This is a genomic window from Bacteroides stercoris ATCC 43183 (assembly GCF_025147325.1).
Taxonomy (GTDB): domain Bacteria; phylum Bacteroidota; class Bacteroidia; order Bacteroidales; family Bacteroidaceae; genus Bacteroides; species Bacteroides stercoris.
Genome location: NZ_CP102262.1, coordinates 460567 through 691252, shown reverse-complemented (window position 1 = coordinate 691252; position 230686 = coordinate 460567). Strand labels below are relative to the sequence as shown.

Annotated in this window: 211 protein-coding genes, 9 tRNA genes and 2 pseudogenes (2 of these 222 running past the window's edge); 131 read left to right on the top strand and 91 right to left on the bottom strand. The window is 45.8% G+C overall.

The genetic code is table 11. The annotated features are described in order from the left end of the window. The 4 genes from NQ565_RS02970 to NQ565_RS02955 form a co-directional block, all read right to left on the bottom strand. Positions 1-607 carry the 5' portion of a THUMP-like domain-containing protein gene (locus tag NQ565_RS02970; protein WP_040316021.1) on the bottom strand. The gene continues 602 nt to the left of window position 1, outside the view, so 607 of the gene's 1209 nt are visible here — the first part of the coding sequence; it begins with the start codon at positions 605-607; the stop codon falls past the left edge of the window. 106 nt (positions 608-713) lie between these two features. Then, positions 714-3614, bottom strand: a complete 2901-nt coding sequence (locus NQ565_RS02965; RefSeq protein WP_040316019.1) for a chondroitinase family polysaccharide lyase — start codon at positions 3612-3614, stop codon at positions 714-716. A gap of 175 nt (positions 3615-3789) precedes the next feature. Continuing rightward, positions 3790-5388: a RagB/SusD family nutrient uptake outer membrane protein gene (locus NQ565_RS02960; RefSeq protein ID WP_040315903.1), complete on the bottom strand. Its 1599-nt coding sequence runs from the start codon at positions 5386-5388 to the stop codon at positions 3790-3792. Positions 5389-5412: 24 nt separating this feature from the next. Then, positions 5413-8556, bottom strand: coding sequence for a SusC/RagA family TonB-linked outer membrane protein (locus NQ565_RS02955; RefSeq protein WP_005655578.1), 3144 nt, complete (start codon positions 8554-8556; stop codon positions 5413-5415). A gap of 192 nt (positions 8557-8748) precedes the next feature. Here NQ565_RS02955 and NQ565_RS02950 point away from each other — a divergent pair. Then, positions 8749-8871 (top strand): annotated as a pseudogene (locus tag NQ565_RS02950) (nucleotidyl transferase AbiEii/AbiGii toxin family protein); the annotation flags it as partial. Positions 8872-9018: 147 nt separating this feature from the next. Here the strand turns inward: NQ565_RS02950 and NQ565_RS02945 are convergent. The 5 genes from NQ565_RS02945 to NQ565_RS02925 form a co-directional block, all read right to left on the bottom strand. Next, a tRNA-Ile gene (locus NQ565_RS02945) sits at positions 9019-9092 on the bottom strand. 91 nt (positions 9093-9183) lie between these two features. Continuing rightward, positions 9184-9495 (bottom strand): DUF4491 family protein, encoded by a 312-nt coding sequence (locus tag NQ565_RS02940; RefSeq protein WP_005655575.1) that lies wholly within the window; start codon positions 9493-9495, stop codon positions 9184-9186. A 97-nt stretch (positions 9496-9592) separates the two neighbouring features. Then, complete coding sequence (locus NQ565_RS02935) at positions 9593-10057, bottom strand: Lrp/AsnC family transcriptional regulator (RefSeq protein ID WP_005655574.1); 465 nt, start codon at positions 10055-10057, stop codon at positions 9593-9595. A gap of 241 nt (positions 10058-10298) precedes the next feature. Continuing rightward, positions 10299-11162, bottom strand: a complete 864-nt coding sequence (locus NQ565_RS02930) for an FKBP-type peptidyl-prolyl cis-trans isomerase (RefSeq protein ID WP_005655573.1) — start codon at positions 11160-11162, stop codon at positions 10299-10301. A gap of 13 nt (positions 11163-11175) precedes the next feature. Then, positions 11176-11769: an FKBP-type peptidyl-prolyl cis-trans isomerase gene (locus NQ565_RS02925; protein ID WP_005655571.1), complete on the bottom strand. Its 594-nt coding sequence runs from the start codon at positions 11767-11769 to the stop codon at positions 11176-11178. A 196-nt stretch (positions 11770-11965) separates the two neighbouring features. Here NQ565_RS02925 and NQ565_RS02920 point away from each other — a divergent pair, with 196 nt between their 5' ends. Further along, positions 11966-12664 (top strand): SIR2 family NAD-dependent protein deacylase, encoded by a 699-nt coding sequence (locus NQ565_RS02920; RefSeq protein WP_005655568.1) that lies wholly within the window; start codon positions 11966-11968, stop codon positions 12662-12664. 109 nt (positions 12665-12773) lie between these two features. On the opposite strand, the gene NQ565_RS02915 is transcribed toward NQ565_RS02920, so the two are convergent. Together NQ565_RS02915 and NQ565_RS02910 are read right to left on the bottom strand one after the other, a co-directional pair. Then, the gene (locus NQ565_RS02915; RefSeq protein WP_005655566.1) at positions 12774-13520 is read right to left on the bottom strand and encodes a glycosyltransferase family 2 protein; all 747 of its coding nucleotides are present in this window, start codon (positions 13518-13520) and stop codon (positions 12774-12776) included. Beyond that, on the bottom strand, positions 13513-14778 hold the full coding sequence (locus tag NQ565_RS02910) for a glycosyltransferase family 4 protein (RefSeq protein ID WP_005655565.1): 1266 nt from the start codon (positions 14776-14778) through the stop codon (positions 13513-13515). The genes NQ565_RS02915 and NQ565_RS02910 overlap by 8 nt, the downstream gene beginning before the upstream one ends. A 226-nt stretch (positions 14779-15004) precedes the next feature. Between NQ565_RS02910 and NQ565_RS02905 the strand changes: the two genes are divergently transcribed. From NQ565_RS02905 to NQ565_RS02885, 5 genes are all read left to right on the top strand, one after another. Next, positions 15005-15856: a glycoside hydrolase family 71/99 protein gene (locus tag NQ565_RS02905; protein WP_005655563.1), complete on the top strand. Its 852-nt coding sequence runs from the start codon at positions 15005-15007 to the stop codon at positions 15854-15856. Further along, complete coding sequence (locus NQ565_RS02900; protein ID WP_005655562.1) at positions 15853-16605, top strand: cytidylyltransferase domain-containing protein; 753 nt, start codon at positions 15853-15855, stop codon at positions 16603-16605. Before NQ565_RS02905 ends, NQ565_RS02900 begins: the two co-directional genes overlap by 4 nt. A 236-nt stretch (positions 16606-16841) precedes the next feature. Then, positions 16842-17885, top strand: coding sequence for an N-acetylneuraminate synthase family protein (locus NQ565_RS02895; protein WP_005655560.1), 1044 nt, complete (start codon positions 16842-16844; stop codon positions 17883-17885). Then, positions 17882-18745, top strand: a complete 864-nt coding sequence (locus NQ565_RS02890; protein ID WP_005655558.1) for a glycosyltransferase family protein — start codon at positions 17882-17884, stop codon at positions 18743-18745. The genes NQ565_RS02895 and NQ565_RS02890 overlap by 4 nt, the downstream gene beginning before the upstream one ends. Positions 18746-18783: 38 nt before the next feature. Then, entirely contained in the window at positions 18784-19281 is a 498-nt protein-coding gene (locus NQ565_RS02885; RefSeq protein WP_005655556.1) for a KdsC family phosphatase, read from the top strand. A gap of 41 nt (positions 19282-19322) precedes the next feature. Here NQ565_RS02885 and NQ565_RS02880 read toward each other — a convergent pair whose 3' ends face one another. The 3 genes from NQ565_RS02880 to metG are packed head-to-tail and all read right to left on the bottom strand — an operon-like array spanning position 19323 to position 23813. Next, positions 19323-20324, bottom strand: a complete 1002-nt coding sequence (locus tag NQ565_RS02880) for a glycosyltransferase (RefSeq protein WP_005655555.1) — start codon at positions 20322-20324, stop codon at positions 19323-19325. Further along, entirely contained in the window at positions 20314-21765 is a 1452-nt protein-coding gene (locus NQ565_RS02875; RefSeq protein ID WP_005655553.1) for a lipopolysaccharide biosynthesis protein, read from the bottom strand. The genes NQ565_RS02880 and NQ565_RS02875 overlap by 11 nt, the downstream gene beginning before the upstream one ends. Before the next feature lie 5 nt (positions 21766-21770). Further along, entirely contained in the window at positions 21771-23813 is a 2043-nt protein-coding gene (metG, locus tag NQ565_RS02870; protein ID WP_005655552.1) for a methionine--tRNA ligase, read from the bottom strand. Between the two features lie 218 nt (positions 23814-24031). Between metG and NQ565_RS02865 the strand changes: the two genes are divergently transcribed. Further along, positions 24032-26095 (top strand): acetate--CoA ligase family protein, encoded by a 2064-nt coding sequence (locus NQ565_RS02865; RefSeq protein ID WP_005655548.1) that lies wholly within the window; start codon positions 24032-24034, stop codon positions 26093-26095. An 82-nt stretch (positions 26096-26177) separates the two neighbouring features. Then, on the top strand, positions 26178-26639 hold the full coding sequence (locus NQ565_RS02860) for a radical SAM-associated putative lipoprotein (protein WP_005655547.1): 462 nt from the start codon (positions 26178-26180) through the stop codon (positions 26637-26639). A gap of 13 nt (positions 26640-26652) precedes the next feature. Here NQ565_RS02860 and NQ565_RS02855 read toward each other — a convergent pair whose 3' ends face one another. From NQ565_RS02855 to xerD, 4 genes are all read right to left on the bottom strand, one after another. Continuing rightward, entirely contained in the window at positions 26653-28191 is a 1539-nt protein-coding gene (locus tag NQ565_RS02855; protein WP_005655546.1) for a YifB family Mg chelatase-like AAA ATPase, read from the bottom strand. Positions 28192-28240: 49 nt separating this feature from the next. Beyond that, entirely contained in the window at positions 28241-29320 is a 1080-nt protein-coding gene (locus tag NQ565_RS02850; protein WP_005655545.1) for a TlpA disulfide reductase family protein, read from the bottom strand. Positions 29321-29433: 113 nt separating this feature from the next. Continuing rightward, positions 29434-31125, bottom strand: a complete 1692-nt coding sequence (locus tag NQ565_RS02845; RefSeq protein WP_005655544.1) for a tetratricopeptide repeat protein — start codon at positions 31123-31125, stop codon at positions 29434-29436. A 135-nt stretch (positions 31126-31260) separates the two neighbouring features. Further along, entirely contained in the window at positions 31261-32211 is a 951-nt protein-coding gene (gene xerD, locus NQ565_RS02840; protein WP_005655542.1) for a site-specific tyrosine recombinase XerD, read from the bottom strand. Positions 32212-32277: 66 nt separating this feature from the next. Here xerD and aroQ point away from each other — a divergent pair, with 66 nt between their 5' ends. From aroQ to NQ565_RS02825, 3 genes are all read left to right on the top strand, one after another. Then, positions 32278-32703 carry a type II 3-dehydroquinate dehydratase gene (gene aroQ / locus NQ565_RS02835; RefSeq protein WP_016660879.1) on the top strand — a complete coding sequence of 142 codons (426 nt, stop codon included), beginning with the start codon at positions 32278-32280 and terminating at the stop codon, positions 32701-32703. Between the two features lie 15 nt (positions 32704-32718). Further along, positions 32719-34176 carry a pyruvate kinase gene (pyk, locus tag NQ565_RS02830; RefSeq protein ID WP_005655539.1) on the top strand — a complete coding sequence of 486 codons (1458 nt, stop codon included), beginning with the start codon at positions 32719-32721 and terminating at the stop codon, positions 34174-34176. A 75-nt stretch (positions 34177-34251) separates the two neighbouring features. Further along, positions 34252-34881 carry an O-methyltransferase gene (locus NQ565_RS02825; RefSeq protein WP_005655538.1) on the top strand — a complete coding sequence of 210 codons (630 nt, stop codon included), beginning with the start codon at positions 34252-34254 and terminating at the stop codon, positions 34879-34881. An 87-nt stretch (positions 34882-34968) separates the two neighbouring features. Here the strand turns inward: NQ565_RS02825 and NQ565_RS02820 are convergent, their stop codons facing one another. The 3 genes from NQ565_RS02820 to NQ565_RS02810 form a co-directional block, all read right to left on the bottom strand. Further along, the gene (locus NQ565_RS02820) at positions 34969-36201 is read right to left on the bottom strand and encodes an FtsX-like permease family protein (RefSeq protein WP_005655537.1); all 1233 of its coding nucleotides are present in this window, start codon (positions 36199-36201) and stop codon (positions 34969-34971) included. Between the two features lie 16 nt (positions 36202-36217). Continuing rightward, complete coding sequence (gene rbfA, locus NQ565_RS02815; RefSeq protein WP_005655535.1) at positions 36218-36550, bottom strand: 30S ribosome-binding factor RbfA; 333 nt, start codon at positions 36548-36550, stop codon at positions 36218-36220. Positions 36551-36970: 420 nt separating this feature from the next. Continuing rightward, complete coding sequence (locus tag NQ565_RS02810; RefSeq protein WP_005655532.1) at positions 36971-39484, bottom strand: YfhO family protein; 2514 nt, start codon at positions 39482-39484, stop codon at positions 36971-36973. A gap of 202 nt (positions 39485-39686) precedes the next feature. Between NQ565_RS02810 and NQ565_RS02805 the strand changes: the two genes are divergently transcribed. Next, positions 39687-40391: a 5'-methylthioadenosine/adenosylhomocysteine nucleosidase gene (locus NQ565_RS02805; protein WP_005655531.1), complete on the top strand. Its 705-nt coding sequence runs from the start codon at positions 39687-39689 to the stop codon at positions 40389-40391. A 24-nt stretch (positions 40392-40415) separates the two neighbouring features. After that, the gene (locus NQ565_RS02800; protein ID WP_005655530.1) at positions 40416-40904 is read left to right on the top strand and encodes an S-ribosylhomocysteine lyase; all 489 of its coding nucleotides are present in this window, start codon (positions 40416-40418) and stop codon (positions 40902-40904) included. Positions 40905-41033: 129 nt separating this feature from the next. On the opposite strand, the gene NQ565_RS02795 is transcribed toward NQ565_RS02800, so the two are convergent. From NQ565_RS02795 to NQ565_RS02785, 3 genes are all read right to left on the bottom strand, one after another. Next, on the bottom strand, positions 41034-42680 hold the full coding sequence (locus NQ565_RS02795; RefSeq protein ID WP_005655528.1) for an AMP-binding protein: 1647 nt from the start codon (positions 42678-42680) through the stop codon (positions 41034-41036). A gap of 210 nt (positions 42681-42890) precedes the next feature. Further along, the gene (locus tag NQ565_RS02790) at positions 42891-43466 is read right to left on the bottom strand and encodes a helix-turn-helix domain-containing protein (RefSeq protein ID WP_005655526.1); all 576 of its coding nucleotides are present in this window, start codon (positions 43464-43466) and stop codon (positions 42891-42893) included. A gap of 228 nt (positions 43467-43694) precedes the next feature. Further along, complete coding sequence (locus tag NQ565_RS02785) at positions 43695-44183, bottom strand: DUF4251 domain-containing protein (RefSeq protein WP_005655524.1); 489 nt, start codon at positions 44181-44183, stop codon at positions 43695-43697. Between the two features lie 96 nt (positions 44184-44279). On the opposite strand from NQ565_RS02785, the gene NQ565_RS02780 reads away from it, so the two are divergent. Further along, positions 44280-44807, top strand: a complete 528-nt coding sequence (locus NQ565_RS02780; RefSeq protein WP_005655522.1) for a GNAT family N-acetyltransferase — start codon at positions 44280-44282, stop codon at positions 44805-44807. Between the two features lie 102 nt (positions 44808-44909). Here NQ565_RS02780 and rpsO read toward each other — a convergent pair whose 3' ends face one another. Further along, positions 44910-45179 (bottom strand): 30S ribosomal protein S15, encoded by a 270-nt coding sequence (rpsO, locus tag NQ565_RS02775; RefSeq protein ID WP_005655520.1) that lies wholly within the window; start codon positions 45177-45179, stop codon positions 44910-44912. 156 nt (positions 45180-45335) lie between these two features. Here rpsO and typA point away from each other — a divergent pair, with 156 nt between their 5' ends. Beyond that, positions 45336-47135 carry a translational GTPase TypA gene (gene typA, locus NQ565_RS02770; protein WP_005655518.1) on the top strand — a complete coding sequence of 600 codons (1800 nt, stop codon included), beginning with the start codon at positions 45336-45338 and terminating at the stop codon, positions 47133-47135. Positions 47136-47239: 104 nt separating this feature from the next. On the opposite strand, the gene NQ565_RS02765 is transcribed toward typA, so the two are convergent. Both NQ565_RS02765 and pckA read right to left on the bottom strand, forming a co-directional pair. Next, on the bottom strand, positions 47240-47887 hold the full coding sequence (locus NQ565_RS02765; protein ID WP_005655516.1) for a nitroreductase family protein: 648 nt from the start codon (positions 47885-47887) through the stop codon (positions 47240-47242). Positions 47888-47981: 94 nt separating this feature from the next. After that, positions 47982-49589, bottom strand: a complete 1608-nt coding sequence (gene pckA / locus NQ565_RS02760) for a phosphoenolpyruvate carboxykinase (ATP) (protein WP_005655514.1) — start codon at positions 49587-49589, stop codon at positions 47982-47984. A 312-nt stretch (positions 49590-49901) separates the two neighbouring features. Here pckA and upp point away from each other — a divergent pair, with 312 nt between their 5' ends. Continuing rightward, the gene (upp, locus tag NQ565_RS02755) at positions 49902-50561 is read left to right on the top strand and encodes a uracil phosphoribosyltransferase (protein ID WP_005655512.1); all 660 of its coding nucleotides are present in this window, start codon (positions 49902-49904) and stop codon (positions 50559-50561) included. A gap of 156 nt (positions 50562-50717) precedes the next feature. On the opposite strand, the gene NQ565_RS02750 is transcribed toward upp, so the two are convergent. Beyond that, positions 50718-52412, bottom strand: a complete 1695-nt coding sequence (locus NQ565_RS02750; RefSeq protein WP_005655510.1) for a SusD/RagB family nutrient-binding outer membrane lipoprotein — start codon at positions 52410-52412, stop codon at positions 50718-50720. 35 nt (positions 52413-52447) lie between these two features. Next, complete coding sequence (locus tag NQ565_RS02745; protein WP_005655508.1) at positions 52448-55828, bottom strand: SusC/RagA family TonB-linked outer membrane protein; 3381 nt, start codon at positions 55826-55828, stop codon at positions 52448-52450. Positions 55829-56003: 175 nt separating this feature from the next. Here NQ565_RS02745 and NQ565_RS02740 point away from each other — a divergent pair, with 175 nt between their 5' ends. Beyond that, positions 56004-56168, top strand: a complete 165-nt coding sequence (locus NQ565_RS02740) for a hypothetical protein (RefSeq protein WP_153881346.1) — start codon at positions 56004-56006, stop codon at positions 56166-56168. Positions 56169-56544: 376 nt separating this feature from the next. Here the strand turns inward: NQ565_RS02740 and NQ565_RS02735 are convergent, their stop codons facing one another. Next, positions 56545-57549 carry a 2-oxoacid:ferredoxin oxidoreductase subunit beta gene (locus NQ565_RS02735; protein ID WP_005655503.1) on the bottom strand — a complete coding sequence of 335 codons (1005 nt, stop codon included), beginning with the start codon at positions 57547-57549 and terminating at the stop codon, positions 56545-56547. Between the two features lie 14 nt (positions 57550-57563). Beyond that, positions 57564-59411 (bottom strand): 2-oxoacid:acceptor oxidoreductase subunit alpha, encoded by a 1848-nt coding sequence (locus tag NQ565_RS02730; RefSeq protein WP_005655501.1) that lies wholly within the window; start codon positions 59409-59411, stop codon positions 57564-57566. Positions 59412-59704: 293 nt separating this feature from the next. Between NQ565_RS02730 and NQ565_RS02725 the strand changes: the two genes are divergently transcribed. Then, a tRNA-Arg gene (locus tag NQ565_RS02725) sits at positions 59705-59776 on the top strand. 107 nt (positions 59777-59883) lie between these two features. After that, entirely contained in the window at positions 59884-61206 is a 1323-nt protein-coding gene (locus NQ565_RS02720; protein WP_005655495.1) for a phage integrase SAM-like domain-containing protein, read from the top strand. Positions 61207-61705: 499 nt separating this feature from the next. Here the strand turns inward: NQ565_RS02720 and NQ565_RS02715 are convergent, their stop codons facing one another. After that, positions 61706-62428, bottom strand: coding sequence for a DUF4468 domain-containing protein (locus tag NQ565_RS02715; RefSeq protein ID WP_005655493.1), 723 nt, complete (start codon positions 62426-62428; stop codon positions 61706-61708). 362 nt (positions 62429-62790) lie between these two features. On the opposite strand from NQ565_RS02715, the gene NQ565_RS02710 reads away from it, so the two are divergent. Next, positions 62791-63033, top strand: coding sequence for a hypothetical protein (locus NQ565_RS02710; protein WP_005655492.1), 243 nt, complete (start codon positions 62791-62793; stop codon positions 63031-63033). A 164-nt stretch (positions 63034-63197) separates the two neighbouring features. Here the strand turns inward: NQ565_RS02710 and NQ565_RS02705 are convergent, their stop codons facing one another. From NQ565_RS02705 to NQ565_RS02695, 3 genes are read right to left on the bottom strand one after another with little or no spacing between them, the layout of a single operon-like run. Further along, positions 63198-63431, bottom strand: coding sequence for a hypothetical protein (locus NQ565_RS02705; protein WP_005650572.1), 234 nt, complete (start codon positions 63429-63431; stop codon positions 63198-63200). A gap of 23 nt (positions 63432-63454) precedes the next feature. Then, the gene (locus NQ565_RS02700; RefSeq protein WP_005650570.1) at positions 63455-63655 is read right to left on the bottom strand and encodes a hypothetical protein; all 201 of its coding nucleotides are present in this window, start codon (positions 63653-63655) and stop codon (positions 63455-63457) included. 30 nt (positions 63656-63685) lie between these two features. Next, the gene (locus NQ565_RS02695) at positions 63686-64129 is read right to left on the bottom strand and encodes a helix-turn-helix domain-containing protein (protein ID WP_005655487.1); all 444 of its coding nucleotides are present in this window, start codon (positions 64127-64129) and stop codon (positions 63686-63688) included. Positions 64130-64273: 144 nt separating this feature from the next. Here NQ565_RS02695 and NQ565_RS02690 point away from each other — a divergent pair, with 144 nt between their 5' ends. The 30 genes from NQ565_RS02690 (at position 64274) to NQ565_RS02545 (ending at position 86326) form a co-directional block, all read left to right on the top strand. Then, on the top strand, positions 64274-64519 hold the full coding sequence (locus NQ565_RS02690; RefSeq protein ID WP_005655486.1) for a hypothetical protein: 246 nt from the start codon (positions 64274-64276) through the stop codon (positions 64517-64519). Continuing rightward, entirely contained in the window at positions 64516-65067 is a 552-nt protein-coding gene (locus NQ565_RS02685) for a helix-turn-helix domain-containing protein (RefSeq protein ID WP_005655483.1), read from the top strand. The genes NQ565_RS02690 and NQ565_RS02685 overlap by 4 nt, the downstream gene beginning before the upstream one ends. Before the next feature lie 14 nt (positions 65068-65081). Continuing rightward, positions 65082-65294, top strand: coding sequence for a hypothetical protein (locus NQ565_RS02680; RefSeq protein ID WP_005655481.1), 213 nt, complete (start codon positions 65082-65084; stop codon positions 65292-65294). Positions 65295-65297: 3 nt separating this feature from the next. Next, positions 65298-65582, top strand: a complete 285-nt coding sequence (locus NQ565_RS02675) for a hypothetical protein (protein WP_005655479.1) — start codon at positions 65298-65300, stop codon at positions 65580-65582. A 1-nt stretch (position 65583) separates the two neighbouring features. Beyond that, a complete protein-coding gene (locus NQ565_RS02670) occupies positions 65584-67545 on the top strand; it encodes an AAA family ATPase (RefSeq protein WP_005655478.1) in 1962 nt (653 codons plus the stop codon). An 8-nt stretch (positions 67546-67553) separates the two neighbouring features. Beyond that, positions 67554-68492, top strand: a complete 939-nt coding sequence (locus NQ565_RS02665) for a recombinase RecT (RefSeq protein ID WP_005655476.1) — start codon at positions 67554-67556, stop codon at positions 68490-68492. 6 nt (positions 68493-68498) lie between these two features. After that, complete coding sequence (locus tag NQ565_RS02660) at positions 68499-69227, top strand: MBL fold metallo-hydrolase (RefSeq protein ID WP_005655474.1); 729 nt, start codon at positions 68499-68501, stop codon at positions 69225-69227. Between the two features lie 4 nt (positions 69228-69231). Beyond that, positions 69232-69663, top strand: a complete 432-nt coding sequence (locus tag NQ565_RS02655) for a NinB/YbcN family protein (RefSeq protein ID WP_005655471.1) — start codon at positions 69232-69234, stop codon at positions 69661-69663. Positions 69664-69794: 131 nt separating this feature from the next. Further along, positions 69795-70424, top strand: a complete 630-nt coding sequence (locus NQ565_RS02650) for a hypothetical protein (RefSeq protein ID WP_005655467.1) — start codon at positions 69795-69797, stop codon at positions 70422-70424. Positions 70425-70467: 43 nt separating this feature from the next. Then, the gene (locus tag NQ565_RS02645) at positions 70468-70902 is read left to right on the top strand and encodes a hypothetical protein (RefSeq protein ID WP_005655465.1); all 435 of its coding nucleotides are present in this window, start codon (positions 70468-70470) and stop codon (positions 70900-70902) included. Positions 70903-70927: 25 nt separating this feature from the next. Beyond that, on the top strand, positions 70928-71686 hold the full coding sequence (locus tag NQ565_RS02640; RefSeq protein WP_005655464.1) for a hypothetical protein: 759 nt from the start codon (positions 70928-70930) through the stop codon (positions 71684-71686). Positions 71687-71733: 47 nt separating this feature from the next. Then, the gene (locus tag NQ565_RS02635) at positions 71734-72549 is read left to right on the top strand and encodes a hypothetical protein (RefSeq protein ID WP_005655463.1); all 816 of its coding nucleotides are present in this window, start codon (positions 71734-71736) and stop codon (positions 72547-72549) included. After that, positions 72470-73129: an AAA family ATPase gene (locus NQ565_RS02630; protein WP_225665232.1), complete on the top strand. Its 660-nt coding sequence runs from the start codon at positions 72470-72472 to the stop codon at positions 73127-73129. Before NQ565_RS02635 ends, NQ565_RS02630 begins: the two co-directional genes overlap by 80 nt. After that, positions 73126-73389 (top strand): hypothetical protein, encoded by a 264-nt coding sequence (locus NQ565_RS02625; protein ID WP_005655461.1) that lies wholly within the window; start codon positions 73126-73128, stop codon positions 73387-73389. Before NQ565_RS02630 ends, NQ565_RS02625 begins: the two co-directional genes overlap by 4 nt. Positions 73390-73396: 7 nt before the next feature. Beyond that, on the top strand, positions 73397-73867 hold the full coding sequence (locus NQ565_RS02620) for a hypothetical protein (protein ID WP_005655459.1): 471 nt from the start codon (positions 73397-73399) through the stop codon (positions 73865-73867). A 152-nt stretch (positions 73868-74019) separates the two neighbouring features. After that, on the top strand, positions 74020-74835 hold the full coding sequence (locus NQ565_RS02615; protein ID WP_005655458.1) for a ParB/RepB/Spo0J family partition protein: 816 nt from the start codon (positions 74020-74022) through the stop codon (positions 74833-74835). A 163-nt stretch (positions 74836-74998) separates the two neighbouring features. Continuing rightward, on the top strand, positions 74999-75175 hold the full coding sequence (locus NQ565_RS02610; RefSeq protein ID WP_005655456.1) for a hypothetical protein: 177 nt from the start codon (positions 74999-75001) through the stop codon (positions 75173-75175). 12 nt (positions 75176-75187) lie between these two features. Beyond that, complete coding sequence (locus NQ565_RS02605; RefSeq protein WP_005655454.1) at positions 75188-76198, top strand: radical SAM protein; 1011 nt, start codon at positions 75188-75190, stop codon at positions 76196-76198. Position 76199: 1 nt separating this feature from the next. Further along, positions 76200-76457, top strand: a complete 258-nt coding sequence (locus NQ565_RS02600; protein ID WP_005655453.1) for a hypothetical protein — start codon at positions 76200-76202, stop codon at positions 76455-76457. Then, complete coding sequence (locus tag NQ565_RS02595; RefSeq protein ID WP_005655452.1) at positions 76454-76870, top strand: hypothetical protein; 417 nt, start codon at positions 76454-76456, stop codon at positions 76868-76870. Before NQ565_RS02600 ends, NQ565_RS02595 begins: the two co-directional genes overlap by 4 nt. After that, positions 76870-77310, top strand: coding sequence for a hypothetical protein (locus NQ565_RS02590; RefSeq protein WP_005655451.1), 441 nt, complete (start codon positions 76870-76872; stop codon positions 77308-77310). The genes NQ565_RS02595 and NQ565_RS02590 overlap by 1 nt, the downstream gene beginning before the upstream one ends. A gap of 84 nt (positions 77311-77394) precedes the next feature. Next, the gene (locus tag NQ565_RS02585; protein ID WP_005655450.1) at positions 77395-77832 is read left to right on the top strand and encodes a hypothetical protein; all 438 of its coding nucleotides are present in this window, start codon (positions 77395-77397) and stop codon (positions 77830-77832) included. Continuing rightward, positions 77822-78937 carry a DUF4417 domain-containing protein gene (locus NQ565_RS02580; RefSeq protein WP_005655449.1) on the top strand — a complete coding sequence of 372 codons (1116 nt, stop codon included), beginning with the start codon at positions 77822-77824 and terminating at the stop codon, positions 78935-78937. The genes NQ565_RS02585 and NQ565_RS02580 overlap by 11 nt, the downstream gene beginning before the upstream one ends. A 6-nt stretch (positions 78938-78943) precedes the next feature. Then, positions 78944-79549 carry a hypothetical protein gene (locus NQ565_RS02575; RefSeq protein ID WP_005655448.1) on the top strand — a complete coding sequence of 202 codons (606 nt, stop codon included), beginning with the start codon at positions 78944-78946 and terminating at the stop codon, positions 79547-79549. Between the two features lie 32 nt (positions 79550-79581). Beyond that, the gene (locus NQ565_RS02570; RefSeq protein ID WP_005655447.1) at positions 79582-79821 is read left to right on the top strand and encodes a hypothetical protein; all 240 of its coding nucleotides are present in this window, start codon (positions 79582-79584) and stop codon (positions 79819-79821) included. 182 nt (positions 79822-80003) lie between these two features. After that, positions 80004-80396, top strand: coding sequence for a hypothetical protein (locus NQ565_RS02565; RefSeq protein WP_226766595.1), 393 nt, complete (start codon positions 80004-80006; stop codon positions 80394-80396). Next, positions 80383-81813 (top strand): phage terminase large subunit, encoded by a 1431-nt coding sequence (locus NQ565_RS02560; protein WP_005655444.1) that lies wholly within the window; start codon positions 80383-80385, stop codon positions 81811-81813. Before NQ565_RS02565 ends, NQ565_RS02560 begins: the two co-directional genes overlap by 14 nt. A gap of 15 nt (positions 81814-81828) precedes the next feature. Continuing rightward, positions 81829-83253, top strand: coding sequence for a phage portal protein (locus NQ565_RS02555; RefSeq protein ID WP_005655441.1), 1425 nt, complete (start codon positions 81829-81831; stop codon positions 83251-83253). After that, entirely contained in the window at positions 83253-83582 is a 330-nt protein-coding gene (locus tag NQ565_RS02550; RefSeq protein WP_005655439.1) for a hypothetical protein, read from the top strand. The genes NQ565_RS02555 and NQ565_RS02550 overlap by 1 nt, the downstream gene beginning before the upstream one ends. A 134-nt stretch (positions 83583-83716) precedes the next feature. After that, a complete protein-coding gene (locus NQ565_RS02545) occupies positions 83717-86326 on the top strand; it encodes an ADP-ribosyltransferase (protein WP_005655438.1) in 2610 nt (869 codons plus the stop codon). A gap of 43 nt (positions 86327-86369) precedes the next feature. On the opposite strand, the gene NQ565_RS02540 is transcribed toward NQ565_RS02545, so the two are convergent. The 14 genes from NQ565_RS02540 to NQ565_RS02475 form a co-directional block, all read right to left on the bottom strand. After that, the gene (locus NQ565_RS02540; RefSeq protein WP_005655436.1) at positions 86370-86702 is read right to left on the bottom strand and encodes a hypothetical protein; all 333 of its coding nucleotides are present in this window, start codon (positions 86700-86702) and stop codon (positions 86370-86372) included. A gap of 10 nt (positions 86703-86712) precedes the next feature. Next, on the bottom strand, positions 86713-87480 hold the full coding sequence (locus NQ565_RS02535; RefSeq protein ID WP_005655435.1) for an ADP-ribosylglycohydrolase family protein: 768 nt from the start codon (positions 87478-87480) through the stop codon (positions 86713-86715). 1 nt (position 87481) lies between these two features. Beyond that, positions 87482-87811 carry a hypothetical protein gene (locus NQ565_RS02530; protein WP_226812471.1) on the bottom strand — a complete coding sequence of 110 codons (330 nt, stop codon included), beginning with the start codon at positions 87809-87811 and terminating at the stop codon, positions 87482-87484. 299 nt (positions 87812-88110) lie between these two features. Beyond that, complete coding sequence (locus NQ565_RS02525) at positions 88111-88395, bottom strand: hypothetical protein (RefSeq protein WP_005655432.1); 285 nt, start codon at positions 88393-88395, stop codon at positions 88111-88113. Between the two features lie 22 nt (positions 88396-88417). Next, the gene (locus NQ565_RS02520) at positions 88418-88618 is read right to left on the bottom strand and encodes a hypothetical protein (RefSeq protein ID WP_005655431.1); all 201 of its coding nucleotides are present in this window, start codon (positions 88616-88618) and stop codon (positions 88418-88420) included. Positions 88619-88638: 20 nt separating this feature from the next. Next, positions 88639-89046, bottom strand: coding sequence for a hypothetical protein (locus tag NQ565_RS02515; protein ID WP_005655430.1), 408 nt, complete (start codon positions 89044-89046; stop codon positions 88639-88641). Between the two features lie 22 nt (positions 89047-89068). Beyond that, entirely contained in the window at positions 89069-90142 is a 1074-nt protein-coding gene (locus NQ565_RS02510; protein ID WP_005655428.1) for a DNA cytosine methyltransferase, read from the bottom strand. Then, positions 90142-90417, bottom strand: a complete 276-nt coding sequence (locus tag NQ565_RS02505; protein ID WP_005655426.1) for a DUF3846 domain-containing protein — start codon at positions 90415-90417, stop codon at positions 90142-90144. Before NQ565_RS02505 ends, NQ565_RS02510 begins: the two co-directional genes overlap by 1 nt. 1 nt (position 90418) lies before the next feature. Next, positions 90419-90613: a hypothetical protein gene (locus NQ565_RS02500; RefSeq protein ID WP_008642512.1), complete on the bottom strand. Its 195-nt coding sequence runs from the start codon at positions 90611-90613 to the stop codon at positions 90419-90421. Positions 90614-90805: 192 nt separating this feature from the next. Continuing rightward, positions 90806-90985 carry a hypothetical protein gene (locus NQ565_RS02495; protein ID WP_005655424.1) on the bottom strand — a complete coding sequence of 60 codons (180 nt, stop codon included), beginning with the start codon at positions 90983-90985 and terminating at the stop codon, positions 90806-90808. An 11-nt stretch (positions 90986-90996) separates the two neighbouring features. After that, on the bottom strand, positions 90997-91137 hold the full coding sequence (locus NQ565_RS02490) for a hypothetical protein (protein WP_162487773.1): 141 nt from the start codon (positions 91135-91137) through the stop codon (positions 90997-90999). A 41-nt stretch (positions 91138-91178) separates the two neighbouring features. Next, a complete protein-coding gene (locus tag NQ565_RS02485) occupies positions 91179-91544 on the bottom strand; it encodes a hypothetical protein (RefSeq protein ID WP_005655422.1) in 366 nt (121 codons plus the stop codon). Between the two features lie 11 nt (positions 91545-91555). Then, the gene (locus tag NQ565_RS02480; protein WP_007219348.1) at positions 91556-91807 is read right to left on the bottom strand and encodes a hypothetical protein; all 252 of its coding nucleotides are present in this window, start codon (positions 91805-91807) and stop codon (positions 91556-91558) included. Between the two features lie 25 nt (positions 91808-91832). Further along, positions 91833-92009, bottom strand: coding sequence for a hypothetical protein (locus tag NQ565_RS02475; RefSeq protein ID WP_225665235.1), 177 nt, complete (start codon positions 92007-92009; stop codon positions 91833-91835). Between the two features lie 519 nt (positions 92010-92528). Here NQ565_RS02475 and NQ565_RS02470 point away from each other — a divergent pair. From NQ565_RS02470 to NQ565_RS02355, 24 genes are all read left to right on the top strand, one after another. Next, positions 92529-93134 (top strand): hypothetical protein, encoded by a 606-nt coding sequence (locus tag NQ565_RS02470; protein WP_005655418.1) that lies wholly within the window; start codon positions 92529-92531, stop codon positions 93132-93134. An 8-nt stretch (positions 93135-93142) separates the two neighbouring features. Then, on the top strand, positions 93143-93790 hold the full coding sequence (locus NQ565_RS02465; RefSeq protein WP_005655417.1) for a hypothetical protein: 648 nt from the start codon (positions 93143-93145) through the stop codon (positions 93788-93790). 19 nt (positions 93791-93809) lie between these two features. Next, entirely contained in the window at positions 93810-95045 is a 1236-nt protein-coding gene (locus tag NQ565_RS02460) for a hypothetical protein (RefSeq protein WP_005655416.1), read from the top strand. Positions 95046-95056: 11 nt separating this feature from the next. After that, positions 95057-95383 (top strand): hypothetical protein, encoded by a 327-nt coding sequence (locus NQ565_RS02455; protein ID WP_005655415.1) that lies wholly within the window; start codon positions 95057-95059, stop codon positions 95381-95383. Between the two features lie 5 nt (positions 95384-95388). After that, positions 95389-95724 (top strand): DUF6706 family protein, encoded by a 336-nt coding sequence (locus NQ565_RS02450; protein ID WP_005655413.1) that lies wholly within the window; start codon positions 95389-95391, stop codon positions 95722-95724. A 1-nt stretch (position 95725) separates the two neighbouring features. Continuing rightward, positions 95726-96058: a hypothetical protein gene (locus NQ565_RS02445; RefSeq protein ID WP_005655412.1), complete on the top strand. Its 333-nt coding sequence runs from the start codon at positions 95726-95728 to the stop codon at positions 96056-96058. Further along, a complete protein-coding gene (locus NQ565_RS02440; RefSeq protein WP_005655410.1) occupies positions 96049-96519 on the top strand; it encodes a hypothetical protein in 471 nt (156 codons plus the stop codon). Before NQ565_RS02445 ends, NQ565_RS02440 begins: the two co-directional genes overlap by 10 nt. Next, positions 96516-96941 carry a hypothetical protein gene (locus NQ565_RS02435; RefSeq protein ID WP_005655409.1) on the top strand — a complete coding sequence of 142 codons (426 nt, stop codon included), beginning with the start codon at positions 96516-96518 and terminating at the stop codon, positions 96939-96941. The genes NQ565_RS02440 and NQ565_RS02435 overlap by 4 nt, the downstream gene beginning before the upstream one ends. Before the next feature lie 15 nt (positions 96942-96956). Next, entirely contained in the window at positions 96957-97466 is a 510-nt protein-coding gene (locus NQ565_RS02430; RefSeq protein ID WP_005655408.1) for a hypothetical protein, read from the top strand. 68 nt (positions 97467-97534) lie between these two features. Further along, positions 97535-98191, top strand: a complete 657-nt coding sequence (locus NQ565_RS02425; RefSeq protein WP_005655407.1) for a hypothetical protein — start codon at positions 97535-97537, stop codon at positions 98189-98191. Positions 98192-98295: 104 nt separating this feature from the next. Next, on the top strand, positions 98296-98424 hold the full coding sequence (locus NQ565_RS02420) for a hypothetical protein (RefSeq protein WP_005655406.1): 129 nt from the start codon (positions 98296-98298) through the stop codon (positions 98422-98424). Next, entirely contained in the window at positions 98424-103835 is a 5412-nt protein-coding gene (locus tag NQ565_RS02415; protein ID WP_005655405.1) for a tape measure protein, read from the top strand. The genes NQ565_RS02420 and NQ565_RS02415 overlap by 1 nt, the downstream gene beginning before the upstream one ends. A gap of 2 nt (positions 103836-103837) precedes the next feature. Further along, positions 103838-104347 carry a hypothetical protein gene (locus NQ565_RS02410; RefSeq protein WP_005655404.1) on the top strand — a complete coding sequence of 170 codons (510 nt, stop codon included), beginning with the start codon at positions 103838-103840 and terminating at the stop codon, positions 104345-104347. Between the two features lies 1 nt (position 104348). Continuing rightward, on the top strand, positions 104349-105533 hold the full coding sequence (locus NQ565_RS02405) for a hypothetical protein (RefSeq protein ID WP_005655403.1): 1185 nt from the start codon (positions 104349-104351) through the stop codon (positions 105531-105533). Continuing rightward, positions 105515-110920: a LamG domain-containing protein gene (locus NQ565_RS02400; protein ID WP_005655402.1), complete on the top strand. Its 5406-nt coding sequence runs from the start codon at positions 105515-105517 to the stop codon at positions 110918-110920. Before NQ565_RS02405 ends, NQ565_RS02400 begins: the two co-directional genes overlap by 19 nt. Before the next feature lie 4 nt (positions 110921-110924). After that, positions 110925-111410 (top strand): hypothetical protein, encoded by a 486-nt coding sequence (locus NQ565_RS02395; protein WP_005655401.1) that lies wholly within the window; start codon positions 110925-110927, stop codon positions 111408-111410. Positions 111411-111488: 78 nt separating this feature from the next. Then, a complete protein-coding gene (locus NQ565_RS02390; RefSeq protein ID WP_005655400.1) occupies positions 111489-111779 on the top strand; it encodes a hypothetical protein in 291 nt (96 codons plus the stop codon). Between the two features lie 9 nt (positions 111780-111788). Continuing rightward, the gene (locus tag NQ565_RS02385; RefSeq protein ID WP_005655399.1) at positions 111789-113150 is read left to right on the top strand and encodes a hypothetical protein; all 1362 of its coding nucleotides are present in this window, start codon (positions 111789-111791) and stop codon (positions 113148-113150) included. Positions 113151-113482: 332 nt separating this feature from the next. After that, positions 113483-114670, top strand: a complete 1188-nt coding sequence (locus tag NQ565_RS02380) for a reverse transcriptase/maturase family protein (RefSeq protein WP_005655397.1) — start codon at positions 113483-113485, stop codon at positions 114668-114670. Beyond that, on the top strand, positions 114633-115061 hold the full coding sequence (locus NQ565_RS02375; RefSeq protein ID WP_005655395.1) for a hypothetical protein: 429 nt from the start codon (positions 114633-114635) through the stop codon (positions 115059-115061). Before NQ565_RS02380 ends, NQ565_RS02375 begins: the two co-directional genes overlap by 38 nt. After that, the gene (locus NQ565_RS02370) at positions 115058-115183 is read left to right on the top strand and encodes a hypothetical protein (protein WP_005655394.1); all 126 of its coding nucleotides are present in this window, start codon (positions 115058-115060) and stop codon (positions 115181-115183) included. Before NQ565_RS02375 ends, NQ565_RS02370 begins: the two co-directional genes overlap by 4 nt. Before the next feature lie 254 nt (positions 115184-115437). Continuing rightward, a complete protein-coding gene (locus NQ565_RS02365; RefSeq protein ID WP_040316008.1) occupies positions 115438-116034 on the top strand; it encodes a hypothetical protein in 597 nt (198 codons plus the stop codon). Then, positions 116031-116627 carry an N-acetylmuramoyl-L-alanine amidase gene (locus tag NQ565_RS02360; RefSeq protein WP_005655389.1) on the top strand — a complete coding sequence of 199 codons (597 nt, stop codon included), beginning with the start codon at positions 116031-116033 and terminating at the stop codon, positions 116625-116627. Before NQ565_RS02365 ends, NQ565_RS02360 begins: the two co-directional genes overlap by 4 nt. Next, positions 116617-117231, top strand: a complete 615-nt coding sequence (locus tag NQ565_RS02355) for a DUF6549 family protein (protein ID WP_005655387.1) — start codon at positions 116617-116619, stop codon at positions 117229-117231. Before NQ565_RS02360 ends, NQ565_RS02355 begins: the two co-directional genes overlap by 11 nt. 456 nt (positions 117232-117687) lie before the next feature. Here the strand turns inward: NQ565_RS02355 and secDF are convergent, their stop codons facing one another. The 5 genes from secDF to NQ565_RS02330 form a co-directional block, all read right to left on the bottom strand. Continuing rightward, positions 117688-120696: a protein translocase subunit SecDF gene (gene secDF, locus NQ565_RS02350; protein ID WP_005655384.1), complete on the bottom strand. Its 3009-nt coding sequence runs from the start codon at positions 120694-120696 to the stop codon at positions 117688-117690. An 83-nt stretch (positions 120697-120779) separates the two neighbouring features. Continuing rightward, a complete protein-coding gene (locus NQ565_RS02345; RefSeq protein ID WP_005655383.1) occupies positions 120780-122864 on the bottom strand; it encodes a M3 family metallopeptidase in 2085 nt (694 codons plus the stop codon). Positions 122865-122922: 58 nt separating this feature from the next. Beyond that, on the bottom strand, positions 122923-124023 hold the full coding sequence (locus NQ565_RS02340; RefSeq protein ID WP_040316005.1) for an endonuclease/exonuclease/phosphatase family protein: 1101 nt from the start codon (positions 124021-124023) through the stop codon (positions 122923-122925). 7 nt (positions 124024-124030) lie between these two features. After that, the gene (locus tag NQ565_RS02335) at positions 124031-124921 is read right to left on the bottom strand and encodes a rhomboid family protein (RefSeq protein ID WP_040315879.1); all 891 of its coding nucleotides are present in this window, start codon (positions 124919-124921) and stop codon (positions 124031-124033) included. Next, on the bottom strand, positions 124902-125585 hold the full coding sequence (locus NQ565_RS02330) for a rhomboid family intramembrane serine protease (protein ID WP_005655379.1): 684 nt from the start codon (positions 125583-125585) through the stop codon (positions 124902-124904). Before NQ565_RS02330 ends, NQ565_RS02335 begins: the two co-directional genes overlap by 20 nt. Positions 125586-125912: 327 nt before the next feature. Between NQ565_RS02330 and NQ565_RS02325 the strand changes: the two genes are divergently transcribed. The 3 genes from NQ565_RS02325 to argS all read left to right on the top strand — a co-directional run bounded on the left by NQ565_RS02325 (position 125913) and on the right by argS (position 129313). Then, positions 125913-127076 carry an IS4 family transposase gene (locus NQ565_RS02325; protein ID WP_016660807.1) on the top strand — a complete coding sequence of 388 codons (1164 nt, stop codon included), beginning with the start codon at positions 125913-125915 and terminating at the stop codon, positions 127074-127076. A 46-nt stretch (positions 127077-127122) separates the two neighbouring features. Next, complete coding sequence (locus NQ565_RS02320; RefSeq protein WP_005655377.1) at positions 127123-127389, top strand: HU family DNA-binding protein; 267 nt, start codon at positions 127123-127125, stop codon at positions 127387-127389. Positions 127390-127495: 106 nt separating this feature from the next. Continuing rightward, positions 127496-129313 (top strand): arginine--tRNA ligase, encoded by a 1818-nt coding sequence (gene argS / locus NQ565_RS02315; protein WP_005655375.1) that lies wholly within the window; start codon positions 127496-127498, stop codon positions 129311-129313. A 72-nt stretch (positions 129314-129385) separates the two neighbouring features. On the opposite strand, the gene topA is transcribed toward argS, so the two are convergent. From topA to NQ565_RS02290, 5 genes are all read right to left on the bottom strand, one after another. Further along, positions 129386-131734, bottom strand: a complete 2349-nt coding sequence (topA, locus tag NQ565_RS02310) for a type I DNA topoisomerase (RefSeq protein ID WP_040316003.1) — start codon at positions 131732-131734, stop codon at positions 129386-129388. A 135-nt stretch (positions 131735-131869) separates the two neighbouring features. Continuing rightward, positions 131870-133534, bottom strand: coding sequence for a TonB-dependent receptor (locus tag NQ565_RS02305; RefSeq protein ID WP_005655371.1), 1665 nt, complete (start codon positions 133532-133534; stop codon positions 131870-131872). Positions 133535-133543: 9 nt separating this feature from the next. After that, on the bottom strand, positions 133544-136576 hold the full coding sequence (locus NQ565_RS02300; protein WP_005655370.1) for a tetratricopeptide repeat protein: 3033 nt from the start codon (positions 136574-136576) through the stop codon (positions 133544-133546). Positions 136577-136653: 77 nt separating this feature from the next. Then, entirely contained in the window at positions 136654-137178 is a 525-nt protein-coding gene (locus NQ565_RS02295; protein ID WP_005655369.1) for an NUDIX domain-containing protein, read from the bottom strand. Positions 137179-137315: 137 nt separating this feature from the next. After that, on the bottom strand, positions 137316-137780 hold the full coding sequence (locus NQ565_RS02290; protein WP_005655368.1) for an HU family DNA-binding protein: 465 nt from the start codon (positions 137778-137780) through the stop codon (positions 137316-137318). Positions 137781-137998: 218 nt separating this feature from the next. Between NQ565_RS02290 and NQ565_RS02285 the strand changes: the two genes are divergently transcribed. Then, a complete protein-coding gene (locus tag NQ565_RS02285; RefSeq protein ID WP_005655365.1) occupies positions 137999-138490 on the top strand; it encodes a 3'-5' exonuclease in 492 nt (163 codons plus the stop codon). 9 nt (positions 138491-138499) lie between these two features. Here NQ565_RS02285 and hepB read toward each other — a convergent pair whose 3' ends face one another. The 3 genes from hepB to NQ565_RS02270 all read right to left on the bottom strand — a co-directional run bounded on the left by hepB (position 138500) and on the right by NQ565_RS02270 (position 142731). Further along, positions 138500-140821 carry a heparin/heparin-sulfate lyase HepB gene (hepB, locus tag NQ565_RS02280; protein ID WP_005655363.1) on the bottom strand — a complete coding sequence of 774 codons (2322 nt, stop codon included), beginning with the start codon at positions 140819-140821 and terminating at the stop codon, positions 138500-138502. 202 nt (positions 140822-141023) lie between these two features. Continuing rightward, on the bottom strand, positions 141024-142064 hold the full coding sequence (locus tag NQ565_RS02275; protein ID WP_005655361.1) for a sensor histidine kinase: 1041 nt from the start codon (positions 142062-142064) through the stop codon (positions 141024-141026). Next, the gene (locus NQ565_RS02270) at positions 142048-142731 is read right to left on the bottom strand and encodes a response regulator transcription factor (RefSeq protein ID WP_005655359.1); all 684 of its coding nucleotides are present in this window, start codon (positions 142729-142731) and stop codon (positions 142048-142050) included. The genes NQ565_RS02275 and NQ565_RS02270 overlap by 17 nt, the downstream gene beginning before the upstream one ends. A 128-nt stretch (positions 142732-142859) precedes the next feature. On the opposite strand from NQ565_RS02270, the gene NQ565_RS02265 reads away from it, so the two are divergent. The 7 genes from NQ565_RS02265 to NQ565_RS02235 all read left to right on the top strand — a co-directional run bounded on the left by NQ565_RS02265 (position 142860) and on the right by NQ565_RS02235 (position 151418). Next, the gene (locus NQ565_RS02265; RefSeq protein WP_139168218.1) at positions 142860-144122 is read left to right on the top strand and encodes a TolC family protein; all 1263 of its coding nucleotides are present in this window, start codon (positions 142860-142862) and stop codon (positions 144120-144122) included. 3 nt (positions 144123-144125) lie between these two features. Further along, on the top strand, positions 144126-145154 hold the full coding sequence (locus NQ565_RS02260; protein WP_005655356.1) for an efflux RND transporter periplasmic adaptor subunit: 1029 nt from the start codon (positions 144126-144128) through the stop codon (positions 145152-145154). 2 nt (positions 145155-145156) lie between these two features. Continuing rightward, positions 145157-148255, top strand: a complete 3099-nt coding sequence (locus NQ565_RS02255; RefSeq protein WP_005655355.1) for an efflux RND transporter permease subunit — start codon at positions 145157-145159, stop codon at positions 148253-148255. Between the two features lie 245 nt (positions 148256-148500). Then, on the top strand, positions 148501-149103 hold the full coding sequence (locus NQ565_RS02250) for an HU family DNA-binding protein (RefSeq protein ID WP_005655354.1): 603 nt from the start codon (positions 148501-148503) through the stop codon (positions 149101-149103). Positions 149104-149166: 63 nt separating this feature from the next. Continuing rightward, a complete protein-coding gene (locus NQ565_RS02245) occupies positions 149167-149871 on the top strand; it encodes a ComF family protein (RefSeq protein WP_040315998.1) in 705 nt (234 codons plus the stop codon). A gap of 226 nt (positions 149872-150097) precedes the next feature. Further along, a complete protein-coding gene (locus NQ565_RS02240; RefSeq protein ID WP_005653242.1) occupies positions 150098-150439 on the top strand; it encodes an ISAon1 family transposase N-terminal region protein in 342 nt (113 codons plus the stop codon). Positions 150440-150449: 10 nt separating this feature from the next. Next, positions 150450-151418: an ISAon1 family transposase gene (locus NQ565_RS02235; protein WP_005654137.1), complete on the top strand. Its 969-nt coding sequence runs from the start codon at positions 150450-150452 to the stop codon at positions 151416-151418. 94 nt (positions 151419-151512) lie between these two features. Here NQ565_RS02235 and NQ565_RS02230 read toward each other — a convergent pair. Both NQ565_RS02230 and NQ565_RS02225 read right to left on the bottom strand, forming a co-directional pair. Further along, positions 151513-151586, bottom strand: a tRNA-Asn gene (locus NQ565_RS02230). A gap of 25 nt (positions 151587-151611) precedes the next feature. After that, positions 151612-151685: transfer RNA gene (locus NQ565_RS02225), tRNA-Asn, on the bottom strand. Between the two features lie 81 nt (positions 151686-151766). Here NQ565_RS02225 and NQ565_RS02220 point away from each other — a divergent pair. From NQ565_RS02220 to NQ565_RS02210, 3 genes are all read left to right on the top strand, one after another. Further along, positions 151767-152750, top strand: a complete 984-nt coding sequence (locus NQ565_RS02220) for an adenosine kinase (protein WP_016660840.1) — start codon at positions 151767-151769, stop codon at positions 152748-152750. Positions 152751-152755: 5 nt separating this feature from the next. Then, a complete protein-coding gene (locus tag NQ565_RS02215; protein ID WP_016660839.1) occupies positions 152756-154453 on the top strand; it encodes a S41 family peptidase in 1698 nt (565 codons plus the stop codon). A gap of 229 nt (positions 154454-154682) precedes the next feature. After that, positions 154683-155528 carry a hypothetical protein gene (locus NQ565_RS02210; protein ID WP_005655347.1) on the top strand — a complete coding sequence of 282 codons (846 nt, stop codon included), beginning with the start codon at positions 154683-154685 and terminating at the stop codon, positions 155526-155528. A gap of 125 nt (positions 155529-155653) precedes the next feature. Here the strand turns inward: NQ565_RS02210 and NQ565_RS02205 are convergent, their stop codons facing one another. The 5 genes from NQ565_RS02205 to rpoN form a co-directional block, all read right to left on the bottom strand. Then, complete coding sequence (locus tag NQ565_RS02205; protein WP_074713726.1) at positions 155654-157513, bottom strand: 4-hydroxy-3-methylbut-2-en-1-yl diphosphate synthase; 1860 nt, start codon at positions 157511-157513, stop codon at positions 155654-155656. A gap of 41 nt (positions 157514-157554) precedes the next feature. After that, positions 157555-158064: a 5-(carboxyamino)imidazole ribonucleotide mutase gene (gene purE / locus NQ565_RS02200; protein ID WP_005655343.1), complete on the bottom strand. Its 510-nt coding sequence runs from the start codon at positions 158062-158064 to the stop codon at positions 157555-157557. Positions 158065-158213: 149 nt separating this feature from the next. After that, a complete protein-coding gene (gene gcvH / locus NQ565_RS02195) occupies positions 158214-158594 on the bottom strand; it encodes a glycine cleavage system protein GcvH (RefSeq protein ID WP_005655342.1) in 381 nt (126 codons plus the stop codon). A gap of 32 nt (positions 158595-158626) precedes the next feature. After that, complete coding sequence (locus tag NQ565_RS02190; protein WP_005655340.1) at positions 158627-159304, bottom strand: hypothetical protein; 678 nt, start codon at positions 159302-159304, stop codon at positions 158627-158629. A gap of 51 nt (positions 159305-159355) precedes the next feature. Further along, the gene (gene rpoN, locus NQ565_RS02185; protein ID WP_005655338.1) at positions 159356-160846 is read right to left on the bottom strand and encodes an RNA polymerase factor sigma-54; all 1491 of its coding nucleotides are present in this window, start codon (positions 160844-160846) and stop codon (positions 159356-159358) included. Positions 160847-161071: 225 nt separating this feature from the next. Between rpoN and NQ565_RS02180 the strand changes: the two genes are divergently transcribed. After that, positions 161072-162445: an aminopeptidase P family protein gene (locus NQ565_RS02180; RefSeq protein ID WP_040315996.1), complete on the top strand. Its 1374-nt coding sequence runs from the start codon at positions 161072-161074 to the stop codon at positions 162443-162445. An 85-nt stretch (positions 162446-162530) separates the two neighbouring features. On the opposite strand, the gene NQ565_RS02175 is transcribed toward NQ565_RS02180, so the two are convergent. After that, positions 162531-164036, bottom strand: coding sequence for a sensor histidine kinase (locus NQ565_RS02175; protein ID WP_005655335.1), 1506 nt, complete (start codon positions 164034-164036; stop codon positions 162531-162533). Between the two features lie 171 nt (positions 164037-164207). Next, positions 164208-165881: a nucleoside kinase gene (locus tag NQ565_RS02170; protein ID WP_005655334.1), complete on the bottom strand. Its 1674-nt coding sequence runs from the start codon at positions 165879-165881 to the stop codon at positions 164208-164210. An 83-nt stretch (positions 165882-165964) separates the two neighbouring features. Here NQ565_RS02170 and NQ565_RS02165 point away from each other — a divergent pair, with 83 nt between their 5' ends. Further along, a complete protein-coding gene (locus NQ565_RS02165) occupies positions 165965-167662 on the top strand; it encodes a Na/Pi cotransporter family protein (protein WP_005655333.1) in 1698 nt (565 codons plus the stop codon). On the opposite strand, the gene rd is transcribed toward NQ565_RS02165, so the two are convergent. Continuing rightward, the gene (gene rd / locus NQ565_RS02160) at positions 167659-167820 is read right to left on the bottom strand and encodes a rubredoxin (RefSeq protein WP_005655332.1); all 162 of its coding nucleotides are present in this window, start codon (positions 167818-167820) and stop codon (positions 167659-167661) included. The genes NQ565_RS02165 and rd overlap by 4 nt on opposite strands. A gap of 242 nt (positions 167821-168062) precedes the next feature. Here rd and NQ565_RS02155 point away from each other — a divergent pair, with 242 nt between their 5' ends. From NQ565_RS02155 to NQ565_RS02130, 6 genes are all read left to right on the top strand, one after another. Further along, positions 168063-170747, top strand: a complete 2685-nt coding sequence (locus NQ565_RS02155) for a calcium-translocating P-type ATPase, PMCA-type (protein WP_005655329.1) — start codon at positions 168063-168065, stop codon at positions 170745-170747. Between the two features lie 4 nt (positions 170748-170751). After that, positions 170752-171369 carry an HAD family hydrolase gene (locus NQ565_RS02150; RefSeq protein WP_005655328.1) on the top strand — a complete coding sequence of 206 codons (618 nt, stop codon included), beginning with the start codon at positions 170752-170754 and terminating at the stop codon, positions 171367-171369. A gap of 21 nt (positions 171370-171390) precedes the next feature. Then, complete coding sequence (locus NQ565_RS02145; RefSeq protein ID WP_005655327.1) at positions 171391-172311, top strand: bifunctional riboflavin kinase/FAD synthetase; 921 nt, start codon at positions 171391-171393, stop codon at positions 172309-172311. 351 nt (positions 172312-172662) lie between these two features. Further along, positions 172663-173448 (top strand): CPBP family intramembrane glutamic endopeptidase, encoded by a 786-nt coding sequence (locus NQ565_RS02140; protein ID WP_040315874.1) that lies wholly within the window; start codon positions 172663-172665, stop codon positions 173446-173448. Continuing rightward, the gene (locus NQ565_RS02135) at positions 173445-174113 is read left to right on the top strand and encodes a DUF2975 domain-containing protein (protein ID WP_005655324.1); all 669 of its coding nucleotides are present in this window, start codon (positions 173445-173447) and stop codon (positions 174111-174113) included. Before NQ565_RS02140 ends, NQ565_RS02135 begins: the two co-directional genes overlap by 4 nt. A gap of 21 nt (positions 174114-174134) precedes the next feature. Beyond that, a complete protein-coding gene (locus NQ565_RS02130; protein WP_005655323.1) occupies positions 174135-174347 on the top strand; it encodes a helix-turn-helix domain-containing protein in 213 nt (70 codons plus the stop codon). 184 nt (positions 174348-174531) lie between these two features. Here NQ565_RS02130 and NQ565_RS02125 read toward each other — a convergent pair whose 3' ends face one another. From NQ565_RS02125 to NQ565_RS02115, 3 genes are read right to left on the bottom strand one after another with little or no spacing between them, the layout of a single operon-like run. Continuing rightward, positions 174532-174960, bottom strand: a complete 429-nt coding sequence (locus NQ565_RS02125; protein ID WP_005655321.1) for a SufE family protein — start codon at positions 174958-174960, stop codon at positions 174532-174534. Between the two features lie 20 nt (positions 174961-174980). Further along, positions 174981-175979 (bottom strand): M20 family metallopeptidase, encoded by a 999-nt coding sequence (locus NQ565_RS02120; RefSeq protein ID WP_005655319.1) that lies wholly within the window; start codon positions 175977-175979, stop codon positions 174981-174983. After that, on the bottom strand, positions 175976-176914 hold the full coding sequence (locus NQ565_RS02115) for a S66 peptidase family protein (RefSeq protein WP_005655317.1): 939 nt from the start codon (positions 176912-176914) through the stop codon (positions 175976-175978). The genes NQ565_RS02120 and NQ565_RS02115 overlap by 4 nt, the downstream gene beginning before the upstream one ends. 356 nt (positions 176915-177270) lie before the next feature. On the opposite strand from NQ565_RS02115, the gene NQ565_RS02110 reads away from it, so the two are divergent. Both NQ565_RS02110 and buk read left to right on the top strand, forming a co-directional pair. After that, positions 177271-178227: a phosphate acyltransferase gene (locus NQ565_RS02110; protein WP_005655313.1), complete on the top strand. Its 957-nt coding sequence runs from the start codon at positions 177271-177273 to the stop codon at positions 178225-178227. A gap of 15 nt (positions 178228-178242) precedes the next feature. Further along, positions 178243-179304, top strand: coding sequence for a butyrate kinase (gene buk / locus NQ565_RS02105; protein ID WP_005655311.1), 1062 nt, complete (start codon positions 178243-178245; stop codon positions 179302-179304). A gap of 411 nt (positions 179305-179715) precedes the next feature. Here buk and NQ565_RS02100 read toward each other — a convergent pair whose 3' ends face one another. From NQ565_RS02100 to NQ565_RS02085, 4 genes are all read right to left on the bottom strand, one after another. Then, on the bottom strand, positions 179716-181341 hold the full coding sequence (locus tag NQ565_RS02100) for a SusD/RagB family nutrient-binding outer membrane lipoprotein (RefSeq protein ID WP_005655307.1): 1626 nt from the start codon (positions 181339-181341) through the stop codon (positions 179716-179718). 13 nt (positions 181342-181354) lie between these two features. Next, complete coding sequence (locus tag NQ565_RS02095; RefSeq protein ID WP_005655305.1) at positions 181355-184792, bottom strand: TonB-dependent receptor; 3438 nt, start codon at positions 184790-184792, stop codon at positions 181355-181357. A 185-nt stretch (positions 184793-184977) separates the two neighbouring features. Next, a complete protein-coding gene (locus NQ565_RS02090) occupies positions 184978-185910 on the bottom strand; it encodes a FecR family protein (RefSeq protein WP_040315994.1) in 933 nt (310 codons plus the stop codon). Positions 185911-186031: 121 nt separating this feature from the next. Next, complete coding sequence (locus tag NQ565_RS02085) at positions 186032-186592, bottom strand: RNA polymerase sigma-70 factor (protein ID WP_005655303.1); 561 nt, start codon at positions 186590-186592, stop codon at positions 186032-186034. A 235-nt stretch (positions 186593-186827) separates the two neighbouring features. On the opposite strand from NQ565_RS02085, the gene NQ565_RS02080 reads away from it, so the two are divergent. Next, positions 186828-188483, top strand: coding sequence for an IS1182 family transposase (locus NQ565_RS02080; RefSeq protein WP_005656266.1), 1656 nt, complete (start codon positions 186828-186830; stop codon positions 188481-188483). Positions 188484-188576: 93 nt separating this feature from the next. On the opposite strand, the gene pnp is transcribed toward NQ565_RS02080, so the two are convergent. Then, on the bottom strand, positions 188577-190727 hold the full coding sequence (pnp, locus tag NQ565_RS02075; protein ID WP_005655301.1) for a polyribonucleotide nucleotidyltransferase: 2151 nt from the start codon (positions 190725-190727) through the stop codon (positions 188577-188579). A gap of 200 nt (positions 190728-190927) precedes the next feature. Between pnp and NQ565_RS02070 the strand changes: the two genes are divergently transcribed. The 3 genes from NQ565_RS02070 (at position 190928) to NQ565_RS02060 (ending at position 193179) form a co-directional block, all read left to right on the top strand. Continuing rightward, on the top strand, positions 190928-192079 hold the full coding sequence (locus NQ565_RS02070; RefSeq protein WP_005655300.1) for a DUF4369 domain-containing protein: 1152 nt from the start codon (positions 190928-190930) through the stop codon (positions 192077-192079). A 191-nt stretch (positions 192080-192270) separates the two neighbouring features. Further along, entirely contained in the window at positions 192271-192735 is a 465-nt protein-coding gene (gene greA / locus NQ565_RS02065; RefSeq protein WP_005655299.1) for a transcription elongation factor GreA, read from the top strand. A 51-nt stretch (positions 192736-192786) separates the two neighbouring features. Next, complete coding sequence (locus NQ565_RS02060) at positions 192787-193179, top strand: HIT family protein (RefSeq protein WP_005655297.1); 393 nt, start codon at positions 192787-192789, stop codon at positions 193177-193179. Positions 193180-193271: 92 nt separating this feature from the next. On the opposite strand, the gene NQ565_RS02055 is transcribed toward NQ565_RS02060, so the two are convergent. Then, positions 193272-194357, bottom strand: coding sequence for a mannose-1-phosphate guanylyltransferase (locus tag NQ565_RS02055; protein ID WP_022103546.1), 1086 nt, complete (start codon positions 194355-194357; stop codon positions 193272-193274). A 156-nt stretch (positions 194358-194513) separates the two neighbouring features. Here NQ565_RS02055 and NQ565_RS02050 point away from each other — a divergent pair. Beyond that, a tRNA-Leu gene (locus NQ565_RS02050) sits at positions 194514-194597 on the top strand. 96 nt (positions 194598-194693) lie between these two features. On the opposite strand, the gene NQ565_RS02045 is transcribed toward NQ565_RS02050, so the two are convergent. Together NQ565_RS02045 and NQ565_RS02040 are read right to left on the bottom strand one after the other, a co-directional pair. Then, a complete protein-coding gene (locus NQ565_RS02045; RefSeq protein WP_418329395.1) occupies positions 194694-195662 on the bottom strand; it encodes an ISAon1 family transposase in 969 nt (322 codons plus the stop codon). A gap of 10 nt (positions 195663-195672) precedes the next feature. Next, positions 195673-196014 carry an ISAon1 family transposase N-terminal region protein gene (locus tag NQ565_RS02040; RefSeq protein ID WP_074713686.1) on the bottom strand — a complete coding sequence of 114 codons (342 nt, stop codon included), beginning with the start codon at positions 196012-196014 and terminating at the stop codon, positions 195673-195675. 208 nt (positions 196015-196222) lie between these two features. Here NQ565_RS02040 and NQ565_RS02035 point away from each other — a divergent pair, with 208 nt between their 5' ends. Continuing rightward, positions 196223-197113 (top strand): DUF4595 domain-containing protein, encoded by an 891-nt coding sequence (locus NQ565_RS02035; protein ID WP_005656621.1) that lies wholly within the window; start codon positions 196223-196225, stop codon positions 197111-197113. A gap of 138 nt (positions 197114-197251) precedes the next feature. Here NQ565_RS02035 and NQ565_RS17060 read toward each other — a convergent pair. Together NQ565_RS17060 and NQ565_RS02030 are read right to left on the bottom strand one after the other, a co-directional pair. Beyond that, positions 197252-197344, bottom strand: a pseudogene (locus NQ565_RS17060) (PDDEXK nuclease domain-containing protein); the annotation flags it as partial. Positions 197345-197356: 12 nt separating this feature from the next. Continuing rightward, complete coding sequence (locus tag NQ565_RS02030) at positions 197357-197806, bottom strand: cupin domain-containing protein (protein WP_005656613.1); 450 nt, start codon at positions 197804-197806, stop codon at positions 197357-197359. A gap of 184 nt (positions 197807-197990) precedes the next feature. Here NQ565_RS02030 and NQ565_RS02025 point away from each other — a divergent pair, with 184 nt between their 5' ends. Continuing rightward, positions 197991-198362, top strand: a complete 372-nt coding sequence (locus tag NQ565_RS02025) for a winged helix-turn-helix transcriptional regulator (RefSeq protein ID WP_005656612.1) — start codon at positions 197991-197993, stop codon at positions 198360-198362. A 109-nt stretch (positions 198363-198471) separates the two neighbouring features. On the opposite strand, the gene NQ565_RS02020 is transcribed toward NQ565_RS02025, so the two are convergent. Then, positions 198472-199434, bottom strand: a complete 963-nt coding sequence (locus NQ565_RS02020) for a FimB/Mfa2 family fimbrial subunit (RefSeq protein WP_005656608.1) — start codon at positions 199432-199434, stop codon at positions 198472-198474. Positions 199435-199618: 184 nt separating this feature from the next. On the opposite strand from NQ565_RS02020, the gene NQ565_RS02015 reads away from it, so the two are divergent. The 4 genes from NQ565_RS02015 (at position 199619) to NQ565_RS02000 (ending at position 203711) form a co-directional block, all read left to right on the top strand. Next, on the top strand, positions 199619-200251 hold the full coding sequence (locus tag NQ565_RS02015) for a hypothetical protein (protein WP_005656606.1): 633 nt from the start codon (positions 199619-199621) through the stop codon (positions 200249-200251). 35 nt (positions 200252-200286) lie between these two features. Beyond that, the gene (locus tag NQ565_RS02010) at positions 200287-200850 is read left to right on the top strand and encodes a cob(I)yrinic acid a,c-diamide adenosyltransferase (RefSeq protein ID WP_016660802.1); all 564 of its coding nucleotides are present in this window, start codon (positions 200287-200289) and stop codon (positions 200848-200850) included. A gap of 71 nt (positions 200851-200921) precedes the next feature. Continuing rightward, positions 200922-201143: a DUF2795 domain-containing protein gene (locus tag NQ565_RS02005; protein WP_002558131.1), complete on the top strand. Its 222-nt coding sequence runs from the start codon at positions 200922-200924 to the stop codon at positions 201141-201143. A 123-nt stretch (positions 201144-201266) separates the two neighbouring features. Then, positions 201267-203711 carry a DEAD/DEAH box helicase gene (locus NQ565_RS02000; RefSeq protein ID WP_005656586.1) on the top strand — a complete coding sequence of 815 codons (2445 nt, stop codon included), beginning with the start codon at positions 201267-201269 and terminating at the stop codon, positions 203709-203711. Positions 203712-203731: 20 nt separating this feature from the next. On the opposite strand, the gene NQ565_RS01995 is transcribed toward NQ565_RS02000, so the two are convergent. After that, complete coding sequence (locus NQ565_RS01995) at positions 203732-204223, bottom strand: GNAT family N-acetyltransferase (protein WP_005656584.1); 492 nt, start codon at positions 204221-204223, stop codon at positions 203732-203734. 744 nt (positions 204224-204967) lie between these two features. On the opposite strand from NQ565_RS01995, the gene NQ565_RS01990 reads away from it, so the two are divergent. From NQ565_RS01990 to NQ565_RS01980, 3 genes are all read left to right on the top strand, one after another. Beyond that, on the top strand, positions 204968-205546 hold the full coding sequence (locus NQ565_RS01990) for a porin family protein (protein WP_005656580.1): 579 nt from the start codon (positions 204968-204970) through the stop codon (positions 205544-205546). Between the two features lie 81 nt (positions 205547-205627). Beyond that, a complete protein-coding gene (gene priA, locus NQ565_RS01985; RefSeq protein WP_005656579.1) occupies positions 205628-208090 on the top strand; it encodes a replication restart helicase PriA in 2463 nt (820 codons plus the stop codon). Positions 208091-208134: 44 nt separating this feature from the next. Then, complete coding sequence (locus tag NQ565_RS01980) at positions 208135-208611, top strand: low molecular weight protein-tyrosine-phosphatase (protein WP_005656578.1); 477 nt, start codon at positions 208135-208137, stop codon at positions 208609-208611. Between the two features lie 7 nt (positions 208612-208618). Here NQ565_RS01980 and NQ565_RS01975 read toward each other — a convergent pair whose 3' ends face one another. Continuing rightward, complete coding sequence (locus tag NQ565_RS01975) at positions 208619-209386, bottom strand: hypothetical protein (protein ID WP_005656576.1); 768 nt, start codon at positions 209384-209386, stop codon at positions 208619-208621. Next, positions 209383-211455, bottom strand: coding sequence for an HD family phosphohydrolase (locus tag NQ565_RS01970; protein WP_005656575.1), 2073 nt, complete (start codon positions 211453-211455; stop codon positions 209383-209385). The genes NQ565_RS01975 and NQ565_RS01970 overlap by 4 nt, the downstream gene beginning before the upstream one ends. A gap of 97 nt (positions 211456-211552) precedes the next feature. On the opposite strand from NQ565_RS01970, the gene gltX reads away from it, so the two are divergent. Next, positions 211553-213079: a glutamate--tRNA ligase gene (gene gltX / locus NQ565_RS01965; protein WP_005656573.1), complete on the top strand. Its 1527-nt coding sequence runs from the start codon at positions 211553-211555 to the stop codon at positions 213077-213079. 18 nt (positions 213080-213097) lie between these two features. Beyond that, positions 213098-214318: a 3-deoxy-D-manno-octulosonic acid transferase gene (locus NQ565_RS01960; protein ID WP_005656572.1), complete on the top strand. Its 1221-nt coding sequence runs from the start codon at positions 213098-213100 to the stop codon at positions 214316-214318. A gap of 270 nt (positions 214319-214588) precedes the next feature. On the opposite strand, the gene NQ565_RS01955 is transcribed toward NQ565_RS01960, so the two are convergent. Together NQ565_RS01955 and NQ565_RS01950 are read right to left on the bottom strand one after the other, a co-directional pair. Continuing rightward, positions 214589-215104, bottom strand: coding sequence for a gamma carbonic anhydrase family protein (locus NQ565_RS01955; protein WP_005656571.1), 516 nt, complete (start codon positions 215102-215104; stop codon positions 214589-214591). A 15-nt stretch (positions 215105-215119) separates the two neighbouring features. Beyond that, positions 215120-216913, bottom strand: a complete 1794-nt coding sequence (locus NQ565_RS01950) for an aminopeptidase P family protein (protein WP_005656570.1) — start codon at positions 216911-216913, stop codon at positions 215120-215122. A gap of 271 nt (positions 216914-217184) precedes the next feature. On the opposite strand from NQ565_RS01950, the gene rpsU reads away from it, so the two are divergent. The 16 genes from rpsU to rpoC form a co-directional block, all read left to right on the top strand. Beyond that, positions 217185-217376: a 30S ribosomal protein S21 gene (rpsU, locus tag NQ565_RS01945; protein ID WP_002558090.1), complete on the top strand. Its 192-nt coding sequence runs from the start codon at positions 217185-217187 to the stop codon at positions 217374-217376. A 70-nt stretch (positions 217377-217446) separates the two neighbouring features. Then, the gene (gene xerA, locus NQ565_RS01940) at positions 217447-218331 is read left to right on the top strand and encodes a site-specific tyrosine recombinase/integron integrase (protein WP_005656568.1); all 885 of its coding nucleotides are present in this window, start codon (positions 217447-217449) and stop codon (positions 218329-218331) included. A gap of 15 nt (positions 218332-218346) precedes the next feature. After that, positions 218347-218646, top strand: coding sequence for a ribosome hibernation-promoting factor, HPF/YfiA family (gene hpf, locus NQ565_RS01935; protein ID WP_005656567.1), 300 nt, complete (start codon positions 218347-218349; stop codon positions 218644-218646). A 96-nt stretch (positions 218647-218742) separates the two neighbouring features. Then, positions 218743-218816, top strand: a tRNA-Thr gene (locus NQ565_RS01930). A 70-nt stretch (positions 218817-218886) separates the two neighbouring features. Next, positions 218887-218969, top strand: a tRNA-Tyr gene (locus tag NQ565_RS01925). Between the two features lie 16 nt (positions 218970-218985). After that, a tRNA-Thr gene (locus NQ565_RS01920) sits at positions 218986-219057 on the top strand. Positions 219058-219106: 49 nt separating this feature from the next. After that, complete coding sequence (gene tuf / locus NQ565_RS01915; protein WP_005656566.1) at positions 219107-220291, top strand: elongation factor Tu; 1185 nt, start codon at positions 219107-219109, stop codon at positions 220289-220291. A gap of 54 nt (positions 220292-220345) precedes the next feature. Then, a tRNA-Trp gene (locus NQ565_RS01910) sits at positions 220346-220418 on the top strand. Positions 220419-220432: 14 nt separating this feature from the next. Continuing rightward, the gene (gene secE, locus NQ565_RS01905) at positions 220433-220621 is read left to right on the top strand and encodes a preprotein translocase subunit SecE (protein WP_004291288.1); all 189 of its coding nucleotides are present in this window, start codon (positions 220433-220435) and stop codon (positions 220619-220621) included. 13 nt (positions 220622-220634) lie between these two features. Further along, complete coding sequence (nusG, locus tag NQ565_RS01900) at positions 220635-221177, top strand: transcription termination/antitermination protein NusG (RefSeq protein ID WP_016660793.1); 543 nt, start codon at positions 220635-220637, stop codon at positions 221175-221177. A 57-nt stretch (positions 221178-221234) separates the two neighbouring features. After that, entirely contained in the window at positions 221235-221678 is a 444-nt protein-coding gene (gene rplK, locus NQ565_RS01895) for a 50S ribosomal protein L11 (protein ID WP_004291286.1), read from the top strand. A 15-nt stretch (positions 221679-221693) separates the two neighbouring features. Continuing rightward, positions 221694-222392: a 50S ribosomal protein L1 gene (gene rplA / locus NQ565_RS01890; RefSeq protein ID WP_005656564.1), complete on the top strand. Its 699-nt coding sequence runs from the start codon at positions 221694-221696 to the stop codon at positions 222390-222392. 15 nt (positions 222393-222407) lie between these two features. Beyond that, positions 222408-222929 (top strand): 50S ribosomal protein L10, encoded by a 522-nt coding sequence (gene rplJ / locus NQ565_RS01885; protein WP_005656563.1) that lies wholly within the window; start codon positions 222408-222410, stop codon positions 222927-222929. A gap of 60 nt (positions 222930-222989) precedes the next feature. Beyond that, positions 222990-223367 (top strand): 50S ribosomal protein L7/L12, encoded by a 378-nt coding sequence (rplL, locus tag NQ565_RS01880; protein WP_004291279.1) that lies wholly within the window; start codon positions 222990-222992, stop codon positions 223365-223367. 105 nt (positions 223368-223472) lie between these two features. Next, positions 223473-227285: a DNA-directed RNA polymerase subunit beta gene (rpoB, locus tag NQ565_RS01875; protein WP_005656562.1), complete on the top strand. Its 3813-nt coding sequence runs from the start codon at positions 223473-223475 to the stop codon at positions 227283-227285. A 113-nt stretch (positions 227286-227398) separates the two neighbouring features. Continuing rightward, positions 227399-230686, top strand: the 5' portion of a protein-coding gene (gene rpoC, locus NQ565_RS01870; protein WP_005656561.1) for a DNA-directed RNA polymerase subunit beta'. Its footprint extends 1008 nt past the window's final position; only the first 3288 of its 4296 coding nucleotides appear in the window; its start codon is at positions 227399-227401; its stop codon lies off the right edge, out of view.

The following is a 230686-nucleotide window of genomic DNA, read 5'->3' as shown; positions in this document are numbered from 1 at the left end:
ACTTAACCAGAACGTGTGACGCTTTCTCAAGCAGTAAATTTTCCAAAGCGGAAACATCAGGCTCACATTCGCTGATAGCTATTGTTTTGCCTCCGTGTCCATCACGCCGGGCGGGGTCTATGAATATCCAATCTACGGGTTCCATCATTTGCAGATAACGGATGCTGTCTTCATGGCAGACCATGACCTGTTTTAAGTTTAAAAGCGAAAAGTTATGAGCTGCTATTGTACAGAGTGTTTCCTGCCGCTCCACATAGGCGGACTGTTGGAAGCAGGCAGATAGGAAGGCACAGTCGATGCCAAAACCGCCGGTGAGGTCGGTAAAGGTTTTGCGGCTGCCGTATCCCGTGTCTGAAACTATTTTGACCTTATAGTTTGCCGTTACTTCCGAGGAGCATTGTTCCATGGAAAGATGTGTCGGGTAAAGAATACCTTCCCGTGCTGCCCAAGCGGGTATTTTTTCTTCTGCAATTTGACGTCCCACAATTTGGATGATAGCGGCAGGTACGTCTACTGTCGGATACTTGTGTGCTTGTAAAGCAAGGTTGCGTACGTTGTCTTTGCGATGCTCCCGGATAAATTGGAGTGTTTCTTCAGTCAGTGTCATGGGCATTGTTTGAGTAACGGTGCAAAGATACGGATAATTGTGATATGATTGAGGAGTTTTGCCAGCAGACAATCGGCAGGAGGTAGACCGGTTGTCTGCTGAGGCTTTATTGAATCAGGGTAAACTCTACAGGTTGCCCATGCTGGCATTCCACACTCAGTTGGGTTGTGCCGGTCCGGTATGTCGTTTTCACTCTTTTGTCGTAAGCAGACACATGCCATTTACCTTTCAGTTCCAACTCTTTTATTATGATACGGCTGGGTTCTTTGGTTGTGAATGTCTTTTCCGCAATGTTGAGGTTGGGAGTACACACACTCATTACCAAGGCATTATTCTCTTTTTGATACATCACCATTGTTTCTGCGGGCAAGAAAGAGAAAACATTATCGGCAGCCGGTTTGGTATCTTCAAAGACAGCGTATGCCATGGTGCCTGTCAGAATATCGTTTACGGCATGCATCTTGCGGTCGCGTTGTATCACTTTGTAGGTGGCTGCCGGCACATGGGTCTTCAGTTCTTTTCCAGAAGGCTGTATCCATACCATGTATTCGTAGCTTCCATCTTTGGGAGCTGTTCCGTGAGCTATCCATGCCGACGCAAATGTTCCGGTAGTGGGGGTGCGTAACTTTTCGTGGCGCGATTCCTGTTCTGTGATTTGTACCTTTACCTTTCCGTCTTTCACAAAATACAGGTTACCGCAGCCGTCTTCAAGGCAGACCGGTTGTGTATCCGAGGCAGGTAGTTCCTGTTGCAGCCCTATTTGCTGTTCTTTTTCTCCGGTAATCCTGATGAAATCTTTTCCCGGTCGGAAGACGTGTTGGAAAAGTGTTGTTTCCGTAGGATAGTCGCTGTTGCTGTTTTTGATGTCTGTGCCAAGGCAGATTAAGCGGTTATCGAAACAAAATACCGACTTTCGTGCTACGAAATCGCCGGTAAAGTTTTTAAGGTCTCGTTCCATTAATTTCATGGCAAACATTCCGTTTTGGTTTTTCAGAGAACTTGCACCGGCGAATTTTTCCTTGGAGCGTGCCATGGTAGTACCAGGCAGAGGACTGTTCAACAGTTCGAAGGGCAGGTGTATGGTGGTGGTGCCGGGCAGTCGATTCCAATCCCAGCCATTTTCATTGTAACCGCTGGCTTTGCGGGAAGGAGCCCCCATTATTTGTACCGAACCGTAACTTTGATACCGACCGTACCGGTTGTCTTTTGTGTAAATTTCCGCTCCCCATACATCTGTGTTATATCCTTTGAGCGTAACCATCCAGTTATTGCGGCGGAAAATGCCGGCAGAACCGTAATTGTATACAAAAAAGCCTTGCGGCGCTGTTGCCGGAAGTATCCCTTGTTGTTTGAAGTAAGCGGCTTCAGGGGTATTACGTTTGCAAAGGCGCAAATAGTCTGCGGCCAGTTGATGATCAAACGGTTCTCCTTTATCCGAGAAGTCTCCGGATAGGGCAAGGTAGGCAAAAGCGTCTATGTCGTCATCTTTCATGGAACCGCCGAAAGGATGTCTGCCACTGATACCTACGCCCCATTCGTATTTGTTGCAATAGTTGCGCATGGCGATAAGAGCGGATTTCAGTACCTTTCTGGCAGATAAGGTCAATTGATAAGAAGTCTTGTTAGTCAGATTGGTGAATTGTCCCAGCATAGCAAGTGCTCCCGTGGTATAGGCCGGATAAAAGCCGCCATGGTGAAAAGTGGTACCGTCTACTTTAATACCTCCAATCGTACCGGGAGTATATCTCAACGATGTGGATACCCAACGTGAAAGTCCTTTCAGTGCGCGAACCCTTTCTCTCTCATCCTTTGTCATCATGGCTGAAACAATTTTAGGCATCAGCAATGTATGCCATGTATCCAGTAACTCGTCGCGGTTTTTGCCGCATGCCTTACGGGTTTCCTGTAAGGCTGCCCAGAACGATAGTGTTGAAAGGATATTATCGCATGTGGGAGCTTGCCGTATTTTGTCGCGCATCAGCCAGGCTGTGGTGTATATTTTTCTTATCTGATAGCCGTAATGGTGATTGGTTCCCATGCCGCTTCCGAAAGCAAATCCTTGGTTCATGGCATAGTCCCAGACTAAAAAATATTTGTGTTCTGCATCTTTGGATTGATTGTAATAGGCATCATAGGCAAATCCGGAGAGCATTGTTTCCAGATCGTTGAGGGATATTTCTCCCTTTTTGCGGTTCAACTTGTCATCGGGAACTACAAGAGGAGCTCCTGTAAAGCCGTTTCCGGAGCGTTGTATCTGTGCTTTTTGGAATGTAGCATAGGCTTTGTCGATTTTGCCTTGTGAAACTTTATCCGCTGTCAGGACTTTTGTCAGCCGTTCTTCTATGGTTTGTAATTCCTGTTTCTCTGTCGGAGTCAGCGTAGCAGGAAGAGGCAGGTCATATTCCAACTGTTCCCATTGCCATACACGACACCAATGCCATAAGTCTCTAAATGTAAGTGAATTATTGTAGGGCATCTGCATGTCGGGAGTAGTGCGTTGATTCATTTCTTTTACGGGGAAAACGAGACGGTCGAAGAATACGCGTCCGTTGTTGTCCGGAGCAACAATACGGTAACCGGCGATTGTATTCTCTTGCTTATCTCCTTTCATGTGGGCAAAGCCTATCCAACAGGCACGCCAACCCTGAGCGTTTAGCCGGAAACCGAACCTATAAGATACATGACCCGTTGGAGAGAAGAATTCAAAGCGCAGCGAATCTTTTCTGGCTTGTTCGTTGTAAATCCATAGTGTAATCCCGCGCTTTTCTTTTGATATGGAGTCCAGATGTAGGGGAGTATCTAGTTTGACGGTGAGCACGGAACGGGGAGAGAATTGCCATGCAAGGCTTCTTTTCCCTTCTTTGTAGAACTCTTCTGAGGAAGAGAGTTCGTTTGGTTGTACTGTGCAGAAGGATTGTGGCACTCCTTTTTCAAATCCGGTTGTCTGTGCAAAGAGTATGTTGCCAAAGCATAAAAACAGACAATATAACAAATAGAATCGGTACATATTGCGAAATTTTAGCAGGTATGCAAAAAAAGAGGTTGTCTCCGATGTAGAGGCATTCTGCCGCCATCTCTTTCCGGACGGAACGGCAGACTGCTTCATGCCATGAAACAACCTCTTTCGGTTAAGTTAATAAAAAAAGTTGAAGGTTAGAAGAATTGTAGTTCTTTTATTTAGGTTATTGCCAATATTTATTCTGTTCCAATTTGCCGTTTACATCCAGTTCTTTTGTCGGAATGGGGAGGAACTGGTGTTTTTCTTGTGTACGTGCTGCATAATCGCGTGCACCGATAAACTGGTTTCCTGTAGCCCAGCGTTTATCTTGAGTCGCAGCTCCTAATTTGTCGTGTACGGCTTCTACATAAATACCCCAGCGTACCAGATCATATTTTCGCAGAGACTCAAAACAGAGCTCACGGGCACGTTCGTCACGGACGGCTTGTTGGAAGTCTGTATAGGACAAACCCTCCAATTTGGATATGCCTGCACGTTGGCGTATCTCATTAATGCATTCGTATGCTAAATCCGTAGGTCCTTGATGGGCTTCATTTTCTGCTTCAGCCAGCATTAAAAGGACATCACCATAACGTAAAATAGGATAGTTTTCAGGAGTATAACTCTTCTCTTTCATAGAAGAGGTTTCCCATTCGCGGCGGAACTTTCCACATGAACGTTGGACAATCTGTTTGTTTGTCCATGTTTTCTTGTTGTCGTTTACATCATACCAATAAGGAGCGATGGACAAGTCGCGGCGCTTATCGTTTTCTTCGAATAAATCCCAAAGTATCAGAGTGGCTGCATAAAAGCCATAGGCGTATCCCTTACCGGTAGCTTTGGTGCATTTTTGAAGATTGCCTATAACATTTCCTATACGCCCGTCTGTATAGTTTCCTATGCCGTCGGCAGTACGGTTACCGATAAATTCGGCTTCCCAGATGCTTTCATTGTATTCGGTATCATATTTGTCGGCTGCCATGTTCTTCCAGATAGCATAGATATCCGGATTCATCTTATGCTTATTCGATTTTTTTACCTCATTGGCCCAATATGCAGCTTTGGCATAGTAAGGCTGTCCGCCGTTGGCGGGATATCCGGCACGCCACAAGTATACGCGGGCAAGGATACCCATTACTGTATTCTTTTTGATATAAGAGGGAGACTTATCATAGGTCTGGTCATCAACCAAGTTTACGCATTCTTCCATTTCTCCGATAATCCAATCCAAAGCATCGGCATGGGGAGTTGCTTCTATGGATGAATTATTCACATCTTTGAATGAGGTCTTGCGGATGGGTACTTCGTACCAACCTTGTACTAACAGGAAGTGAAAATATGCACGGAGAAATTTAGCTTCACCTTTCATTCGTGTTTTCACACTTTCATCCATGTCGGCTTTATCAACATTCTCAAGAAAAACGTTGGCATTGTTGATTCCTTTGTAAAGAGTCTCCCATGTACCCCATACATGTTGGTTTCCCGGATTATGGTCGTTACCATAGACTTGACTTGCCAATTGTCCGCTTTGGCGCTGGTAGTAACTCAGGTCGTCTACGTTGGATATCATGCATGAGTAATTGTTTCCGTATACCTTCTCGTAGACCAAAGTATAATAGACTCCGGCCAAAGCAGCCGTGCATTCACTTTCATTGGAATAAAAAGTTTCCGGAGCGGTGAAATCATAAGGCTTTGTATCCAAAAAACTGTCGCAGGAGCTCAGCATTATGGCAGAGCATAATGTTAAAACTGTTGCATGGAATAATTTATATACTGTTTTCATATCAGTCTCATTTTTAATATTTGGTTAGAATGTTACGTTTAATCCCAATGACATACTGAAGGCGCGAGGGTATGGAGACCAGTCAAAGCCCGGTGTCAATGGAGAATTACGGGTAGAAACTTCCGGGTCGCTTCCGGAATAACCGCTGATAGTGGCAATGTTTTCGGCAGAAAGGTAAACACGTGCGCTGCTTATATGCAAGGGCTTCAGTGTTTTTGCCTCAAAATTATATCCCAATGAGATGTTCTTGAGTTTCAGGAAAGAGCCGTCTTCCACATAGAGTGAACTGTATTCATTGGAACCTTGCGCCCGGGCTCTCGGTATGTTGCTGGTGGGGTTTTCCGGAGTCCAGCGGTTAGTATAGGCGGCAAACATATTGGTATTTTGTTTGGCGGAAGGGTTTTCGAACACCATGCGGTTGGCATTGAGGATATCATTGCCATAGCTCCATTGGAAGAAGATGTTCAAGTCGAAGTTTTTCCAAACCAGATTATTGGTAAAACCACCTATGTGTTTGGGCTGACCGTTACCGATAGTGGTCTTGTCCTTGTCGTTGATTTCGCCTTCACCTGTCAGGTCACGGTATTTGGGGTCTCCCGGTTGAGTACCGGCTACGTAATACGGGATGCCTTCTTTTAAGGTATATACCTCTTTGCCGTTTTCATCTATTGTCTTGTTGAAGTCCTCATATTTGTAAGTTCCGTCATAGATGAAGCCGTACATTTTACCGGCAGATTCACCTACTTTGCTGATATATGCCGGAGTGGTTTTATATTTGTTATCCCAACTGATATAGCTGGTCATATAAGGTTGTCCTGAGTTCAAGGCTATGATTTCATTCTTGTTGAAAGCGATGTTGAAGCTGGAATTCCAACTGAAATCTTTAGTTTTGATATTGGTTGTTTCCAAGGTGATTTCCAAACCGCTGTTACGCAATTTTCCAACATTTAAGGTAGCAGAAGAGAAGCCTGAGCTGGCAGATATATCGGCATCAAGCAACAAGTCCTTGGTGGTTTTGATGTAATAGTCCATATTCAGGTTAATTCGTCCATCGAGGAAGCCGAGGTCCAGACCGAGGTCCAATTGTTCGGTTGTTTCCCATTTCAGCTTTTCATTCTGCATGCTGCTCAATACATAACCCGGTACAAACTGACCGTTCCACGGATATTTGTAAAGATCGTCATCAGTAATGAGGTGTGCCATATAGTCATAATTGCCTATGCGGTTGTTACCGGTCTGGCCATAGCTGAAACGCAGTTTACCGTTTGACAGCCAGCTGGCATTTTCGGCAATGAAAGATTCACGCGCAAAAGCCCATGCCAAAGAGCCGGAAGGGAAGTAACCCCAACGGTTGCCGCGGGCAAATTTGGAAGAACCGTCGGCACGCATGGTAGCTGTTATATAGTAACGGGAGTCGTAGTTATAATTGATACGTCCGAAATAAGACATCAGTTTGTTTTCGCCTTTGGAAGAATTTACGGCTGGTGTGCTTCCCTTATCGAGTCCTGCCATGCCGAAAGATTCATTGCTGATTTTTTCCGTCCGTATAGAATGTATATAGCTGGTATTTTTCTGAACAGACATACCGAGCATCGCATTGAAATTATGAGAGTTCTTGTTCAGTTGGTAGCTGAGTGTATTTTCGTTCAGGTAACTTCTTGCTTCACTTTGGTATAGATAAGCGTTTATTCCCTTACTTTGAGTGTTGGAAGGGTGGCTGTTACCGGTGCGTGTCTGAGAACCGTTGAATTCTTCGTTTTTGTAGTCGGTTGATGTATATCCGGCTGTAACTTTCAGTTTGAGTTTCTTAATTATCTCATATTCGGCACCTACATTAAACTGGAGATTATTGGTTGTCTTATGACGGTATTCGTTTTGAGCAGACTTCACGGGGTTAAAGCGGTAGTCCTCACTCATATTGACACCCTCATCGTACATCTGATTGAGAAGATCGCTTCCAGTAGGGGATACCGGACGGAAAGACCATACACTGTACATGTAGGCGGTAGACATGGAACTTGTGGCGCTCGATACGGTAGGACCGTCCTGAACAGTGCTGGCATAGTTCCCTGTAAAGTCAATCTTCAGTTTGTTGTTTACTTTCTGGCTCAGGTTCACACGTCCTTGATAGCGTTTTACGCCGGAGTTGATGATAACTCCCTGTGTGTCATCGTAAGACAAAGATGTGGTGTATTTCAAATCGCCTTGCGAACCGGTCATAGATATATGATGGTTATGGCTGAGAGCGGTACGGTAGATATAGTCTTGCCAATCGTAAGATTTAGCATTGTGATAGGCATCCAGTGTAGGATAAAGTTCGGTTATATAGTTTTTCTGGAATTCTTCTCCGCTGCCCATGATTTCTTGTTGCAGCATGACAAAGTCATAGGCATTCATCACTTCCGGTGTGTTTTTTACAAGACCTACTTTTACGCTACCGTTGTATGTAATGGTAGGCTTTCCGGCTCCGCCTTTTTTGGTGGTTACGATAACTACACCGTTGGCACCGCGTGCTCCATAGATAGCTGTGGCGGAAGCATCTTTCAAAATGTCTATGGATTCAATATCATTAGGATTTATTGATCCTAAGCCGGAACTTTCGGAAGGGAATCCGTCGATAACGTAAAGCGGAGCTGTACTTCCGGTCAATGAACCGGCACCGCGGATTACTATATTAAAGTTATCTCCCGGTCCACCGTCACCGGATGAAACCTGTACGCCGGCAATACGTCCTCCGAGGCTTTCGGTAATATTGCTGACAGGAGTCTTGGTCAAATCGCCCATATTGGCGGAACCGATAGAACCGGTCAGGTCACGTCTTCTGACATCACCATATCCTACAGCAACAACGGTCACTTCTTCCAAGGTTTGGGTATTTTCTGTCATTGTAATATCAAATTTACTTTGATTGCCTACTTTGACATTTTCCGTTTTGTAGCCGATAAATGAGAATTGTAAAACATCACCATTTTTTACATTGTCCAATTTAAACTCTCCGTTTAAATCTGTGGTTGTCCCATTGGTTGTTCCTTTAATTACAACACTTACCCCGGGCAACTCTCCCATGGCATCAATCACTTTACCTGTAATCTGTCTTCCTGTCTGTGCCTGTACTGCTGTACAGCAGAAAAGGAAGAATAAAAGATTTAAGATAACTTTTGGTCTCATAAAAATAAAATTAAAAAATTAGGATGTGCAAATGTATGGATTGTATAAGAAATGTGAAATCTGTAATTGTCCATAAAAAGTACAAATTCATACATGTGGAGTTGTAACTAACTGCGATGCAGCCAATAAACTGCTATTGGCAAGAAGGTATTATTATGTTACATTAAGATTTGCGGAGAAAGGAATATGAGCCAATTAGCTATGACCATCAACGGCTCTCGTTTTACAAGAGATTCCCATTTTGAGCAACTTGCACCGATTTATGCTGTAGCTGCTCAAGAAATAGAAGATTATATAAGGTTTTGTTTATTATAAACTGCTGCAACATTCTTGCGAATGAGGTTATATATAGAAGTATTTCTTAGAATTGTAGTAGCTTTATAGAATTGGGCATACTATCATATCTGGAGGGTCTGCAAACAAAAAAGGCTGTATTCCGTTAGGAATCAGCCTTTTAGTTTGTGGACCAGCCTGGGCTTGAACCAGGGACCTCCAGATTATGAGTCTGTTGCTCTAACCAACTGAGCTACAAGTCCGGTGTATCCTTATATCGGATAGCGGGGACAAAAGTAGTATTTTCTCTTGAAATATGCAAGCGTTTCAGATAAAAATGCGAATGCTTTTTGTTTAGAATTTATATGTTCGTTTAGGATTCTTGGGAAACCACCCTTTTTTTACCCGCTCTTCTTGTTCAAATACTTCTTTAATGGTCCAAAATGAAGAGAAAGCGAATACGCCTAGCAGTGAGGCTACCAAAATATTGTCGGTATACAGTGAAGCAATGGCACCGCCGATTCCCAACAATAGGAAAATCCACCAGCATTTAGTTCCCCAATAATATTCGGCTTTTACTACTATGGGGTGGAAGATGCCTATGATAAGGAAAGTACAGATACCGATTACAAGTCCTGACAGGTGATATTCGTTTAAGAAATCCATATTTATATAAAGTGATAAGGTGATGAAATCATGGGGTTATGTCAAAACAAATAATAAGTGTTTTTTGTTTCGGCACAACCCCATTGTTTTATTTATCTTACTTTTCCGGGCAAATAGGAATTTCTTTCTTGATGCTTTGTTCCAGTGAAATTAATGTTTCTGTTGCAGTGACGCCGGGGATTTCCTGCATCTTGTTATTCAGCAAGTCCATTAGGTGTTCGTTGTCACGCGCATACACTTTGGTCAGCATGGTGTACGGACCGGTGGTAAAATGACATTCCACGATTTCGGGAATCTTTTGCATCTCGGTAACAACAGCCTTGTACATGGAGCCTTTTTCCAGTTTGATTCCTACATAAGTACAAGTCCTGTAGCCCAAAGACTTAGGGTTTACATGGTAGCCGGAGCCGACAATAACGCCCAAATCAATCAAGCGCTGTACGCGTTGGTGAATGGCGGCACGTGATACACCACATTCAGCAGCTACATCCTTAAAAGGAATACGGGCATTTTGGGAAATGATTTCCAGAATCTGCCGGTCAAGATTGTCTATTTTTTCCATAATAGTAAATAAGTAAAGTTCTTGTTCTTATCAAATAGTAAGCAAATATAGGACTTTATTTTAATTTATCTATAGAATGGAGCGAAAAAAAGAATAAAAGTGATAATACGATAAAGTGATAGGGTAATAAGGTGATAAAGTGATAATGGATGACAAGGTGATAAAGTGGTAGGGGGATAATGGAATAGGGCGGTGAAGTATCGTCGCTTCACCGCCCTATCGCTTTTATGGCATGATCGTTTTATTTTTCGATACCTACCAGTTCCACTTCAAAAATCAGAGTAGAGAACGGTTTGATTGGGCCGCCGGTTTCTCTTGCGCCGTAAGCCAGTTCTTGCGGGATGTAAAGTTCCCACTTAGAACCTACAGGCATCATAGTGAGGGCTTCTGTCCAGCCTTTGATAACTTGGTTGGCACGGAACGTAGCAGGTTCTTTACGCTTGTAAGAGCTGTCGAATTCGGTTCCGTCAATCAGCGTACCTTTGTAGTTTACTTTTACTTTGCTGCTATCAGCGGGGATTTCACCGGTTCCTTTGGTGATAATTTTATATTGCAGACCGCTCGGAGTGGTTACAACACCTTCTTTGGTCTTGTTTTCAGCAAGGAATTTTTCACCGGCAGCTTTGTTGTCGGCGTATTTCTTTTCCATGGCTTTAGCCTTTACTGCATCCATCTGGGTCTGCATGAAAGTCTGAGCTTCTTCTTTGGTCATGATGCCTTTGCCTACAACTCCGGCAACGAAACCTGCCAACAGGTTTTCACGGCTGATGGTTTGTGTAGAGTCTCCACCGAAAATCTGTTGGTTGAAGCCTTCTACCCATTGCTTGCTTACCATCTGTCCGATTTGCAGACCTGCCATGTAAGCAACGTCTTTCTTGTCGATTTTGCTTGCACCTTCGTTGAAACCTTTCAGGAAGTCTGTCATTTGAGTAGAATCGATACCCTGCTGTGCGAGATATTGATCCAGGCCTTCGGTACGTGCCATACCGATGGCGTAAGATAATGAGTCAACGTCTGTTTTGAGGTTCGTTTTCGGGCTTTGTGCAGTACAGGATGCCAAACCGGCAGCTGCTGCAAGAGCCATGATAAATGTTACTTTTTTCATTTTGCTTTTAAAATTATTTGTTTAATACTTTAAGTAGTTCCACTTCAAAAATGAGTGTGCTGTGCGGTGGAATCATCTCACCTGCTCCCTGGGCGCCGTAAGCCAGCTCGCTGGGGATGTAGAGTTTCCATTTGGCGCCTTCGGGCATCAGTTGCAGGGCTTCCACCCAACCCGGGATTACCTGGCTGACGCCGAATGTGGCAGGCTGGCCGCGCTTGATGGAGCTGTCGAACAGCGTTCCGTCAATCAGCGTACCTTCGTAGTGGCATTGTACCTGGTCGGTAGCTTTGGCATAAGTGCCTGTGTTGCCTTCGTTGATAACTTCGTACTGGAGCCCGCTGGGCAGCGTAACCACTCCCGGGCGTTTTTTGTTTTCTTCAAGGAACTTCTTGCCGGCCTCGATATTGGCGGCATTCATTTTCTGTTCCAGTTCTTCGAAGTACTTATTTACTATTTCGCGGGCTTCCGTATGGCTGATAGCCGTCTGGTTGCCTTCCAAGACATCTTTGATTGCTTGTGCAAAGTCATCTACTGCGATGCCTTTAGCACCCATACTTAAAAGATTCTGACCTATTCCAAGGCCGATAGCATAACTGAATTTATCCATAAAATGTTTTTGTTGGCGGCTGAAATCATTTCTTTTCCAGCCTATTGCAAATTAATGAATGGCAAAAATACGTCTTTTATTTGAATGATTTTGTTTTTTTCAGATTAAAAAATCTTAGTAAGTGAAAATAACTTCCCTCTTTTGGGGTATTATTCATACATTTGTATGACTATATGAACTTTAAGGAGATATAAAGATGAAGAACTTGGTTGTTTTGTCAGGTGCAGGTATGAGTGCCGAGAGTGGTATCAGTACTTTTCGCGATGCGGGCGGACTGTGGGATAAATATCCGGTGGAACAGGTGGCGACTCCCGAAGGCTATGCCCGTAATCCGGAGTTGGTTATCAACTTTTATAACGAGCGTCGCAAGCAATTGCTGGATGTAAAGCCGAATGCCGGACACATCGGGCTTGCAGAGCTGGAAAAGGACTTCAATGTAACGGTCGTTACGCAGAATGTCGATAATCTGCACGAGCGTGCCGGAAGCAAACGCGTGATTCATCTACATGGCGAGCTGACAAAGGTCTGTTCCAGCCGCGACCCTTATAATCCGCACTACATAAAGGAACTGAAACCGGATGAATACGAAGTGAAGTTGGGAGATAAAGCCGGCGATGGTACTCAGCTTCGTCCGTTTATCGTTTGGTTCGGCGAGTCGGTTCCTGAGATTGAAACGGCTGTGGATTATGTGGAGAAAGCGGATATATTCGTCATTATCGGTACTTCGATGAATGTATATCCGGCTGCCGGATTGCTCAACTATGTGCCTCGCGATGCCGAAGTGTACCTGATAGACCCTAAGCCGGTGGATGTACATTCCATGCGGCAGATACATGTAATTCAAAAAGGAGCATCGGAAGGTGTGCAGGAGTTGCGCTCGTTGCTTAAACCTTAGGCGTGCCGTTCACAGTCTATGTATGTGCCACTTTAATGGCACGCTTATGCCTATATGCTGGCACAAGATTGCCAATGAAGTGGCACATACAATTTTCAAGCTGTACGGATTATTTTTTCAGTACCGCCCTCAGTACGAACCAGGCATGATAGGCTGCCGTACTTATCAGACCGTAATATTGCGCCATAATGCGGAAACGTTCTTTAAGCGAGGCTTTCCTGTTTTGGGTAGTCATGCCCTCGTCCAAATAGTCTATTATCGTGAGGCGGGTATTGTGCAGCGTGTGTGCCTTTTTCATGATGCGGATGCACCAGTCAAAGTCGGCGGAGAAGCGGTACTTCAGGTTATACGGTTCTACTAAAGTGCGTTTGGCAAAGAAGGCCTGATGGCAGACAAGCATCCCTTGTCTGAAGCTTTTCCACGTCAGCGTTTCCGGGGCGGAAAGACGGCGCATACGTACGAAATGCCCTTCTTTGTCCACCAGGGCCGTTTCACCGTACATCACATCGGGCAGCTCGCTTCCCGGCAGCGTATGTACCATTTGCTGCAGTGTATCGTCTTCGTGGAAGCTGTCGCCGGCATTAAGGAAGCAGAGGTAATCGCCCGTAGCCAGTCGGATGCCTTTGTTCATGGCATCGTACAGGCCTTTATCGGGTTCGCTTGTCACCTTTGCGATGTGATCCTTATAACGGTCTATGATGGAGAGTGTCTTATCTTTCGACGCTCCATCCACAATGATATACTCCACGTGGCGGTAGGTTTGCGAGATAACGCTCTGGATGGTATCTTCCAATACAGCCTCGGCATTGTAGGTCACGGTAATGACGCTGAACTTGGGGGTGGGATGGTTATGCATTTCTTCCGGTGACTTTGTTGTACAGGTCAATATATTTCTTAGCGATGGCGCTTTCCGAATAGTGGGTGACGGTCTTCCGGCAGGCCTGCTCGGCGAGGCTGGGATAATCCGGGTCGGTAAGTGTCCAGTAGATGCCGTTGGCAAAATCCTCGGACGACTTGTATTGCGCCACGTATCCGTTGTGCAGGTGGTCTATCATTTCGGGAATGCCGCCCACGTTGAAGCCGACGCAGGGAATGCCGCATGCCATGGCTTCCATAATCATGTTGGGCAGGTTCTCTTCCAGCGAAGGGGTGACGAAGAGGTCTACCGCATTGTATATGTTTACTAACTGGTGTTCGTTGCTCACAAAGTCCAGCGGGTAGACCTTGAAAGGCAGCAAGTTGGCCAGTTGCTGCGACTCTTTGCCGAAAACGACGACACCGAGCTTCGTTTTCAGTTCGGGGTGCTTTTCCGCCAGTAGTGCGCACGATTCTACCAGATAGTCGATGCCTTTCCGTTTGTCCGTTATCTTTACCGAGCCGAACAGTACGAGTCTGGCGTCCTGCGGCAGTTGGCATCTGTTGCGTGCTTCTTGCTTGTTGTGCGGCTTAAACAGGTTGGTATTGATAGGGTTGGGGATGCAGGTAATCGTGTGTCCGGCGAGCAGGGCGCTTTTCTTGGCCAGTCCTTCCAGCCAGTGGCTGCACGTTACGAAATTAATGTGCCGTCCCTGATACAACTCCTGCTTCTTGCGGAAAGTCCGGTAGGAGAGGTCTTTTCTGCTGCCGTTGCCGTGGATGAAAGGACAGTTGCCACACTCCTGCTGATAGTGGGTGCACTCGCGGGCATGGTGGCAGATGCCGGTACACGGCCACATGTCGTGCATGGTCCATACCACGGGTTTGCCTGAGGCAAGGATTTTCTCGATATTCTTCAGAGACAACATTCCCTGGTTTATCCAGTGGAGATGAATGACATCCGCCTGCTGGAATTCCGGAAGAGAGGTAATGTCCGTACCTGTATTGGCAATGTCCACGGCAAAGATATTCTCCTTTTTGAAGCGGTTGGCTTTCCATATGACGATACGCTCCCATACGAATTTCCATATCATGCGCCAGTTGTAGTTTAATGAAACCACGGTGATTTGGTCGGTCTGCTTGTCGCGTACCAGAAGTTTGGCCTTGATGCCGTTGTTCTTGAGCGACTCCATCAGTCTGCTGGCCGCTACGGCTGCCCCGCCGATGCGTTCGGATGTATTGATTAATAGTACTCTCATTTTTGCGGAATGTTTGGACAAAAGTACTGCTTTTGCCGCTTTCTGCTCTATAAATCTTTTATTTTTTTAGTCTGTAACCGCTAAACTCCCTATCTTTGCCGTGGTTAAAAGCTCGTAATGCCGGGAGCAGTGGAGATGTTGCGCTGAGCAACGGATTGAACGTCGTGGAAAACGAGTTTTTCGCCGGAAGAAACCTATGGTTCATCGGTAGAAAATAAATGTGAATATGGGAGATAAAGGAATGAAAAAGCTGGAGCAACTGTGGCAGACTTTCCTGAGCGTGGTGAAGATTCTGCTACAATCCAAATGGCGTACGCACCTACCGTCGTCGTTCAGTAATCCGGAAGAGCTGTTGATACTTGCCAACGGTCCTTCATTGAACCGTACGGTTCGGGAAGCTCCGGACTTTGTACAGGGCAAGACGCTGCTGGCGGTGAATTTTTGCGTTACTTCCCCGATGTTCGAGCAGCTCCGCCCAGAGATATATCTGATAGCCGACCCTCTGTTCTGGATTGTTCCCGAGAAGCGGGTACAATTGTTCCGGACGCTTGCCGAAAAAACTGCTTGGCCGATGAGTCTGTTTATTCCCGCCCGTGCTTTGAAGAACAAAGAGTGGCAGCCTATGTTGGCGGGTAACAGGAATATCCGCCTCTGCATTTACAATACCACCCCGATAGAAGGTGTGCAGGGATTCTGCAACTGGGTATTCGCTAAGGGTTGGGGTGTGCCCCGTCCGCACAACGTACTGATTCCTTCTATTGCCATCGGGTTGCGTCTGCCTTTCAAGAAAATTTATCTGGCAGGCGCCGATCACTCCTGGTTGCCGGAAATCACGGTGACGGACGACAACGTGGTACTGATGCACCAAAAACATTTCTATGACCAGAATAAGTCGCAGGCGGCAACGGTGACGCAGGAGAATCTGCATAGCGCACGGCTTTATACGATACTCTACCACATGTATGTGGCCTTTAAGTCCTACTTCGTGCTCGAAGCCTATGCGCGCCGGTTGGGCAAGGAAGTGATCAACGTTACGCCGGGCAGTTATATAGACGCTTTTAAACGAATGAAAGTATGAAAGACGGAATCATCATTCAGGCACGTACCGGTTCTACCCGGTTGCATAATAAAATACTGCTCCCTTTCTATAGCGGGCAGCGCATTATCGACATTTTAATCGGAAATATCAAGCAGGCCTGCGCCGGTAAGACTATTGTGCTTGCCACTACCGACCGTCCGCAGGATGATATACTGGCAGAGGTTGCCCGCGAAGCAGGTATCTGTTGCTACCGGGGAGACGAGGACAATGTACTCGACCGCTTTATCCGGGCTGCCGCAACATTCAACCTTGACCGCTTTATCCGTGTCTGTTCGGACAATCCTTTCCTGCGTCCCGACAGCTTCCGGGCTTTCTTCGAGGAGCACGATGCCCGCCCGGCAGATTATATCGCTTACGGTTTTGCAGACGGCCGCCCCACTATCAAATCTCATTTGGGCTTGTTTGCCGAGCTGACGACTGCCGATGCCCTGCGCCGTGCAGCCGCCGCTACACAGGAAAAACTGTACATAGAGCACGTTACGATTTATCTCTATACACATCCCGAAGCGTTCAGCGTTCGCCTGCTTCCGTTGCCCGATGAGCTGGAAGGGCGGTTGGATCTTCGCTTTACGCTCGATACAATGGAGGATTTCACCTTGCTGCAAGAGCTTTACGCCGCTTTCTGCGAGCAGACCGACCACAGCATCCATGCACTGCTCCGGTTGGTGGAGGCACATCCGGAGTATAGGGTCAAAATGCTGGAAAATATAGCGAAAAACGAAAAATAAGAAATAAGCTCCGGCTTTATCGCAGGGAGACTTCTTGGAAAAGGAAAAGATTATGCTGCCGGGAAGAGGCCGGAAACAGTCGCTGACCGGACTCCATTCAGCCACTGACTGAAAGGGGGATGACTCCCTGACTGAGTGCCTTTCACTCCCTGACTCATTGTCCCCCTTTCTACAGTGTATTGTGGCAGGGAAGGAAGATAGATTTGATGATAGTAAACAAAAATAACAGTTGCCGAATGAAGAGTACATACATTATCGGAGAAATAGGACAGAACCATAACGGTTCCGTCGATATCGCCAAGTTGATTGTCGACCTGGTGTCACGTCCCGTACGCGAAGAAGTCTTTAATCTGGAACTCCGTCCTATGGACGCGGTAAAGATGACCAAGCGGGATTTGAATGAAGAACTGACCGATTCGCAGATGAACCGTCCGTACGACTCTCCCCACTCTTTCGGACGCACCTATGGCGAGCATCGCGCTTATCTGGAACTGACGGATGAGGAGCATTTTGAAGTTTACAAGCATGCCAAGTCATTGGGCCTGGACTTCGTGGAAACACTGTGCTCAAAAGGCTGCATGTCTTTATTGAAGCTCTTTACGCCCGACCGCCTCAAGGTGGCAAGCCGCGACCTTACCAACCTGCCGTTGCTGGAAGTGATGGCGGAAACCAGGATTCCTATCATCCTTTCCACCGGTATGGCAGGCAAGAAGGAACTGGACGATGCCTTGGAGGTTATCACCCGTTATCACAACGATATATCCATACTGCATTGCGTATCGCAGTATCCCACTCAGCCCGATAACCTGAACCTGAGAACGATAACTTATCTGAAACAGCATTACGGACAATACCATATCGGCTTTTCCGACCACACCATTGGCATTGCCGCTCCGGTGGTTGCCGTAGGAATGGGTGCGGAGATTATAGAGAAGCACGTCACCATTGACCGCCGCATGAAAGGAACGGACCAGCAAGGTTCTCTGGGACCGGACGGTGTGAACCGCATGATTCGTGATATCCGCATTGCCGAGCATTGGCTGGGCAGGGAGGAACTGTATATCGACCCTGCCGTCTCTGCCGCCAAAGTGAAACTGGAGCGTTCCATTGCTACGAACAAGGCGCTGCATCCCGGCGATATTATCACGGAAGAGGATATTCACCTGCTTAGTCCGGGCGACGGCTTTAAGTGGGCGGAACGAGATAAGGTGGTAGGCCGTCGGGTACGGAAGGAGATACCGCGTAACGAGATTATTTATCCGTCATTGATTGAGGAATGAGACTGCTTGCCGTTGTTGTGCTTTATCATCCCGGTAAGGATTTGGCCGGGAATATCAACAGTTATCTGTCGCAGGCAGACAGATTGCTGTTGTGGGATAATACGCCCGGAGGCGGAAGGGAACAGTTGCCTTTGTCGGGCGTCACTCATCCGGAGCGTCTGGAATATAGGGGGTGCGGGCGGAATGTAGGCATCGGCACTGCGCTGAATGATGCCGTGGCTTACGCCCGCGAGCATGGATATACGCATCTTCTGACATTGGACCAGGACAGTTACTTCCTGCCAGGAGTTTTCCGGGATTATACGGCTGCCATCCGGAGTTACGGGGAAGAAAAGCGGGTTATTTTCTCCGTCAATTATTTTATAAAGTCTCAGCAGGCTTCGCTTTATCCCGTTGCCGACAGGGTGGATGAGGTCTCTTCCGCCATGACTTCCGGTACTGTTTATCCGGTCGGCTTGTTCGAAGAACTGGGCGTTTTTATGGAAGAGTTGTTTGTATGGGGCATCGACTGCGAGTACTGCTGGCGTGCAGCGCGTAAAGGAGTACGGACGGTTTGTTTCAAAAATATCCTGCTGCAACACGATTTGGGGTATCAGAAGAAGAAACACCGCTTGCTGGGTAAGGAGGTTTTTCCGAACGAGTATCCGCCGGCACGTACTTATTACAATGTGCGCAATGGCATGGTACTTCACAGACTCTATCCTGAGAGCCTGAACCTGAAAGCCCATTTACGCTACCATCTATATAAACGGATTGTCTTTGTGCTGTTGTATGAAAAGCAGAAGATAGCCAAATGGAAAGCTCTGTGGGACGGCTATCGTGACGGAAAACGCGGTAAATTGGGAGAGCGTGGGCAATAGATATTCTTACATTCTTAATCTTAAAAGAAATAACAGGCATGTTACCGAAATTAGTTATTACCGATATTGACGGTGTATGGACCGACGGCGGAATGTATTATACTGCCGAAGGGGACGTTATGAAACGCTTTTCCGTGAAAGACGGCTGGGGAGTGATTTTTCTGCGCGAATTAGATATACCCGTTGCCATTATGACCGGCGAGAATACGCAAATCGTGCAGAAGCGCGCCGATAAGCTGAAAATCGACTATTGTTATTTAGGGGTCAAGGATAAAGTGGCGCAGGCTGAGGAGTTATGCCGCGAATTGGGCATTTCGTTGGGCGAGGTTGCCTTTATCGGTGACGACCTGAATGATTTGCCACTGTTGCGTCTGGTGGGTTACAGCGCCTCTCCCAGCAATACGCCCGAATATGTGAAGCGGGAGGTAAAGTATGTAACGGCCGCACATGGCGGTTATGGAGCTTTTCGCGAGTTTGTGGAGAAGCTGCTGAGCGATAACGGTGTGCTGGAAAAGACGGTTGGGAAATTCCTGTAATGTCCTCTTTGCGTGTGGATGGGGCGTTTTCGTCGGACGTGTCAGATGTGCGGTAACGGTATCACTCTGGAAACGGCGGCTCTTCCCCGTTTCATCATGCCTTTGACAAATCCTGTCAGCCTTTGTGTGGCTGATTGCGGGCGGGGCAATTCCATACGTTTCACATCTTCCATAGTCCACTGCGGTTGATATTGCAGAAGCCGTTTTTCCGTATGCTCTATTTGTTCTTGCTGTCCTTTTCCGGTGTAATGGCGGATGAGGTTCAGGCATATCTGCGCATGGGATTGCCGGAGATTGTCGTATACGTCAGTCCTCCTTTCTTTAAAATAATCCATTAGCAACTCCCGGACAACGAGTGCGATGTCCAGTTTCCGGTCTGTTCCGGCTTCACTCCAGATTGCTTTTCCGTGTTGGCGGTAGACGGCCATCGGACGCTTTATATAATGTATCTTCCCGAATTGTGCATTCAGCAAATGTATGGCATAGTCGTAGGTGCTGGCACGGGCAAACCATTCGGGCAGTTCGCCAAACAAGCCCCGGCGGAACAAAGCGGATACGTTGGAGATGTAATTGCTGCGTGCAAGGTCTGATATGTCTGTATCCTGCTTCTGCCCGCCATTGCTGAGGCTCTTGGTTCCGCGGTCTTCGTAGTAGTTGATAACCCGGTGAAAACAGGTGGAATAGTCGGGATGCGTATCCAGAAAATCTGCTTGGATTTGCAGTTTCCGTTTGTCTGTCCAGAAGTCATCGCCCTCGCAGATGGCGATATATTGTCCCCGACATTGGGCGTAGGTTTGTATGAAGTTCTGTTGCAGTCCCAGATTTTTCTTCCGGTTGAATAGGACGATTTGTTCCGGGTACTTTTTTTGCCAGTCCGCGCAAATCGTTCCCGTACAGTCCGTACTAGCATCGTTCCCTATGACCAGTTCAAAGGGGAAGTTTGTCTCTTGCAGCATTACGCTGCGGATGGCCTCGTTGATGTAACGTTCCTGATTGTAGGTGAGCATCAGGACGCTGACTTTAAGTCTGGTATTATTGTTCATGTCCTTTTTTCTTTCGTATTAATTCCAGCGAGTCTTTCAGTATCTTCGAACCGGTGATATAGGCCGTACCTATATAAATGACCGTGCCGGCTGCCGCTTGTGTGACGAGCAGTAGCAACTGGTTCTCTATCCATCCGCCAATGGGCAGTAGCAATAAGGTCATCAGAGTGCTGAGTCCGGCATATGGCAGTAAATCCATAAGTTGCATGGAAAAGCGGTATCCCGTGTAATGGGCGGTGTAAATCATATTGATAATGTATACCAGCAGGCGGGTGACTACAAGACCTGCTACCATCGTCAGCACATCTTCCCGATAGGTAAGCAGCACTACTGCCACGGTGAAGGCTATCTTGTAATATTCTATTTTAAGTATGCCGTCCGAACGTCCGCTTACTTTAATGAAATTATTGTTGATGGCAGTCAGTATGGTGAAGCAACCGCCAAGACAGAGCAGTTGGAAGAAAGGAATGGAAGGCCACCATTCCTCTTTCAGCAGCAAACGGATAACGGGACCTGCCGTAACGAACAGACCTGCCATGATGGGGAGTGTGATGAATGCCGTAAAACGGATGGTCTTGCGATAAGCCCTTATCAGCCTTTCCCGTTCGTTCTGGATGGTACTGAATATGGGGAAGGTGGCATTCTGTATACTTCCGTAAATCAGGCTGACACCCATATCGCACATTTTGTTTCCTTGCGTATAATATCCCAATTGTTTTTGCGGAAACAGTTTGCCGATGATAACGGAATAGATATTCAGGAAGCAGGTATTGATAAGGCTTGCCAATAACAGGCTTGAAGCGAATCCGAACAGTGACCGTATGACTGCGAAGCGGAAAGTCCGTTGCGGACGCCAGTTCTCGCGGCTCCATAGCAGGGTGGCGCGCGCTGCTGCCAGTATTACCGGTTGCAGGGCCAATGTCCATACTCCACAGCCGGTCAGTGCCATGGCAAGCGAAGCTATGCCCGAAACCGTCATGGAGTATAGGTTTATTTGCGTCAACGGCTTGAAGCGGATTTGCTTGTTCAGTATGGTGCTTTGTATGATAGTGAGCGCATTGATGGGAAGTGCCAGAAAAATGACAGCCGACAGTTCCACCAGTTTGGGCTGGTTAAAGAAGCGGGCTATCAGCGGGGAACAGCCCATCAGCACTCCATACAGCAGGATACTCATTCCCAGATTGAACCAGAAGACGGAACTGAACTCTTCTGCAGTCGTCTCTTTCTTCTGAATGAGTGCGGCACTGAATCCGCTGTCCAGTACGATATTGGCAATTGCGCTGAAAATGGCAAGCATCCCTACCAGCGCATAGTCTTTGACGGAGAGTATATTGGCTACGAGGATACCGACAATAAACAACAGAACTTGCTGGCCCATACGGTCCAGCAAGTTCCAGAGCAATGCTCCTATTGTTTTTTGTTTCAGTGAAGACTCGCTCATACGGATTATTTCACTTCACTGCCGGGCTTTACTTCACGCAACAGTGAGGTTACTGCCAGTGAGCCGTCATAGTTTTCGGCAGAAAGTATCATGCCTTCGCTCACCAGTCCGTTCTTGAATTGGCGGGGAGCCAGGTTGGCGATGAACAGTACCTGCTTGCCTACCAGCTCTTCCGGTTGGTAGTGCTGGGCGATGCCGCTGACGATAGTACGGTTTTCCAGTCCGTCGGCTATCTTGAACTTCAATAGCTTCTTCATCTTGGGTACGGCTTCGCATTCCAATACGGTTCCTACGCGGATATCCAGTTTCTCGAAGTCCTCGAATGAGATAACGGGCTTGACAGGATTGGCTTTGTAGCCGGCTGCCTCGTTTGCTTTCTTGGTGGCGAGCAGTTTGTCTACCTGTGCCTGGATAACATCATCCTCAATCTTCTCGAACAGCAGTTCGGGAGTTGCCAGTTGGTGTCCGGCGGGGAGCAGGTCTGTATGGCCGAGCTCTGCCCAGTCGAAGCTGTCCATGTTCAGCATCTTGCGGAGCTTTTCGCTGCTGAACGGCAGGAACGGTTCGAAAGCGATGGCGAGGTTGGCAACCAGCTGCAGGGAGATATTCAGGATGGTGGCTACACGCGGCATGTCCGTCTTGGCAAGCTTCCAGGGTTCGGTGTCTGCCAGATATTTATTACCGATACGTGCCAGGTTCATGGCTTCCTTCTGCGCATCGCGGAATTTGAATACGTCGAGCAGCTTCTCCACTTCTTCTTTTACGTCGGCAAACTCTTTCAGTGTTTCGCGGTCGTAGTCGTTCAGTTCGCCGGCAGCGGGCACTACACCGTCGAAGTATTTCTTGGTGAGTTGCAGGGCACGGTTTACGAAGTTGCCGTATACCGCTACCAGCTCGTTGTTGTTACGTGCCTGGAAGTCTTTCCAAGTGAAGTCGTTGTCTTTTGTTTCCGGAGCGTTAGCAGTGAGCACATAGCGCAGCACGTCCTGCTTGCCGGGGAAGTCTTCCAGATACTCGTGCAACCATACGGCCCAGTTGCGTGAAGTGGAAATCTTGTCTCCTTCCAGATTCAGGAACTCGTTGCTGGGCACGTTGTCGGGCAGGATATAACTGCCTTCCGCCTTCAGCATGGCGGGGAATACGATGCAGTGGAATACGATGTTGTCTTTTCCGATGAAGTGAACCAGACGTGTTTCAGGGTCTTTCCACCATTTCTCCCAAGAGTCGGGCAGCAGTTCTTTGGTATTGCTGATATAACCGATGGGAGCATCGAACCATACATAAAGCACCTTACCTTCGGCGCCTTCTACCGGAACGGGAATACCCCAATCCAGGTCGCGGCTCACGGCACGCGGCTGCAAGCCCATGTCGAGCCAGCTCTTGCATTGGCCATACACGTTGGGACGCCATTCTTTATGGTCTTCCAATATCCACTGGCGCAACCATGCTTCATGTTTGTCGAGGGGCAGATACCAGTGCTTGGTTTCGCGCATTACGGGCTGGCTGCCGCTGATGGCGCTTTTCGGATTAATCAGGTCGGTAGGGCTGAGGCTTGTACCGCATTTCTCGCATTGGTCGCCGTAAGCGCCCTCTGCGTGGCAATGCGGACACTCGCCGGTGATGTAGCGGTCGGCAAGGAAAGTCTTGGCTTCCTCGTCGTAGTATTGCATGCTGGTCTTTTCGATGAATTCGCCCTTATCGTACAGTTTGCGGAAGAATTCGGAAGCTGTATCGTGATGCGTTTTTGAAGTAGTACGGCTGTATACGTCAAACGAAATGCCGAATTCCTCAAAAGACTTCTTGATAAGCGTATGATAGCGGTCTACTACATCTTGCGGTGTAATCCCTTCTTTTTTGGCACGGATGGTGATGGGCACTCCGTGTTCGTCGGAGCCGCCGATAAAGACTACGTCTTCTTTTTTCAGTCTCAGGTAGCGGACGTAGATGTCGGCAGGTACATACACCCCTGCCAAGTGTCCGATATGAACGGGGCCGTTGGCATAGGGCAACGCCGATGTCACGGTGGTACGCTTGAATTTCTTTTCCATTGTATCTATGTATCTCTTTTGTTATGAACACTTTTAAGCAGTGCAAAGATAACGGTTTTCTCTTAAACCTACAAAAAGAGCCCTATATACTTCGTGTCCGGAATATTTCGTCTTTGGAAGAACAAGGATACGGTAATATTAAAAGGTTATCTTCTTGTCATTATGTATATAAATTGTATATTTGTGCGATTGTCGTACTTTACTAATATGAACAGACTATGATAACAAACCAATTGCTGCGTCCTGCCAGTATTGTGGTGGTGGGAGCTTCCAACAATGTACATAAACCCGGTGGAGCTATTTTGAGAAATCTGATTAATGGCGGTTATACCGGAGAACTGCGTGCCGTCAATCCGAAAGAAGCAGAAGTACAGGGCGTTACAGCGTATGCTGATGTAAAGGATATTCCGGATACGGACTTGGCAATACTTGCCATACCGGCATCTTTTTGTCCGGATGCGGTAGAATTGCTTGCTGCGGAAAAGCAGGTACGTGCGTTCATCATTCTCTCTGCAGGTTTCGGAGAGGAAACGCATGAAGGGGCGTTGTTGGAAGACCGTATTCTGGAAACAGTGAATAAGTACGGCGCTTCGTTGATAGGTCCCAATTGTATCGGGCTGATGAATACGTGGCATCATAGCGTGTTCAGCCAGCCTATTCCCAATTTGAACCCGCAGGGTGTTGATTTGATTTCCAGTTCCGGGGCCACTGCGGTGTTTATTCTGGAGAGCGCGGTAACTAAAGGCTTGCAGTTCAATTCCGTATGGTCTGTGGGCAATGCCAAACAGATTGGAGTGGAAGATGTGCTGCAATATATGGACGAGCATTTCGATGCTGAAAACGATTCCAGGATAAAACTGCTTTATATAGAAAGTATAGGCGACCCTGACAGATTGCTGTTCCATGCTTCTTCTCTGATAAGAAAAGGATGTAAGATTGCGGCTATCAAGTCGGGAAGCAGTGAGAGTGGCAGCCGTGCGGCATCCTCGCATACGGGAGCTATCGCCAGTTCCGATTCGGCGGTGGAGGCTTTGTTCCGTAAAGCAGGTATCGTACGTTGCTACTCCCGTGAAGAGCTGACTACGGTAGGATGTATCTTCACTTTGCCGGAACTGAAAGGAAAGAATTTTGCCATTATCACCCATGCCGGCGGACCGGGGGTGATGTTGACCGATGCCTTGAGCAAGGGCGGACTGAATGTGCCGAAGCTGGAAGGTGAGCTTGCCGAAGAGCTGAAAAGCAAGCTTTTTCCGGGAGCTGCTGTTGGTAATCCAATAGATATTTTAGCTACGGGTACGCCTGAGCATCTGCGGCTTTGTTTGGAATATTGCGAAGAGAAGTTTGATAATGTGGATGCGGTAATGGCTATTTTCGGTACACCGGGATTGGTCACCATGTTCGAAATGTACGATGTGCTGCATGAGAAGATGCAGGCTTGCAGGAAACCGATATTCCCTATTCTCCCGTCCATTAATACGGCAGGAGCCGAAGTGGCCGCTTTTCTTGCCAAAGGTCACGTGAACTTTGCCGATGAAGTGACGTTGGGTACGGCTTTATCGCGCATTATGAATGCCTCGAAACCGGCAAATAATGAAATAGAGCTGTTTGGCGTGGATGTTCCGCGCATCCGCCGCATCATTGATTCCATCCCCGAAAACGGTTATATAGAACCGCATTACGTGCAGGCTTTGCTGCATTCTGCCGGTATTCCTGTAGTGGAGGAGTTTGTGTCTGCAAACAAGGAAGAGGTGCTTGCATTTGCCCGTCGTGCCGGATTCCCGGTAGTGGCAAAGGTGGTGGGGCCTGTGCATAAATCCGATGTAGGCGGTGTGGTACTGAATATAAAGAGTGAACAGCATCTGGCGTTGGAGTTTGAACGGATGATGCAGATTCCGGAAGTAACGGGTATCATGGTGCAGCCTATGTTGAAAGGAACGGAACTGTTTATCGGAGCCAAGTATGAGGAGAAATTCGGGCATGTAGTGCTTTGCGGCTTGGGCGGTATCTTTGTGGAGGTGCTGAAAGACGTATCCTCCGGTCTGGCTCCTTTGTCTTATGAGGAGGCTTATTCGATGATTCATTCGTTGCGCGCCTATAAGATAATAAAAGGCACGCGCGGGCAGAAAGGGGTGAATGAGGACAGGTTTGCCGAAATTATTGTCCGCTTGTCCACTTTGCTGCGCTTTGCTACGGAAATTAAGGAAATGGATATCAATCCGTTGTTGGCCACGGAAAAGTACGTAATAGCAGTGGATGCCCGCATCAGAATAGAAAAGAACTGATTATACGTTAAAAGTCGGGTTGTTGTGCAGTATTTTGTTGGGATAGGCGTTTATAGGATATAACTTAGACTATAAACACACTATGAAGAGAGAAAAAGAACAATGGCTTAGAATTTTCAACGGCGTGATGTTCGGTGCATTGATTTTATTGGGGTTCGCATATTGCGATGAAAACAGTATGGGGGCAGGAAGTGAGAATTGTACTTCTTATGCCAAATATGAATTCAGAGGTAAAGTACTGGGAGAGAGCCGGCAGGTTGTGCCCGATGCCAGAATTCTGGTAAAGCATATAGCTTCTCCTGCCGACGGTTCATATGGCTATGCTGTTTTATCCGATACGGTTTATACCAAAGAAAACGGAGAGTATCTTTATCAGAATACCATAACCGGTTATCAGGACTTCCGTATTATCTGTGAGGACCTTACCGGGGTTTACCAGACCGATTCTGTGGATATAAAGATGAATCCGAAAGGTGGAAACGGCAGGTATGAAGGTAAAGATGACAGAGAGGTAGTCTTTAAACTGAAAAAGAGGGCTATATAAGACTGATACAGGGCTATCCGGCCCAATCTTCCCTGTCCAGGTTTCTGTATCCGATTGCTTCTGCCAAATGCGAGGGCTGTATCAGTTCGCAGCCCTCAAGATCGGCGATGGTACGTGAGACTTTTAAGATGCGGTCGTAGGCGCGTGCCGAGAGGTTGAAGCGGTTCATGGCCGTTTTCAGCAGTGCCAGCCCTTTATCATCGGGACGGGCATAACGGGCAAGTAATTTGCTGTTCATCTGTGCATTGCAATATACACCGGGAATTTCGGCATATCTTTCGGATTGGGTCTGACGTGCGCGTACTACGCGTTCCCGAATGAGGGTGCTCGATTCACCGGGACGTGCATCCGACATCTTCTCAAAGGGAACGGGGATGACTTCGATTTGCAGGTCGATACGGTCGAGCAAAGGTCCCGAAATGCGGTTCAGGTATTTCTGTACTTGCCCCGGGCTGCATACGCAGGCTTTGGTAGGATGGTTGTAGTATCCGCAAGGGCAGGGGTTCATGGATGCTGCGAGAATCAGGCTGGCCGGATATTTGACATTGCATTTAATTCGGGAAATGCTGATTTCCCGGTCTTCCAGCGGCTGGCGCAGTACTTCAAGTACATTTCGATTGAACTCCGGCAACTCATCGAGGAATAAGACTCCGTTGTGTGCCAGGCTGATTTCTCCCGGTTGTGGGAAACTGCCGCCTCCTGTCATGGCTACAGTAGAAATTGTGTGGTGAGGAGCGCGGAACGGTCGTTTGGAGATAAGTCCGCTTTCCTGTTCCAGCTTCCCTGCAACAGAGTGTATCTTGGTGGTTTCAAGGCTTTCGCCCAATGTTAACGGGGGGAGGATAGAGGGAAGGCGCTTGGCAAGCATGGATTTTCCGCTGCCGGGAGCACCTATCAGTAGAATATTATGTCCGCCTGCAGCCGCTACCTCTAACGCGCGTTTTACGTTTTCCTGTCCTTTCACGTCGGAGAAATCCAGATCAAAGTCATTCTGCCGGGTATAGAACTCTTTACGGGTGTCGACATGTACCAGCTCCAGTTCCTGTTTGTCGTTGAAGAACTCGATGACCTCTTTCAGGTTCTTTGCTCCGTAAACTTTCAGGTTATTTACAACAGCGGCTTCCCGTGTATTCTGTCTGGGTATGATGATTCCTTCAAAACCGAGTTCTCTGGCTTTTATGGCAATGGGCAGTGCGCCTTTAATGGGTTGCAGGCTGCCGTCGAGACTTAGTTCTCCCATTAACAGATAGCGGCTCAACTTGTCCGGTTTGATTACTTCGCTGGCACCTAACATGCCGATAGCCAACGGCAGGTCGTAGGCGGCGCCTTCTTTGCGGATATCAGCCGGTGCCATGTTGATGACGATATTGCTGGTAGGCATCCGGTAACCGTTTACTTGCAGTGCGGAAATGATGCGTTGGTGGCTTTCCTTGACAGCAGAGTCCGGCAAGCCGACGAGATAGAACATACAGCCTCTGGAGCTGTTGACTTCGATAGTGATGAGGGTTGCATCAATACCTTGAACAGCCGCTCCAAAAACTTTGATGAGCATGTAATTTGAGTGTTTAGTGATTAGGGTTTAGTGATTACCGATAGAAAAGTTATCGTTTCTTTTTCCTTTCGTTCTCTATTTCCCTCTTCTTTTCTTTTTCTTTCTTCTCTTGTTCTTCTATGTCTTTCAGCTTCTTTTCGATAGCCGCTTCACTCAGGTTCTTTCCTTCAATCCTTCCGGAAGGGCTGAGCAGTACATTGGCAGGCAGGGTTCTTATGGCAAGTTGCTTTACAACTCCGGTCTCCCAGCCGGAAAGGTCGCATGCTTGCTCCCATTTCAGGGTATCTGTTTCGATAGCCTTTTTCCAATTGTCTTTGTTGAGGTCTAAAGAAATTCCTAAAAGCGCGAATTTCTTGTTCTTTTGTCCTTTCCTGTAGATTCTGCGGTAAACAGCATTGCTGTCGCGGCTCACGGTATTCCAGGAAGCCCAGAAGTGTATTAGCAGGTATTGGTCTTTGAAGTTCGAACGGGTTATCTGCTTCCCTTCGGCGTTGGGCAGGCGGAAGTAGGCGGCAGTCTTTCCGGTCGCAGCCTTTTCTTCTTCCTGGATGCGGTCGAGCAGCCCGTCGATATAGGGACGGTCTTTCAGTTCTCCCGTCATGTGCTCGGTCAGTTGTTTGATTAGGGTATAATCCGGCTTTTCTTTTTGTGCGAAGTACTTGTCAAGCAGGTAGATACTCGCTAAAGAGGAATGATGCTCATTGATAAATTTGCCGGCTTTCTCTTCCAGGACTTTTTCAGACGGTTTGCCCAATCCTTTCAGCTCTTTCCGGAAGGCGGTCAACTCTTCATTGTGTGGGTTGCCGGTTATTTCCATACTGTTTAGTTCGGCAGCAGAGCCTTTTATGTGTATTTTGTCACCTTTATCCATGAAGAAAGGGTATCGGCTGCCGTCGCTGAACAACAGCCATGCAGCTACCAAGGTATCCGGAGAGAGTGTTTTCGAGAATTTGCCGTTCTCAACGGGCAGGGTATCCATGCGGTCGTACATTTCGTCTGCACCGTATATATATAAGGTGTCATTTCCCAAACCTTTGATTTCTCCGCTCAGACTGACTGTGTCGGAGCTTTTGCCACCGCAAGCGGATAGCATGATAATCAGGAAATATGCAAGATAAATATTCTTCATACGGCTTTCTTCTTCTGATACGTTGCTGCGAAAGTAGTTCTTTTTGGTGTGAATAAAAAAAAATGCCCGACATATTTCTATGCCGGGCACTTCTTTTCATCTTATAACCTTTATTATTTGATGATATTCATGAAGTCTGCATTCGTGAAGTATTTGGAGAATTCCAAGTCAGAAGCAGCTTTCTTAGCCAGTGAAGAATCTTTGGCAACAGCTTTCTTCAGGTTGTCCATAACCATAGAAGAGTTGTTGGTTCTTGCACCTACAACAGCCATCAGGTAGTCAGTGTAAGCGTCCGGTTTAGCGATGCTTGACAATGTGCTCTTAGCCTTGTTGTAGTCCTTAGCCAGGATTTGTGCCAAAGCTGCACTGTTGGTCTTAGTGTCGCCAAATGCGTTAACGGCTCTGTCATATTGACCTTGAGCGATGTACAGGTTACCCAGAGCTTCGTTCAGTTCCTTAGTACCGGAAGCTTTGCCCAGGTAAGTTTCAGCTGCTGCCTTGTCGCCTTTTCTCAAAGCTACGAGACCCATGTTCATGTTAGCTTCAGCAGAATCCTTGATAGAAAGAGATTTCTTCAGGTAGCCTTCAGCCTTGTCCAAATCACCGGCTTGGTAAGCTAACTTACCGAGGTTGTTGTATGCACGGTAGTCGTTCGGGTAGATTTGAGTAGCTTTGGTGAAGATAGCTTCTTGCTTAGCAGGATCGTTAGTCAGAGTAGCTGCATACAGCAGTTCTTCGATGTTCAGTTGCTTAGCATCGCTGTCAGCCAAAGATGCGATTTCTTCGTCAGACTTACCGATTACGTCATAGTTCAAAGTCAGACGAGAACGACGCAGTTGCGGAAGGATTTCTTCTGCCAAAGTGCTGTATACAGAAGAGATATTCTTGATTTCCTGTTCTCTTTGTTCAGGATCAGAGTACATTGACAAAACGCGGAGAATCAACTCTTTGTCCTGGATGTTGGATTTGCTGACCAGTTCCTGGAAACCTTCCCAGTCCTGTGCAGTATATTTAGTATCTACAGCTGCTTCGATTTTGCTCTTCTTCAAATCCTTGTTGATAACTTTGGCTGTATTGTTCTGACGGTTTTCAGCCAGACCAGTATTCAGCTCAACGCCACCATCGGGAGAAGCGTATGCAGAGATTTCGATGTTGCTGATCTTCTTGTTGGCAGCTTCGTTGATGTTCTTAACTTCTTCGTTGAATGCTTTGGCAGTTTTCAACTCGCTTGAACGGATGTTAGCCTGTTGGATCAAGAACATGATGTTTGCATCATATTTTTCTTTGATTACGCGTTGGAAAGCGTCGTCACCGTTAGCAGGATTAGCGCTGCCCAAAGTCTGGCCAACCAGTTCGGAAGTAGAGATAACACCGTCGGCTACTTTTACAGCAGGGATAGTAACTTCTTTCTTTCCAACTTTAGCTTTGAATTCCAAGTACAATTCAGACTTAGCCATTTCGGGAACATAGTCGAAAGAAGTCTTCATTGTGTAGCTACCACCAGCCTTGTAAGAGATAGTCTGGTCGTTGCCTTCTACTTTTTCACCCTGGAATACGGCAGGCTGACCTTTAGCTTCGCCGCCTTCCCATCTCAAAACCGGAGTAACTTCCACTACAGCTTTTTTCTTGAAATACTTTTCAGGGAATTTACCGTTAATTGTAGCAGGTACCTTACCGCCTACGGCTTCCAATACTTGCGGAGTCACTGTGAAATAGTCAGAAGACAGTTCACCCATTTTGCTGCTGCATGATGTCAAAACAGCAACAAGTGCCACTAACAAAGGCAGATACAATTTTTTAGTCATTTTAGATATAAATTAATTGTTTGTAATTGAAATTTGTCCATTCACAATTAGTTGCTATATTCCTATATATATAGCTTTGCAAAGATATTAATTCTCTTGGCAATTTGTTAATAATACTATCACATTTATTATAATTTAATAAACGCCATGCTCTTTCCTGTATTTAATATTGCGGGGATGATGCTCGATAATTTCACTTCGGAGTCTGTTCCGGTCGATATGTGTATAGATTTCAGTGGTGGCGATGGATTCATGTCCCAACATGCACTGGATGGCCCGCAGATTGGCGCCGCCTTCCAGCAGATGGGTGGCGAAGGAGTGGCGGAACGTATGCGGACTGATATTCTTGGTGATGCCGGCTTTTTCTGCCAGCTCTTTTATCATGTGAAACACCATGATGCGGGAGATATTATTACCCCATCGTGCCAGAAATACGTAATCCTCGTATCCTTTCTTTATTTTTCCCAGGTTGCGGTCTGCAAACCAATACTTTATCTCCTTGATTGCACGAGGCGAGATAGGTACTAAACGCTGTTTGCCGCCTTTGCCTTCTACCTTAATAAACCCTTCCTCAAAATAGAGGTCGGAGATTTTCAGGTTACACAGTTCCGACACGCGTAACCCGCAACTGTACAGTGTCTCTAGAATAGCCCGGTTGCGTTGTCCCTCTTTCTTCTCCATGTCTACGGTGGAAATGATTCTGTCGATTTCTTCAACGGTGAGCACTTCCGGTAGCCTGAACCCGATTTTGGGACCTTCCAGCAGCTCGCTCGGGTCGGCTTCCTGATAGTCGGCAATCACCAGAAAGTGGAAGAACGATTTGATTCCGGAGAGTATCCGGGCTTGGGAACGGGGATGGATACCGATGTCGTGGAGTCCTGCGGCAAAGCGTTGCAAATCATCCGGTGTTACGTCCGGAATTTCTATATTCTCTCCTTCCAGAAAGTGCAGAAGTTTCTGTAGGTCCGTCATATAGGCATCGAGCGTATTGGGCGAAAGCGCTTTCTCCAGCTTGAGATATTGCTGATACTTTCTGATTATCACCGCTCGTTTTTCCTTATTCGTCAAATTCTCTTCTACTTTCATTACTTTTTCCTATCTTTGCACCTTGAAAGAATGTTCTCTGTGGACAAAGGTATAAAAAAATGTGTTATGAGAATACAGATTATTAACGGCCCCAATATAAATCTGTTGGGTAAACGCGAACCTTCCATTTATGGCAGTGTTACTTTTGAAGACTACCTTGCCGGACTCCGCGAGAAGTATGCGGATGTACAGATAGACTATTTCCAATCCAACATCGAAGGAGAGTTGATAGACAAGATACAGCAGGTGGGTTTTGATGCGGACGGCATCATCCTGAATGCGGGGGCCTATACCCATACGTCCATTGCCCTGCAAGATGCGATCCGGTCGGTCACTGCTCCGGTGATTGAGGTTCATATCTCCAATGTGCATGCCCGGGAGTCGTTTCGCCACGTATCCATGATAGCTTGTGCCTGCCGGGGTGTTATTTGCGGCTTTGGGCTGAACTCCTACCGTCTGGCATTGGAAGCGTTAAAGGAATTATTAATATAAAATAGGTACAAGATTATGCTATTGAAACAGACAAAAATCGTTGCAACGATTTCCGATCAGCGTTGCGATGTTGATTTTATAAAACAGTTGTTCGACGCAGGTTTGAACGTAGTACGTATGAATACGGCTCATGCAGGCCGCGAAGGTTTCGAGAAGCTGATAGCTAATGTGCGTACGGTTTCCAACCGCATCGCTATCCTTATGGATACGAAGGGTCCCGAAGTGCGTACGACTGTCCTTGACGAGCCTATTCCCTTCAAGGCAGGCGATCGTGTAAAAGTGGTAGGCAATCCCGACCGGCAGACTACCCGCGAATGTATCTCCGTTTCTTATCCCAACTTTGTACACGACCTCAATGTGGGCGGTCATATCCTTATCGACGACGGTGACCTGGAACTGGTTGTTGTGGAAAAGAATGCCGACCACCTGCTGTGCGAGGTACAGAATGAAGCTACCTTGAGCAGCCGCAAGAGTGTCAATGTGCCGGGTGTACGCATCAACCTGCCTTCACTGACGGAAAAAGACCGCAACAATATCCTCTACGCCATCGAGAAAGACATCGACTTCATCGCTCACTCTTTCGTGCGCAACAGACAGGATATTCTGGATATAAAGGCTATTCTCGATGCCCACAACAGCGACATCAGAATCATTGCCAAGATTGAGAACCAGGAAGGTGTGGACAATATCGACGAGATTCTCGAAGTGGCCGACGGCGTTATGATAGCCCGTGGCGACCTGGGTATCGAAGTTCCGCAAGAACGTATTCCGGGTATCCAGCGTTTGCTGATTCGCAAATGTATCCTTGCCAAGAAGCCGGTTATCGTTGCCACGCAGATGCTCCATACCATGATTTCCAACCCGCGTCCTACCCGTGCGGAAGTTACCGACATCGCCAACGCCATCTATTACCGTACGGATGCTTTGATGCTGAGCGGTGAGACGGCTTACGGCAAATATCCGGTTGAAGCCGTCAAGACAATGACGAAAGTTGCCGCCCAGGCGGAAAAAGACAAACTGGCGGATAACGACATCCGTATTCCTTTGGACGAAAACAGCAACGATGTAACGGCTTTCCTCGCCAAGCAAGCGGTAAAGGCCACTACGAAGTTGAAGATTCGCGCCATCATCACCGACAGTTACAGCGGCCGCACTGCCCGCAACCTTGCTGCATTCCGCGGCAAATACCCGGTGCTCGCCATCTGCTATAAGGAAAAGACCATGCGTCACCTGGCGCTTTCATACGGTGTAGAAGCCATCTACATGCCCGAACTTGCCAACGGACAGGAATACTACTTCGCCGCTCTCCGCCGCCTGCTTCAGGAAGGCCGTCTGCAACCTACCGACATGGTGGGCTATCTGAGTAGCGGTAAGGCCGGTACGCAAACATCCTTCCTCGAAATCAACGTAGTGGAAGATGCCCTGAAACATGCTGAAGACAGTGTACTTCCGAACAGTAACAGATACTTGTAAAATTATAAATTGAGAATTAAAAAATGACAGTCCGCTGGCAGACATTTGTTTTTTAGTTCTCAATTCTCAATTTATATGACTTTAGACGAATATATCCTGCAACACATCGATGAAGAGGGCGACTATCTGAAGGCTCTTTATCGCGATACGCACCTCAAGTTGCTTTATCCCCGCATGGCTTCGGGACATTTGCAGGGGCGTATGCTCAAGATGTTTGTCAGGATGATACGTCCCCGTCAGGTGTTGGAGATCGGGACATATAGCGGATACTCCGCACTTTGCATGGCAGAGGGGTTGCCGGACAACGGAATGCTGCATACGTTTGAAATCAATGACGAGCAGGAAGACTTTACCCGTCCGTGGCTGGAGAACTCACCCTATGCCAATAAGATAAAGTTCTATATAGGTAATGCTTTGGAACTTGTTCCCCGGCTGGACATCACTTTCGACCTTGCTTTCATCGACGGTGATAAGCGCCGTTACATCGATTATTACGAGATGGTATTGGCACGCCTTTCGGACGGCGGTTATATCATTGCCGACAATACCTTGTGGGACGGGCACGTTCTTGAAGAGCAACCGCATCGCACGGACTTGCAGACCATCGGGATAAAGGCTTTCAATGATCTGGTTGCCGCAGATAATCGGGTGGAGAAAGTTATACTGCCGTTGCGCGACGGACTGACGATTATACGTAAGAAATAAAAAGTTTGCATCCTCCCCCTTCACCCTTCACAATTCCTTTGCATCATACTGTTCATGGGATTCTGCGGGTGAAGGGGGAGGATGCTTTTATTTTTTAAGCAACCGCTTGCTCAAGTACCGCACAGGATACCACACCGAGAGGAACCCTACGGTGATAACCGTTACGAATACCAGTATGATGTCCGTTGCATGCACGCTCACCGGATAGGCGTCCACTACAAAACTTCCGTTGCCGCCGCCCAGCGATATAAGTCCGAAGCGTTGTTGCAGGAAACACAGCAGCAGCCCCAATACAATCCCGGCAATTGCTCCGAACACCGAAATCAGCCGCCCTTCAAAAAGGAAGATGCGGGCTATCAGCCGGTCGTCGGCGCCCAGATTGCGCAGCGTCTCCGTATCCTCGCGCTTATCCAGTATCAGCATGGACAGCGAACCGATAACATTGAAGCAGGCAATTGTAAGTATAAAGGTAAGGAACAGGTAGGAGATGAGTTTCTCAATCTCCATGATACGGAATACATCCGCTTGCTGCTCGTAGCGGTTTTGCACGATGAAGCGGTCGCCCAGGATGCGTTCCATTTTCTTCTGCACGGCATCGGTGTTGCTGCCCGGTTTCAGTTTCAGTTCGATGGCGGAAACTTCCGTGTCATAATTGAACAGCCGCCGGGCAAAGCCCAACGATGTGAGGATATAGCGTGAGTCGTATTTCTGCTGGTTGACAACAAACACCGCTCCCGGCGAGAACAGATAATCCTGGTTGAAAGCCGCCGACGGATTGGCGATGTTGACACGTACATTCCTTTTAGGTGCATACACTCGCAACGGGTCGACAAACTGAAGTCCCGTGCCCAGTTCGGACACCAGCTCCACACCCATAAAGCCGTAGTCCACAACGGAATCGTTCAAAATGAACTTCCCCGTACCGTACAGCAGGCTGTCTATGGATGTCAGTTGCTCGAAGTTATCCTCCACGCCTTTGATAACCGCCATTGCCTGGCGATCCTTGTACTGCACCATTGCGTTTTCTTCCAGCGTCTCCGTCCATACATCTATTTCGGGCAGGGCGCGTACTTGCTGCACGCGCGATTCGAGCGGGTCGAACACCTTTCCTTCCCGAACGGTGATTTTCAACTCCGGGTCGAAAGCCGTGAAGAACCCCGCTACCATATCCTGAAATCCGTTGAATACGGACAATGTGCACACCAACGCCAATGTAGCCAACGCCACCCCGCACACCGAGATGCCGGATATAATATTAATGGCATTATGCTTCTTCTTAGAGAAGAGATAACGGCGGGCTATAAAAAAAGGAAGATTCATGGTTGGGGATTAACCACTATTTCAGTAGTTCATCGATTCTTTCCAGATAATCCAGCGAGTCGTCCACGAAGAACTTCAGTTCGGGAATGATGCGCAGTTGGTGGCGTACGCGGGTTCCCAGTTCAAAGCGGATGGACTTCATGTTGGCATTGACGTTCTTGATGATTTCTTCGCTCCGTTCAGAGGGGAAAACGCTGAGGTAGGCGCGTGCCACGCTCATATCGGGACTGATGCGTACGGCGCTGACCGAAATCAGTATACCGGGCATCGATTTGGTTTGCAACAGGAAGATGTCGCTTAATTCCTTTTGGAGCAAACGGGCTATTTTGTTCTGTCTGGTAGTTTCCATACTCTATCGTTTTTTTGATTTGAAAAGCAAAGTTACTGAAATATATCGTTCTGCCGGTGATTTATACCATTTTTTTCATTCTTTTCCTTGTAGGAGAATCTGATTTATGACGTTGCAGGATTGTATTTTCATCCGTAGGGCATTCGTTTCGGCCACTGGGAACATCAGGTGTTGACTACTGTCAACAGAGCTGTTTACTGCTGTCAACGGATCGGCGGGCTATTGTCAACCGGGCTGTTGACAGTAGTCAACATCCGATGTTCTTCCTGAGAAAAAAGAATTCTCTCTATAGCAATACCTGATTTTCCTCTGTATATCTTTGTTATAAGGCTGTGAGGAAAAGCGTACCGCTATAGAGAGAAAGACGTATTACTCTGTTATATTGAATGTGGATGAATCCGGTTGCCCCGTAGATTCTACCTATTCTTGCGCTTTTTTGCGTGCAATCAGCGCAACGGCTGCCACTCCGATAACCAGCAGCGCCAATGCTCCGTAGGCGATGCCTTCCGTTACATGCAGGCTTTTGGGGTCGAAGCGCATCTCGACGGTATGCTTGCCGGCAGGAATATACAAGGCGCGCAGTACATAATCCGCACGTCCCAGTCCGGCAGGTTTCCCGTCAATGGTTACTTGCCAGCCGTTCGGGTAGTATATCTCGGAGAATACGGCGATGCCGTCTCCCGCGTTTTCCGTTTCGTAAACCAGGCGGTTGGGTTCGTAACTTGTCAGGCGAATGGAGGAAAGGCTGTCTTTATGAGCCTCTGAAATCCCTTTCAGCATATTCTTGAAGCGGGCATCGACAACAGCGGTTTCGGTGGGAAGGATGGTTTTGAGCGCATCAATCTCCTCATTGGCATTGTTTACGTATTGCACGTTCTTCACAAACCAGGCGTTGCCGTTGGCATAAGGGTTGAGGACGGGAACGGTCTGTCCCTGCTGTCCGGAGGGGAGGATGAAGTACTTCGTGTTCAGCATGTTCAGTACGCGGAACTTGGAGGCGTCCACACTGTCCATTTCTCCGCCTGCGGCGGCTATCGCTTGATAGGCAGCCTGCATTTCGGGAGAGATGTGGCGTTCTATCAGTTCCTGGTAGCGACGCAGTTTGGCGGCATGGTATCCGCCTATGTTCTTATGCCAGTAGGAAGTGTTGTTCTCGTTGAAGGCATCGGTTGCAAAGTTCAGTACGCGGTAGTCCGGGCTTTTGTCCTGCAGGATGAGTTCGTCGGTCTTGGTTTTGCTGAACGTTTCCGTTTGGATGGAACGGGGCACGAACTGCTCGTCGTGCAGGTAGCGTTTGTTTACACTCCACATATCTACAAGGCAGAGAACCGTGATGCCTGCAACGGTCAGTGACCGGCGCAGCTTGCCTGCCGCGTGGAGCCAAAGCAGTGCGCATCCGATGCAGATGATGATGAAGCTCCGCAATGCGTCGGCGCTGACAAGCGCACCCCGCATTTCTGAGAGATTGGCGAGGATGCCGGACAGCTCGTTGGCGGGTATCATCTGCTGGTCGACGGCATTTTGCAGCATCTGCGCTTCTTGTGCGGGCACGAAGCCGGAGCCGAGGCTACCCGGCGCTACGGTAAGCAGCAGGGCTACACCGGCGGTCAGCGCAAGGCTGATGCCGAACGCTTTCTTGTTCGCTTTCCATATTCCGGGTTCTTCCAACACGCGCTTCAAGGCAAAGATTGCCAGCAGGGGAATGGTGAATTCCGCTATGACGAGGATGGATGATACGGCGCGGAACTTATTGTACATCGGGACGTAATCGATGAAGAAGTCCGTCAGCGGCATGAAGTTCTTGCCCCATGCCAGGACGATGGAGAAGAAGGTTGCTCCCAGCAACGCCCATTTCAGCGGGCCTTTTACGATAAAGCAGCCCAGCACGAAGAGGAACAGTACGAATGCGCCCACATAGACGGGGCCGGCGGTCCAGGGCTGGCTGCCGAAGTACTGCGGGAATGAGTTGTACAGACTCCCGTACATCGGGTTGGCCTTTTCCATGGCGGTTTCGCTCTGGCTGAGGGGGGCGGAGGAGGAACCGCCTTTGAAGTTGGGAACGAGGAGCGTCCAGGTTTCGTCGATGCCATAGCTCCAGTTGGTGATGTAGTCGCGGTCCAGTCCGCTGCTGGTTTGCTTGGCAGCATCACCGGTCTGTACCAGCTCGCTCTTGCCGCGCATGGTTTCCTTGCTGTACGTATAGGTGTGGTAGAGGTTGGAAAGGTTGGCGGCCACACCGATAAGGGCGGCAACCAGCAGTACGGCGCTTGCCTTGAAGAACCGGGGAAGCGTCTTGTTGCGCCACGCATCTTCAAAGTATGCTCCTGCGATGAACAGGATGACGAACAGGAAGTAGTAGGACATCTGCACATGGTTGGACATGATTTGCAGGGCGATGAAGAAGGCTGTGAGTATGCCGCCTGCCAGCAGCTTGCCCCGGTAGGCGAGCACGATGCCCGCTATTGTGGGCGGGATGTAGGCAAGGGTGATGAACTTCCAGATGTGTCCCGCCGAAATCAGAATGAAGAAGTAGGACGAGAAGGCCCACATGATGCCGCCCAAGCCTGCCAGCCATGCCGGTATGCCGAATGCCCGCAGCAGGATGTAGAAGCCCAGCATCAGGATAAACGTCAGGTTGACGTAGGTGGGCAGGAAGAGCTGGTATATTTTCTGTGTCCATTGCAGCGGTACGGTAGAGTCGTAGGACGGGGATATCTGGTAGGTAGGCATTCCGCCGAAAAGGGAATTGGTCCAGCGGGTGCGTTCGCCTGTCTGTTCGTAATACTCTTTGGCTTCTTGTCCGGCGCCGGCTCCGGCGGCGGTGTCGTGCTGGAACAGAATACGTCCTTCTATATCCGCCGGAAAAAAGTAGGCGAAAGAAATCAGGACGAATGCCAGGATGGCAATTAAGTCGGGAAGAATCTTCTTTATCATCTTTGCTGGGTTATGGTTTATGTGGGGGAGCCGAAAGGGTGAGGAGTCGACTCCCTTGACTCCTAATCTGAATTTCAGCGGCAAACTTATACATAAATATTGATTTATGCACCAGTTGGATAGATAAATCTGCTGAAATATCGTACCTTTGCCTTCCCTAAATCATATAATTCATAAATCTGAAATTTGGAAATCGGTAAGCATGACGATAGGTGTTATCAGTGCAATGGATAGCGAACACCGCCAACTGGCGGAACGTTTACAGGAGAAGAAGGTAGCGGATTACGGTAATCTGCACTATGTGGAAGGTATGCTTGGCAGCAACCGCGTGATACTTACGCAATGCGGCATCGGTAAGGTGAATGCGGCGGTTGGAGCTACGGAGCTGATACGCCGTTTTGCCCCGGACTGCATTGTGAGTACCGGTGTGGCGGGCGGCATCGACGCTTGTCTCAAGGTGACGGATGTAGTGGCGAGCGACTCTCTGGCGTACCACGATGTATGGTGCGGTGACGGTAACGAGTACGGTCAGGTGCAGGGATTGCCTGCAGTGTACAAGGGGTGCGCCCCGCTTTTGGAACATGCTTTGTCTCTGAACAAGACCGGATTGGAAAGCCGTATTCATAGCGGACTGATATGTACCGGCGACCGGTTTATCACCAACCGCACAGAGCTGGATGCCATCAAACGCCGCTTCCCGGCTGGACTGGCTGTCGATATGGAGTCCGCTGCCATTGCGCAGACCTGCTATCTGTACGGCATTCCTTTCCTCAGCTTCCGTATCATCAGCGATACGCCGGGCGTGGAAGACCACTCTTCGCAATATGCCGATTTTTGGGGTACGATGGCGGAACGTTCTTTCCTTACGACATGGACTTTCCTTTCCACCCTGCCCGACAACTTATAACTCATAACTCACAACTTATAACTTATGAAGAAAATACCCAGCTTTACCATCGATCACATCCGTTTGCTGCGCGGTATTTACGTATCGCGCAAGGATGAAGTGAACGGAGAAGTCATCACGACTTTTGATATTCGTATGAAAGAGCCCAACCGCGAACCGGCATTGGGACAAGGCGCCCTGCACACTATCGAGCATCTGGCTGCCACTTACCTGCGCAATGAACCGCAATGGCAGGACAAGATTATCTATTGGGGCCCCATGGGCTGCCTTACCGGCAATTATCTGCTGATGAAAGGCGATTTGCAGCCGCAGGACATCGTACCGCTGATGCAGGATACGTTCCGCTTTGTTGCCGGATATGAGGGCGAAGTTCCCGGTGCTGCTCCGCAGGATTGCGGCAATTACCTGCTCCACGACCTGCCCATGGCAAAATGGGAGTCTGCCAAGTATTTGCATGAAGTGCTGGAACAGATGACGGAAGAGAATATGAACTACCCCGAGAAAGCGGAGTGAGTGGTTGAATGAATGTTGAAAAATACATTTATGTTAAGAGTATCTGTCATTCAGAGCTTCTTTGCGATGCTCTGAATGACAGATAGTATAAGCTAATTCCCCATATTTACTTGGTTTACTCCTAACTGCTTAAATAATTTCTATTCCTTGCTCCTTGCAAAGTTGCAGCCCTATGTCTTTCAGCTTGAATTTCTGTATCTTGCCGCTTCCTGTCATGGGGAACTCTTTTACAAAGAAAATATATTTGGGAATCTTGTAACGGGAAATCTTGCCGATGCAGAAGTCGCGTACATCCGATTCGTGCAGGTCTGCCCCCTCGTGCCGGATAATGAATGCGCCGACCGCTTCGCCGTACTTCTTGGAAGGGATGCCGGCTACCTGCACATCCTTGACGCCTTCCAGTTGATAGAGAAACTCTTCGATTTCGCGCGGATAGATATTTTCACCGCCGCGGATAATCATGTCTTTGATACGTCCGGTGATGCGGTAGTTGCCGTCCTCGTCTTTTACGCCCAAGTCTCCGGAGTGCAGAAAACCGTTCTTGTCGATGACCTCGGCTGTGGCCTGCGGATTCTTATAATATCCTTTCATGGTGTTGTAACCGCGGTTGCACATTTCACCCTGCACGCCTACCGGGCACTCTTCGCCGGTTTCCGGGTCGATGACTTTCACTTCGGTATGCTCAAAGTCGCGTCCTACGGTGTTGCAACGTACATCGAACGAGTCGTCTATTCGCGTGGCGGTCATGCCGGGAGCGGCTTCCGTTAGGCCGTAAACGCTGGTTACTTTCATGTACATCTTTTCCTCTACCTGCTTCATCAGCTCGACGGGGCAGAGAGAGCCGGCCATGATACCCGTGCGCAGGCTGGACATATCGAACAGGTCGAACATCGGATGGTGCAACTCGGCTATGAACATTGTGGGTACGCCGTAGAGTGCGGTGCATCGTTCTTTGTGGATGGATGCAAGCACCACCAACGGGTTGAAGCGTTCCACCATGACTTGTGTACAGCCGTGGGTAAGGCAGTTCATTGTGGCAAGCACCACGCCGAAGCAGTGGAACAGGGGGACGCAACAGCAGAGTTTGTCAGCGGCGGTGAATTTCATATGCTCGCCGGTGAGGAAACCGTTGTTAGTGATGTTGTAGTGGGTAAGCATTACCCCTTTCGGGAATCCGGTAGTGCCCGAAGTGTACTGCATGTTTACTACGTCGTGGCAACTTACCCGACTTTTGAGCTCATTCAGACGGGTGTCTTCCACGTTGTCGCCTAAAAGCAGAATTTCGGAAGTGTTGTACATTCCTCTGTGCTTTTCCTGCCCTACGTAGATTACATTCTTCATATAAGGGAAGCGCTCGCTTTTCAGATGTCCGCGCTGGCAGGTTTTCAGTTCAGGCAGCATGGTGTAGGTCATCTGCACGAAGTCGCTGTCTTTCTCGCCGTTGACGATACAGAGCGTGTGCATATCCGAATTCTCGCACAGGTACTCCAGTTCGGCTTGTTTATAGTTGGTGTTTACCGTTACATAAACGGCGCCTATTTTGGCGCAGGCATACAGCAATGTCAGCCAGTCCGGTACGTTTGCCGCCCAGATGCCGACGTGTGTTCCCCGTTCCACGCCGATAGCGATAAGTCCTTTTGCCATGTCGTCCACTCTGCGGTTGAACTGGCTCCAGGTGAAGCGCAGATTACGGTCGGAGTAAACAATGTATTCTTTGTCAGGTGTAGTTGTGGCCCAATGCTCCAGCCATTGGCCAAGCGTTCTTTCGTATAACATAACGATGCTAATTAACGTATGAAGTATGAAATATAAGAGGGTATGTCAAAACTAAAATTCGCTTGCCGTTTGTTTCTTTTTAGGCACGGATTACACGGATTTCACGGAAAAAGAACAAAGAAAATCTGTGTTTCCGTAGAATCCGTGTAATCCGTGCCTAAAAGAAATCATCAAGTGTATTTTGACACACTCCCTTATGCCTTATACTTATCAGATTGGTGTATAAATTACTGCCAGTATTTTGGCTGCCTGTCCTTCATAGGCGTGTACATGGTGCGGTACGATGGAATCGTAGTAGATGCTGTCCCCTTCTTCGAGCAGGTAGGTGTGCTTGCCGTAGCTGATTTCCATGGTTCCTTCCATAACCATGATGAATTCTTCGCCTTCGTGTGAGGAAAGAACGAAATCGCTGTCGTCCGTGGGAGCTACGTCAATGATGAACGGCTCCATGTGGCGGTCTGCTTTTGATTTGGAAAGAGAGTGGTACTCCATGTGTTTGCGCGAGTGGATAGCGTTGTTGGAGAAGCTGATGCTGTCCTTTGCTTCCGACTTGCGGCATACCACAGGACCGTTCTCGTCCTGGTCGTCAAGGAATGTGCCGAGACGCACGCCCAGTACGCGGGCTATTTTGATGAGCGGAGCCAATGAAGGCAGGTCGATATTGTTTTCGATGCGTTCGATTTGTTCGATGGCGAGCCCCGAACGTTGCGCCAGCTCTTCCATGCTGATGGACTGGCTTTCGCGGAGTGATTTGATTTTTTCTCCTACAATCTTACTTGTATCCATAATTTGATAGTATTTTCAGTCTAAAAGGTTATGATTAATAGCTGTAAATTGCAAAAATAAGATATTCTTTTACTTGGTGCAACATTCTATGACGAAAAGTTTGCTTATGGTCTTTGCAGGTGTACAGGAGATTTTGTCTGTATGCCATCGCTATTCCGGCTTTCTCAGAGCAAGAGTGATATTCGCAGACGTATGGTTTATGATTGCATGAAGCCTGATAGAGGTTCCTTACTCTTTTATATCCAACTCTCCGGAGTATGAAATGGCCTGTCTGTTCATCGGCTGGATATGTATGTTGGCCGAACCGTCGGAATAGATAGTAAGGCTGTATTCATATTTATCTTCTTCGTTGCCGGTTTTGAAATCAATCCGGGTTTTTCCTTTTTTGAGGCTTTCTTTCCTGTATCCGGTTATCGGGGCATTAAATATCAATCCCTTCCCGCCGCCGTAAGGTACATTGTATGCCACTCCGAAGTAGGGCAGGTAAGAAAAGACGGAGTCATTCCTGATTTCGATGGAGTAGTCGGATGTCAGGGCGCGGCTGCGACCTTTCATGGGTTGCATATAGTCTACGTTGATTTTGTAGTGATCGGCATTTATCGCTTCCCTGACGTTACGTTCGGTCTGTGCTTTCTTTTCACTCCGGCTTTGTGCTGTTGCGGACTGCATGGCAAGCATTCCCGACAAACATAATAGAATTAATTTAGCTGTTTTCATCGTTGTTTGGTTTTAGGTATCAACAAAGATAAAGATAATGTTTTTGAGAAGTAAAACGGATTCAGTATTTTTGTATGAGAATAAAGATTATTAAGTATGGTATATATTGAAACTCCCCGTTTGATATTGCGCGATTGGAAAGAAGAAGACTTCGTTCCTTTCGCAGAGATGAACGGGAATCCGTCTGTCATGGAGTTCTTTCTGCATCCTTTGTCCGGGGAAGAGTCGCGCAATCTTTTTGATACTGTCAGGAATGAGTTTCTTCAGTACGGATATGGCGGATATGCCATCGAGCAGAAGTCCGATGGAGCCTTTGTGGGGTTTACGGGCTTTCATAACTTTATGTTTGATGTGGACTTTGCTCCGGGTATTGAGATACTGTGGCGATTGAAGCAGGAATATTGGGGTCGGGGGTATGCTACCGAAGCAGCGAAGTCATGTCTGGCTTATGCTAAGGAGAATCTTCCGTTTTCTATGGTCCGGGCTTTTACTTCGCTGACCAATAAACGTTCGCAACGGGTGATGCAGAAGATAGGGATGGAATTTGAAAAGAATTTTATGCACCCTGCAGTGCCCGACGGGCATCTGCTGAAAGAGCACGTACTCTATAAGGTACAATTGTAATAGGCTTTTAAAACCCCTGTACAGGGAAGACTGTGATAAAAGTAAAACGGCGGTATTCTCATTGGAAAATACCGCCGCTTTAATAAGTTTACCGCAAGTAAATTACTTACGCAAGCCGAGTTCCTGAACAATGGCACGATATCTGTTGATGTCGCGGTCTTTCAGGTAGTTCAACAGCGCGCGGCGCTTACCTACCAACATTGTCAAGGCTCTTTCTGTACTATAATCCTTTCTGTTGAGCTTCATATGCTCAGTCAGATGAGCAATACGGTATGAAAACAAAGCTATCTGGGCCTCTGCTGAGCCAGTATCAGTGTTAGACTTCCCGTATTTGCCGAAGATTTCTTGCTTTTTAGCAGCGTCTAAATACATAGTGTTTAATTAAAAAGTTGATAATTCTTTTCTCTTTCGAGCGTGCAAAGATAGATATTATCTTTTATATTGCAATGATATTCAGCAAAAAAATCTTTTCTCTGTGATGTATATACTGTAAAATTCGTACCTTTGCGGTCAAATAATAGGTATTATATGCAAAATATTAGAAACATTGCAATTATTGCCCATGTCGATCATGGGAAAACGACGCTTGTAGATAAGATGCTTCTGGCAGGAAACCTTTTCCGCAGCAACCAGAGCACAGGTGAATTAATGTTGGATAACAATGATTTGGAGCGTGAGCGAGGGATAACAATCCTTTCCAAAAACGTTTCTATCAGCTATAAAGACACGAAAATTAATATTATCGATACTCCGGGACACAGCGACTTCGGTGGCGAAGTGGAACGTGTATTGAATATGGCCGACGGATGTATCCTGTTGGTGGATGCTTTTGAAGGCCCGATGCCGCAGACCCGTTTTGTATTGCAGAAAGCTTTGCAGATCGGTTTGAAACCTATTGTTGTAGTCAACAAGGTGGACAAGCCCAACTGTCGCCCCGAAGAAGTCTATGAAATGGTGTTCGACCTGATGTTCAGTCTGGAAGCTACGGAAGAGCAGTTGGACTTCCCCGTTATCTACGGTTCGGCAAAGAACAACTGGATGAGCACGGACTGGCAGAAGCCGACGGACAATATCTATCCGCTGCTGGACTGCATTCTGGAGAACATTCCCGCTCCTACACAGTTGGAAGGTACGCCGCAGATGCTGGTGACCTCATTGGACTACTCCTCTTATACCGGCCGTATCGCCGTAGGCCGTGTACATCGCGGTACTTTGCGGGAAGGCATGAACGTGTCTTTGGCAAAGCGCGATGGTACAATCGTCAAGTCGAAGATTAAAGAACTGCATACGTTTGAAGGTATGGGCCGTGTGAAGGTATCGGAGGTATCTTCCGGTGATATCTGCGCCTTAGTGGGTATCGAAGGGTTTGAAATCGGAGATACGATTTGCGACTACGAGAACCCCGAAGCATTGCCGCCCATCGCCATTGACGAGCCTACCATGAGTATGCTGTTTACTATCAACGATTCTCCGTTCTTCGGCAAAGAAGGTAAGTTTGTAACTTCCCGCCATATACATGACCGTCTGATGAAGGAGTTGGACAAGAACCTTGCGCTTCGCGTACGCAAGAGCGAGGAAGACGGAAAGTGGGTGGTGTCCGGCCGTGGCGTGCTTCACCTTTCCGTGTTGATTGAGACGATGCGCCGCGAGGGATATGAGTTGCAGGTAGGCCAGCCGCAGGTTATCTTCAAGGAGATAGACGGCGTGAAGAACGAGCCTATCGAGGAGCTCACGGTCAACGTTCCCGAAGAGTATGCCAGCAAGATTATCGATATGGTAACCCGTCGTAAAGGTGAAATGGTGAAAATGGAAAGCGCCGGCGAGCGTGTGAACCTTGAGTTCAATATGCCGTCGCGCGGTATTATCGGTTTGCGTACCAATGTGCTGACTGCCTCTGCCGGTGAAGCTATCATGGCGCACCGCTTTAAGGAATACCAACCCTATAAGGGTGAAATCGAACGCCGTACCAACGGTTCCATCATTGCCATGGAGTCGGGTACAGCCTTTGCCTATGCCATCGATAAATTGCAGGATCGCGGTAAGTTCTTCATCTTCCCGCAGGAAGAAGTGTATGCCGGACAGGTTGTAGGCGAGCACTCTCACGATAACGACCTTGTGGTGAACGTTACCAAATCAAAGAAACTGACCAACATGCGTGCTTCCGGTTCCGACGAGAAAGCGCGTCTGATTCCGCCGGTGCAGTTCTCTCTGGAGGAAGCGTTGGAATATATCAAGGGAGACGAGTATGTAGAGGTTACTCCCAAATCCATGCGTATGCGTAAGGTTATCTTGGATGAGACAGAGCGCAAGCGTGCCAATAAGAACTGATTTTACTTTTTAGTTGTTATATATAAGAAGGAGTGCTTCGCTGTAAAGGTGGAGCACTCCTTCTTTTATTGCAATGGGGTATCCTGAAGTTTTTATTTTATCGGTCAGTCTACGTATTTCGCTTTGGCGGCATCTCTCGGCTTGGCGGCAGGCGTTTCATCCGGATATCCGAAAGCAATGCAGTAAAGCAGCCGGTATCCTTCGGGAAGTTCCAGTCTTTTGAGGTATTCGGCAGCTTCGGGCGTATCGGTCATAAAGCGTGTGGGGCTTGCCAGACAGCAGGAGCCTATGCCCATAGACCAGGCGGCAAGTACCATATTCTCACCCAGCAGTCCGCAGTCTATCTGCGAGCAGTCGTACGAAGTATCATTTCCGATGAACACTACCGTGGGCGCATTGCGGAACATATTCTTGAAATTGGGGTCTTCCGCTGCTTTCGGGTTCTTCTGCTTGAAGATTTCACTTACCCCGTTCAGGAATTCCGGGTTGTCTACTACGCGTACCGCCCAGGACTGTTTGTTCTGACCGTTGGGGGCGTTGATGCCGCACTCCAAGATTACCTTCATCGTGTCCCGGTTCACAGCTTCCGGTTTGTACTTGCGGACGCTGCGGCGCGATAGGATTGTCTCGATTATCGCTTCCGAATTGCTTTTCTCCGTAACTGTGGCTTCACTCTCTTTCTGTACCTGCGGCCCGCAAGCGGACAGCATCAATAGGCTTGCGCCTAACAGCATAACCTTTACACTCTTCATTCTCTGTTGTCTATTAAATTGTTTCTTCGCAAATCTAACAAAAAAAGCGGCTTCCGAGAACGAAAGCCGCCTTAAAATATATAATCTGGTTCTATTAGAGTTTCGGACCAGCAGCAACCAAAGCCTTACCGGCTTCGTTACCTGTGAACTTAGCGAAGTTCTTGATGAAACGTCCTGCCAGGTCTTTTGCTTTTTCTTCCCATTGGCAAGCACATTCATAAGTGTCGCGAGGATCAAGAATCTTCGGATCAACACCCGGCAATTCTGTCGGAACAACAAAGTCGAAGTAAGGAATAACCTTTGTCGGAGCCTTGTCGATAGAACCGTCGAGGATAGCGTCGATGATACCACGTGTATCTTTGATAGAGATACGCTTGCCGCTACCGTTCCAGCCGGTGTTAACCAAGTATGCCTTAGCGCCGACCTTGTTCATCTTCTTAACCAGTTCTTCTGCATATTTAGTAGGATGCAAGCTCAGGAAAGCAGCACCGAAGCAAGCAGAGAATGTCGGAGTCGGTTCTGTGATACCGCGTTCCGTACCGGCCAGCTTAGCGGTGAAACCGGACAGGAAGTAGTACTGAGCCTGTTCGGGGTTCAGGATAGATACCGGAGGCAATACACCGAAGGCATCAGCCGACAGGAAGATTACCTGATGAGCGTGAGGACCTTTAGATACCGGCTTAACGATGTTGTTGATGTGATAGATAGGATAAGAAACACGAGTATTTTCAGTTGTGCTCTTATCGGCGAAGTCAATCTTGCCGTCAGCGTCAACAGTTACGTTCTCCAGCAGAGCGTCACGTTTGATGGCGTTGTAGATATCGGGTTCGCTTTCTTTGTCGAGGTTGATAACCTTAGCGTAGCAACCGCCTTCGTAGTTGAATACACCTTCGTCATCCCATCCGTGTTCGTCGTCACCGATCAGCAGACGTTTCGGGTCGGTAGACAAAGTAGTCTTACCTGTACCTGACAGACCGAAGAAGATAGCAGAGTCCGTACCTTCCATGTTGGTGTTGGCAGAACAGTGCATGGAAGCGATACCGCGAAGCGGGTTCTTGTAGTTCATGATAGAGAACATACCCTTCTTCATTTCACCGCCGTACCAAGTGTTCAGGATAACCTGTTCGTTGGTCTTCAAGTTGAATACAGTAGCTGTTTCAGAGTTCAGACCCAGTTCCTTGTAGTTGTCAACTTTTGCTTTGGAAGCGTTGAATGATACGAAATCAGGTTCGCCGTAGTTAGCAAGTTCCTCAGCAGTCGGGCGGATGAACATGTTAGTTACGAAGTGAGCCTGCCAAGCTACTTCCATGATGAAACGTACTTTCATGCGGGTAGCTTCGTTAGCACCGCAGAAAGTATCGACAACGAACAGACGCTTGCCGCTCAGCTGGTTTACAGCTTTAGCTTTCAGGTCGGCCCATGCTTCTTCAGAGCAGGGTTTGTTGTCGTTTTTGTATTCTTCTGAAGTCCACCATACAGAATCCTTGCTGGCTTCGTTCATTACAAAGAATTTATCTTTAGGAGAACGTCCGGTATAGATACCAGTCATTACGTTCACAGCACCAAGTTCAGTTACTTGACCTTTTTCGAAGCCTTCCAGACCCGGTTTGGTCTCTTCAGCGAACAATACATCATAAGACGGGTTGTGGATGATTTCCTTCACGTCTTTGATACCGTACTTGCTTAAATCTAAATTTGCCATTTCTTTTTAAGATTTTAAAATTGGTATTTGGTTTATAATCTCTCTTCGCATTCGTATGCTTCATTGCAAGGGGGCGAGTTTGTGGAAAACCGCGTTGTTCAGTAAGGCCCTTGTTTTTGCGACTACAAAAGTAATACTTTATTTTTAAAGAAACATCCTATTAGAGAAATTTTTCTGTAATAGGAAATCTTTTATAGAACCGTAACAATATCTGCAAACTGAATGTTGCAAATTGAGTGGAATTCGTTTACTTTGCACTTCTGTTCTATCAATATACGGAATAACCAATACATATTTTAATCAGATAATATAATGAAAGTTATCAACTTTGCCGAGACTAACTCAGTCTTGAACCAATACATGGCGGAGATACGTGATGTGCAAGTACAGTCCGACCGTATGCGTTTCCGCCGGAACATCGAACGCATCGGCGAAATCATGGCGTACGAAATGAGTAAGGAACTCACCTATTCCGAAAAGCAGGTACAAACGCCGCTGGGAATAGCCCCTGTCAGCACTTTCGATGATGATGTGGTGATTGCCACCGTCTTCCGTGCCGGGCTTCCCTTGCATGCCGGTTTCCTGAATGTGTTCGACCGTGCGGGCAATGCTTTCGTTTCCGCTTACCGTTATTATAAGGATAAAGAGTGCCGTACGGTGGATGTGCACATCGAGTATATCGCCACTCCCGACCTTTCCGGCAAGACTCTGTTACTGGTTGACCCGATGCTTGCTACGGGCGAAAGCATGGAACTTGCCTGGAAGGCTTTCCTTACCAAGGGTACGCCTGCCAAACTGCAGATTGCCTGCGTCATTGCCAGCCGGCAGGGAGTAGAGCACTTGCAGAAACTCTTCCCCGGCGACGAGGTTTCCTTGTGGTGCGGCGCTATCGACCCGGATATGAATGAGCATTCGTATATAGTACCGGGGCTGGGCGATGCCGGAGACTTGGCATTCGGCGACAAGCTGTAATCCGCAGGGCGGTTGCGACCGTCCAATCCGAACCCCGGCACTGTTCATTGAACCATAAAGAGAGCCGTATCAACTCCGTTTGTGAGTAATGATACGGCTCTTTTATGTTTGCAAGTTACTGCATCAGGATATCCATTCCCGCTTCGCTCTCATTGTTCACTTGGCCCAGAACAGCTTTTCCGTATACGTGTCTGTGCCGGCTACATCCTTATAGTACGGATTGTAGTTCACTTCCGTGCTGGGGTATCTCCAGCGGTTCGGCACATTGGGGATAGTACCCGACACTTCCGGGAACACCAGTCCCGAAGGATAGCCTGTGCGGCGGATGTCACTCCATGCCTCGCGGCTGACAAGGAAACCGAAGTGCAGCCATTTCTGCGTGATGATGGCGTCCAGTTTGTCCACGTATGCCGTACTGTTCCATCTGTCATTGGCAAAGTCTGCAATCTCTTCATCGGTAGGAGCGTCGTAACGGCGGCAATTCTCTCCCGAACCTATCGAATCGTAATAGTAATACAGGGCGATGGATTGGCTGACAGCCGTCTTGAATTCCTCTCCCGCCTTCGCCATATCCTGCGCCACACCATACCCCATGGCATAGGCTTCCGCTTTCAGGAAATGTATCTCTGGCGAAGCCATTATCAGCATATCGAATTTATCGTTTTCCCAGAAAAAGCCTCTTTGGGTAATCTGCGAGAAACCTTTGTTGGCGGTGTTCACTTCGTCTTGTGCCTGAGCGCTGTAATACTCCGTCAGCTCGTCTGCTACCGTGAGGTCCGTACCCAGGTAACGGTGTTCGTCCACTTGTCCGGTTTCGCGGTTGGTGATGCTCACGGGATTGTAGTTCAGCAGGATGCGGGGGTCGTCTTCGCCTTTAACGTAGACGCCGCTTAGCGGATCGTTGCTGGTCATGTCATAGTTGCCGTGGCTCAGCATACGGTCTATGATAGGGCCCGAAGCAAGACGGTTCGTAATCCAGTCGCCCAATCCGTGGCCGGCGGTGAAGTTCAGCTGCCCGGACTTCTGGTTGACGATGAAGATGTTGTTTCCCTGCTCCTCTACGAGCGGATAGTCGGCGGGGTTTTCCAATATCTCCTTGATAACCGAACGTCCTTCCGCCTGCAAAGCTCCCTGCGTGGCTACACGCATGGCAAGGCGCAGGCGCAGGGAGTTTGCATAGCGTTCCCATTTCTCCATATCTCCCAGGTTGATGAAGTCCTGGGTACTGAAGTTTTTCGGTACGGTTGCCGAACGGAAACGCGGGGCGATGTCTTTCAGTTCGTCAAGGATTGTCTTATAAATATCTTCCGCCTTGTCGTAGGGAGCGTAAGAACCGTTTACGTCGTTGGTCAGCGGCAGGGTGCATGCTTTGAAGAAAGGCATGTCGCCGAAAATATCCACCGTTGCGGCAAAGAAGTCGTACAGTTGCACTTTGGCTGCCAGCATAAAGGCTTCGTCCTGTGCCTTCTGCGTATCGTTCTCTTCATTGTACAGCGATTCCATCTTGCGGTATTGCATCAGTGCCGAATACAGGTTGTCCCATTGCCCGTCTATGGCAGGCGCATATCCGGGGCTGTACATACCACCCGAATAGCTGTAGCCGAAGGTCTGCGCGTACTTGCCCACAAACTGTGAGTCGAAGCCGAAGAAACGTCCGTACTCATATATGTCATAATCTTTCACTTTCTGGAAAACTCCCACCATGAGGTTGCTGATGGTAACCTGGTTGACCTTTGAGGGGTCTTCGTATTTGCTGTCGAAGTCGGAGTCCGTACAGCCGGAAGCTGTCATCAGCATGGCTCCCGCTACAACGAACGCTCCTATATTTATCTTTTTCATATCCATTGTCATTCACTCTAAAGTCTTATTTTTCAATTCTCTATTTCCTAAAAGCTTGCCCGCAGCGACACACCGAAATTACGTGTTGCCGTAGTGGAGCCGCCCACTACCGCCTGGCTTGCCCAGGATGTTCCTACGGAAGATTCCGCATCGTAATTCTTCAGTGCCTTGTAGAAGTAAAACAAGTTGCGTCCGAACACTGAAACGCTCAGCCGCGTCATGCCCAGTTTGGAAATCAGCTTTTCCGGAAACTGGTAGCCGATGGTCAGCTCGCGCAGCTTCACATAGCTGTTGTCGAATACCGAGTGGCGGTACGTAAGCTGTTCGGGCTGGGTACCCCAGTTGTAGGTCTGGTTGTAATAGTAGCCGGCAGGGATGATGCGCGTGTTCTTCTCGCCGGTGGAGGCCACTACGCCCGGCAGGATAACGCCGTCGTGATAAACGGTTTCTCCGTTAGGCCCTGCACCCAGTGACGGGTCTACCTGCACGGGCACGCCGCTGGCGTTGTTGTTGCCCGGATAGTAGTAGGACAGGCCGCCGTGTTCCGTATCGCGGAATTGCAGCGACTCCGGTGTCAGACCCGATGCGGTGGAATACTGGTACATCTCGTTGATGACGTCGCCGCCTATGCGGAAGTCGATACTGAAATCCAGGAAGATGTTCTTGTAGGAGAACGAGCTGAACAGACCGCCTACGCCGTCGGGGTTGATGTTTCCTACTTTTTGCAGTTCGGTCTGGTTCATGTAAAGTCCCTTGTCCGATACGAGATACTCTCCGTTTTCGTTCATCTGGGGCACTTGCACGTAGATGTCACCCATCGGGCGTCCCTCTACGGCCTGTATCTTGGCTCCGCCACCGCCTATGTTGGATATTTCGAGGTACGGTACGCCGTCGGCGAGCTTCACGACCTTGTTGCGGTAGATGCCGTAGTTGGCCGTCAGGTCCCAGCGGAAATTCTTGGTCAGTACCGGAGTGGCGCTTACGGAGATGTCCCAGCCTTCGTTGGCCACCTCTCCCACGTTCATCAGCACGTACTTCACACCCGATGTGGAGGGTTGCGGCGTGGAGAGTATCTGGTCTTTCACGCGGTTGTTGTAGTAGGATACGTCGAAGCCCAGCCGGTTGTTGAGGAACTTGCTTTCAAAACCTATTTCGTATTCGTACTTCTTTTCGGGGCGGATATTGGCATTTCCCCACGAAGAAGGAACGTAGTTCCATGTGAAGCCGTTGTCCGAACCCTGCTCGTAGATGATGTTGGCGGCATACGTTTCCGGTGCGTTACCTACGACGCCGTAGGAGAGGCGGAGTTTGCCGTGATTCCACCATGCAGGCATGCGGAAGGCGTTCGAGAACAGGAAACTGAGGTTGGCGGAGGGGTAGAAGAAACTTTGGTCCTTCAGTGTGGACGAACGTTCCTGACGCCCGGTGAGTTCGAGGAACAGGTAGTTGTCCCAACCCAGGCTCAGCGTACCCATGTATCCCGTTTTCAGCAGTTCCATACGTTGCAGCGTGCTGCTGGCGGTGTAGCGGCTGGCGTTGAGGTCGAACCAGTTTTCCGTAACCAGACCGCCGTTGGTGGAGACGCGCATGTTGTTCATGTTTTCGTAACGTCCCGTCCAGCCCAGTGTGGCGGCAATGTCGAAACGGCGGATGTTGTAGTTGAAGTTCAGCATCACATCGCCGTACACGATGTCATAGCGTCGGTTGATGTTCTGGAAACTGCCGCTGGGGTCGTACAGGGAGTTGGGGCGTTCCGTCTCGTACTCCAGCGTCTGCTTGGTGTCCGTGATGTCGGTAGAGAGCTGGGCGCGCAGACTCAGCCAATTGGTTATCTGCCAGGTGGGGCGTATCATACCGATGAGGCGGTTCTCTGTCTCCTTGCTGTGGTGGTGATACATGTTCCAGAGCATATTCGATACGCCGTTCAGGTATCCCGGGTCGTATGCCCAGGCTTCGTCCGGTGTCAGTGTGGCATCGCCGCCTGCGTACGTGTTGCGGTAGCCCAGGCTGGTGACGTAGCTCTGCTTCAGATAGGGGATATCCATGAAGGAGGAGAACATATTGCTGAAACTGCCGTACAGGTTCAGCGATGTTTGCGGGCGGTCCTTTACATCCTGCACGATGTAGTTCAGCGAGTATTCTATGTTCAGCGTCCTTGCCGGTTTGTAAGAACCCGTCAGCTTGAAGTTATGTTTGGTGAAGCTGCCCGTCAGCGAGTTGGGCGTTTCACCCATGAAGGTGTAGGAGAAGCGGTTGCTGCTGGTCTCCGTACCCTGCGAGATGGCGAGGTTGTAGGTCTGGTTCCAGCCCGTGCGGAACAGCTCTTTCCACGGATTGTCCGTAGCCGGCAGGTAGGGGCGCATCTTGCCGTCCCAGTACAGCACGTCGCTGCCGTCGTACTTCGGACCGAAAGACATGGTCGTATTATACAGACTTCTGTAGCTTTCGCCGTTCATGGTGCGCTGGTAGAAACCGCCCGTTTGTTTTTCGTAATCGCTGTATTCCGTGTTGTAACGTCCCGGGCCGTATACGGTCTGTACTTTCGGCAGATAGGCGGGCAGGTTGGCGGTGACCTGTGCGGTGAAGTCCACCGTCAGTTTGCCGCTTTTGGCGCGTTTGCTGGTGATAACCACCGCGCCGTTTGCCGCTTCCGAACCGTAAAGTGCCGTGGCCGAAGCGCCTTTCAGCACACTTACGCTTTCAATATCTTCGGGGTTGATGTCCACCAGACCGTTGGAACGTATCTGTCCGTCGTTGCCGAACTCGGCAAAGTCGGTACTCTTGCCCGTTCCGCCGTTACGGATGGGCACGCCGTCCAGGATGATGAGCGGCTGGTTGTTTCCGGTGATGGACGTGAGTCCGCGTACATTGATAGACACGGCTCCGGCGGAACCGCCCTGCGTCTGCGTGATGCGGATGCCCGGCGCCTTACCGTACATGGCGGATGCAAAGTTGGTTGCTCCCGCCTTCACTATCTCGTCCGATTCGATAGTGCTCACCGCGTAACCCAGCCGTTTGGTATCCTTCTTGATACCCATGGCCGTGACAACCACCTCTTTCAACTGTTGCGAGTCCTCTCTCAGCGTTACCCTCAGGTCGCCCTGCTTCTTGCGTTTTGCCAGATGTATTTCGCGGGTGGCATAGCCCATATAGGCTATGGACAGCGTTGCATCGGCAGGCACGGTCAGTGTAAAGTTTCCGTCCACATCGGTAATGACACCGTTGTTGGTTCCTTTCTCTATGACGCTGGCGCCGATAAGCGGCTCTCCCGTCACATCCCTTACCATACCTTTGATTGTTTTGGTTTCCTGCGCACCGGCACTTCCTGCAAACAGAAGCGCCAATGCCACAATCATACTACCTAATACCTTTTGAAAATGCAGCTTCCTGTGCGAAGCCATACTCCGTTTTTTCTTGATAGACTTCATATTTCCACAATGATTATTTCCTTGTACAATTAAATCTGTTGGATTTTATTTGTATTTGTTATAAGCAAGCAGTATGCCAAAAAAGATACGTAGACTATGCAAAGTATTTATGCCTATGATATTCAGTTCATTGTTTTTTTATAAATACTTATAATATGTGTATGCAGGTTGTGGAATGTTGTGGAAAAAATCCACACTTGCAGGTTGCCATTCCACACTTGTGGCGTTTGCATCTTATTCCGGCGGTTTTCCGGCGGATTATACTTTGTGCCTGCATCCGGAAGACCGTGTGGAAAATAGGATTATACCGCGTGTGAGCGGGGCAATCTCCCGGGTATAATGTGCCAATGCCTGGTGGAAAACTTCCCGATGCACCTTGTAAAATGTGCTTGTCCCTTATGTATTTCTTCGTTTTCCGGTTGCGGGCTGTCCGGCCCGCAGCTGGCAACCGTACAGCCCGCAATTGGCAACCGCACGGCCCGCAGTTGGAAAACGGGGTTTTAGTAGATGCGCAACGGGGTTTTATACAGTGTATTGTCACCTTTATGCTGAGGCATATCGGTATTTTGCCTCTGCCTTTGGAGAGCTGATGCCGCTTGTTTCTTTATGGCCAATCGGGATATAAAAAGCCCCCTTCACCCGCTGTCCCTTATGGATAAAGGGATGTGGAGGGTGAAGGGGGAATGTGTGTAAACTGAATTCCTGTTCCGTGGAGGTTATTTCACTTCCCAGGTATCATTGGTCATCAGCAGTTCCTCAAAGTTGTGATACTTTTTCTTGGCGGATACCTCTTCGATTTGTGCATGTACGGCATCATCGTAGGTGGGAGCTTCCACATCGCGGATTACGCCGAGGGCAATCGGGAAGTCAGGGCCTTCCATCAGGGCAAGTTTCAGTTGCAGGGTGTTGTCCTCGCAATGGGCATCGTGGATAAGAATATCCTTTTCCGTAATGCCGTTCTCGCCGAGCTTCACCACTTTCAGCCCGAAGCCTTCCTGCATCAGTCCGTATTCGTTGTTCTCGCCGAAGAGCATGGGCTTGCCATGTTCCAGATAGATGGCGTGTTTGGCGCGGTCTTCTTTCTTGGCAACGGCATCGTGCGTGCCGTTATTGAAGATGACGCAGTTCTGGAGAATCTCGCAGACGCTGGCTCCTTTGTGGTTGTAGGCGGCTTTCAGGATTTCCACCGTTCCGGCTGCATCCGTGGCAACGGCGCGTGCAAAGAAGTGGCCGCGTGCACCGAAGCAGAGTTCTGCCGGATGGAACGGGTCTTCTACCGTACCGTAAGGAGATGATTTGCTGACGAAACCGCGGGGAGACGTCGGAGAGTATTGTCCTTTCGTCAGGCCGTAGATACGGTTGTTCAGCAGAATCATGTTCAGGTTGATGTTGCGGCGGTTGGCATGGATAAAGTGGTTGCCGCCGATGGCGAGTCCGTCGCCGTCGCCGCTCACCTGCCATACGGTGAGTTCCGGATTGGCAACCTTGCAACCGGTGGCAATGGCAGCGGCACGTCCGTGAATGGTGTTCATGCCGTAGGTATTCATATAGTGGGGCAGACGGCTGGAACAGCCGATACCTGAGATTACTGCTGTTTTGTAAGGCGGAACGCCGATTTCGGCCATAGCCTTATGCAGGGACGCGAGGAAAAAATGGTCACCGCAACCCGGACACCAGCGGGGTTGCCCTTTCTTGAAGTCTTTTGCTGTATATTCGCACATAGTTCTTTTCTTTTTTAGTTCTTGATAATCTCCTCAAATGCTTGTACTAACTCGTTCACCAGGAAGGGCTGGCCTTTCACCTGATTGAACTGGTAGGGAACGAAACCGTCTACTTTCATACGCAGGTATCCGGCAAACTGTCCCATGTTCTGCTCGGCCACCACTACTTTCTTGTAGCGCTTCATCACCTCTGCCGTATTCTTGGGCAGCGGATTGATGAACTTGAAGTGGGCGAGGGCCGCTTTCTTGCCTGTGGCGCGGAGTTCGTCCATAGCGGCGTGCAGATGGCCGTAAGTGCCGCCGAAGCCGACAATCAGCAGTTCGGCATCGTCCTTGTCGCCTTCCACTTCTACATCGGGCACTTCGATTTTGGCAATCTTTTCGGCACGCAGGCGGGTCATCAGGTCGTGGTTCTCAGGGTCGGTAGAGATGGCGCCTGTCTTGTTGTCTTTCTCCAATCCGCCGAGGATGTGGGTGAAGCCCTCTGTTCCGGGGATGGCCCAATAGCGGCTGCCGGTCTTTTCATCGCGCTGGTAGGGTGTCCATGAACCCTGCATTTCGGGGCGTACATAAGGCGGAACGATAGCGGGATAATCGGCAAGCTTGGGCAGTTTCCACGCTGCCGAGCCGTTGGCAACGAAAGCATCGGTAAGCAGTACGACGGGGGTCATGTGCTCCAGTGCTATCTTGGATGCCATGTAGGCGCATTCAAAGCAGTCTGTCGGTGAGGTGGCGGCAAGTACAGGCATGGGGCTTTCGCCGTTACGGCCGAAGAGTACTTGCAGCAAGTCGGTCTGCTCGGACTTGGTGGGCAGACCTGTTGCAGGGCCGCCGCGCTGTACATCGAGCACCACCAGCGGCAGTTCCATGATGACAGCCAGGTTCATGGCTTCCGATTTCAGGCAGATACCCGGTCCGGAGGTGGAGGTAACCGCCAATGCTCCGGCAAAGGATGCTCCGACAGCGGAGGCGCAACCGGAAATCTCGTCTTCGCACTGTACGGTCATTACGCCCAGTGACTTGTGCTTGGAAAGTTCGTGCAGCACATCGGTTGCGGGGGTGATGGGGTAAGAACCCAGGTAAAGCTTCAGGCCTGCTTTCTCGGCAGCGGCTATGAAGCCGTAGGCCGTGGCCTTGTTGCCCGTAATGTCCATATAGCGTCCGGGAGTCTTTACTTTGCTTTCAATCTTGTAAGTGTGAGAGGCGGATGCGTGGGTGTTGTGCCCGTAGTCGTATCCGGCGCGGATAACCTTGATATTGGCTTCTGCAATTTCAGGTTTCTTGGCGAATTTCTCGCGGATAAACTCTTCGGCTATCGTCAGGTCGCGGCTGAACAGCCAACATACCAGTCCCACTGCAAACATGTTGCGGCACTTCAGCATGGATTTGTTGTCCATACCCGTGTCGGCAAGGCAGTCTTTCACCATTTGGGAGATAGGAGCGGCAATGACATCCTGTTTGATGCCCATTTCTTCAATGGGGTTGTCCGTCTTGAAAGCGGCCTTTTCCAAATCCGATTTCTGGAATGCGTCCGTATCGATGATAATACATGCGGTAGATTTGGCAAACTTATACTGTGTTTTTAACGCAGCGGCATTCATCGCTACCAGTACATCGCATTTATCACCGGGGGTATAGACTTTGTTTGCACCGATATGTACCTGGAAACCGGATACGCCCGTCAGTGAGCCTTGCGGGGCGCGGATGTCTGCCGGATAATCGGGGAATGTACTGATGTCATTACCTACCGTAGCCGAAACTGTTGAAAAGATGTTGCCGGCGAGCTGCATACCGTCGCCGGAGTCTCCGGAGAAGCGGACTACCACTTGCTCCAGTTCTTTGACCATCATGTCGTTTGCCATAACTTACGAATTATTATATGTATTATATAAGGAAACTTATACTTATTTTGTTCAAAGACAAATTTCGTAAAGTTAATCGGATTAACAAAACTTTTTTCGGAAAATCAGCAGAATACATTATCTTTGTACCCGCATTCCATTGCTATATGCAGAATGTATGCAAAAAGGCTCTGTAGTTCAACGGATAGAATAGAAGTTTCCTAAACGTATGTTCTTCCAAACAATGCAAAGGTAGTAAAATTTAGATTTATAGTAAATAAGAAAAGGAAGTTATAACGATAATTATTACATAAGGCTCTGTAGTTCAACGGATAGAACAAGAATTTCCTAAATTTTAGATAGGGGTTCGATTCCCCTCGGAGCTACTTTTCAAGTCCATTCCATTACGGGGTGGACTTCTTTTTTTACAGCATTTACAGCAAAAAATAGGTATATTTGCGGATAAAAGTTCTACTATAGTTCTACAAAGATTATGGCTACATTCAAAGCAGAGGTGTACGCTCACCAAAAAAGGGCTGACGGCACATATAATATAAAGATAAGGGTTATACACCAAAAGAGGAAAAAGTACATCCCGACCACTTACTACGTGACAAAGGATGATTTGACACGCACGACTTTCAAATTGAAAAACCAAAAGTACATAGATGCCACCGATGATATGATAAAGAAATACCGTTCCATTTGTGACCGCATGGGGGAACGGCTTAAATCCATGACCGTTGAGCAGGTGGTAGATGCAATCACTAACGACAATGGGGAACACTTCGATTTGGATATAGTGGCTTATGCCCGTCAATACATATTGCACTTAAAGGAAACCGGGCATACAGGCAATGCGCTTTCTTACCAAGTAGCTATTAACAACCTTGTACGCTTTGTTGGCAGGGATAGCGTGAGCATAAAAGAAATCACGGTTAAGTTTATCAATGATTGGATAAAGTGGATAAAGGAGAATCCGGCACGTTCCAAACCCGAAGCCAATCACGGAGAAAGGGCACAGAGCCTATATATATCCCAGCTAAGAGCCATACACAACCGAGCAAAGAAAGAGTTTAACGATGAGGATGCCGGGCTGATACGCATTCCCTATTCTCCTTTTAAGAGGGTGGAAATTCCCAAAGTTCCAGTTACAAGAAAAAGGGCTATTTCTACGGATTTACTTCGTAAATTTTCGGAGCTGCCTTATTCTTTGATTATGCAACCGGGGACAAACAGGTACAATCTCGCAAAGGATGTCTTTCTTTTGAGTTTCTGCCTAATCGGAATGAATGCGGTAGATTTGTACACTTGTACGGATTTGAAGAAAGGACGAATTACATACCAACGGACAAAAACCAAGAATCGGAGAGCCGACAAAGCGGAAATATCTGTGAGGATAGAGCCGGAACTAAAAGCCCTTATGAAAAAATATAAAGACCATACCGGGCAAAGGGTCTTTAATTTCTACAAGCTGTATTCAAGCGTGGATAGCTTTACGGCTGCAATTAACAAGGGTTTGAAAAAGATTGGTGATGATTTGGGAATAGATGATTTGGAGTTTTACGCAGCCCGGCATACATGGGCAACCATTGCAAGCAATGAAGCCGGAGTAGATAAATACACCGTTCACACAGCTCTTAACCACGTGGACGAAAATATGAGAGTGACGGATATTTATATTGCGAAATCGTGGGACAGCATAGATGCTGCCAACCGTAAGGTATTGGATTATGTCAAGCTATCTTTGGATGATGTAACAGAAAAGAAGTATATACCCAAAAATAAGCGTGTTTTGCCTAAGCAAAATTTGTAAGCTGTTATAGTTCAGTGATTTACAAGCCTATTTTTGCTTAGGCAAAATTTTAATAGGTGTTTATCTATCCTCTAAATCTGTATTGTCTCTGATAATCAGATAGTTACAAATTTTGCCTAAGCAAATTGCCTAAGCAAAATGATTTTGCCTAAGCAAAAATTATAATACACTGATAGTCAGTAAAATAGTTGTTTTTAAGCCTAAAAATAGCGTTTTGCCTAAGCAAAATTTGCAAATAATTGAAATACAGAGTGTTATAAGCGTTATTTTGCCTAAGCAAAAATACAGCCTTTTTGCGTTTGCCTAAGCAAAATTTGTAAGCTGTTATAGTTCAGTGATTTACAAGCCTATTTTTGCTTAGGCAAAATTTTACGCAAGTTATAAGGGATAATATATATACTATATATAATATTATATAGTTAATTAAGAGTAAATATATGAAATAGGGGTGTGGGGGAAGAACAAAAAAAGGCGATGCTGATTGCACCGCCTCTATGTATCAAAAATCATCACTTACATTCATTACCTTGTTGATGGAACTATTTATTTCAGTGACTTTATCACCAAATCCTTTTAGGATGTAATCTAAATAAGAAATAATAATCTCATTTTCTTTTATCCACTTCTCCCGGTATTTAATTTCTTTTTTCCCCTTTTTTGAATTACTGTCAAATGTCAGTATCTTTTCTTTGTACTCTTTATTTTGGCTAATGTATTTTTCTCGTACGCTTATGATGTTATCATAACCCCATGAAGTTTCTTTTTTAAAATCATATTCAGATAATTTGGTAATCATCTCTAACTCTTCAATCATACTTTCTAAAGAACTTGTGGGAAGATATTCAGTTTCGACATTTCTATCAGGCTGTACACTTGATGTGAAGTTTGAGAATATAATGCGGTATTTGTTTTCCCGACAATCAATTTTCACATTCATGTTAACTCTGATTTTAGAGTAGCTGTTTACTCCATTTTTTTTAGATAGGTATGAAGATACTTTTAGAATGGTTGTCCCGCTTTCTTTATCGCTTGTGTCAATAGACGAATCCCACTCTGTGGTGTTAGTACTCGCCCACTGTTGGGCATTTAAAAACAAATAATCTTTTGAACCCTTAACCTCTGTTATGTATTCAGTTTTAGCCCCAATTTCACTATACGTGTTTTGAGCAAAGGAATTTCCTGTTATCAAAGCTATCAGGCAAAGCATTAGCAAAGTTTTCATAAGTGTGTATTTAACGGTTGTACTTAGCAAGCTACTGTAATACACACGAAAGCGTGGGATTACTCCGAGGATTAAGAGGTACGACCAAGCACCTAACAGCCCATACAAGAGTAATGCCCACGCAAAGCGCAGGCATTAGCAAATTGTCTGAGGGCTGTTTCTAAAATTTGGTCGTTTTCTTAATCCCTACAACAATAGCCAATGCTATTTAGTGATATTTTAATTCAGCAGCAAATATAATCTTTTATTTGTTATAAAAATAGTCTTGCAGTGTTATATTTATAATGACGTATCAAAAATATATAGGTTTTTGTTTCCAAATAAGCGGGGATTTTGTACCTTTGTAGAAAATAGTAGTTTATATGGGTAATTGGAGCGTACAACAAGAAGCTAAGAAAGAAGTCAAGGAGAAAGATAAAGTGAGGCGTGAAAAACTTGCTGGATTCTTTTTTAACTTGGCGCAGCTCACATTTGCGGGTTTGGTTCTTGGTGGAATAACTCCGATATATGCCAATGTGGAAGCTGGTATAAACTGGTATGTTTTGACAGCAGGGAGTGTTTGGACTATAATGCTTGCTAAAGTAGGAAATACAATTTTAAAATAATAGATATGGAAATGTTAGGAGCTATCTTTACCGTTGGAATAGTTGTGACGGGTGCATTTATGATTTGGCTAAGAACAAAATCTGGCAAGAAATGGCTTGCTAATTTGTGATATGGAATATTTGTAAGAAATAGCCCCATGCAGACTAATAATGTTTGCGTGGGGCTATTTTTGTTCTTCAAACATTCTTCCAAATCCAGTAAGCAGCCATTTGGCACTTACTCCATACTCCTTAACCATAGGATACAACCAAGATAATTGAAACCATCCACGCTCCAAGTCTTTTCTTTGCGCAATAAAATTTCTTCTATCTATGTTGTTGAGCCTACAGTATGTATTTACTCCTCTTATTTTCTTCATGGCTATAATGGCATCCAGCGCACTATAGAACCTTTCCATTATTTGCTTGCTTATAACGGTATTCATTGCGATATATGGCTCTTCAAGTTCTCTATATCGGATTTTAGCAACTCCAATTCACCTGTAGGCTCATTGGTTATTATAGCCGTAGTAATAGCGTTGGATATTTCCCTTTGCGCATCTAATACCCTATCGGGGTTTACCCGGTTAATTAAAAGAACTTCTTTGTAGAGGTTTATAACCATTCTGTAATACTTTTCCATATCAATACTTTCTTTGCTTTAAACCAAACACTATACGGCATTGGCACATCCGGCAGGATTCTCCATTTGGGCACTTCCCTTTTTAAGTTCCTCTATTTCGTTTTGCAATCTGCCTATCAATCTATTCAACCGTTCTATTTCCTTATCTTTTTCTACTAACATTCCATAAGGTGCAATCAGCTTGTCATTCATCATCTTTACGACTTGTCTTGAAAAAGCGTCAGCACCAGCAAACATGAAATCTTCGGGAGTGACTTCTTTTAATATCGTATTTTGCTTTGGTGATATATCCGAATAATACTTTGAAATATCACCGAATTTAGACTGCAATATATCCAATTTCTCTTTTGAGATTGGTTTAATTCCGTTTTCTATATTTGAAATATAGTTCTGTTTGCACATTAATAGCTCTGCTAACTCCTTTTGAGTAAGTTTTCTATCAATTCTAAAACTCTTTAAATCAAATCGTTGCATATAAATGGAATATTTTTAATAGAAAATATATCCAAAAAGTTTTGTTATATTCGGATATATAGCCTATATTTGTTGCGTAATTAAATAAATGACATTACAAATATAGCCAAAAAGCGTGTTTGTAGAACATATAAATTAGAGAAAATGAAAAAAGTAACCCAAAAAGACTATCAGTCTTTTATTCAGATTTACAAAGGATTGCCTGAAAGGAGTGCTGTAAAAGCTCCAAAAACTGAGTTCGTGGAGGAAATAGCGGCTCTGTGTATGTGTAGTACCAAGACGGTACGAATGTGGATTCATGGCGTACAAAAGCCGGATGCCCTCAAACAAAAGATGATTAGTGATAAACTGGGCGTTCCAGCCGATATTTTATTTCCTGTTACAGAATGAAAGCTATAGAGTTCTACACAACCCCGGAGGGTGAAGTTACTATGCGCCCTATCGGAGAAGCCGAAAGGCAGTTGAAAGAAACTGATACCGACTTTATCCAAGCTTTCTTGGCTATACTGAGGGAGTTTTATCCCGAAGCATACGATGCGCTTATGGATATATACTCTAAAAATTCAAACAACAAGAGGTATCGGGATTTCATAGCGGTGCGTAGATTCATTAAATGCAACTTCGGTCTGTATGACAACATGATTGATGTAGATGAGAATTGGAACTTTAATTTTGAGTTTGTAGGTTGTCCATTACGTGGAGAATGCAAACATGATAAAGTTATTTGCGCTCCTAAATTCAACTCTAAGTTGTCCGATAGGCAAATAGAAGTTATGCGAATGCTCTATGATGGGAAAAACGATTCAGAAATAGCCGAAAAGCTGTTTATCTCTTTAAATACCGTGAACAACCATAGAAAAAACAGTTTCCGAAAGGTTGGAGTACATTCAATGGCTGAATTTATGCGGTATGCTATGACTAACAATCTTTTCAAATAACAAATGCAACACCGATGAAAGGAGAAACTTTAGCAAACCTTATCCAATGTGGCGTTACGCTACTTCTTGGCATTATTGCCCTTGCTGGGGCATTGTTCTGTAATGCCTCATTTCACTTCTTTACCACTATGGCTTGTTTTTGGCTGGCATGGGTTTTCTATACCGACAATGAGTATGGGATAGTAAGTGTTAGAGAATATTTTAAGAACCGCTACAAAAAGGACTGACTTATGGCAATTCAGATGGAACTATACGAGTTAAAGAATCTCTGTATGGAAATGGCTTCTTTGGGTGCTGCCAACTATGTAAAACAGACTATCCCGGCAAAAGACCTCATTTCACAACGTGAAGCATACAGATTGTTTCAAGAGTGCCGGGTGAAACGCTGGCAAAAAGACGGCAGAGTTTCTACTATCCGTGGCGGTAGCTCTATACATTCCAAAGTATTGTATTCACGTGCCGAACTTATGGCAGTGGATAAATCAGAGAAAATCAACTCTATAATTAATAAGTGATATGCGAACAATCAAATTAAAATCATTATCCCTTGTGAATTTTAAGGGAATCAGAAGCCTAAATATCGGTTTCTCCGATGCGGAAACGCTGGTTGCTGGAGAAAATGGTACGGGCAAAACAACTGTGTTCGATTCATTCCTTTGGCTTCTTTTTGGAAAAGACAGTACGGGACGGTCGGATAGTAATTTCAACATTAAAACGTTGGATTCGGACGGCAAGCCTATTTTGCACCTTGAACACTCCGTTACTGGTGTACTATCAGTGGATGGCAAGACGGTAACACTGCAACGCTGCTATGTGGAAAACTGGGTCAAGCCACGTGGAACTACGGAAGAAAGCCTAAAGAATCATGCAACAGAGTTCTATTTGAACGGTGTTAAGTTGGCTACCAAAAAGGAGTATGATAGTGAAGTAGCTGCCATCATCCCGGAAGATGTTTTCCGAATGATAACCAACCCTTTCTACTTTACATCAATGAAGCCGGAAGCGCAAAAAGAAATCCTTTTGGATATGGTAGGAACGCTTACCGACCAAGACGTAGCGCAGACCAAGCCCGAATATTTGGAGTTGCTGGCTCAGTTGTCCGGCAGGAGCATCGCCCAATACGCCAAAGAGGTAGCCGCCAAGAAAAAGGCTTGCAAAGATGAATTGTCAGTTATTCCCTCTCAGATAGAAACGGCTCGTAAACTTATGCCGGAGGAAGAGGATTGGGTAGCCATTGATAGTGAGATTGAGGATAAAAATGCCCGTATTCAGCAGATAGAGGAACAAATTGCCGACAAATCAAAGCTGAATGAGCAGGAATATCAACGTAAGGCTTCTATCCAAAAGCAAATAGGTGAAAAACGCCTACAACTCAATAGTAGAATGAATGAAATCGCTACAGAAGCTAACAGAGGGCGCAATGAGGCATCTTTGAAGCTGAACGAATTGGAATATTCGTTGCGTACTGAAAAAGCCTCTTTAGACAGAAAAAGGCAATCGGTTGCGGCTATGGATATTGAGATAGAAAAGCTTAATACCAAATTGTCCGCATTGCGTGGTGAATTTTCATTTATCAGCAAGGAGGAACTTACCTATAATGAGGGTGAATTTATTTGCCCCACTTGCAAACGTCCTTTGGAAATTGAGGATATAGAAGCCAAGCAGCGTGAAATGCAAGCCAACTTTAACGCTAATAAGGCGGCACGTCTGAAAGCGAATAAAGAGGCTGGCATGGCTAAAAAGCAACGGCTTGAAGAAATGCAAGGGCTTAAAGACAGTACCAATGCCGAAATCGAGGAGCTGGAACAAAAGATAGAGCGTATCAATGCCGATATTCAACAAGCAAAGGCTTCTATCCCCGAGGCGCAAAACGTGGAAGCAATGATAGCATCCGACCAAACTTGCATTGACATCAAGAACGAGATTGTAGAACTTGAAAATCAGCTCAAAGTGGATGCAAAGATTGTGGACGTGTCGGAACTGCAATCGGAGAAAAGAACTTTGAATGAAGCCGTGCAAGGTTTATACAAGCGTTTGGCAAACCGTGAACAAATCGGCAGGGCTGAAAAGGAAATCGCTTCTTTGGAAGAAAAGCGCATTGCCAACAATCAAAAGTTGGCAGACCTTGAAAAATGGGAGTTTACGGCACTCCAATTCCAAAAGGATAAGGATGCGGAGCTGTTGAAACGCATTAACGGAATGTTCAGATATGTATCATTCTCCTTTGTGAACGAACAACTGAACGGAGGCGAAAAACTTACGTGTGTATGCACTGTGAACGGTACACCTTTCCTTGACGTGAACAATGCCGGACAAATCAATGCCGGAATAGATATAATCAATGCCATTTGCACGGCAAAGGGGGTATCTGCACCGATTTTCGTTGATAATGCGGAAAGCGTGAATCAAATAATCCCATCACTCAGTCAGATTATCCGGCTGGTGGTAACTACGGACAAAGAACTAACCATTAAATAATTGCGATTATGACACAGCAAGCGACTACAACCATACAACAGGCTGCAAATGGTGGGCAGGTAGCTACTCAAAGAAAGCCTGTAGATATTCTTAAAAGCATGATGAATGCCGAAAGCGTACAAGAACAATTCAAAAATGCGCTTGGTAAAAATTCGGCAACATTCGTAGCCTCTGTAATTGACCTATACAACGGAGATAGCAATCTGCAACTCTGTAATCCTAAACAGGTGGTAATGGAAGCACTCAAAGCTGCCACGTTACATTTGCCAATAAACAAGGCTTTGGGCTATGCTTTCATTATCCCGTTCAAAAACTCCAAAAAGGATGAAAAGGGCAACTGGATTAAAGTGTATGAGCCGACTTTTCAAATGGGCTATAAGGGTTATATTCAGCTTGCCATGCGCACGGGACAATACCGTACCATCAATGCGGATGTGGTGTATGATGGTGAGTTGCGCAAGGTAAACAAACTGACTGGGGAAATAGCCTTTGACGGTGAAAGGAAAAGCGATAAGGTGATAGGCTATTTCTGTTACTTTGAACTTATGAACGGCTTTAGCAAGACTTTGTACATGACAGTGGAGCAAATGGCAAACCATGCAAAGCGATACAGTAAAGCCATCACAAGCGATAAGGATGTAACGGTTGAAAAGTTGCTGAATTTGGCTAATTTGCCCGTTTCTCCCGATAGCAACAAGGTTGGTTGGATGGGTAACTTTCACGGAATGGCACAAAAAACCGTTATCCGTAATTTACTGAGTAAATATGGCTATTTGTCCGTAGAAATGCAAAATGCCATCACCAATGACTACGAGGGTGACGAAACTTCACAGCGTGAAATATTGACCGACAATTACGCAAACAAACAGTTGATTGATGCGGAAGATGTTAGCTTTGAAAGCGTGTCAAGCGAGCAACAAATGGAAACTATTGACCCCGGATATTGATAGCGTATGAAACTGATTGTTCTTGGTTCAAGTAGTAGCGGAAACTGTTACATTTTGGATAACGGTAAGGAGGCTTTGATTATAGAGGCAGGCATCCGTTTCCAAGAAGTCAAGAAAGCGTTGGATTTCAATCTGAGAAAAGTTGTAGGGTGTGTGGTAACACACGCCCACAACGACCACGCCAAATATATTAAGGCAATGGTGGATAGTGGATTTCACACGTTGGCATTACGGGAGGTATGGACTGCAAAGGGCGTTTGGGATTCCCGTTCTTTGGTGGTTAAAGAGGGCAAAGGCTATAAGATGGGTAATTTTAAGGTACTTCCTTTTCCTGCTTGCCATGATGTGCCATGTGTCGGCTATCTGATAGACCACCCCGATATGGGAAAGATGGTATTTCTTACCGATAGCTGTATGTGCGAATATCAGTTCAAGGGGCTTAACCATGTGCTGATAGAGTGCAATTACTCTGATAAGAAGCTCATTGAGGCGATTACAGCCGGGCGCACGTTGCCCTCACAGCGTGAACGTCTGCTTACCTCACACATGGAGCTTACTACGTGCAAGGGTTTTTTGGAAGCAAACGACTTATCCCATGTTTCGGAAATCGTGCTTTTACACCTTTCCGAGAATAATAGCGATGAGCCTTATTTCATATCGGAAGTGGAAAGGCATACGGGGAAAGTGGTTTATGCGGCAAAGCCGGGTTTAACGATTGATTTAGATAGAACATAAGGATATGGCTAAACTCCAAGTAGAAAAGAGAAACGGGTTATTTGATTTGAAGCCTCTGTACGAATGGATGCGTAACGCTTTGGATGGTATCTATAGGATAGAGGTTAAGAAAGTCAGAAAACCACGTTCTTTAGACCAAAACGGGTGGTTGTTCGGGTGTATTTACCCTATCCTTTTAGATGCTCTTTTAGAAGCTGGTTGGGAGTTCGTTTCAGTGGAACAAGTGCATGAGTTTTTTAAGGCTCAAATGACGGCTGACAAAGTGGTAAACAAGCACACGGGGGAGATTGTAGAGTTCCCATGTTCTACAGCCACTATGGATACGGTGACATTTTCCACCTATTGCGAAAAACTGAGGGAGTACGCCAAAGAGTTTCTGAATGTGGATATTCCCGACCCGGATAAATATTGGAGAAGCCATGAAAAGAATACCTAACAGCGTGGTATCTGAGCTGATACGCTTAGTGCCCATTTTGATAGCAAATATTCCACCCGGACAAAGTACGAGAGTGGATAACGCAATAAGATTAACAAAAAAGATTATTAACAAATTAAAAACATTGAAAGATGAAAGTAGAAATTGAAGAAAGCAAGTTGCAAACAGCTTATGCAAATGCTTGTGATGGAATTAAGGATTTTATGGAAAGCCTGTTTGGAAAGAAAGTGTTTGAGGCTGCAAAGCCCACGTTGGACGATTACAAGACTATCCGCACGTATGAGGATGCTTGTGTGGCGTTAAAACAAGATGCAATAAGAGTGGATAGTGTGAATGGAGATACTACCATAGTTTTAACCAATGGAGGTGATAGGGTAAATATGCCATCCCATATTGTTGCTCTTATGAAATTAGAAACTATTAGTCGGGCTTTGTGGGGTAGAAATTTCCAACCAAAGCCGGATGGAGAGGGAAGCAAAGTGTATTGGTATCCGTGGTTTGCTTTGTATACTAAGAAAGAAATTAATGATATGTATCCCGAACAAAGAGGTGCCCTTTTGTCTGCTCATGCGCATAATGGTGCGTCTGCGGGTTTCGGTTATCTGAGTGCGCGTAATCGGTCCTCGTATGCGCATGCGGGCAGTGGGTTCCGCTTGTGCCAAGAAACGGAAGAAAAGGCTAAGTATTTCGGGCAGCAATTCATTGAACTTTGGGCTGAATATTTGAAATTCAACTTTACCGTTGGAAATCGTTTGAAATAAAAGTGTGTTTATTAAACATATTATTAACTAAAAACAAGGTGAAATGAAAGACATCATGTTAGCCGATACCCCGGTGGAACAAAGGGCACAGATTCTACGTGATAGCTGCGACCAAATTGTAGAGCGTAGCTATACACGCAAATTCGACCAAGAAGAAATCAACGAAAGGAGGGCAGACCTCGCTAACGTGGCGATTCAAAAAGCAGATTTGGAACAATCATTAGCGGAAATCAGAGCCGATTACAAAGGCAAAATCAAGCCTTTGGAGGAACGCATAGTTAAACTCCGTGACGAACTGAAAGCCGGGGGCGATTGGATTAAGGGCGACTGTTTCAAGTTTGTAGATGAGGAAGAAAAAATGGTTGGCTTCTACAGCCCGGAGGGTTATTTGCTGGAACAACGCCCCATGACACAAGACGAAAGGCAGCGTAACGTGTTCCGTGCTATCCGTGCGGATAAAACGGGTACAGACGATTAAGTATTAATAATTAAAACATTTCAAAATGGAAAATCAAGAAAAAGGATTAACCGTGAACATCGGTGAGTACAAGGGTGAAAAACCTATCGAAGTAGTGTACAGAATTGGTAATGCTCCTAAAGCATTGGACGAATTGCCCATTAAGCAACCGGAAAGTATTTCTGTATCAGGTGTTATCAGAACTCCGTTAGATTGGTTGGAAAAGCGTATTGACACCATCGACCAAAAGCGTGCGAATATTAAGGTAAACCGTGAGAAAATGAGTATCACGCTTACCGTGAATGAGGATGATTATTACACCAAAAACACCTTTGTAGGTACGGTGGAATTATCGGAAGTCTTTTCAAAGTTCGGTATCAATGACGGAGAATGTGGCTGGATTCCGGCTAAACTGGGGCAGTTCCTGCGTTTGAATCGTGGCGTATTCATGCAAAAAGAGGATTGTATGAAGCTCGTTTCGGTATTAAAGAACTTCACGGCTAACGCCAAGACAGAAATTCAGAAACAGCGTGACCCGTCCGGCTCTATGGCTGAGGTGTACCGTTCACAAGTAGAAAGTAATTTGCCCAAGAGTTTCACGATTAACATCGCCATTTTCAAGGGAACTGCAAAAACACCTATTGAAGTTGAGTTCGACCACTATCTTTCTAATGGTGATGTGTTGTTGCAACTTGTTTCGCCCGGTGCTAACGAACTGGCAGAGGACTATAGAGATAAGTGTATTGACGAGGTGTTAGACGGCATTCGTGCCATTGCCCCGGACATTGCTATTCTTGAAATCTAAATACTATATCGTGGGGGAGAAATCCCCCACTTATAACAGCTCATAATATGGCTAATAAAAAAATCATACCGCCTATGCCTTTCGATGCCACCGCTTGGTTATCCAACAATGCGGCTATGAGGTTGTCATTTGCTTGTAAGGGCTTGTGGCTGGATATGCTTTGCTGTATGTGGGTGAGTATAGAGCGTGGGGTTATGATGAAACCTATTGGCGGTGCGTACACGGTTGATGAATTAGAAGCCCTCTACGGAAGTGGAACAAAGGAGCTGATAGAATCATTGATTAACGCTGAATTATTGTCTGTAAGGAATGATGGGGCTTTGTACAACGCTGATATGGTTAAGATGGAATCAATACGGGTAAAACGGTCTGAGGCTGGGAAAAAAGGTGGTGTAACTATGGGTAAACGGATATTAGCCAAAGTTGATGCGCTTGTGGAAACGCCACCGACAGAAATGCCACATACACCTTCCCCAACGGCTGAAACGCAACACGGGGCGCAAGCAGACCTATTTCCCGATGATTTGCCGGAGAATCCACCGCCACTGACTGATGAACAACAGCGGAAGATTGCAAAAGCCAAGAAGTACAATTATGCTGATTACGTTACTTTGACACGTGATGAATACGCAAAATTATGTACCGAATATGGCGAAGAAGCCGCTAAAGCGATGATTGATATTCTCAACAATTACAAAGGTTCTAAGGGTAAGAAGTATAAATCCGATTACCTGACTATTAGGGGCTGGGTAAAAGATAAGTATTACGAAAATATGAATAGATATGGACAACAAACTGGTACAACGGCTGCAACAGATATTGGCAAACCAAGCGCAAAGAGGACTTTTAGGGACACGCTTTAAGATTGAGAAGTTTCCCGAACAGGACATAGCGGAAATGCTAAGGATGTGTTATCAGTCAGAAGTTGAGCGCAGAAACATGAAGTATGTTTCGGATGAAGCCACGTTGGAAAAGATAGGCAAAGCGGCTAAGTTCCTTTGCGGAAACGGAAAGTTCGGCTTGCTTCTGTATGGTACGGTAGGAAGTGGTAAAACCACGCTTGCAAAGGCGATATGCAACATTATAGGTATCTTGTACAATAGTGATTTATCTTCCGAAAGAAAGGGAGTGTACCGCATATCAGCTTTGAACCTTGCCAAGTCAATAGCCGATGACCCGACTTATTTCAACAAGCTAAAGAATCAAGAACTTTTGTTTATTGATGATGTGGGCACTGAACCAGCAAGCGTGAAAAGTTGGGGCAACGAGTTTTCCCCGGTTACTGAATTAATCTATGCCCGATATGACAGGCAGCTATTCACTATAGCCACTTCCAATTTGGCAGATGAGGAATTTGGCGACAGGTACGGAGAGCGTATTGCTGATAGAATGGAAGAAATGTTTGAACGGCTGCACTACAGCCAAAAAAGCTATCGAAAATGAGATTTGCGCTCAGAAACAAAACAAAGCTCATTAATGCTTTCGGTGAAGCGTATTACAACGAACTTATTGCAAGCATTAATAGCTTTCAATCTAACTACACGCCCGATTGCCATTATTGGAACGAGGCGATACAAAAAGAAATGCTGGATATGCCAAGTAGTACCCACCCGGATAAGACATTTTCGTTTGCCATTGTGAGCGAAATGTGGGATGTGATAACGCTTGCTTATTATTCAGAAAGTAATACACCAAGTAAATAATAAAGCTATGCAACACCAAAAATCAGAAAAGAAAAAAGTGGTTGTGACCTTATGCCGTGTATTCCCAGTTACACATTCTTTGGCTGGAAAGCCTACAGAGTTTGAGGGCAAACTAAAAGAGCATAAGAAGATACATACTATACGCTACAATAAGAATGGCGTGTGGGATAAGAGATATAAAGATATTGCATCCGGCAAAAAATATCTTTCAGTGCGTGAATGGACGGGCAGACCGTACAACTCTGAGCAGAGAGAGTTTGCCCAGTATGATAAAATAGGTCTACAGCACATTACTATGACCTATGGTGTTGATGATGCCGTTCCTCAGATATGGATTGATGGTAAACAAATTCCCATTGAAATAGTGGCAAAGAATGATGGTCTGACAGTTGAGCAATTTGTGGAATGGTTCTTTGGTGAATCAAAAAGTAACGTGTTTGAGGGCGTTGTGTTACACTTCACTTCATTTAGGTACTGATATGGGAAAAGATGATATAAAGCATTGTAGTGAGTGCAAATATTACTGGTGCGAGCCTAAGTCAATGCAGATGTATTGCTATAAACTGGCGAAGCGGATAACGGCAAGAAAGAAGTTTTGTAAGCACTATGAACTAAATAAATGACAGTAGTATGGAAACGAATAAAACGAAGAATACAGACCTATTTTTGATTGACCCCCGTAATATCGTGGTTGTGGACGGTTTCAATGTAAGACGTGATTTTGACCTTGACGAACTGAAAGAGCAAATAAAGGCAAAGGGTGTCTTAAATCCTCTGACGGTTATAGCCTTTAAGGATGATGAGGGCAACGAGAAATATAAATTGGTGGATGGTGAACGCAGGTATAGGGCTACCATGTTGGCTATATCCGAGGGTGCGGATATTCCTTATGTTCGTGCCATGAAAGCCCGAAAGGACGCTTCTACTGAAGAATTGTATATTCAACAGATGATGCGTAACGAGGGTAAGAAATTTACCGAATACGAGTGCGCTATCATGTTCAGACGTTTCAAAGAAGAATTTGGATATAGCCAAGTTGAGATAGCGGATAAGTTCAAGAAAAGCCCGGCTTTCATAAGCAAATGCCTTTCCTTGTTGGATTTGCCCCCGTACATTCAAGAAAGGATTATGAAAGGGGAATTGTCGGTTAAGGCGGCTAAGGAGATTGCCGCCAATTATGGAAGTGAGAAAGAACAAGTAAAGGCTGCAAAGTCGGCTGTGGATAACGCCAAAGAAAACGGTAGGGTTACAGCTACCAATAAGGAGGTTCTTAATTCTCTGAAAGATTCTAAAGAAGCAAAAGCCATTGCGGAAGCTCTGAGAAAGGTTTGGGCTTATTTGGATGGTGAGGTTATCGTGGACGTGGATAAGCTGGCAAGGCTATTGGATAAGACGGAAAGCCTTAGCCAAGCGATGAGAGAATACAAGAAAGGGGGCATAAAATGAAACTGAGAAAAGAAAAGGAACAAATACCTGCGGATTTCCGCAAACAAATGTATGAGAACTACAAAGCCAATATGACTTTATACGGTAAACCAATTCTCCCGTACAAGCAATGGCTGAAAGACGTGTTTAACACTAAATTACCTTGTTGTGGTAAATAGATGGCATGAAAACGCTGATGATTGATATAATGCTGAATGACCGCTTTTATGCGGCTTTCAGATATAAGTATTGCCCAGCTTTCAAATTCGACATTGAGGATATGACTAACAAGGTTTATGAGCGATACCCCACCCTGCGAAAAAGGGCTATGAATGGCGAAAAAGTAGTATTTGCATTTTAATGATTTGAAGATATGGAAATTAAAAAGAAGATAGTAGTGCCTACGGGCGAAATATATACCGCTATAGGTGAAAAGGGAATGTTGGAGTTCCTTACGGTTGGAGATTATGGTAAGAACGCTAATATCAAAGCGGACTTTTTGGGGATTACCCGTGATTTGAACGGTGTACCCAATGGCGAGCCGATGCCTCTTACTGAAAAATGGGTGATTACCATTTCCACACAGTACGGTTGCTCTATGGGCTGCAAGTTCTGCGATGTTCCAAAAGTGGGTATTGGGAGAAATGCCACTTTTAATGATTTGAAAGGAGAAGTGCTAACGGCTATCAAGCAACACCCGGAAGTGAAGCACACGAAACGTCTAAACATACATTATGCACGTATGGGAGAGCCTACATGGAACGCAAATGTGTTACTTCATGCAATCAGTGTAAAGAAGGACATAGAGCCGTTTATAGGAGATTCTTTGGTACACCCGGTTATAAGTACAATGCTGCCAAAGAGAAATAAGAAGCTGGTTGAGTTCTTACATAAGTGGTGTTACTACATAAAGAACGAGCTTTATAAGGGTGATGCCGGACTTCAATTCTCCATCAATACAACGAATGATGAAGAAAGAAATTATCTGTTTTCGGGTAGTTCGCTTTCACTTGGTGAAATATCAGAAATTGGAAAATCGCTGCCTATGCCTGTTGGCAGGAAATATGCCTTAAACTTTGCTTTGGCAGATGATACACATATAGACGGTAAGCGTTTGAGAGAGCTTTTCAACCCCGATAAATTTATGTGTAAGATTACCCCATTGCACCGAACAAATAGCTGTGATGAGAACGATTTGCACACAAGTGGAGGCTATGAGCTGTTTACCCCATATAAAGCCGTGGAGGAAGATTTGAAAGGCAACGGATTCGATGTTATTGTGTTTGTCCCCTCTTATGATGAAGATAACGGGCTTATCACGTGTGGAAACGCTATCCTATCCGGGAAAGTTCCTACTTCAAGTTACCAAGAAACAATATACTGATATGGCTAAAATAGTAGATAACCCCAAAAGGTTTAAGGTGATTGAGTTGAGCCGAAACGAGTTGGCTAAAATTGGCGGTATTGGTATTTGCGATAGATGTAACGGTACTTCTAATACTGGCTATTATGTAGCCGTGCTAAATTGCTGGTTTTGTCCTAAATGCTACAATGAATGGTACGGATGCGCCACTCATTACCCGGAAGATATAAAGATAGAAAACAAAAATTTTGAGTTTTATAAAAATTTATTTGACCTATGAGCAAAGAAGAATTGCAAGCAAAATTGGCGAAAGCCAACGCAGAGAACAAAGGTATGGTGGTTTACCCTGAATACTTCAAGAAGAAAAAGAAGCGTATGCGCCCCGACTTCATAAAGAAGCTGGAAGAAACTGCAAAAGCGGATTTTACCGATGTGGATGATTACGGAGTGTATAAAGTTGGTTCTTTCCTCTATAGGAATGCCTTTGTAACCATATCTAAAGAGGATGGGCTATGGACGTTGCACGTGATAAGTGAAGCCCCGATAGGTTTGCCGCTCATTAAAGAGGTGAGGTACAAGTATCTGCCTAATAACCTTATGATGGCTCAGATTTTCGGAGATAGAGCCGAAGCAAACGAGATTAAGGGCGTTATTCTGTATCAGATTCCCAACGGAGAAATGGAGGCTGAATAATGATTTATGTAGGGATTGATACGGGTGTAAATACCGGGTTCGCTGTTTGGGATAGCAAGCAGCGTTCCCTACTTCAAGTATGCTCTTTGCCTATACATAAAGCGATGGAGCGTGTACGTTCCTTGTATGATGAGTATAAGGCTGGTATAGGTGACAAAGTGATTGTAAGGGTGGAAGACCCCCGGCAAAGAACGTGGTTCGGAACGGAGCGTATGAGCCGTGAAATGGAACGTAAGAAGTTGCAAGGTGTAGGCTCTGTGAAACGGGATGCCTCTATATGGGATGATTATCTAAAAGAGTTGGGCGTGGAGTATGAAATGGTTGCCCCGAAACGCAATGTAACCAAGCTGACACAAGAACGGTTTAAGGCTTTGACTGGATGGCAAAAACAGACAAATGAGCATGGACGTGATGGTGCAATGTTGGTTTATGGCTTTTAGTATTCTTTTTACGGTTAAATATGTGTTTAGTAAACGCATATTTAGTATATTTGCAATATGATTCACCAAGTAAACAAATAAGCTATGGGTATGTATATTCTTATCGGATTAACGCTGTTTTTTTTAGCCTTGTTGCTCATGACCGAGTATATAGGTAGGAACTTTTGGAGGTTTGCCCCAAAAGAGCATTTGAAGCAAGGGGAAAAGATACACGTTTATATCAATGGCAAATACGATAGGCACGCAACCATTACGAGCGTGTCCGATGATTCGGTTAGTATCTATGGTGCGGTGTCATTGCCCGTTGATTACCGGGGTTCTTTCTATGCCATTGGCAAAGATTCCGTAGGTGCAAAGCTGGTATATGTGAAGTACCGCAGGCGTTACCGCTTTGTGAAGTTCTGTGAACTTTTTAGAAAGGGCTTCTGTGTAGAAGATGATGAGGAACAATTAATGCCGGATTCCCATTCTTCGGAGAATGACGAAACCAAAGACGAAACGGAGGTTGAGAATGAAATGTAGTGAGATTACATACAAGAAAGTTTCGGAGCTGGTTTTGTTGCCTGAAAATCCACGTACCATTACGAAGAATGACTTTGAAAGGCTGGTGGATTCCATAAAGATAAACGGCTTTTGGAAACACCGACCTTTGGCGGTTATGGAGCGTGACGGTAAACTGGTGGTATTGGCAGGAAACCAACGCTTGAAGGCTGCAAGAAAGCTGAAACTTGCCGATGTGCCCGTTATTCTTTATTCGGAACTGACCCCGGATGAGGAAAAGGATATTATTCTGAGGGATAATATCAACAATGGCGATTGGGCTTACAATGCCTTACAAATGGATGAGTTTTGGAAAGATGTAGATTTCGGCTTTATTGGGCTTGATTTTCCATCCGATGATGAGAAGCCCGGAAAGGGTAAGAAGAAAGCGGCTAAAGAGGCAGAGGAAACGGAAGCCGACCAAAGCACAGAGGAAGAAATGGACGATGAGGAACAAAGCGAGGAAGAAGCCGAAAAGGAATCTTTCTACCGTTCCATGTTTAAGGACGTTCTTTATGAAAGCGATAACGTCTTTGAAATTCCCAATCTCTTATTGGATATGCAAGCTGGAAAGGTAGAATTGCCTTTATCTCCGTGGGGTGCTAACAGCCGTTTGCGTAAAGATGTGGCGACATATCATTTCTATGTGGACGATTATCGCTTTGAGGCTCTTTTCAAAGACCCGATAAATTTACTCACAAGCGGATGCAAGGCGGTGGTAGAGCCGAATTGTAGTTGCCACGACCAAACGCCTGTAGCGTGGGGCATTCAGCTTATTTACAAGAAACGTTGGCTTTCTCGTTACTTCCAGGAATGCGGAATCAAGGTTTATGCTGACTTGAATGTTTCTCACAAGTTTATTGAGTACAACAAAATGGGTATTCCCAAAGGATATAATGCTTTCTTTACCCGTGGGCTGGACGGTTGGATGGAAAGCCTTAAATCTGATTTGCAAGTAGCCCAAGAAATAAGCGGGCTTGAAAAACCAAACCTTATCGTTTATGGTGGGGGTACGGAAATTCAGAAGTTCTGCCGTGAACATGGGCTGTTGTACGTCACAGATTTTATTAACGCAAAAAAGAAGTAAAGTATTATGGGACGAAATTCAAGTGGAACACGTGGAGGACTGCAACCGGGTGATGCAACATATAAAGGCTCTGTTGGTAAGCCTGAGCCTTTGGTAAACATGAAAGACCCGGCTCTGTATAAGGCAACCAAAGAAGCTATTTCACGCTATCATTCCGTACTTGGTGTAAGGCAAAAGAATGTAAAGTTGGCAGAACTATCGGCTGGCACTTATGGCGTACACGTTACGGCTAATGGGAAGTCAGAGGGTGTTTACCTTAACAAAAAGCATTTCATGCAAACGAAAAAAGCTGTGGAAGCCTCACACAAGAGAGGCTATGCGAGTGGGTGGAGTACGAAAACCAACAAAGCGGTAGCCCATACCGTAACGCATGAGCTGGCGCACGCTACATGGAATGCAAATATGACAGGGGCAAACCAAAAAGCGGCTGGAAAGGAAGTGAATAAATTATTTAAGTCTTGGAAGAAAGACAATAAGAAATCCGGGTATGGAAAGTATGCGGAAACCAATGTGTCGGAGTTCTGGGCTGAAACCGTTACTAAAGCGATACATGGTAAAAGTGATAAATATACCAAGAAAGTAAAGGAAATCTGCAAGAAATACAAACTATAGAGGTATTTTTGCTTAAATTAATTCAATGCAACATGGAGAAGATAGAATTAACCGCTGATGAGATTAAGGTAATCAAGCAGCAATTAAATGGTGAAATCGAGGTTTGGAATGCTGATGATTATCAGCAAAAGCATCTCACTTCGGTAATTGACAAGGCAAACGCCCTTTTGGAGGAATTGGATGCCTACGATGAAATGATAGACGAAAAGGGCGGTGATACCATCCTTTGGTTTTGGGATAAGTACAAGGCACAAGAGAGTATCATAGAATAATTAACCGGGTAAAGGGAATCGGACGGTATCACGCTATCCGATTTTCTTTACTTCGTAAGTGTGTTTATAGAACACATAAACCAACGATAAATCAACGGATGGCACTTTTTGAGAAAGGAAATAAAATAGGGAATAGATTTTCATCTGATAACCAACCCAAAAATTCGGGTAGGAAGCCGTCCGTGTATAAATACATCAAAGATATTACGGGCAAAAAGGTAGCTCCGGAAATGAGCAAAGAGGACTACTATAAGGTTATCCGTTTCTTGATGGAAAGTACGCCCGAAACTTTGGAGGGGTTGGTTAAGAACAAAGACGGAACGCCCAACAAGAAAACGCCCGTGTGGGTGCTAAATGTGGTGTCTGCCATTAACGCAGATATTCGCTATGGTAGGACTTATACGGTAGATAGTCTGTTTGATAGGGTTTTCGGTAAACCCACCCAACAGATAGAGAGCGAAGTAAACGCACAAGTAACCAACAACAGCATGGATTTGTCGGCTCTTACTACGGATGAGTTGCTACAATACAATTCCTTGCTGGAAAAAATAAAGGCAGGCAATGGCACGAAGTAAGGTTACAGACGTGCCGATGGCACTTGCAGTGAAGATTGAGCTTTTCAAGCGTGGTTGTTTCGACTTCATCACCGTAAAGGATGGTTTGAAGCATGAGAAGCAAGAACACGCTTTGAAGATACTTACCGACAATGAACACGTTGAACTTTTGTACGGAGGTGCTGCCGGGGGTGCAAAATCATGGACGGGTGCGGTGTGGCTTCTGTTTATGTGCCTCTGTTATCCCGGTTCAAAGTGGTTTATCGGACGTGCCGAGTTAAAGCGTATCACACAATCTACACTTATCACATTTTACAAGGTTTGCAATCAGTACGGGGTTGATGATACCTTGTACAAGTATAACGGGCAATACAATTATATCGAATTTTTCAACGGTTCACGTATTGACTTACTGGACTTGCAATATAAGCCGGGAGACCCTCTGTATGAGCGTTACGGCTCAATCGAATATACAGGCGGCTGGATTGAAGAGGGTGGCGAGGTGAATTTTGGAGCTTATGATACATTGAAAACACGTATCGGGCGACACCTTAACAATGAACTGGGGTTGAGGCGAAAGTTATTCATTACGTGCAACCCTAAAAAGAATTGGATGTATGATACATTCTACAAGCCGGATAAGAAAGGGGAATTGCCCGAATATATGTACTACCTTGCTTGCCTTGTACAAGAAAATCCATTCATAGACCCCGATTATATAGAGGGCTTGAAAACCACAAAGGATAAAGTAAAGCGTGAACGTCTTTTGAAAGGTAATTGGGAATATGACGATAACCCCAACGCCCTTTGTTCACATGATGCAATCTGTGAGATATTCGGGAATAAGATTTCAATCAAGACAGGTACAAACTATATTACAGGCGATATTGCACGCTTCGGAGCTGACTATGCCCGTCTTGCCGTTTGGGACGGTTGGCATATCATAGAGCTACAATGTTTTCCCGTGTCTAAGACTACCGACATTCAGACGTGGATAATCAACAAGCAAAAGAAGTATAGAATACCCAACCATAAATGTATCGTTGATGAGGACGGTGTAGGCGGTGGAGTGGTGGATAATTGCGACATTCAGGGATTCGTGAACAACTCTACCCCTTTCAATGGTGAAAACTACCAAAACCTACAGACCCAATGCGGCTACAAGCTGGCAGACCACATAAACGCTACGGAAGTGGGGATAGATGAGGATTTGATAAGCACTGCCGATAAGGAAGAAATCATAAGGGAACTGGAACAACTGCAAACATGGGAAGCTGATTCGGACGGGAAACTAAAATTGAAACCCAAAGAAGAAATCAAGATGGATATTGGTTGTTCCCCGGACTGGAGGGATATGTTTCTGATGCGAGCATGGTTTGACTATAACGAGTATGATATACCCGATGATATAGAACGCAGATTAGGTATAACCGCTTAAAAACAATAAAGCAAAATGGGATTATTAAACATTATTTCTAACGAGGTAAAGGCGGCTATTGGCTACCAACAAAACTTTGCCGACCTTTTGACGGCTAAGGATGTGACCCGTGCTCTTTCCATGATGAAAGCCCATGCGGAAGAAGCCGCCAATAATTTACGTGAGTATAAGATTGACACTCACAAAGTGATGGAGCGTAAGGATAGAGCCGTTTACGATAAAAAAGGCAACTTTCTACGTTGGAGTAAACGGTGGAAAATCCCCATTCCTTACCCTCAATTCATCAATGAAATTTCTTTGGTGTTTCTCTATGGCAGACCCGTAAAATGGCAACAGCTTTCAACGGGTACGGATTATGCTTTTCAGAACTACAAAGATTGGCTGAATGAAATACATTTCAATGCCAAAGTTAGAGAGGCTAAACGTTTGGCTGGTGCGGAGGGCATTTCTGCCATTCTTTACCATGTGTACCGGGATAGTGATAATAAACCATCCCTTTTGCTGAATGTGTTGAGCCGGGAAAACAACGATGATATTTATACCATTCGTGACCAATACAAACGGATTACCGCTTTTGCGTGGGGTTACTATCTGACAGAGGCAGGCAACAATACCGTTTACCATGTGGATATATACACTAAAGAGACTGTATATCGTGCCAAACGTGGCAAAATGGGTTGGGAGGTTGAGATAAAGGATAATCCAATAGGGAAAATTCCCGTGCTGATATTTGAGCAAACGCCCGAACATAAGGAGGTGCAACCCATGATTGAACGCTCTGAAATAATGGAAAGCACCGATGCAGATACTAATGACCGCTTTTCTAACCCGGCAATGGTGGCTACTTCTGAAATCCTCAATAGCTTGCCAAAGTCGGAAGAAGAAGCCAAACTGTTTATTCTCAAAAATGGCGGTGATGTACGCTACCTTACATGGAATGAGGCGAGCGAAAGCAAAAAGAATGAGTTTGAAAGATTGGATAAACACATTCTTTCAAAGTCTTTCACGCCCAACATTGATTTTGACAATATGAAATCATTAGGCAACCTTTCGGCAAAGGCTATACGCAAAGTGATGTTGCTTGCCGTTATCAAGGCAGAACGCCACAAGGAAAAGCACGATGATTATATGAAACGCCACGCTAATCTTATGATAGCTATTTTAGGTAATGTGCTTGACTATCGGCATAAGGCTGAATATGATGCCTTGCTGTTAAGGCATGAGTTCCAAGAGCCTTTCGGGGAAGATGTGAGCGAATTGCTTGCCGACCTATCTAAGCAATACAATGATGGGGCATTGAGCCGTGAAACCTATGTAGAATTGTCCTACCTTGTAAAAGATGCGAAACAAGAAATAGAGCGGCTAAAACAAGAAGAAGCGGAACGGATGGAGCAACAAATGGAGTTAAACAAAATGGACGTTTTCGGAGGGGCTGAATAATGGAAATAAAGACAAAATACAATGTTGGCGATAAGGTTTGGATTATGCGCAATAATAAGCCGGAGAAAATCCAAATTAGCAATATTGAAGTGGAGGTAATAGGTGATGTACCTGTAGGTACTTGTTCCCTTTCGGGGGAGTATTATACCAAAATTATATATGTAGAGGTGCAAAGAAGTGAATATAGAAGTTTTGGTGATAAAGACCCAATTTGTAAGCATAATGAATGTAATTGCTTCAATACTAAAAAAGATTTGTTATACAGTTTCTTAGATGATAGCGACTATGGCAAAGAAGAAACAGACATCAACGCAGAACTACCATTGTAGGGACTGCAAACACGCTTTCGACTTCCACGAATTGAACTGGAAAGGTGAGCCGTTCTTATGCAAATGCCCTTTCCATAAATACAGCAAGTTTTTAGATAAGGACTATTGCACCAACTTTAAACTAAAGTAGTGGCATGGCAAAGAAGAAGTACATAGACTATAAGAAGATGCAAGCGGAGCTTTTCAAGAGAACGGAGGGTTACGCTGCCAATGTCCGTATCATCTACCAACAAGCATTTGAGCGAATAATTAACTTGGTAAAGGGTACGGAGTTGGAGGATGGGAAGCCTTTCTCTTTTGCCGACTATGGGTATAGTGAGGAAGTTACGCCCATTCTTAGGGATATGTACAGCCGTGTTTACCAAATTATCCGGGGCGGTGTAGAAAAGGAATGGCTTGCATCTAACGAGAATAACGATGCTTTGGTTAAAAGTGTGTTCGGTGAACAATCAATAAAGGATAATCACTTTGCCCGTTTCTTCAAGCGCAACAAAGAGGCTATGGATGCTTTCTTTGCCCGTAAGAGTGGTGACGGTGGTTTGAATCTCTCTCAAAAGGTTTGGCGATATACGGGTATGTTCCGTGATGAGCTGGAAAATACTTTGGATTTGGCGATTGGTGAGGGTGTTCCGGCTAATCGTTTGGCGGCTCAGATAAAGAAGTATCTACAAGACCCCGATAAGTTTTACAGGCGTTTCCGTATCAAGGTAGGGGAAGATGAGAACGGGCAACCTATCTATGGTAGAAAGTGGAAACGCAGGGTTTGGGACAAAGAAGCCAACTCCTACAAATGGGTGGATGATAGCCCGAAACATTTTCATCCGGGGCGGGGCGTGTACCGTTCATCCGCACGTAACGCCCAAAGGCTTGCACGGACTGAAACCAACATTGCGTATCGTACAGCCGATTTTGAGCGTTGGGCGCAACTCGACTTTGTGGTAGGCATTGAAATCAAGCTATCCAACAATCATCCCGTATCTGACATTTGCGATGATTTGAAAGGTGTGTACCCTAAAACATTCCGTTGGAAAGGGTGGCACCCGAATTGCCGTTGCTATCAAGTACCCGTACTGGCAAAGCAAGAAGAATTGGACGAAATGCTGGATAAGATTTTGGACGGGGATAATCCGGCAACGGTGGAATGTGAGGAAAAGGTAAAAGAGCTGCCATCCCAATTTACCGGGTGGATGCAAGACAATGAGCAACGCATCAAGGATGCAACGGAGAAAGGGACTTTGCCCTACTTCCTACGGGACAATGAAAAGGTTATCTATCCACCGACTGCAAAAGAGATAGCGAAAGCCCGGCACGAAGCCCGGACGGAAGCGGAAGCAAATGCCATCCGGCAACGGTGGAATGTGAGAAAAGCGACCTATCACTATGGTAATAATATGCTCCGTGTTATGGGTGGTATTTCTGACGTTGATACTACGGCTTTAGCTGAGGCTCTAAAACACCCTGATTTGTCCGCTATCATGTTGGAAGCCCGTAAACTGAAAGTTATAGGCAAGGATATTTATTCACTGGGTTACATAGATAGCCCTATGGAGGTGGCTAAAAAGTTCTCTTTAGCCGATGCAAAAGCCGTAAACAAGGCGGTTGCTGATAAGCTGGCACAATGGGATAGCCTTTCTTTGGAACAACAATTAAAGAAACTGAATTTTGAAGCATACGACTTCTTAGGTGGTAACTATCACAATGTACAACAGAAGTACCCAACGTGGCAGGTGTCACAACAAGCCTATGTTAAACAGATTGGCATTGTTCAAGATAAGATAGATTGGAAAGCCATCAAGGATAACTATGCCGACCTATCTAAGTTCTCTACCAAGTCCAAGCCTTACCAATCGCTCATTGCACAGCTTGAAAATGCAATCAACGGCAATGATAAAGCAATGGCACAACAAACCATTACGGAACTCAATGTAAGGAAAGAAAGCATTGAAAAAGCCGCTGCCAAGCGTAAATCAAAAGTAAAGGAGGTTAAGTTTAAGGATTCCGATTTTACGCAGGAAAGAAAGGATGAGGCGAAATGGTTTATTCATAGTTCAGATGCAAACGATTATTTCTTTGATAATGCCGTGGATATGTGGAAACTTGCAAGCACCAATGAAAAGGCGGCTATGTATCAATATACGGCTGGTAGTAGTTATATAACAGAGCCTTTGCGTGCTATTAAGGGATATTATCACTACTATGGTAGTAGATTGTCCGAAGCTGAAAAGCATATTGCCGATATGACCCAATATATAGCCCGAAGCACACTTAAAGATGATGTTTGGGTAAAGCGTGACGAAATCAGTGCTTTTGTAAACTATCGGTTTGGGCTGTCTGATTTGGATGCTTATATATCTGACCCGTCTAAGCTTGTTGGCAAGGTTGGTACGGATGATTCCTTTATGTCGTGTGGTAATTGCCGGAATACGAACTTTGGAAGTAAGCCCGTTTGTCTGAATATCTATTGTCCGAAAGGTACACAAATGACCTACGCAGAGCCTTTTTCTGCATTTGGTTCAAGCCATGACAATGGGGACTATTGTCCGGGTAAGAAGTGGAACGGAACTTCTAAGCCTACAACAACGGGGGAAAATGAAATCATCCTACAGCGTGGCACTAAATTCAGAATAACCAAAGCTGAATATACAAATGGTAAATGGTATATAGATATGGAAGTTTTGGAACAAAGCCCAAAAGAGATAAAGGAAATGGTTACTACTTCGATGGGATTCTATTGCAAGTATTGACACAATAAAGGCGCACCGTTACTGATGCGCCTTTGCTTTTTGTTTAGCCTTTGATATAGGTGGATTGATACAGGTCTTTGAAGCCCTCTATATCCGTCCTTTCGGCATACTTGCAGTATCTATTGAAAAGTACCGCTTTCAGTGTGATAGGCACACCATCGTACATTTCAAAGTTGGATAGCCCGGCATTTGTGTACTCTTTTAGGATGGGGGCAATACGTTCACACCCGGCATCGCTTGCAAGTTCGGTTTGCTCAGTCCACCATTTTTCACCAAGCCAAAACATTTGTTTGTCGGCTTCTCTGAAAGGGCATTCTTTCTCTCCTTTGTAATAGATGCAAAGGTGAGTTAATGAGTTGTTTTTTGTTTTTGTCATAACAACTTGTTTAAATTACTTCGATTTTAGTGTTATAGAAGCATCCAATAACATTACGCATATCATCAGGAAGTATTCTTAGAGCATTCCAAATGAAACTATCTGGTATGCCCCAAAGTGCTTCTGCCATTGAGCCTACTATTGCCCCTATCGTGTCGCTATCACCACCCCATGAAATTGCCCGTCTGATTGCATCCTCAAAAGAGGTGCTTACACGAATAATTTTCAAACAAAGCGGCACAGTGCCTTGACACGTTTCATCAAATATTCCAGCATAATAATCGTTTACCATGAATTGAGGATAGTACGATTGCATTATATTCTCATATACTTTCTGATTGTGGGTTGTCCTCAAATAATAAATGGCGTGTGCGACTGCTACAGCTCCTTTAACTCCCTCCGGGTGATTATGGGTTACTATAGCCGTTTTCTCTGCCTCCATCAAAACCTTATCTAAGTTGTCATAAGCCCATGCAACCGGGGAAACACGCATTGCAGAGCCATTGCCGAAGCTGTTATATGGTTGTGGGTTGTCTGAGGCTATCCAGCGGGCAAAGCTGCCACCGTATGCCCCTTTCGGATTGGGGTATGCCCTACACCATTGGAGAAACTTTTCTTTGTAGCTTACGCCCGTATTGATTGCATCCGCTACCGCTATAGTACAAATTGTATCGTCTGTAAACGTGCTATCCTTTGTGAATAGTTCAAAGTTGTAGTTATCTGTATTGTTGAACTCAAAGCGTGAGCCTACAATATCGCCTATAATTGCTCCTAACATATTACTTGAAATTTTGATTGAAAAAACGCTCTGCTTTAATTCTATGATATTTAGCTTCACGGTACTTATGTTTGTAGTACCATCGTGTAACAAATGAAGATTCTGCCAGTTTAATGAGCATTGCAGATTCTCTTAAAAAAAGAGCCGATACAATATGCTTTTCTGTAGATTCTATTGTAGATGCACAAGCCTTTTGAAAATCTTCTAAAGATTCATTCATGCCCTCAAATGCTTTCAAAAGGGATTTTGTCATTTCTTTCGTAATACATTCATCCATTGTTAGCCTCCTTTCTTTTGCCTCTGTTTGATTGCTTAGTATGAAGTGTGCCATACCTAACAATCGCCTTTCTTCCCATGTGTTCACCATTCCTTAAAACATTCCAAAGAGATTCTTTAGACACCCCTACTACTTCGGTTGGCAATAGCTCATATATAGCCGTAATGCTTCCAAAGTAGTAGTGACGTTTACCCTTGTATGGCTCTTTCAATTCTACATGAATAACTTTTCTTTGCTGTTTCATTGCTATATGTGTTCTATAAACGCAAAATTACTATATTATATTTAATAAAACAAATGTTTACCGAGTTTATTTTATTATACAAGGTTAATGCGGTCTATCTCCATTGTGTTTATCCTTTTATTCGTCCTAAAAAAGACAATTTTAATATATCGCATTCCAAACCTATAACGGCAAACTCCAACATAGCATTATCATCAGAAAGGTCATTAACCTTTAGAATTGGATAATCTTCTCCGGTACTGGTTACATATCCCTCTTGTGAAATATCATCTGTTATGTGCTCATCGCTGGTATTACCAAAATATGAATCAAGACTTTTGATGATATGCTTGTTTAAATAATCCTCACTATACACAGAGGCTATTTTAGCTTGCTTCCTAAGTGCGTACCTCATTCTTCAATTCCTTTCTGATTTATTATGAGGGGGTATACAATTCATATCCATCATCCCAAAGACTATCACTGCGAAAATTAAAAAAATCTTCCAAAGAGATACGTACGCCATCTTCTAAAAGAAGAAATCCATTTTCAATAGTCATCCATTCGTCAGAGGAAAAGAAACGGTGCGTAACCTTCTTACCCTCTTTCATTGCTTGTATAGCTTCTTCTTTACTCATATCTATATTTTTTTTGAATGTTATCCATTATACAGCCCAACACTATCACGTTTACTTCTTATCACAACTTTAGCTATCTCATCAATATTAGCACATAAAAGTTCAAAGAATTTTCTTGTACATATACCCTGTTCTTCATGCGTCATTTGTCTATCAACAACAAAACCTATTGTTTCATCCATGCGGTCAGTTATATTATTTGCTATCCAGTCATGTACATCAAATGTACCTTTCGGGTATTCATCCTCTAAGCCTCTGATAGTCCACAAGCCGCCATCCATAAGTATGTAATGACACAATATTTTGCTTATATATAAATGCAAATCAGCCCTCTCTCCACTTCCATAACCGGGCATATTGACAAGAATATATCTACCGATTGTTTTATTTAGTATCATCCATAAAAGATGCTTTTCTCTTTTTGTCATATTAGCTCCTTTCTCTAATTATTTATAACTTTGATAGCCATTGTTCGTAAACTCGTGTAGCCACTTGCGCCATCATAACGGGTGGTACACTCATTCCACAGATATAATGTGGGGATTGGTTGTAAAAGTTATAGTCGATGGGGAAAGTAGATACTTTACAGATTTCAGATGTACTTAGATATAAAGGTTGTGTAAAGTGTACCAAATCATCATGCTTGGAAGTTATCGTATTGCAGATGCGATCTTCAAGTATATATTTCTTTGAGAAGAATAACTCTTTACCGTATAGTCGCATACATGTATCAGACATGTCTTTATCAGCAATTTCTCTATGTTCCCAAACATATCGAATTTTTGTACCATTTTTAATTTCTTTCCCCTTAAAGTCTGTTATTTCTTTCATCAAAATGGGTATTTCATTAAACTTCATACAAATATGTGGCTCAACATTGAAGAGGTCTGAAACTTTTAGAAAATGGACTCCCAAATCATGCCTGATACATATAAAGAATACACGTTCTCTTTTTTGAGGTACTCCCATTTTAGAAGCATCAAGAAGAAAATGCTGACAATAATAACCAGCTTCCTCAAAGCCTTTGTATATACGTCTGACATAATCAATCGCATTCCCTAAAAGAAGTCCTTTCACATTTTCAGCAATAACAACTTTAGGTTTTAAGCGTTTGGCAAGTGCAATAAAATCAAAAAAGAGCGTATCTAAAACTTGTGTCTTTTGACCTTCCTTGAATTTCTTTTCTTTACCCCACGCATCTTCACGTAATCCCGACATGCTAAATGTACTGCAAGGTGGTGATCCGTCCAATATATCTAAATTGTACAATTCTTCGGGAAGATTATTCCTTCTCACTAAATCACGAATATCTTCTAAGAAAGTATATTGAGGATTATGGTTTTCAATGTAGCATTTCATCATTTTGGGATCTATTTCATTGCAGCCAATTACATCAAATCCGGCTAACTTGTACCCCATTGTAGAGCCACCACCACACGCAAAGCAAGAAAACACTTTGCCTTTGTCTTTAGTGAAATTGGCTTCTGCCAGCTTCCAGTTATAAGGGAATTTATGAATTTCCATTATTGCACCTCCTCATCTTTACACATAACGACATCGCCACAAATATAATCCCAACCAAAAATAGCATTGTGTTTATGCGCTATTTCCGTGGCTGTTTCGTTGGAATCTAAAACGTCTTTCCCATTATCATTGATTACGAGAATATCCCCATTGTGTAGGTTTATAATATCAATGTAACCATCTACGAACTTTTGCAGTTCATCCAGTTGGAAGCCCAGCCCGTTTTGAGGTTGGATTTCCAATTTACTTCCGTCTGTCTTTATCAGTGTTGCCATCTTATTTTGCCTCCTTTCGTTTTAGTTGAAGTTTTACCTTTTCGGCATCAAACTCATAGTTCATACACTCAGTAAAGTTTCCCATTATAAGCATTAGAGGGAAGAGCATACCATGCTTACATCCTCTTCCTAATTCGTCTGATGCTGCCTTGCATGAATCACATCTATAAATGTCTTGTACTGTTACTATTGCCATTGTGAGCCTCCTTTCTTGCCTTGTGAACGCCTTTAGTATAATTGCGTTCAACACGTCTAACGTCATTGTATTTTGCTTGCGCTGTAGATTCTATCATGTGGGGTTTTTCGTTTCCCACCCAATGAGCATCCGGGTGTTCCTGCTGTATTGCCGCTAAAATTGCATCTTTCAATATTCCCATATCCTAAAATTTTATTGGTTGATACACACGCTTGTTGGAACGATTAATTTATAAGTCGCACCATTTGGGAAACCATCTTTAATGGCTTCTTTTATTTCTTTTGCGGATGGAACGCTGTTGCGCACTCCAAACTCAATCTTTCCCAAACGTCTGCCGTTATGGTCGAAAATGATATAAGTGTATTCATTCATAATTTTGAAATTTACTTGGTTACTACTGTTACAAATTGGCACTTTGCCCAAAGTGTAAAATCATTGCTGCTTATGTACTTCTGATTTTTGGCTTCAATGGCTTTAGCTTGTTTTTCGCTAATCTCTTTGCCTTGCAAATAATATTTTTTCATACGGTGTTGCATTGTGTAGGGGATTGCTACCCTACTGGTTATTACTTTCTTAAAATTTCGTCTAATAGTTCTTTGTCTAATTTCCAAAGGTTGTACCCTTTGGCTATTTTTCTTCTGAGATACTCTCTTTCTCCAATCATAGCTATTGCTTTTTCTCTTAAATCTGATGCACTCCACTTTTCGGCTTGTTCTATAAGAAAGTTTGCAAGACATTTGCGTTCTTCGTAAAGTTCACGAACTAACACCGTTTTTTGCTCTATTTCTTTCAGAGCTGCCGGGTTTTTCATCCACAACTTACAAAACGCATCTTTATCAAGGTCTGTATTCATGTAGCAAGTTTCAACCTCTATATAGTTGTCCGCTGTTAGCTTCAACCCGGTTCTTTCTTCAAATTCTTTCTGTGTCATGGCAATATGTATTATAGTATTGATATTTCTTTTTGAGCTAATTTGCTGTCTGTGAGGCACAGCACTTCATATTTCATTTTTTTGTAGTTGTAAACTACCTCTAATGTGTTTTGCCCTCTGCCGTCTGCCCTTTCGTCATAAATGGTTTTGATATGCTGGTACATGATATTACCCATCATAAAGTTTACACATCCCGAATCATAGAAGTAAAATGCTACCGCATATTCCAATGTTTTCTTTTTATCAATACTCTTAGTTGCCATAATCTGAAAATTTAGTGTTGCATTATTATTTTTGTACTTTGTATATTTCAACATCAGGTACTACTTTCTCTACTCTGTTGCGTATGAAATCGGTAATAATATCTTCGTGGCTCCACTCTTTAGAATAAGACATTGTATCATGGTAGCCATCACAGATTACGCTTCCATTGCTGGTTACGGACAAGCTAAAATAGATAGCCATTTCTGCTAAACTGTGGCACTTAAAATGCTTGTTTCCTTTTATTAGAATATAATTCACATCCATATCACATATATTTTAAACGTTATCAATCTTATTACGATGCAAATATAGGCTATATATTTAATATAACAAAGTATTTGGATATATTTTTGGATATATTTTCAAAATACCTATGTGATAGTTGGTTTTGATAGTCTTTTAGTGGTAATTTCCTTTATTTAAGATGGGTGAAAATGCTCGAATGGATATATTTACTGCAAAACAGGATATATTTTGTGCTTTTTGAGGATATATTTTTGTTGAGTGAAAAATATTATTCCTATTGTGTTAATCAAACACATATTTGTTATATTGAATATAGTAAATGAAAAATCGCTTTTACGTCTTGTTTTTAAGCGTAAGATGCTAATAGGCAAGTAATTTACCGAGTAAAATATGTGTGTTTATAGAACGCATATATGATTTTATTTCATATCTTTGCTCTGTAGAAGTTCAACTTACTAAATAACAAAAGCAACAATGAATAAGAAACTCTTTGAGAAAGTCAAAGGCTTGTGTAAAGACACTGGTCTTTCGGAGAAGTACCTTAAAGCGATAACCGAAAAAATGGGTGGCAGCATTGAGGATGATTCTACCGATGATGAGGCAATAGAAAGTACGGCAAATCTGATTGCGGAAGTGGCTAAGGAAAGTCAAGGTGAAGCAACCCGATGGGCAAACAAAAAGAAACCAACCCAAACCGAGGATGAGGAAGAGGAAGAAAGAAAGCGTAAGGAAGAAGAATCTAAACGTAAGGGCAAGGTGGCTTTGGACGAAGCGACTGAAAAGAGGTTAAAGGAAATGGAGGAAAAGATTGCTAACTACGAAGCCAAAGAAAGCAAAGAAGCCCGTGCGAAGGAAGTAGTTAAGGCTATGGAAAAGCACAAAATCCCGGCTTATCTCCGTGACCGTTTGGCAAAATCAATCTCCGATGATGAAGATATTGAGGATGCCGTTTCCGCTTACAAACAGGAGCTTATTACAAATGGGCTTGATGATGAACACTCAGGGGGTTCTAAGGCGGCAAGTGAAAAGCAAATTGATGAAGCTGCTGATAGCTTGCTGGAATCAATAACCGTAAAATAAAAGATGAAATGAAAAGAAAGACTGCTTCATTTACCGGGATGCGACCCATTTTCACGGGTTCGCCCTCTATCGTGCAAGGCGGCTTCAATCTGGACGTGGAAAACCAACATTTCGCTGTTGGCGATACCGTGCCTGCCGGAACGCTTGCTATCAAGGATGAGGTGAAAAGGACGGTGCAAGTCATCAAGACTGCAAAAGTGGTGGAAGTGGATGCAGAAAACACCAAGAAAGTAAGCCTGTACGTGGATGAGTTCTACGAGCCTTGCTTTGCCGTTGGTGATTTGGTGCTGAAAGACGGCACAGCCGCTACAGCCATTGCCGATGTTCCCACAATCGAAAAGATTGAGCGAAACGGAAACAATTACATTGTCACTCTCTCCAAAGCCATTGCCGGGCTTGTAAAGGATGATGTATTGGTAGAGGTTGTTTCGGACGGACAAACTGCCGCAAAACCAAAGGAGCGTGGCACTTCCAACTCCGTACTGATTGCCGATGTGGAAGTAGGCGAGTTTGAAACCTCTGTAGATGTTTCTGCCGACACCATGCAATACGCAATGTACGAAAGACGTGTGCCGCCTATCCCTGCCGGGCAAAAGGACACTACGGGCGATTACTTGAAAGGGAATCCCCACGTGAAATTAACGAAATCACACTAACTAAAATTAGCGTAACGACATGAAATCTATTTTTTCAACATTCAAAGGGCTTCACAAGGACGGCAAACCGCTTGACTTTTTGGCAACGTGGAAAAAGACTTTTGATAAGGCTTCCGAACGTGAAACAACCCTTTTTCAGAAGATGTACTGTGATAGCTGGTTTACTACCAACACGCCCCAAATGTCATTGACTGCCGAGGCACTTGTAGGTAAGTACAACTTGCGTATCATGGCTACATTGATTGGTGATGAATCACCTACACCTATGAGGCGTTCTGACGGCTTCGATGTGTGGACTAAGGAAATCCCCCGTGTGGGTCACAAGTTCCCCATGTACGCACGTGATTACCGTAAACTGATGGAGGTTTACGAAAATCCCCGTTTGAGTGAATCCGCTAAGGTGAAGCAAATTGAAAAGCTCCTTACCCACGACATGAAAGATGCTTATTTGGGCTGTAAGGACGTGATGGACTTTATCGCTCTGATGGCATTCTCTAATTGGGGTGTGGCTCAGTTCGTGCCGGAAATCAACAATCCGGGTGGACGTAAGTACGAGGTGGATTATCAAATGCCGGAAACAAACAAGCTGGTATCAGCTTTCTTGTGGAACTCTGCCAATACCAAAGCTGGCAAGTTGTCCCCCGTTTTGATGTTGTCGGCTATCTGTAGTGACCTGCGTAACCGTGGCATTGAGCCGGGCGAAATCCTTATGAGCCAAGACCTCTATTTTTGGTTGCGTATGGACGAAACGACCCGTTTGTTGGTACATGGTAACGATAAAAAGGCTCAGACCGTAACAACGGCTCAGATGGCAGATTTGCTTGCTGGTAATGAAATCCCCCCTGTAACGGTGATTACCCGTAAAATGGGTATGGATATGGACGGTAAGCGTAAATCGCTTGAACCGTGGAATCACAACTTTATCTGTATCAAGCCTGCCGGGGTTATCGGTGAAATTCAGCCCGCCATTGAAGATAGCGAGTTGATAGAGGAAGAAAACGTGGACTACATGAACGCTGGCGGTGGTATTCGTATCGCCAAGTGGCGTACCGGGGAATCCACTGGTCAAGTTGCAGCCGAATATACACAAGGCTCTGGACGTTTGTTGCCTCTTATCACTGAAATTGGTGCTATCATCTGTTTACAGGTGCGTGGCTTTGAGGAAAAGGAAGTACCAGCCGATGCAAATGGTGTGGCACGTACCTATTGGACTAAATCCGAATTTGAGAGTGCAACAGCTCTTGAAGTAGGCTAAATCTTTTGCTTATGGAACTGGCAGTAAAGAAAGCGTTTATAGACAAAAACGACAAAGGCAAAATCTACAAGGTAGGTGAAACCTTGCATACCGATGAGCTTAACCGAGTTAATGATTTGGTTGCAAGGGGCATTTGTGTGATTAAGTCTTTGGAAAGCAAACAGGCTGAAAAGGTCACTTTCCAAGACAATGAATATGATTTGAATGTGGTAAAGGATGCTTTGGAATCCATCAATGCCCCCGTTGCCAAAAATGCCGGGGTTAAAGGTGTAACCAAAGCGATTGAAGCCCTTTCAGATGAGAGTGTAACGGCTTTGAAAGAAGCCCTTGAAAAATAGTAGTGATGGGAACTTTGACAAAATACAATGCGTTGGTGGGTGAGCTTGAACCCTATACCCCAAGCCGCCTTGCTTTGCAAAAGGCACTTGCTGATGTGAAGATAAGCGACTGGGATAGTGAGTACAATGCCGACACAGACCAACGCACGATAGCCATAGCCGCTATAAAGGTGCTAAAGCGGATGATTGTGCTTACCAATGACACGTTAGGTAAGTCCTCACAAGGCTACAGCGTGGAGAAGTTGGAGAAGCGCATTAAAGACCTTTGCAACGAGAACGGTTTGGACGTTTCGGATTTTGTCGAAGTTTCTTCCATTACGGACGGCTCTAATTTGTGGTGATATGGCACGGAATAACGGAACTTTCAGATACACCGCTTTGCCCCTTGAAGCAACGAGGGATGAAGCAACGGGATTTTACACGGACGATGATGCGCCCGTGTGGGTGAAAGGCTGTGAGTGTCAAGTGGAGAAATTCATACCTGCCAAGCAACGATTGGGAACGGACGGGCAAATGTATTCATACACCTTTGATGTGTTTTTACCATCCTACTTTGAGGGTGATTTGAGTATAGGCGCACGTGTGGAAGTGACTTTGGAGCGTGGAGGTGTGGATGAGTTCACCATTTCGGGAATAGATGATACAAACCCTAAATACATAGAGATATGGGGATAATGCCGATGTTTGACAAAGGGGCTATCTTAAACCCCGTGGCTGCTTTCCAAAAGCAACTTGAATTGGCTTTCGTAACCTTGTTAAAATACATGGGCGAAAAGCTGGCTAAGTATGCTAAGGATAGCCACAACTACCAAGACCAAACGGGCAATTTAACCAACTCTATAGGCTATGCCGTGGTACAGAATAAGGAAATCGTTTACTATGGTGGGTCAGACCAGCCCGGAGAGGGTGCGAAAGCCATGTTGGAGGCTGCAATGAAGTATGCCGCCACGCTGCCAAACACTTTTTCCCTCATTATAGTAGCCGGAATGAATTATGCCGCCTACGTGGAAGCCAAAGGGTACAACGTGATTCTACCTGCCGAACTGAAAGCCAAAAGCGAACTTCCTGCCGAGATTAACAAGTTGGTGATGAAAGCTAATAAGAAAGCAATCGAATTATTCGGGAACGCAGCATGATAACGACTGAGGAAATAGCAACAAAGGTTTACGCCATGCTTCAAGCAAGCGAGGTGAAAAACTTCATTTCGGGTGTGATTGATTACGAGCGTAACGACTACACCAAAGAGGATGTGATAATTGTCCCTCATACGATAGACGGTGAAGCATCCGTGCGCTACGGTCAGATAAACGTGAATATTCATGTGCCGGATAAGGTGATAGCCAAAGGCAAGGGGCAAGCCGTTTACAGGACACATTTTAAGAGGCTCATAGAGATAAGGGCAAAGGTGGTTGAGGTGTTGAAAAACCATTATGAAAGTGGGAAAGGCTATAACTGGAACATAGGGCGGTTTAACCCACCGATTAAGGAGAAAGACCAAAACGAACATTTTGTTTCCCTTGCTTTGGAGCTTACAGTAAGAGAAAAGAGTATCAACTAATAAAAAATTAAGATTATGCCGATTTTAGCAACAATGGGGTTGAAAAAGATTTATATCGCCCCTGCCATGACCGATGGAAGTATGCCCGCAAAAGGCAACCAATGGCTTGATTTGGGCGATGTGTATCAAGACACTTGCAACTTGAAAGATGATTCTCCCGAAATCACGGAACATAAGTCGGAAACGTCAAGCAAGGTTATTACGTTGGTGGGTGAAACACCTACAAATGTGGAGCTTTCTTTGATGGACCCGGATTTGGAATTGCTTGCACGTTATTTCGGTGGTACTATTGCTGGAGAAAAGGGCAAGCGCACTTGGATTCGTCCACGAAAATTGGAATACAAGGAGTGGGCGTTATGGATTCAACCGGAAGAGGGCTTGTTTATCGGGTGTGCCAATGTGCGTATCATCCCGACATTCGAGATTACCTATTCTTCAAAGGGTATCTGCCTTGTGCCTATGACTATCAAGTTCCAATCAAACTTGCAAGCAAGCGAGGAAATGAGCGACCCAACAGTAGCATGACACTGAAAAAGTCTGAGAACCGATAGCCTCCTATCCCCGGATGGGGGGCTTTTTAACTTTTAAGACAAATGGAACAACTGAATAATGAACGTGAATTGACCCGTGAAGAACGCTTGGAAATCGAAGAAAAGGCGATACAGGCACTTGTGAACATGGGAGTGAAATTCAATGTACCGCTTAAAATTAACCCGGTAAAACCGCCACGCTTCATCCGTTGGTGGAATAAGCATTTTCCGAACCATGTAAAGATGTGGCGTGACAAACGTATTCCCAAAGGCTGGGATGTGTCCGAAACAGAAGTACCCAATGCCGCTTTGCAAACTATGGAGCGTGTATATATGCGCCACTTCCATTTGAAGCCTCTTTATTTGGGTACGATGGATTGTTTGAGGCGGTTGTATCTGAATATAGAATACGATGAGGAAAAGATACAAGCCGAACCCATACAGGAAAGCAAACGCCTTTTCAAGTATATTCCTCTGATGGCTGAGATTGCAGCCGTAGCCGTGCTTAACAATCCCGTGGTAGCTGACCCCTCTAAAGACAAAGAGGTGAAAGCCTTGAAAGCGTTTTTCATGGAACACCTTACATCTACCCGGCTTGAAAAGCTGGCAGACGTGATAAGCCAAATGATGAATCCCGGGGGTTTTACGTCCTCTATTCGGTCAATACGGGAGATAGGAACGACCAATCCGAAGAAACTCAAAGCAAACCGAGTAGAGTAATCGGGCTAAATAGCCCGTGGGGTAATCGTGGGGAAATTATCAAGTCCTTTGGCTGGACTTACGATTATCTGCTTTGGGGTATCAGTTGGCTAAACGTACAAATCATGCTGGCAGATGCGGCACGTGTGGAACAAGAGCCGGAGCAAACGGACGGAAACAAAGATGGTGGGAAGCCGCCTGTACAGCTAAAGACAAAGGATGATATTAAGAATTATCTGAAAGGAATAATGTAATGGATAATATAAACGGAGCGTTGGCGTTCAAAGCCACCCTTGATATAAATGATTTCAACGTGTCGGCACAAGCGATGGAAAGGAGTATCAAACAGGTTTCATCCACAGCCGTATCGGAATCGTCTGTGATGGATAACTCCATTCAGAGCTTTGCGCAAAATGGGGCGAAATACATTGTTTCCTACCTCGTTGGGCAGGGTATGGGGACTTTGCTTCAAAGTATCGTGCAAACACGTGGGCAGTTTCAACAGTTGGAAATTGCCTTTACAACCATGCTCAAAAGTGGTACGCAAGCAAAGGGCTTGATGGATAGGCTTATTGATACAGCCGCCAAAACTCCGTTTGACCTTTCGGGCATTGCGAGTAGTGCCAAACAGATGCTTGCTTACGGCTCAACCGTGGATAATGTGGTGGATGAGCTGGTAATGCTTGGTAACGTGGCTTCGGGCGTGGGTGCGCCACTACAGGATATTGCCTACCTCTATGGAACGCTACGGACACAAGGCAGGGCATTTACCGTGGATATTAGGCAGTTTGCCGGGCGTGGTATTCCCATCTATGAGGAACTGGCTAAAGTGCTTGGCGTAACCAAAGATGAAGTTTCCAACCTTGTAACGGAGGGTAAGGTTGGCTTTGCGGAAGTAGAAAAGGCTTTCCAAAACATGACGGGTAAAGCCGGGACTTACTACAACCTCATGCAAGAACAAAGCAAGTCCCTAACGGGTATGATTTCCAACATGGGTGATGCGTGGGAACAATCGTTAAACAAGTTGGGTGCGGATAACCAAGATGTTTTTGCCGGAGCTATTGAAAGTGCTACCTATATGGCAGAGCATTTGGATGATATTTTGCGTATTTTGAAAGCCGTTGCTATAGGCTATGGAAGCGTGAAAGCCGCTATTGTACTGAATACATTAGCCACAAAGGGATATACGGGCGTTGCTCTTTTGGATAACACGGCAAGGCAGGCTAAGATTTCCTTAATGAAGTTGGAAGCCGTTGCTACTGGGCAGATGGTAGCTCAGACAAAAGCGATGGTTGCAGCCCAAAACAGCCATGTCGCAGCATTGCAAGCGCAACTGACGGTAGAGGAACACGCCAACATGGTAAAGCAGTTACGCATTGCCACCATTCAACAAATGCTTACCATCCAACAAGCAGAATACCTTTCCAATTTGAATCTAACGGCTTCTTCTGCCAATTATGAGGCGGTGGCTCTGAGTGTTCTTACCGTTGAACAAAAGCAAGCTCTAAGCAAGTTAGACTTGTCGGCTAAAAGTGCCGTGTATCGTGCCGCTTTGGAAAATGAGGTTGCCGTTAAGACACAAAACAGTGCGGCTACCTTAAATGCCATGCGTACCGATGTCAAGGCAGCAGCCGTAAAGATGGAATCGGCACGGGCTGATGCACTGGCGGCAAAGGCGGCTGTAGAACGTGCCTATTTGGAAGTGTACAGGGCACAACAGACTGGGAACGCTGAAAAGATAGCCATTGCCACTAAGAAGATGGAGGCAGCGGAGGATAACGCAGCTATCGCACGAAAGACGGCTTTAGCCACCCAATCCGATTTTTACGCAAAGAAAAAACTACTTGAAGCTACAGCCACCAAGCAATCCACAGCCGCTTCCGTGGCAGATACTACGGCAAAGACAACACAAGGGGCTGTAACTTCCGTACTGACTGCAATCACGACAAAAGCAACGGTAGCGGTGAAAGCTCTTTGGGCTTCCATGATGAGCAATCCTATCGGCTGGGTAATGGGATTGATAGGTGCATTAGTCAGTGTAATTACTCTTTTTACGGGCAAACAAAAAGAAGCGACCACGGCAACGGGTGAATTTCAAGATACCACGAAAAAAGAGATTGACGATTTGAATTTACTTTTTGCCGTATTGCAAAATACGGAGAAAGGAACTCAAACACATAAAAATACGATTGAAAAAATCAATGCCGTATGTAAACAATATAATAAGACATTGCTTGATGAAAACGCTACACTTGATTTACAGCGTCTTAAATATGAGGAATTGACTACAGCCATTCAGCAAACTACAGCCGAAAAAATCAAGGCTAAATATACCGAACAAGCTATGCAAGAACTGGTACAAAGCCAAACGGATGCACTTGATAAGCTGAAAGAGAATGCCGAAGATGCAACCTACAAAGAAATTCAAAAAGTTATGGAAACCACCCCGGAGGGTGTAACCGTTATTATGAATAAGGTTGTTGATGTGGCTTCAAGTTCTATTCGTGGAGCTTCGGGGGCTGTATGGGATGCGGTAGAATCTATGGCGGTAGAATCCGCAAACCAATTGAAAGGGCTAACAGGTCAAGCCTATACCGATGCGTTCAATAACTCATTAAACAGCATTGTTTCACAAGTCAAGCAAAGCACAAGTGCGACTGATAAAGAAATGGATGCTTTCAAAGGTAACATAAAAACATATCTTGAAAGTATTGTACAATCAGCAAAAAGGGCAGATGAAACCATAGGCAAGGTAAATAAGGAATTAGAAGCGTTCATTGCTCCGAAAGATACGACTTCTGTAACAGAGAGTACCGACTATGTGGCTATGTCGTTTAACGAGCTGGATAAGAAAATAGGTGAAACTCAGAAAAGTATTGATACCCTCAATGCCAAAAAGGTAAAGGTGGAAGCCGATAATACCCAACTGAAAGAGTTGAAAGACTTGTTGGATAAATTGAATGGTGCCGTAAACACCAAGACTACAAACCTTAACACGGAAAAGGGAATATCAGACCGTATCAAGCAGCTTAAAGAATTGCGTGAAGCTGCCATTATCGGTAGTTCTGACTATAAGAGTTATGATACGCAAATAAAGAAGTTGGAAGCCCGTTTACCCAAGCATACCACGGGGGATAAAGCGGATAGTGCCGCCAAGCAACTACGTGAAAGGCAACTTGAAGCTGACCGCAAATTGGAGGCTGACCGTATTGCAGTCTTGGAAGAGGGCTACGAAAAACGCAAGCGCACCCTTTCGCTCCAACACAAGGAGGCATTGGATAATATAGACAAAGAGGAAAAGGCTTTGGCTAAAGCTCGTAAGGATGCCGGAAAAGGTGGCTTATCTAAGTCTGAAAAGGACGGCTTCGATGAAAGGCGAACACTTGAAAACAAGAAATATGACAAAGCCCAAAACAAACTCTTTGACGGTGAAATAGAGTACAAGAAACAGCAATATGCCTTGTATTTCCGTTGGGTGCGTAACATGGGCGAAGATGTAGCCAATACCCAATTTGCCACGCTTTTAAAAGGCGGTAAATCATACAAGGAATATGTGGAAAATGAAATCAAGGCTCTAAAGGATAAACAACAAGCCGGAACACTCACAGAGGGAGAAAGTAACCAACTTATTTCCCTTAATATGCAATACAATGAAATCACGGGGGCAAAGTCCGCTATGGATTCTTTCAAGGAATCTGTATCTAAGACCATTCAGCAAGCCCAAACACTTGCCGAGAAGTTGGAAGCCATAGCCGATGCAAAAGAGAAGCTGGCTAATGGAAGTTCCGGGCTTGTGGGTGCTGACGAAAAAGCGGAAGCCACTTTGTTTGTTTCAGAAGAAGATGAAAAGTTACAGGAAGAAGTACAGCAAAAGATACTTTCCTCTTACAGAACCTTTGAGGAACAAAGAAATGACATCCAAAAGGAATACGCCTTGCTGCGTGCTGCCGCTCAAAAGACGGGCGACCAAGAACGGATTAACCAAGTAAACAAGTCGGAGGCAGAAGCGTTAAGCACCCTTACCGCCAATATGTTAAAGCAATCGGATAGTTGGAAGAAGTTATTTGGCGATTTGGATAGCCTTTCTGTAGCTGAAATAGATAAGTTGGTGGCTGATATTGAAACAAAGCTAAAAGATGCGGATTTGAAACTGAATCCCGTAGATTACCGTGCTTTGATTGATAGTTTGAATCAAGCAAAGGAAACGCTTATTTCAAAGAATCCCTTTAAGGCTTTAGGCACGTTCTATGATGATTACATTGAAGCCAAAAAGAAGCTGGCAGAAGCCAAAGCGAATGTTGCTGCCGGAAAGGGTACGGATGAGGATGTGAAAAAGGCAGAGGCTGACATGAAGAAAGCCGCCAAAGGCGTAACCAAGTCCATTGAAACGATTACCGATACGGCTACCACGTGCGGCAATGCCATTGCATCCATGTTTTCTGATTTGGGACAGGATGATTTGGCAAACGGCTTAGGCACTGCAATGGAGTTGTTCGGGCAGTTGGGCAATGCCGCCGCCTCTGTAGGTAAAATGATGAGCGGTGACATATTGGGAGGCGTTACGGGTATGGTAAGTGCCGTTACTTCTGTAGTGGGCATATTTGCCAAATTGCATGATTCCAAGTATGAGAAGAAAATTCAAAATCTGCAAAAGGAAATAGATGCGCTGGAACAATCCTACAGCCGTTTGGAACGAGCCTACAATAATACTTATTGGGTGTTCAATGATAGCCAACGTGAAGCCTACGAAAAGAATATCCAACTGATTAACGACCAAATACGGGCTTTGGAACAAGAAGCCAACGTAGCAAAGAAGAATTGGGATTTTGCCCGTTACGCTCAACTCAACAAGGAGATTAAGGAACTCAACAAACAGTTGAAGAATGCGGAAGAAAACGGAGATATGTTTTCTATCTATGAGGCTCAGAAAAAGAACCTCAAACAGCAACAAGAGGATTTAAGAAAGCAAATTCAAGCTGAAAAGGATAAGAAGAAAACCGATAACGGAAAAATCCAACAGTGGAACGAGCAAATAGAATCCATTACCCAACAGATAGAGGATTTGGATAGGTCAATGATGGAAACGCTTGCCGGAACGGATGTAAAAACCGCCATTGATGAATTTGCCGATGCGTTGGTAGATGCTTATTGCAAAGGTGAGGATGCAGCGGAAGCATTGGGCGAAAAGACAAAAGAAGTCCTTAAAAAAGCGGTTGTGGAAGCGTTGAAACGTGAGTTTTTGGCAAAGGGAATCAATGATGCCGTTCTCTATTTGGGAGAATCCATGAAAGACGGGAAACTGACCGATGTAGAGAAGCGAGAATTTGAAAGGATGGTGAACGCTGCCGGGGATTTGTTCAATTCCGCATTGGAGGGTATTGGTGATTGGATTAAGGATGTGGAGGAAGAAACCGTACAGCAAGACCCCCTTACGGGTGCGGTTACTTCCATGAATGAGGAAACGGGCGGTGTGATAGCCGGGCGGTTGAATGCCTTTGTCATAAACCAAAGCGACCAAACCTCTATTATGAGGCAGGCACTTGTTTACCAAGCCGAAATAGCCGCCAACACGAAGTTGAGTGCATCAGAGCTGACGGAGATTAAAACTACTTTGAAGCGCATTGAAAATAAAGATAGTTCACTTTTATCACAAGGAATAGCATAGTTATGGAACTGGTACAACAACTTAAAGAGGATGGCAAGGCAAAGGGGCTTTGCCGGATGTGGCAAATGAAGCTAAGAACGGGGCTTGACTATGAGCAACTGATACAGCTTTACATTAAGGGCATAGATTTCTGTATATCGGAGAATTACCCCACGCTTGACTTTATACGGGAACACTTCAAAGGCAAATGCGAGGTTTACGGGGTGTTTGTGGATGATGAGGTTACGGATAAGGTGAATTTACCCGATGTGGTGCTGAATGGTGACTGCAAAGCTATGTTGGAGTATGACGGCTATTCTGTTTCACGGGTATATGCACGGCATGATTCCCATAGTGCCGTAAACGTGTCGGACAATGCGATTGTTACCATAGACGCTTTCGATAACTCGTATCTGTATGTGGCGGTAGCCGGAACGGATGCAAAGGTGCTTGTGAATCTGTATGGCAATGCCAAAGCGGATATAGAGGGCGTGGGGATAGAAGTTAGACAAATGAATAAAAATACTTACTGATATGGATAAGAACATGATTTTACACCTGCCTTTCGATGACCCGGACGGTAGTATAGCTTACGACTTTTCACAGTACCGCAACGATGCCACCTTATCGGATGGTGCGGATTTTTCTAAGAAATCTAAAGTGGGTAAATCACTTGCTTTGAATGGTACGGGCGAATGCGAAACAGCTCGTTCCATACCCTTTAGCGGTAATTTTACACTTTGTTTTTGGGTGCTGCCTGTTTCTCAAAAGTTAGGCTGGGTGCTGAATATGCCCGGTATAGACAATTATAAAGAGCAATGGCTTGATGTAATGCCCGATGGCTGGATTTTCTTTGCTTTCGTTAAGTCCGGCAATATGTTTACCGTCTATGAGAACACGACCCGGATATTCAGTGAAATATTACCAAAGACACCAACGGGGCTTTCCATCAACGACCAATCACTTTTTGGGACGAAAGCCTTGCTGGACGAAGTGAAACTGTTTGACGTGGCGAAAGAACCCCGTGAAATATTCGAGTTGCAGAAAGATACGGATGTGGAATATTTCATAGACGGAAAGAACTTCAAGGAGTTTGGGGTATTCGTTTCCAAAAGTGCCGGATTGGTTGGACGGTTGGAGCGCAAAGAAGCCTTGCAAGTGAACTGGGACAATTACCACGGTATTGTAAGGGATAAGAAGCGACCACGCTACAAGGAACGCAACATTACACTGGATTGCTTTATTGAGGCTTCGGGACGTGCCGCCTATGTGGAATGGGTAAACCTTTTCTTTTCCCAATTCGATGCGGAGGGGAACCACCGTTTGCGTGTGGACTATGACGGAAAGACAAAGCCTTTGGTATATGAAGTGGAATTGCTGGATGAGGCAGACCCGGAAAAGAGCTGGGGACAATATAGCAACGATTTGATGGTGGGTACATTCCGTTTAAAGCTGGTGGAAGATGAACCTGTGAAAAAGGTGCTTAGATATATAGGTGGAACTGCAAACGGCAAGGCTACGATTACCGTCACTTCGTCCAAGCTGCTTAATATCTATTGGGGGGACGGCACGCACACTTACGATGTGTCCGGCAGCGAACAAACGATAGAACACACTTACGTTACACCCGGTGAATACGAGATAATCGTTTCGGGCGTGATTGAAGACATTGAAAAATTTGAAACCAATGCTATTGTGATATGGGAACTCTTGAAATAATCAGGCGCAACGGTGAAAAGGTACGCTTGTTTTCCAAAGAGCCGTTTTGTACGCTGAAATCAGCCGCTCAAAACAGTTCCTTAATGGGGGATGATAACGTACAGCTTTCCATTGTTTCCTCTGAGTTGCTTAATTTAGGCAAGGGAGATAAAATCATAGTGGAGGGTGAAGAATACACCATCCGTACTAAGGTGAACCGTGAAATGCTTTCGGACAACCATTATGTGCATGATGCCACTTTCTACGGAGTGATGTACGAGCTGATGAAAAGCCTGTACCGAAACACCGATGCAAACGGGAAATCCAGCAAAAGCACGTTTGACCTCACTTATAATATCCGGGACTTTGTAAAGGTGCTTATCTACAACGTGAGCCGTGACTATCCGGGCTTATGGGCTTTCGATGAAGCTAATTGCCCGGACACAGAACCCCGTACCATTTCCTTTGCCCGTAACAATTGCCTACAGGTTTTGCAAATGCTTTGCAGTGACCGTGAATTTGATTTGGAGTTTCTCATTACCCAAAAGGACGGAGTGCGTACCATCCACATAGGAAAGTTCGGTGCAAAAGTTGCGCCCCCGGGTGGCAACGCTTTCTTTGAGTGGGGCAAAGGCAACGGCTTGTACAAGCTCAAAGAGCAAAAGGTAGATGATAAGACCATTATCACAAGACTTTGGGTGGAGGGTGGCACGACCAACATTCGGAGTGATTACAGGGACTATTCAGAACGCCTACAGCTTCCGTTTCCAGTGCGTTTGAACAAAAAGGAACACAAACTATGGGACGGTACAATAGTACCGCCTCAGAGCGAATATATAGGCATATCCGATGATAACAAGCGTTATTTGGAGGATGGCGATTTGAGGGATGCACTGGGTAGTGATGAGGATGCTGTGACGTATGATAATATTTTCCCGAAACGGACGGGTACGGTTACTGCTTTGGTGGCTGATGATATAAACAGCTTCATTGATGATACAATGGACTTTGACCTGAACGAGAAAGACGATAAAGGTACAAAGTATCTGATTAACGAGGTATCGGCAAAGATTACTTTCATTTCGGGTAAATTAGCCGGACAACAATTTGAATTGGCGCAAAAGGGAGGATACGACCATGCAACAAAAAGGTTTACGCTCATTCCATTTACGGACAACAGGGGGCTAACTATTCCTACCACTGAAAGCGAGGCTTACCGAATAACGGAGGGTGACACGTATAAGATTACGGATATTCACCTGCCTAAATCTTATGAAGATGATGCAGAGGAAGATTTATGGTATGCCGGATATAACGAGTTCAAGCCACGCACACAGGCACGGGCGCAATATCAGCTTACCTTTGAACGCTCCTACTTTCTGAACGCTTTGCCAAGCGATAGCGAAACAACCGTCTTTCATGTGGGTAACTATGTACCCGTGAAAGATGAGCGTTTCGGTATTGAGAAGAATATCCGCATCCAAAAGGTGACAAAGAACCTGCTTGTGGAGCATGACTATACACTGACCCTTTCGGACATTACAGCCATTTCCCCAATCACTCAAACGGTTGTGGATGTGGGACGGCACGAAACAATCATAGAAAACAATCGGCTTCGGGACTTGACTAAGGCACGGAGGGGATGGCGTACAACAGAGGAACTGCGTACAATGGTGTATGATACGGACGGTTATTTTGACCCCGAAAACATCAAGCCCAATTCCATTGACACCAATATGCTTACGGTGGGGTCTAAGAGCCAACAATTTGTTTTGATAGATGTGATACTGCAAGCCAACGTAAACGGAATATCCAATCGTTTTGATGCTTCTGCCGGGGTATTGGCTCACTTGACTATTGATGATGAGATAATCAAGCATTGGAACATGGCGGCTGGCTCATTCACTCTATCAAGCCCAAAGGGGTACTATGTGTTTGCCAAGTGCTCCAAGAAAAGCACGGATGGCATTTGGTATGTGACACAGGAACAACTAAAGGTTGAACCAACCGAAGACCCGAACAACTATTATTTCCAAGTGGGTATATTGGGGTCGGTGCATTCGGATGATGATTTCAGGGACTTTACCACTACCTACGGATTTACCCGTATCAACGGAAACACTATCACTACGGGTAAGATTATAACAAGCGATAAGGAGTGCTATTTGGATTTGGACGGCAACAAGTTCCGTATCGGTGATTCTTCAAGTTCTATTGATTGGAACGTAACGGCAAAACGCCAATTAACATTGCACAACGTCCGTTTGCTTTCTGATAGTGGGGACACCTCACATATCGGGGTGTTCCGTGGCACATATAATCCGAAGTACGTGTACTATGCTGGGGATGAGGTGACTTATACGGTGAATGGTGAAACGTGTACTTACCGATACACCAACCCCACGCCAAGCATGGGCAACCTGCCTACCAATTCCGTATATTGGTCGGTTGTGGCGAAAGGTTCTACCGGGGATAAGGGAGAAAGCGGTTTATCCGTATTCTATACCTATAATGACAGTGAAACCAAGCCTGCCACCCCTACGGGGGATGGCTCTACGGGAGGTTGGCACAGAACTTCGTCCGAAAACGTGGTTTGGATGAGTATAAAGAACGCCAAGACCGATACGGAGGGTGCGTGGGGTATTCCTTTTCGTGTGCGTGGTGCTGATGGTACTTCAATCAATATCAAAGGTTCTAAGGACAATGTTTCACAACTGCCTACCGTTGGAAATTCAGAGGGCGATGCTTATCTAATCGGGGGCAACCTCTATATTTGGGATGGCACGAACTGGAAAGATGTTGGAGCTATTAAGGGGGAAGATGGAAAGAGTAGCTATCTTCATAAGAAGTATTCCGATGATGGCGGCAAAACGTTCACAGCCGGAAACGGTGAAACACCCGGAAGATGGTTGGGTTTGTATGTGGATATGATACCCACCGATAGCGACAAACCAAGTGCCTACAAGTGGAGCGACACGAAAGGACAAGACGGAACGCCCGGTTTACCCGGTGAAGATGGGCGTACTCCATACTTCCATATCAAGTATTCGGACAACGGGGGAATGTCGTTCACTGCAAACAATGGTGAAGAGCCGGGCGACTACATAGGGCAATACACCGACTACGTGCAGAAAGACAGTGATAATCCGATGGATTACACGTGGGCTTTAATTAAAGGAGAATCGGGTACGGGTGGAACGGATGCCGGAGCTGGTGAATATTACGAGTATCGTTACGCTAAAAATGGCTCGACTTTAGTACCGCCCGATTTGGATGTTAATTCTTCCAACCCTACCGGGTGGAGTACGGAAATGCCGAAAGTAGGAGCGTTGGAATATATTTGGTGTACAATGGCTAAGAAGTCCGGGCTTGCAGACCGTACCAAATTTCATTTGCCCATTGAAGCTAACGACACTTCAAGCATTGCCGATATTTCGGGTAACGGTTATAATGGTGTGCTGGGCGGTGGGACGGTAGTAAAAGACGGAACGAGATATGCCCTCAATCTGAGTGGTGGAATGGAGAGCCGTATTCCTTATGATTTACCCTTTGGGGAAAGTTTTACACTCTGTTTTTGGATGAAGTCAGACCAAAATCAAGTCAAGTGGATGTTGAACGGATATAACGGTAGGCACTATGTGGAAAAGAGTATTGCAATCACGCCTAATATGTGGTTTCACCTTGCATTCCGTTTTAATGACCGTACCGTTACGGTATTCAAAAACGGAGAGCAATTACATAGTGGTAGCGTTAATATCATGGCTGTAGGCTTTGCTATTTACGATGATGATGTATTCGGTTCTGCCGTGTATTTCGATGATATACGTTTGTTGATGGGGGCTTTACCTGTGAATGACATTGCTTCCGTAATGAATGGCAAAGCAGACCTGATGATACAGAAATGGAGTACCCCTATTCGTGTAAATCCTTATGATGGTGAAGATGGAAAGCCTGGTGTTAGTGTGACATTGGCAGATGTGGAATATGCACAAAGCACGTCAAATTCAGTTGCGCCTACTACGGGGTGGCAGACAACCGCCCCGACATGGATAAATGGGAGGTATATATGGAGTAGAACGAAAGTATCTTATTCAGACAACACGACTACCTACACTAAGGCGGTTTGTATTACAGGCGGCAAAGGCTCTACGGGTGATAGCGGTGTTGGCGTAAGTTCTATTATTGAACAATACTACCTATCCAGTTCGGCAACCTCATTACTTAATGGCTCATGGAGTACAACACGCCCAACTTGGAAAGACAAATGGTATATATGGACACGCTCGGTTATCACTTATACGAATGGAACGAGCGACACTACGGCTGCAATATGTGTAACGGGGTCGAAAGGTGATAAAGGTGAAGATGGAAAGCCGGGTGATAAGGGGGAGAAAGGCGATAGCCCCGTACTTGTTTATAGGGGTATTTATGATTCATCCAAGACTTATTACGGAAATAGCAAACGGTTGGATGCTGTAAAATACAACAATCAATACTATATAGTCCGTATTGATGCAGGAACATTCTCAAATGTCACTCCCACGACAACAAGCAAATGGAATACGTTTGGAGCGCAATTTGAAACTATTGCCACAAACTTGTTATTGGCTGAGGGGGCAAACATTGGAGATTGGTTTATTAAGGGCGGTAAGATTGTTTCCACTATGGGTAATGGTAACAGGGTAGAGCTGGATGCTTCAATGGCTCGTATTTATATTGAATCTTCAAGTGGTGGTGGTGATTATGCGCTCGTTGATTTTGGCGCAAAAATGACAATAGATGCCAACCGTGGAATTTTTGAAACAAGGGCTAAAAATGCTCCTAACTATTCTAATGCGGTTTCCTATATGTCACCAACGGGAATATTCTCAAATATGGCAGGTACGGACGGTATGCCAGCAAGTAGCGGATATACGCACCGTGGGGCTATTGTTGGGCTTGGTTTTGCAAATGTTCCGGCAAGAACATGGGCTATAAATGCGGTAGATACAATCGTGGCAGGTGTTTATGGTCGGGCTTCTAATTCGGGGACTGCACCAGCCTTTGGCGGTTTCTTCTATGATTTATTTGCCGGAGGCTTGATTTTTGGTCGAAAGTGTATTACAGGAACGTCGAATAACACATGGTATTTGAATAGAGAAGATACCGTGGTAATAGGGTACACGTCTGCCGCATCAGTAGTGTATCTTCCGGCTTCTCCTAAAGAAGGACAGGTTATATTTGTAAAGCAGTGGTGGAGAGGCTATATGAGATTCAGACCAAGAAGCGGCTACCTAATCTATGATGATACTTCGGTAAATGACTACTACGATTTTGGAGAGGGTCAAGGTGGTATGTTTGTATATACCGTAGGATATGTAGATGGAGTTAAAAAACAAGCATGGTTAGTAAGTAGATGGAAATACTAAAAATATGGAAGAAAGAGTATTATACGGATATATGGATGGCGACTATCTACAATGTATAGAAATAGCCCCTATTCCTCAAAAAATCAGAAATGAGAAAACGGGGGAAATAACAACACGCATGGTATCGGTTATTGAACAGGTGGCTGAACTGCCAACCATATATAAGCCAGTGGATGCAATAGATGAAAGTAAACAAAACACAGATAAGGAGGGCTATGTTGTGCGCATTGTGCCATACGATGCCGGGGACAGGATTTCATTCAGATACATAGAAGTCCCCGACTTTCAAAAGGTGGCACATGAGATTGAACGCTCAAAGGAGGTGTTGGCAAGTAGCGATTATAAGATAATCAAATGCTACGAAGCCGCCCTAATGGGGTATGCAATGCCGTATGAGATAAAGGCATTGCATAATGAAAGGCAGTTGCTAAGAGATAAAATCAATGAACTTGAAGCACGTTATACCTCATTATCTGATGATATACTTTAATTATAATCATAAATGTATTCAACAAACACATTTATGATTATATTTGCAGTTAAATAAACTTGATTTACTCAGTGAATTATGGAAACAACGATGTACAGCCTACGGATTCTTTCCAAAGGTAAGGTTACAGACCTTTCCAATGGTTTTGCTTTGGGTGGTGTTCCGTTTACCGTCTTTGTACGACCTAAAGAGGTTACGATGGAAACAAGTACGCTGCTTAAATGCAAGCTCATTTGTGATAAGGAATTTAGTATGTTCCCCGTACCTATCGGGGATTGGACGCCCGGAGCGATAGCCGTAATATCCCCAAACGGTATCGACCTTTCGGTATATGATGTGTATTGGGGTGCTGGTGAAACTATTAAATAACTTATAGCTATGGGATTATTATTGGGAAGCGGAAACACGAAACCGCAATATCCTTACGACCAATGGTATGGGGTGCAAGGTGATTTCAACTCACAGGACTACAAACTAAAGCGTGTGGGTAATTTGGATTTGCACCGTACATTACCCATTCAAGCGAAGCTGAAACGCTTTGTGGAAAACCCTGACGGCTCGGTTAAGTATTACCTTAACCAAAATGACAGCCGTAAAAAGGATTCGGGTGCAACGGCTTTGATTGACAGCACGGACGGTAATGTAATGCTTGAAAAGCCGGAATATTACTTCAAGTTGGAAATAGAGGGAACGAAATGGATTCGTGCCTATTCCGAATATCCGTTGCCCGGCTTTATCAAGATGGAACGAAAGACGGTAAGCCCGTGGTATGCAACGGTGGATATTACCAACTCTGTAGCCGTTTCGGGATGTTGGCTCACTTGGAATGGCGATGAAATTGCAAGGGATTCAGACGGATTTGTTATACTCAAAGCGAATGCCGCACAATTCAGAGGCGGTTCGGGTGCTGGTGATGCCGCTAAGGATGGTACTTACAACTCCATGTTGGGTATGCCTCGTACTTCCATTTCAAAGGCTGGTGTTCGTCCTCTTTGCAAGAACGGAACACACCACGGGGCGTACAGGGTGTACAATGAAATTGCTTGGTTGCAACGTGTGGAATATGCCTCATTGCACTGCCAAGATGCTTACACCGAAACGCTGACTGCTGACGGATTCCATCAAGGAGGCTTAGGGAGTGGTCCGGTTGTTAATGGTACGGAGTGGAATACATGGGGAGGTTACAAACCCTTTGTGCCTTGCGGTGTTACTGCAACGCTGGGAAACAACACGGGTAAGGTGTCCTACACCATCAAGGGATGGACTGGTGGCGATAAGGTGGTACAAGTAACCTCTTACCGTGGCTTGGAAACTCCTTATGAATACTTGTGGATGCTTGCTGATGATGTACTAATTTGGCATAAAGCGGATGTATCTATTGCCTATGTATGCGAAGACCCGACAAAATTCACCTCTCATTCAGATAGTGCTACTACCGTACCTATCGGATATGAAGCCATTACGGAGCTTCCACGAACTGAGGGCTATGTGCTTTCTATGGCTCATTCCACTAAAGGTTATTCCTTTGCCGAAAAAGTAGGAGGTTCAAGTAATAAAGGGTATTGCGATTACTATTGGACTCCCACAGGTGGTAGTACGTGGTCTGCTGTAGGCTGGTATGGTGCCCTTTTGTCTGCTAATGCGATATATGGTGCGAATGCGGGTTTCGGTTGTCTGTTTGCGGGTCATCGTTCCTCGTATGCGAATGCGTACGGTGGGTTCCGCTTGTGCCGTTTTTGACGGACTGCAAAACTCGGTGAACGGAGCAACGAAAATGGCGTTGGATTGAAAAAAATAAAAACATAACAGGGTTGTGGCGGCTGGTGCCCTTTTGTCTGCTAATGCGAATAATGGTGCGAATGCGGGTTTCGGTTATCTGAATGCGAATAATCGTTCCTCGTATGCGAATGCGAACAATGGGTTCCGCTTTTACCGTGGTTTCAACTTATAACTGTTGCTGCCACGCCCTTACCTCACAGGGACTATCGGCACGTCTGATAGTTGGTAAAATAATATGGATTAGGACGGTGCAAGTAAGTAATTGAAAGCTCTGTTTTAGAACAACGGCACAAATGGGTGTAGTAAAGACTGAATACGGGTTATGTTATACGGCTGATACCTGCTTTTATCAATACTCGGATTTTGAGGATTGCGGTTTATATGTCGGTGATACAGGAAAGATATTCATTTCCCAAGCTAAGAAGATTAAGAATGTTTATCACCTGATATATGAATGCTCCAACCTCATACGGGCGCAATATAAGGCACAGCAAGGCAAAGGAGAGCGTACCGAAATATCCAAGTTCAATGAGAACATTTTGGAAAATTTGGATAGCTTGTACTGGGACTTGCGCAATGAAACTTATACCCCCGGTGAATATCGGATTAAGGTTATATATGAGCCGAAAGAAAGGGTGATTATGATTGCCCCGTTCTTCCCGGACAGGATAGTACACCATTGCATTATCAATGTGTTGGGGCGTTACTGGACTAACTTCTTCATTGCGAATACATACGCTTGTATCAAAGGGCGTGATATTCATAAATGTATGGAGGATGTGCATACGGCTTTAATCATAGACAGAAAAGGTACAAGGTTCTGTTTGAAGATTGACATCAAGAAGTTCTATGATAACATAGACCACGCAGCATTGAAAAGGATAATCCGCTACACTATAGTGGATGAACAACTGTTAAGGCTGTTGGATAAGATAATAGATAGTAACGGTAAAGACAAGGGGCTGCCAATAGGCAATTTCACAAGTCAATATTTGGCTAATCTCTATTTAGCATATTTCGACCATTGGGTTAAAGAAGAACTGGCTAAGATAGTGATGAAGCGTTTTGGGGTGAAAATCTACTACTATCGCTATATGGATGATATGGTGATACTATGCGCTGACAAAGAGGCACTGCATTTCGTACTCGACATGATGGGGCTTTACTTGGGTGGCGAATTGAAAGTAGAGATTAAAAGTAACTGGCAGATATTCCCGGTTGATGCTCGTAGCATTGATTATGTGGGATTCAAACAAAACCATTACGGCATATTGCTAAGAAGCGGTATTCTGAAAAGGTTTTATAAGAAATTCCATCGCACCATCAATAAATACGAAATCAAAGATGAAACGGATATTAAACACTTCTTCCCATCTGAATATGGCTGGATAATCAGGTGCTCGGAGGAACACAGTAAATTCATTTTTAATAATTGTTTGAACGATGGAAGCAAATGTTTTGACTACAGGGCTGCTGGCTAAGACTAAGCCGGAGGTGATAGATTCTCTTAATAACGGGCAGGGAACGTTCCTTTATAACCATAACATCAAAGAGGTTAAGGTTATTGCAGACAAAGAGGGTGGCATTGAGATTACGACTGATGCGGAACGTGCCACAGGCACGATGTTCCAATATGACAGCGTGAGGGTGGAATATCCAAAAACGGCTGATAATATTTTCAGCACGTTGCTTACTGCAAGATACCCGGCTAAGACAGAAAGTAAGCTGGTAAACGAATATCAGTCTGCCATGCTGGGCTTACTTGCCGAAAGTGCGAAAGCCCCCTATGAGGACTTTTTGAAAGACCGTTTGGCTATCCGTAAAATGGTGGATGCCGATTGTGAAACCTATAACATACCGATGGACTTATGAACGAAGTAATGGACTTTGAGGAAACCGAATCCTTGAATGAAGATATTTTCGATTGTGAATACACCTCAGTAGATGCCGTGATTAATGAGGTCACGGTGTTTACGGGGTGTAAGGAAAGATAGACAGAGAACGGAACGAGAACACTTATCGCCTATGGCGAGGGTATCGGTGCATCCGCTTTCTATACTGACAGCAAGAAGTTGAAAGATGTTGTTTTAGACCCGAAGCGCAAATATCCGTTTCGTGCCGTTATCAAAGTGGTACGCTATGGAACGATGTACGGGTTTAAGTTCTTTCCACCGAATACTCCAATCACGCAGGAGGATAGAGATAACTTTGAGTATTACAAGCGAAACAAGTATAAGAAAAACCGATGATGGAAGAAAGTTTGAAAGTGGCACAAGGCATAAGCGATTTTGGCTTTATGGTGATAGTGTGCGCTGTGTTCCTCTGTTTGGCGGCTGCACTTATGATAGCTTGTTTCAAATGGTTCAAGTCTATCATTAACGGCATGATTAAAGGCAATCAGTCTATGGTAGCCGAACTTCTGACGGAAACCAAGAATCAGAATGATATGCTTACGGATATTGCGGAGGGGTTGCGCCCGGAAACACAGCTAAGGATAAAGAATACTTCGGGTATATACTTTGACCTTGCTATAGAAAGGGTGTGCCGGATTATTCGGAAAGTGAGAGAGGAAAACCACATAGCCGACCATGAGGCTACAAAGGTTAAGATACACACCTTGATAATGAACTTGCACGAAGATAGGAATAGCAGGTTTGACTACTATACCTATCGGGGCAAACGCTTATCCAGCTACACGTCCCCCGAATGGATTGAGTGGGTGGAGCAATGCGTATGGAGTGAGGTATATGCAGAAAGCGTGAATAACGGCAGGACTTATACCAATGTACAGACGGTTTATGACCGTATAAAAATAGATTTTTACCATAAATTGAATCAAGAATGAAGATACTTATAGACAATGGGCATGGAGAAAATACACCGGGTAAACGCAGCCCGGATGGAACTTTCAGAGAGTATGCCTATACGAGAGAAATTGCGGATGAAGTCGTGCGTGAACTGGCTAAACGTGGCTATGTAGCGGAACGCATTGTTAAGGAGAACTTGGACGTGCCTTTGGCTGAACGTGCAAGGCGTGTGAACGAGGTTTGCGCCCGATACGGGGCTAATAACGTGTTGCTTGTTTCCATCCACTGCAATGCTGCCGGGAATGGCGAATGGATGAATGCCCGTGGATGGTCTGCCTATACCACTAAGGGCAAAACGAAAGCTGACGAACTGGCAAACCGAATGTATGATGCTGCCGCTTGCTTTATTACCGGGCAAAAGATTAGGCGTGACTATTCGGATGGCGACCCGGATTGGGAGGAAAATTTCTACATCCTTTCCAAGACGAAATGCCCGGCTGTATTGACGGAGAATTTCTTCATGGATAACAAGGAAGATATTGCTTACCTTACATCTATGGAGGGGAAACAAAACATTGTGAACACCCACGTAGAGGGTATAATCCAATACATCAAGGAATATGAGAAATAAAGCGTTTTTGATATTAATCGCCCTCTGTGGGCTTTTGATGGCGGCTACCTTTGGGCTATGGGCTTATTGTTCCAAGTTGAAATCAGAAAAGGAAAGGTTGGATGGCAACCAAACCGCCTTGTTGGAGAAAGTCGAATTTTACCAAACAGAATCCGGGAAATCCGCTGCCTCTGTACAGGCATTGACTTTATCCAAGTCTGAGGTGGAAAAGCATTGTGCCGACTTGACGAATACCGTTAAGGAACTTGACTTGAAAGTGAAGAGGTTGCAAGCAGCTTCCACGACTGCAACAAAAACGGAGGTAGAGGTACAAACCATAGTTAAGGATAGCATTATATACCGTGATACATCCTATCTTAAGGTCCAAGAAATACGATGGAAAGACCCGTGGATAAATGTTGATGGCTTAATCATGCCTGATAAGAAACTGGATTTACGCATACAATCTGTAGATACTCTATTCCAAGTAGTGCATAGAGTACCTAAGCAATGGTTGTTTTTCCGATGGGGAACAAAGGCTATTAGGCAAGAAGTTGTAAGTAGCAATCCGCATACAAAAATAGTGTATTCGGAATATATAGAATTGAAGAAAAGAAATGATTAGGTGTTAGTAACAGAGTAGAACTTTTGTTCTGAGCCGGGTTCGCTGTGAAGTGCGCCCGGTTTTTCTTTGCCCTTTGGAATAAAAGTCATATCTTTGCAGTACCGATTCTGAAAATCGGTGTTGCATTGTACCCCTGTATTCTTCTTTTGGAGAGGCAGGGGTATTCAACAAAAATACAAAAGTTCTACTATAGTTCTACGAAAAATTGAAATAACCTCGCAAGTAATTGATACTCAAAGTTAGGTTAGAAGTTTCCTAAACTTTAGATAGGGGTTCGATTCCCCTCGGAGCTACGAAAGGATGTCTGTTATGATACGGACGTCCTTTTTTTGTGTGCGGAACTTCCTGCTGCTGTAGAGGAGTATCCGTAAAATTCTGTAGAAAAGAGAAAGAGGAAACCCCGTTACACCGGGATTTCCTCTTTCTCTTATTTTTATCCTATTTATATAATAGGAATTATTTTGCTTCTTCAACAGCTACTGCCTGTTCTGTATCTTTTTTGTTCTTCATCAGCATGTAAGCGATAGGAGATGCAACGAACAGAGAAGACAGTGTACCGAATACAACACCCAGAATCATGGCGAATGCGAAGCTGCGGATGGAATCACCACCGAGGATGAAGATACACAGCAATACAATCAACGTACTCAGTGAGGTATTGATAGTACGTGCCAGAGTCGTGTTCAGTGAATCGTTGAACAATACTTTCTTGTTGCGTTTCGGATAGAGACCGAAGAACTCGCGTACACGGTCGAAGATTACCACCTTATCGTTGATTGAGTAACCGATAGCCGTCAGGATAGCACCGATAAACGTCTGGTCGATTTCCAAAGAGAACGGCAGGATGCCCCAGAACATGGAGTAGGCGCCCAAAATGATAATCGTGTCGCAGGCCAGTGCACATACGGAACCGATAGAGTAGGCAATGTTGCGGAAACGGAGCAGGATGTACAGACCGATAGCAATCAGTGCCAATACAACAGACCAGATAGCGGATACCTTGATGTCGTCTGCGATACTCGGACCTACTTTCTGTGAGCTGATGATACTGCCGCCCGTATGGTTCTCACGGTCGATGAAGGTTTCCAGCGTGATATTCTGGGTCAGCAACGGCTTCAGGGTCTCGTACAGGTATGCTTCGATTTCGGAGTCGATGTTGTTACCTTCTTCTTCGATACGGTAGTTGGTACTGATACGTACGGTCTTGCCGTCAGCACCGATAGCGATGACACTGACATTGGCATCACCGAACTTGCTGGAAATCAATTCGCGTACCTGTTCGGGTTCTACCTTGTTCTCAAACTGTACCTTGAAGTTACGTCCACCGGTGAAGTCGATGCTCTGGCTCAAACCGCGGATGCTGAGGAAGCCGATGCAAACTACAACCGCTACACCTGCCAGCGTCATCCAGAGTTTATTTCTGCCCATGAAGTCGAAGTGTACATTCGCCATCAGGTTCTTGGAGATTCCCGTAGAGAATGTCAGGTTCAGCAACTTGTCTTTGTTCATGAAGTGCTCGTAGAACAAACGTGTCATGAACACAGCAGTAAAGAATGAAATCAGGATACCGATAATCAGTGTCGTGGCGAAACCGCGGATAGGACCGGTACCGAAGTTGAACAGGATGATACCTGTGATGATAGATGTCAGGTTAGAGTCGAAGATTGCGGAGAAAGCATTGGAGTAACCGTCGGCAAGTGCTTTCTTGACACCTTTACCTGCACGCAACTCTTCTTTGGTACGTTCGTAAATCAATACGTTGGCATCCACAGCCATACCGAGCGACAGTACCATACCGGCAATACCGGACATTGTCAGAGCTGCCTGGAAGGATGAGAGGATACCCAGCGTGAAGAACAAGTTCAATATCAGAGCGCCGTTGGCAACCATACCCGGGATGAAGCCGTACATGGAGCACATGTAAATCATCAACAGAATCAATGCCACAACGAATGACATGATACCGGCGTTGATGGATGCCTGTCCCAAAGACGGACCTACGATGTCTTCCTGTACGATGTGGGCAGGAGCCGGCATCTTACCTGATTTCAATACGTTTGCCAAGTCTTTTGCCTGTTCGGGAGTGAAGTGACCGGTGATTTGTGAGTTACCGCCGGTGATTTCCTGATTTACGTTCGGTGCGGAGTATACATAGCCGTCCAGTACAATGGCGATGGCTTTACCTACATTCTGTTTGGTGAGTTGTGCCCAACGGCGTGCACCGTCCGTATTCATAGACATACTTACGGCAGGTTTGCCATAGTGGTCGAATTCGTCTTTGGCGTTTACAACTACGTCACCTTCCAGCGGAGCGCGTCCGTTACGTTCGGTAGACTTGATGGCGTACAATTCGAAAGTCTGTGCTTTCGGGTCGTATTCAAAAGGAGAAACACCCCACTTCAGGCGCAGGTCTTTCGGCATTTCAGCCTGAATTTCCGGCATGGAGAGGTATTTGTTGATATCAGCGGTATCCTTGTAGTTTGCATAACCTACAACAGGGCCTTGACCGCTGGGATTTACCTGAAGAACTGCCAGCAGCGGATGTTCTTTCTTGATTTGCTCAAGGTCGGCAGCCTGTGTTTTGCTTTCACCTTTCAGTGCTGCGGCAAGGCTGTCGGTAGTGCTGGTAGCTTGCGCTACAGCGGGAGCTTCGGCAGCTACGCTGTCTGTTGCTTCTGCTGCGTCTTCTGTGGTAGCCAGGATTGCACGCAATTTGGCATCAGCCGATTGCAGGTACGAAGCAACGTCTTTTGCGTTGTATGTTTCCCAGAATTCCAGGTTGGCAGAACCTTGTAGCAATTTTCTTACACGTTCAGGCTCTTTGATACCCGGAAGTTCCACCATGATACGTCCCATTTTGTCTTCCAGACTCTGGATGTTGGGCTGAACCACACCGAAGCGGTCGATACGGGTACGGAGCACGTTGAATGAGTTGTCAACGGCTGCCTTTACTTCTTCGCGCAATACTTTTTCAACTTCTGCATCGGAAGATTTCTGGTTTACCTTGTCCTTTAGCTGTTGGGTAGCGAACAGTTGTGAGAGTGAAGCATCCGGAGCGATTCTGTGATACTCTCTGATGAACAACGTGATAACGTCGTCCTGGCTGGTAGTAGCCTGTTTTGCCGCAGTGGCCAGTGCCTGGTTGAATGCTTCGTCAGACTTGTTGTCCGCCAATGCCTTGATGACATCGGGTACCGACACTTCCAGGATGACGTTCATACCACCCTTCAAGTCCAAACCTAAACTGATCTCCATTTCACGACATTGTTTCAGCGTCCAATTGCCGAACCACACTTTCTCGTTTGACAGAGAATCGAGGTAGTCCTGTTCTACTTTCACATCGCCTTTTGCGAACTCTTTAGCCTTATGGGCGTAATGGCGGGTCACAAAAGAGAAGGAGAGATAGAACACACACACCAGTGTGAGCAATATCGCAAAAACCCTTACAAATCCTTTGTTTTGCATGTTACTTTTAGTTTATTATGATTACTTTTTAATTGATTTCTATTGTATATAAGGCTGCAAATATAGCTTTTTTTTCACAATTCTTACTTCATACCGCGATTTTTTAACATCGGCTCTAATTGCGGTTCTGACCCTCTGAAATTCTTGTAGAGTGTCATCGGGTCTTCGCTGTCTCCTTTTTCCAGCACATTGCGGCGGAAAAGATCGGCAGTTGCCTTGTCGAAAATGCCGTGTTCCTTGAATGCCTCAAAAGCATCGTTGTCCAGCACGTTTGCCCACAGATAGCTGTAATAGCCTGCGGCATAGCCGCCTATGATGTGATTGAAATAGGTGGTGCGGTAGCGGGGAGCTATTTCGGGGATTAAACCGAGTTGGTCCATAGCTTCTTTTTCATAGGCTACGACATCGATACCTTTCGTATCCGTCAGGTTGTGCAGGTTCATGTCGAGAATGGCGGCTGCCAGCAGCTCGGTGGTCATGAAACCCTGGTTGAAAGTCTTTTGTTTCAGTATCTTTTCGATGAGGCTGTCGGGGATGACTTCGCCGGTCTGGTAATGTCTGGCGTACATCTTCAATACCTCGGGTTCAGTGGCCCAATGTTCGTTGATTTGTGACGGAAGTTCTACGAAATCGCGCACTACATTCGTGCCGGAGACGCCCTGGTAGTTGCATTTGGTCAGCAGTCCGTGCAGTCCGTGGCCGAATTCATGGAAAAGGGTTTCCACTTCATCCATTGTGAGCAGGGAGGGGGTATCGCCAACGGGTTTGGTGAAGCTGGCTACGTTGCACACCAACGGACGGATGTCGCCTTTCTGTTCGCGGTAGTTGCTCATCCATGCTCCGCCGCTCTTGCCGGGACGCGGGAAGTAGTCTACGTAGAAGATGCCTAATTGCGAGCCGTCTGCATCTTTTACCTCGAAGACTTCTACATCGGGATGATAGACAGGGATATTGTTGAGTTTTGTCAGCGTAATGCCATAGAGTTTGTTGGCAACGGCAAAAGCGCCTTCGCGTACGTTCTCCAATTTGAAGTAGGGTTTGATCTGGTCCTCTTCGAGGTCATATTTTTCTTTGCGGAGCTTCTCGGTATAATACCACCAGTCCCAGGCTTCCAGCTTCTCGCCTTTGCCTTCTTTGTCCATCAGCTTCTGGAGTTCGGCAGCTTCGGCCTTGGCTTTAGGCAGGGCATAATTCCACAGGTTGTTCAGGAACTCCATTACTGTGGCCGAATTCTTTGCCATCGTATTGTCCAGTACGAAGTTGGAATAGCAGTCGAAGCCTAACAGGCGGGCTTTTTCGAGACGCAGACTGACGATGTCGGTAATGATTTTCTTGTTATCGTTCTTGTCGTTGTTGTTGCCGCGGTTGATGTAAGCTTTGTATATTTTCTCGCGCAACGGACGGTTGGCTGAATATTGCAGGAACGGGAGACGGCTGGCGTTGTGCAGCGTAAACAGCCATTTGCCTTCCTGTCCGGCAGCTTTTGCTTCTTCGGCAGCGCTTTGGCGGAACCATTCGGGAAGTCCGGCAAGGTCTTCCTGCTTGTCTACAAAGAGCATGAACTCATTGTTTTCGTTCAGGATATTGTTGCTGAAAGTGATGCCCAGCGTGGAGAGCTGCTTGTTTATCTCGCGCAGGCGGGCTTGCTTTTCGGCAGAAAGATTGGCGCCGGAACGTACGAAATCTTTGTATGTTTTGTCCAGAAGTCTTTGTTGCTCGGTGGTCAGGTTTAACGAATCCTTTTTCTGGTAAACGGCCTGTACTTTATTGAATAGCGCCTGGTTAAGCGATATATTGTCTCCATGTTCGGACAGTACCGGAGCGAGCTTTATGGAAAGTTCGTTCAGGGCGTCACTGGTCTCGGCATCCGTCATGTTGAAGAAGATGGCGCTTACCCGGTTGAGTATGGGTGAACTGTTGTCAAAAGCAACGATTACATTTTCAAAATCCGGCGCTTCGGTATTGTCGACAATAGCCCGGATATTGGCATTTTGCTCTTCTATTCCCTGAAGGAATGCCGGTTCGTAGTGTTCCAGCCTGATTTTGTCGAAAGGCGGAACACCGTTCGGGGTTTGAAACTCGGTGAGGAACGGATTGCTTTCCGTTTGGTTGGCACAGGAGTACATCATACAACTTGCAGCTAAAATTAGAATACTTCTTTTAAACATAAAGTCAGAGTATTAGATAATGAGTAGTTTATTGATAATTTCATCTTGGCAGGGAACGTCATTGCCGTTTGGCTATGTAGCACCATATCGGATAGTGATCGGACTCTCTTATGGAACGGTCTACCGTACAGTTGTACGACCGCAGGTTCTTGCTGATTAATATGTTGTCTATCCTAAAATAGAATTTGTTCTGGTTGTAGGAGATTCCCAGTCCGCGTCCCGACTGGGTGAAAGCATCATCCAGATTTTGCGCTATGACGCGGTGGGCGTATGAAATGGGAGTGTCGTTGAAATCTCCGCAGACGATGACGGACGGATGCCGGGAAGATGCTATCTCCCGTGCAATGGTGTCTGCCTGCGGGGCGCGGATGGCGGATGCTTCCGCCAGTTTATGCAGCAACAGCCGTGCGCCGCTTTTCACTTTTTCCGTTTCGGGAGCTTTCAATATTTCTTCGTAAATGTCTTTATCGGCCTTTGTCAGTTTGTTGGACTCCAAATGGTTGTTGATAAGGGTAATCGTATCTTCATTCAGTTTGAGTTCATACAGTACGGAACCGTTGTAGCTGCTTGCATAGTCCAGGACACGTGCGGATAGAATGGGAAATTTGGAGTAACATGCTATCCTGTTGGTATAGCCGTTGCCGCTGCCTACGACGTTGATACGGCGGTAGGGATAATCTTTCAACTCCCGTTCAATGTCTTTCTGCGTGAGGTGGCGGGGAGATTCGTCGGATGCATATTCCTGCAGGCATAGGATGTCGGCATTGCTCTCTTTCAGATAGGTGAGTATCGGATTCTTCCCGTCTTTTTTGTAAGCACCGTCAAAACCCATAATGTTGTAAGACAGGAGCTTTATGCTGCCTTCGGGAAGCTCGGTGGTGTGAAAATTAAGGGGCAGATAGGTCCGTAGCTGCGAGTAGCATAACAGAAGGCCGGTTAAAGGTAGCAAAGCTGTCTTGTATCGTTGTATAACCAGCCAGAAAATCAGAAAGCCGCCGTTGATAAGTGCAAAGACCGGAAAGGTCAGTCCGAGACAGGATTGTACCGGATGCGTTGCCGGTTGGATGTAAGGACTGTATGCCACCAACAGCAAAAGACCCGTGAATAAAGCATTGACCGCTACAATCAGCAGGGCGACAAAATTACCGAAATGCTTCATACATACATTATCGTTTACTTGCATCGAACAAGCTCTTCTTTTCTTCCGTTGTGAGACTTTCATATCCGGACTTCTTCAATTTGTCGAGGATACGGTCTATTTCATCGGATTGAGCTTTTTTTCGGGCGTTATAGTTATAATCTTTCTGTCTTTCGGTTCCATAATGGACCTTCATCTTGGGCTTGCGGGGCTTGAAGCTGAACAAGGCAGTGACAGCGTCCAGAGACTTGTTAATCCATGCAGTGATATCCGCGCCTTTGCTAAGGCTGGCTGCAAACCACAGACCTGCCAACGCTCCGCCTAAATGGGCGATATGTCCGCCGGCATTGCTGGAGGTGATAAACAACAGGTCTGTTACGATAACAATCAATGCCAGATATTTCAGGCGTACGGTTCCAAAAAGGAAAAGACGTATCGGGTAGTCAGGTTCCCGATAGGCGGTAGCCGCCACGATAGCGAGTACGGATGCCGATGCTCCCAGCATGAAAGAGTACTCCGTCATCGGACGGAAATAAGGGAAGATGTTGTAGGCGGTCATATAAAGCAGTCCGCCGCAGATTCCGCCTAAGATGTATACTCCCCGTAAGTGTCTGGCAGAGAAAAAGTTCAGGAATAAGGCACCGAACCAATACAGCCAAAGCATATTGAAAAGAATATGCAGGACTCCTGCGTGCATAAACATATACGTCAGGACAGACCAGGGCTGGATGATGAAGCGGGGCAGTGAAGCGGGCAGTTCCAGCCATTCGAACACTCCGCCGAGGCTCCGGTTGAAGAGCTGCAATATGACTCCTGTCAGTGTAGTGAAGATAAATACTCCTACATTGATATAAATCAGTTGGATGTAGATGTTTCCTCTACGGAACGATTCCTTTAAATCAGTTATAATAGTAGCCATTTCCTCTGTCCTTTTTTCTCCAGTACATTATTAGAATGAATCCGAATATCATACCGCCCAAATGTGCAAAGTGCGCCACATTGTCGCCCGGATTGTTGGCAAGTCCCGAGAATAATTCTATCAAGGCATATCCGATAACGAAATACTTGGCTTTGATAGGAAACGGTAGCGGAAAGACGAACATCGGTTGGTTGGGAAACAGCATGCCGAATCCCAGCAAGATGGCATATACGGCTCCGGACGCTCCGACGGTAGTCATCATGTTGAGATATTCTTCCATGGGGATGATGGAATACCCGGTATTGACACTGTCGTATGCGGAAAGCACCGTTTCGTAATGGATGTATTGTACAAGCTCCTGGATAAGCCCTGCACCGATGCCGCATGCGAGGTAGTAGAACAGGAAGCGTTTCGGCCCCCAGACCTGCTCGAGTATACGGCCGAACATCCAAACGGCAAACATGTTGAAGAACAGATGGGTAAATCCGCCGTGCATGAACATATAAGTAATCAACTGTGCTGCATTGAAATCTCCGGCAAGGAAAAAGTGCAGTCCCAGGTAGTTGTTTAAATCAATGCCGTAACTCTGTGCCACAATTGTGCCGAGAAACATCAGTACATTGATGATTAAAAGGTTTTTGGTTACTGTCGGTATAGTATTCATAATCTGTTTTTTTCGCTTTATTTGGCAAAAATACGAATAAATTCTGTTCTATAACAGAAAAAGGAACTCCTATTCTTTCTTTTTCTCTGTTTTCCGCCCTTTTTTTAATGTTTTTATTTGATATTCAGAATTTTTGCTCTATTTTTGTAGGAAGTAGCATTGGAATTTTTCTTTTGTGTAACAATTAATTAATCATTCGTATCACTACTGTCCCGTAAAAGTGGATAAATAGTTCTTTGAAATTATTGAAATATAGTCAATTACACGGTTTTTTGAAATGAAACGGACTTGATTTTGCAACTTTGCAGTCTAATACAAATGGCTGCTATGTTCCAAGACAAATACGTATTCTCTCAATTAACCGCTTTTCTGAACAGGACTCAGTTCAACAACTATGTTCGCAAGTATGATGGCAACAGATATGTGAAACATTTCACTTGCTGGAATCAGATGCTCGCGATGATGTTTGGACAACTGAGTAACCGTGAGAGCCTGCGAGACTTAGTCGTTGCTTTCGAGGCGCATAGGGCCAAGCAATATCATCTTGGTTTAGGTCGTGAACCGATAGCCAAGACAACTCTTGCGACAGCGAACCAGAACCGTGATTACAGAATCTTCGAAGACTTTGCATTCTATATGATGAAGGAAGCCTGCGAGAAGCGGACGACCAACATCCTTGACATTTCCGGAAAGAAATATGCGTTTGATTCAACAACGATTCCGTTGTGTCTTGCAACATTCCCATGGGCAAAGTTCCGAAGCAAGAAAGGAGGGGTGAAAGCTCATGTCTTATACGACATTGAAGCACAAGTTCCTGCCTTCTATACTGTAACTACTGCATCAAAGCATGATTCCACAGCAATGTCTTCAATCCATTATGAACCAAATGCTTATTATATATTCGACAGGGCTTATGACTCCTTTAAAGAACTCTATAGGATACATCTTACAGACTCTTTCTTTGTTGTCAGAGCCAAGACGAACTTAAAGTATAAGACAGTCAGATGGAAGCGAAGAATGCCAAAGAACATAATGACAGATGCGGAAGTGAAACTGACCGGATATCTCTCCGAGAAAAAATATCCTGAGTCATTCAGACTCGTCCGATATTACGACGAAGAGGATGACCGTGAGTTCACTTTTTTGACGAATGCAAAACAACTTTCTGCACTGGATGTCGCCGATCTTTATAAGAAAAGATGGTTAATCGAGCTGTTCTTCAAATGGCTCAAGCAGCATCTCAAGATAAAGAAATTCTGGGGCACAACAGAGAACGCTGTTCGCATACAAATCAGTGTGGCTATTATCACGTACTGTCTTGTGGCTATTGTCCAACATGATATGAAGTTGAAACGTTCAACCTATGAAGTTTTACAAATTCTCAGCATATCATTGACTGACAAAACCCACTTGCGTGACCTGTTCGACAAGACTAATTTCAATGATGTCAAAGATCTAAATGATCCCCTGATTCCGGGGCTTTTTGATTAATTGTTTAACTCGTCCCATTTTAACGGGACACTAATGCATTCGTATTATGAATAAGTCAGAACTTATTAGCGCAATGGCAGCGGAAGGCGGTTTGTCAAAGGCCGATTCAAAAAGAGCATTGGATGCATTTATTGCATCGGTAACAAAAGCATTAAAGGCAGGTGATAAAGTCGCATTGGTTGGCTTTGGCACTTTTTCTGTAATGGAGAGAGCCGGACGCATTGGCATCAATCCGGCAACAAAGAAACCTATTCAGATTGAGGCGAAAAAAGTCGCTAAGTTCAAACCGGGTTCGGAATTGACTATCGAATAAAATCAATCATAAATAAAACTTGAGAAAAGGAGGCGCATACAACGTCTCCTTTTTTATGGAATTAAAAATAGTTCGTATCTTTGTACGCAGAAAATACATTTGAATCATGAATATAGAACAGAAATTGGTAGCGTCCGTAATGAGCGGACTGAAAGCGCTGTACGGTCAGGATGTTCCGGCTGCACAGATACAGTTGCAGAAAACCAAGAAAGAATTTGAGGGACACCTTACCCTGGTCGTTTTCCCTTTTCTCCGTATGTCTAAAAAAGGACCGGAGCAGACCGCACAGGAGATTGGCGAATATCTGCAGGCAAACGAGCCGTCGGTATCGGCATTCAATGTTATCAAGGGCTTTTTGAACCTGACAATCGCTTCTTCGGCATGGATTGAGTTGCTGAATGGAATTCATGCGGATGCAAAGTACGGCATTGTTGCTGCAACCGATAACGCTCCGCTGGTGATGATCGAGTATTCTTCGCCCAATACGAATAAGCCGCTCCATTTGGGACATGTCCGTAATAATCTGTTGGGCAATGCGTTGGCGAATATCATCTCGGCCAATGGCAACAGGGTGGTTAAGACAAATATAGTGAACGACCGCGGTATTCATATCTGTAAGTCAATGTTGGCTTGGCAGAAGTACGGTAACGGTGAAACTCCCGAATCGTCCGGCAAGAAAGGCGACCATTTGATAGGTGACTATTATGTGGCTTTCGACAAGCATTATAAGGCTGAGGTAAAAGAGCTGATGGCGAAGTTCCAGAGTGAAGGCATGAGCGAAGAAGAGGCCAAGGCAAAAGCCGAAGCGGAATCTCCCTTGATGAAAGAAGCGCGTGAGATGCTGGTGAAGTGGGAAGCCGGCGACCCTGAGGTCCGTACTCTGTGGAAGAAGATGAATGATTGGGTATATGCAGGCTTCGATGAGACCTACCGTATGATGGGCGTTACGTTCGACAAGATTTACTACGAGTCGGAAACTTATCTGGAGGGCAAGGAGAAGGTTATGGAAGGTTTGGAGAAAGGCTTCTTCTACCGCAAAGAAGACGGTTCCGTATGGGCCGACCTGACCGGAGAGGGGCTCGACCACAAATTGCTTCTCCGTGCCGACGGCACTTCTGTTTATATGACCCAGGATATAGGTACGGCCAAATTGCGCTTTGCCGATTTCCCCATTGACAAGATGGTTTATGTGGTAGGCAACGAGCAGAACTACCATTTCCAGGTGCTTTCCATTCTGCTTGATAAGCTGGGCTTCGAATGGGGCAAAGGGTTGGTTCACTTCTCCTACGGTATGGTGGAACTGCCCGAAGGTAAGATGAAGAGCCGTGAGGGTACGGTTGTGGATGCCGATGACTTAATGGCTGAAATGATTAATACCGCTAAGGAAACTTCCGGAGAATTGGGCAAGCTGGATGGTCTGACCCAAGAGGAGGCTGATAATATTGCACGTATTGTCGGTTTAGGCGCATTGAAATATTTCATATTGAAGGTGGATGCCCGCAAGAATATGACGTTCAATCCGAAGGAATCCATTGATTTCAATGGTAATACAGGACCTTTCATCCAGTATACGTATGCCCGTATCCAGTCGGTTCTCCGTAAAGCGAAAGAAGCCGGTATTTCCGTTCCTGCACAACTTCCGGCCGGTATTGAATTGAGCGAGAAAGAGGAAGGCCTGATACAGATGGTTGCAGACTTTGCCGCTATTGTGAAGCAGGCGGGTGAGGATTATAGCCCTTCTTTGATTGCTAACTATACTTACGACCTCGTGAAGGAATACAACCAGTTCTATCATGACTTCAGCATATTGCGTGAGGAGAATGAGGCTGTGAAGATATTCCGTCTTGCCTTGTCCGAGAATGTAGCCAAGGTGGTACGTTTGGGAATGGGATTGCTTGGCATTGAGGTTCCCGACAGAATGTAATCGAGATATTTTATCATATGAAAAAGCCCTCTTTGCAATTTGCGGAGAGGGCTTTCTTTTTTTATGGCTTCTTTACTTTTTCTTCTTGGCGTATTTGCCGCGTTTGGCTTTCGGTGCATCGGGGTCGCTCTGCAGTTTGATGATTTCCCTGCATGCATCCAGGTTTAAATCCTGCGGGATAATGTCCTTCGGAATTTTGTAGTTGTTGCCTTTATAAGAAATATAAGGTCCGTAACGGCCGTTCAATATTTCCAGCTCCGGTTCTTCTTCAAATTTCTTGATATGTTTCTGGGCTTCGGCATCTTTCTTTTCCCGGATGAGCTGAATAGCTTCTGCCAATGTTATTTCCAGCGGATCTATTGTCTTCGGAAGCGAGGTATACATTCCGTTGTTGTGTACATAAGGTCCGTAGCGTCCGGTTCCTATGGTTACTGTCTTGCCTTCATATTCGCCCAAGGTGCGGGGAAGCTTGAACAGTTCCAAAGCTTCTTCCAGTGTTATTGTCTCAATGGACATATCTTTCTTGAGTTGGGCAAAGCGTGGCTTTTCGTTGTCTCCGGCAGTACCGATTTGTACAACGGGACCGAAACGGCCGATTTTTACGGATACCTGTTTGCCGCTGCCCGGTTCTTCGCCTAAGATACGTTCGCCGGCCTTGTGGGCATTCTTGGTGGCAAGCGTGTTTTCCACGGACGGGTGGAAATCTTTATAGAAATCCTTCAGGATGGCGGTCCACTTCTTTTCTCCTTCGGCTATCTCATCGAACTGCTTTTCAACGCTGGCAGTAAAGTTATAGTCGAGGATGTTGGGGAAATATTCCATCAGGAAATCATTGACTACCGTACCTGTATCGGTAGGCATCAATTTGGCTTTTTCGGCTCCTGTAATTTCTGTTTGCGTAACGTCCGTAATCTTGCTGTCCTGCAATGAAAGTATGTTGTAAGAGCGCTCTTCCCCGCTCTTTTCGCCTTTCTCCACATAGCCGCGTTGCTGTATGGTTGAAATGGTAGGGGCGTATGTGGAAGGACGGCCGATACCCAGTTCTTCCAATTTGCGTACAAGGCTGGCTTCGGTGTAACGGGGCGGATGTTGCGTGAAGCGTTCCGTAGCAATAATGCTTTGGTGGTGTAAGACTTGTCCTTTCTTCAAAGGGGGCAGCAGACGGGTTTCATCCTCCTGCTCCGTGTCTTCGTCGATGGACTCGCGATACACGTGGAGGAAACCGTCGAATTTTACAATCTCTCCGGTTGCATTGAACGTATCCGCTTCGTTGCTGATGCCGATGCTTACGGTCGTTTTCTCAACTTCCGCATCTGCCATTTGAGAGGCTATCGTGCGCTTCCATATCAGGTCGTACAGTTTTCTTTCCTGCGGAGTACCTTCTATCTTGGCATTTTCCATATACGTAGGGCGAATGGCTTCGTGAGCCTCTTGAGCGCCTTTGGTTTTGGTGGCGAAATGACGCGGATATACATAGCGCTCTCCCATCATGTCGGCAATGACCGCTTTGCTGCTGTCAACCGCCAGTTCGGACAGGTTGACGGAGTCGGTACGCATATAGGTTATCTTTCCCGATTCGTACAACCGCTGGGCTACCATCATGGTCTGTGCTACTGTAAATCCTAATTTGCGGGCAGCTTCCTGCTGCAAGGTAGATGTAGTGAAAGGAGCGGCAGGGCTTTTTTTCAGCGGCCGGGTAGAAATGTCATGGATGGTGAAAGAGGCTGACCGGCAGCTTTCCAGAAATTTTTGAGCTTCGGCTTTGGTCTTGATACGGCGCGACAGCTCGGCTTTCATTTCCACCGGTTTGCCGTCGGCATCGGGCACGAGGAATACGGCGGTCACCCGGTACGATGCTTCCGATTGGAAAGCCTGTATCTCGCGCTCGCGTTCTACGATAAGACGGACTGCTACCGATTGCACACGTCCGGCAGAGAGTGCGGGTTTCACTTTTTTCCACAATACGGGTGAAAGTTCAAAACCTACGATACGGTCCAGAATACGGCGCGCCTGTTGGGCATCTACCAGATTGATGTCGATATTGCGCGGTTGCTCGATGGCTTTCAGAATGGCGCTTTGGGTGATTTCGTGGAAAACGATACGCTTGGTATGCTCCGGTTGCAGTTTTAGCACTTCGTATAAATGCCATGCAATCGCTTCTCCCTCGCGGTCCTCATCGGATGCCAACCATACGGTTTCCGCTTCCTTGGCTTCGGCTTTCAACTCTTCTACAACCTTTTTCTTATCTCCAGGAATTTCATAATGCGGTTTGAAATCTTTATCAATATCAATACTGAACTCTTTTTTCTTCAAATCGCGTATATGACCGTAACTGGAAAGGACTTTATAGTCTTTCCCGAGGAATTTCTCGATAGTCTTAGCTTTTGCCGGAGACTCGACAATGACAAGGTTTTTCTGCATAAATTTCTGTTTTATAGTGACTCCAGCCACTAATTTGCCCGCAAAAGTAGGAAAAAACAAACTTTCCACCTTATAATATAAGGAGAATTTAGCAAAAATGACCTATTTTGTTGGTTATGTCTTTGATTTTGGCTATTAGAATTTAAAACTTACACCTCCGGTAAAGTTGATGCCTTCGGTGGGGTATCCCCAATAATATTGATAATCCTGGTTTAATAAATTGTCTATGCGGGCGTAAACGGATATGCCTTTAAAGAATTCGTAGCTGCCGCCGGCATAGAGGTTGTTGACCGCATCGACTTTGTTTCCCTCCACCTTCTCGCGCGAAATATGCCTGTAGCCGAGGTTAAGCAGTAAAGCGGATACGGGATGTACATCCATGTGCAAATCAGCTTCAAAGGCCGGTTTGTAAACGAGGGCATAGGCGCCGGCATTGGACTGGCTGTCGTCCTTTGCATCCCAATTGCGGTAAATTCCGGTAGCGGAGAATGAAAATATGTTCTTATAGCCGTAGCGTATCTCGGCGCCGGCGTAGATGTTGCTTGTGTTCCATTGACCGATGGAAAGCATCGGACTGTACTTATTGGCAGTGGATTCGAAATCTGCCGGTTGGAAAAGCAAATCATCCTTTAAGTTCTGATATCCGCCGTACAGATTTAGCCATAAGCCGATTGCCGGACTGGCTTTGAAGCCGATGGCGGCATTTATTTGTTCGTAAGTGGCATCCGGTTGTGAAGAAACCTGTCCATACGGGCAGAATGCCTCTAAACGGCGGAAGTCATTTTGCAGTCTCCCGCCTTTGGCCTGTGCATAGAGGATATAACTGTCCGAGAAGTTGTATTCCACTGCTACATCGGGGGCTGCCCGGAATTTCTTTCCGAAACCGAAGCCCATGTCCACCAGGGCGCCGATACGTATTTTCCAATCATCGTTTTCCAGGCGGTAATGCGGGTTCAGACTAAGGGATGTGTAGTTCTCAAAATGATTGTTCTTGTACAGCACATTGTCCATTGCAAAGCCTATGCCTACGGTCTGTTCGTCTGATATGCCGCCTGTGACCAGTGCTTTGGTGCGGACGATGTATTCCCGGCTGTTCAAGAAACCGGAATCGTATTGACGTTCGTAAAGCATCAGGTTTGTTTCGGCACTGAACCGGAGGGGCAGTTCCGTATCCGTGGATTTCACTCCGAAATGAATGTCACCGGAAATGAACTTCTGTTTTCTGACGGCTGCATCGGGCAGGAAATTGAAGTTGCTCAATCCGAAGTTGCCCGCAACGTTCAGGTCTGCTTTCCTGAAGCGGTGCACATAATCCATATTGGCATGAGTGCGATAGTAGTAGGAATTCCATTTGCCGTCGTTGTCGGGTAAATCGAGTTTGCCGTCCATGCCGTTCATCCGGAAATTCAGGTTGAGGCGGTCGCGGTCGGACAATGTGAACAGATAGCCGGCGCGTGCGTCCAGATTGCCATAGTTGCCATAACCCAAACGGATATATCCGGGATGTGTTTTGGCTTGCGTCTCCTTGCCGGTATATGCCTGCATGACAGTTGCAGGTATGGTGTTGGCAGGCACGAGAGTTACATCGTATTCCACAGCCTTTTTATTGGCAGTCGGCGCTTCCACTTGGGGGAGCACGTTTATTTTGGACGCATCCGGAATATCGGGGGTATATTCCTGTTCCACAACAACTGTACGGTTTACGGTGGAGTCTTTGGCCTGTTGCTGGGCATGGATGCCCAAAGGTAGGGTTATCAGCGTTATTCCGCTGAGGATATATTGTATTTTTCTCATATTCATTGCATTCTTTTATTTCAGCTTTTCCAGTCTTTCTTGAATCATACGCTCGATATCATCATCGGCATGATAGTTTTGTTGCAAGCTCAGCAGATATTGGCGTGCATCCAGTTTCTTATCCATAGCGACATATACATCGGACAGAAGGATGAAGCTGCGTGCCAGCCAGTAGGCATGCGGGGTGCTCTGGTCGATGAAGTTCAGTATTTCCTTTTCGGCTGCGGCATACTCACCGGCATTGTACATCAACTGTGCCGACAGATATTTGGCTTCCGCACCGTATAATGTACGGGTATCTTTTGCCAGAAGCTTCAGGTCGTCTGCCGCCTTTTTCACCGCTTTCTGGTTCAGATAGGCTTTGGCGCGGTAGTATAAGGCTTCATTTTGCAGTTCGGGAGTCAGTTTGGCTTCGGCCAGTAAAGCGGTTGCGGCCTGAATCACTTCTATGTCATCCTTCAAGAGCACACCGCATCGCAATACGCCGGTGACGCCCAGTTGCCGGCGTTCGGCGGTTGTGGCGCGGGCTTGCAGTTGCTTGTAGTCTGCCAGAGCCTGTTTGTACTCCTTGCGGTTGAACAGGATTTCTCCGTGCATCAGCAGGGCCTCTTCCGAATACGGGCTGTCCGGATACTCCAACAGTTTGCCGGTATGCTCCAATACACCGGTTTCATCTTTCTGTTCTTTTCCGATGAGGCTCAGATAGTAATGCGCGTTCAGGCTGAAAGCTCCGTTCGGATAGCTTTGCAGGTAACGGGTGAAGCTTTCCCTTGCAGGGATGATTTCCCCTTTCATATACACCTTTTCCGCGGCAATATAGGTCAGCGAATCCTGCTCATTGGGTTCAAAGCGGATAACCCCCGGCATTTGGGCGGCAAGCGCAGCAAACTCATCCACGCGGTTGGCTTCCACATAAATGGATTTCAAATCGCGCATGGCAAGACGTGCTTCTTCGCTGCCCGGATATTGGGTGATAACGTATTTATAGGCTTCGATGGCGCGGTTGTAATCATCATTCTGATAGTACAGCAGTCCGATTTCGGTGGCAGCCTTACGACTGACGGGGCTTTCGGGATATTTGTTCAGCAGTTCCCGGAAGGTTGCGATGGCCTGACTGTTATTGCGGCCCTGCACATACGAACGGCCTTTTTCGTAAAGTGCACTGACGGCATAGGGCGAATTCGGATATTTGTCGGCCAGCCGGTTCAGCAGCGTAATCTTTCCATCGTAGTCTTTTTGCAGACCCGACACCAGAGCCAGTTGATAGTAGGAGTAGTCACCAGCAGGCGTACCCAGATTCTCTGCCCGGGTATAGTACTGTTTGGCTTCGTCGAAGCGGCGGACCTGCATGTAGCAGTCGCCGACACGGTTGTACGCATCGGCAAGAACGGTTGCGTCTCCGGCCTTTCTCAGTTGGATGAATTTCAGGAAACGGTCTTGCGCCGTTGCATAATCTTTCTTATGGAAAGCTATGTATGCCAGGTTGTAGTAGGCAAGGGCATACATTTCCGTATTCTTCTGCGGGGTAAGGGACAGATAATCGTTAAAATTACGGGCGGCTTCCTGCATGCGGTTCAGCCGGTAATAGGATTCACCCCGCCAGTAAAGGGCATCGGCCTTTGTTTGCAGGTTGTACCCGCCTAAGGCAATGCTTTGGTTGAAGCAGCCGATTGCCTGCTCAAACTGTGTATTGGCAAAGGATTGGGTACCCAACTGGAACAGAATCTTCTGCTTGGCTTCCAAAATGGCCCTGACGGGATGCGTAATGCGTTCAATGGACTTGAGTGCGGCATCGTAGCTGCGCGTGTTCATATACACCTCTACCAGGTAGCTGCTTACTTTATCGGCGTATGCGGAGTTGGGAAACTCATTCAGGAAGTTCTCGAATACCGTAACCGACTCGCCGAAAGCAGAGTAGGATGTTTCGTGAATGCAGAGAGCGTTATTGTAGGATGCCTGTTCCTTTATTTTCAAATCGGCATCGGATGCGGCGGCCTGTTCAAATGCCATACGTGCCTTGTTCTTGTCGGCAAGCTGCAAGTAAGCCAATCCCATGTGCAGATATGCGTTTTGTGTAAGCGCATCTTTGTTTGCAGTCACCTCGCCCAGGGTAACCGGAACTTGCGAGTAGACACCCGTCCGGTAGTAGGACATTCCCAGCATATAAAGCGCATCTCTTCTTGGGGCAGGCTCCGCGTTGTCTTTCAGATAGCTGCCGAAAGCTTTTATTGCTTCATGGTACTTGCCGAAATGATAATCGGCTGTACCTTGTATGCGGTACATCTCTCCCGTATATTTCTGGTTGGGGTAAGCGGAGAGATAGTTTTGCGCAACAATTTCCGCTTTGTCATAATTCTTTTTAATCAGATATATTTCCGCGATGTAATAAGGTACGAGCGCCTCGTATTTTGCATTGTCTTGCAGGCTGAGGAAGCCGTTGAGGGCATCGTCGTACCGTTGCTGTGAGTAGCGGATATATGCAAGGTAGTACGTACAGTCTGCTGTATATCTGGAACCGGTGCTGCGCAATGTCTCGAACCAGATGGCGGCTTCTTTCACATTTCCGGTTTTCAGGTAGCAGGTTGCCAGGCGGTAGGTCATGTCATCCCGTTCTTCATTGCTCAGGAGGTCGAGCCGGGAGGAGTTGAACATGGCGAGTGCATCGTCATATTTTCCCTCGAAGAAATAGGCGGACGCTATGAGGGCGCAGATACGGTTGGCGTGGGGAGTGTCGGGATACGCATCGAGATACTCCCGCAACAACTCTATGCTATTGGGGTTTCTCAGTTCATATTCGGCGCATACCAGCATGTATTCGGCTTCTTCTTTGTTGCCGGCAGCGGATACCGGGGCGCCTTCCGCATCGGTTTGTTTTATAAAAGCCTGTAGGGGAGGCATGGCTGCGGCAAATGCCTTTTGCCGGAACAGACTTTCTCCTTCCTCATACAGCCGTTGCGGCGAAGTGATTTTCCCGCCCGTCTGTGCCGTGGCGAGCAAAGGTGCGCAGCAAAGCGCGGTGCATACTATGCGATAAATTTTATGTTTCATCTTCGGTGGTTATAGAATAGGGCTTTTTTACAAAAATACGGGTTTTGGTTTGAATATGTTCCACTTGTTTGGCTTTTTTAGGATATATCCGCCAGGAACATTTGCAGGCCTTTACGGATGGAACCCAGCCCGAAATCTTCCGGGTGGATGTCTTTCAGCGGAAGGAAGAAGACTTCCGCCGCATCGTCCATTGCTTCGAAATGCAGGGTATCGGCTACCGTACAGCGGAAAAACAGGTCCAGCGTATGCACGGGAAATCCCGAATAGATATAGATGTTCGGTAATGAAAACAGATATTCGGCTTGTGTCACTGTCATTCCCGTTTCTTCTTTCACTTCGCGCGCAACGCCTTCTTCACCGGTTTCCGCCATGTCTATGAAGCCGCCCGGTAAATCGAGTGTCCCTTTGGCCGGTTCTTTGGCGCGGCGGCACACCAGTAATTCGTTCCGTCCGTTCAATATCAGGGCGACGGTAGCGGCGGAGGAGTTGAAATAGTAGACAAAACCGCAATCCTTGCATTGTTTTGATTTTTCATTATGAATTTCGAAATGCTCCGAACCGCATTTCGGACAATATCTGAATTGAGAAAGAGGATGTTCCATATTTTAAAGCTTTACTGGTTGCAGTAGGCAAAGATAGTAAAATCTATTCATATAAAAAGGCTGCACCGTATGATACTCTGTTCATACGATGCAGCCTCAGTTATAGACAGGTTGTTTTTTAAGTCAGCCTGCAGGTTTTATCCCAGCGGATTTTCTTCCTCTCCGCCATTGCCACTGCCGCCGTTACTGCCGCCACTTGTAGCAATCTCCTCGCCGTTGGTCGAGATACGCGTTATTCCGGAGCTCTTTACCATATCTTTCAGCCTTTTTCCCGGAGTGAGGATCAGTTTCTGCCGGTAGATGCTGTCGGCGGTTACATCTTTTGCCTCGCTCTGGCTTTTGCAGTTCAGTCCCGGGCGGATAGTGCCGAAATCTCCTAATTTCACGGTCGCTCCGAGACTGACGTAAGTGCTGAGCGCATCAATCAGTCCGTCCATAACCATTTTTACAACGCCGCGCGGAGCCATACCCTCCTTCGTAACCTGGTCGCACAGTCTGTCGTAGCTGATTTCTCCAATGGAGAACGAAGCGGCTACATACTTTTCCGACTTACTTTCATCGAAACCGAAAACTCTCTTTTTAACTACATAACGGAATGCCATAATCTTTTTTGTTTTAGATGGTTGTTACTTCAAAATCATATATCTTTGTGATCACAGTGCGAAGTTACAACATGCCGGAACGGACGGGTGCTTTAAAAGCGCTTTCGGTACTTTCCCTGTGTTCGGAAAACCCTATAGACGGCTGTTTAATATTTTGGTTTACAGCTGATTGAAACTTTTTTAAAAATATTTTGGAAATATCGTAAAAGAATCGCTTCATGGAGAATTTTGCCGCTATAGATTTTGAAACGGCCAATGAACAGCGCACCAGTGTATGCAGTGTCGGTGTAGTCATTGTGCGGAATGGAGAAATTGCAGACAGCTATTACAGTCTGATTCGTCCCGAACCGGAGTATTATACTTATTGGAATACCCGTGTGCACGGTCTGACCCTGGCGGATACGTCCCGGTCGCCTGTCTTCCCGGCCGTATGGCAGGAAATAGCACCACGCATTGAGGGACTGACGTTAGTGGCGCATAATAAAGCGTTCGATGAGAGTTGCCTGAAAGCGGTATTCCGCATGTACGGCATGGATTATCCCGATTATGATTTCCGTTGTACTTTGCAGGCATCACGCCGTGCCATTAAGGGACTGCCCGATTATCAGCTGCATACGGTAGCGGCATGGTGCGGTTACCGGTTAGAGCAACATCACCATGCGCTGGCCGATGCAGAAGCCTGTGCCTGGATAGCCAGGCAGATTATTTAGAATATCCGTTTAGCGCAGAAATTCGTAATGACCGGCAGTGCCTTCAAAAGAAAGGATGCCGTCGTCCGAACGTACTTCCATGGCAGGGATATATACCTTCCCGTCTTTCTTTATTTGCCATGTTCCCGGAATGAGGTCGGTGATAACAAATTTCATGGCAGCGTTTCCGTCTACTTTCATATCGACTTTGCCGGACAGAGGCCGGCTGTCTCTGCTGAAGGTAACGACCCGGTCGGCTATCTGTACGCCTACCACTTTCTCCGCATCAATGCGTTTTACGTCGTGCATCCGTTTGCAGGTGTTGTCTGCAACCTGCATTACGTTCAGGAAGCAGTCTTCGGTGGCAGGTGCGGCAGGCGACACTTCCACACGCCATGCTCCCCGTTCGTTGGCATCATCGGGGCGGTTGGGCAGTGCGTCGTTCGGGTAGTTGGTTCCGAATACCCAGAATTCTTTTCCTTTGCCGCCCACCTTCTCTATCTGTGCATTTCCGGCTTCGGGCAATAATACATGGTTCTGCAACATTCCGGTATCGCCGTTTTTGGTGCGCCGGACAATGAAACGGTTGCCTTCTATCGTAGGTTCTTCAATGCTGTGCAGCAGCCAGAATTTCTTGAGTGTGGGGTCGGAAGACACAACTTTGTCAAATACGATAAGTGCGGCGGGCACTTCGGCAGTGTGCAGGTTCAGGAAGACGAAGGAGCGTTTCGCCTCTTTTACTTTATCCGTGTAGGCTTGCGTGATGTCGCCTTTCAGATAGGAGTAGTCGGGCTTGCAGGCATCAGGCCCGAATCCGTGCGCCAGGGCTTTGCCGGTTGTGTAGTCTTTACTTAGCAATTGCTCGAACGAGCGGCAGGTTTCCCAGCGGTCGCCAGGCATGCGTTGTCCGCCGTCATTGGTTGCAAATTCGGTCTTGCCGCCTCCGCCATAGTTCCAGCAGGCGAATTTTTCATCGGGATTATATACCAGCAGCGAATTATGCGCAATGGTACGTTTGAAGAAATTCTTGTTGTGCGGGCTGTTGTATCCGCCGGAACTTCCCTGATAGGCTCCCGCGTCGATGGCAAGGGGGCCTTTGTAATAGAGCTGGAAAGAGCCGCCGTCCAAGTGCTGGTGGTTGCCGACAAACTGTTCGTTTATCTTCATTTCGGCAATCACGCTGTTTTCGTCCCATGCCGTGCGGGCTATCATCCAGCCGAAAGGACTTCCCGAATAGCGTGTCAGCGGCAGGTCATCGGGAGCTTTGGCCTTCAAATCCAAGTCTCTCCACAGAATGTCGAAGATGAGGCAGTGGCGTTCGATGTTGGGTTTGCGTTCGTACTCGTATGCCAGATAGCTGTCTTTGTAGAAGCTGGAAGCCAGCATGGCAGGCAGTGAGTAGGACGGCATGTTTTTTCTGATAGGATTCGTATCGCCGGCCGGCATCACCTGCCCGTCGGGACGGCGGCGGTAGAGGAAGTCGTACAGGACAAACTGCTGCGCCGGGTTGTATATGGCTCCTGCGCCCATGCGTTGCAGAATCCAGAGCGAGAAGAGGTCGTTGCTGAAACGTACATTTACGTAGCTCGTTCCCTGATGGTAGTTATGCCCGGAGTAGATGTAGTTTCGCACAGGCAGATAATCCTTGAACATCATCTTTATTACATGGTTGTACATGTCCGGATATTCATCGTAGATGGCTATGCCGGCAGAAAGCATGTCCCGTAGTATCATCCATTCGCTGGAGTGCCCGGCAATCGGTTCGTTGTTGCGTGGGGGATAGCCGCATTCCATTGTTTTGGCTATGCGGATGAAAGATTCTATGTAAGCTTTCTTTTCGGATTCTTTCATCTGGTCGTAGCACCAGTCATATACCATTGCACCGCAGGTGAGCATTACACCGCTGGCACGCGACAAATCACCTTTTGTTCCGTAATTGACGTTCTGAAGCGTGTCCAGCATGGCGGTAATGGCGCTTCTGGCCTGTTTCTTGTCGCCATACACCAGATAGTCGAGTGCCTGCACTTGTACGCGGCTGGTCACGCCACGCATTTCAAAGTAGTAGCGGAACCCTCTGTCCTTGACTTTTGCCTCTTCTTCGGGAGTACGGTCTTTGCCCAATTTGTTCAGGGTAGCCAGAACTTCCTTTACATGCGGGTGTTCCATGCGTTTCTTTAAATCGGGCAAATCGGCGGAGCGTACATAAAGCCGGGGGTGTACTTGCGGCGGAATGGGTACTGTGACGCCTTCCATATTCTCCCAGGTAACCTCTGGCCTGCTTTGTTGCGCATTACTTTTCAGACAGAAAACACAGAGGAAAAAACTCGTGATAAATAGGATACTTTTTTTCATGTTTTTTTGTTTGGTATATTAATAAGTAGTTGTTCTTCCATCCGTTCCGGTGGGGATAACCGTGTTTAACCCATTGTAAATGTAAGGCAAAAATTATTATCTGTCTTGCCTTTTGACGGACAAAATATACCTATTCCTGCATTTTTGAACATAAATGATATATGCTGGGACATTATTAATATCATGCAGTGCAAATACAGATTCAGTCAGACTGAAGATAATCGAAAATAAGGGTGAATACCGTACCTTTGTCATGGTGTGAATAAACGGAAATTGCACCTTTGTGAAGTTTGATTATTCTCTCTACCAATGCCATTCCAATACCGTTTCCTTGTGAGAAATCCCGGTTCCTGCCTCTGTAAAAAGGTTCGAACAGATGCTCCATATCTTCTTCGGGAATGCCGATGCCGGTATCGGAGAAACGGATAAGTACCTTATGTTTGGAAAACGAAATCTGTACCGTTGAACTTTGGTCAGATGAGAACTTGCAATTATTTTCGATAAGGTTTACAAATGCTGTCCGAAGCAGATAGTCGTTACCACGAATAGTGACCATTCCGTCATCTTCGGTATCGTCTTCAAACCTTAAGTCAACATTATAGCCGCTGTGGGCTTTCATCACCATGGCACTGGCATCCAATAGCACTTCGTCAAGACGTATTGCCGACATGCTTATTTGTTCTGTATTGTAGCTTGCCTTTGCCAAATCCATTAGTCCGTTGGATAGTTTCTCAATATTACGGGCATCGGAAAGCGCATTTTCAACCACTTTTTTATAATCTTCGCTTGAGCGCTCTTTGTAAAGAGAAAGTTCGAGTTCGGCAATCAGTGCAGCCATTGGAGTCCGCAGTTCGTGCGAAACATTACTGATAAACATCTTTTGGGCTTCAAATGATTCTTCAAGGCGGTCCAGCGTTTTGTTGAACGTTCGGGCAAGTTCTCCTATTTCGTCTTTGTGGTCTTCTACTTCCACACGCTTGCTGAGATTGGAAGCGGTGATGGCTTCAACTTGTTTTACAATTTCCGATACTGGTTTTAGTACGCTGCGTGCCATGAAATAGCCGATGACAAACAACAACCCGAATGAAACCGCCCATACCGCAAGCAGGCGTGTATTTAGAATATGGAGCATATCGTAGCCTGCTTGTGGAAAGAGCAATTCTTCGAGCACAAAGAAGACGGCGATTACAAGTAATGCCGTAACAAACAGATATCGGAGCGTTAGTTTAGTACGGATTTTCATAGCTGAATATGAATCCCATTCCCGGTTTGGTATGGATTAGTTTGGTATTGAAATTTTTGTCTATCTTTTTTCGCAAATAGTTTATATAAACATCGATGAAGTTTGTTCCGGTATCAAAATGGGTGTCCCATACCTTTTCGGCTATTTCGGTACGGGTTAGAATTCTTTCCGGGTTTTGGACAAAAAAGAGGAGTAAGTTGTATTCTTTCGGTGTAAGTATAATGGACTGTCCGTTTCGCGAAACGGACTTTGTCCTGAGATATACCTTGAGGTCTGCATACTCTATGCACTCTACTGTGGGTATTTGGCAGCGCTTCAGTAGGATTGATATGCGTGCATTCAGTTCTCGGAAGTCAAAAGGCTTGACCATATAGTCATCCGCTCCCGAATCGAATCCTTCGAGTTTGTCGTCTGTCGTACCGAGTGCGGTAAGTATCAGTATAGGCACAGTTTCGTTTTGCCGTCGGATATCGCGGCATAAATCAAACCCACTGCCATCGGGCAGCATTATGTCTGAAATGATGATATCCTGTTTTTCGTAGGCAAACATTCTCAACCCTTCCGATACATTGGTTGCCGTGCCAACCGTGTGTCCGGACTCTTCCAAACCGCGTTTGAGCAATTCGGCCATACGGTTTTCATCTTCTATAACAAGTATTTTAGCCATATGTTGCAAAGGTAGATGATTTTTTTGTAAGAGATGGGTTTCTAATGATTTTCTAATTGATTTATAAGTGTTTTCTAATGATGTAAGACTATGCTTATGGCTATTTTTGCCCGCAAAAAACAATGTTTATGATACGTTTGCTGCTCATAGTTTTTTTCTCTTTTATTGGTGTATCTGTACCGGCTCGGCAAATTAGATTGTCTTCCGACCAGATAGAGGCTATGTTTCTGAAACAGAACTTGGCACTTATTGCCGAACGGATGAATGTTTCGATAGCCGATGCTGCCATTGCCGAAGCAACTGTTTGGGACAATCCGGAATTATCCGTCGGTGATATCAACTTTTGGAAGAGGCGGGGGACTGATGAGTACGGAGGCGCGGTTGCCAGTCCCAAGCAGTTTTCGCTCGAACTCTCTCAGATGGTTTCGCTTTCGGCGCGCAGGATAAAGTTGGCGGAAGTTGAAAAAATAGATAAGGAGATAACCGTAAGGCAGTTTGAAGAGCTGTTGCGAAGTCTGAAAATGGAACTTCATATCTCGATAGCCGAGCTTGTATATCTACAAAATCTGCTTAAGGTTATCGAGAGTCGGCAGACTCTTCTCGAAAAGGTTGTTGCCGGATATCGGGCGCAGTATCAAACGGGGAATGTAACCGGAAATGAACTGTTGAGGCTGCAAACGGCGCTGTTTGCAGTAAACGGAGAAATGAACGAGGTACGGACCGAGTATAATGCACATCAAAAGAACATAAAGAATTTGCTTGCTTTGGAACCTTCGGTCGTGGTGATCGTTGCCGAGGAGCAGGTTGACTTTCCATCTCCTCTTACATTGGATCCTGCCATGCTTATGGAAACGGCTTTGGCATCCCGTCCCGATTTGGCTACGGCAGTACTGCGGGCTGAATATCACCGTAAAGATATCGTTTATCAAAAGGCATTGGCGATACCCGACATTAGCTTGGGAATAAAGTATGACCGTGCCGGAGGCGTGTGGGATAACTTCTTCGGTGTGGGAATAGGAGTGCAATTACCGGTTTTCAATCGTAATAAAGGAGCTATAAGGAGGGCACGGTTCAGACTTAGGCAGAATGAAATTTTGGTGTTGCAGGAACAGAATAATATACGGAATGAAATTATTGAATGCCTGGAAAATTACAAAGCCGTTTACTCTTTTCTTGAGGAGAACGGTGTGAATCGTTCCATACAAAGCGAGATGGACAAGATGCCGGATGTGTATACGAAGAATCTGTTGATGAAAAATATATCGATGGTTGAGTATATGGATTTCATGGATAGCTATCATGCTTCGAAAGAGGTGTTGTTGCGGAGCCGGAAAGAGCTGAGGCTTCAATTTGAACGCTTACAATTTGCAATAGGACAAACTATAAAATAACGAATGATGAAGAGAATAATTTATCTTTTACTACCGTTGCTGGCAAGCTGCGGAGAGAACAGCCGGAGCAGTCTGCCGACCCGGGAAACCGTTTCGGACGTTTTTTTGCAGGAAGTGCTGACAGCAAAAGCCGAGTTGAAGCGGTTGCAGAAGGAGTTTACCCTTGCCGGAAAAGTAGTTGTTGATTCCGACCGTACGATAAGCTATTCACCTTTAGTGAGCGGTGTAGTCGTGAAAAGCTACTTTTCACTTGGCGATTATGCAGAAAAAGGTAAAAGGATGGTAGATATACGTTCGGTCGAATTGAGTTCTTTGCAATCGGAACTTGCCGTGGCTCGACAGAATCTTAAAGGTGTGGAGTCCTTGCACGGGAGCGGGATGGCAACCGATAAAGAGCTTGTCGAAGCTCGTTCGACAGTCGGGAAGTTGCAGTCAGATTTTGTTCTTTATGGCGAAAATCAGGATAACGGCGTCTTTTCCGTAAAAGCCCCGATGAGCGGCTATGTAATCGGGAAATACTGCAATCCGGGAACCTCTTTCCCGGAAAGTGGCGGACCGCTGTTTTCGATGGCCGATTTATCGACAGTGTGGGTTGTAGCGAATGTCTATGCCGGAAATTTGCAATTTGTACACGAGGGGCAATGCGTTGAAATTACATCCGTGGCCTATCCAGCAGAGGTTTTCAAGGGTAAGATAGATTTCCTCTCACAGGTTTTCGACTCCGAGGACAAAGCATTGAAGGTGCGAATCACATTGCCTAACCCGGCATTGAAGCTTAAACCGGAAATGCCTGTGGTGGTAAAATTGTTCAATGATTCGAATTTGGAACTGGTAGCGGTTCCGAGCAGTGCGGTGATTTTCGACAATAACGGTTACTATGTAGTTGTTGGCGATAAGACTTTCGGGATTCGGAAGATCACCCCTTTCGCCCGGCATAATGACTTTACCTATATTACCGAAGGAATTAAGGCGGGTGAAGAGGTCGTTATAAAGAACCAACTGCTGATGTATAACGAAATAAAAGGGAAGTAACGATGCATAAGTTCATAGAAAACATCATAGGATTTTCCCTTAAGAATCATGTGTTTATCCTTTTTATGACGGGAGTTCTGTTTGTGGCGGGAATTGCCTGCTACCAGAATACTCCCATTGAGGCTTATCCCGATGTGACCAATACGCGGGCGAAAATCATTGCCCAATGGCCCGGACGCAGTGCCGAAGAGGTAGAGAAGTTCGTTACGCTTCCCATAATGCAACAGCTTAATACCATTCCTCGGAAAACGGATGTGCGCTCCACATCCTTATTCGGGCTGGCGGTTGTCAATGTACTATTTGAGGACGGTGTAGATGATTTTTATGCTCAGCAGTATGCTTCGAACCGTATACAGGAGTTGAGCCTGCCGGATGGCGTGGAACTTTCGATTGAACCGCCGAGTGGAGCCACCGGGGAAATCTTCAGGTACATACTTAAGAGTGACCTGCCCATCCGCGAGGTTTCGGCCGTTAACGACTGGGTAGTGCAACGGGAGCTTTTGGCTGTGCCGGGCATTGCAACGATTGCTACTTTCGGCGGAGAGGAGAAAATGTACGAAATTCGTGTAAATCCGGTGGAACTTGCCAATTACGATATTTCTCCTCTTGATGTTTATGAGGCTGTAGGGAGAAGTAATATCAATGTGGGCGGCGATGTAATACAGAAGGGGGCGCAAGCCTATGTGGTCCGTGGTTTGGGACTATTGGAAAGCGTTGAGGATATTGAAAACCTATTGATTACCACCAAAGGCAGTTCGCCGATTCGGGTTAAAGAAGTTGCCACGGTATCCGTATCTGCAAAACCGCGTCAAGGGCAGGTTGGGCTCAATTACGATGACGATGTGGTACAAGGCATCGTGATAATGCTCCGTGGTGAGAATCCGAGCGAAGTCATCACGCGTCTTAAGGATAAAATCACAGAACTTAACGACAGAATTTTGCCTGAGGATATAAAGATAGTGCCCTTTATGGACAGAACTCGGCTTGTCGATGCTACTGTGCACACTGTAATCGGAAATATGCTGGAGGGAGTTCTACTTGTGTCATTTATCGTGTTCTTGTTTCTATTCAACTGGCGTACCACGGTTATTGTGGCTTCGGTCATCCCTCTGTCGTTTCTTTTTGCAATTACGATGCTTCGGATACAAGGGCTGCCCGCCAATCTGATTTCGATGGGGGCTTTGGATTTCGGGCTGTTGCTGGAGGGTACGTTGGTGATAACAGAGGTGGTTTTCGTTGCGCTCCTGCAAAAATCGCAGGAGAGGGGAAAGTATTTCGGCCGTTATGCCAAAAGCGGGCTTATAAAGAAGAGTGCCGGTTCGGTTGCTTCTCATATTTTCTTTGCCCAGATTATTCTGGTGGTGGCGCTGTTTCCTATTTTCTCGTTTCAGAAAGTGGAAGGAAAGATGTTTTCTCCGCTGGCTTTTACGCTTGGGTATGCTCTTCTCGGCTCTTTGCTATTGTCGCTTACTTATGTCCCTGTTATGTGCAAGGTGTTGTTTTCAAGACCGATAAGAGAGAGGAACAACAAGGCTGCAAAGGCATTGGAGGGATGGCTCATTTCGTTTTATTACTTCACTAAGCGTCATAGGAAAGCAACCGTTGTCGCATTCGTACTTTTATTCGGTATCTCCCTGTTTCGGTTTATGTTTTGGGGCACGGAATTTATTCCGAGTATGAACGAGGGAGCGGTTTATGTTCGCGCCACTTTGCCTAACAGTGTCAATCTCGAAGAGAGCGTGCGGCTAACCAAAGAGATGAAAGCCAAACTGCAAAGTTTTGAGGAAGTGGATTTTATTCTTACACAGACAGGGCGTCCCAATGATGGAACAGATGCAACGGGCTTTTTCAACATTGAGTTTCACGCCGAGCTCAAACCCGAATCCGAATGGAAGCGCAAGATGTCCAAAGAGAATCTGATTGAGCAGATGCAAGATTCTTTGGCTGTTTATCCGGGAATTATTTTTGCTTTTTCGCAGCCTATTCAGGACAATGTAGAAGAGTATGTTGCCGGAGTAAAAAGTGCGTTGGTCATTAAAATCTTCGGTAATGATCTGTATACATTGGAGGCTGCTGCCGATAGTGTTGCCGGAGTCATTAAAGGTGTCCGAGGGGTGGAGGATGTAAATGTATTCCGCTCAATCGGTCTGCCGGAATTGCAGATTAAACCCCTTGAGTCGAAAATGGCCCAATATGCCGTGTCTATGGCAGATGCCCAGGCGGTTATCGAAATGGCTATCGGTGGGAAAGCTGCAACTGTGTTTTACGAAAATGAGCGTACCTTTGACGTGATGCTCCGTTTTGAACAGCAGTTCCGCAACGATGAGCAGAAAATAGGTGATATTCTTATTCCGACAATGGATGGCAAGCAGGTTCCCCTCAAGGAAATTGCGGACATTAAGTTTGTGACGGGACCTGCGTTTATTTATCGTGAAGGAAGCAGGCGGTATGTGGGGATAGGTTTTTCCATTCGGGACAGGGACCTCGGGTCGACCATAGATGAGGCGCAAGCCAAAGTTGAAAGGTTGGTGCATTTGCCTGAAGGCAGCAAGATACAATGGGCAGGTGAATTTGAAAGCCAGCAGCGAGCCACCAAACGTCTTGCAGTAGTTGTTCCGGCCGTTTTGCTTTTGATTCTCTTTTTATTGTATATGAACTTCGGCACAGTCAAAGATACGCTGATTGCCGCAAGCACTATGCCCTATGCTTTTATCGGGGGATTTATTTCGCTTTGGGTGGCAGGCATTCCGTTCGGTATTTCGGCGGGTATTGGGTTTATCATCTTGTTTGGAATAGTGTCTATCAATTCTATTTTGCTCACGGCACTGATGAAATCGCTTTTGCAGCAAAGCCGCAATATAGGTTTTGCAATAGATGAGGCCGTACGCATCCGTCTTCGTGCTGTGCTGATGATTTCATTAATGGGTTCTGCCGGATTGCTTCCTGCCGCTCTCTCCACAGGAATGGGTTCGGAAGTGCAAAAGCCGTTGGCAGTGATGATTGTAGGCGGCATCCTGATATGTTTTGTGCTTTCGTTTACTGTTTTGCCTCAGGTTTTTTACTTTGCGTACAGTAAAAGTAAGATAAACGGCAACAGGTGATTTTTAGGTATCAGGCAGAAGAATTGCAGGATTTATTCGTTTCTTGTGGATTTATCATTATCTTTGACTGCGAATGCTAATGCGTTAAACAGCCGTTGCCCTTTCGTCAGACAACTGTGTAACGAAAGGGCAACATCTGTTTAACGCAAGGGTGACATCTGTCTGACGGATTACGGTTGGCGGTGCGGTATCTTGCTATTTATGAACGTATTGGCTGATAGTGCCAATCTAATACCTTATTACATATGAGTGCTTACTATGATTTGTATCAGACTCCCGACCCTTTGGGCGAGAACCGCAACGAGCCCCGTCTGCATGCCCGTATCCTGCCACGGGGAACAATCTCCGCCGATAAATTCCGTGAGTTGGTGGCTAAGGCCACCGGTTTCAGTCCCGCCATTCTCGACGGAACTTTGCAGGCTGTTACGGACGAACTATACAGTTGGCTGTCCGAGGGTTGGACGGTGGAAGTGGGCGAGTTGGGCTATTTCTCCGTATCGCTGAAATGCGACCGTCAGGTTACCGACAAGAAAGAAATCCGTTCGCCGTCGGTACATTTTCAGAATGTGAACCTGCGTCTCGGGAGCAAATTCCGTAACCGTTTCAATACGATGGAGCTGGAACGCAAAGCGTCACCATACGTATCCCGTTCCGTGATGGGCGAGGAGGAGAGGAAAGAAAAACTATTGCTGCATTTGGATAAATACGGATGCATCACACGGGCGGATTATGAATCGATAACGGGTTTGGTGAAGCATCGGGCGGTGTCCGACCTGAACCGATACCTTGCGGAGGGGATGATACGTAAGTATGGTAGCGGCAAAACGGTGGTCTATTTGAAACCTTGATATCGGGAGAGAGACTTTTTTATAGGTGATTTGTCCCTACCTTTGGGCATGAAAACCAAATTTATGGAAAATACGCTTAAAGCCTGGCTTTTATCTTTTCTTCATTTATTCTTTCCCCGGCAGTGTGTTGTGTGCGGCACACCTCTGCAGGAAGGGGAGGAGGCTATTTGTCTGAAATGCAATATGGATTTGCCCCGTACGGATTATCATCTTTGTGCGGATAATCCGGTGGAACGTATGTTCTGGGGAAAAATTCCTTTGGAACGCGCTACCTCTTACTTCTTTTATCATAAGGGCAGTGATTTCCGCCGGATACTGCATCAATTGAAATATGGCGGCCGTAAGGACTTGGGAGAGACAATGGGGCGTTTTATGGCAGCGGAATTGACTGTTTCGGAGTTCTTTTGCGATGTGGATGTCATAGTTCCCGTTCCTTTGCATCCCCGCAAGCAGCGGATGCGCGGATATAACCAGAGCGAATGTGTGGCCAAAGGGGTTGCGGCGGTTACGGGTATTCCTTTGGATGCTGCTTCCGTAGTGCGCAAGAAACATACGGAAGCGCAGGTAAGGAAATCTGCCTATGAACGGTGGAAGAATGTGAACGGCATCTTTCATCTTCGCTATCCCGAACGTTTTGTCGGAAAGCATATCTTGTTGGTGGACGACGTACTGACTACCGGAGCTACCATTACTACGTGTGCCGATGTGTTTCGGGACGTAGAAGGTGTACGTATCAGCGTGCTGACGCTTGCTGTTGCGAATTTTTGATAAATTCCGGTATTTCGGAAGAACGGGAAGCTTCCGGATATGTATTAAAGTTTGTAATCTGTGTACTTTTTTAACAGAATAGTCGTTTGAACTAATTTGTTCTTTAGGCATTTATATGGCTCACTTTTAAAGTAGAAACTATATGAATAAAACGGGTCAATGTAAAAACCTGAGGGGTAATATTTGTAAAAATCCTATCTTTGCATAAAACTAACTCAGAAATCTTATGGACAACAACGGCTACCGTCTCCTTCTTCCTGAAGGGACATTGGATTATTTCATCATCTCGGACGTAAAGGAAAGCGCATCGGAAATAGTGATTTATTTAGAAGAAAAGAATGAAGTTCCTAAAGAATACGCAGGAATGAAAGTTGAGAGCAAGGGTTTTTACGAACCTGTTGTGGTTCAGGATTTCCCCATACGCGGCAAGAAGCTTTTTCTGAACGTGCGCCGGCGCAGGTGGGTTGTCAAGGATGAGAACCGTTACGTGAGCCGTGACTGGAAACTGGTTGCCGGTGGTAGCCGTATGACGCATGAATTTGCGTCTTTTTTAAAAGAATTATATTGATAAGCTGCCGGTGGGCTGCAGGCTGTTGGGAACGCTGTTCGGGGTCGACGGGGAACTGCTCGAGCGGCAATACCGGAATCACCTGAGCGGTTATCTCTGTTGGGAGCAGCTTCCTCATGCCGAAGAATGGCTTCTTTTCGAGAAGAACATCGGTGTTTATGTGGGACTGGATGAAGTCTGCCTTTCCCGCGGAGAATTATATACCGTGTTGATAAACAAGGAGAGAAAAGGCCGTTCGGGCAGTCTTATCGCCGTTGTGAAAGGAACAGATGTAAAGACCGTGACCTCCGTACTGCTCCGTCTTTCCCGCCGCAGACGCTTTCAGGTCAGGGAGATAACCATGGATATGGCTCCGAACATGGAGCAGATCGCCCGCCTCTGTTTTCCCGCCGCACGCCGCGTCACAGACCGTTTCCATGTGCAGAAACTCGCTTATGAGGCGGTTCAGGATATGCGCGTTAAAGCACGTTGGGAGGCTTTGGACGAAGAATCTGTTCAGATCGCCCATGCCAAAGCCTGCGGGAAGATATATCATGCGCCGGTCTTTGAAAACGGTGATTCACGCAAACAGCTTCTTTCGAGAAGCATTTACCTGTTATATAAGAAGGAATCCTTGTGGACGGAATCACAGCGCGTACGCGCCGGCATCCTGTTCCGGGAGTATCCCGATATTAAGAAAGCATACTACCTCTCCATGAGGCTCGGACTGATATACCACCAATGCAGGTACAAGGATGCGGCATTGACGCATCTTGCCCGCTGGTATGACGAGGTGGAAAAATCAGGGTTTCTTGCTTTCGGAAGAGTGGCACGTTCCGTACAGATGCATTACCGGGAAATAATCAACTTCTTTGACAGACGTTCAACAAACGCTGCTTCCGAATCGTTCAATGCAAAAATAAAGGAGTTCCGCACACAATTCAGAGGAGTAAAGGACAGAGCTTTCTTCCTGTTCAGACTGGCGAAAATTTATGCATAAGCTATGAATCCCTCAGGTTTTTACGTTGACCCCTCCTCTGGAGGAAATGGGATATCCAACAAAAAAAGGTCCGCCGTAATGACGAACCTTTTTGCTCTTCCTCTTGGACTTGAACCAAGGACCCTCTGATTAACAGTCAGATGCTCTAACCGACTGAGCTAAGGAAGAATGTTGCATTTAAGTTTTTCTTTCGCTCTTCCTCTTGGACTTGAACCAAGGACCCTCTGATTAACAGTCAGATGCTCTAACCGACTGAGCTAAGGAAGAATGTTGTTTTTTCTCAAATGCGCTGCAAAAGTAATAGGATATTTTGAAATATGCAATATCTTTGCAAAAAAAATATCAGAAATGGATAAAATAATTGGATTGGGAAACGCATTGGTCGATGTGTTAGCAACCCTTGACAGTGATGAAATCTTAACTAAAATGGACTTGCCCAAGGGCAGTATGACGCTTATAGATGAAGATAAGTTACTGAAAATCAATGAAGAATTTAGCCGTATGAAAACTCATTTGGCTACCGGTGGCTCTGCCGGAAATGCAATCCGTGGCATGGCGCAGCTTGGAGCGGGAACCGGGTTCATCGGAAAGATAAATAATGATTCTTATGGTAACTTTTTTCGGGAAAGTTTGCTGAAGCATGGAACGGAAGCTGATTTATTAGTTTCAGATACATTGCCTTCGGGAGTGGCGTCTACTTTTATATCTCCGGACGGAGAGCGCACGTTCGGCACATATTTGGGAGCAGCGTCTACGTTGAAAGCGGAAGAACTGTCGCTGGAGATGTTCAAGGGATATACTTATCTGTTTATAGAGGGTTATCTGGTACAGGAACACGATATGATTCTCCGGGCTATTGAGTTGGCCAAAGAAGCCGGTTTGCAGGTTTGTCTGGATATGGCAAGTTATAACATCGTGGCAGGCGACCATGAGTTCTTCTCTTTGCTGGTAAATAAATATGTGGATATTGTTTTTGCCAATGAGGAAGAGGCGAAGGCGTTTACCGGTAAAGAACCTGAGGAAGCGTTGGATATTATCGCTAAAATGTGTAGCATTGCCATTGTAAAGGTGGGAGCGCGCGGCTCGCTGATTCGTAAGGGAACGGAAGAAGTACGTGTTGAGGCTGTGCCGGTGGCGAAAGTGGTTGATACTACCGGTGCCGGAGATTTTTTTGCGGCAGGTTTTCTATATGGGCTGACTTGCGGATATTCTTTGGAAAAGTGCGGAAAAATAGGTGCTATCCTGTCGGGTGAGGTAATACAGGTGATTGGAACGGAACTGCCGGATTCAAAGTGGGAGAAGATAAAGGAAGATATAATAATGATAAATTAGAATATATGAAATATTTAAAGATACGTTGGATAGCTGTCCTATTGGTAGCAGTAGGTACAAGTTTCTTTTTTGGGTTTAAGAGTGGAGACAACCGTAGTTTTCAGGTAGCAAAGAATTTGGATATATTCAATTCTATAGTAAAGGAATTGGATATGTTTTATGTGGATACGATAGACCCGAACAAGACTATCCGTACCGGCATCGAATCCATGCTGTATTCACTTGACCCCTATACGCAATATTTTCCGGAAGACGACCAAAGCGAACTGGAACAGATGTTGAAGAATACGTATGGCGGTATCGGCTCTATCATAACCTGGAATACCAAACTGAAGCGTTCCATGATAGCCGAACCTTACGAACATATGCCGGCGGCTACCGTAGGCCTGAAGGCAGGCGATATTCTTATGGAAATCGACGGCAAGGACCTTGCAGGAAAAAATAATCAGGAAGTTAGCGAGATGCTTCGCGGGCAGGTAGGCACGAGCTTCAAACTGAAGGTGCAACGTCCCGGAACGGAACAGCCGTTGGAATTCGATATCGTTCGTCGTTCTATCCAGTTGCCTTTTATTCCTTATTATGCAATGTTGGATAACAACATCGGTTATATCAACCTGAGCACTTTCTCCGGTAATCCTTCCAAAGAGTTCAAGCAGGCATTTCTTGATTTGAAAAAGCAGGGAATAACTTCTTTGGTTATCGACCTGCGTAATAACGGCGGCGGTTTGCTGGACGAAGCCGTGGAAATAGCCAACTTCTTCCTGCCGCGCGGCAAAACACTGGTGACAACGAAAGGAAAGACCAAACAGGCAAGCAATACGTACAAGACGTTGCGTGAGCCGCTGGATTTGGAAATTCCGCTGGCTGTGCTGGTGAATAGTGCAACAGCTTCTGCATCGGAAATCCTGGCAGGTGCATTGCAGGATTATGACCGTGCAGTAGTGGTGGGTAACCGTACATTTGGAAAAGGGCTTGTGCAGACCACCCGTCCGCTGCCTTATGGAGGCACAATGAAACTGACAACTTCCAAATACTATATTCCGAGCGGCCGTTGCGTGCAGGCTATCGACTACAAACACCGCAATGAGGACGGCAGCGTAGGACGTATTCCGGATAGCTTGACTACCGTATTCCATACTGCTGCCGGACGTGAGGTACGTGACGGTGGCGGAGTTACTCCCGATATTACCGTCAAGCAGGATAAGTTGCCTAATATCCTGTTCTACTTGGTGAATGACAACTTGATATTTAATTACGCTACGGAGTATTGTTTGAAGCACCCCACGATTCCGGCTCCTAAAGATTTTAAGATAACGGATGCCGACTATGCCGACTTTAAGGCGATGGTACAGAAAGCAGATTTCAAGTACGACCAGCAGACTGAGAAGATTTTGAAGAACTTGAAAGAAATGGCGGAGTTTGAAGGATACCTGACGGATGCGTCCGACGAATTCAAGGCTTTGGAGAAAAAGCTATCTCATAACCTGGAGCGTGACCTCGACCACTTCTCAAAGGATATAAAGGAGATGATTGCAGTGGAAATTATCAAACGTTATTACTATCAGCGTGGAAGTATCATCCAACAGTTGAAAGATGATAAGGACCTGAAAGAGGCTGTCGGGATATTGACTGCTCCGGAAAAATATAAAGAAATGCTCAGTGTCCCGCCGGTTAAGCCGGATGAAGGCAAAAAGGAAAAATAAAAAATAAAAAAACATCATCATAATCTTTATTTAAACCGAAATAGTCCGCTATTTCGGTTTTTTAGTTTCTATCTCGTTTTTGTCCCGTTGTGCGTATGTGTGTAATCCTCTATTTTTGTAAAAATAGAACGAAATAAGCGTTAAGGGGAGTTCCCTTTAGTGCTCCTGCGCTTTCCTAAAATTACTGGTATGCTGAACGAAGGAGCCATAAGCAAAACACAGACAAATTATGATGAAAAAACTGTTTTGGTTGGTGCTGTCAACCGTGATTTTGACAGGACAAAGTATTTTTGCTCAAGAAGCTGATTCCGAAGTCCAATCTTCTCAAAGAGAGGATTCTTTACTGCAAGTGGTAAATGAACTCTCCGACAGAGTACAGAAAACCGAAGATGCGGCACGAAATGAGAGAATATGGAAAAAAAGAGCCAAGTATTTTAATATCGGTTATATTACAAACCAAACGTTGACGGATAAAGTAGATGCCGAAGCGGAATGGAAAAGTGATTTCGGTGTTTCTCTGACTTTCGGAAAAACGTATTACCTGCATAAGAAGCCGTTGCTGAATATGATTAAGTTCGGTATTGACGCAACATGGTTTGAACTTTCGTATGCCAAGTATTCCGAACCGGACGTCTTTGCGGAAGGAGGTTCGTACACACGTGCTTATAATGATTATAGCAGTGGTTATGAAGACTATTACGAGGAAGATTTTGATTTGGGTATTCATCAGATAGATGCGTCTATGCACGTAGGTCCCTCCGTCACAGTCAATCCGGTAGGCGATTTGAAAGTGGCTGCCTATTTCCATTATGTGCCTACTTATTCTATGGTGGTCATCGATGACAGCTTCGGACACGGATATGTTTCCAATTTTGCGTTTGGTGCTTCTGTTGCCTATAAAGCAATTTCGGTCGGTATAGAGCATCGTTGGGCGAAGAAAGCTACTTATAACGGACTTTCTTTTGATGAGGAAGGTATGGATTATGATGCTCCGGACTTTGAGGATGTAATTGAAAGTGACAAGTGGAAGATGAAGTCAAAATCCTTCCGTGTATTTTTGAGTTTCAGATATTAGGATTCATCACAAAAAAAAGCACAGGGTCTCACAGCTTTGGGGAATCCGGTAAGCATTACCCGCATCCGGAACAAAAGAAAACTCTGTGAGACTCTGCGCTTTTTTTGTGGTGAAGAATAAGAAACCTACCGCTCGGTATAATCTCCGTTCTTTCTGATAAGTTCAATCAGCTTTTCTACGGCTTCCTCTTCGGGGATATTCTTTTCGATACACTCCTTTTTCTTATACAGGCTGATTTTGCCCCGTCCTGCACCTACATATCCGTAATCGGCATCGGCCATTTCACCGGGACCGTTGACTATGCAACCCATGATTCCGATTTTGAGTCCTTTCAGGTGTGATGTAGCTTGCTTGATGCGGGCAATGGTGCTTTCGAGGTCGTAGAGCGTACGGCCGCACCCCGGACAGGATATGTATTCGGTTTTGCTGGTACGGATGCGTCCTGCCTGCAGGATACCGAAAGCCGTGGTGTCTACAACCTTGTCGTCTATCGCCTTATCGCCTTCCTTGCCGGTTTGGTTGAAAAGGAAAATACCGTCGCAGAGCCCGTCGATGATGAGTGCTCCCATATCAGCAGCCGATTTGATTTGCAGATTTTCAGTTTCAGTCTCAGCGTAATGCTGGAAGAAGACAAGTGGATTCTTTAATCCTTCATTCATCAGTTGGTGCGCCAATGCACGGTATTCACCCAGTCTGTTGGGATGGTTGCTTTGTGCGACAAGTACCACTTCCGGGTGGTATTTCAGTCCGGCAATTACTTCGTCGTTCAATCCCATATAGGTGATAAACAGAAATTTCAGTGATGCGCTGCATCCGCTGATAAACGGCAGCTGTTCGCCTTTAAATGCAGGCCATGTGTTGGCTTGTCCTTCCCAAAGGTCGGCATCGATAATGTATTGTATGCCTTCGGTGGGAGATTCGGGCAGTTGACGGCCCACGTATACATAGTCGGGCATAAACTGCGGATTGAAATCCATATTGCCGTCCAAGCGTGCGGCAACGACAACGGGAAGGTTTTCTCCGCCTATATTGCGCACGGCTGTCGTGGCTCTGCGTTCAGGAGACAAGTACTGGAATTCGGGAGCTACAGCACCCGGTATGTAAGGGTGGTTACGGCGTTGTACAATATAGTCCGTCAATTTCCGGGCAACAGGAATTTCTGCTTCGGGAGCTTCACTTAAAGATACGCGGATGGTATCACCCAACCCGTCTGCCAGCAAAGCACCTATGCCTAAGGCCGATTTGATGCGTCCGTCCTCACCGTCACCGGCTTCCGTCACACCGAGGTGCAAGGGGAAGTGTATCCCTTCTTTCTCCATGATGTGGGCAAGCAAACGTACGGTTTTCACCATGATTACCGTATTGGATGCTTTGATGGAAATGACTACGTCCATGAATTGCTCCGCAACGCAGATTCTCAGAAACTCCATGCACGATTCTACCATGCCTTCGGGAGTGTCTCCGTAGCGCGACATGATACGGTCGGATAACGAGCCGTGGTTCACACCGATACGGATAGCCGTGTGATTGGCCTTGCAGATATTCAGAAACGGGACGAAACGGTCGCGTATCTTCCGGAGTTCCTGTGCATATTCTTCATCGGTATACTCCAGATGCTTGAAAGTACGTGCGGAGTCTACGTAGTTGCCCGGGTTGATACGGACTTTTTCCGCATACTGCGCTGCCACATCTGCTACTTTCGGGTTGAAATGCACATCGGCCACCAATGGGGTCATGTAGCCGTCCTGACGTAAGGCTGCGTTGATATTCATCAGGTTTTCTGCTTCTTTGACACCTTGAGTGGTAAGACGTACGTATTCTCCACCGGCATCCACAATACGTTTGGCCTGTGCTACACACGCATCGGTATCTTGCGTGGAAGTGTTGGTCATACTTTGTATGCGGATAGGATTGGAGCCGCCCATAGGGGTGGCTCCGATATTCACTTCTGATGTTTCCCGTCGGGAATAATTGAATATATCCACGTTATTAGTGATTAATGGTCAGTGATTATCAATCACTTCTTTCAGTTTGTTTTATACTCGTATTTAACTTCTTTCAGGTCTTCGTTTGCTTTCACGATTTTCTTTTTCAGACCTTCTTTATAAGCAGTAAAGGCTTCTGCCAGTTCCTTGTCGCTCAATGCAAGCATTTGTACGGCAAGAATAGCTGCGTTCATTGCTCCGTTGATGGCTACGGTGGCCACAGGGATGCCCGGAGGCATCTGAATGATGGAATAAAGCGCATCCACTCCATCGAGTACGGAGCCTTTTATGGGCACGCCGATTACAGGCAGTGTGGTATTGGCTGCAATAACGCCGGGCAGGGCTGCTGCCATGCCGGCTGCCGCGATAATAACTTTAATTCCGCGTTTACGTGCCCCTTTGGCAAATTCTTCTACTGCTTCCGGAGTACGGTGGGCGGAGAGGGCGTTCATTTCGAACGGTACATGCAAATCGTTGAGCAACTGTGCGGCCTTTTCCATGACAGGAAGGTCGGAAGTACTGCCCATGATGATACTAACAATTGGAGACATATTATTTAAATTAGTGGTTAGTGATTAGCGTTTAGTGATTAGTGTTTAGTGATTAGGGGATTGATGAGAAAAGATTTTAAAACAAATTATTACTGCTAATTATTACTGCTAATCATTACTCCTAATTACTAAACACTAATCACTAAACGCTAATTATTAATCAGTGCTTTGTATGCTTCTGCATCCAGCAGTCTGCCGAAATCTGCATCGGCAGCGGGTTTGATTTTGATGAGCCAGCCTTCGCCATACGGGTCTTTGTTAACCAGTTCGGGCTGCTCTTCCAATGCTTCGTTTTGTTCCAGCACTTCTCCGGCAACGGGCAGGAAAAGGTCGGAAATGGTTTTTACTACTTCGATGGTGCCGAATACTTCATCGGCTGCCAATGTTTCGCCTACGGTTTGGATGTCGACAAATACGATATCTCCCAATTGTTCTTGGGCGTAATCGGTAATTCCTACATAAGCTACATCTCCTTCGAGACGAATCCATTCATGTTCTTTCGTGTACTTTACATCATTAGGAAAATTCATAATCGTTAGTTTTAAGAGTTAATATTTGATATTTAAAATAAGAATATGCTGAATAGACGGAATAACAGTTTGCTGAGCGGATGAAGTACCAGCAAGGTACAAATCAGTCCTACGGCAAATCCGCCCATTACCTCACCGAGCGTATGGTGTTGCAGGATAATCCGTGCCGTGCCCAATACGCCTGCTACGAGAATGAATATACACAGCCAGCCCACCGGATTGTATCCGAACAGGGCACTGAAAGCAACCAGCCCACCTATTATGGCACCGGCTCCCGCCATGTGTTCGCTGAGTTTCCATTTCAGGTTGACAATGACACAGATAATCATCACGATAAGAGAGGCAAAGATAATTCCTGTCATATACCAGGGAATGTTCAGCCGGTGCATCATGAGCAGGCAGAACACATAGGAAGTGATAGTCAGGATGAAAGGCACATATCTCCGTTTCCGTTCCGTTAAATCCTCAGGAGTGAATCCGTTGATTTTGCGAAAGAGGAAAATGGTCAGTGTGGGCATAAGGATTGTAAAACAATATACCACGCCCAATACAATCAACTTGTATTGCAGGGGCATGATTCGCAGGTATGAGAATACGAACAGAATCAGAAATGCCATGAAAGGTATGGAGAATGGTGTAAATATCATCGAAATTACCCTGGCTGTCCTGATAAGGTTTTTATCTGCTATAATATGTTGTTCTATTGCCATTTTTTTATTTTTGCATTATCACTCTACCGTTTGGATTGCCTTGTGCCGTTTCTATTTTCTCAGCCTTGCTACCGGAATGTTTAATTGCTGGCGGTATTTGGCTACGGTGCGGCGGGCAATGGGGTATCCTTTCTTTTTCAATATCTCGGTCAGTTCGTCATCGGTATAGGGTTTCTTCCTGTCCTCGTTGTCGATGCATTCCTTGAGTATTTTCCGTATCTCCCGGACTGACATTTCTTCGCCGTCTTCCGTAACATATCCATCGTTAAAGAAGAACTTCAGCGGGTAGATGCCGTAGTTGGTTTGTACATATTTGCTGTTGCTGACGCGGGAGATGGTTGAGATGTCGAGTCCTGTGCGCTCGGCAACGTCTTTCAATATCATAGGGCGAAGCAATGACTCGTCACCGTCGAGAAAGAAAGGGCGTTGCAGGTCGATGATGGCCTGCATGGTAGTCATCAGGGTATTCTGCCGTTGCTTGACGGCATCGATAAATCCCTGAGCTGCATCCATTTTCTGTTTCAGGAACATCATGGCCTCTTTGGATTCCTTGGACTGGTTTGCCTTGTTCTTGGTGTGTTCCTCTACCATTTCGGTGAAATCGCGGCTCATGCGCAGTTCGGGAACATTCCGGTTGTTGAGCGACAGGTTGATAGTGCCGTCGTCATAGGTATCCACAATAAAATCGGGTACGATTTGTTGCAGGTTCTTGCCGATAGCTTCACCCAAAGACGCTCCCGGACGCGGATTCAGTTTGCAGATTTCTTTTATGGCTTGCTGGAAAGCATCTTCTTCCAGCCCGAGTTTCTGTTGTATTTTGTCCCAATGCTTACGGGTGAAATCCTCGTAGCATTCGGAAATGATTGCTTCTTCAATATAAAGAATCGGATTGGGAGTGAAGTGCTGCTGTTCTATCTTGCGCCGTATCTGGATGAGAAGGCATTCCTGCAAGTTGCGGGCTCCCAATCCGGCAGGGTCGAAATCCTGAATGATTCTCAATGCTTCTTCCAGTTCTCCGGTAGTGGCTTCGATGCCGGCATAAATGGCAAGCTCATCGCTGATGCTGTCCAGTGATTTGCGCAGCAGCCCGTCGTCGTCCAATGAGCCGATGAGATATTCGGCCAATTCACGCTGGTGTTCGGTAAGGTTGCGCTCACCCAGCTGTTCTTTCAGGGTTTCATAGAAGGAAGTCGTATCGGAGAAAGGTATCTCTTCGGCTTGTTCTCCCTTGCTGTGGTTGTTTTCCTGTAATTTATAGTCGGGTATGTCATCCTCGTTGAGATAGTCGCTCAGAGAATCGTAATCGGTATCTCCACCATCTTCTGCATTGGAGTCTGCATCGGGGGTATTGGAATATTCATCGCCGGATGTATCATCTTTTCCCTCTTCCAGTGCCGGATTTTCCAGAAGTTCGGCACGTACGCGGTCTTCCAGCTCTATTGCCGGAAGTTCCAACAGCTTTACTACCAGAATCTGTTGTGGTGACAGCGTCTGTATCTGCTGCTGCGCTTGGGTTTGTATCTGTCGGGAGCCTTGTGCCATAAGTTACATTATTTATCCGCTGCAAAGATAAGTTTTATCTTCGCACTTTTTGCAAAAATAGTGAATAGTTCGGGAACGAAAAATCTTCTTCTGTTATATTTAACAAGAAAGCTGCGGTTCGGTTGTTTTTTCTTGTTGGGTTGTAAGTCTGTATTTCCTGATTTTCCTTATCCTTTCAAATATTCTCTTTATCTTTGTGGTATAACAACTAAAACTATGAACATTATGTTTGCTAAAGAAACGTATATACAGCGTCGGGCCCTGTTGAAGAAAAATATAGGCTCAGGAGTGTTGCTGTTTTTGGGTAATGACGAACAAGGACTGCATTATGAGGACAATACTTTCCGTTATCGTCAGGATTCTACCTTCTTGTATTATTTCGGTTTGTCGTTTGCCGGTTTGTCGGCGATTATCGATATTGATGAGGACAAGGAGATTATATTTGGCGATGAACTTACGATTGACCATATCGTATGGATGGGAACGCAGCCTACCCTGAAAGAGAAAAGCGGGCGTGTGGGCATAACGGAAGTAATGCCTTCTGCCGAAATCATGAACTATCTGCATAAAGCAGTGCGCAAGGGACAGACAGTGCATTACCTGCCTCCCTACAGGGCGGAGCATAAATTGAAACTGATGGAGTGGTTGGGCATTCCGCCTGCACGCCAGGAAGGTTCTGTTCCATTTATCCGTGCAATTGTGGCACAACGCAGTTATAAGTCTGCCGAAGAAGTAGAAGAGATAGAAAAGGCATGTAATGTGACGGCTGATATGCACATTACGGCTATGAAAGTACTTCGTCCGGGTATGTACGAATACGAAGTCGTAGCAGAAATGAACCGGGTGGCCGAATCCAATAATTGCGAGCTTTCTTTTGCAACGATTGCCACTGTCAACGGACAGACTTTGCACAATCATTATCATGGCAATAAGGTGAAGCCGGGAGATTTATTCCTGATTGATGCCGGTGCGGAAGTGGAGTCGGGTTATGCGGGCGATATGTCCTCTACCGTTCCTGCCGATAAAACGTTTACCCCTCGTCAGCGGGCTGTTTATGAAATTCAGAATGCAATGCATCTGGAGGCTGTCAAAGCGCTTCGTCCGGGTATTCCTTATATGGATGTTTACGACCTTTCCGCCCGCGTAATGGTAGAGGGCATGAAAGAACTCGGTTTGATGAAAGGCAATGCCGAAGATGCTGTACGCGAAGGCGCACATGCCTTGTTCTATCCTCATGGATTGGGGCATATGATGGGGCTGGATGTGCATGATATGGAAAACCTCGGCGAGATTTGGGTTGGTTACAACGGTCAGCCTAAGAGTACGCAGTTCGGTCGTAAGAGCCAGCGTCTTGCCATTCCTCTGGAACCGGGTTTTGTACATACCGTTGAGCCGGGCATTTATTTTATCCCCGAACTGATAGACCTTTGGAAAGGAGAGAAGAAGTTTAAAGACTTCATTAATTATGATAAAGTGGAAGAATACCGTAACTTCGGAGGTATCCGCAATGAAGAAGACTATCTGATAACGGAAACCGGCGCACGCCGTTTAGGCAAAAAGATTCCGCTGACACCGGAAGAAGTGGAAGCGTTGAGATAGTTAAAGATAACTGAGAGTTGAAAATTACCGTGTAGCACAATGGCGGCACTCATTTTCAACTCTCAATTTTTTAATTCTCATTTTTTTAAGTGTGTAGCTCCAATACAAACCGTGTGCCTTTCGCATAGCTACTGTCCAATGTAAGGCTGCCATCCATTTTGGCGGCAATCAGTGCGCAGATGGGTAATCCCAGACCATCGCCCTGTGTCAGGTCTTTTACTTCGGTAAAAGGCTTGAATATGTTTTCGCGCTGTTCTTCGGCGATGCCGCAGCCTGTATCGCTTATGATGAACTGATGTGTATGGGCGCCGCGTTTTTTGAAGTCCAGCCCTATTTTTCCGCCGGCGGGGGTGTATTCGGCCGCGTTTTCAAGCAAATGTAGTAAGATGCGTTCCAGGTGTTCCGGATTAATCTTTATGTTCAGTTTGGGAGCATTGACAATGAGGGATACATCTTCCTGTACTTTGCCGCGTATTTTGTTCATAACGTTTTCACAGAAAGCCGAAATATTCTCTTCTTGCATTTCATACGGTTCTGATAGGCTGTTTTCCAGTTCGGACAGCTCTTGTATGTGAGCGGAGAAAGTACGCAATGCCTGTACGCCGGGCAGCTTCGGGTCGAGAGTGCCCAATGTAGGCTCCATCTGGGCGGAGATATTTTGGATGAATTCGGTCTTCAGTTCATTGTGTTCGTTGGCAATGCCAATTGCTTTCTTTTGTTTGCGTGTCAGTAGGATGAAGCGTAGTAATATGATGGCTCCTGCCACTAATGCTGCCGCTAAAATGGCTGCCAGGACGCAAAGACCGGTGATGATATGCTGTTTGGAGGAAAGAGAGTCGTCTTTTTCCTGAATGATAGTCAGACTTTCATTATATTTCTTTTTCAATGCATTCAATTCTTTCTGTGCAGTGAGTGCTTTAACAGAATCTGTCCAGGTAATGTATTTGTCGTAAGTACGCGCCATTAATTCTGTATCGTTTGCCCGAAGGGCAATGTTTATGAGATTTTGATAGCATTCATCCGCTTTGGCGTAGTTCTTTTGTTGCTTATACTGTTCTATCAGTTTCTTGAAAGCTGTATCTCCCTGCGAATTCATGCCGAAAGTGTAGTAATAGCTGGCTTGGGTATACAGAAAGTCATTGCTTAGAGAGTCATTTTGGGCAGCTTTGGCTGTTTCTTCCAGTCTGTTTAACTGTTCTTTGGCACGGGTGGGGTTTCTGAGGCTGATGTACATTTGCAGACGTTCTTTGTTGATGCGGAAACGTAAATCAGGAAAGTCCTTTTTGAGTTTTTGTTCGCCGGTTCTCACCAACAGTTCGGCATTGCGCAGCAGTTCGAATGCTTCTTTATAATAATTCTCCCGGTGATAGAGGGCGCTGGCATTTACACCGCATTTTACAGCCTGGGCATAGTTTTCTTGCGTGGCGAAGGCATTGTAAGCCTGTAAAAAGAGATAGCGTGCCTTGATGTATTCTTTCTTTGCCAGATTTTCCTGTGCCTGTTTCATCAGTTCATCAGCGCGGTTTTGTGCAAATGTTTGGGTACACAGGCAAAGGAGAACCGCAAGAAGTATGGGAATGCTTTTTTTCATTATAACCGGATTTGTTTTGTTTGCCTACAAAGTTAAAGTTTTCTTTGTCTGTTGTATGCGGATGTTTGTAATTCCCTGTCAGAATTAACAGAATGTTTGGTATGGCAGGAATTTTTGTCCGGACCGAAGCTGTTTGCCGGTTCCGGACAAAGAGATTGTTTGGGTGTCGGGTTAGTATTTGAAACTACTGCCGCCTAAGAACTCCCTGAGTAGGGATGTCGGCGGAATTTCCTTATCTTGTACCGGAGTGAAGTATTTGATGAACTTCATAAGCCGGTAGGCTTCGGCGTATTCCGGACAGTTGCGCGGTACGCTGGTAAGGATAGGTTCTGCATGGCAACGCAGTACGGCAAATTCAAACAAGAGGGCGGAATTGAACATGACATCGGCATTTTCCTGATAGGGGAATATCCATTTGTCTTCACCGGCACGTACGCTGGGCCAGCGCGAAATGGTTTCTTGTGCTGAATATCCCCGATAGTTGAAGTCGCGGATGATGCGGCGCAACAGGCGGTTGTCCGTAGTAGGAATCCAGTTGTGATCGTCCAGTGAGATGGTGGTCAGTGCAGATACATAAATTTTGTATTTGTTTTCGGCAGGAATCTGCGGAGTGAGCTCCGGATTCAGGGCATGGATTCCTTCCAATATAAGAATGGTGTGCTCGTCAATGCGCAGTTTGTCTCCCTTGTATTCTTTTTTGCCCAATGTGAAGTTGAATCGGGGAAGTTCCACTTCTTCTCCCCGTAGCAAAGCTTGCAATTGATTGTTGAACAGCTCAAGGTCGAGGGCGTAGAGAGATTCGTAGTCATAATTGCCGTTTTCGTCCAGCGGGGTGTCTTCCCTGTCTACAAAATAATTGTCCAGAGAAATGGGGTAGGGGCGCAGGCCGTTGGTCATCAGTTGCACCGAAAGCCGTTTGCTGAAAGTTGTTTTTCCGGACGAAGAAGGGCCGGAGATCAATACGAGCTTTACGCGGTCGCCGTTTTCTCCCCGGTGATAGATTTCATCGGCAATCTGAGCAATCTTTTTCTCCTGAAGGGCTTCTGCTACGTTAATGAGGTCGGTTGCATGTCCGGCTTCGCATGCCAGATTGAAGTCGCCTACATTGCTTAACCCCATGATGTAGTTCCAATGCAGATGTTCCTTGAATACATCAAGCATCTTTTCCTGTTTTACCACTTCTTCCAGTACGGTCGGGTTTTCTTTGTTGGGGATACGCAGCAGCAGACCGTCATAATATTTTACGATGTCGAACAGCTTGATAAAACCTGTGCTGGGCAACAGGTTACCATAATAGTAATCTACCGTATCTCCCAATGTATAATAATAGGTGTATATAGAGCCGGAGGTTTCCAACAGCTTTACCTTATCGTTCATTCCCCGTTCGCTGAATACCCGTACGGCTTCGGTGGTATGGCATTCGGTACGACGGAAAGGGATGTCCTCGGCTATGATTTCCTGCATCCGCTTCTTGATTGCCGACACGTCTTCCAGCTCAATAGGACGTCCGATGCGGAGATTGCAGAAATAGCCCTTGGATACGGGATGCTCTACAAACAGCTTCCCTTCCGGGAACAATTCGCTGACAGCCTTATATAGGATAAAACAAAGTGAGCGGACATACGTACGCATGCCGGAGGAATCCCGTACATCCAGAAATTCCACATCTTTATTATTATATACCCGGAAATTCAGCCCTTCGGAACGGTTATTTACTTTGGCGCTGACCACTTGATAGGGGAAATTAAGATTAAAACCGTAATAAATATCCAAAAGTGAGCTCCCTATAGGGAATTCTTTATAAATATTATTATTTTTGCAACAAATTTGTAACATATGTTTCATGGTGTCTTTTTTTGAGATTATTAATACGCTAAATATAGGACATTATAACAAATGGTACAATGAAACACTTTAACTAATTAAAGATGGAATATTCTTTTTATGATTTTTTAAAGCTGCTTGGCTCATTGGCATTGTTCCTCTACGGAATGAAAATTATGAGTGAGGGACTTCAAAAATTCGCCGGCGACCGCTTGCGGAAGATTTTAACCGCTATGACGACCAACCGGGTGACCGGCGTTCTGACAGGTGTGCTTATAACAGCGCTTATCCAGTCCTCTTCTGCAACTACGGTTATGGTAGTGAGTTTTGTCAACGCCGGGTTGCTGACCCTGTCACAATCTATAGGTGTTATTATGGGGGCCAATATAGGTACTACTGTTACTGCCTGGATTATTTCAGCATTAGGTTTTAAAGTCGACATAGCTGCTTTTGCCCTTCCTCTCTTAGCCTTTGGCATTCCTCTCCTCTTCTCTCAAAAAAGTAATCGCAAATCCATCGGTGAATTTATTTTCGGTTTCTCTTTCCTGTTTATGGGGCTTTCTTATTTGAAGAACAATGCACCCGATTTGAGCCAGAATCCGGAAATGCTGGCTTTTGTGCAGGATTATACCGATATGGGGTATATATCCGTACTGCTTTTTGTGCTTATAGGAACGGTACTGACCATGATTGTGCAGGCCTCTGCTGCAACGATGGCGATTACGCTTATCATGTGTGCGAATGGCTGGATTAGCTTCGAACTGGGAGCGGCACTTGTTCTGGGTGAGAATATAGGAACAACCATAACTGCCAATCTTGCGGCGCTTACCGGTAATACGCAGGCCAGGAGGGCTGCATTGGCGCATCTGGTATTCAATGTGTTCGGCGTTATATGGGTGTTATGCCTGTTTGTTCCTTTTACGCAGGGAGTATCATGGTTTGTGGAAAATATAATGGGAACCAAAGACCCTGCCGTTGCCGTTTCCTTTAAGCTGTCGGCTTTCCATACTTGTTTCAATATCTGCAATGTGTTGATATTGATATGGTTCGTGAAGTTTATAGAGCGTACGGTCTGCGCCATTATTCCGCAGAAGGAACAGGACGAGGAATACCGTCTGCGCTTTATTACGGGCGGTATGCTTTCTACGGCGGAGCTTTCCATTCTGCAGGCAAGCAAGGAGATTCATCTGTTTGCCGAACGTACGCATCGTATGTTTGGTATGGTACGCGATCTGTTGCATACCGAGAAGGATGACGATTTCAATAAGCTGTTCAGTCGGATAGAAAAGTACGAAAATATTAGCGACAGCATGGAACTGGAGATTGCCAATTATCTGAATCAGGTGTCGGAAGGACGGTTAAGTTCTGAAAGTAAGCTGCAAATCCGGGCCATGTTGCGCGAGGTGACGGAGATAGAAAGTATCGGTGACAGTTGTTATAATCTGGCACGTACCATCAATCGCAAGCGTCAGACCAATCAGGAGTTCACAGAAAAGCAATATGAGCATATCCATTTCATGATGAAGCTGACCGATGATGCTCTCGGGCAGATGATTGTGGTGGTGGAACGTTCGGATCATCAAGGCATTGATGTGAACAAGTCGTTTAATATCGAGAATGAAATCAACAATTATCGCAACCAGTTGAAGAATCAGAATATCCTTGATGTCAATAACAAGGAGTATGATTACCAGATGGGAGTCTACTATATGGATATCATTGCCGAATGTGAAAAGTTGGGCGATTACGTTGTTAATGTAGTAGAAGCCAGCAGCGATATAAAAGAAAAGAAAGCGTCTTAGGACGCTTTCTCAAATTCATCTTTGCCTACTCCGCACAGGGGGCAAACCCAATCGGCAGGGAGGTCCTCAAAGGATGTTCCCGGTTCTATTCCGTTTTCCGGATCTCCTAATTCCGGGTCATAAACATATTCGCAAATTGTGCAGATGTACTTTTCCATAATTGTCTTGTATTTAAATTTCTTCTTTAAGAACAATTGGATTTCCCTTTTTGTTTTCCGTTCGGGCAGAAAAAGATGTTTTTGTTAGTAGGCTCTTGAAGTAAGTTTCTATGGAAGTGGCTGGCAGATGTTCATAGAAAGGAAAAAGGCCGGATTTGTAAAACCTATAAAAAGATTTAATAACATTCTCTATACAAATTATTGTTGTATTTTTGCAATTCAATTTAAACCTAACGAATTGCATGACTGCAACAAAGGATGATTTGTATCACGTCGGACTTACTGACGATGAAGTACGGAAGAGCCGTACCGAGCATGGTGTAAACCTGTTGACGCCTCCGAAGCGCCCGTCTTTGTGGAAACTTTATCTGGAAAAGTTTGAAGACCCCGTAGTAAGAGTATTGCTGGTGGCCGCTTTCTTCTCTTTGATTATTTCCATAGTGGAGAACGAATATGCCGAAACAATCGGTATCATAGCTGCTATTTTACTGGCTACGGGCATTGGCTTCTTTTTTGAATACGACGCCAATAAAAAGTTTGATTTACTGAACGCAGTGAACGAGGAAACTTTGGTAAAGGTGATTCGTAACGGACATGTACAGGAGGTTCCCCGTAAGGATGTGGTAGTAGGAGATATTGTTATATTGGAAACCGGTGAGGAAATTCCCGCAGACGGTGAATTGCTGGAAGCCGTTTCTTTACAGATAAATGAATCTAATCTTACGGGTGAGCCTGTTGTAACCAAAACTACTGTAGAGGCGGATTTTGATGAAGAAGCCACTTATGCTTCCAATCGTGTGATGCGCGGTACAACAGTGGTCGACGGACACGGAGTTATGCGTGTAGAGTTTGTGGGTGACGCCACGGAGATCGGAAAAGTTGCCCGCCAAAGTACCGAACAAACTACCGAGCCTACTCCGTTGAATATCCAGCTTACAAAACTTGCCAACCTCATAGGGAAAATCGGCTTTTCGGTAGCCGGTCTTGCATTCGCTATCTTCTTTATAAAGGATGTTGTTCTGGTTTATGATTTTGCCTCATTCCATACTTTTGAGCAATGGCTGCCTGCTTTGAAAGCTACTTTGCAGTACTTTATGATGGCAGTAACCTTGATTGTCGTTGCCGTTCCCGAAGGCCTGCCTATGAGTGTGACGCTCAGTCTGGCACTGAATATGCGCCGCATGCTTTCCACCAATAATCTGGTGCGGAAGATGCATGCCTGCGAAACAATGGGGGCAATTACCGTTATCTGTACGGACAAGACGGGTACGCTGACACAAAACCTGATGCAGGTGTATGAACCGAATTTCTACGGATTGAAGGGCGGAAAGGAAATAGGAGAAGATGATTTGAGTAAATTGGTAATGGAAGGGATCAGTGCCAATTCTACAGCTTTTCTGGAGGAAACGACTCCGGAAGAGAAGCCCAAAGGCGTGGGTAATCCTACGGAGGTAGCTTTATTGTTGTGGCTCAATAGCCAGCAGCGTAATTATCTGGAGTTGAGAGAGGGCGTGAAGGTGCTTGACCAGTTGACTTTCTCTACCGAACGGAAGTTTATGGCAACATTGGTACACTCTCCTCTGATTGGGAAGAAAATACTTTATGTAAAGGGTGCTCCCGAAATTGTATTGGGCAAATGTAAGGATGTGCTTCTGGATGGCAAGCGGGTGGATGCGGTAGAATATCGTTCTACGGTAGAGGCTCAGTTGCTGAACTATCAGAACATGGCGATGCGTACGCTTGGTTTTGCCTATAAGATAGTAGACGATACGGAACCGGCCGACTGTGTGGCATTGGTTGCAGAAAACGATTTGTCTTTCCTCGGTGTTGTGGCCATCAGTGACCCTATACGTCCGGATGTGCCTGCGGCAGTTGCAAAATGTCAGTCGGCAGGCATTGGCGTAAAGATAGTAACGGGAGATACGCCGGGTACGGCAACCGAAATTGCGCGGCAGATAGGTTTATGGCAACCGGAAGATACGGAACGTAACCGTATCACGGGTGCTGCCTTTGCCGAACTGACGGACGAAGAGGCGCTCGACCGGGTGCTTGACTTGAAGATTATGTCGCGTGCCCGTCCTACCGATAAGCAACGTCTTGTTCAGCTACTGCAACAGAAAGGCGCGGTAGTAGCCGTGACGGGTGACGGAACCAATGATGCTCCGGCCTTGAACCATGCACAGGTGGGGTTGTCTATGGGAACGGGAACATCTGTGGCGAAAGAAGCAAGCGACATCACGCTGTTGGACGACTCTTTCAACAGTATCGGTACGGCCGTGATGTGGGGGCGTTCATTGTATAAGAATATCCAGCGCTTCATCGTATTCCAGTTGACGATTAACTTCGTGGCACTGTTCATTGTGCTGTTGGGTTCGCTGGTGGGTACTGAATTGCCGTTGACCGTAACGCAGATGCTGTGGGTGAATCTGATTATGGATACCTTTGCCGCTTTGGCCTTGGCGTCTATCCCGCCCAGTGAGAGTGTTATGAAAGAGAAACCCCGCAAAAGTACGGATTTCATTATAACCAAATCCATGCGGAATTATATACTTGGCATGGGAGTGGTTTTCCTGGTATTGCTTATGGGCATGTTGTTCCGGTTTAACAATGAAGAAGGCGGTATGACGGTACAACGCCTTACAATCTTCTTCACTTTCTTCGTTATGCTGCAATTCTGGAACCTGTTCAATGCGAGAGTGTTTGGAACATCGGACTCCGCTTTTAAGGGAATATCCAAATCCTACGGCATGGAGTTGGTGGTACTTGCCATTCTGGGCGGTCAGTTTGTCATCGTACAGTTCGGTGGGGCTGTATTCCGTACGGAGCCGCTTGATTTTACGACATGGATGATAATCATTGCTTCTACTTCTTTGGTATTATGGGTGGGCGAAGGTATTCGCCTTGTCCGACGTCTAATGCAAAAATGAGATAATGAAAAGAAAAGGAATTAAAAACCTTATAGTAGACTTTGGCGGTGTGCTGATTGATTTAGACCGCCAACGTTGTTTGGAGAACTTTAGAGAATTGGGGTTGCCGGATGTAGAACACACCCTCGACCTATATCACCAGCAGGATTTTTTCCAGCAATATGAGAAAGGCCTTATTTCCAGTGCCGATTTTCGGAATGTGATACGGGAAAAGATAGGAAAAGACGTTGACGATGCCCGGATTGATGCTGCATGGAACAGTTTTTTGGTGAGCATACCGACCTATAAACTGGATTTATTGCTGGCCCTGCGTAAGGACTATGTGGTATATCTGTTGAGCAATACCAACGAAATCCATTGGAAATGGTCCTGCGAACATGCTTTTCCCTATAAGACATTCCGCGTAGAAGATTATTTCGAACATATTTTTCTTTCTTATGAAATGAAGATGGCGAAGCCCGATGAAGAAATCTTCCGCAAAGTGCTGGATGATGCGGGTCTGGATCCGAAAGAAACTTTCTTTATCGACGATTCGGAAGCCAATTGTATGACTGCCCGGTCATTAGGTATTTCCACTTATGTTCCGAAAGCCGGTGAAGACTGGAGCCATTTATTTAAATGAACCAAACCGCATGAGGTGAGTATGCAATTATGTACCGGAACATCTGGTAATGAACTCCTGCCCAATGTAGCCACTATCGGCTTTTTTGACGGAGTGCATCGGGGACATCGGTTCCTGATAGAACAGGTGTGTAAAGTTGCGGCTGAACGTGGGCTTGCTTCATCGGTAATTACTTTTCCGGTTCATCCCCGCAAAGTGATGCAACCCGATTTTCGTCCTGAGCTGCTTACCACTTGCGATGAGAAAGTGTCTCTGCTTGCCGGTACCGGGATAGATTATTGCATCATGCTCGATTTTACACTTGATTTGGCGTGCCTGTCGGCCAAACAATTTATGGCTATATTAAAGCAAGATTACCGGGTGCAGGTTTTAATGATAGGTTACGACCACCGTTTCGGACATAATCGGAGTGAAGGATTTGAGGATTATGTGCGTTATGGACAGGAGTTGGGAATAGAAGTGCTATTGGCGCAGGCTTATTACACCGATGCAATGACGGTCAGTTCTTCAGCTATCCGCCGCCTTTTGCTGCAAGGAAACGTTTCGGAGGCGGCAAACTGTTTGGGTTATCAATTTTTTTTGGACGGTACGGTTGTGAACGGTTACCGCGTTGGGCGTAAGATAGGTTTTCCAACTGCTAATCTGCGCATTGGCGATTGTGAAAAACTGGTTCCGGCTGACGGGGTATATGCCGTTTATGTTTTTCTTGGCGGGGAAAAGCATGCGGGGATGTTGAGTATCGGCTACCGCCCGACATTGAATAATGGCATAGACCGTAGCATTGAGGTGCATATCTTTAATTTTGATGCTGATATTTACAATCAACCCATGCGGTTGTCCTTCGTTTGTCGCACTCGTCCGGAACTGAAGTTCGATTCCATAGACGAACTGATAGCGCAGCTCCATAAGGACGAGGCTGAAATCACTGCGATTCTTTCATAACACTGCTTTTCAGGTTTTCATTATTGAGCTCTTTCTTGTATATTTATTGAAAAACATATCTTTTTTATTGTTTTTCGATAAAAACATGCTGTTTCTCTTTGTCTTTTCAGAAAAAGCTCTTTTATTTGCATATCGAAAAACGATAAATTCTTATTGAGAAACAGAATAGGTAGATAAGAATAAGTGCTGATTATAAAAAGTCTACGGTTATGAAGAGAGCATTTATGAGTATTACATTGTTGGTACTGTCACTTTCTATGGTGATGATGTTGTTAATGGGAGTTGCTGCTGCGGCTTGACGGGTTTGCAGGAAAATGTGTATCTTTACACGCTCTTAAAAAAGAAGGAACGATGAAAACAGCAATAAAACTGGTTTTGATTTATTTTGTAATGCAGATTTTGGCTGCATTGTTGGTGATGCCTTTTGCCATGCTTTATTCGTATGCAGTCAGTGGTACGATAGATGCTGCAAGCGTTATAGCTTTGGCTCCGAGTATGTTGCTGGGATTTGTCGGTATGGGTGGCTATTTGTGGAAGAAAGGCTATTTGAAAGATGACGGGCGGATATGGTCTCCGGTGTCGGTTGCTTATTTGGGATGGAGTATCATTATAGGCCTTTCTACTATTTTCCTGATAGACTTTGTGATGTCCAGATTGTCTTTCCTGCCTGATTGGATGGGAGCTACATTCGATGTGTTGCAATCGGGTTGGCTGGGCATTATCTGTATCTCGGTGTTAGGGCCTGTCTTGGAAGAGATGTTGTTTCGGGGGGCGATTACAAAAGTATTGCTGCAAAGGTACAGTCCGGTGAAGGCTATTATCCTTTCCGCCCTTATTTTCGGAATTTTCCATATTAATCCGGCACAGGTGGCAGGTGCTATATTATCGGGAGGCTTGTTTGCCTGGCTCTATTATAGAACGGGCAGTCTGATTCCTGGAATTTTAATACATATTCTGAACAACAGCCTGTCGGTATTCCTCAGTTTGCATTATCCCGATGTGAAATATACATCCGATTTGCTTGGAGAACCGGCCTATTGGAGCTGTCTGGCGGTAGCGGCAGTGTTGTTTGCCGTCTCTTGTAAAGTAATGAATTCTTATCGGTTACCGGCAACTGATACAACTTTTAAAATATGAAAAGACGACTGAATATTCTTTGTGTGATTGTAGTGCTCGTGTTGAGCTATTCGGTTTTTGAGACCGGCTACTATTTTATCGTAGGGGTGAAAGCCGGTGTGGAAGCCGGGATTGACGGCAATGCTTCCGAGGCAAGCCAGAAAAAACTGATGAACATGAAGTACATCAGCCTGTTGCCGGAGCACCTTTCCGGTTTGGGCGATAACGGTCTTTTCCAAGATTCCGTTTATAATGAAAGGAGCGGTGAATATGTACCGGTCTCTTTCAACTCGATGATGGTCAGTGTCGATACGGAATCCACAACTTTGGAGCAGGCTGCTTTTACTTTGTTGAATTTTCTCCATATAGTTATATGTGTCTGGAGTATTGTGCTGTTTGTCCGCTTGGTCATTTCTATCAACAAGTCCGATATCTTCAACTGGAAGAACGTCCACCGCTTGCGCCTGTTAGGGGCGGCATTGATTATCAGTTTCTGTACGGCGCTTCTTCCGGCATATCTTACTTTTAGGAGTGTAGGCAATGTTTTTTCCGTTCATGGTTACGAGTTGCATCTTTCGGATACGGTGAATACAACTACTTTGGTATTAGGAATTTCCACATTGATTGTGGCCGAGGTATTCGCAATAGGATTGAAGATGAAAGAAGAACAGGACTTGACTATTTAACCGAATATTGGGAAAAAGAAAATGATTATAGTAAACCTTGACATTATGATGGCCCGAAGAAAAATATCTTTGGGGGAGTTGGCGGAGAAGATTGACATTACGCCGGCGAATCTTTCTATTCTGAAGACCGGTAAGGCAAAGGCTGTCCGTTTCTCCACATTGGAAGCTATTTGCAAGGTATTGGATTGCCAGCCGGGAGATATACTGGAGTATGTGGAGGGAGAAGAAAAGTAAACCGATGGTATATATATGAGAGTGTGTCAAAATACATTTGATGATTTCTTTTAGGCACGGATTTCGCGGATTTCACGGAAAAAAACAAAGAAAATCTGTGTTTTCCGTGTAATCCGTGCCTAAAAAGAAACAAATAGCAAGCGAATGTTAGTTTTGACACACCCTCGAAATAGCAACAGTCTGCTTAATCATTAGCGCTTTTTGCCTTGAATGCCAGTGCATACATCCGCATCTGTTTCACCATCGAGAGCAATCCGTTACTGCGTGTGGGAGAAAGATGCTCCTTTAATCCTATCTTGTCTATAAAGTAGAGGTCCGCATTCAGAATCTCGTCCGGGGTATGTCCGGACAGCACTTTGATAAGCAGCGAGATAATGCCTTTTACAATTAAAGCATCGCTTTCGGCTTGGAAAACGATTCGGCCGTTTTCCTCGTCCGCCTGCAGCCATACACGGCTTTGACAGCCTTCAATCAGATTCTGTTCCGTTTTGTATTTGTCATCAAGCGGTTCCTGTTCATTTCCTAAATCGATGAGGAGCTGATAGCGGTCCATCCAGTCGTCGAAATCATTGAACTCGGCGATTACTTCATCTTGTACTTCGTTGATACTCATAATAATTTTATCTTTAGTATTTATTTTTCATTGTAGATAACTTCCATGACCGTCTGGCCTACCGCCTTCAGAGTGTTGCGGTCGATGCCGTCCATATCATCTTTCAGGGTATGCCAGTTTTCGTAGAATCCGGTTTCCTCGCTGTATTGAATGATATCGATGGTAGGGATGCGTGCGTTCCGGAACACAAAAAGGTGGTCGTCGGTTACGATATTCCCTTTTTCTTTTACGAAATAACGTCCGTAGCCCAGGTTATTGGCCGCATTCCATACTTTCCGGTTGATGCCTTTGGCAAACTCTTCGGAGTATCCTTCGTAGAAGAAAGTGGCGTCTTTGGCGCCTACCATATCAAGAAGGATGCCAAAACGCGCATTATATCCCTGGACATGGGGATTCTGTGCCCAGTACTGCGAACCGAGCGCCCAATACTCTTCCTTATGGTTGCCTGTATAGGATTGGTGAGGGCCGTAGTCTTCGGCATCTACCAGTACGATGTCGATGCCCAGTTCGGGTAGCTGTTTGTGCAGTTGGCGGGCTATTTCGAGCAATACGCCTACCCCGCTCGCACCGTCGTTGGCGCCGAGAATGGGTGTGTGACGGTTTTTCTCGTCAGAGTCAGCATCTGCCCATGGACGGCTGTCCCAATGCGAGAGCAGCACGATGCGTTTCTTCGTTTCGGGCTTGTAGCTGCCGATGATGTTGCGGGCTTTTAGGAGGGTGCCGTCATAGGCGGTTAAATCCACTTGCTGGTTGTATACCGTGGCGCCGAATTGTTCCAGCTTCTTTGCAAGATATTCTCCACAGGCTTTGTGTGCCGCAGTATTGGGCACGCGGGGACCGAAGTCTACTTGCTCCTTGACATACCGGTAAGCGCTGTCTGCATCGAATTGGGGTACGCTGACCGTGCTCTTAGGTTGTTTTCCCTCACTGTCGGTATTGCCTTTGCTTTTATTGCTGCACGCTACCATCGCTATGAGCAACAGCAGTGACAGTGGGATAATTGTATAATTCCGTTTCATTCTTTGTGGGTGTTAAATGTTAGTTTCACTTCTTTTTTTCCAACTTCCAGCGTGACCTGCGCACCGTTAATCATCGGTACGTTCATCGTAACGTGTCCCACCGGAAATCCGAAGCATATAGGATAATCGTATTCTTTTACCAAATCGGCCAATGCGCCGTACAGCTCTTTGCCTAAAGACATGTTCTCTTCGTATTCGGTAAACTGTCCGATAATCAGTCCGGACAGCTTTTCGAGTACGCCGCCCAGTTTCAGATTGTACATCATACGCTCCACGGCATGGGGACGCTCGCCTATGTCTTCGATGAAGAGTACCGTACCTTCTGCCGGAATGTCATAAGGCGTGCCGCGCAGCCCGTAAAGCACCGCCAGGTTTCCGCCCCGAAGGATGCCCGTTCCCTCGCCTTTGCGGTTGAGCTTGTGTGCCGGGCAGGTATAGCTGAACGAGGTTTCTTCCTGCAGTTTATTGCCGAACAGGATGTCTTTCAATGCCTGGCAGCAAAGATCATCTTCCGGCTCCACGGTGAGATGCCGTGCCATGGGAGCGTGCAGCGAAGCGAAGCCGTTTTGCTGAAACACGTTGTGCAGGGCGGTGATGTCGCTGAAGCCGATAAGCCATTTGGGATGCTGGCGAAACCGGGTGAAGTCGAGCTGCCCCACCAGATGCACAGCACCGTATCCGCCGCGACTGCAAAAGATAACTTTGGCTTTCTCGTCGTCCATGGCTTCCTGCAGGTCTTTCAACCGCTGCTGTATGCTTCCGGCGTAAGTGCCGTGCGCACTGCCTGCATGCTTGGCAATGATAACCTCCAGTCCCCATGACTTCAGCCGTTTTTTGGCTCCTTTCAGGAAGGACTTGTCAATCTTGCTGGAGGGGGAGAGGATTATCGCCCGGTCGCCCTCGTGCACGTATGGCGGAAAAATAAGGCTGTTCATATTGTATATCTCTCTGTATTTGTGACAAAAGTACATAATTCACCACAGAGGGCACAGTGTTTCATGGAGTTTTTTTTATTTCTTTAAGGGGTATTGCGGCAAATCACGGCATGTTCAGTCTTGCGACATGGCATGTTTTTTTTATCCAAAGAACAAAAAGACAAAGCGGAATATGTTCTTTTGTTCTTTTGTCTTAAAAATGTGATAAAGAAATATGTTTTTTGTCCCGAAAACTCCGTGAAACTCTGTGCTCTCCGTATTAAACCTGTCAAAATGATATAAAACATAGAAATAAAATGAAGTATACCGTTCTTTTTCTCGACATTTTTTTAGATATTTGCTAAAAATCTAACGTTATGGAACCTATTCGGAACTTTGATCAATTAACTTCTCATCTCAAGACCTTAAATAAAAGGAAACGCATTGCCGTAGTCTGTGCCAATGACCCCAATACTGAATATGCCATAGCCCGTGCTTTGGACGAAGGCATTGCCGAATTTCTGATGATCGGCGATTCGGCCATTTTGGAGAAATATCCTACTTTAAAGAAATATCCCGAATATGTGCAGACGTTGCATATTGAAGACAAGGATGAAGCGGCGCGCGAAGCGGTGCGCATCGTGCGTGAGGGCGGTGCGGATATTCTGATGAAGGGTATTATCAATACGGATAATCTGCTTCATGCCATTCTCGACAAGGAAAAGGGACTGCTGCCGAAAGGAAAGATTCTGACACATCTGGCTGTCATGCAGATTCCCACCTATGATAAACTGCTGTTCTTTTCGGATGCCGCAGTCATTCCCCGGCCCACCTTGCAGCAGCGCATAGAGATGATTTGGTATGCCATCCATACCTGCCGCCATTTTGGTATCGAACAGCCGCGTATCGCACTTATCCATTGTACGGAAAAGGTGAGCGCCAAGTTCCCTCATTCGTTGGATTATGTCAATATTGTGGAACTTGCCGAGGCAGGCGAGTTCGGAAATGTCATCATCGACGGCCCATTGGATGTAAAGACTTCCTGCGAAAAGACGAGCGGCGACATCAAAGGCATTGTATCTCCCATCAACGGCGAGGCCGATGTCTTGATTTTCCCGAATATCGAATCGGGCAATGCTTTCTATAAGGCTGTCTCCCTTTTCTCTCATGCCGATATGGCGGGGTTGCTTCAAGGACCTATATGCCCTGTTGTGCTACCTTCGCGCAGCGATTCCGGCTTGTCCAAGTATTACAGCATTGCTATGGCATGCCTCACCAGTTGCGGTTCGGAAACTGCGAATGATATTTCGCAACTATCAAATTGTAAATCGTAAATAATAAATACATCGATGAAGTTACTCGTCATCAACCCCGGTTCCACTTCGACAAAAATTGCCGTATACGAGAACGAAGTACCCTGCTTGGTACGAAGCATCCGTCACACGGTAGACGAACTGTCTTCCTTTTCTCATATCATCGACCAGTTTGAATTCCGCAAGAATCTGGTACTGAAAGAATTGGAAGCCAATAATATACCTTTTGAGTTTGACGCCATAGTGGGGCGCGGCGGACTGCTAAAGCCCATACCGGGCGGCGTATATGAGGTGAATGACGCCATGCTGGATGATATTCTTCATGCCATGCGCACCCATGCCTGCAATTTGGGATGCCTCATAGCTTCCGAACTGGCCGCGCTGCTTCCGGGCTGCCGTGCATTCATTGCCGACCCCGGTGTTGTGGATGAGCTGGACGAGATAGCCCGCATCACCGGTTCTCCCCTTATGCCTCGCATCACTATCTGGCATGCGCTGAACCAGCGCGCCATTGCCCGTCGCTATGCCGCCGAGCATCATACGCGCTACGAAGAGCTGGATTTGATTGTCTGCCACTTGGGTGGCGGCATCTCCGTCGGCGTCCATCATCATGGCAAGGCTGTCGACGTAAATAATGCGCTCGACGGTGAAGGCCCGTTCTCGCCGGAACGTGCCGGTACGCTTCCTGCCGGGCAGTTGATAGACCTTTGCTGTTCCGGTCGCTACACAAAAGACGAACTTAAAAAGCGTATCTCCGGCCGTGCCGGGCTGACAGCCCATTTGGGCACGACCGATGTGCCTGCCATTATCCGCCGGATAGAGGAAGGGGACAAGCATGCCGGGTTGGTATTGGATGCCATGATTTACCAGATAGCCAAAAGCATCGGTGCGGCTTCCGTTGTGTTGTACGGTAAGATAGATGCCATTCTGCTGACGGGCGGCATGGCACATTCCGATTATATCATTTCCCGTCTGAAGGAGCGCATTTCGTTCCTTGCACCGGTTCATGTTTATCCGGGTGAGGATGAAATGGAAGCATTGGCGCTGAATGCGCTTGGAGCATTGAGGGGGGAGCTTCCGATACAGGAATATAAATAAGTATCATAGCACTTATAATCAATAAGATATATGTACCAGGTTGGTACTGCCCTTTGGTATGTCTTGTACCAAGCAGTGGTACTTGCCGTACCAACCTAAGGTACATGGAGTACCAACCTTTGGTAGCTGCCGTACCACTTGTTGGTACACGCCGTACCAGCTGCTGGTACACCCCAAAACCTGCGGACTTATCCGAATAACTCCCGGCCTTTAGGCAGACAAGCTCTTGCAGCTGTCCGGGTGCTGTTATAAGACAGTTTGTTTATGCCTTATGGAAAAAGGGGAACCGCTTCGGTCTCTTATATATGAAAAGAAGGAGCAAAGCCCCCCGACTTTGCTCCTTGCAACCTTTTCCCGTAATAACTAATACGGAGAAAACATCACTAATCAAAAAATATGCCTTTGTATTTTTTAGAAGTTATTCCGTCCGGTATCCCACCAAAGACGTGTGCCGCCGTTGTCTGCACCGCCCAGCTTGCTGACTAAAGCGTCATACAATGCCTTGTTGTCCGTCTTGTAATCTTGGTTGAAGAATACACGGCGAATCATATCGTCGGTACTGATGGTATTGCCGCTGTTGTTCACCGCAACCTTGATGAGCCGCGGATAACCGGTACGGCGTTGTTCCGCCCATGCTTCACAACCTTCCGGATAGAGGGCCAGCCACTTCTGAGTGATGATTCTCTCCAGTTTTTCTTCCTTATCGGCTGTATTGTCCCATTTCGGAGTGATCGTTGAAGGTGCATCCGCATTGAACTTAGCATCGAATACATCTACGTAGGCAGCCGGTCTATCGTCACTTTCCAGATAATCGCTGACGCCATTGGCATCCCATTGTGCAAAGGATACGGTAACACCTTGTTTATAACAGTTTTCCACATCATCGCCGGTGTTATATCGTAAGGCTGCTTCTGCGCGCAGGAACCATACTTCGGCCGCGCTCATGACAATGATTTTACTGGCGGTTGTAACGGTGGTCTGCGAGTGTGTGGAGTAGCGGTTGTCGGCTACGCCTGTGCCTTGACGGACACCTTTGTATTCATCTTCAATGCTGCTGAGTTGTTTTACTCCGGCAACTTCTCTGTTAATGTTGCCGTCTTTGTCTCTGCCGTCTTGTGCCGGGTTGAAGTAGGATTTAAGGCGAGGATCGTTGTAGCCTTTCAGGAAAGACTCCAAGCTTGCGTTCATATACACTTCGCTCCAGCCGGCAACACCACCCAGCGGATTGCGGATGCCGTATTCGCCTACCGTTTCGTTGGCTGTTTCCAGTACACCGCCGTTGGCAGCATCCAAAGCTGCTTTGGCCTGTTTCTCGGCAAGTTCGGGAGCTACGTTAGATACGCGCATGGCCAGACGCAAGCGGAGAGAGTTGGCGAATTTCAGCCATTGTGCGGGAGTGCGTTTGCCTTCCGGCATCATGAAGTCGGCGCTTTCAAAGGATACGCCGCCTTTATAATCTTTCAGTATGTTCACGGCTGTTTCCAGGTCTTCAAAGAAACGTTTGTAGACTTCTTCCTGTGACTGTGGCTTCTGGTCGGCTGTTCCGAATCCGTCGTAAAGGATAGGGCCGTAATAGTCGCTCACACGATGGAGGGTAGCTACTTTCAGAATCTTAGTAATGGCGTGGTAAAGAGGCCATTCCTTTTCTGTATTCAGCGCTTCCGCATCGGCGATGGAAGGCATGACGTATCCGTAGGTGTATACCCACATGGCGCTTGTCCAGCCGTTGTTCAGATTATAGGTGGAGTTGTTGGCATTGAACGAACCGTTCATGTCGTGGAAGTATCCGCAGAACATGTCCGCCACTAAGTTCTGTATAACCTGGTATTGCCAGTCCGTACCGTCCACTCCGGTCTGGTAGATGATACCCTTTTGAATGGTGGCGAAAGGTACGAGGTTGGTCTGGTTATCGTATTTCTGCAATTCTTCTGTATAAGCTCCGTCGGTACTGTTGAAGTCGGCAAAGTTGTCGGTACAGGATGAAAAACTCAGGAGACCGCCGAGGAGCAATGCGGTTGTATATTTTATCTTATTCATATCGTTCGGGTATTTAGAAAGTAAATTTAATGTTGAATCCTATGTTTCTTGTTGAAGGCATGCCGAAGGTGTCCAATCCCTGGTTGTCATTGCCTACCGACATTGTGGCATCCGGATCGAACGGTGCATCTTTGTAGATGAAGAACAGGTTGCGTGCCACCAGTGACAAGTCTATTCCTTTGATGAATCCGGTCTTTTCAAGCATTTGCTGCGGGAAGGAGTAACCCAAGGATACTTCGCGCAAGCGGATGTTTGTTCCGTCATAGCGGTAGAATTCCGTTGTTCCGTTGCCGCGGTCGCCTACCATTTGATAGAATTTCTGTACATCATTAATCTTTTGTCCTTCCAGCATATAGTAGCCTGCGTCGCGGGCATCACCGGTTGCCTTGCTCACACCGGCATAGTCCAGTCCGGCTTGTGTCAGCGAAATTACGTCGCCGCCTACGCGTGCGTCAATCAGGAAGTAAAGCGAGAAACCTTTGTATGTCACGGTATTGCTCCAGCCCAGTGTCCAGTCGGGATTGAAGTTGCCTATCTTGGCGGCTTTGTCGGTTGTAACCTGAGGCAGGCCGGCTTTGGCGTTGGGGTTACCGTCTTTGTCTGTTGCCGGTTCCAGCAGGATTTTACCGTTTGCATCGCGTACAAATACGTTGCCGTAGATGTCGCCCAGCGAACCGCCTTCTACAACCATCATTTTATAGGGCATGCTTACATTGCCCGAAGCGTATTGGAAGTTGGGTGTGCCGCCCAAGGATACAATCTTGTTCTTGTTGGTAGCAAAGTTGAACTGGGTTTTCCAGCGGAAATTATCGTTCATCAGCGGCGTAGCGCCTAAGGTGATTTCAACACCCGTATTGCGTATCTTACCTGCGTTTATCCAACGGTAAGGACGTTGTTCGGCGGTAGTGTTTACGCGGATCAGTTGGTTTTTGGTATCCGTGCGGTAGAATGTGAAGTCGAAATCCAGACGGCTGTTGAAGAACTTCCACTCAGTACCTACTTCGATGGAGTTGCTGATTTCCGGTTTCAAATCTTCTGCAAAGTAGTAGTCGATGGGTTTCACTACGCCGCCTGCCGTGATGGTCTGCGCCGGGCTGGTGATGCCGATGGGAAGGTCGTTGCCGACTTGTGCCCAGGAAGCACGAACCTTGCCGAAGCTTATCCATTCGGGCAGGTTGAGAGTTTTGTTGAGAATCCATGAGAGACCTACCGACGGATAGAAAAAGCCGGAGTCTTCGCTTTTGGTGTTGGCAAGTGTGGAAGACCAGTCGTTGCGTGCGGTTACATCCAGATAGATACTCTCTTTCCAACCGAGCTGTGCGGTTGCGAACACAGACTGGATGGTACGTCTTTGGTTGGCTGTTTCATCAATGTATGAAGTGCCTGCACCGCTGAGATTCATATTGGGAACTGTGAACACATTAGCCTTGTACAAGCCGGATTTACCGGAGTCGAGACTTAAGGAGTTGACTTTGGTGGTATTGATACTGCTGCCTATGGCTGCATTCAAACTCCAGTCGTTCCATGTTTTGTTGAACATGGCCATAAAATCACCGTAAACCATGAAGTCCTGACGGTTCATTTTGATATAGCGGCCGTTCTGGTGAGCTACATCGGCCGTTGTCCCGGCATACATTTTCTGCTCGTAATTGTCATTGATATAGTCTACATTACCGCGTGCCTGAACGCTGAACCAGTCGCTTATCTTCAAGTTCGCGCTTAAGGAAGCTAAGGTACGGAAACGCTTGTCGTTGCTGGTAACTCTGTTCGTCAGCCAATAGGGGTTCTGGTTGAATCCGCTGATGTCCGTATACCAGTTCTGCAATGGCATAGATCTGTTTTCATCGTATTTTTCGAATCCGTTATTATCGCGATAGATACTGAGGTCTTCACCGCGCGGGAAGATGTACAAACCTACCAGCGGGTTCATGTAGTAGCCGCCGGAAGTAGGGCGGTTCTTGATTTTCTGGGTCATCAGGTTTACATTGGCATCCAATGTGAGGCGGTCGTTGAACAAAGAGGCTGTTTCACGGAAGGTGATATTATGCTTTTGCAGTTTGTTTACATCGACAATACCTTTGGCGGTGGTGTTGGCATAAGAGAAGTAGGTCTGCATTTTCTCTTTACCCGTCATGATGGATAGTGAATTGGTTGCAGTAACTCCGTTGCTGAAATAGTCGCCCACGTTATCGTAAGCTTTGATGGGTGTGGAGTTTGCATTTTCCGGAACCGTACCCCAGCTTGTAGCTCCGCTTGCGCCGTATTTGTCTTGGAATTCGGGCAGGCAAATGGCATGGTCTATGGTCAGGTTGGAGTTGAATACGATACGTTGCATGCCGGCTTTACCCTTCTTGGTGGTAATCAGGATTACGCCGTTGGCAGCTTGTGAGCCGTAGAGGGCTGCTGCGGAAGCACCTTTCAGTATGCTCATGCTTTCAATGTCGTCCGGATTCAAGTTGGAGATACCGTCACCCGAGTCACGGTTGCCGGCATCGTTGTTACCGCCCATGGCGGAGAATGCCTGCTCGGCTACGTTGTTCAGCATAGGCACACCGTCGATAACATATAACGGTTGGTTGTTTCCATCAGCATTGGCAGAACGGATACCGCGGATGGATACTTTGGCTGAGCCGCCCAGACCGGAGGAGTTACGGGTGATGGATACGCCTGCTGTCTTACCGGCAAGGGCGTTAATCATATTAGGGTCTTTGGCGCGGGTCAGTTCATCGCCGCCCACCTGTTGGGTAGAGTAGGTGAGAGAGGCCTCTTTTTTCTTGATGCCCATAGCTGTTACGACAACGGTTTCCAATGCCAGCGCTTCTTCTTTCATTTGGATTTTTAGCGATGTACGGCCGTTGAGCGTAACGTTTATAGGTTCATAGCCTATGTAGGAAATGACTAAAGTGGCATTGGCAGGTGCGTTGAGGGTGAACTCTCCGTCCAGGTTGGTGATGATGCCGTTGGTCGTACCCTTTTCCAATACATTTGCACCGATAATCGGTTCGCCCTTGGAATCGGTAACGACACCCTTTACAGTGACTCTTTCCTGTTGTGTTCCGGCTACGTTTTCGATGCTTTCACCTCTTTTGGTCAGAACTATATTTTTGCCTTCCATTACATATCTGATGTTTGTTCCGGCAAATATTTCATCCAGAAGTTCGGCTACGGCTTTGTTTTTCGCATCTACATTAACAGTGCGCCGTACATCGACACTCTTTTTGTTGTATACAAACAGATAGTCTGTCTGGGATTCAATTTGGGAAAGTATTTGCCCTACTCTCAGCTGAGAATCGGGGATACTTACTTTGGCGTTCTGAGAGTAGCTATTCCCGCAGTATGCTTGGAATGTTACAAACAGAAGAAGGAATAGTGTGGTCTTCATAGTACGCAATAATTGCTTGTTTTCAAAACTTTTTGGACAAAAAAGTCCATTCAAAGAAATTTTTCTCATATCTTTGTCACTGTGTTAAGTTAATAAATTGATTAAGGTCGATTTTTGACTGTTTCGGATCGGAAAGTATGGGGGTACTTTCCGATCTTTTTTTATCAAAAAAGGGAAGTAATTCTTAGGACTGTTGCTTTATGGTTTCATGCTGTTCGGTTTTAAGGGGTTAGTACTAAATTTAAAGGTTTTGTTTATTCATATATGATTATCGAGTCTTTGTTTTCATTGATGCGGAACTTGAACGGATGCTCTTTGGAGATGGCTCTCAAGATGTGCTCTATGCCATCCTGTTCCCTGAATTTGCCGGTCAGGCCTTCGTGGGTCAGTAGTCTGGGGCTGGTGACGGTTATCTTTACGTTGTAGTATTTTTCAAGCTTGTCCAGGATGCCGCTGAAGGGTACATCATCAAAACAGTATAATCCCTCTTTCCAGCGGAGATATTCGTACGAGGGGAGGATGGTTTTCTTGCAGCGTCCGTCATAATTGGCAAAAAACTCATCCTTTTGAAGGCGGGTAATCACTTGGTTGTTACAGCTTGGGTAGATGTCTACGATACCCTCCACCAATGTTGTTTCGAACTCTTTGCTGCCTTTGTATGCGCAGACGTTAAAGCTGGTTCCGACCACTCTTACCTTGTGCATTTCCGTATGTACATAGAACGGTAATTTTTTGTTTTTGGCAACTTCAAAATATGCTTCGCCGTCTAACTCGACGTTGCGGTCATTGCGACCGAAGTCGGAAGCATATGTAAGCGTGGATTGGGCATTGAGCCATACGCGTGTACCGTCGGCAAGAGTAATTTGGGCGCGTTGCCCGGCAGGAACAGTAATGGTTTGAGGCTGTGCATCCTTATTATATATATAATTTGTGGTCATGTAGTAACCTGATACGGCAATGATGACTGCCGCTGCAATACGCGCCGCCCAGCAGAGCATTGGCATGAGTCGTATTGTTTTCTTCTTATTGTCTTGTTTTGTGGAAAACAGGGATACGTCGAACAGCATACGCTCTTTCAGGTAGGCTTCCCGGTTTTCTTCAGAAGCTTCAACCCAGTCCAGAATCTGTTTCTCTTCTTCAATGGATGCTGTTCCTTTAAAATATTTGTATAGTAATTCCTGGTTCATCATAAATAGAGTTGCTTGGTTAAAGAGAGGGACTTTACCGCCTTTCTGTATATATAACCGGCGAAGTGTGGACAACCCTATCAAAAAAGGAAACTTTTTTCTGAAAAAATACTTTTATTGCTCAGAGAAGTATGGAAGCCAGGTAATCTTTCAACTCCAATCGCAGTATGCGGAGGGCTTTGGTGATATGCGCTTCTACGGTTTTCAGTGAAACATGCAGTTGCTCGGCAATTTGTTTGTTGGGGAGATTCTGGTAACGGCTCAGCATGAAAATAGTCCGGCTTTGTTGTGGCATTTGCTCTAAGGCCTTGTGAACGATGTGCTGTATTTCGTTGTCGAATATCTGCTCGGGTTCGCAGGCTTTTAAGGTGGATATACGCAAGTTGAGCTCCCGCTGGTTATGGCTGTTTATATTTTCTTCTGCTTGCAGGCGTATTTTTTTGTGCTCTAACAGATTGAGTGATTTGTTTTTGATTATGGTCAACAGCAAGGCATGCAGATTGCTTCCTTCTTCCCAACGGTTCCGGTTTTCCCATAGGGCAATCATGGATTCCATTAGCACGTCTTCCGCTTCCGCTTTATCTCTGAGGTAGGAATAAGCAAAAGTCAGGAACTTTTCTTGGTTCTCCTGGAAAAAACGCGAGAAAAGGTCCATCGTATGTAATTTAATGGAGTCGGACATTCAAATTGGAGTTTTTTCGTACGATTTAAGGTTTCGTATCACAAAGCAATATAATCTTTTTGTAATATGCAAACAATACCTGTTGTTTTTTTGATTTCCATGGGTGGGGAGTGAAAAAAAGAAGGTGTGTCAAAATGCACACCTTCTGTTTTTTACGCACAAAGCCCCGACTTTCACAAGCTGGGGCTTTGTTATTACCTAAAGATTTTGTATCTTTAAGCATAAGTTCTTTACTATGACAAAGATACATTTTCGTCCTTACAATCCCAACCAAACCGTTCTTTTTCCTCAAAGAATTGATGAGGATATTGCAGAAAACGATCCGGTGCGCATGGTTGACGCCCTGGTTGAGGGCTTGAATCTTGAAAGTTTCAGAAAACTGTATAAGGAATGCGGTCGCAGCCCTTACCACCCCAAGATGATGCTCAAGGTCATTCTGTATGCCTATATGAACAACATCTACTCCTGCCGGAAAATTGAAAAACTCCTTCACCGTGACATCCATTATATCTGGCTGGCCGGATATGAGAAACCGGATTTCATTACCATCAACCGTTTCCGCAACCGGGTGAAGAAGGAAATTAACGAAGTGTTTACGCAAACCGTACTTCTTCTCTCTTCCAAAGGCTTCATCAGCCTGAATGTGGAATATATTGACGGGACAAAGCTCGAATCCAAAGCCAACAAGTACACTTTCGTCTGGCGAAAAACGGTTGAGCGGAACCGTGAACGCCTGATGAAGAAGATACATGTCCTGTTAGGGCAGATAGACGATGTCATTGCTCAGGAGAAGTCATCAGAGAACAATGAGGAAGTTGAGTTCACTCCGGCCATGCTGACTGAAATGGCAGGAGAATTGCGTCATGCACTGGAACAGGTTTCCGAGCCATCCGCGAAAGAGGAAAAGACTGAACTGAAAAAGAAACGCAAACAGCTGAAGGAACTGGAAGAACACAGGGACAAACTGCAGGAATACGACTGCCATCTGGAAACACTGCAAGAGAGGAATTCCTATTCCAAGACGGACAAGGACGCTACTTTTATGAGAATGAAGGAGGATGCCATGCGCAACGGACAGACGAAGCCCGGTTACAACCTTCAAATCGGCACCGAAAATCAGTTCATCACCGATTTTGCACTCTTCCCGAACCCTACGGATACACTGACCCTGATTCCTTTCCTGCAATCTTTTTCAAACAGGTATGAACGGATGGCCCATACGGTGGTTGCTGATTCCGGCTATGGCTCCGAAGAGAATTACCGCTTCATGTCCGAAAACGGCATGGAAGCCTACGTAAAGTACAACTATTTCCACATGGAGCAGCGGCCGAGATTCAAACCGGCCCCGTTCAAGGCCGAAAACTTCTACTACAATGAAGAACATGACTTCTGCATCTGCCCTATGGGGCAAAGGATGCGGAGGATAGGCACCAGGAATGTGAAAACCGCATCCGGATATGTCAGCGAAAATGCACGGTACAGAGCTGTCAGGTGTGAAGGTTGTCCCCTGCGATGCCGCTGTTTTAAAGCAAAAGGAAACAGGACGATAGAACTGAATCATAGGCTTAGACAATACAAGCGGAGAGCCAAAGAACTGCTCTGCTCTGAGAAAGGACTGAAACACAGAGGGCAGAGATGCATAGAACCGGAGGCCGTGTTCGGACAAATTAAAAACAATATGAACTACAAACGTTTCCGACATTTTGGAAAGGACAAGGTCTTCATGGACTTTGCCTTCCTAGCCATTGCCTTCAATATAAAAAAAATGTGTGCAAAACTGACAAAAGAAGATACGAAATGGCTGATTGGATGGTTTTATGAACTTACTGTCGCTTTATTTAGATGCTGGAGACACATAAATCAAAGAAATCTTCGAATTATCGCAGCTTAAAGAAAATGAACAGATTTGTATAGTGATGAACAAAAAAGAGGTGCATCGTGCATTACGACACACCTTCTCATATATCCTATTTATTGATAGGGATTATTTGTCTTTCTTTTCCGGTCTTTCCTGTCTTTCCGGTTTCGGAAGCAATACTTTGCGAGACAGTTTGAACTTACCGGTCTTAGGATCAATGTCAAGCAACTTCACATCAATCTCGTCACCTTCCTTGATTCCGGCTTCTTCTACTGTTTCCAGACGCTTCCAGTCGATTTCAGAAATATGGAGCAAACCGTCTTTGCCCGGTAAGAATTCAACGAATGCACCGTAAGGCATGATAGAACGTACTTTACCTTTGTAGACTTCACCTACTTCCGGTACTGCCACGATACCTTTGATGATACGCATTGCATCGTCGATGGACTTCTTGTTGGTTCCGGCAATTTCAATTCTACCGATATTGTCTATTTCCTCGATAGTGATTGTTGCACCGGTTTCTTCCTGCATACCCTGGATAATCTTTCCGCCCGGGCCGATTACTGCACCGATGAATTCTTTAGGAATAGTCATGGTTTCGATGCGTGGAGCATGCGGTTTCAGGTCGGCATGCGGTTCAGCGATACATTCGGTGATTTTACTCAGAATGTATTCGCGGCCTTCTTTAGCCTGTAACAATGCTTTTTCAAGGATTTCATAAGACAGACCGTCTACTTTGATATCCATCTGGGTAGCAGTGATACCGTCCTTTGTACCGGTTACCTTGAAGTCCATATCGCCGAGGTGGTCCTCATCACCGAGGATGTCGGACAATACTGCGTATTTTTCTTCGCCTGCATTCTTAATCAATCCCATTGCAATACCGGATACGGGCTTCTTGATTTTTACACCGGCATCCATCAGCGCCAGCGTACCGGCACATACGGTAGCCATGGAAGATGAACCGTTTGATTCGAGAATATCGGATACTACACGTACTACATACGGATAATCGGCAGGGATTTGTCCTTTCAAAGCACGCCATGCAAGGTGTCCGTGACCGATTTCGCGACGACCTACACCACGTTGTGCTTTGGCTTCACCCGTAGAGAACGGCGGGAAGTTGTAGTGCAGTAAGAAACGTTCTTTTCCATGTTCCAGAACGTCGTCGATAATTTTTTCGTCCAGTTTTGTACCTAAAGTAACGGTAGACAGAGACTGGGTTTCACCACGTGTGAAGATAGCGGAGCCGTGAGGACCGGGCAGATAACCGATTTCGCACCAGATAGGACGGATTTCGGTAGTCTTACGTCCGTCGAGACGCTTGCCTTCATCCAGGATGGAACGACGCATGGCTTCTTTTTCAACATCGTGGTAGTAGCGGTCGATAAGCGGAGCTTTTTCTTCCAGTTCTTCTTCGCTGAATTGTGCCTTGAATTCTTCGCGGATGGCATCGAAAGCATCCATACGCTCATGCTTATTCTTGTTACCGGAAGCTGCAATTGCATAAGCCTTGTCATAGCAGGCGTCGTGAACAGCCTTGCGGAGTTCTTCATCGTTTACTTCGTGGCAGTATTCGCGTTTTACGGTAGAACCGACTTCTTCTGCCAGTTCCATCTGGGCCTTACATTGTATCTTGATTGCTTCGTGAGCAGCTTTCATGGCTTCCAGCAAGTCTCTTTCGGAAACTTCATCCATTTCACCTTCCACCATCATGATGTTTTCATAAGTGGCGCCTACCATCAGATCCATGTCAGCCTTTTCCAATTGCTCAAAAGTAGGATTGATAACAAATTCGCCGTTGATACGTGCTACGCGTACTTCGGAAATCGGTCCGTTGAAAGGAATATCTGAAACAGCGAGGGCGGCAGAAGCTGCAAGTCCTGCCAGTGCGTCCGGCATGTCAACGCCGTCTGCTGAGAAGAGGATGATGTTTACATATACCTCTGCGTGGAAATTGTCGGGGAATAAAGGGCGGAGAGCACGGTCTACGAGGCGGCAGGTAAGAATTTCATAATCAGAAGCACGGCCTTCGCGTTTTGTAAAACCTCCGGGGAAACGTCCGAATGCGGAGAATTTTTCTTTGTACTCTACCTGTAACGGCATGAAATCTGTTCCGGGAACTGCGTCCTTGGCGGCACAAACAGTAGCTAACAGCATGGTGTTACCCATACGAAGCATTACAGAACCGTCTGCCTGTTTTGCCAGCTTTCCCGTTTCGAGCGTGATGGTTCTGCCATCAGGAAGCTCGATCGTCTTAACAATTGGGTTAATCATAAAAAATGTTTTATATCTATTTTTCTTTCAAAATGCTTGCAAAGATACATATTTTATTCGTGTAATACGGTGGGAATGAGATAAAAAGTTTGTATTTAGTTGTTTTTTGCACTTTTATAAGTGTAAGAAGTGGGAAAATGCTTTGACTAACCGTGAAAAGGAGTATATTTGCACGTTCTTTTTAGAAAAATACATGAAATATGAAAAAGATTCTTTTTGTAGCATTGGCTGTTTTGGGGTTAAGCGCATGTAATTCCGGACCGGAATTTAAAGTGGAAGGTGAAATATCCGGTGCTGACGGTAAAATGCTTTACCTGGAAGCTTCGGCTTTAGAGGGTATTGTTCCTTTGGACTCCGTTAAGTTGAAGAGTGACGGTACGTTTGCTTTTAAGCAGGCATGCCCTGTATCACCTGAATTTTATCGTTTGCGTGTAGATGATAAGGTTATCAACTTTTCCATAGATTCTGCGGAAACGGTTCGGTTTAATGCACCGTATACGGATTTTTCTACGGCTTATACAGTAGAAGGTTCGGCAAACAGTGTGAAGATAAAAGAACTTACATTGAAGCAAATGCAACTTCAAACCAATGTAAATGCGTTGATTCAAAGTATGCAAGCCCATAAAATCGGTACGGATGTGTTTGAGGATAGTTTGGCTACACTGATGAAGGACTATAAGGATGAAGTGAAGATTAATTATATTTTTGCCGCTCCTAATACGGCAGCTGCTTATTTTGCTTTATTTCAGAAATTAAATAATTATCTCATATTCGATCCGTTGAATAATAAAGATGATGTGAAGTGCTTTGCTGCAGTGGCAACCAGCCTGAACAATTATTATCCGCATGCTGACCGTTCGAAGAATCTTTATAATATAGTAATAAAGGGAATGAAGAATACCCGTGCCCCGCAGCAGAAGGTCGTGGAACTTCCTACGGAGGCTGTGTCGGAAACAGGTATCATTGATATTAACTTGCGCGACATGAAAGGCAATATGCACAAGTTGAGTGATTTGAAGGGGAAAGCTGTTATTTTGGATTTCACAATCTATCAGAGTGCGGTTTCTCCTACACATAATTATATGCTGCGTGATTTATACGACAAGTATGCCGGTCAGGGCTTGGAGATTTACCAGGTTTCTTTGGATGCTGATGAGCACTATTGGAAAACAACAGCCGATAATCTGCCGTGGATATGTGTACGTGACGCCAATGGGGTATATTCCAGCATAGCTGCCGCTTATAATGTACAGTCGCTTCCTGCTGTCTTCCTAATCAATAAAAAGAGCGAGTTGAGTGCCCGTGGCGAAACAATTAAAGATTTGGATGCGGCGGTGAAAACTTTGCTGTAACATGTTATAAATTAGAAGATTTCATTTAAATATGTTACAAAGCACTGCTTTTTGCTTGACACGCATTATTTAAAAGTCTATCTTTGCAAAGGAAAAAATAGGAAGAGGGTTCCAGCATGCTGACCATGTTGGAATTCTTTTTTGTTTATAGTACCATTAAAAAACATTATAAATAATAAGGAGGAAAAACTATGGCTTATATGTCAGAAGAAGGCTACAATAAGTTGTTGGCCGATTTGAAACAGTTGGAAACGATAGAACGCCCGAAGATTGTGGCAGCTATTGCTGAGGCACGCGATAAAGGTGACTTGTCGGAAAATGCAGAATATGATGCTGCAAAAGAAGCTCAAGGTCTTCTTGAAATGAAAATCAATAAACTGAAACAGGTTATTGCGGATGCAAAGATTATTGATGAATCTAAATTGAAAACCGACAGTGTACAGATATTGAATAAAGTGGAACTGAAAAATGTGAAAAACGGTATGAAGATGACTTATACTATTGTTTCTGAAAGTGAAGCTAACCTGAAAGAGGGAAAGATTTCTGTAAATACTCCGATTGCACAAGGTTTGCTTGGCAAGAAAGTGGGTGATGTTGCTGAGATTAAAGTACCGCAGGGTATCATCAATCTGGAAGTAGTGAACATATCATTTTAGAGGAGGGGCAGGTCTGCATGCGGGCTTGCCTCATTTTATATAAGTAAAATTATGGCAACAATATTCAGCAAAATTATTGCGGGTGAAATACCTTGCTACAAAGTGGCGGAGAATGATAAGTTCTTTGCTTTTCTTGATATTAATCCATTGGCGAAAGGGCATACGCTGGTCATTCCTAAACAGGAAGTGGACTATATCTTCGATTTAAGTGATGAGGATTTGGCTGCAATGCATGTTTTTGCAAAGAAAGTGGCATTGGCTATTGGCAAGGCTTTTCCTTGTAGGAAAGTGGGTGAAGCAGTTTTAGGTTTGGAAGTTCCTCATGCACATATTCATTTGATTCCTATGCAGAATGAAAAGGATATGCTTTTTTCCAACCCAAAGCTGAAATTGACAGATGAAGAATTTAAGGCGATAGCCAAAGCTATCACCATGGCGTTCTAAAAGATTTTATTTCCTCCCATTATAAAAAAAAATCGGCAGTTGGAAATAGCAACTGCCGATTTTTTTTACTTTTTTGTCGTTGAAAAAACTATTTATATATAGTCCTCTCCCAATTTAATTTGAGCATCATTCACATACTTACGTATGGAATGCTCTTCATCTTTTTTACAAATCAGCAGGACATTGTCGGATTCGGCAATGAGGTATCCTTCCAGCCCGTCGATGACAGCAAGTTTGTTTTGCGGAAGTACGACAATATTGTTTTTACTATTGTATAATAACGACCTGCATTTCAGAGTGACATTCTCCGATTCGTCTTTTTGAGAAAGATCGTACAGGGAGCCCCATGTACCTAAATCAGACCATCCGAAGTCGCCCAATGATACATATACATTGTCTGCTTTTTCCATAATGCCGAAGTCGATGGATACGTTAGGGCATGCAGGAAAGTTCTCATCTATGAATTTCTTTTCTTCCGGTGTTCCGTACACATCTTTTCCGGCTGCCAATTTAGTGGCCAATTCCGGTAAAAGTAATTCACCGGCTTTGATGATACTGTTTACATTCCACATGAAGAGACCGGCATTCCAATAAAATTCTCCGCTTTCTATAAAGACTTTGGCTAATTCCAATTCGGGCTTTTCTGTAAAGGTTTTTACTTTATAGAAGCTGCTGTCTATATGTTCGGCTACCTGTATATAACCATATCCTGTTTCCGGGCGGTTAGGCTTAATGCCAAGAGTTAGAAGCTTATCAGATTTTGCAACGAATGCCAGCCCTTTCTCTATGGCTGAAAGAAATTCGCTTTCTTTTAGGATAAGATGATCCGAAGGAGCTACTACGATATTGGCATTTGGGTTTAATGCACGGATATGGTAAGCAGCCCATGCAATGCACGGGGCAGTGTTTCTGCGTGTAGGTTCTAATAAAATCTGTTCGGAGTTTAATTCGGGAAGCTGTTCTTTCACCAAGTCGGCATATAGGTCATTGGTTACAACCAGTATGTTTTCTGTAGGGATTACTTGCTTGAACCGATCGAATGTTTGTTGCAATAATGAACGCCCTGTGCCGAAAAAATCCAGAAATTGTTTCGGAAGAGTTTTGCGGCTGAAAGGCCAGAAACGGCTACCGATACCGCCACCCATGATTACACAGAAATTATCCTTATTGGTTATCATATTAAATGTTTTAAAAGTTTCTGCTAAAGTACTGTATATTTTATAAACGCGGAATGCTTGGAGAATATTTTCTCGTTTTTTTCGCCTTTTTTTAAGGAAAGTATTGTAGTTTTCAAAAAAAGCTGTATCTTTGCACCGCATTTGAGAAATCAACATGCCCAGATGGCGGAATCGGTAGACGCGCTGGTCTCAAACACCAGTGGATTCACTTCCATCCCGGTTCGACCCCGGGTCTGGGTACTAAGATAAAAGCTAAGTATTGAGAAATCAGTTACTTAGTTTTTTCTTTTTATGGAATTTTCCCGGATCAACGTAACAATCTGAGGGATTTTATATTTAAGCATATAATTTAGCAAGTCTATATAAGAAAAAAGCTCTATCTCTTACTCCTCTGAACTGTGCTCTAAATGCTTTGATTTTAGCATTGAATGACTCTGCTGCGGCATTGGTTGCCCTCCTTTCAAAGAAATTGATTATATCCAGATAATGTGTTTGTATAGAACGTGCGACCCTTCCAAAGGTGAGGAACCCTGATTTATCTACTTCATCATACCACCTTGCCAGCCTTGTCAAAGCAATATCCTTAAACTTACACTGATGATAGATTAAGCCTAACCGCATAGACAGATAATATCCTTTCTTTATATCGGGATATTCCTTGAAAAGAATTTCAGCCCGTATTCTTTGAGACTGAGTCCATAAGGATTCCTTCTTGTAAAGCAGATAAATACTTCTCGCTAACAACTGCTTTCTTGTATCTCCATTAGCGAAAACAGGTGCATGATACATCTTTCCACAGGCCTTTGCATAAGCAATCTGAGTGGACTCTTCATCCAAAGCCTCCCAGCGAGCTTTTACACGCATCTCCTGCACAGCTTCATAAGCTAACTTCTGTACGTGAAAGCGATCGGTAACACGTTTGGCCGCAGGAAAGCAGATGCGTGCAATCTGCTCCATGTTAGGAGCCATATCCAAGGTTATCTCGCGCACTTGGTAACGGCGGCGACGGGAGAGCTTAAGCAGGACAGAAGTGACCGTATGAACGTCCGTACCTTTAATGATGGCAATCATACTACCTTTACCACCGTGAGCTTCTTTATTGGTCAGTACAGTATAGAGTTCCCCACGCGAGAGGGCTACCTCATCAATACAGATATAAGCACCGATATTCTTTTCGAATAGTAGCCAATCCTCTGCATGAACAAGTTGGTCCCAATGGAGATAACCACTTAGATGGTTACGGTATTGACGCTCCAATAAATCCCCGTCAACTCCATATAAAACACCTAAGAGCTTGCAACTGATCGGATAACTATCAATATAGTTCTTTTAAAAAAGACGCAAAATCTTGCGTCATACGAGTACCTTCAGCCACCATACGCCAGTTACGAGAGATATACTCATTATGCTTCTTTAAGAGCCAGCGACGACGACGAATATTAAGGAAGACCTTCTTGCCACGGAGAGGAAAATCCTGAACAATAACAGGGTCATAAAAGCCTTTACTCTCAGTATCCTGATCTGTATACTTCTCAGGAACGATATTTTTCTCCTCAAGGTAGAACACAACTTCATTTACGCTTTCCTTCACATCAACAAGATCAAAGTAGTCTAAAGTGCCTTCAGGAAGAAGAAAGCGATAACCGTTTAATTCCATAAGCTATGAATTTGGAGACAAAGATAACAATTTATAAATTTACCCCTCAGGTTTTTACATTGACCCCATTTATGAAACGCCGTTTCCTGTTGTTTAGGGGGCTGTGTAGAAGTTTGAGCGACAGGATAAGCGGAAAGTACAGACTTCTATGCCTTTTGATGTATTAATTTTATTGAATCCGGGAAGTCTATAAGAAGATTTGCGACTTATGAAAATGTTTAGAATGCTTGCTGCTTCCATGCTGAGTGCAGCGTTGTGTCTGGGATTTACTGCTTGTAGTGACGATGACGAAAATGAAAATGGTGAGGGTGGCGGAAGCACTGTCACTGTGGTCAAGCCGTCGGAGGTATTCAAGGGGGGACTACCGAAGTCGGCTGCCGGGATGTCTATCTCCCAAAACAAAGAAGGACTGGTGATAAGTATCATAGGTGAGGATGGGGAAAAAGCCGTCTTCGAGTATTTCTTTGCCGAAACGAAGGCAGATGCGACGAAAGACCGCGCAAAAATCACCGTGACAGATGACGAGGGCGATGTTACCGAACTGAACTTGCAGCTCAACAGCAATGGCTATGTGGAATATTGCAACTCCATAGACCACGCCGGCACTTCCGATGCCAGTGAGTTCACTTGGGAGATGAAGTACGATGCCGACGGTCATCTCATAGAAATGAGACGTTCTGAAGGTAGCGGTGAGTTGACGAAAATCACTTATAAAGATGGTGATGCTGTGAAGACTTCCACAAGCTATATGGGTGGTGGAGATATGAATGGCGACGGAGTTCTTGACGGCAATGACGAGTGGGAGGACGGTGCTATCATAGACTATACGACGGGCGAGATTGCAACTCCCATTGATAACAAGGGTTGCCTGATGATGTTCGACGAACTGCTGGATGTGGATATGGATGAGATGATATATGCCTACTACGGAGGTATGCTTGGCAAGGCTACCAAGCATCTGCCGCTTGCGATGCGTGATGCTGATGATACTTCTGTTGAATTATCGAATTATAAGTGGACACTGAATTCCGACGGTTATCCTACGCAACTGCTTATAAAAGACGAGGGGGATGAGAAGAAGTACACATTTACTTGGTGACTTATCGGAAAATGACAAATAGCGAGAAGGCTTGCATCGGTTAGGTGCAAGCCTTCTCGCTATTTGTCAATGATTAAGTTTAGTCCATTTCTCTTGTATATCTAAAATGAACTAAACCTTTGTTTTTATTGAAAGTTGTTAGCCTGTCTCCTTTGAAAGAAATCTTGTGATTTCTTCCTCACTGGGCAACTGGATTTTATACTTTTGCACAAAAATATTCGGGTCTAGTCCTGTTTCATAATGTTACCATCTTACCGGTTCGTTTAATATATTTCCGTCTGTTGTATCTTCTTGTGCGAATGTTGCAGCCTTATATTGAATGCAAAGCATAATAAGGGGAATTATGCCGTTGTTCCGGACAGACCTTTTACCTTTAGGGGCTACACGTACCACACTTCCTTCCGAAACAGGGAATACTTGGCCGTCTACTTGAAATTCTCCGTTTCCACTAAGGAAGAAATAAAGTTCTTCATGCGTTTTGTGAGTATGAAGAAAACCGGTTTCTGTTCCCGGTTGGAATAACTGGAATGAAAATTCGCTTCCTGTGGCTTGAAGTGCAGCCCCGCCAAACACTTTTCCCGGAATTTTTATTTCAGGAGCAAGTTCCAACAAGTAATCTCCTAATTCATTTAACTTGCCTAAGTTGATAGCGGTGAAGTTTGTCGCTGATGCTGTTTTTTCAATCTGTTTCATAGCTTTTAATTTTGATGTTTATACTTCTATTGATTACGTATCGCAAATTAACTAACTTTGCATTGGATAATTGCTTTCTTTTTGATACTGCAAATATATGAATCAATTATTTGCAATACAAGAAGTTACAAATATGTATCAAAGTTACCCGGAGGTTACTTATGCAGAAAAACAATAGATTGTCATGACGAAAAAAGAAGAAAAAAAATCTATCATTGAGATTTGCCCTATTCGGAATGTCGTTGCACGTTTTGGTAATAAGTGGGCATTGTTAGTTGTTTTCATTCTGAATGAGAATGGTTCAACCCGTTTCAACCAATTAGCGAGGCAAATTCCTGATATATCAACCAAAGTATTGTCTAATACGCTACAGATATTGGAAGCTGACGGACTGGTAAAACGAACCGTTTTTCCGGAAGTTCCGATAAGAGTGGAGTATGAGTTGACAGCAACAGGCAAAAGCCTTGTCCCTATCATTATATCGTTAACCGAATGGGCGCAAAATAATATGCAATCAATAATGGAGCACAGAAAAAAGTTCGAGAGCTTGTCATAGAATGAATATATAGAATAGCATTGTGATTAAGAATCGGAACGGCAAAGGGTTATTTCATGGTAACACCGGCAGCTCTGTTCCGTGCGGAAAGCCCCTTTATAATATTCGGCTACTCTATTATCGGTATATCAATATTCTCGTTTTTCTCGTTCCAGTCATCGATGGTAAAGTCACCGGAGGATTCTTCAGAGAAAATATCACCCAGACTTAACGTTAATGTCAGTTTGGCATTGGCATCGAGCGGGCTGCTCAATGCTTGTCTGAAGCTTTTCACATTACCGTTTTTAAGAATGATTGCTAGTTGGAATTCCGGTTTTCCGGCGGACGGGAACAGCATAACGGTGCTGTTGCTCATCTGAGTACCATCGTTCGAACGAATCAGAGGGAACGCGATTGTACGTGGTGTACCTTGCGGTTTTCCCGTATAATAGTTGAGTTCGCTGTAAATGTTGGTGATGCGTACGGACACACTGTCTATACTGGAACTTAGTACGGCATTGTCTTTGTCCTTCAGGACAACCTTTATTCCGGCTACCACTCGTTTTAAAGAGCCACTGAGGCTTTCGCTTCCGATGTTTACCGGCTGTGTGGCGTACACCAGGTCGAATACGGGATAGTAAATGGTATCGGCTGATATTCTGAACAAGCCGAGAGACTGTTTGGACATATCGGCACCTATGCTGTGAGCCGCCTCTTTTATGGCAGGGTGGGCATAAATGGGAGTTTGGTATTGGGGTGTTCCCCAATAAATCATATTGTAAGTGCCTATCGGCAGAGAAATCTCCCTATTGATGGAATTGTCATGGAAACTTCCGTCCTTTACCCGGTAATAGCCGTAGAAAGGAGACAGTTTCCCTTTTACATAATTTCCATAGTATATGGAACTGTTTGCATCGCATGGCATAATTGTAAGAATGCCGGTAAACGGGCTTTGGCGGCCGTCGGTGTTGCTGATGCTCACAGCCATTGAGGGACTGACAAGATGCTGATTATCAGTATCGTTGTTCCGGTCATCGTCCGAACAGCTTGCTATGAGAGCTGCAAGGCCCATTAACAGTATCGATTTTTTCATTATCCGTTGGGTTTTGGGTTATTTCCATAGAGAACATTCTGCAGTGGGAATGGTTCCCGGATACGGTACATTTCGGGAAAATTATTCGTCCGGCGGGGGGACAGTTATCAAAGGAAAGCTGTGCGGTTAGCTTCCGTTTCAGGTTTTTCCGTATTTTTGCAACACAATAAAGAATTAACTTGTGATGAACCGTATGTTACTTGCGCTAAAGCGCCCTTTTATCTGGCTGTACCGATTCCGCCACCGCTGCGGTTACGGGGTGCACTCGCCTTTCGCCTTCAACCTGATAACGCACGTTATCTATGAAACTACTCCTTATTATAAGTATAAGGAGCTGGCTTCCGAGCAGAAGAGGCTTATGCCGCAGAAAGACCGGGCATGGGGGTACGAGTCCTTAAAGGTGAAACGGCTTCTGTTCCGGCTGGTAAATTATGCACAGCCGGCTACGATTGTGGATGCAGGCATGCAGGCTGCCTCTTCCTTATATTTGAAAGCTGCGAAGGAAGGGGCGGACTACACTGCTGCCGCCGACCTGTCCGAACTGTTTCTGGAGAGTGGCGCGTCTGTCGACTTTTTATACCTGCACGATTACCGCCGTCCGGAGTTTGTGGAAGAGGTGTTCCGTATCTGTGCCGACCGCACTGCGCAAACGTCCGTCTTTGTAATCGAAGGTATCCGTTATACTTCCCGGATGCGTGCCGTTTGGAGGCGTATCAGCCGGCACGAAAAGGCAGGCATCACTTTCGACCTTTACGATCTCGGTATTATTTTCTTTGATAAAACCAGGATAAAACAAGACTATATTGTCAACTTTTGATTACCTTTAGGCGTTTCAAAGGAAAAAAGACCATTATGAAGAAAAGCCTTGTATACACAAAGACCGGAGATAAAGGAACCACTTCCCTTGTAGGAGGCACGCGTGTTCCTAAAACCCACATCCGCCTCGAAGCCTACGGTACGGTGGACGAACTGAATTCCAATCTGGGGTTTCTGATTACTTTCCTTTCCGACGAGCCCGACAGGCAGTTCCTGCAGCAAGTCCAGGACAGATTGTTTGCAATAGGTTCTTACCTTGCTACGGATCGTGAAAAGACACGGCTGAAGGAGGCGAGTATCATCACCCCGGAACAGGTGGAGGCGATAGAGCGCGAGATAGACCGGCTGGACGACAAGCTTCCCCCTCTCTCTGCTTTTATTCTTCCGGGCGGGAGTCGCGGAGCCTCCGTTTGTCATATCTGCCGTACCGTTTGCCGCCGTACCGAACGTCGCATTCTTGCTTTGGCGGAACAGACGGACATCTCTTCCGAGCTGTTGGCCTATGTAAACCGTCTATCTGACTATTTGTTCGTTCTTTCGCGTAAAATGAACCAAGACGAGAAAAAAGAAGAAATATTTTGGAATAATAGTTGCAAGTGAAATATTTTGTTATACTTTTGCCGAAAAATAAAGAAAGGAATTACTACTCACAATTTTAATACTTAGAAACTATGTATTGGACATTGGAATTGGCATCTAAACTGGAAGATGCCCCTTGGCCGGCAACTAAGGACGAATTGATTGATTATGCCATGCGTTCGGGTGCTCCGCTTGAGGTTATTGAGAACCTGCAGGAAATGGAAGATGAAGGCGAGATTTATGAAAGTATTGAAGATATTTGGCCTGATTATCCCAGCAAAGAAGATTTCTTCTTCAACGAAGAGGAGTATTGATGCGCTTTGATTGAATTTCATCCGTCGGCTTACGGATATACAAATTATAGAAAGAGGTAGTACGAAGGCCTTTACTATGGCCGGAATACTATCTTTTTTTCTTTTTAATCCCCCATTATATTAATGATGACACAAACAGGAGAGGCACACCGCTTGCCCGTATTGAAAGAACGCCACTTGCCCGGGGAGTGCCGGCAAAGTGTAACGGAACTGCTGAAAGAGACCTATGGTTACGACGGGTTCCGCAATCTTGAGATTTACGATGATTTGTTTAAAAACAGGGATACTCTCTGTATTTCTCAGGGACAACTGGTTGAAAATGTAATCCGGGAAGCGGAAAAGGCGTACAAAGGCGGGGAACAGCCCGACAATATCCTGCTGACTGCTCCGACTGGTGCGGGAAAGTCTCTCTTGTTCCAGCTCCCCGCCATCTATCTGGGAAAAGAATATAACCTGCTGACTATCGTTGTCTCTCCTTTGAAAGCGCTGATTGTGGACCAGGTGGAAGGCTTGCAGGACGTAGGGTATGAACGTGTGGCATATGCGTCTTCCGACCTTTCACCGGAGCAGAAGATGGAAGTGTACCGGGCGGTGCGTGAGGGGGAAATCGACTTGTTCTATCTTTCACCGGAGCTGTTGCTCTCCTACGACATCAAACATTTTATCGGCAACCGCCGCATCGGTATGGTTGTTGTCGATGAGGCGCATACGGTAACCACCTGGGGCAAAGAGTTCCGCGTGGACTATTGGTTTCTGGGGCGTTATTTGGACGCATTGAAACAGAACCTCGGTTATTCGTTCCCCCTGTTTGCCCTTACCGCCACTGCCGTGTGGAATCCCAAAGGCGGCAACGATATGGTATTCGATACCATCCGCTCCCTGCAAATGGAACCTTGCATACTTTATGTAGGTACGGTCAGGCGCAAGAACATCGGTTTTGACATCCGCCGGCTCACATTGGAAGAGGGAGAGACTTATGACAAAGGCAAGCAACGCGTCATATCCGGGCGTGTGGAGGAGTTTCTCGACGGGCATAAGGCGCTGCTTTACTATCCTTTTGCCGGTGGCATAGATATGCGTATCAAGACCTGGGTGGCTCCTGCCGACTGGCGTCTGGTGGCCTCTTACTACGGCAAGAAGGACAAGGCGCAGAAGGCTGCCATCGTCAGGGACTTTAAAGAGGGCACGAAGCGGATGATTGTTGCTACAAAAGCTTTCGGCATGGGAGTGGACATCAGCGACATCGACCGTGTTTACCACGTGGCGCCTTCCAGCACGTTTGTCGATTACATTCAGGAAATAGGCCGTGCCGCCCGTGATGCGGATGTGCAGGGTATTGCCGCCACCGATTATCACGAACGCGACTTTTATTACATGAAGCGTCTGCACCAGACCGGCAACATCGGGCAGGACCAACTGGAACTTATCCTGAAGAAACTCATGGAGGTATATCGGATGAAAGGGAAGAAGGAAGAGATACTTGTTTCCCTGTCCGACTTTGAGTTCGTGGTGAAGTTGCCGCGTACCAAGAATAAGCTGGAGTACGAGGCCGAGTTGGGGCAGCTTATCAAAACGGCCCTGCTGTGGCTGGAGGATGATTTGGAGCAACGCTACGGCACACGTCTGCTGGAGGTAAGTCCGCAAAATCTGTTGACGGAGGGTTACATCCAGGACAAGACGGGCGATGCCTTTGCACGCGAATTTCAGGCCTATCTTACCGGGGTGGACGGTGAAGAGGGAGTCTACCGTGCCCGTTTGGACACTCTTTGGGAAGAGCGTTTTCCGGAGTTGGGATACAGGGAGTTCAAGCAGAAACTGAACAGCGGCATGTTGTGGGAAGGTTCACGTGCTGTTTCGGTGGGCAAGCACGAGGTGTTGCTGAAAGAGGATGCAACGGTTATCCGCCAGCGCATGGATGCTTTGTTCAAGAGCCTGGTATTGATGCTGAAAACAGCTTTGCTGAAGTCGAAAGGCCGTTTCGACGAGGAGGAGTTGCGTGCGGTGTTTGCCGAGCACGGCATGGATGTGCCGTCGGCCAAACGTTTCATCGGTTCGTTGCTGGAAAGCCGCACCGAGGAGGGGCGCAGCGTAAGTTACATCAGCAGCGTCAAGAAGAAAGACTCGAACGAGCTCTCGTTTACCGTCACCAAAGGTTTCGACCTGCTTCTGTCCCGTTATCAGAAGCTGTTCGCCCAGCGTATCGCAGGCAACAGGGGCGACCGCTTGCAGTTCTATTGCACTCCGTTCTCCGATTTGAATATGTTGCTCAACCTTCTTTCCATGCTCGACTGCCTGTCGTTCAGCGTTGAGGGAGGCGGTACGCCTTGCGTGCATGTACGGTTCGATAACCCGGAACTTCTGCAACAGTTGGCGGATTCCGACGAATATCATAATCTTATACTGGACACGAACGAACGTATCTTCGAGGAGCAGATTGAGCTGTTCTCCTTTTTCTTCGGTACGGATACTCTGACCGACGGCCAGCGTTGGGATTTCGTGGAAGAGTATTTCACCGGAACAACCGTGGAGGAGCTGAAGAAGAAGTATGGCGGCAGCCGGCCCGTATGAGTTTGGTGCGTGTGCTGTCGCTACAGCTTCTGAAAGGCCAGCCGTTCGTCTCCATTCTGCAGGTATATGATGCCGCAATATTGGAAGCCGTGTTTTTTGAGGATGTGTTGCAGGATATGGTTGTCGCGGTGCGTGTCTGCCCGTAGGTTGGGAATCTGGCGGTAGCACCATTGCAGGCAGGCGGATGCCACTCCTTTGCTTTGTTCTGTGCTTGCCAGGCGGTGGATGACGCCGTAGGGACGCGTGTCGTCACTCCATGCTCCTTCGTAAATTCGGGCGTAAGTAGGGTCGTTCCCTTGTATGAAGGTGAAAGTCCCTACTATGTTCTGTTCTTCATCGAGGCATACGTAGCTGTTTCCGTTCTCGATGTCCTTCTTTACAAGTTCTTCATCGGGATAGCCGCCGGTCCACTGTTTCATGTTTCCGCTTTTGCGCATGATGCGCTTTCCCTGTTCAAAAAGCTCCATAAGGATGCCGAGTTCTGCAATCTCTGTTTTCCTGATTTCTATCATATTCCGTAATAAAGAAATGTATTTTTTTGAATAATGTTTTGCAAAGGTAGTCAATCTATGCTTTCCGATGCCTATCTTGCATTTTTAATCTCCTAAAAAAGAAAATACGTTTTTTCTCGTCACTCGTCACCGGTAGTGTTCTATCCCTTTGCAGAAGGGGGATAGAGAGGGTGTTGACAATGGTGACGAGAGTGTTGACCAATTGTTTGTCGTCACTTCCGGTCGTCACTTTTATCCTTCTTGTTTGTTGTAACAGGCTTATACACAGATGTAAAACCTATGTGAAGCGAAATTTGTTAACTGCGGTTAAAAGCCTCTGTTTTTCAAGGGCGGAGCGTTCCAAACTCTGCGGCTTAATGGCACCGTTGCCCGTTGGTTTTGTCGTTTTACAGCATGTATAATGTAGGAAAGCCGGATGTAAAACCTCGTTTTCCAATTGCGGGCTCTCCGGTTGCCGGTTGCGGGCCGTACGGTTTCCATATGCGGGCCATACAGCCCGCAGTTGCAGGACGAGGAAAACGATGTGGCATAGCAGGTTTTTGCATAGGGTATTTCTCCTTTATACATAAGGGATGTCGTGGAAAAACACCGGCATACGGAATGTTCCGGGCTGGAGATTGGGACGGTTTTCCACCGGTGACGCACCGGAACTCTTGTTTTAATTTTGAACAATTCGGAATGCCTGTTGTTTTTTTAAGGGATAATTTGCATATATTTGTCCACGAAATTTAAACGTATTGAATTATGAAAAAGTTCTTTAGTGTTTTTATGATAGCTGTATGCTGCATGGCATTGGCTATGCCTGCCCAAGCTCAGTTGATTAAGTTTGGTGTGAAAGGCGGTGTGAACTTGTCGAAACTCAAGTTAGAAGGAATGAAAGACAACTCTACCGGATTCTTTTTCGGACCTATGGCGGAAATAACGATTCCCGTTATAGGACTGGGAGTGGACGGTGCGTTGCTGTATTCTCAGAAAGGCGATAAGATGGAAGGCCTTGATATGAAGCAATCGGGGCTGGACATACCTGTCAATCTGAAATATTCCATCGGTCTGGGCAGTATGCTGGGTATTTATGTAGCGGCCGGTCCGGACTTCTTCTTCAACTTCAAGGGTGATAAGAATTTTGAAGATGGAAGAAAGCTGGAAAGCAAGAAAGCGCAGGTGGGTATCAATGTGGGAGCCGGTGTGAAACTGGTTCAGCATTTGCAGATAGGTTTCAACTATACGATTCCTTGCGGCGACTCGTTCACCTGGAAGAGTGCCAGTGAGGCTATCGGAACAAAGAATAAGACCTGGCAGATTTCCGCTGCTTACCTGTTCTAAAGATATAACGGGATTATCTCTGTATGGCGTTGCCGATTTTGATTGGCAACGCCGTTTTTTTACGTTATCTTTGCCGTTGCAATGGAAAAGTTCGTAGATGTCATATTGCCCCTTCCCCTGCATGCCTGCTTTACATACTCGCTGCCGGAGGATATGGCGGGGATTGTACAGATTGGCTGCCGGGTGGTTGTTCCTTTCGGACGGAAGAAATACTATACGGCTATTGTGCAGAACATACACTATTCCGCACCGGCCGGGTACGAGGTAAAGGAAGTGAGTGCCCTGCTGGATGCGCATCCCATCCTGCTGCCCGAGCAGTTCAGGTTTTGGGACTGGCTGGCGGATTATTATCTCTGTACCCGGGGCGATGTCTATAAAGCGGCGCTTCCTTCAGGCCTGAAGCTGGAGAGCGAGACCATCGTGGAGTATAACCCCGATTTCGAATCGGATGTGCAACTGCCCGAAAAGGAACAGAAGATACTGAACCTGCTTGCCGCGGAGCCGGAGCAGTGCATTACGAAACTGGAGAAGGAGAGCGGCATCAGGAATATCCTGTCCGTAATTAAATCCTTGCTGGATAAAGAGGCGGTCTTTGTGAAAGAAGAACTGAAGCGCACCTACAAGCCCAAGACCGAGACCCGCGTACGCCTGACGGAAGCGGCAGGCAATGAACACCGTCTGCACTTCTTCTTTGACGAACTGCAGCGCCGCGCTCCCAAACAGTTGGACTTGCTGATGAAGTACATCGAACTTTCCGCCTGTTTGGGTAAAACGCCGAAAGAAGTCACCAAGAAGGAACTTTTGCAGCGGACTTCTGCTACGCCTGCCGTGTTCAACGGGTTGGTGGAACGCGGGGTCTTTGAGGTATACCAGCAGGAAATAGGCAGGCTGAATGCAGCCGCTGCCCGGACAACCCTCCCTTTAAATCCTTTGAACGGGCATCAGCAGCGGGCATACGACAGCATTGTGGAAAGTTTCCGGACAAAGAATGTCTGTTTGCTGCATGGAGTCACGTCCAGCGGAAAGACGGAGATTTACATCCATCTGATAGAAAAAGTTATCCGGCAAGGGAAGCAGGTGCTGTATCTGTTGCCGGAAATAGCGCTGACTACACAGATTACAGAAAGGCTGCAACGGGTGTTCGGTTCGCGTCTGGGCATTTATCACTCCAAGTTTCCGGATGCCGAACGGGTGGAAATCTGGCAGAAACAGCTTTCGGACAGTGGATATGACATCATTCTGGGAGTGCGTTCTTCCGTGTTCCTGCCCTTCCGCAAGCTGGGCCTGGTTATCGTGGACGAGGAGCACGAGAACACATATAAGCAACAGGACCCCGCCCCCCGCTACCATGCACGTAATGCCGCCACTGTGCTGGCTGCGCTGTATGGCGCCAAGACCCTGCTGGGCACGGCGACGCCTTCCATAGAAACCTGGCACAACGCCATGTCCGGAAAGTACGGGCTGGTGGAGCTGAAGGAGAGGTACAAGGAGATACAGTTGCCGGAGATTATTCCGGTCGACATCAAGGAGTTGCAGCGCAAGAAGCGGATGAACGGGCCCTTTTCCCCTTTGTTGCTGCAATATGTCCGCGAGGCACTGGAACGGAAAGAACAGGTCATTCTGTTTCAGAACCGCAGGGGGTTTGCCCCGATGATAGAATGCCATACGTGCGGGTGGGTTCCCAAATGTAAGAACTGTGATGTCAGCCTGACCTATCATAAAGGACTGAACCAACTGACCTGCCACTATTGCGGATATACCTATCAACTGCCCCGCATCTGTCCCGCTTGCGAAGGAACGGACTTGCGCAACCGCGGTTTCGGTACGGAAAAGATAGAGGACGACGTCAAACTCCTGTTTCCCGAAGCGACCGTTGCCCGTATGGACCTGGATACCACCCGCACACGCGCGGCCTACGAGCGTATCATCGCCGATTTTGAACAGGGAAAGACGGATATTCTTATCGGTACGCAAATGGTTTCCAAAGGGCTGGACTTCGACCACGTAAGCGTGGTAGGCATTCTGAATGCGGATACGATGCTGAACTATCCGGATTTTCGTGCCTATGAGCGTGCTTTCCAGTTGATGGCGCAGGTGGCAGGGCGTGCCGGACGGAAGAATAAAAGGGGCAGGGTAGTGTTGCAGACCAAGAGCATTGAGCATCCTATCATCCCTCAGGTAATTGCCAACGACTACGAAGGCATGGTCGACGGACAGCTTGCCGAGCGGCAGATGTTTCATTATCCCCCTTATTATCGCCTCATATATGTGTATCTGAAGAACCGCAATGAGTCCCTGCTCGATTTGATGGCGCAGACTATGGCGGGCAAGCTGCGTGCCATCTTCGGCAATCGGGTGTTAGGGCCGGATAAACCGCCGGTGGCACGTGTGCAGACGCTGTTTATCCGCAAAATTGTAGTGAAGATTGAAACCAAAGCTCCTATGGCGCGTGTCCGCGAATTGTTGCTGCAGGTACAGAAGGAGATGATAATGGAAGACCGTTTCAAGTCGCTGATTGTATATTATGATGTAGACCCGATGTAGATAGCCGTAGTGCGGGTTGCGGAATGTTTAATATGTGTTTGAGTATGAAAGAGAAGAAAAAGATATTGTTTGTTTGCCTGGGCAACATTTGCCGCTCTTCTTCGGCGGAAGGGGTGATGAGGCATTTGATAGAAGAGGCTGGGCGTGAAGATGAGTTCGTTATCGACTCGGCAGGTATTCTTTCCTATCATCAGGGAGAGCTGCCCGACAGCAGGATGCGTGCCCATGCCGCCCGTCGGGGTTACAACCTGACGCACCGTTCCCGTCCGGTACGTACGGATGATTTCTATGAGTTCGATTTGATTATCGGAATGGATGACCGTAATATTGATGATTTGAAAGAGCGTGCCCCTTCTGTGGAAGCATGCGGAAAGATACATCGCATGACGGAATACTGTACTAAGTTTGCCCATGCCGATTACGTGCCCGACCCTTATTATGGCGGAGCCGAGGGGTTTGAATACGTACTCGATATATTGGAAGACGCCTGTGCAGGATTGCTCGGAGCGGTTGGCGAATAATCACCGCTCAATGCCTGTTGTCATGATAAAAACGCTTGTTGTCGTTGAGGCTGCACGTTGCATCCACTCCGGCCTGTTGCAACCGTTCGGCAATCTCATTCAGCTTTTTCCTTGAAACCCGGCCGATGTAGAAAAGACGGTAACGGTAGTCCTTGTCGAGCAATTCCATGATGTGGGTGAAAGTCTGTTCCCGGGCAAAATCGAAGTTGACCTTGCGCAGGTCTGCATACGGATAGCGGATTGTCCTGCCTGCACTGTGTACGGTGAGGTTCTCGTTGTCCAGCGTCAGGTAGCAGAACCGGGTCATCAGCATGCAAATGAAGAAAAGGCTCAGTCCGAAGGACAGGATGGCCGGAATGAATCCCCACCATGCATCGATGCCGACGGAATAGTAGCCCAATATCAGGAACATAAGGAATAATATGAAGAACCAAAACATATACAGCGAGGGACGCCGGTAAGTTTCCTCCGGGAGAGTTTCCATGCTCCGTCCGCGCGGAACATAATTGGCAAAAGGCACTCCTTGCGACACCAGAAAGCGGACGAGTGATGAAGGATGCCTGAAGGGAGGCATGTATATTACCTTATCCTGCTTTTCCTTTAGGTGGAAAACGAATATTCCGGGACCGTATTTGGCTTTTCCTGCCGGGATATCCTTATGCGCCTGCCGGGGGTAGCGTTCCATGAAACTGAAACTTTCAATCTGATGCAGTTGAATCCGTTGGCTTTGCAACAGAAATTCCGCTCTTTGCTGTTCTTTGGTACTGATTTTCATAGGTCTTGCTTTTTAAGTTCCGGGTAACTGATGCGGGTGTGGTAGATGGTTTTCAATTTTTCTTTGAAAACGGCTTTTACCGTTGCTATGTCCTTGAACGTGACGGGGCACTCCCTGAAATAACCTTCCTCCACCTGCGAATCGATAATCTTGTCTACCAGGTTGCTGATGCTCTCTTCCGTATATTCGGGCAGGCTGCGCGAGGCTGCCTCTACGGAATCCGCCATCATCAGGATGGCTTGCTCCTTGCTGAAAGGGTTGGGACCGGGATAGGTGAATGACTCGTTGTCGGGTTCCTCGCCGGGATGCTCGTTTTTCCAGGATATGTAGAAGTATTTAGTCTTTCCCCTACCGTGGTGAGTAGTAATGAAATCCTTGATGACTTTAGGCAGGTTGTTCTTCTCGGCCAGTTTCAATCCGTCCGTTACATGTCCGATGACGACCTGCGCACTCTGCTCGTAACCGAGATTCTTGTGCGGATTGACACCGCCCGACTGGTTTTCGGTAAAGAATGCCGGATTCTCCATTTTGCCGATGTCATGGTATAAAGCGCCTGTACGCACCAGCTGGCTGTTTGCGCCGATGCGGTTGGCTGCTTCGGCTGCGAGGTTGGCTACCTGCATGGAATGCTGGAATGTGCCGGGTACGGTTTCCGACATGCGCCGCAGCAAACTGTTGTTGATGTTGGACAATTCCACCAGAGTAACATTCGAAGTGAAGCCGAAGGTCTTTTCCACCAGGAAAAGCAACGGATACGTGAAAAGCAGCAATACGCCGTTTATCACGAAGTAGGTGTACATACTGCCGTTCAGTTTGGAAAGGTCGTTTTCCGTTATCAGTTCAAAAGCGAAATAAACGGCTGCATAAGTCAGAATCACCAGGATAGCCGTGCGGAACAACTGCGAGCGTTGCGATAATTCTCTCAAACTGAAAATCGCAACCAAACCTGCCGTTAGTTGCAGCAGGATGAACTCGTGCGGATAGCGCAGGCAGATGGAACAAATCAGTATTGTGACGACCTGTGTGAGAAAGGCTGTCCGTGAGTCAAGAAACACGCGGATAATGACGGGCAGCATGGCATAGGGAATGATGTATACGTTGAATATATTGTTTGTTACCATAACGGCCGTTACCACACAATAGAACATGATAAGGGTGAAAAGCAGCGCGAGGTTGCCTTTGCGGTTGTAATAATCTTTGCGGAAGAGGTCGAGATAAAGCATGAAGCACAATATGAAGATGCCGACATACAGAATCTGCCCTGCCAGCATCAGTTGTTTCTGGCCGATGGACTCGCTGCGCTGGATGGACTCTTTGCGCAGGCTTTCGAGGATATTGTAGGTCTCCCGGCTCACTATCTCGCCGCGGTCGATGATTTTCTGCCCGCTCAGTACAATGCCGTTTGCCCATGAATAGTTGTCGAGGATTTCTTCCTTGGCGGTCTCTGTCCGCCGGGCATCGTAGGTGAGGTTGGGAGAGAGATATTCGTTGAGGGAACACTGCCGGAGTATGTTCGGACGATAGTGTATGGTGTCGGCCGTAAGCAGGTAGGCATATGCCTGCTTTACGGAGTAGAGTTTGTCGATGCTCCGTTGGTTGGCAAGCTTGTCGTCTATCACCATGACGGCAGATGTGCTGTCTTTGTGCAGCCGGGCAAGTTCTTCAGTGGAAAGGATGCCCGCCCGGTACACTTCGGATAGTATTTTTTCGATATGGCGGATGTAATCGGAAGAGGGCAGAATGTCGCGCAGATGAGTCTGATAGTCGTTCTTCAGTTTCTTGAGCGCCTCTTTCCCGGTGCTCTTGTCCAATTGGAAATAGGGTTGGAAAGAGGCCAGGATGCTGTCTTGTTCTTTTTTTACGACTTGGTCGTCTTTGTAGATGGGGAAGTCGAAGGTTGCCATCAGTTGCCCGTACTTCCAGGGTTTGTCAATGTCAAACTGGTAATTAAACTTACCGTCTCTCGGCAGGAAATAGACAATAACTCCCACCGTACCTATAAAAATAAGTGCCTTGTATATCAAATCTCTGAACGAGAACTCTTTGTTTTTACCTTTGAAATAGTTCATATCGGTTGAAATTTTTGCGAAAAGTACAAAAAAAAACAATAGTATGGAAAAAAAGGTTTAATTTTGCCGTCTAATTTAGTTATAAGTAAGATAGATTATGACAGAAAGAAAAGTCAGAGTCCGTTTTGCCCCGAGTCCTACGGGGGCGTTGCACATCGGTGGTGTGCGCACTGCGTTGTATAATTATCTCTTTGCCCGTCAGCATGGAGGAGATTTGATTTTCCGCATTGAGGATACCGATTCCAACCGGTTTGTGCCGGGGGCGGAAAAATATATATTGGAGTCTTTCAAGTGGTTGGGCATTCCTTTTGACGAGGGTGTCAGCTTTGGTGGAGAACATGGTCCGTACCGTCAGTCCGAACGCCGCGACATATACAAGAAGTATGTACAGGTGTTGCTGGATGCCGGCAAGGCATATATCGCTTTCGATACTCCGCAGGAGCTGGAAGCCAAGCGTGCGGAGATTGCCAATTTCCAGTACGACGCTTCTACACGCATGCAGATGCGTAATTCGCTGACGATGCCCAAAGAGGAAGTGGACGCGCTGATTGCCGAAGGCAGGCAGTATGTGGTCCGTTTCAAGATAGAGCCGGACGAAGATGTGCATGTGAACGACTTGATACGTGGCGAGGTCGTGATAAACTCGTCTATCCTTGACGATAAGGTGCTTTACAAATCGGCGGACGAATTGCCTACCTATCACCTGGCAAATATTGTGGATGACCATTTGATGGAAGTTTCCCACGTTATCCGCGGTGAAGAGTGGCTGCCTTCCGCTCCGCTGCATGTGCTGCTGTACCGTGCTTTCGGTTGGGAAGATACGATGCCGGCGTTCGCACACCTGCCGCTGTTGCTGAAGCCCGAAGGTAACGGTAAGCTCAGCAAGCGCGACGGCGACCGTCTGGGCTTCCCGGTATTTCCGCTGGAATGGCACGACCCCAAGTCGGGCGAAGTGTCTTCGGGCTATCGCGAATCGGGCTATCTGCCGGAAGCTGTTATCAATTTCCTTGCCTTGCTGGGCTGGAACCCGGGTAACGACCAGGAACTGATGTCGATGGATGAACTTGTAAAACTGTTCAATCTGAGTCATTGCAGCAAATCGGGCGCTAAGTTCGACTATAAGAAAGGTATCTGGTTTAACCATGAATATATTCTTCAGAAATCGGACGAGGAGCTTGCGGAACTTTTCAAGCCGGTACTGAAAGAGCACGGTGTAGACCTTGGTGCATACAGCGATGCGTTCCTTACTACGGTAGTCTCCCTGGTAAAGGGTCGCGTCAACTTCGTGAAGGAACTGTGGGATCAGGCACGTTTCTTCTTTGTTGCTCCTAAGCAGTATGCCGAGAAGGATGTGAAGAAACGTTGGTCGGAAGATACTCCGCGCATCATGACGGAATTGATGGAAGTGCTTCGGGGCATTGGAGATTTTTCCTCTAAACCGTCGGAAGATGTAGTTATCGGCTGGATTACGGAGAAAGGATATCACATGGGTAATGTGATGAATGCTTTCCGGCTGGCTGTGGTAGGAGAGTGTAAAGGGCCGCATATGTTCGATATTACCGCATTGTTGGGCAAAGAAGAGACGCTTGCCCGCATACAGCGTGCCATCGACGTTCTGAAATAAGTTGAAGCGGAGAAAAGTATGTTTTATAATTTAGCAATAATACTCTATGATATTGCGGTGCACCTGGTGGCTCCTTTCAGCCGTAAACCGCGGAAGATGATGAAGGGGCACTGGGTCGTGTACGAACTTCTTCGGCAGCAGCTGGAGAAGGATGCGCGTTATATCTGGTTTCACGCTGCCTCTTTGGGAGAGTTTGAACAGGGACGCCCGCTGATTGAGAAGATACGTGCCAAATATCCGGATTATCGTATTTTGCTGACATTCTTTTCGCCGTCGGGCTATGAAGTGCGCAAGAACTACCGGGGGGCGGATATCGTGTGTTATCTGCCTTTCGACAAACCGCGCAATGTGAGGAAGTTTCTTGACTTGGTGAATCCCTGCATGGCGTTTTTTATCAAGTATGAGTTTTGGAAGAACTACCTGGATGAGTTGCATAAGCGCCGCATCCCCGTTTATAGCGTGTCTTCCATCTTTCGCCGCGGGCAGATTTTCTTTAAATGGTACGGCGGTACGTATAGGAACGTGCTGCGCAACTTCGACCACATCTTCGTGCAGAACGAGCGCTCCAAGCGTTATCTGGCGAAGATTGGCATCAACCGGGTGACTGTGGTGGGGGATACCCGTTTTGACCGCGTGCTTCAAATTCGGGAAGAGGCTAAAGACTTGCCTTTGGTTGAGTTGTTCAAGAACAATACGATGACTTTTGTTGCCGGAAGTTCCTGGCAGCCCGACGAGGATTTGTTTATCGAATACTTTAATCAGCATCCGGAAGTAAAGCTGATTATCGCTCCGCATGTAATCGACGAAAATCATTTGGTAGAGATAATCCGTAAGCTGAAGCGGCCGTATGTGCGTTATACCCGTGCCGACGAAAAGAATGTCCGTAAGGCGGATTGCCTGATAATAGACTGCTTCGGCCTGCTTTCCTCCATCTATCGCTATGGAGAGATTGCCTATATCGGCGGCGGGTTCGGAGTGGGTATCCATAATACGTTGGAAGCTGCCGTATATGGCATTCCGGTAATCTTTGGACCGAAGTACCAGAAATTCCAGGAAGCCGTTCAGCTCCTGGAGGCAAAAGGCGGGTTCTCTGTCAAGAGTTATGAAGAACTGAAAGCGTTGCTCGACCGTATGCTGGAAGATGAAAGCTTCTTGCGCGAGACCGGTACGAATGCGGGGACTTATGTAACCGGTAATGCCGGAGCAACGGACAAAGTTTTGGGCATGATAAACTTTTAGACTGTTGAAGAGGTTGCCAAAGACCTCTTTCCATAAAAAATATGAGGGGTTGTCAAAACTAAAACGAGACTCTGAAAAGTTACAGACTGTAATTATAACCTCTAAAAGGGTCGTATCAAACTCCGTTTTGAGAGTAATGATACGACCCTTTTCTTTAGTCTTTTAGGATGTTCTAATTTCAAGTTAAAAGTTTGTCTTCTCAAAGAATGAGTTGTGACGCCTTCATTTTCCTATATGTAGGCAGTCTCCTTTTTAGAGGAGCCGATACCTTTACTCCTTGTACCAGCTTGAGTACATCAGGTAGTTGTGTGCAATCTTCTGGTTTAGTTCTTTTGCCTGTTCGGGGTCTACCTTTTTGATGAATTTGGCAGGTACGCCACCCCAGATGCTTCCCGGTTCTATTACGGTGTTGCTAAGTACCAATGAGCCGGCGGCTACAATGGCGCCTTCGCCTACTACGACATGGTCCAGAATGGTAGACCCCATGCCTATAAGTGCATAATCCCTGATTGCAGCTCCGTGGATGGTTACATTGTGGCCTACGGATACATGGTCGCCTATTTCAATGGTGGATTTCTCGTATAAGGTGTGCAGTACGCTTCCGTCTTGGATGTTTACACCGTTTCCGATGCGGATGGAGTTGACATCTCCGCGCAACACGGTACTGAACCAGATGCTGCAATCCCGTCCCATTTTTACATCTCCGATGATAGTAGCGTTATCTGCTAAAAAACAATTCTCTCCGATTTCCGGAGTGAAACCTCTTACTGATTTTATTAGTGCCATTTTTTTTGTTGTTGGTTATCGGTTAATAATTAATGGTTTACATGCTTCTTTCAGCCACTCTTTTTCATCATTGTCTAAGTCAGGAGATAGCTTTTCGTATACAACTCGATGGTATTCGTTCAGCCATTCGATTTCTTCGGCAGTCAGCAATTCCTTGATGATTCCTTTCCGGCAGATAGGACAGAGCGTGATGGTCTCGAACTTCAGATAATTGCCGAACATACCTTCGCCGGCAGGAACTGTCAGTAACAGGTTTTCGGTGCGGATGCCGTGGCTTCCGGCCTTGTATACGCCTGGTTCGTTGGAAGTGACCATACCCGGTTGCAAGGGAATGGGATTCTCGTTCATTCGGATGCTCTGCGGTCCTTCGTGTACATTGAGGAAATGTCCCACTCCGTGGCCGGTTCCATGCAGATAATTCATGTGCTGCTTCCATATCGGGAGGCGTGCCAATACGTCCAGTTGCGCTCCGCGGGTGCCTTCAGGGAATACCGCCGTTGCCAGTGCGATATGGCCTTTCAATATTAAGGTGTAATCGGTTTTCTCTTCCTCCGTCAAGTTGCCAAGTGCGATGGTACGGGTTATATCTGTCGTTCCGTCCAGATATTGGGCTCCGGAGTCCAGTAAAAGAAAGCCTTCCGCTTTCAGTGTTACATCCGTTTCGGGAGTGGCTTCATAGTGAACTATGGCTCCATGTTCTTTATAGCCGGCAATCGTATCAAAGCTTTCGCCCATGTAAAGTGGTTGTGCAGCCCGAAAAGCATGTAGCTTTTTATCTATACTGATTTCTGTTTCCCGGCCTGTAGGGACGGCATCTTCCAGCCACTTCAGAAATTTAACCAATGCCACGCCGTCTCTTTGCATAGCCGTATGGATGCCGGCTATCTCCTGTTTGTTGCGGATGGCTTTCAGTAGAGTTACGGGGGATGTGCCGTCGATTATCCGGCATTGCGGATTGATTGCCGAGTAGATGGCGTAATTTGTTTTGGCGGAATCTGCCAGTATGCTTCTTGCAGGGAAGTGGTTAAGGTAATCTTCTATTTCTTCATATGTATGTACGGAGATGCCATTAACGTTAAAATAGGAAGTTAGCTCTGCTGTGACTTTTTGCGGTTGGATGAAATAATGCACTGCGTTTTTCTCTATCAGCAGGTAGCTGACAACAACCGGGTTGCAGTGTACGTCATTCCCTCGAATGTTGAGCAGCCAGGCTATTTCATCCAGTGCCGACAGTAGCAAAGACTCAGCACCGTTTGCGTCCATCTCTTTTCGGACGGCTGCAAGTTTCTCCGTAAAGCTCCTGCCGGCATATTGTGTGTCGTGAATAAACGCGGGAGACAACGGCATTGCCGGGCGGTCTTTCCATAACAGTTGCAGGGGATCGGCAACACTTTTTACATGAATACCGCTCTTTCTCAATGCTTCTTGCAGATGCTCCACTTCTTTGGCCGAGAACATTTTTCCGTCTATTCCTACGGTGTCTCCCTCTTGCAGGCGTGAGTTCAAGAATGCCGGAATACTTGGCGTTTCAGGCAACATCTCTTTGTATAATGTGATTTCTGTTCCTTCTATCTGCCGGGCGGCTTGCAGGAAATAACGGGAGTCGGTCCATAAACCGGCTTCTTCTGCTGTTATAACTACCGTGCCGGCTGAACCTGTAAATCCGGAAATCCATTCCCGCGACTGCCAGTGGGGAGCTACGTACTCGCTGAGGTGAGGGTCTGTGCTTGGAATGATGAATGCCTGTATGTTTTCTTGGACAATGTGTGTCCGCAAGGCGGCAATACGTTCATTAATTGTTAAATTCATACTGTATAAGGTGTTGATAAGCGTTTTCAAAGATACTCACTTTACTTGTATTACATGGAGTAAATTCTGTTATTTTATCTATTGTTGCTTCTGTAAGTGAAATCTTATCTGCGGGCAGTTTTGATAACTGTCAGTAAGAAAGGCAGGTATTTTATGTTAGGATTGTCGATTTTTTTGTCGAAAGTTTTGTGAATAAAGAAAGTATGTGTAATTTTGCCGCTCAATTTAATCGTGAGATTTTATAAACCATTTAAATTTTAAAAACAAAAAAATGATTGTAGTACCTGTAAAAGAAGGCGAAAACATTGAAAAAGCGCTGAAGAAATTTAAAAGAAAATTTGAAAAGACTGGTATCGTTAAAGAGTTGAGAAGCAGACAACAGTTTGATAAACCGTCTGTGACTAAAAGACTTAAGAAAGAGCGTGCAGTTTACGTTCAGCAACTTCAACAAGTAGAAGATTAATAATTCGTAATTTCCTTTGAATTATTGAATTCTTTTTCATACATTCGTTGCATGATTTAGATGTAACGATATGCTGTTGACAGATTCTTTTCTCGACTATCTTCTGTATGAACGGAATTATTCTGAAGGTACTGTAAGGTATTACCGGACGGACATTCTTGAGTTGCAGAAGTTTGGTGAGAAGCTGTTGGGAGATTTAGCCCCGTCGGATGTAGGTGTGGATCTTATTCGTGAATGGATTGTTTCCCTGATGGATAAAGGTTATGCGCCTAATACGGTGAATCGAAAGTTGAGTTCTGTCCGGACATATTACAAGTATCTTTTAAAGAAAGGATTGGTGGCGGCAGATCCGTTACGGAGAGTAACAGGGCCGAAAAAAAAGAAACCGCTTCCTGTCTTTCTGAGAGAAGGTGAAGTGGATAGGTTGTTGGATGATGTCGACTTTGGAGAAAGGTTTGAAGGGTATCGCGACCGTTTGATTATCGAAATGTTTTATACGACAGGTATGAGGCTTTCGGAATTGATAGGGTTGGATGATAAAGATGTTGATTTTTCTGCTTCTCTTATTAAAGTGACCGGAAAACGGAATAAGCAACGTCTGATACCTTTTGATAAGGAACTGGGGCGTTCCATGCAGGAGTATGTCAATGTGCGGAATCAAGCATTGCCGGTTCGTTCGGATGCTTTTTTTGTCCGAAAGAATGGAGAAAGGCTTGGCCGCGGTATCGTAGCATATATTGTGAGACGAAACCTGTCAAAGGTAGTAACTGTAAAAAAAAGAAGTCCGCATGTGCTGAGGCATACCTTTGCAACGGCTATGCTGAACAATGGTGCTGATTTGAGCTCGATAAAAGAGCTGTTGGGGCATGAAAGTTTGGCGACTACGGAAGTTTATACGCATACTACTTTTGAAGAGCTTAAAAAAGTGTATAATCAGGCTCATCCTCGAGCCTAAAAAAAGGAGGTAAGTATGATAGTTAGAATTCAATCGATTCACTTTGATGCGTCAGAGCAGTTGCAGGCTTTTATTCAGAAGAAAGCTGCTAAATTGGAGAAATTTTACGATGATATAGAGAAAGTAGAGGTGTCATTAAAGGTAGTTAAACCGGAAACAGCCGAAAATAAAGAAGCCGGGGTGAAAGTATTGGTGCCCAACGGTGAGCTTTATGCGAATAAGGTTTGTGATACGTTTGAAGAAGCAGTGGATCTTTGTCTGGAAGCTTTGGAAAAACAGCTGGTTAAATACAAGGAAAAACAACGAAGTAAATAAAAATCCGCTTAAAATTTTGCGGGTAAAAAATAAATGTCTAAATTTGCAGCCGTTTCGCTCGCGGTAGAACGTTGCGGTTGCATTTTTAAAAAGATTGCCTCTTTAGCTCAGTTGGCCAGAGCACGTGATTTGTAATCTCGGGGTCGTTGGTTCGAATCCGACAAGAGGCTCAAAATGAATTATCACTAAAGGGTGGGAACGCCCGAGAGAATTCAGAAAAAGAAAAAGAGTTCTATGATTGGGCAAATACCAGAGTGGCCAAATGGGGCAGACTGTAAATCTGCTGGCTTACGCCTTCGGTGGTTCGAATCCATCTTTGCCCACAACTCCGGTTTTCTTGCTGTTATAGCTCAGCGGTAGAGCACTTCCTTGGTAAGGAAGAGGTCCCGGGTTCAAGTCCCGGTAACAGCTCATAAAATGTAAAAGCTGATTATTAATCAAATAAATAACAAGTAAAGCTATGGCTAAAGAGAAATTCGAACGTACCAAACCGCACGTAAACATTGGTACAATTGGTCACGTAGACCACGGTAAAACCACGTTGACTGCTGCTATCACTACAGTATTAGGCAAGAAAGGTTTTTCTGAAGTAAAATCATTCGACCAGATTGACAACGCTCCTGAAGAAAAGGAAAGAGGTATTACTATCAATACTTCACACGTTGAGTATGAAACAGCTAATCGTCACTATGCTCACGTAGACTGTCCGGGTCACGCCGACTACGTTAAGAACATGGTAACAGGTGCTGCTCAGATGGATGGTGCTATCATCGTGGTTGCTGCAACCGATGGTCCGATGCCTCAAACTCGTGAACACATCCTGTTGGCTCGTCAGGTAAACGTTCCTAGACTGGTTGTGTTTATGAACAAGTGCGATATGGTAGATGATCCTGAAATGCTGGAACTTGTTGAAATGGAAATGCGTGAACTGCTTTCAGCTTACGAATTCGATGGTGACAACACTCCTTTCATCCAGGGTTCTGCTCTTGGTGCATTGAACGGTGTTGAAAAGTGGGAAGAAAAAGTAATGGAATTGATGGATGCTTGCGACAATTGGATTCCATTGCCTCCGCGTGATATTGATAAACCGTTCCTGATGCCGGTTGAAGACGTATTCTCAATTACTGGTCGTGGTACTGTAGCTACAGGTCGTATCGAAGCTGGTGTTATCCATGTAGGTGACGAAGTTGAAATCCTCGGTTTGGGTGAAGACAAAAAGTCTGTTGTAACTGGTGTTGAAATGTTCCGCAAATTGCTGGATCAGGGTGAAGCCGGTGATAACGTAGGTTTGTTGCTCCGTGGTATCGATAAGAACGAAATCAAACGTGGTATGGTTCTTTGTAAGCCGGGTCAGATTAAACCTCACTCTAAGTTCAAAGCTTCTATCTATGTTTTGAAGAAAGAAGAAGGTGGTCGTCACACTCCGTTCCACAACAAATACCGTCCTCAGTTCTATCTGCGTACTATGGACTGTACAGGTGAAATTTCTCTTCCGGAAGGAACTGAAATGGTAATGCCTGGCGATAACGTAGAAATTACTGTAGAACTGATCTATCCGGTAGCATTGAACGTAGGTTTGCGTTTCGCTATCCGTGAGGGTGGTCGTACAGTAGGTTCTGGTCAGATTACTGAAATTCTCGACTAATAACCAAATATCTTAATCAGTTCCCGGTATTTACTGGGAACTGATTATGTTCACACGGGAGTAGCTCAGTTGGTAGAGCACCGGTCTCCAAAACCGGGTGTCGGGAGTTCGAGCCTCTCCTCCCGTGCTAATATTTTTGAAATGAAGAAGATAGTAGCTTATTTTAAAGAAACTTACGACGAGCTTGTTCATAAAGTGTCGTGGCCTACGTATTCTGAACTTACTAACAGTGCAGTAGTTGTTTTATATGCTTCCCTGCTTATTGCACTGGTGGTATTTGCGATGGACTTCTGTTTCCAGCATTTAATGGAATTTGTTTATCCACATTAAAAAAGAAGGAGAAATGTCTGAGATTGAAAAGAAATGGTACGTTTTGCGTGCTATTAGCGGTAAAGAAACTAAGGTAAAGGAATATCTTGAAGCTGATATCAAAAACAGCGACCTTGGTGATTATGTGTCTCAGGTATTGATTCCTACCGAAAAGGTATATCAGGTTCGCAATGGTAAGAAAATTGTGAAAGAGAGAAGTTATCTCCCTGGTTACGTTTTGGTGGAGGCTGCTCTGGTTGGTGAGGTCGCTCACCATCTGAGAAATACTCCTAATGTGATAGGATTCTTGGGTGGATCGGAAAAACCCGTTCCTCTGAGACAGTCGGAAGTGAATCGTATACTTGGTACAGTTGACGAATTGCAGGATGCCGGTGAAGAACTGAATATCCCGTATGTAGTCGGCGAGACTGTAAAAGTGAATTACGGTCCGTTCAGTGGCTTTAGCGGAATCATTGAAGAAGTGAATACCGAGAAGAAGAAACTGAAGGTCATGGTAAAGATATTCGGACGGAAGACTCCGCTCGAATTGGGCTTTATGCAAGTAGAAAAAGAATAGGACAGGTGTTACGCTGTAATATTCTTCATTAATGTTTATATATAAATCAATTAAAAAATGGCTAAAGAAGTTGCTGGACTAATCAAATTACAGATTAAAGGAGGCGCGGCAAATCCATCACCTCCCGTTGGACCTGCTCTGGGTTCTAAGGGAATCAACATCATGGAGTTTTGCAAGCAATTCAACGCCAGAACCCAAGACAAAGCAGGAAAAATTCTTCCTGTGATTATCACTTACTACGCAGACAAGTCTTTCGATTTTGTAATCAAGACTCCTCCCGTTGCTATTCAATTACTTGAAGTAGCTAAGGTAAAGAGTGGTTCTGCTGAGCCTAACCGTAAGAAAGTTGCCGAGATTACTTGGGAACAGGTTCGTACGATTGCTCAGGACAAGATGGTTGACTTAAACTGTTTCACTGTAGAAGCTGCCATGAAGATGGTTGCTGGTACAGCTCGTAGTATGGGTATCGCTGTAAAAGGGGAGTTCCCGGTTAATAACTAATAAACTTCAATTAGAATGAGTAAACTGACAAAAAATCAAAAGTTGGCTGCAGAAAAAATTGAAGCAGGGAAAGCATACTCTCTCAAAGAAGCTGCTCAATTGGTAAAGGAAATTACTTTTACTAAGTTCGACGCTTCTCTGGATATCGACGTACGTTTGGGCGTTGACCCGCGTAAGGCTAACCAGATGGTGAGAGGTGTTGTATCACTTCCTCACGGTACTGGTAAAGTTACACGCGTTTTGGTGCTTTGTACACCGGATGCTGAAGCTGCTGCAAAAGAAGCCGGAGCTGACTATGTTGGTCTTGACGAATATATTGAAAAGATCAAAGGTGGATGGACTGATATTGATGTAATCATCACTATGCCGTCTATCATGGGTAAGATTGGTGCGCTCGGTCGTGTACTCGGTCCTCGTGGATTGATGCCGAATCCGAAGAGTGGCACTGTGACTATGGATGTTGCTAAAGCTGTAAAAGAAGTAAAACAAGGTAAAATCGACTTTAAAGTTGACAAGAGCGGTATCGTTCATACTTCTATCGGTAAAGTTTCATTTAGTGCTGATCAAATTCGCGACAATGCGAAAGAATTCATCTCTACTTTGAATAAATTGAAACCGACCGCAGCCAAGGGTACATATATCAAGAGTATTTATCTTTCTAGCACGATGAGTGCGGGTATCAAGATTGACCCGAAATCTGTAGAAGAAATCTAATAAAACGGAGTAATAATGAGAAAGGAAGATAAAAGTACGATTATTGAGCAGATTGCTGCTACAGTTAAGGAATACGGTCACTTCTATTTGATAGATACCACTGCTATGAACGCTGCTGATACAAGCGCGTTGAGAGCTTTGTGTTTCAAGGCTGACATCAAATTGATGGTAGTTAAGAATACATTGCTTCATAAAGCATTGGAAAGCTTGGAAGAGGATTATTCTCCGCTTTACGGTTGCATGAAAGGTACGACTGCTGTAATGTTTTGCAATACAGCGAATGCACCTGCGAAACTGCTGAAAGATAAAGCAAAGAACGGTATTCCCGGACTGAAAGCTGCATATGCAGAAGAAAGCTTCTATGTTGGTGCTGACCAGTTGGATGCTCTCGTAAGTATCAAGAGTAAGAATGAAGTTATTGCCGAAATCGTTGCCTTGCTGCAATCACCGGCCAAGAATGTTATTTCTGCTCTGCAATCAGGTGGTAACACCATTCACGGAGTTCTCAAGACTCTCGGTGAACGTCCCGAAGCGTAACTTCGGAAACAAAAAAACATCAATTTATTTTAGTAATTAAACAATTAAAATCATACAAAAATGGCAGATTTGAAAGCTTTTGCAGAACAATTAGTTAACTTGACAGTAAAAGAAGTTAATGAACTTGCAACTATCCTGAAAGAAGAATACGGTATTGAACCTGCTGCTGCAGCTGTTGCTGTTGCTGCTGGCCCTGCAGCTGGTGGTGCTGCTGCCGCTGAAGAAAAAACTTCTTTCGATGTAGTATTGAAGAGCGCTGGCTCAGCTAAACTTCAAGTAGTTAAAGCCGTTAAGGAAGCTTGCGGTCTTGGTTTGAAGGAAGCTAAAGACATGGTAGACGGTGCTCCTAGCGTAGTAAAAGAAGGTTTGGCTAAAGACGAAGCAGAATCATTGAAGAAAACATTGGAAGAAGCTGGAGCTGAAGTTGAACTTAAATAACATTAGCCTGTAAATCAGGTAATTCGGTAAGGAACCCTTCGTGAAAAGGGTTCTTTACCTTTTTGTGTATATATTTAAAATTAAGTTCTACAAATCCATTAACAGATGTCTTCAAATACTGTAAATCAAAGAGTTAATTTTGCTTCGACTAAGAATCCGCTGGAATATCCGGATTTCCTGGAAGTACAATTGAAGTCATTCAAAGACTTTTTACAACTGGATACCCCACCCGAGAAACGTAAGAACGAGGGACTGTATAAAGTATTTGCTGAAAACTTCCCCATTGCCGATACAAGAAATAATTTTGTTCTTGAGTTTTTGGACTACTATATTGATCCGCCGCGCTATACCATAGACGAATGTATAGAGCGAGGGCTTACTTATAGCGTACCCTTAAAGGCAAAATTGAAATTATATTGTACCGACCCTGACCACGAAGATTTTGATACGGTTATTCAGGATGTATTCCTGGGCCCGATTCCTTATATGACGGATAAGGCTACATTCGTTATCAATGGTGCGGAACGTGTTGTTGTGTCGCAGCTTCATCGTTCACCGGGCGTATTCTTCGGTCAAAGCGTGCATGCCAACGGTACTAAGTTGTACTCAGCCCGTATCATCCCGTTCAAAGGATCTTGGATTGAGTTTGCTACTGACATCAACAATGTCATGTATGCCTATATCGACCGTAAGAAGAAGTTACCGGTAACCACCTTGCTGAGAGCTATCGGTTTTGAGAATGATAAGGACATTCTTGAAATCTTCAATCTGGCGGAAGACGTGAAAGTGAATAAGACGAACCTCAAGAAGATTGTAGGTCGTAAGTTGGCAGCACGTGTATTGAAAACATGGATTGAGGATTTTGTAGACGAAGATACCGGTGAAGTTGTTTCTATTGAGCGTAACGAAGTGGTTATCGACCGTGAAACTATAATCGAGCCGGAACATATTGACATTATATTAGAGTCAGGCGTTCAGAATATCCTTGTACATAAGGAAGAACCGAACCAGTCTGACTACTCTATCATATATAACACTCTGCAGAAGGACCCCAGTAATTCGGAAAAAGAAGCAGTGCTTTATATCTATCGTCAGTTGCGTAATGCAGATCCTGCCGATGATGCCAGCGCGCGTGAGGTTATTAATAACCTGTTCTTCTCAGAAAAGAGATACGACTTGGGTGATGTAGGTCGTTATCGTATCAACAGAAAGTTGAATTTGACGACTGACATGGATGTCCGTGTACTCACCAAGGAAGATATCATTGAGATTATCAAGTATCTGATTGAGTTGATAAACTCAAAAGCAGATGTTGATGATATTGACCACTTGAGCAACCGTCGTGTACGTACGGTAGGCGAACAGTTGTCAAACCAGTTTGCTATCGGTTTGGCACGTATGTCCCGTACTATCCGCGAGCGTATGAATGTTCGTGACAATGAAGTCTTTACTCCGATCGATTTGATTAACGCCAAGACTATTTCTTCCGTTATCAATTCTTTCTTCGGAACAAATGCCTTGTCACAATTCATGGACCAGACCAACCCGCTTGCCGAAATCACTCACAAGCGCCGTATGTCAGCTTTGGGTCCCGGTGGTTTGTCACGTGAACGTGCCGGTTTTGAGGTGCGTGACGTACACTATACTCACTACGGTCGTCTTTGTCCGATTGAAACGCCTGAAGGTCCGAACATTGGTTTGATATCTTCACTTTGTGTGTTTGCTAAAATCAATCAGCTTGGTTTTATTGAGACACCGTACCGCAAGGTGGCTAACGGAAAGGTAGACCTTTCAGATGAAGGTTTGGTTTACCTTACAGCCGAAGAAGAAGAAGAGAAGATTATCGCTCAGGGTAATGCACCTTTGAATGAAGACGGAACTTTCGTCCGCGACAAAGTAAAATCCCGTCAGGATGCCGATTATCCGGTTGTAGCTCCTGATGAGGTAGAGCTGATGGACGTATCGCCACAGCAGATTGCCTCTATTGCAGCATCTCTGATTCCGTTCTTGGAACATGACGATGCTAACCGTGCGTTGATGGGATCGAACATGATGCGCCAGGCAGTTCCTTTGTTGAAGAGTGAAGCTCCGATTGTAGGTACAGGTATCGAACGTCAGCTTGCACGTGACTCTCGTACGCAGATTACTGCTGAGGGCGAAGGTGTGGTTGACTTTGTAGATGCTACGACTATCCGCATTCTGTACGATCGTACGGAAGAGGAAGAGTTTGTAAGCTTCGAATCTGCACTGAAAGAATATACTATTCCCAAATGGCGTCGTACCAACCAGAACATGACGATTGACCTTCGTCCTATTTGCGAGAAAGGTCAGCGTGTGACGAAGGGACAAATCCTTACCGAGGGTTACTCGACCGAACAGGGCGAGCTCGCTTTGGGTAAGAACCTGTTGGTTGCCTACATGCCTTGGAAGGGATACAACTATGAGGACGCTATCGTATTGAACGAACGTGTGGTTCGCGAAGACCTTTTGACTTCCGTACACGTAGAGGAATACTCTTTGGAAGTTCGTGAAACGAAGCGCGGTATGGAAGAGTTGACTTCCGATATTCCTAATGTAAGTGAAGAGGCTACCAAAGACCTTGACGAGAATGGTATTGTGCGTGTAGGTGCCCGTATCGAGCCGGGTGATATTTTGATTGGTAAGATTACTCCGAAAGGCGAGTCTGACCCTTCTCCGGAAGAAAAGTTGCTTCGTGCCATATTCGGTGATAAGGCTGGTGATGTGAAAGATGCGTCTTTGAAGGCATCTCCTTCTTTGAAAGGTGTGATTATCGGTAAACGTCTGTTCTCCCGCGTTATCAAGACTCGTAGTTCTAAATTGGCCGACAAGGCATTGTTGCCGAAGATTGATGATGAGTTCGATAGCAAGGTGGCTGATTTGGAGAAAATATTGGTAAATAAGCTTTTGAAGCTCACAGAAAATCATACTTCAGAAGGTGTGAAAGACTATATGGGAGCTGAAGTAATCAGTAAAGGCGCTAAATTCTATGCTTCTGATTTCAGTGATATAGACTTTACTGCTATTCAGTTGAGCAATTGGACAAAAGACGAGCATACCAATGAATTGATCCGTGCACTGGTAACGAACTTTATCAAGAAATATAAGGAACTCGATGCAGAGTTGAAACGTAAGAAATTTGCTATTACTATCGGTGACGAGTTGCCTGCAGGTATTATCCAGATGGCTAAGGTTTATATTGCCAAGAAGCGTAAGATCGGTGTTGGTGATAAGATGGCCGGTCGTCACGGTAACAAAGGTATCGTTTCACGCGTGGTACGTCAGGAAGACATGCCGTTCTTGGCAGACGGTACTCCGGTAGATATTGTATTGAATCCGCTGGGTGTGCCTTCACGTATGAACATCGGTCAGATATTCGAGGCTGTTTTGGGACGTGCCGGAAAGAACTTGGGAGTTAAGTTTGCTACGCCTATCTTTGATGGTGCTACGCTGGATGACCTGAACGAATGGACCGACAAGGCCGGTCTGCCCCGTTATGGTAAAACCACTTTGTATGATGGTGGTACAGGTGAGGCTTTCGAACAGCAGGCTACAGTGGGTGTGACATACATGTTGAAACTCGGTCACATGGTTGAAGATAAGATGCACGCACGTTCTATAGGTCCTTATTCGCTTATTACGCAACAGCCGTTGGGCGGTAAGGCACAGTTCGGTGGTCAGCGTTTCGGAGAAATGGAGGTTTGGGCGCTCGAAGCATTCGGTGCTGCGCATATCCTGCAGGAAATCCTGACTATCAAGTCTGATGATGTTGTCGGACGCTCCAAGGCTTATGAAGCAATCGTTAAGGGTGAGCCGATGCCAGCTCCGGGTATTCCTGAATCACTGAATGTATTGTTGCACGAGTTGAGAGGTTTGGGCTTGAGCATCAACTTAGAATAAATTGAAATTTGGAAATTGAGGGTTGAGAGCTAATGTCTCTTGATTCTCAATTCCCGACTTATCAACATTGTTTTTCAATTTTTAATTCTCAATTATCAATTATATATAAAAGTATGGCTTTTAGAAAAGATAACAAGATAAAGAGTAATTTCTCGAAAATCTCTATCGGTTTGGCTTCTCCCGAAGAAATCCTTGAGAATTCGAGTGGTGAAGTTTTAAAGCCTGAAACCATTAACTATCGGACGTATAAGCCGGAACGCGACGGTTTGTTCTGCGAGCGTATCTTCGGTCCTATTAAGGATTATGAGTGCCATTGCGGTAAGTACAAACGTATCCGTTACAAAGGCATTGTGTGTGACCGTTGCGGTGTGGAAGTGACAGAAAAGAAAGTACGTCGTGAGCGTATGGGACACATCCAGCTGGTTGTGCCGGTGGCTCACATTTGGTATTTCCGTTCGCTTCCTAATAAAATCGGTTACTTGCTGGGTTTACCGACCAAGAAACTCGATGCTATTATTTACTACGAACGTTATGTAGTAATCCAGCCGGGTATATTGGAAGGCGAAGTGGCACAGTATGATTTGCTTGAAGAAGGAGAATATCTGGATCTGTTGGAAAAGTTACCAAGCGATAATCAGTACCTTGAAGATTCAGACCCCAATAAGTTTGTTGCCAAGATGGGTGCAGAAGCCATTTATGACTTGCTGTCGCGCATTGATCTTGATTCATTGTCTTACGAACTGCGTAACCGTGCAGGCAGCGATGCTTCACAACAGCGTAAGAGCGAAGCTTTGAAGCGTTTGCAGGTAGTTGAGTCTTTCCGTGCATCACGCGGACGCAACAAGCCCGAATGGATGATTGTACGTATCGTACCGGTTATCCCGCCCGAACTTCGTCCGTTGGTTCCGTTGGATGGCGGGCGTTTCGCCACTTCCGACTTGAACGACCTTTACCGTCGCGTTATCATCCGTAACAACCGCTTGAAGAGATTGATTGAAATCAAGGCTCCTGAGGTGATTTTACGTAATGAGAAACGTATGTTGCAGGAAGCTGTCGATTCATTGTTCGATAACTCTCGTAAGTCAAGCGCAGTGAAGACTGATGCCAACCGTCCTTTGAAGTCACTTTCCGACAGTTTGAAAGGTAAGCAGGGACGTTTCCGTCAGAACTTGTTGGGTAAGCGTGTCGATTACTCTGCACGTTCCGTAATCGTTGTAGGTCCGGAACTGAAAATGGGTGAGTGCGGTATTCCTAAACTCATGGCGGCCGAGCTCTACAAGCCGTTCATTATCCGTAAGCTCATCGAGCGTGGTATTGTGAAGACGGTGAAGAGTGCCAAGAAGATTGTAGACCGTAAGGAACCTGTTATCTGGGACATTCTGGAACATGTAATGAAAGGACATCCGGTATTGTTGAACCGTGCTCCGACACTGCACCGTCTGGGTATCCAGGCGTTCCAGCCGAAGATGATTGAAGGCAAGGCAATCCAGTTGCACCCGTTGGCATGTACGGCATTCAACGCCGACTTCGACGGTGACCAGATGGCCGTTCACTTGCCTTTGAGCAACGAAGCTATTCTGGAAGCACAGATGCTGATGCTCCAGTCACATAATATCTTGAACCCTGCCAACGGTGCGCCTATCACAGTGCCCGCACAGGATATGGTACTCGGTTTGTACTATATCACCAAACTGCGTAAAGGAGCTAAAGGTGAAGGCCTCACTTTCTACGGTCCGGAAGAAGCGCTTATTGCCTACAACGAAGGTAAGTGCGACATTCACGCACCTATCAGCGTTATCGTTAAGGACATTGACGAAAACGGCAATGTGGTAGACAAGATGATGCACGACACGTCGGTAGGTCGTGTTATTGTAAACGAAATTGTACCTGCCAAAGCGGGTTATATCAATACGATTATCTCTAAGAAGTCACTTCGTGACATTATCAGTCACGTAATCAAGGTTTGTGGTGTGGCAGAAGCAGCCGAATTCCTGGATGGAATCAAGAACCTCGGTTATCAGATGGCATTCAAAGGCGGTCTTTCGTTCAACTTGGGAGATATTATTATTCCCGAAGAGAAAGAAGCGCTGGTGCAGAAAGGTTACGAAGAAGTAGAGCAGGTAATCAACAACTATAACATGGGTTTCATCACCAACAACGAGCGTTACAACCAGGTAATTGATATCTGGACACATGTAAACTCCGAGTTGTCAAACATTTTGATGAAAACTATTTCGAGCGACGATCAGGGATTCAATTCCGTATACATGATGTTGGATTCCGGAGCCCGTGGTTCTAAGGAGCAGATTCGTCAGCTTTCCGGTATGCGTGGTTTGATGGCGAAACCCCAGAAGGCAGGTGCCGAAGGCGGTCAGATTATCGAGAACCCGATTCTTTCTAACTTTAAGGAAGGTCTTTCCGTGTTGGAGTACTTTATCTCTACTCACGGTGCTCGTAAGGGTCTTGCCGATACCGCTTTGAAGACGGCCGACGCCGGATACTTGACCCGTCGTCTGGTTGACGTATCTCACGATGTGATTATCAACGAAGAAGACTGCGGTACGCTTCGCGGACTGGTTTGTACAGCTTTGAAGAATAACGATGAGACAATCGCTACATTGTACGAACGTATTCTGGGACGTGTATCCGTACATGATATCGTTCACCCCACAACCGGTGAATTGCTTGTTGCAGGTGGTGAAGAAATCACTGAAGCCATTGCACAGAAGATTGAAGACTCTCCGATTGAGAGCGTTGAAATCCGTTCTGTATTGACTTGTGAATCCAAGAAGGGTGTTTGTGCCAAGTGCTACGGCCGTAATCTGGCTACAAGCCGTATGGTTCAGAAAGGTGAAGCTGTCGGTGTAATCGCTGCGCAGTCTATCGGTGAGCCGGGTACACAGTTGACGTTGCGTACGTTCCATGCCGGTGGTACGGCAGCCAATATCGCTGCCAATGCAAGTATTGTTGCCAAGAATCCTTCCCGTCTGGAATTTGAAGAACTCCGTACAGTAGATATTATTGACGAAGCAGGCGAACCGGCTAAGGTGGTAGTAGGCCGTCTGGCAGAAGTACGTTTCGTAGATGTCAATACAGGTATCATACTTTCTACGCATAACGTGCCTTATGGTTCTACACTCTATGCAGCGGATGGTGAAGTAGTAGAGAAAGGCAAACTTATAGCCCGTTGGGACCCGTTCAACGCAGTTATCATTACCGAAGCTACCGGTAAGATTGAGTTTGAAGGCGTTATTGAAAACGTTACCTATAAGGTAGAGTCCGATGAATCTACCGGTTTGCGCGAAATCATCATCATTGAGTCTAAGGACAAGACGAAAGTGCCTACAGCGCACATCATGACTGAAGATGGCGAACTTATCCGTACCTATAACCTTCCTGTG

Bases quoted from the DNA above. Each gene is read 5' to 3' on its own strand.
- NQ565_RS02965 (WP_040316019.1), bottom strand. From the start codon at position 3,614: ATGTACCGATTCTATTTGTTATATTGTCTGTTTTTATGCTTTGGCAAC.
- NQ565_RS02960 (WP_040315903.1), bottom strand. From the start codon at position 5,388: ATGAAAACAGTATATAAATTATTCCATGCAACAGTTTTAACATTATGC.
- NQ565_RS02955 (WP_005655578.1), bottom strand. From the start codon at position 8,556: ATGAGACCAAAAGTTATCTTAAATCTTTTATTCTTCCTTTTCTGCTGT.
- NQ565_RS02940 (WP_005655575.1), bottom strand. From the start codon at position 9,495: ATGGATTTCTTAAACGAATATCACCTGTCAGGACTTGTAATCGGTATC.
- NQ565_RS02935 (WP_005655574.1), bottom strand. From the start codon at position 10,057: ATGGAAAAAATAGACAATCTTGACCGGCAGATTCTGGAAATCATTTCC.
- NQ565_RS02930 (WP_005655573.1), bottom strand. From the start codon at position 11,162: ATGAAAAAAGTAACATTTATCATGGCTCTTGCAGCAGCTGCCGGTTTG.
- NQ565_RS02925 (WP_005655571.1), bottom strand. From the start codon at position 11,769: ATGGATAAATTCAGTTATGCTATCGGCCTTGGAATAGGTCAGAATCTT.
- NQ565_RS02920 (WP_005655568.1), top strand. From the start codon at position 11,966: ATGAAGAACTTGGTTGTTTTGTCAGGTGCAGGTATGAGTGCCGAGAGT.
- NQ565_RS02915 (WP_005655566.1), bottom strand. From the start codon at position 13,520: ATGCATAACCATCCCACCCCCAAGTTCAGCGTCATTACCGTGACCTAC.
- NQ565_RS02910 (WP_005655565.1), bottom strand. From the start codon at position 14,778: ATGAGAGTACTATTAATCAATACATCCGAACGCATCGGCGGGGCAGCC.
- NQ565_RS02905 (WP_005655563.1), top strand. From the start codon at position 15,005: ATGGGAGATAAAGGAATGAAAAAGCTGGAGCAACTGTGGCAGACTTTC.
- NQ565_RS02900 (WP_005655562.1), top strand. From the start codon at position 15,853: ATGAAAGACGGAATCATCATTCAGGCACGTACCGGTTCTACCCGGTTG.
- NQ565_RS02895 (WP_005655560.1), top strand. From the start codon at position 16,842: ATGAAGAGTACATACATTATCGGAGAAATAGGACAGAACCATAACGGT.
- NQ565_RS02890 (WP_005655558.1), top strand. From the start codon at position 17,882: ATGAGACTGCTTGCCGTTGTTGTGCTTTATCATCCCGGTAAGGATTTG.
- NQ565_RS02885 (WP_005655556.1), top strand. From the start codon at position 18,784: ATGTTACCGAAATTAGTTATTACCGATATTGACGGTGTATGGACCGAC.
- NQ565_RS02880 (WP_005655555.1), bottom strand. From the start codon at position 20,324: ATGAACAATAATACCAGACTTAAAGTCAGCGTCCTGATGCTCACCTAC.
- NQ565_RS02875 (WP_005655553.1), bottom strand. From the start codon at position 21,765: ATGAGCGAGTCTTCACTGAAACAAAAAACAATAGGAGCATTGCTCTGG.
- metG (WP_005655552.1), bottom strand. From the start codon at position 23,813: ATGGAAAAGAAATTCAAGCGTACCACCGTGACATCGGCGTTGCCCTAT.
- NQ565_RS02865 (WP_005655548.1), top strand. From the start codon at position 24,032: ATGATAACAAACCAATTGCTGCGTCCTGCCAGTATTGTGGTGGTGGGA.
- NQ565_RS02860 (WP_005655547.1), top strand. From the start codon at position 26,178: ATGAAGAGAGAAAAAGAACAATGGCTTAGAATTTTCAACGGCGTGATG.
- NQ565_RS02855 (WP_005655546.1), bottom strand. From the start codon at position 28,191: ATGCTCATCAAAGTTTTTGGAGCGGCTGTTCAAGGTATTGATGCAACC.
- NQ565_RS02850 (WP_005655545.1), bottom strand. From the start codon at position 29,320: ATGAAGAATATTTATCTTGCATATTTCCTGATTATCATGCTATCCGCT.
- NQ565_RS02845 (WP_005655544.1), bottom strand. From the start codon at position 31,125: ATGACTAAAAAATTGTATCTGCCTTTGTTAGTGGCACTTGTTGCTGTT.
- xerD (WP_005655542.1), bottom strand. From the start codon at position 32,211: ATGAAAGTAGAAGAGAATTTGACGAATAAGGAAAAACGAGCGGTGATA.
- aroQ (WP_016660879.1), top strand. From the start codon at position 32,278: ATGAGAATACAGATTATTAACGGCCCCAATATAAATCTGTTGGGTAAA.
- pyk (WP_005655539.1), top strand. From the start codon at position 32,719: ATGCTATTGAAACAGACAAAAATCGTTGCAACGATTTCCGATCAGCGT.
- NQ565_RS02825 (WP_005655538.1), top strand. From the start codon at position 34,252: ATGACTTTAGACGAATATATCCTGCAACACATCGATGAAGAGGGCGAC.
- NQ565_RS02820 (WP_005655537.1), bottom strand. From the start codon at position 36,201: ATGAATCTTCCTTTTTTTATAGCCCGCCGTTATCTCTTCTCTAAGAAG.
- rbfA (WP_005655535.1), bottom strand. From the start codon at position 36,550: ATGGAAACTACCAGACAGAACAAAATAGCCCGTTTGCTCCAAAAGGAA.
- NQ565_RS02810 (WP_005655532.1), bottom strand. From the start codon at position 39,484: ATGATAAAGAAGATTCTTCCCGACTTAATTGCCATCCTGGCATTCGTC.
- NQ565_RS02805 (WP_005655531.1), top strand. From the start codon at position 39,687: ATGACGATAGGTGTTATCAGTGCAATGGATAGCGAACACCGCCAACTG.
- NQ565_RS02800 (WP_005655530.1), top strand. From the start codon at position 40,416: ATGAAGAAAATACCCAGCTTTACCATCGATCACATCCGTTTGCTGCGC.
- NQ565_RS02795 (WP_005655528.1), bottom strand. From the start codon at position 42,680: ATGTTATACGAAAGAACGCTTGGCCAATGGCTGGAGCATTGGGCCACA.
- NQ565_RS02790 (WP_005655526.1), bottom strand. From the start codon at position 43,466: ATGGATACAAGTAAGATTGTAGGAGAAAAAATCAAATCACTCCGCGAA.
- NQ565_RS02785 (WP_005655524.1), bottom strand. From the start codon at position 44,183: ATGAAAACAGCTAAATTAATTCTATTATGTTTGTCGGGAATGCTTGCC.
- NQ565_RS02780 (WP_005655522.1), top strand. From the start codon at position 44,280: ATGGTATATATTGAAACTCCCCGTTTGATATTGCGCGATTGGAAAGAA.
- rpsO (WP_005655520.1), bottom strand. From the start codon at position 45,179: ATGTATTTAGACGCTGCTAAAAAGCAAGAAATCTTCGGCAAATACGGG.
- typA (WP_005655518.1), top strand. From the start codon at position 45,336: ATGCAAAATATTAGAAACATTGCAATTATTGCCCATGTCGATCATGGG.
- NQ565_RS02765 (WP_005655516.1), bottom strand. From the start codon at position 47,887: ATGAAGAGTGTAAAGGTTATGCTGTTAGGCGCAAGCCTATTGATGCTG.
- pckA (WP_005655514.1), bottom strand. From the start codon at position 49,589: ATGGCAAATTTAGATTTAAGCAAGTACGGTATCAAAGACGTGAAGGAA.
- upp (WP_005655512.1), top strand. From the start codon at position 49,902: ATGAAAGTTATCAACTTTGCCGAGACTAACTCAGTCTTGAACCAATAC.
- NQ565_RS02750 (WP_005655510.1), bottom strand. From the start codon at position 52,412: ATGACAATGGATATGAAAAAGATAAATATAGGAGCGTTCGTTGTAGCG.
- NQ565_RS02745 (WP_005655508.1), bottom strand. From the start codon at position 55,828: ATGAAGTCTATCAAGAAAAAACGGAGTATGGCTTCGCACAGGAAGCTG.
- NQ565_RS02740 (WP_153881346.1), top strand. From the start codon at position 56,004: ATGTTGTGGAAAAAATCCACACTTGCAGGTTGCCATTCCACACTTGTG.
- NQ565_RS02735 (WP_005655503.1), bottom strand. From the start codon at position 57,549: ATGTGCGAATATACAGCAAAAGACTTCAAGAAAGGGCAACCCCGCTGG.
- NQ565_RS02730 (WP_005655501.1), bottom strand. From the start codon at position 59,411: ATGGCAAACGACATGATGGTCAAAGAACTGGAGCAAGTGGTAGTCCGC.
- NQ565_RS02720 (WP_005655495.1), top strand. From the start codon at position 59,884: ATGGCTACATTCAAAGCAGAGGTGTACGCTCACCAAAAAAGGGCTGAC.
- NQ565_RS02715 (WP_005655493.1), bottom strand. From the start codon at position 62,428: ATGAAAACTTTGCTAATGCTTTGCCTGATAGCTTTGATAACAGGAAAT.
- NQ565_RS02710 (WP_005655492.1), top strand. From the start codon at position 62,791: ATGGGTAATTGGAGCGTACAACAAGAAGCTAAGAAAGAAGTCAAGGAG.
- NQ565_RS02705 (WP_005650572.1), bottom strand. From the start codon at position 63,431: ATGGAAAGGTTCTATAGTGCGCTGGATGCCATTATAGCCATGAAGAAA.
- NQ565_RS02700 (WP_005650570.1), bottom strand. From the start codon at position 63,655: ATGGAAAAGTATTACAGAATGGTTATAAACCTCTACAAAGAAGTTCTT.
- NQ565_RS02695 (WP_005655487.1), bottom strand. From the start codon at position 64,129: ATGCAACGATTTGATTTAAAGAGTTTTAGAATTGATAGAAAACTTACT.
- NQ565_RS02690 (WP_005655486.1), top strand. From the start codon at position 64,274: ATGAAAAAAGTAACCCAAAAAGACTATCAGTCTTTTATTCAGATTTAC.
- NQ565_RS02685 (WP_005655483.1), top strand. From the start codon at position 64,516: ATGAAAGCTATAGAGTTCTACACAACCCCGGAGGGTGAAGTTACTATG.
- NQ565_RS02680 (WP_005655481.1), top strand. From the start codon at position 65,082: ATGAAAGGAGAAACTTTAGCAAACCTTATCCAATGTGGCGTTACGCTA.
- NQ565_RS02675 (WP_005655479.1), top strand. From the start codon at position 65,298: ATGGCAATTCAGATGGAACTATACGAGTTAAAGAATCTCTGTATGGAA.
- NQ565_RS02670 (WP_005655478.1), top strand. From the start codon at position 65,584: ATGCGAACAATCAAATTAAAATCATTATCCCTTGTGAATTTTAAGGGA.
- NQ565_RS02665 (WP_005655476.1), top strand. From the start codon at position 67,554: ATGACACAGCAAGCGACTACAACCATACAACAGGCTGCAAATGGTGGG.
- NQ565_RS02660 (WP_005655474.1), top strand. From the start codon at position 68,499: ATGAAACTGATTGTTCTTGGTTCAAGTAGTAGCGGAAACTGTTACATT.
- NQ565_RS02655 (WP_005655471.1), top strand. From the start codon at position 69,232: ATGGCTAAACTCCAAGTAGAAAAGAGAAACGGGTTATTTGATTTGAAG.
- NQ565_RS02650 (WP_005655467.1), top strand. From the start codon at position 69,795: ATGAAAGTAGAAATTGAAGAAAGCAAGTTGCAAACAGCTTATGCAAAT.
- NQ565_RS02645 (WP_005655465.1), top strand. From the start codon at position 70,468: ATGAAAGACATCATGTTAGCCGATACCCCGGTGGAACAAAGGGCACAG.
- NQ565_RS02640 (WP_005655464.1), top strand. From the start codon at position 70,928: ATGGAAAATCAAGAAAAAGGATTAACCGTGAACATCGGTGAGTACAAG.
- NQ565_RS02635 (WP_005655463.1), top strand. From the start codon at position 71,734: ATGGCTAATAAAAAAATCATACCGCCTATGCCTTTCGATGCCACCGCT.
- NQ565_RS02630 (WP_225665232.1), top strand. From the start codon at position 72,470: ATGGACAACAAACTGGTACAACGGCTGCAACAGATATTGGCAAACCAA.
- NQ565_RS02625 (WP_005655461.1), top strand. From the start codon at position 73,126: ATGAGATTTGCGCTCAGAAACAAAACAAAGCTCATTAATGCTTTCGGT.
- NQ565_RS02620 (WP_005655459.1), top strand. From the start codon at position 73,397: ATGCAACACCAAAAATCAGAAAAGAAAAAAGTGGTTGTGACCTTATGC.
- NQ565_RS02615 (WP_005655458.1), top strand. From the start codon at position 74,020: ATGGAAACGAATAAAACGAAGAATACAGACCTATTTTTGATTGACCCC.
- NQ565_RS02610 (WP_005655456.1), top strand. From the start codon at position 74,999: ATGAAAACGCTGATGATTGATATAATGCTGAATGACCGCTTTTATGCG.
- NQ565_RS02605 (WP_005655454.1), top strand. From the start codon at position 75,188: ATGGAAATTAAAAAGAAGATAGTAGTGCCTACGGGCGAAATATATACC.
- NQ565_RS02600 (WP_005655453.1), top strand. From the start codon at position 76,200: ATGGCTAAAATAGTAGATAACCCCAAAAGGTTTAAGGTGATTGAGTTG.
- NQ565_RS02595 (WP_005655452.1), top strand. From the start codon at position 76,454: ATGAGCAAAGAAGAATTGCAAGCAAAATTGGCGAAAGCCAACGCAGAG.
- NQ565_RS02590 (WP_005655451.1), top strand. From the start codon at position 76,870: ATGATTTATGTAGGGATTGATACGGGTGTAAATACCGGGTTCGCTGTT.
- NQ565_RS02585 (WP_005655450.1), top strand. From the start codon at position 77,395: ATGGGTATGTATATTCTTATCGGATTAACGCTGTTTTTTTTAGCCTTG.
- NQ565_RS02580 (WP_005655449.1), top strand. From the start codon at position 77,822: ATGAAATGTAGTGAGATTACATACAAGAAAGTTTCGGAGCTGGTTTTG.
- NQ565_RS02575 (WP_005655448.1), top strand. From the start codon at position 78,944: ATGGGACGAAATTCAAGTGGAACACGTGGAGGACTGCAACCGGGTGAT.
- NQ565_RS02570 (WP_005655447.1), top strand. From the start codon at position 79,582: ATGGAGAAGATAGAATTAACCGCTGATGAGATTAAGGTAATCAAGCAG.
- NQ565_RS02560 (WP_005655444.1), top strand. From the start codon at position 80,383: ATGGCACGAAGTAAGGTTACAGACGTGCCGATGGCACTTGCAGTGAAG.
- NQ565_RS02555 (WP_005655441.1), top strand. From the start codon at position 81,829: ATGGGATTATTAAACATTATTTCTAACGAGGTAAAGGCGGCTATTGGC.
- NQ565_RS02550 (WP_005655439.1), top strand. From the start codon at position 83,253: ATGGAAATAAAGACAAAATACAATGTTGGCGATAAGGTTTGGATTATG.
- NQ565_RS02545 (WP_005655438.1), top strand. From the start codon at position 83,717: ATGGCAAAGAAGAAGTACATAGACTATAAGAAGATGCAAGCGGAGCTT.
- NQ565_RS02540 (WP_005655436.1), bottom strand. From the start codon at position 86,702: ATGACAAAAACAAAAAACAACTCATTAACTCACCTTTGCATCTATTAC.
- NQ565_RS02535 (WP_005655435.1), bottom strand. From the start codon at position 87,480: ATGTTAGGAGCAATTATAGGCGATATTGTAGGCTCACGCTTTGAGTTC.
- NQ565_RS02530 (WP_226812471.1), bottom strand. From the start codon at position 87,811: ATGGCACACTTCATACTAAGCAATCAAACAGAGGCAAAAGAAAGGAGG.
- NQ565_RS02525 (WP_005655432.1), bottom strand. From the start codon at position 88,395: ATGAGGTACGCACTTAGGAAGCAAGCTAAAATAGCCTCTGTGTATAGT.
- NQ565_RS02520 (WP_005655431.1), bottom strand. From the start codon at position 88,618: ATGAGTAAAGAAGAAGCTATACAAGCAATGAAAGAGGGTAAGAAGGTT.
- NQ565_RS02515 (WP_005655430.1), bottom strand. From the start codon at position 89,046: ATGACAAAAAGAGAAAAGCATCTTTTATGGATGATACTAAATAAAACA.
- NQ565_RS02510 (WP_005655428.1), bottom strand. From the start codon at position 90,142: ATGGAAATTCATAAATTCCCTTATAACTGGAAGCTGGCAGAAGCCAAT.
- NQ565_RS02505 (WP_005655426.1), bottom strand. From the start codon at position 90,417: ATGGCAACACTGATAAAGACAGACGGAAGTAAATTGGAAATCCAACCT.
- NQ565_RS02500 (WP_008642512.1), bottom strand. From the start codon at position 90,613: ATGGCAATAGTAACAGTACAAGACATTTATAGATGTGATTCATGCAAG.
- NQ565_RS02495 (WP_005655424.1), bottom strand. From the start codon at position 90,985: ATGAATGAATACACTTATATCATTTTCGACCATAACGGCAGACGTTTG.
- NQ565_RS02490 (WP_162487773.1), bottom strand. From the start codon at position 91,137: ATGAAAAAATATTATTTGCAAGGCAAAGAGATTAGCGAAAAACAAGCT.
- NQ565_RS02485 (WP_005655422.1), bottom strand. From the start codon at position 91,544: ATGACACAGAAAGAATTTGAAGAAAGAACCGGGTTGAAGCTAACAGCG.
- NQ565_RS02480 (WP_007219348.1), bottom strand. From the start codon at position 91,807: ATGGCAACTAAGAGTATTGATAAAAAGAAAACATTGGAATATGCGGTA.
- NQ565_RS02475 (WP_225665235.1), bottom strand. From the start codon at position 92,009: ATGGCTATCTATTTTAGCTTGTCCGTAACCAGCAATGGAAGCGTAATC.
- NQ565_RS02470 (WP_005655418.1), top strand. From the start codon at position 92,529: ATGAATAAGAAACTCTTTGAGAAAGTCAAAGGCTTGTGTAAAGACACT.
- NQ565_RS02465 (WP_005655417.1), top strand. From the start codon at position 93,143: ATGAAAAGAAAGACTGCTTCATTTACCGGGATGCGACCCATTTTCACG.
- NQ565_RS02460 (WP_005655416.1), top strand. From the start codon at position 93,810: ATGAAATCTATTTTTTCAACATTCAAAGGGCTTCACAAGGACGGCAAA.
- NQ565_RS02455 (WP_005655415.1), top strand. From the start codon at position 95,057: ATGGAACTGGCAGTAAAGAAAGCGTTTATAGACAAAAACGACAAAGGC.
- NQ565_RS02450 (WP_005655413.1), top strand. From the start codon at position 95,389: ATGGGAACTTTGACAAAATACAATGCGTTGGTGGGTGAGCTTGAACCC.
- NQ565_RS02445 (WP_005655412.1), top strand. From the start codon at position 95,726: ATGGCACGGAATAACGGAACTTTCAGATACACCGCTTTGCCCCTTGAA.
- NQ565_RS02440 (WP_005655410.1), top strand. From the start codon at position 96,049: ATGGGGATAATGCCGATGTTTGACAAAGGGGCTATCTTAAACCCCGTG.
- NQ565_RS02435 (WP_005655409.1), top strand. From the start codon at position 96,516: ATGATAACGACTGAGGAAATAGCAACAAAGGTTTACGCCATGCTTCAA.
- NQ565_RS02430 (WP_005655408.1), top strand. From the start codon at position 96,957: ATGCCGATTTTAGCAACAATGGGGTTGAAAAAGATTTATATCGCCCCT.
- NQ565_RS02425 (WP_005655407.1), top strand. From the start codon at position 97,535: ATGGAACAACTGAATAATGAACGTGAATTGACCCGTGAAGAACGCTTG.
- NQ565_RS02420 (WP_005655406.1), top strand. From the start codon at position 98,296: ATGCTGGCAGATGCGGCACGTGTGGAACAAGAGCCGGAGCAAACGGAC.
- NQ565_RS02415 (WP_005655405.1), top strand. From the start codon at position 98,424: ATGGATAATATAAACGGAGCGTTGGCGTTCAAAGCCACCCTTGATATA.
- NQ565_RS02410 (WP_005655404.1), top strand. From the start codon at position 103,838: ATGGAACTGGTACAACAACTTAAAGAGGATGGCAAGGCAAAGGGGCTT.
- NQ565_RS02405 (WP_005655403.1), top strand. From the start codon at position 104,349: ATGGATAAGAACATGATTTTACACCTGCCTTTCGATGACCCGGACGGT.
- NQ565_RS02400 (WP_005655402.1), top strand. From the start codon at position 105,515: ATGGGAACTCTTGAAATAATCAGGCGCAACGGTGAAAAGGTACGCTTG.
- NQ565_RS02395 (WP_005655401.1), top strand. From the start codon at position 110,925: ATGGAAGAAAGAGTATTATACGGATATATGGATGGCGACTATCTACAA.
- NQ565_RS02390 (WP_005655400.1), top strand. From the start codon at position 111,489: ATGGAAACAACGATGTACAGCCTACGGATTCTTTCCAAAGGTAAGGTT.
- NQ565_RS02385 (WP_005655399.1), top strand. From the start codon at position 111,789: ATGGGATTATTATTGGGAAGCGGAAACACGAAACCGCAATATCCTTAC.
- NQ565_RS02380 (WP_005655397.1), top strand. From the start codon at position 113,483: ATGGGTGTAGTAAAGACTGAATACGGGTTATGTTATACGGCTGATACC.
- NQ565_RS02375 (WP_005655395.1), top strand. From the start codon at position 114,633: ATGGAAGCAAATGTTTTGACTACAGGGCTGCTGGCTAAGACTAAGCCG.
- NQ565_RS02370 (WP_005655394.1), top strand. From the start codon at position 115,058: ATGAACGAAGTAATGGACTTTGAGGAAACCGAATCCTTGAATGAAGAT.
- NQ565_RS02365 (WP_040316008.1), top strand. From the start codon at position 115,438: ATGGAAGAAAGTTTGAAAGTGGCACAAGGCATAAGCGATTTTGGCTTT.
- NQ565_RS02360 (WP_005655389.1), top strand. From the start codon at position 116,031: ATGAAGATACTTATAGACAATGGGCATGGAGAAAATACACCGGGTAAA.
- NQ565_RS02355 (WP_005655387.1), top strand. From the start codon at position 116,617: ATGAGAAATAAAGCGTTTTTGATATTAATCGCCCTCTGTGGGCTTTTG.
- secDF (WP_005655384.1), bottom strand. From the start codon at position 120,696: ATGCAAAACAAAGGATTTGTAAGGGTTTTTGCGATATTGCTCACACTG.
- NQ565_RS02345 (WP_005655383.1), bottom strand. From the start codon at position 122,864: ATGTTTAAAAGAAGTATTCTAATTTTAGCTGCAAGTTGTATGATGTAC.
- NQ565_RS02340 (WP_040316005.1), bottom strand. From the start codon at position 124,023: ATGAAGCATTTCGGTAATTTTGTCGCCCTGCTGATTGTAGCGGTCAAT.
- NQ565_RS02335 (WP_040315879.1), bottom strand. From the start codon at position 124,921: ATGGCTACTATTATAACTGATTTAAAGGAATCGTTCCGTAGAGGAAAC.
- NQ565_RS02330 (WP_005655379.1), bottom strand. From the start codon at position 125,585: ATGAATACTATACCGACAGTAACCAAAAACCTTTTAATCATCAATGTA.
- NQ565_RS02325 (WP_016660807.1), top strand. From the start codon at position 125,913: ATGTTCCAAGACAAATACGTATTCTCTCAATTAACCGCTTTTCTGAAC.
- NQ565_RS02320 (WP_005655377.1), top strand. From the start codon at position 127,123: ATGAATAAGTCAGAACTTATTAGCGCAATGGCAGCGGAAGGCGGTTTG.
- argS (WP_005655375.1), top strand. From the start codon at position 127,496: ATGAATATAGAACAGAAATTGGTAGCGTCCGTAATGAGCGGACTGAAA.
- topA (WP_040316003.1), bottom strand. From the start codon at position 131,734: ATGCAGAAAAACCTTGTCATTGTCGAGTCTCCGGCAAAAGCTAAGACT.
- NQ565_RS02305 (WP_005655371.1), bottom strand. From the start codon at position 133,534: ATGAATATGAGAAAAATACAATATATCCTCAGCGGAATAACGCTGATA.
- NQ565_RS02300 (WP_005655370.1), bottom strand. From the start codon at position 136,576: ATGAAACATAAAATTTATCGCATAGTATGCACCGCGCTTTGCTGCGCA.
- NQ565_RS02295 (WP_005655369.1), bottom strand. From the start codon at position 137,178: ATGGAACATCCTCTTTCTCAATTCAGATATTGTCCGAAATGCGGTTCG.
- NQ565_RS02290 (WP_005655368.1), bottom strand. From the start codon at position 137,780: ATGGCATTCCGTTATGTAGTTAAAAAGAGAGTTTTCGGTTTCGATGAA.
- NQ565_RS02285 (WP_005655365.1), top strand. From the start codon at position 137,999: ATGGAGAATTTTGCCGCTATAGATTTTGAAACGGCCAATGAACAGCGC.
- hepB (WP_005655363.1), bottom strand. From the start codon at position 140,821: ATGAAAAAAAGTATCCTATTTATCACGAGTTTTTTCCTCTGTGTTTTC.
- NQ565_RS02275 (WP_005655361.1), bottom strand. From the start codon at position 142,064: ATGAAAATCCGTACTAAACTAACGCTCCGATATCTGTTTGTTACGGCA.
- NQ565_RS02270 (WP_005655359.1), bottom strand. From the start codon at position 142,731: ATGGCTAAAATACTTGTTATAGAAGATGAAAACCGTATGGCCGAATTG.
- NQ565_RS02265 (WP_139168218.1), top strand. From the start codon at position 142,860: ATGATACGTTTGCTGCTCATAGTTTTTTTCTCTTTTATTGGTGTATCT.
- NQ565_RS02260 (WP_005655356.1), top strand. From the start codon at position 144,126: ATGATGAAGAGAATAATTTATCTTTTACTACCGTTGCTGGCAAGCTGC.
- NQ565_RS02255 (WP_005655355.1), top strand. From the start codon at position 145,157: ATGCATAAGTTCATAGAAAACATCATAGGATTTTCCCTTAAGAATCAT.
- NQ565_RS02250 (WP_005655354.1), top strand. From the start codon at position 148,501: ATGAGTGCTTACTATGATTTGTATCAGACTCCCGACCCTTTGGGCGAG.
- NQ565_RS02245 (WP_040315998.1), top strand. From the start codon at position 149,167: ATGGAAAATACGCTTAAAGCCTGGCTTTTATCTTTTCTTCATTTATTC.
- NQ565_RS02240 (WP_005653242.1), top strand. From the start codon at position 150,098: ATGGACAACAACGGCTACCGTCTCCTTCTTCCTGAAGGGACATTGGAT.
- NQ565_RS02220 (WP_016660840.1), top strand. From the start codon at position 151,767: ATGGATAAAATAATTGGATTGGGAAACGCATTGGTCGATGTGTTAGCA.
- NQ565_RS02215 (WP_016660839.1), top strand. From the start codon at position 152,756: ATGAAATATTTAAAGATACGTTGGATAGCTGTCCTATTGGTAGCAGTA.
- NQ565_RS02210 (WP_005655347.1), top strand. From the start codon at position 154,683: ATGATGAAAAAACTGTTTTGGTTGGTGCTGTCAACCGTGATTTTGACA.
- purE (WP_005655343.1), bottom strand. From the start codon at position 158,064: ATGTCTCCAATTGTTAGTATCATCATGGGCAGTACTTCCGACCTTCCT.
- gcvH (WP_005655342.1), bottom strand. From the start codon at position 158,594: ATGAATTTTCCTAATGATGTAAAGTACACGAAAGAACATGAATGGATT.
- NQ565_RS02190 (WP_005655340.1), bottom strand. From the start codon at position 159,304: ATGGCAATAGAACAACATATTATAGCAGATAAAAACCTTATCAGGACA.
- rpoN (WP_005655338.1), bottom strand. From the start codon at position 160,846: ATGGCACAAGGCTCCCGACAGATACAAACCCAAGCGCAGCAGCAGATA.
- NQ565_RS02180 (WP_040315996.1), top strand. From the start codon at position 161,072: ATGTTTGCTAAAGAAACGTATATACAGCGTCGGGCCCTGTTGAAGAAA.
- NQ565_RS02175 (WP_005655335.1), bottom strand. From the start codon at position 164,036: ATGAAAAAAAGCATTCCCATACTTCTTGCGGTTCTCCTTTGCCTGTGT.
- NQ565_RS02170 (WP_005655334.1), bottom strand. From the start codon at position 165,881: ATGAAACATATGTTACAAATTTGTTGCAAAAATAATAATATTTATAAA.
- NQ565_RS02165 (WP_005655333.1), top strand. From the start codon at position 165,965: ATGGAATATTCTTTTTATGATTTTTTAAAGCTGCTTGGCTCATTGGCA.
- rd (WP_005655332.1), bottom strand. From the start codon at position 167,820: ATGGAAAAGTACATCTGCACAATTTGCGAATATGTTTATGACCCGGAA.
- NQ565_RS02155 (WP_005655329.1), top strand. From the start codon at position 168,063: ATGACTGCAACAAAGGATGATTTGTATCACGTCGGACTTACTGACGAT.
- NQ565_RS02150 (WP_005655328.1), top strand. From the start codon at position 170,752: ATGAAAAGAAAAGGAATTAAAAACCTTATAGTAGACTTTGGCGGTGTG.
- NQ565_RS02145 (WP_005655327.1), top strand. From the start codon at position 171,391: ATGCAATTATGTACCGGAACATCTGGTAATGAACTCCTGCCCAATGTA.
- NQ565_RS02140 (WP_040315874.1), top strand. From the start codon at position 172,663: ATGAAAACAGCAATAAAACTGGTTTTGATTTATTTTGTAATGCAGATT.
- NQ565_RS02135 (WP_005655324.1), top strand. From the start codon at position 173,445: ATGAAAAGACGACTGAATATTCTTTGTGTGATTGTAGTGCTCGTGTTG.
- NQ565_RS02130 (WP_005655323.1), top strand. From the start codon at position 174,135: ATGATTATAGTAAACCTTGACATTATGATGGCCCGAAGAAAAATATCT.
- NQ565_RS02125 (WP_005655321.1), bottom strand. From the start codon at position 174,960: ATGAGTATCAACGAAGTACAAGATGAAGTAATCGCCGAGTTCAATGAT.
- NQ565_RS02120 (WP_005655319.1), bottom strand. From the start codon at position 175,979: ATGAAACGGAATTATACAATTATCCCACTGTCACTGCTGTTGCTCATA.
- NQ565_RS02115 (WP_005655317.1), bottom strand. From the start codon at position 176,914: ATGAACAGCCTTATTTTTCCGCCATACGTGCACGAGGGCGACCGGGCG.
- NQ565_RS02110 (WP_005655313.1), top strand. From the start codon at position 177,271: ATGGAACCTATTCGGAACTTTGATCAATTAACTTCTCATCTCAAGACC.
- buk (WP_005655311.1), top strand. From the start codon at position 178,243: ATGAAGTTACTCGTCATCAACCCCGGTTCCACTTCGACAAAAATTGCC.
- NQ565_RS02100 (WP_005655307.1), bottom strand. From the start codon at position 181,341: ATGAATAAGATAAAATATACAACCGCATTGCTCCTCGGCGGTCTCCTG.
- NQ565_RS02095 (WP_005655305.1), bottom strand. From the start codon at position 184,792: ATGAGAAAAATTTCTTTGAATGGACTTTTTTGTCCAAAAAGTTTTGAA.
- NQ565_RS02090 (WP_040315994.1), bottom strand. From the start codon at position 185,910: ATGAACCAGGAATTACTATACAAATATTTTAAAGGAACAGCATCCATT.
- NQ565_RS02085 (WP_005655303.1), bottom strand. From the start codon at position 186,592: ATGTCCGACTCCATTAAATTACATACGATGGACCTTTTCTCGCGTTTT.
- NQ565_RS02080 (WP_005656266.1), top strand. From the start codon at position 186,828: ATGACAAAGATACATTTTCGTCCTTACAATCCCAACCAAACCGTTCTT.
- pnp (WP_005655301.1), bottom strand. From the start codon at position 190,727: ATGATTAACCCAATTGTTAAGACGATCGAGCTTCCTGATGGCAGAACC.
- NQ565_RS02070 (WP_005655300.1), top strand. From the start codon at position 190,928: ATGAAAAAGATTCTTTTTGTAGCATTGGCTGTTTTGGGGTTAAGCGCA.
- greA (WP_005655299.1), top strand. From the start codon at position 192,271: ATGGCTTATATGTCAGAAGAAGGCTACAATAAGTTGTTGGCCGATTTG.
- NQ565_RS02060 (WP_005655297.1), top strand. From the start codon at position 192,787: ATGGCAACAATATTCAGCAAAATTATTGCGGGTGAAATACCTTGCTAC.
- NQ565_RS02055 (WP_022103546.1), bottom strand. From the start codon at position 194,357: ATGATAACCAATAAGGATAATTTCTGTGTAATCATGGGTGGCGGTATC.
- NQ565_RS02040 (WP_074713686.1), bottom strand. From the start codon at position 196,014: ATGGAATTAAACGGTTATCGCTTTCTTCTTCCTGAAGGCACTTTAGAC.
- NQ565_RS02035 (WP_005656621.1), top strand. From the start codon at position 196,223: ATGAAAATGTTTAGAATGCTTGCTGCTTCCATGCTGAGTGCAGCGTTG.
- NQ565_RS02030 (WP_005656613.1), bottom strand. From the start codon at position 197,806: ATGAAACAGATTGAAAAAACAGCATCAGCGACAAACTTCACCGCTATC.
- NQ565_RS02025 (WP_005656612.1), top strand. From the start codon at position 197,991: ATGACGAAAAAAGAAGAAAAAAAATCTATCATTGAGATTTGCCCTATT.
- NQ565_RS02020 (WP_005656608.1), bottom strand. From the start codon at position 199,434: ATGAAAAAATCGATACTGTTAATGGGCCTTGCAGCTCTCATAGCAAGC.
- NQ565_RS02015 (WP_005656606.1), top strand. From the start codon at position 199,619: ATGAACCGTATGTTACTTGCGCTAAAGCGCCCTTTTATCTGGCTGTAC.
- NQ565_RS02010 (WP_016660802.1), top strand. From the start codon at position 200,287: ATGAAGAAAAGCCTTGTATACACAAAGACCGGAGATAAAGGAACCACT.
- NQ565_RS02005 (WP_002558131.1), top strand. From the start codon at position 200,922: ATGTATTGGACATTGGAATTGGCATCTAAACTGGAAGATGCCCCTTGG.
- NQ565_RS02000 (WP_005656586.1), top strand. From the start codon at position 201,267: ATGATGACACAAACAGGAGAGGCACACCGCTTGCCCGTATTGAAAGAA.
- NQ565_RS01995 (WP_005656584.1), bottom strand. From the start codon at position 204,223: ATGATAGAAATCAGGAAAACAGAGATTGCAGAACTCGGCATCCTTATG.
- NQ565_RS01990 (WP_005656580.1), top strand. From the start codon at position 204,968: ATGAAAAAGTTCTTTAGTGTTTTTATGATAGCTGTATGCTGCATGGCA.
- priA (WP_005656579.1), top strand. From the start codon at position 205,628: ATGGAAAAGTTCGTAGATGTCATATTGCCCCTTCCCCTGCATGCCTGC.
- NQ565_RS01980 (WP_005656578.1), top strand. From the start codon at position 208,135: ATGAAAGAGAAGAAAAAGATATTGTTTGTTTGCCTGGGCAACATTTGC.
- NQ565_RS01975 (WP_005656576.1), bottom strand. From the start codon at position 209,386: ATGAAAATCAGTACCAAAGAACAGCAAAGAGCGGAATTTCTGTTGCAA.
- NQ565_RS01970 (WP_005656575.1), bottom strand. From the start codon at position 211,455: ATGAACTATTTCAAAGGTAAAAACAAAGAGTTCTCGTTCAGAGATTTG.
- gltX (WP_005656573.1), top strand. From the start codon at position 211,553: ATGACAGAAAGAAAAGTCAGAGTCCGTTTTGCCCCGAGTCCTACGGGG.
- NQ565_RS01960 (WP_005656572.1), top strand. From the start codon at position 213,098: ATGTTTTATAATTTAGCAATAATACTCTATGATATTGCGGTGCACCTG.
- NQ565_RS01955 (WP_005656571.1), bottom strand. From the start codon at position 215,104: ATGGCACTAATAAAATCAGTAAGAGGTTTCACTCCGGAAATCGGAGAG.
- NQ565_RS01950 (WP_005656570.1), bottom strand. From the start codon at position 216,913: ATGAATTTAACAATTAATGAACGTATTGCCGCCTTGCGGACACACATT.
- rpsU (WP_002558090.1), top strand. From the start codon at position 217,185: ATGATTGTAGTACCTGTAAAAGAAGGCGAAAACATTGAAAAAGCGCTG.
- xerA (WP_005656568.1), top strand. From the start codon at position 217,447: ATGCTGTTGACAGATTCTTTTCTCGACTATCTTCTGTATGAACGGAAT.
- hpf (WP_005656567.1), top strand. From the start codon at position 218,347: ATGATAGTTAGAATTCAATCGATTCACTTTGATGCGTCAGAGCAGTTG.
- tuf (WP_005656566.1), top strand. From the start codon at position 219,107: ATGGCTAAAGAGAAATTCGAACGTACCAAACCGCACGTAAACATTGGT.
- secE (WP_004291288.1), top strand. From the start codon at position 220,433: ATGAAGAAGATAGTAGCTTATTTTAAAGAAACTTACGACGAGCTTGTT.
- nusG (WP_016660793.1), top strand. From the start codon at position 220,635: ATGTCTGAGATTGAAAAGAAATGGTACGTTTTGCGTGCTATTAGCGGT.
- rplK (WP_004291286.1), top strand. From the start codon at position 221,235: ATGGCTAAAGAAGTTGCTGGACTAATCAAATTACAGATTAAAGGAGGC.
- rplA (WP_005656564.1), top strand. From the start codon at position 221,694: ATGAGTAAACTGACAAAAAATCAAAAGTTGGCTGCAGAAAAAATTGAA.
- rplJ (WP_005656563.1), top strand. From the start codon at position 222,408: ATGAGAAAGGAAGATAAAAGTACGATTATTGAGCAGATTGCTGCTACA.
- rplL (WP_004291279.1), top strand. From the start codon at position 222,990: ATGGCAGATTTGAAAGCTTTTGCAGAACAATTAGTTAACTTGACAGTA.
- rpoB (WP_005656562.1), top strand. From the start codon at position 223,473: ATGTCTTCAAATACTGTAAATCAAAGAGTTAATTTTGCTTCGACTAAG.